At 68.6% G+C, this 185,679-nt stretch carries 150 protein-coding genes and 1 pseudogene; 79 read left to right on the top strand and 72 right to left on the bottom strand.

Translation table 11 applies throughout. The features are described from left to right. Positions 1-653: 653 nt before the first annotated feature. Positions 654-1,178, bottom strand: coding sequence for a DUF4440 domain-containing protein (locus O9271_RS01255; protein WP_298265411.1), 525 nt, complete (start codon positions 1,176-1,178; stop codon positions 654-656). Between the two features lie 306 nt (positions 1,179-1,484). Between O9271_RS01255 and O9271_RS01250 the strand changes: the two genes are divergently transcribed. The 5 genes from O9271_RS01250 to O9271_RS01230 all read left to right on the top strand — a co-directional run bounded on the left by O9271_RS01250 (position 1,485) and on the right by O9271_RS01230 (position 6,368). Further along, complete coding sequence (locus O9271_RS01250) at positions 1,485-2,195, top strand: hypothetical protein (RefSeq protein ID WP_298265408.1); 711 nt, start codon at positions 1,485-1,487, stop codon at positions 2,193-2,195. Between the two features lie 133 nt (positions 2,196-2,328). Beyond that, positions 2,329-2,709 (top strand): group II truncated hemoglobin, encoded by a 381-nt coding sequence (locus O9271_RS01245; protein WP_298265405.1) that lies wholly within the window; start codon positions 2,329-2,331, stop codon positions 2,707-2,709. 2 nt (positions 2,710-2,711) lie between these two features. Then, the gene (locus tag O9271_RS01240; RefSeq protein ID WP_298265403.1) at positions 2,712-3,290 is read left to right on the top strand and encodes an RsmD family RNA methyltransferase; all 579 of its coding nucleotides are present in this window, start codon (positions 2,712-2,714) and stop codon (positions 3,288-3,290) included. Continuing rightward, a complete protein-coding gene (locus O9271_RS01235; RefSeq protein ID WP_298265401.1) occupies positions 3,287-5,509 on the top strand; it encodes a penicillin acylase family protein in 2,223 nt (740 codons plus the stop codon). The genes O9271_RS01240 and O9271_RS01235 overlap by 4 nt, the downstream gene beginning before the upstream one ends. A gap of 7 nt (positions 5,510-5,516) precedes the next feature. Then, positions 5,517-6,368 carry a hypothetical protein gene (locus tag O9271_RS01230; RefSeq protein WP_298265398.1) on the top strand — a complete coding sequence of 284 codons (852 nt, stop codon included), beginning with the start codon at positions 5,517-5,519 and terminating at the stop codon, positions 6,366-6,368. A gap of 49 nt (positions 6,369-6,417) precedes the next feature. Here O9271_RS01230 and O9271_RS01225 read toward each other — a convergent pair whose 3' ends face one another. Continuing rightward, entirely contained in the window at positions 6,418-6,816 is a 399-nt protein-coding gene (locus O9271_RS01225; RefSeq protein WP_298265395.1) for a hypothetical protein, read from the bottom strand. 139 nt (positions 6,817-6,955) lie between these two features. Between O9271_RS01225 and O9271_RS01220 the strand changes: the two genes are divergently transcribed. Further along, positions 6,956-7,486, top strand: coding sequence for a nuclear transport factor 2 family protein (locus tag O9271_RS01220; protein WP_298265393.1), 531 nt, complete (start codon positions 6,956-6,958; stop codon positions 7,484-7,486). Between the two features lie 3 nt (positions 7,487-7,489). Here O9271_RS01220 and O9271_RS01215 read toward each other — a convergent pair whose 3' ends face one another. Further along, entirely contained in the window at positions 7,490-8,662 is a 1,173-nt protein-coding gene (locus O9271_RS01215; RefSeq protein ID WP_298265391.1) for a CotH kinase family protein, read from the bottom strand. 227 nt (positions 8,663-8,889) lie between these two features. Then, positions 8,890-10,770, bottom strand: a complete 1,881-nt coding sequence (locus O9271_RS01210; protein WP_298265389.1) for a M28 family peptidase — start codon at positions 10,768-10,770, stop codon at positions 8,890-8,892. A 117-nt stretch (positions 10,771-10,887) separates the two neighbouring features. Here O9271_RS01210 and O9271_RS01205 point away from each other — a divergent pair, with 117 nt between their 5' ends. From O9271_RS01205 to O9271_RS01195, 3 genes are all read left to right on the top strand, one after another. Further along, a complete protein-coding gene (locus tag O9271_RS01205; protein ID WP_298265387.1) occupies positions 10,888-13,893 on the top strand; it encodes a sialidase family protein in 3,006 nt (1,001 codons plus the stop codon). A gap of 79 nt (positions 13,894-13,972) precedes the next feature. Continuing rightward, positions 13,973-14,440 (top strand): hypothetical protein, encoded by a 468-nt coding sequence (locus O9271_RS01200; protein WP_298265385.1) that lies wholly within the window; start codon positions 13,973-13,975, stop codon positions 14,438-14,440. A 273-nt stretch (positions 14,441-14,713) separates the two neighbouring features. Further along, entirely contained in the window at positions 14,714-16,126 is a 1,413-nt protein-coding gene (locus tag O9271_RS01195) for a PilT/PilU family type 4a pilus ATPase (RefSeq protein ID WP_298265383.1), read from the top strand. Positions 16,127-16,144: 18 nt separating this feature from the next. On the opposite strand, the gene O9271_RS01190 is transcribed toward O9271_RS01195, so the two are convergent. Continuing rightward, a complete protein-coding gene (locus O9271_RS01190; protein WP_298265381.1) occupies positions 16,145-17,710 on the bottom strand; it encodes an oxygenase MpaB family protein in 1,566 nt (521 codons plus the stop codon). A gap of 57 nt (positions 17,711-17,767) precedes the next feature. On the opposite strand from O9271_RS01190, the gene O9271_RS01185 reads away from it, so the two are divergent. Together O9271_RS01185 and O9271_RS01180 are read left to right on the top strand one after the other, a co-directional pair. Beyond that, a complete protein-coding gene (locus O9271_RS01185) occupies positions 17,768-18,832 on the top strand; it encodes an NAD(P)-binding protein (protein ID WP_298265379.1) in 1,065 nt (354 codons plus the stop codon). Positions 18,833-18,857: 25 nt separating this feature from the next. Beyond that, positions 18,858-22,310, top strand: coding sequence for a protein kinase (locus O9271_RS01180; RefSeq protein ID WP_298265377.1), 3,453 nt, complete (start codon positions 18,858-18,860; stop codon positions 22,308-22,310). A 71-nt stretch (positions 22,311-22,381) separates the two neighbouring features. Here O9271_RS01180 and O9271_RS01175 read toward each other — a convergent pair whose 3' ends face one another. Continuing rightward, positions 22,382-22,900, bottom strand: coding sequence for a RidA family protein (locus tag O9271_RS01175; protein WP_298265375.1), 519 nt, complete (start codon positions 22,898-22,900; stop codon positions 22,382-22,384). 178 nt (positions 22,901-23,078) lie between these two features. Between O9271_RS01175 and O9271_RS01170 the strand changes: the two genes are divergently transcribed. Together O9271_RS01170 and O9271_RS01165 are read left to right on the top strand one after the other, a co-directional pair. Continuing rightward, positions 23,079-24,767, top strand: a complete 1,689-nt coding sequence (locus O9271_RS01170) for a GMC family oxidoreductase (RefSeq protein ID WP_298265372.1) — start codon at positions 23,079-23,081, stop codon at positions 24,765-24,767. 13 nt (positions 24,768-24,780) lie between these two features. Next, the gene (locus O9271_RS01165; protein ID WP_298265370.1) at positions 24,781-25,425 is read left to right on the top strand and encodes a gluconate 2-dehydrogenase subunit 3 family protein; all 645 of its coding nucleotides are present in this window, start codon (positions 24,781-24,783) and stop codon (positions 25,423-25,425) included. 46 nt (positions 25,426-25,471) lie between these two features. Here O9271_RS01165 and O9271_RS01160 read toward each other — a convergent pair whose 3' ends face one another. Beyond that, positions 25,472-26,389 (bottom strand): hypothetical protein, encoded by a 918-nt coding sequence (locus O9271_RS01160; protein WP_298265368.1) that lies wholly within the window; start codon positions 26,387-26,389, stop codon positions 25,472-25,474. A 204-nt stretch (positions 26,390-26,593) separates the two neighbouring features. Here O9271_RS01160 and O9271_RS01155 point away from each other — a divergent pair, with 204 nt between their 5' ends. Further along, positions 26,594-27,097 carry a DinB family protein gene (locus tag O9271_RS01155; RefSeq protein ID WP_298265365.1) on the top strand — a complete coding sequence of 168 codons (504 nt, stop codon included), beginning with the start codon at positions 26,594-26,596 and terminating at the stop codon, positions 27,095-27,097. Positions 27,098-27,200: 103 nt separating this feature from the next. Here O9271_RS01155 and O9271_RS01150 read toward each other — a convergent pair whose 3' ends face one another. The 4 genes from O9271_RS01150 to O9271_RS01135 form a co-directional block, all read right to left on the bottom strand. Next, on the bottom strand, positions 27,201-28,196 hold the full coding sequence (locus tag O9271_RS01150) for a glycoside hydrolase family 16 protein (protein WP_298265363.1): 996 nt from the start codon (positions 28,194-28,196) through the stop codon (positions 27,201-27,203). Then, positions 28,196-29,362 carry a PQQ-dependent sugar dehydrogenase gene (locus O9271_RS01145; protein WP_298265361.1) on the bottom strand — a complete coding sequence of 389 codons (1,167 nt, stop codon included), beginning with the start codon at positions 29,360-29,362 and terminating at the stop codon, positions 28,196-28,198. Before O9271_RS01145 ends, O9271_RS01150 begins: the two co-directional genes overlap by 1 nt. 68 nt (positions 29,363-29,430) lie before the next feature. Continuing rightward, positions 29,431-30,336: a histone deacetylase gene (locus O9271_RS01140; protein ID WP_298265359.1), complete on the bottom strand. Its 906-nt coding sequence runs from the start codon at positions 30,334-30,336 to the stop codon at positions 29,431-29,433. A gap of 94 nt (positions 30,337-30,430) precedes the next feature. Next, entirely contained in the window at positions 30,431-30,868 is a 438-nt protein-coding gene (locus tag O9271_RS01135; RefSeq protein ID WP_298265357.1) for a DUF3429 domain-containing protein, read from the bottom strand. A gap of 46 nt (positions 30,869-30,914) precedes the next feature. On the opposite strand from O9271_RS01135, the gene O9271_RS01130 reads away from it, so the two are divergent. Then, entirely contained in the window at positions 30,915-32,084 is a 1,170-nt protein-coding gene (locus O9271_RS01130) for an aminotransferase class I/II-fold pyridoxal phosphate-dependent enzyme (protein WP_298265355.1), read from the top strand. A gap of 215 nt (positions 32,085-32,299) precedes the next feature. Here the strand turns inward: O9271_RS01130 and O9271_RS01125 are convergent, their stop codons facing one another. Next, positions 32,300-32,428 carry a hypothetical protein gene (locus O9271_RS01125; RefSeq protein WP_298265353.1) on the bottom strand — a complete coding sequence of 43 codons (129 nt, stop codon included), beginning with the start codon at positions 32,426-32,428 and terminating at the stop codon, positions 32,300-32,302. Positions 32,429-32,541: 113 nt separating this feature from the next. Beyond that, a complete protein-coding gene (locus O9271_RS01120; RefSeq protein ID WP_298265351.1) occupies positions 32,542-34,170 on the bottom strand; it encodes an alkaline phosphatase family protein in 1,629 nt (542 codons plus the stop codon). Between the two features lie 172 nt (positions 34,171-34,342). On the opposite strand from O9271_RS01120, the gene O9271_RS01115 reads away from it, so the two are divergent. Beyond that, positions 34,343-35,377, top strand: a complete 1,035-nt coding sequence (locus O9271_RS01115; RefSeq protein WP_298265349.1) for a DUF4956 domain-containing protein — start codon at positions 34,343-34,345, stop codon at positions 35,375-35,377. A gap of 7 nt (positions 35,378-35,384) precedes the next feature. Continuing rightward, positions 35,385-36,503, top strand: coding sequence for a hypothetical protein (locus O9271_RS01110; protein WP_298265347.1), 1,119 nt, complete (start codon positions 35,385-35,387; stop codon positions 36,501-36,503). A gap of 6 nt (positions 36,504-36,509) precedes the next feature. Here O9271_RS01110 and O9271_RS01105 read toward each other — a convergent pair whose 3' ends face one another. The 3 genes from O9271_RS01105 to O9271_RS01095 all read right to left on the bottom strand — a co-directional run bounded on the left by O9271_RS01105 (position 36,510) and on the right by O9271_RS01095 (position 39,810). Further along, positions 36,510-37,628 carry an ATP-binding protein gene (locus tag O9271_RS01105; protein WP_298265345.1) on the bottom strand — a complete coding sequence of 373 codons (1,119 nt, stop codon included), beginning with the start codon at positions 37,626-37,628 and terminating at the stop codon, positions 36,510-36,512. Continuing rightward, entirely contained in the window at positions 37,625-38,344 is a 720-nt protein-coding gene (locus tag O9271_RS01100; protein WP_298265343.1) for a response regulator transcription factor, read from the bottom strand. The genes O9271_RS01105 and O9271_RS01100 overlap by 4 nt, the downstream gene beginning before the upstream one ends. A 407-nt stretch (positions 38,345-38,751) precedes the next feature. Next, positions 38,752-39,810 carry an NAD(P)-dependent alcohol dehydrogenase gene (locus O9271_RS01095; protein ID WP_298265341.1) on the bottom strand — a complete coding sequence of 353 codons (1,059 nt, stop codon included), beginning with the start codon at positions 39,808-39,810 and terminating at the stop codon, positions 38,752-38,754. A 97-nt stretch (positions 39,811-39,907) separates the two neighbouring features. Here O9271_RS01095 and O9271_RS01090 point away from each other — a divergent pair, with 97 nt between their 5' ends. Together O9271_RS01090 and O9271_RS01085 are read left to right on the top strand one after the other, a co-directional pair. After that, positions 39,908-43,150 carry a sialidase family protein gene (locus O9271_RS01090; RefSeq protein WP_298265338.1) on the top strand — a complete coding sequence of 1,081 codons (3,243 nt, stop codon included), beginning with the start codon at positions 39,908-39,910 and terminating at the stop codon, positions 43,148-43,150. Between the two features lie 139 nt (positions 43,151-43,289). Next, positions 43,290-43,820 carry a hypothetical protein gene (locus tag O9271_RS01085; RefSeq protein WP_298265336.1) on the top strand — a complete coding sequence of 177 codons (531 nt, stop codon included), beginning with the start codon at positions 43,290-43,292 and terminating at the stop codon, positions 43,818-43,820. A gap of 143 nt (positions 43,821-43,963) precedes the next feature. Here the strand turns inward: O9271_RS01085 and O9271_RS01080 are convergent, their stop codons facing one another. After that, positions 43,964-44,347, bottom strand: a complete 384-nt coding sequence (locus tag O9271_RS01080; protein ID WP_298265334.1) for a four helix bundle protein — start codon at positions 44,345-44,347, stop codon at positions 43,964-43,966. A gap of 243 nt (positions 44,348-44,590) precedes the next feature. Beyond that, positions 44,591-45,541 (bottom strand): ChaN family lipoprotein, encoded by a 951-nt coding sequence (locus O9271_RS01075; protein ID WP_298265332.1) that lies wholly within the window; start codon positions 45,539-45,541, stop codon positions 44,591-44,593. A 160-nt stretch (positions 45,542-45,701) separates the two neighbouring features. Here O9271_RS01075 and O9271_RS01070 point away from each other — a divergent pair, with 160 nt between their 5' ends. From O9271_RS01070 to O9271_RS01060, 3 genes are all read left to right on the top strand, one after another. Next, entirely contained in the window at positions 45,702-46,394 is a 693-nt protein-coding gene (locus O9271_RS01070) for a DUF969 domain-containing protein (RefSeq protein WP_298265330.1), read from the top strand. Next, positions 46,391-47,341, top strand: a complete 951-nt coding sequence (locus O9271_RS01065) for a DUF979 domain-containing protein (protein WP_298265328.1) — start codon at positions 46,391-46,393, stop codon at positions 47,339-47,341. The genes O9271_RS01070 and O9271_RS01065 overlap by 4 nt, the downstream gene beginning before the upstream one ends. A 65-nt stretch (positions 47,342-47,406) precedes the next feature. Next, a complete protein-coding gene (locus O9271_RS01060) occupies positions 47,407-49,203 on the top strand; it encodes a cation:proton antiporter (protein ID WP_298265326.1) in 1,797 nt (598 codons plus the stop codon). Between the two features lie 17 nt (positions 49,204-49,220). Here the strand turns inward: O9271_RS01060 and O9271_RS01055 are convergent, their stop codons facing one another. Next, positions 49,221-50,759 carry an alkaline phosphatase D family protein gene (locus O9271_RS01055; protein ID WP_298265324.1) on the bottom strand — a complete coding sequence of 513 codons (1,539 nt, stop codon included), beginning with the start codon at positions 50,757-50,759 and terminating at the stop codon, positions 49,221-49,223. Positions 50,760-50,842: 83 nt separating this feature from the next. Here O9271_RS01055 and O9271_RS01050 point away from each other — a divergent pair, with 83 nt between their 5' ends. The 4 genes from O9271_RS01050 (at position 50,843) to O9271_RS01035 (ending at position 56,885) form a co-directional block, all read left to right on the top strand. Next, a complete protein-coding gene (locus tag O9271_RS01050) occupies positions 50,843-52,024 on the top strand; it encodes a hypothetical protein (RefSeq protein WP_298265322.1) in 1,182 nt (393 codons plus the stop codon). Positions 52,025-52,067: 43 nt separating this feature from the next. Beyond that, a complete protein-coding gene (locus O9271_RS01045) occupies positions 52,068-52,538 on the top strand; it encodes an isoprenylcysteine carboxylmethyltransferase family protein (protein ID WP_298265320.1) in 471 nt (156 codons plus the stop codon). After that, positions 52,529-54,763, top strand: coding sequence for a NosD domain-containing protein (locus tag O9271_RS01040; protein ID WP_298265318.1), 2,235 nt, complete (start codon positions 52,529-52,531; stop codon positions 54,761-54,763). The genes O9271_RS01045 and O9271_RS01040 overlap by 10 nt, the downstream gene beginning before the upstream one ends. 241 nt (positions 54,764-55,004) lie before the next feature. Continuing rightward, a complete protein-coding gene (locus O9271_RS01035; RefSeq protein WP_298265316.1) occupies positions 55,005-56,885 on the top strand; it encodes a sodium:solute symporter family protein in 1,881 nt (626 codons plus the stop codon). A gap of 71 nt (positions 56,886-56,956) precedes the next feature. On the opposite strand, the gene O9271_RS01030 is transcribed toward O9271_RS01035, so the two are convergent. The 10 genes from O9271_RS01030 to O9271_RS00985 are packed head-to-tail and all read right to left on the bottom strand — an operon-like array spanning position 56,957 to position 71,667. Next, positions 56,957-57,355, bottom strand: a complete 399-nt coding sequence (locus O9271_RS01030) for a four helix bundle protein (RefSeq protein WP_298265314.1) — start codon at positions 57,353-57,355, stop codon at positions 56,957-56,959. A 56-nt stretch (positions 57,356-57,411) separates the two neighbouring features. Further along, a complete protein-coding gene (locus O9271_RS01025; protein WP_298265312.1) occupies positions 57,412-57,552 on the bottom strand; it encodes a hypothetical protein in 141 nt (46 codons plus the stop codon). A 35-nt stretch (positions 57,553-57,587) separates the two neighbouring features. Continuing rightward, positions 57,588-61,172: a DUF4175 family protein gene (locus O9271_RS01020; protein ID WP_298265310.1), complete on the bottom strand. Its 3,585-nt coding sequence runs from the start codon at positions 61,170-61,172 to the stop codon at positions 57,588-57,590. A 46-nt stretch (positions 61,173-61,218) separates the two neighbouring features. Further along, positions 61,219-63,279, bottom strand: a complete 2,061-nt coding sequence (locus O9271_RS01015) for a BatA domain-containing protein (protein ID WP_298265308.1) — start codon at positions 63,277-63,279, stop codon at positions 61,219-61,221. A gap of 10 nt (positions 63,280-63,289) precedes the next feature. After that, positions 63,290-64,189, bottom strand: coding sequence for a DUF58 domain-containing protein (locus tag O9271_RS01010; protein WP_298265307.1), 900 nt, complete (start codon positions 64,187-64,189; stop codon positions 63,290-63,292). 11 nt (positions 64,190-64,200) lie between these two features. Then, entirely contained in the window at positions 64,201-65,229 is a 1,029-nt protein-coding gene (locus tag O9271_RS01005) for a MoxR family ATPase (RefSeq protein WP_298265305.1), read from the bottom strand. Between the two features lie 24 nt (positions 65,230-65,253). Continuing rightward, positions 65,254-66,000, bottom strand: coding sequence for a DUF4159 domain-containing protein (locus tag O9271_RS01000; protein WP_298265303.1), 747 nt, complete (start codon positions 65,998-66,000; stop codon positions 65,254-65,256). A gap of 38 nt (positions 66,001-66,038) precedes the next feature. Further along, positions 66,039-68,360, bottom strand: a complete 2,322-nt coding sequence (locus O9271_RS00995) for a tetratricopeptide repeat protein (protein WP_298265301.1) — start codon at positions 68,358-68,360, stop codon at positions 66,039-66,041. Further along, positions 68,357-69,292, bottom strand: a complete 936-nt coding sequence (locus O9271_RS00990; RefSeq protein ID WP_298265299.1) for a hypothetical protein — start codon at positions 69,290-69,292, stop codon at positions 68,357-68,359. Before O9271_RS00990 ends, O9271_RS00995 begins: the two co-directional genes overlap by 4 nt. Continuing rightward, positions 69,289-71,667 (bottom strand): glutamine amidotransferase, encoded by a 2,379-nt coding sequence (locus tag O9271_RS00985; protein ID WP_298265296.1) that lies wholly within the window; start codon positions 71,665-71,667, stop codon positions 69,289-69,291. Before O9271_RS00985 ends, O9271_RS00990 begins: the two co-directional genes overlap by 4 nt. Positions 71,668-71,903: 236 nt before the next feature. On the opposite strand from O9271_RS00985, the gene O9271_RS00980 reads away from it, so the two are divergent. Continuing rightward, positions 71,904-72,611 carry a Spy/CpxP family protein refolding chaperone gene (locus tag O9271_RS00980; protein ID WP_298265294.1) on the top strand — a complete coding sequence of 236 codons (708 nt, stop codon included), beginning with the start codon at positions 71,904-71,906 and terminating at the stop codon, positions 72,609-72,611. 97 nt (positions 72,612-72,708) lie between these two features. Here O9271_RS00980 and O9271_RS00975 read toward each other — a convergent pair whose 3' ends face one another. After that, positions 72,709-73,377 carry an NTP transferase domain-containing protein gene (locus O9271_RS00975; RefSeq protein ID WP_298265292.1) on the bottom strand — a complete coding sequence of 223 codons (669 nt, stop codon included), beginning with the start codon at positions 73,375-73,377 and terminating at the stop codon, positions 72,709-72,711. 11 nt (positions 73,378-73,388) lie between these two features. After that, on the bottom strand, positions 73,389-74,621 hold the full coding sequence (locus O9271_RS00970; protein ID WP_298265290.1) for an XdhC/CoxI family protein: 1,233 nt from the start codon (positions 74,619-74,621) through the stop codon (positions 73,389-73,391). Positions 74,622-74,857: 236 nt separating this feature from the next. Here O9271_RS00970 and O9271_RS00965 point away from each other — a divergent pair, with 236 nt between their 5' ends. Genes O9271_RS00965 through O9271_RS00945 form a run of 5 tightly spaced genes read left to right on the top strand, consistent with a single transcriptional unit; the run spans position 74,858 to position 82,161 of the window. Next, positions 74,858-75,511 carry a TetR/AcrR family transcriptional regulator gene (locus O9271_RS00965; RefSeq protein WP_298265288.1) on the top strand — a complete coding sequence of 218 codons (654 nt, stop codon included), beginning with the start codon at positions 74,858-74,860 and terminating at the stop codon, positions 75,509-75,511. Further along, on the top strand, positions 75,508-77,064 hold the full coding sequence (locus tag O9271_RS00960) for a TolC family protein (protein WP_298265287.1): 1,557 nt from the start codon (positions 75,508-75,510) through the stop codon (positions 77,062-77,064). The genes O9271_RS00965 and O9271_RS00960 overlap by 4 nt, the downstream gene beginning before the upstream one ends. Then, on the top strand, positions 77,061-78,248 hold the full coding sequence (locus O9271_RS00955; protein ID WP_298265285.1) for an efflux RND transporter periplasmic adaptor subunit: 1,188 nt from the start codon (positions 77,061-77,063) through the stop codon (positions 78,246-78,248). The genes O9271_RS00960 and O9271_RS00955 overlap by 4 nt, the downstream gene beginning before the upstream one ends. Positions 78,249-78,288: 40 nt before the next feature. Continuing rightward, on the top strand, positions 78,289-81,453 hold the full coding sequence (locus O9271_RS00950) for an efflux RND transporter permease subunit (protein ID WP_298265283.1): 3,165 nt from the start codon (positions 78,289-78,291) through the stop codon (positions 81,451-81,453). A 54-nt stretch (positions 81,454-81,507) separates the two neighbouring features. Next, positions 81,508-82,161 (top strand): DedA family protein, encoded by a 654-nt coding sequence (locus tag O9271_RS00945; RefSeq protein ID WP_298265281.1) that lies wholly within the window; start codon positions 81,508-81,510, stop codon positions 82,159-82,161. 12 nt (positions 82,162-82,173) lie between these two features. On the opposite strand, the gene O9271_RS00940 is transcribed toward O9271_RS00945, so the two are convergent. From O9271_RS00940 to O9271_RS00930, 3 genes are all read right to left on the bottom strand, one after another. Further along, positions 82,174-83,631: a pyridoxal-dependent decarboxylase gene (locus O9271_RS00940; protein WP_298265279.1), complete on the bottom strand. Its 1,458-nt coding sequence runs from the start codon at positions 83,629-83,631 to the stop codon at positions 82,174-82,176. Positions 83,632-83,889: 258 nt separating this feature from the next. Further along, the gene (locus tag O9271_RS00935) at positions 83,890-85,230 is read right to left on the bottom strand and encodes an amidohydrolase (RefSeq protein WP_298265277.1); all 1,341 of its coding nucleotides are present in this window, start codon (positions 85,228-85,230) and stop codon (positions 83,890-83,892) included. Beyond that, the gene (locus O9271_RS00930; protein WP_298265275.1) at positions 85,230-86,930 is read right to left on the bottom strand and encodes an amidohydrolase; all 1,701 of its coding nucleotides are present in this window, start codon (positions 86,928-86,930) and stop codon (positions 85,230-85,232) included. Before O9271_RS00930 ends, O9271_RS00935 begins: the two co-directional genes overlap by 1 nt. Before the next feature lie 159 nt (positions 86,931-87,089). On the opposite strand from O9271_RS00930, the gene O9271_RS00925 reads away from it, so the two are divergent. Beyond that, positions 87,090-89,756, top strand: coding sequence for a hypothetical protein (locus O9271_RS00925; protein ID WP_298265273.1), 2,667 nt, complete (start codon positions 87,090-87,092; stop codon positions 89,754-89,756). Between the two features lie 30 nt (positions 89,757-89,786). Beyond that, a complete protein-coding gene (locus O9271_RS00920; RefSeq protein WP_298265271.1) occupies positions 89,787-91,247 on the top strand; it encodes a HEAT repeat domain-containing protein in 1,461 nt (486 codons plus the stop codon). A gap of 14 nt (positions 91,248-91,261) precedes the next feature. Here the strand turns inward: O9271_RS00920 and gltB are convergent, their stop codons facing one another. Next, positions 91,262-95,839 carry a glutamate synthase large subunit gene (gltB, locus tag O9271_RS00915; RefSeq protein WP_298265269.1) on the bottom strand — a complete coding sequence of 1,526 codons (4,578 nt, stop codon included), beginning with the start codon at positions 95,837-95,839 and terminating at the stop codon, positions 91,262-91,264. Positions 95,840-95,959: 120 nt separating this feature from the next. Here gltB and O9271_RS00910 point away from each other — a divergent pair, with 120 nt between their 5' ends. Next, positions 95,960-97,216: a GGDEF domain-containing protein gene (locus O9271_RS00910; protein ID WP_298265268.1), complete on the top strand. Its 1,257-nt coding sequence runs from the start codon at positions 95,960-95,962 to the stop codon at positions 97,214-97,216. Between the two features lie 5 nt (positions 97,217-97,221). On the opposite strand, the gene O9271_RS00905 is transcribed toward O9271_RS00910, so the two are convergent. After that, positions 97,222-98,178, bottom strand: coding sequence for a PhzF family phenazine biosynthesis protein (locus tag O9271_RS00905; RefSeq protein WP_298265267.1), 957 nt, complete (start codon positions 98,176-98,178; stop codon positions 97,222-97,224). 181 nt (positions 98,179-98,359) lie between these two features. Continuing rightward, positions 98,360-99,991, bottom strand: a complete 1,632-nt coding sequence (pruA, locus tag O9271_RS00900) for an L-glutamate gamma-semialdehyde dehydrogenase (RefSeq protein WP_298265265.1) — start codon at positions 99,989-99,991, stop codon at positions 98,360-98,362. A gap of 127 nt (positions 99,992-100,118) precedes the next feature. On the opposite strand from pruA, the gene O9271_RS00895 reads away from it, so the two are divergent. From O9271_RS00895 to O9271_RS00805, 19 genes are all read left to right on the top strand, one after another. Next, positions 100,119-101,147, top strand: a complete 1,029-nt coding sequence (locus O9271_RS00895; protein ID WP_298265263.1) for a hypothetical protein — start codon at positions 100,119-100,121, stop codon at positions 101,145-101,147. 44 nt (positions 101,148-101,191) lie between these two features. Next, positions 101,192-102,091: a deoxyribonuclease IV gene (locus O9271_RS00890; protein WP_298265261.1), complete on the top strand. Its 900-nt coding sequence runs from the start codon at positions 101,192-101,194 to the stop codon at positions 102,089-102,091. Beyond that, positions 102,049-103,068, top strand: coding sequence for an alpha/beta fold hydrolase (locus tag O9271_RS00885; protein WP_298265259.1), 1,020 nt, complete (start codon positions 102,049-102,051; stop codon positions 103,066-103,068). The genes O9271_RS00890 and O9271_RS00885 overlap by 43 nt, the downstream gene beginning before the upstream one ends. Before the next feature lie 264 nt (positions 103,069-103,332). Further along, positions 103,333-103,770 carry an SWIB/MDM2 domain-containing protein gene (locus O9271_RS00880; protein WP_298265257.1) on the top strand — a complete coding sequence of 146 codons (438 nt, stop codon included), beginning with the start codon at positions 103,333-103,335 and terminating at the stop codon, positions 103,768-103,770. A 123-nt stretch (positions 103,771-103,893) separates the two neighbouring features. Next, on the top strand, positions 103,894-104,691 hold the full coding sequence (gene lepB / locus O9271_RS00875) for a signal peptidase I (protein ID WP_298265255.1): 798 nt from the start codon (positions 103,894-103,896) through the stop codon (positions 104,689-104,691). Between the two features lie 7 nt (positions 104,692-104,698). Further along, positions 104,699-105,703: an alpha/beta hydrolase family protein gene (locus O9271_RS00870; RefSeq protein ID WP_298265253.1), complete on the top strand. Its 1,005-nt coding sequence runs from the start codon at positions 104,699-104,701 to the stop codon at positions 105,701-105,703. Between the two features lie 314 nt (positions 105,704-106,017). After that, positions 106,018-106,506 carry a hypothetical protein gene (locus O9271_RS00865; RefSeq protein ID WP_298265251.1) on the top strand — a complete coding sequence of 163 codons (489 nt, stop codon included), beginning with the start codon at positions 106,018-106,020 and terminating at the stop codon, positions 106,504-106,506. Between the two features lie 50 nt (positions 106,507-106,556). Then, positions 106,557-107,990 (top strand): M24 family metallopeptidase, encoded by a 1,434-nt coding sequence (locus tag O9271_RS00860; protein ID WP_298265249.1) that lies wholly within the window; start codon positions 106,557-106,559, stop codon positions 107,988-107,990. Positions 107,991-108,073: 83 nt separating this feature from the next. Next, on the top strand, positions 108,074-109,090 hold the full coding sequence (locus O9271_RS00855) for an SPFH domain-containing protein (protein ID WP_298265248.1): 1,017 nt from the start codon (positions 108,074-108,076) through the stop codon (positions 109,088-109,090). 33 nt (positions 109,091-109,123) lie between these two features. Next, positions 109,124-109,546: an S-adenosylmethionine decarboxylase gene (locus O9271_RS00850; RefSeq protein ID WP_298265246.1), complete on the top strand. Its 423-nt coding sequence runs from the start codon at positions 109,124-109,126 to the stop codon at positions 109,544-109,546. Then, complete coding sequence (locus O9271_RS00845; protein WP_298265244.1) at positions 109,543-110,187, top strand: DUF4178 domain-containing protein; 645 nt, start codon at positions 109,543-109,545, stop codon at positions 110,185-110,187. Before O9271_RS00850 ends, O9271_RS00845 begins: the two co-directional genes overlap by 4 nt. A 7-nt stretch (positions 110,188-110,194) precedes the next feature. Then, entirely contained in the window at positions 110,195-111,517 is a 1,323-nt protein-coding gene (locus O9271_RS00840) for a DUF4178 domain-containing protein (protein ID WP_298265242.1), read from the top strand. 2 nt (positions 111,518-111,519) lie between these two features. Then, positions 111,520-111,705, top strand: coding sequence for a hypothetical protein (locus O9271_RS00835; RefSeq protein WP_298265240.1), 186 nt, complete (start codon positions 111,520-111,522; stop codon positions 111,703-111,705). A 24-nt stretch (positions 111,706-111,729) separates the two neighbouring features. Next, a complete protein-coding gene (locus tag O9271_RS00830; protein WP_291261156.1) occupies positions 111,730-111,942 on the top strand; it encodes a DUF350 domain-containing protein in 213 nt (70 codons plus the stop codon). Continuing rightward, positions 111,939-113,495, top strand: coding sequence for a polyamine aminopropyltransferase (locus O9271_RS00825; protein WP_298265415.1), 1,557 nt, complete (start codon positions 111,939-111,941; stop codon positions 113,493-113,495). The genes O9271_RS00830 and O9271_RS00825 overlap by 4 nt, the downstream gene beginning before the upstream one ends. 21 nt (positions 113,496-113,516) lie before the next feature. Next, entirely contained in the window at positions 113,517-115,157 is a 1,641-nt protein-coding gene (locus O9271_RS00820) for an NAD(P)/FAD-dependent oxidoreductase (RefSeq protein ID WP_298265238.1), read from the top strand. A 40-nt stretch (positions 115,158-115,197) separates the two neighbouring features. Further along, on the top strand, positions 115,198-116,937 hold the full coding sequence (locus O9271_RS00815; RefSeq protein WP_298265236.1) for a serine/threonine-protein kinase: 1,740 nt from the start codon (positions 115,198-115,200) through the stop codon (positions 116,935-116,937). Positions 116,938-116,946: 9 nt separating this feature from the next. Next, positions 116,947-117,330, top strand: a complete 384-nt coding sequence (locus O9271_RS00810; protein WP_298265234.1) for a co-chaperone GroES family protein — start codon at positions 116,947-116,949, stop codon at positions 117,328-117,330. Positions 117,331-117,466: 136 nt separating this feature from the next. Next, positions 117,467-117,889 carry a BrxA/BrxB family bacilliredoxin gene (locus O9271_RS00805; RefSeq protein ID WP_343213857.1) on the top strand — a complete coding sequence of 141 codons (423 nt, stop codon included), beginning with the start codon at positions 117,467-117,469 and terminating at the stop codon, positions 117,887-117,889. A 58-nt stretch (positions 117,890-117,947) separates the two neighbouring features. Here the strand turns inward: O9271_RS00805 and O9271_RS00800 are convergent, their stop codons facing one another. Both O9271_RS00800 and O9271_RS00795 read right to left on the bottom strand, forming a co-directional pair. After that, the gene (locus tag O9271_RS00800; RefSeq protein WP_298265230.1) at positions 117,948-119,234 is read right to left on the bottom strand and encodes an ABC transporter permease; all 1,287 of its coding nucleotides are present in this window, start codon (positions 119,232-119,234) and stop codon (positions 117,948-117,950) included. Beyond that, on the bottom strand, positions 119,227-120,201 hold the full coding sequence (locus O9271_RS00795; RefSeq protein ID WP_298265229.1) for an ATP-binding cassette domain-containing protein: 975 nt from the start codon (positions 120,199-120,201) through the stop codon (positions 119,227-119,229). Before O9271_RS00795 ends, O9271_RS00800 begins: the two co-directional genes overlap by 8 nt. On the opposite strand from O9271_RS00795, the gene O9271_RS00790 reads away from it, so the two are divergent. Beyond that, a complete protein-coding gene (locus tag O9271_RS00790) occupies positions 120,189-121,376 on the top strand; it encodes a hypothetical protein (RefSeq protein WP_298265227.1) in 1,188 nt (395 codons plus the stop codon). The two genes, O9271_RS00795 and O9271_RS00790, sit on opposite strands and share 13 nt — an antisense overlap. 48 nt (positions 121,377-121,424) lie before the next feature. Continuing rightward, complete coding sequence (locus tag O9271_RS00785) at positions 121,425-122,609, top strand: putative sulfate/molybdate transporter (RefSeq protein WP_298265225.1); 1,185 nt, start codon at positions 121,425-121,427, stop codon at positions 122,607-122,609. A gap of 60 nt (positions 122,610-122,669) precedes the next feature. Here the strand turns inward: O9271_RS00785 and O9271_RS00780 are convergent, their stop codons facing one another. Beyond that, positions 122,670-122,873 (bottom strand): hypothetical protein, encoded by a 204-nt coding sequence (locus O9271_RS00780; RefSeq protein WP_298265223.1) that lies wholly within the window; start codon positions 122,871-122,873, stop codon positions 122,670-122,672. Positions 122,874-122,995: 122 nt separating this feature from the next. Here O9271_RS00780 and O9271_RS00775 point away from each other — a divergent pair, with 122 nt between their 5' ends. Beyond that, the gene (locus O9271_RS00775) at positions 122,996-123,382 is read left to right on the top strand and encodes a hypothetical protein (protein ID WP_298265221.1); all 387 of its coding nucleotides are present in this window, start codon (positions 122,996-122,998) and stop codon (positions 123,380-123,382) included. Here the strand turns inward: O9271_RS00775 and O9271_RS18425 are convergent. Then, positions 123,360-124,988, bottom strand: a complete 1,629-nt coding sequence (locus O9271_RS18425) for a VWA domain-containing protein (protein WP_343213856.1) — start codon at positions 124,986-124,988, stop codon at positions 123,360-123,362. The genes O9271_RS00775 and O9271_RS18425 overlap by 23 nt on opposite strands. Positions 124,989-125,952: 964 nt before the next feature. Beyond that, the gene (locus tag O9271_RS00765) at positions 125,953-126,498 is read right to left on the bottom strand and encodes a sigma-70 family RNA polymerase sigma factor (RefSeq protein ID WP_298265217.1); all 546 of its coding nucleotides are present in this window, start codon (positions 126,496-126,498) and stop codon (positions 125,953-125,955) included. 142 nt (positions 126,499-126,640) lie between these two features. On the opposite strand from O9271_RS00765, the gene O9271_RS00760 reads away from it, so the two are divergent. The 5 genes from O9271_RS00760 (at position 126,641) to O9271_RS00740 (ending at position 136,897) form a co-directional block, all read left to right on the top strand. Next, a complete protein-coding gene (locus O9271_RS00760) occupies positions 126,641-129,166 on the top strand; it encodes a penicillin acylase family protein (RefSeq protein ID WP_298265215.1) in 2,526 nt (841 codons plus the stop codon). An 8-nt stretch (positions 129,167-129,174) separates the two neighbouring features. Further along, positions 129,175-129,531, top strand: a complete 357-nt coding sequence (locus tag O9271_RS00755; RefSeq protein ID WP_298265213.1) for a hypothetical protein — start codon at positions 129,175-129,177, stop codon at positions 129,529-129,531. Between the two features lie 490 nt (positions 129,532-130,021). Then, complete coding sequence (locus O9271_RS00750) at positions 130,022-132,826, top strand: site-specific DNA-methyltransferase (protein ID WP_298265211.1); 2,805 nt, start codon at positions 130,022-130,024, stop codon at positions 132,824-132,826. After that, the gene (locus O9271_RS00745) at positions 132,823-133,575 is read left to right on the top strand and encodes a DUF3800 domain-containing protein (protein ID WP_298265209.1); all 753 of its coding nucleotides are present in this window, start codon (positions 132,823-132,825) and stop codon (positions 133,573-133,575) included. The genes O9271_RS00750 and O9271_RS00745 overlap by 4 nt, the downstream gene beginning before the upstream one ends. A 166-nt stretch (positions 133,576-133,741) precedes the next feature. Further along, on the top strand, positions 133,742-136,897 hold the full coding sequence (locus O9271_RS00740; RefSeq protein ID WP_298265207.1) for a DEAD/DEAH box helicase family protein: 3,156 nt from the start codon (positions 133,742-133,744) through the stop codon (positions 136,895-136,897). A 360-nt stretch (positions 136,898-137,257) separates the two neighbouring features. On the opposite strand, the gene O9271_RS00735 is transcribed toward O9271_RS00740, so the two are convergent. Further along, the gene (locus tag O9271_RS00735; RefSeq protein WP_298265205.1) at positions 137,258-138,208 is read right to left on the bottom strand and encodes an MBL fold metallo-hydrolase; all 951 of its coding nucleotides are present in this window, start codon (positions 138,206-138,208) and stop codon (positions 137,258-137,260) included. A gap of 119 nt (positions 138,209-138,327) precedes the next feature. On the opposite strand from O9271_RS00735, the gene O9271_RS00730 reads away from it, so the two are divergent. Further along, the gene (locus tag O9271_RS00730; protein ID WP_298265203.1) at positions 138,328-139,056 is read left to right on the top strand and encodes an MIP/aquaporin family protein; all 729 of its coding nucleotides are present in this window, start codon (positions 138,328-138,330) and stop codon (positions 139,054-139,056) included. Positions 139,057-139,074: 18 nt separating this feature from the next. Here the strand turns inward: O9271_RS00730 and O9271_RS00725 are convergent, their stop codons facing one another. The 4 genes from O9271_RS00725 to O9271_RS00710 all read right to left on the bottom strand — a co-directional run bounded on the left by O9271_RS00725 (position 139,075) and on the right by O9271_RS00710 (position 144,410). Continuing rightward, complete coding sequence (locus O9271_RS00725; protein ID WP_298265201.1) at positions 139,075-141,909, bottom strand: serine/threonine-protein kinase; 2,835 nt, start codon at positions 141,907-141,909, stop codon at positions 139,075-139,077. 66 nt (positions 141,910-141,975) lie between these two features. After that, complete coding sequence (locus O9271_RS00720; RefSeq protein WP_298265199.1) at positions 141,976-143,193, bottom strand: tRNA guanosine(34) transglycosylase Tgt; 1,218 nt, start codon at positions 143,191-143,193, stop codon at positions 141,976-141,978. Further along, on the bottom strand, positions 143,190-143,837 hold the full coding sequence (locus O9271_RS00715) for an HD domain-containing protein (RefSeq protein WP_298265197.1): 648 nt from the start codon (positions 143,835-143,837) through the stop codon (positions 143,190-143,192). The genes O9271_RS00720 and O9271_RS00715 overlap by 4 nt, the downstream gene beginning before the upstream one ends. Positions 143,838-143,846: 9 nt before the next feature. Further along, entirely contained in the window at positions 143,847-144,410 is a 564-nt protein-coding gene (locus O9271_RS00710) for a VTT domain-containing protein (protein WP_298265196.1), read from the bottom strand. 93 nt (positions 144,411-144,503) lie between these two features. Between O9271_RS00710 and O9271_RS00705 the strand changes: the two genes are divergently transcribed. Together O9271_RS00705 and O9271_RS00700 are read left to right on the top strand one after the other, a co-directional pair. Next, positions 144,504-145,715 (top strand): phosphodiester glycosidase family protein, encoded by a 1,212-nt coding sequence (locus O9271_RS00705; protein ID WP_298265194.1) that lies wholly within the window; start codon positions 144,504-144,506, stop codon positions 145,713-145,715. 26 nt (positions 145,716-145,741) lie between these two features. Continuing rightward, positions 145,742-146,719, top strand: coding sequence for a carbon-nitrogen hydrolase family protein (locus tag O9271_RS00700; protein ID WP_298265192.1), 978 nt, complete (start codon positions 145,742-145,744; stop codon positions 146,717-146,719). Here the strand turns inward: O9271_RS00700 and sufU (O9271_RS00695) are convergent. The 8 genes from sufU (O9271_RS00695) to O9271_RS00660 form a co-directional block, all read right to left on the bottom strand. Then, the gene (sufU, locus tag O9271_RS00695) at positions 146,712-147,134 is read right to left on the bottom strand and encodes a Fe-S cluster assembly sulfur transfer protein SufU (RefSeq protein ID WP_298265190.1); all 423 of its coding nucleotides are present in this window, start codon (positions 147,132-147,134) and stop codon (positions 146,712-146,714) included. The genes O9271_RS00700 and sufU (O9271_RS00695) overlap by 8 nt on opposite strands. Continuing rightward, positions 147,131-148,354, bottom strand: coding sequence for a cysteine desulfurase (locus O9271_RS00690; RefSeq protein WP_298265188.1), 1,224 nt, complete (start codon positions 148,352-148,354; stop codon positions 147,131-147,133). The genes sufU (O9271_RS00695) and O9271_RS00690 overlap by 4 nt, the downstream gene beginning before the upstream one ends. 20 nt (positions 148,355-148,374) lie before the next feature. Then, positions 148,375-148,770: a Rieske 2Fe-2S domain-containing protein gene (locus O9271_RS00685; RefSeq protein WP_298265186.1), complete on the bottom strand. Its 396-nt coding sequence runs from the start codon at positions 148,768-148,770 to the stop codon at positions 148,375-148,377. A 6-nt stretch (positions 148,771-148,776) separates the two neighbouring features. Beyond that, positions 148,777-149,232 carry a Fe-S cluster assembly sulfur transfer protein SufU gene (sufU, locus tag O9271_RS00680; protein ID WP_298265184.1) on the bottom strand — a complete coding sequence of 152 codons (456 nt, stop codon included), beginning with the start codon at positions 149,230-149,232 and terminating at the stop codon, positions 148,777-148,779. Positions 149,233-149,354: 122 nt separating this feature from the next. Then, positions 149,355-150,671 (bottom strand): Fe-S cluster assembly protein SufD, encoded by a 1,317-nt coding sequence (gene sufD, locus O9271_RS00675; protein ID WP_298265182.1) that lies wholly within the window; start codon positions 150,669-150,671, stop codon positions 149,355-149,357. Next, a complete protein-coding gene (gene sufC, locus O9271_RS00670; RefSeq protein WP_298265180.1) occupies positions 150,668-151,417 on the bottom strand; it encodes a Fe-S cluster assembly ATPase SufC in 750 nt (249 codons plus the stop codon). Before sufC ends, sufD begins: the two co-directional genes overlap by 4 nt. 135 nt (positions 151,418-151,552) lie before the next feature. After that, complete coding sequence (gene sufB / locus O9271_RS00665) at positions 151,553-152,986, bottom strand: Fe-S cluster assembly protein SufB (RefSeq protein WP_298265178.1); 1,434 nt, start codon at positions 152,984-152,986, stop codon at positions 151,553-151,555. Further along, positions 152,983-153,687 carry a helix-turn-helix domain-containing protein gene (locus tag O9271_RS00660; RefSeq protein WP_298265176.1) on the bottom strand — a complete coding sequence of 235 codons (705 nt, stop codon included), beginning with the start codon at positions 153,685-153,687 and terminating at the stop codon, positions 152,983-152,985. The genes sufB and O9271_RS00660 overlap by 4 nt, the downstream gene beginning before the upstream one ends. Positions 153,688-153,920: 233 nt before the next feature. On the opposite strand from O9271_RS00660, the gene O9271_RS00655 reads away from it, so the two are divergent. The 4 genes from O9271_RS00655 to O9271_RS00640 all read left to right on the top strand — a co-directional run bounded on the left by O9271_RS00655 (position 153,921) and on the right by O9271_RS00640 (position 155,667). Beyond that, positions 153,921-154,334 carry a hypothetical protein gene (locus tag O9271_RS00655; protein ID WP_298265174.1) on the top strand — a complete coding sequence of 138 codons (414 nt, stop codon included), beginning with the start codon at positions 153,921-153,923 and terminating at the stop codon, positions 154,332-154,334. Between the two features lie 193 nt (positions 154,335-154,527). After that, entirely contained in the window at positions 154,528-155,001 is a 474-nt protein-coding gene (locus O9271_RS00650; RefSeq protein WP_298265173.1) for a M23 family metallopeptidase, read from the top strand. Further along, entirely contained in the window at positions 154,998-155,303 is a 306-nt protein-coding gene (locus tag O9271_RS00645) for a YhbY family RNA-binding protein (RefSeq protein ID WP_298265171.1), read from the top strand. The genes O9271_RS00650 and O9271_RS00645 overlap by 4 nt, the downstream gene beginning before the upstream one ends. A 100-nt stretch (positions 155,304-155,403) precedes the next feature. Continuing rightward, positions 155,404-155,667 (top strand): ferredoxin family protein, encoded by a 264-nt coding sequence (locus O9271_RS00640; RefSeq protein WP_291261121.1) that lies wholly within the window; start codon positions 155,404-155,406, stop codon positions 155,665-155,667. A gap of 195 nt (positions 155,668-155,862) precedes the next feature. On the opposite strand, the gene O9271_RS00635 is transcribed toward O9271_RS00640, so the two are convergent. Genes O9271_RS00635 through O9271_RS00625 form a run of 3 tightly spaced genes read right to left on the bottom strand, consistent with a single transcriptional unit; the run spans position 155,863 to position 158,668 of the window. Further along, positions 155,863-156,474: an isoprenylcysteine carboxylmethyltransferase family protein gene (locus O9271_RS00635; RefSeq protein ID WP_298265169.1), complete on the bottom strand. Its 612-nt coding sequence runs from the start codon at positions 156,472-156,474 to the stop codon at positions 155,863-155,865. Next, positions 156,471-157,268 (bottom strand): alpha/beta fold hydrolase, encoded by a 798-nt coding sequence (locus O9271_RS00630; protein ID WP_298265167.1) that lies wholly within the window; start codon positions 157,266-157,268, stop codon positions 156,471-156,473. The genes O9271_RS00635 and O9271_RS00630 overlap by 4 nt, the downstream gene beginning before the upstream one ends. Further along, positions 157,265-158,668: an AI-2E family transporter gene (locus O9271_RS00625; RefSeq protein ID WP_298265165.1), complete on the bottom strand. Its 1,404-nt coding sequence runs from the start codon at positions 158,666-158,668 to the stop codon at positions 157,265-157,267. Before O9271_RS00625 ends, O9271_RS00630 begins: the two co-directional genes overlap by 4 nt. A gap of 39 nt (positions 158,669-158,707) precedes the next feature. Between O9271_RS00625 and O9271_RS00620 the strand changes: the two genes are divergently transcribed. Continuing rightward, positions 158,708-159,880, top strand: a complete 1,173-nt coding sequence (locus O9271_RS00620; protein ID WP_298265163.1) for an HRDC domain-containing protein — start codon at positions 158,708-158,710, stop codon at positions 159,878-159,880. Positions 159,881-160,124: 244 nt separating this feature from the next. After that, positions 160,125-160,688, top strand: a complete 564-nt coding sequence (locus O9271_RS00615) for a signal peptidase II (protein ID WP_298265161.1) — start codon at positions 160,125-160,127, stop codon at positions 160,686-160,688. Between the two features lie 245 nt (positions 160,689-160,933). Here O9271_RS00615 and O9271_RS00610 read toward each other — a convergent pair whose 3' ends face one another. After that, positions 160,934-161,284, bottom strand: a complete 351-nt coding sequence (locus O9271_RS00610) for a metal-sulfur cluster assembly factor (protein ID WP_298265159.1) — start codon at positions 161,282-161,284, stop codon at positions 160,934-160,936. 49 nt (positions 161,285-161,333) lie between these two features. Next, positions 161,334-162,854, bottom strand: a complete 1,521-nt coding sequence (locus O9271_RS00605; RefSeq protein WP_298265157.1) for a serine hydrolase — start codon at positions 162,852-162,854, stop codon at positions 161,334-161,336. Between the two features lie 314 nt (positions 162,855-163,168). Between O9271_RS00605 and O9271_RS00600 the strand changes: the two genes are divergently transcribed. From O9271_RS00600 to O9271_RS00590, 3 genes are read left to right on the top strand one after another with little or no spacing between them, the layout of a single operon-like run. Then, positions 163,169-163,801 (top strand): sigma-70 family RNA polymerase sigma factor, encoded by a 633-nt coding sequence (locus O9271_RS00600; protein WP_298265155.1) that lies wholly within the window; start codon positions 163,169-163,171, stop codon positions 163,799-163,801. Continuing rightward, positions 163,788-164,612, top strand: coding sequence for a hypothetical protein (locus tag O9271_RS00595; protein ID WP_298265153.1), 825 nt, complete (start codon positions 163,788-163,790; stop codon positions 164,610-164,612). The genes O9271_RS00600 and O9271_RS00595 overlap by 14 nt, the downstream gene beginning before the upstream one ends. A 12-nt stretch (positions 164,613-164,624) precedes the next feature. Further along, entirely contained in the window at positions 164,625-165,953 is a 1,329-nt protein-coding gene (locus O9271_RS00590; RefSeq protein WP_298265151.1) for a PDZ domain-containing protein, read from the top strand. A gap of 54 nt (positions 165,954-166,007) precedes the next feature. Here the strand turns inward: O9271_RS00590 and O9271_RS00585 are convergent, their stop codons facing one another. The 7 genes from O9271_RS00585 to O9271_RS00555 all read right to left on the bottom strand — a co-directional run bounded on the left by O9271_RS00585 (position 166,008) and on the right by O9271_RS00555 (position 174,107). Next, positions 166,008-166,880 carry a matrixin family metalloprotease gene (locus O9271_RS00585; protein WP_298265149.1) on the bottom strand — a complete coding sequence of 291 codons (873 nt, stop codon included), beginning with the start codon at positions 166,878-166,880 and terminating at the stop codon, positions 166,008-166,010. A 9-nt stretch (positions 166,881-166,889) separates the two neighbouring features. Continuing rightward, the gene (locus tag O9271_RS00580) at positions 166,890-167,816 is read right to left on the bottom strand and encodes an alpha/beta hydrolase (RefSeq protein ID WP_298265147.1); all 927 of its coding nucleotides are present in this window, start codon (positions 167,814-167,816) and stop codon (positions 166,890-166,892) included. 68 nt (positions 167,817-167,884) lie between these two features. Further along, entirely contained in the window at positions 167,885-168,808 is a 924-nt protein-coding gene (locus O9271_RS00575) for a hypothetical protein (RefSeq protein ID WP_298265145.1), read from the bottom strand. A 98-nt stretch (positions 168,809-168,906) separates the two neighbouring features. Further along, positions 168,907-171,111: a prolyl oligopeptidase family serine peptidase gene (locus tag O9271_RS00570; protein WP_298265143.1), complete on the bottom strand. Its 2,205-nt coding sequence runs from the start codon at positions 171,109-171,111 to the stop codon at positions 168,907-168,909. Beyond that, entirely contained in the window at positions 171,108-172,520 is a 1,413-nt protein-coding gene (locus O9271_RS00565; RefSeq protein ID WP_298265141.1) for a Glu/Leu/Phe/Val dehydrogenase, read from the bottom strand. Before O9271_RS00565 ends, O9271_RS00570 begins: the two co-directional genes overlap by 4 nt. Positions 172,521-172,667: 147 nt before the next feature. Further along, positions 172,668-173,729, bottom strand: a complete 1,062-nt coding sequence (locus O9271_RS00560; protein ID WP_298265139.1) for a patatin-like phospholipase family protein — start codon at positions 173,727-173,729, stop codon at positions 172,668-172,670. 177 nt (positions 173,730-173,906) lie between these two features. Then, positions 173,907-174,107 carry a hypothetical protein gene (locus tag O9271_RS00555; RefSeq protein ID WP_298265137.1) on the bottom strand — a complete coding sequence of 67 codons (201 nt, stop codon included), beginning with the start codon at positions 174,105-174,107 and terminating at the stop codon, positions 173,907-173,909. 180 nt (positions 174,108-174,287) lie between these two features. On the opposite strand from O9271_RS00555, the gene O9271_RS00550 reads away from it, so the two are divergent. The 3 genes and pseudogenes from O9271_RS00550 to O9271_RS00540 all read left to right on the top strand — a co-directional run bounded on the left by O9271_RS00550 (position 174,288) and on the right by O9271_RS00540 (position 176,297). Next, complete coding sequence (locus O9271_RS00550) at positions 174,288-175,499, top strand: PepSY-associated TM helix domain-containing protein (RefSeq protein WP_298265135.1); 1,212 nt, start codon at positions 174,288-174,290, stop codon at positions 175,497-175,499. Between the two features lie 137 nt (positions 175,500-175,636). Beyond that, positions 175,637-175,876, top strand: a pseudogene (locus tag O9271_RS00545) (aldehyde dehydrogenase family protein); the annotation flags it as partial. A 16-nt stretch (positions 175,877-175,892) separates the two neighbouring features. Continuing rightward, the gene (locus O9271_RS00540; RefSeq protein WP_298265413.1) at positions 175,893-176,297 is read left to right on the top strand and encodes a DUF779 domain-containing protein; all 405 of its coding nucleotides are present in this window, start codon (positions 175,893-175,895) and stop codon (positions 176,295-176,297) included. 110 nt (positions 176,298-176,407) lie between these two features. Here O9271_RS00540 and O9271_RS00535 read toward each other — a convergent pair whose 3' ends face one another. Next, positions 176,408-177,370: a protochlorophyllide reductase gene (locus O9271_RS00535; RefSeq protein WP_298265131.1), complete on the bottom strand. Its 963-nt coding sequence runs from the start codon at positions 177,368-177,370 to the stop codon at positions 176,408-176,410. A 201-nt stretch (positions 177,371-177,571) separates the two neighbouring features. On the opposite strand from O9271_RS00535, the gene O9271_RS00530 reads away from it, so the two are divergent. After that, on the top strand, positions 177,572-178,441 hold the full coding sequence (locus O9271_RS00530) for a protein phosphatase 2C domain-containing protein (protein ID WP_298265129.1): 870 nt from the start codon (positions 177,572-177,574) through the stop codon (positions 178,439-178,441). A gap of 255 nt (positions 178,442-178,696) precedes the next feature. On the opposite strand, the gene O9271_RS00525 is transcribed toward O9271_RS00530, so the two are convergent. The 3 genes from O9271_RS00525 to O9271_RS00515 are packed head-to-tail and all read right to left on the bottom strand — an operon-like array spanning position 178,697 to position 183,101. Next, a complete protein-coding gene (locus tag O9271_RS00525) occupies positions 178,697-180,325 on the bottom strand; it encodes an alpha-D-glucose phosphate-specific phosphoglucomutase (protein ID WP_343213853.1) in 1,629 nt (542 codons plus the stop codon). Continuing rightward, a complete protein-coding gene (locus tag O9271_RS00520; RefSeq protein WP_298265125.1) occupies positions 180,316-182,586 on the bottom strand; it encodes a molybdopterin cofactor-binding domain-containing protein in 2,271 nt (756 codons plus the stop codon). Before O9271_RS00520 ends, O9271_RS00525 begins: the two co-directional genes overlap by 10 nt. 2 nt (positions 182,587-182,588) lie before the next feature. Next, the gene (locus tag O9271_RS00515) at positions 182,589-183,101 is read right to left on the bottom strand and encodes a (2Fe-2S)-binding protein (RefSeq protein ID WP_298265123.1); all 513 of its coding nucleotides are present in this window, start codon (positions 183,099-183,101) and stop codon (positions 182,589-182,591) included. 257 nt (positions 183,102-183,358) lie between these two features. On the opposite strand from O9271_RS00515, the gene O9271_RS00510 reads away from it, so the two are divergent. Beyond that, positions 183,359-184,537: a PQQ-dependent sugar dehydrogenase gene (locus O9271_RS00510; protein ID WP_298265121.1), complete on the top strand. Its 1,179-nt coding sequence runs from the start codon at positions 183,359-183,361 to the stop codon at positions 184,535-184,537. A gap of 5 nt (positions 184,538-184,542) precedes the next feature. Here the strand turns inward: O9271_RS00510 and O9271_RS00505 are convergent, their stop codons facing one another. Then, positions 184,543-185,577, bottom strand: coding sequence for a serine/threonine-protein kinase (locus tag O9271_RS00505; protein ID WP_298265119.1), 1,035 nt, complete (start codon positions 185,575-185,577; stop codon positions 184,543-184,545). Between the last annotated feature and the right edge of the window lie 102 nt (positions 185,578-185,679).

Genomic DNA, 185,679 nt, shown 5'->3' with positions numbered 1-185,679 from the left:
CCCCCCAACCCCTGCCCCCCGACCGCCCCCCGCCGCGCGCGCCCCCGACCGCCCCCCCAACGCCCAGCGCAGCGTCGGCCAGACCCCAGCCCCGACCCAGACAGGAGGCGGCGGGGTCAGGGTCGGGGCTTGGGGCTACCTGTCGGGGCACACCACGCCGACCTACGCCCCCCCCCCGCCCCCCCAGACCGCCGCCCCCAGACGCCCAGCGCAGCGTCGGCCAGGCCGGAGCCCCGACCCAGACAGCGGGCGGCGGGGTCAGGGTCGAGGCCAGGGGCTACCTGTCGGGGCACACCACGCCGACCTACGCCCCCCCCCGACTGCCCCCCCCAACGCCCAGCGCAGCGTCGGCCAGACCCGGGCCCCGACCCAGACAGCGGGCGGCGGGGTCAGGGTCGAGGCCGGGGGCTACCTGTCGGGGCACACCACGCCAACCCACGCCCCCCGACCCCGCAACCGCCGCCCCCAGACGCCCAGCGCAGCGTCGGCCAGACCGGAGCCCCGACCCCGACTGCCCTAAAGACCCCGACCCGGGCCCAAACCCCGACTGGAGGAAGACCCCGACCGCAGTGGCGGTACCCCGACCGCTGTGGCAGTACCCCGACCGTGGTGGCAGTGCCGCGACCCGCGCCACGACCAGAACCCCGACCCGGTCAGTGCGAAGAATGCGAGATGGTAGCCTGCGGTCCCGGCTCCGTACTTTCCGGCGTATCGGAGAGATGCTCCTGCACAATGCGCCAGCGACCATTCTGTCGTCGCCACAGCATCGTCCAGGCTCCGCCCACCACATGGGGGGTGTGGCGCGGCGTCAGGTGCGGAATGCGGTAAGTCAGCGTGACCACCGCCGCATCGCGCGTGATGAGGTCGACATAGGTCGAGCCCAGCTCGAAGCGTGGCTCGCGCATGTTCTGCCCCACCCGCTCCCAGAAGCCCCGAATCTCCCCGGCGAGGGTGTCACGCGTGGTCGTCACCCGCCCCGCCACCGCCGAGATCACCCGCCCGCTGTCCGGGTAGAGCGCCAGCAGTCGCTCCGGGGCATCGGCCTGTCGCAGGTCGTACGCCTGCGTCACGAGGGTGGTGAGGGTGTCGGCGATGGCGGTGCGTTCAGCCGTCGTCAGCCGGTCGGAACGCTGGCACGCGCCGGTGAGGGAGAGCATGCCGACCCAGGCAGCGGCCACGGCCAGACGTACCGGCCGCGGGCTCCGGGGCAGGCGCGAACGGCACCGGTGCGCGGTGCTGCGGAAGGCGGGCAGCGGAGGCTGGGACGAGCCGTGGGAAGTCATTCTCGGGGAAAGGACAGGGTGCGCGGCGAACTGTCCACAGGCGCGGACGTGCCATCACGCTGCGGCGCTCCGCGTCCCTCTGAAACACGGTGAACGCCGGGATGGTCCGGCAATTGCCTTGCCCAACCATGGACGGCGGGTATCCGGGGGGTCCGGGTGCCGGAACTGGGGCAGGTTGGCGACGCGGGAGGATCGGTGCAGATGGCAACGCATGGCGCACGCAGGGCCCTGGCGGCGGGGCTGACGGTCGCGGGGCTGCTGGGGTGCGGCGGTACGGAGTCGGCCACCATGACGGCCGATCTCGAACGCGACCTGGATCTGGCGGAGCAGGCGCGCCGACCGCAGACGGTCGTGGTGTCGGCGCTGGAGGGTGGCCTGCGCGGGGCGCCCAGCGGTACCGAGGCTGGCCGTCGTGATGCCGTGGTGGCGCCGCGCCGTGCGCCGCGGCCGGCGCCGCAGCGGCCGCCGGAGGAGGTGGCCGCCGTGGCGCCGCCCGAGCAAGCCGAAGCACCGGTGGTGGCCGATGCGGCCGCCGCAGAGGAGGCGCCGGCGCCGGTACCCGTGGAAGCGCCGGAGGCGTCGGCCCCTGATCCCGCCCCCATGCCCGTGTCGCGTGGACCGTCGGCGGGGAGCGACGGGGAGGCCGCGGCCGACCATGGTGAGGGGCGTGGCCGCCGCGGCGGCGGCTGGGGCACACTGATCGGTGTGATCATCCGCGGTGGCGCCGCCGGGATCGATAACTGCGAAGAGCACGATCGGCGCCGGGCCGGCCGGCGGCGTGGTGGCGCCAATGGCGGCATGGGCGGCATGGGCGGCGACGTCATCCTGGCGGGCGGCGGGGTGATGGGGGGTGCCATTGGCGGGGTGATCGCCAACGGCGGTGGAATTCGCCGCCCCACGTTTCCGCGCTGACCATACGCTGCCACAGCGTGCGATCCGATCGCGCGGTGGCCGTGATCTGACCGGGTGGCCGCGGCGGTGAGATGCCGCAACGGCCACCCGTGGTGCTTGCCCGTCACTCAGCCGCTCCGCTAGCGTTCCGCGGGTGACCACCCACTTCGATCAGCTGGGAGGCGACGCCGGCATTCGCGTGCTCGTGGACCGCTTCTACGACCTCATGGACACCGCGCCCGAGGCGGCCACCATTCGCACGCTGCACGCGCGCAACCTCAAGGTGTCGCGCGAAAAGCTCTACAAGTTCATGAGCGGCTGGACCGGCGGGCCGCAGTTGTATGTGGAGGAGTACGGCCACCCGCGGCTGCGCATGCGCCATTTCCCCTTCGCCATTGGCGCGCGCGAACGCGACGAGTGGCTCTGGTGCATGGATCGCGCGCTGGCCGAGCACGATGCGCCCGAGGAGCTGAAAGCGTTCCTGCGCGAGCGCCTGCAGCAGCTCGCCGATCACATGCGCAACGAACCGGGCTGATCATGCGCATTGTCGGCGGAAAATTCGGCGGACGTACCCTCACGTCACCCAACGACTTCCGGGTGCGCCCCACCGCCGAGGAGGTGCGCGTGCACATGATGAAGCTGCTGCGCAACGACCTCGAGGGGGCGCGAGTGCTCGACCTGTTCGCCGGCACGGGAGCGCTGGGACTCGAGGCCCTCTCGCGCGGCGCCAAGTACGTGGACTTCGTGGAGTTCCGGCCGGCCAGTCTGCACGCCCTGCAGGCCAACATCAAGGCGCTGCGCGTGATGGAGAAGACGCGCGTGTACAAGAAGGACGCACTCCCCTTCGCCGATATTCTGCCCCCCGATCGGTACGACGTGGCTTTTGCCGACCCGCCGTACGAATCGCGCATGCTCGACCGGCTCATTGAGCGGTGGCAGCGTGCGCCGTGGTCCCGTATCCTCGTGGCGGAGCACGCCACCACGCACCAGCTGCCTCGTGCCGCCTCGCACGCGCGCTTCGAGGAAACCGCCATCTCCGTGTATCGGGCCGTGGCCGACCAGGCCCCGGCCGCCCGCCCGCCGCTCCCTCCCCCGGCTTCCCCCACCAGGCCATGACTCCTTCGCTTCGTTGCTCTGCTGCCACCGCGCTCCTGTTGGTGGCCTCGCTGTCGCCGGCCGGCTCCCTCGCCGCGCAGCCGGCCACCACGCCGTCCGCGCGCTGGGCCGAGCAGGCGAAGCGCGTGACCATCATGCGCGATCAGTACGGCGTGGCGCATGTGTACGGCAAGACCGACGCCGATGCCGTATTCGGCATGGTCTACGCGCAGGCCGAGGACGACTTTCCGCGTGTCGAGACCAACTACATCAACGCCCTCGGGCGGCTCGCCGAAGTGGAGGGAGAACGCGAAATCTGGCGCGACCTGCGCATGAAGCTCTTCATCGACACGCTCGAGCTCAAGAAGCAGTTCGCGGTGAGTCCGGCCCCCATGAAGGCGCTCATGACGGCGTGGGCCGATGCGCTCAACTACTTCCTCGCCACGCACCCGCAGGTGAAGCCGCGGCTGCTCACGCGCTATGAGCCGTGGATGGCGCTGTCGTTCAGCGAGGGCTCGATTGGCGGCGACATCGAAAGCGTGAACTTGCGCGCCCTCGAGCAGTTCTACGGCCCCCGCGCCGGGGGCACCGCGTCGCCGTCGCGCGATGAGGTCGACGCCGAGCCGTCGCCCTTCGGCACGGAGCCCGGCGGCTCCAACGGCTTTGCCGTCGCGCCGCAGAACACCGTGAACGGCCACGCGCTGCTCATGATCAACCCGCACACGAGCTTCTACTTCCGCCCCGAGATTCACATGGTGAGCGAGGACGGGCTCAATGCCTACGGCGCCGTGACGTGGGGGCAGTTCTTCATCTACCAGGGCTTCAACGAACGCCTCGGCTGGATGCACACCTCCGGTGGCGGCGACGTGATCGACGAGTATCTCGAAACGGTCACCCCCAAGGGCAAGGGATTCACGTATCGCTACGGCACCGGCAGCCGCCCCGTGGTGGCCCGGACCATCCGCCTGCCGTACAAGACGGCGAACGGCATGGCCGAGAAGGTGGTCACGGCCTACTTCACGCATCACGGGCCGGTCATTCGCGAGCAGGGCGGCAAATGGGTGGCGGTGAAGATGATGAACAACCCGCTCGAGGCCATCCAGCAGAGCTACGGCCGCACCAAGGCCAGGACGTTCGACGAGTTCAAGCAGGTCATGACGCGGCGCACCAACTCGTCGAACAACACCGTGTACGCCGATGCCGACGGCGTGATCGCGTACTTCCACGGCAACTTCATCCCCAAGCGCGACACCAGCATCGACTTCCGTCGTCCGGTGGACGGCAGCGATCCGCGCACCGAGTGGCAGGGGCTGCACACGCTCGACGAGATGATCCTGCTCAAGAATCCGTCGAACGGCTGGCTCATGAACACCAACAACTGGCCGTTCACCGCCGCGGGCGCGAACAGCCCGAAGATCGGCGACTGGCCGGTATACATGTCGGAGCAGCGCGAGGACAACCCGCGCGGCGTGCACGCCGTGCGCGTGCTGCAGAACCGCAAGGACTTCACCCTCGACCATCTCATTGGGGCCGCGTACGACAGCTACCTGCCCGCCATGGAGCAGATCGTGCCGCCGGTGGTGAAGGCGTGGGACGCGCTCCCCGACACTGACCCGCTCAAGGCGAAGCTCGTGGTGCCGGTGCGCACGCTGCGCGGCTGGGATTATCGTTTCGGCGTGGCGAGCGTGGCCATGACGCTGGCCAACGCCTACGGCGAGGACATCACGGCGGCGTCCGGCGCGGCCGCGCGGCAGGCGGGGCTGCCGGTGCTCGACTTCATCGCCACGCGTGCACAGTCGGCTGCACTGCTGGCGGCGCTCGCCAAGGCCAGCGACCGGCTCACCGCCGACTTCGGCTCGTGGCAGATGCCCTGGGGCGACGTGAACCGCTTCCAGCGTCTCAGCGGCGAGATCGGTGCCGGCTTCGACGACAGCAAGCCGAGCCTCCCCGTGCCCTTCGCCTCGGCCAACTGGGGATCACTGGCCGCGTACGGCCAGACCGGCGTGCGCACCACCAAGAAGTACTACGGGAATCGCGGCAACAGCTTTGTCGCAGCGGTGGAGTTCGGGCCCAAGGTGCGCGCAAAGAGTGTGCTCGCCGGCGGCGTGAATGCCGACCCGAGTTCGCCGTACTTCTTCAACCAGGGTGAGCGCTACGCCACCGGGCAGTTCAAGGACGTGAGCTTCTACCGCGCCGACGTGGAGAAGCACGCCGTGCGCACGTACCAGCCGGGGCAGTGACGCCCCCGTGAGCGAGGATTCCGCGCCCCTGCCTGCCGCCGCCGTCGACTTCGGCGCCAGCAACACCGACGTGGTGATCCACGACGGTGCCACGATCCAGCACTGGCGTCTCCCCAGCGAAGGGCACCCCAGTGATGACCGTGTGCGCACCGTGCTCGCGCACGGCGGCGTGACGCCATCGGACGTGCGGTGGATTGCCGTGACTGGCGGCAACCGCACGACGCTGTCGGCCACGCTCGACGGGCGCGCCGTGCATCAGGTGGCGGAAGTGCATGCCATTGGCCGCGGCGGTCTGGCGCTCGCCGGCCTCGAGCGGGCGGCGGTGGCCAGCGCCGGCTCCGGTACGGCGGTGGTGGCCGCCGGCCCCGAGGGGTATCGGCATGTGAGCGGCACGGGCGTGGGTGGCGGTACGCTCGTGGGGTTGGCGCGCCTGCTCGTGGGGACGGTGGACCCGCGGGACATCGACGCGCTGGCGCAGGCGGGCACCGACACCGCGCTCAACCTCACCATCGGGGAAATTCTCGGGCAGGCCATCGGCTCGCTCCCGCCCGAAACCACCGCGGTGAACTTCGGCCGGGTGGCGCGCCACGCCGTCGACGCGTCGCGTGAGGACACGGCGGCCGCGCTCGTCAACATGGTGGGGCAGGTCATTGCCGTCATCGCCATCAATGCGGCGCGCGCCGAGCAGCTCACCGACACGGTCATCGTGGGGCACCTCACCGACCTGCCCAGCGTCCGTCGCACCTTCAATCTGGTGGGGCAGTATTACCACGCCGCCATTCACATCCCCGAACACGGCGGCCGGGCCACGGCGCTGGGGGCGCTGCTCACGGTGATGGAGCCTCACACGCAGCGCTGAGCCCTCCTCGCTCGCTGCAGCTGTTCCCCCGCTCGCGTCTCTCGGTCGACTACTTGGCCGGACACAGCGCTTTCAGCGCCAGCGCCGGTACGGAGCCGGGCACGGGTGCGGCGTAACCCGGGATCTTCACGATCTTTTCGCTGGCGACCTTGGTGAACGTCGCATCGCCATAGTAGCGGTTCTCCTTCACCGCCACGGTCCCCTCGGCACAGCGCACCGCGACCACGGTACGCGAGCCGAACCACTCGCCGCCGGGCGCCTTGGCGGGCTTGGCGAAGGTGGTGCGCAGGGTGGCCGTGATCTCGCTGGTGCCGCGCTTGACCGTCTTGGTTTCGAGGGCCACGGCATTGTTGCCGGCGAGTGCCCCCACGGGCTGCAGGCGTTGGGCCTGCAGGCAGGGCGCCGCGAGGCATGCGGCCGCGGCGAGAGAGAAACGAAGGAGGGACATGTCCGTATGGGTGGTTGGCCAACGCGACACCAACGCCGTAGGATGTGCGTCGGAACGCGGAAGGGCAATCAGCGGGCAACCCGCAGGCCGCACCGGGCTGTCCAAGGATCAGTGTGCCAATCTTTTCGAGGTGAACCGCATGTTGCGTCGTTTTCGTCCGTCCGTTGCCCTGCCGCTCGTCATGTTCCTTGCCGCGAGTGCCGTGTCACCCGTTCGCGCCCTGCAGGCGCAGGCGCCGGCCAGCAGCACCCTCGCTGCCGACACCAAGGCCGTCATGGCGGTCATCACTCGCTTGTTCGATGGCATGCGGAAGGGGGATTCGAGCATGGTACGGTCGGTCTTCGACAGCCGTGTGCGCATGATCACGGTGACCAGCCGTGGCGGGGTGCGACGCACGACGGTGGAGAACGGCGCCGACAACTTCGCGAAGGCGGTGGGAACGCCGCACGCCGATGTGTGGGATGAGCGCATCGCCAACGAAAAGGTGTTCATCGACGGCGATCTGGCGTCGGTGTGGGTGGACTACGCCTTCTTTGCCGGCGCAAAGTTCTCACACTGCGGCGTGGACCACTTTCTGCTCGTGCGCGGCGAAGGCGGGGCCTGGTCCATCCTCGAACTCGCCGACACGCGCCGCACGACGGGATGCGAGCAGTGGACGAAGCCGTCGTGACGGTCAGGGACGCAGCTGGTCGTCCAGCCAGTTGGTGCGGGCGGTGAGCCATTCCTGCATGGCGGCCATTTCGCCGTTGTAGCTGCCGGTGACCACGCGGTTGGGCCACACCCAGCTGTCGAGGATGGGCCAGCGCTCGAAGTTGCGGCGCTGCTCCACGCTCATGTAGTCCCACCGCGCCACAATGGCCTGTCGCCAGCTGCCGAGGGTGCCATCGTTGCGGATCTGCTGCCAGCGTAGCTTCACCCGCTGGACGAAAGCCGGATCCTGCCAGAGTCGCGCAAACCAGGGCGCCGTGCGAATCTGCCAGCCGGTTACCGCATCGGCGCCGCCGTAGTTCACGTTCCCCAGCGTGATGTCGAAGTCCCAGAGCGGTCCGAAGTACAGCTTGCCGCCGCGTGGCTTGGTGAGGAACGTGCTGCGGCGCAGGTTGCCGTCCACGTTCTTCACCAGTTCGTTCACCAGGAAGTAATCCACCGCCGACGGCACGTCGATGTACGCTGCGTAGCCCGTGACGGGGTCGGCGAAGGACGGCCCGAACAGCGCGTTCTCGAGGTCGGTGAAGTAGCCGGTGATGTACCGCTGCTGCCGCTCCCACCCCGGCTGCCGCAGCGTCTCCGGACTTTTGGCGCACACCGGCATGCGCACGCGCGACGTGTTCCAGCAGAAGTCTTCGCCGTACAGCTCGTCGACCTCGAGCAGGTAGCCGCCGGTGATGGCGGTCGCCGAGGTATCGGCAACGCGCAACTCGGGGATGTTCACGCGACTGGCATCGACGCGGATGTGCTCCGTCAACTGGTAGACGCCCTCGTAGCGCCCATTGAGCTGCAGGTGCACGAATCGCGACCGCGGCACGTAGCTCCATCCCATGCGCCGCGCGAGGTCGAACACCAGATCGTTGCGCAGCAGCGTCTTGTCGGCGTAGTTGGCCAGCAGCGCCCAATGACGGTTGCTGGGCATGCCGAGCAGTTCGGCCCCGGTGGTGAGCCGCAGGCGATACGGCTTCTTGGGCATCGACCAGGTGGAGTTGCCACGTCCGCGCACCTCGAGGCTGCCGTCTCGCAACAGCGCCGAGTCGGGCCCGATGAGCCGCCAGGTACCGCCCACGTAGGTCTCGCGCGAGGTGATGGGCGCGCTGCCGGTGGTGACGATCTGCATGGTGGGAAAGCGTCCCACCTCCACCACCGGCGGCGGGGGCGGGGGGGGGACTGATGGCGCGGTGGGCGTGTCGGCGTTTTGGCAGCCGGCCAGCAGCAGCACCAGCGCTGTCGCCCGCCTTGTCGCCAGCCTTGTCGCCCGCCTTGTCGCCAGGGCGGGCGCGGCTGCACGGCCGGCCCGGTCAGGCGCTGACACACCGTGCATCACGGCCCGCAACGGCAGCGGAGGTCGCGATGTGTGCTGCACTACCGATTGCACGTCGGCATGGTGGGATCCGGGCCGGCGATGGCCGGTTTGTTGGGACGGTTGGCCACCGCGCCCATCACGCTGTGCACGAAGCGCCCCAGTCGCGCGGCATGATCGTAGTCGATGTAGCGCGGCTCATCCGTGTGCTGGTGGTAGTCCACGGCATAGCCCAGCGACATGTACACCACCGGGATGTCCTTGCGCACGTAGTTCACCTGGTCACTGCGGCAGAACCGGTTGAGCGGATTCGCAGGCACATCCCAGCTCTTGTCGATGGCCATGGGCTCCGGACTGTTGGCATTCACGGAGTCGATGATGTCGCCGAACTCCCGTGACAGGCGACGCGCGCCCAGCATTTGCACCGAATTGGGGCCGCCGTACTTCACCTGCCAGTTTCGTCCCTTCCCCACCATGTCCATGTTGTGCGCCGCGACGATCTGCGACAACGGGATGGTGGGGTTGTCGGTGAACCAGCGCGAGCCGAGCAGCCCGCCTTCCTCACCCTGATGCGAAATGAAGACGAGCGACCGCCCGGTCTTCTCGCGCGCGAACTTCTCGGCGAGCTCGAGCAGCACCACCGTGCCCGATCCGTCATCGTCGGCCCCGTTCATGATGCTGTCGCGGCGCACGGGGCGAATGCTGCGGGCGCGGGCGATGAGCGAGTCGATCGTGCGCTGCTGCTCGGCGGTCGGGGTGCACACCGGGTCATTCGAGCCCTGCCGGCGCACCACCATGTTGTACGCCCGTACGGAGTCGTGGTCCACCACCACCGGATTCACGCCCACATGGTCGTTGTGTGCACCAACCAGCACGTACTCGCTGGCCAGCTTGGGGTCGCTGCCGGGGAGCACGGCAATGACATTGCGCGCCGGGTACGGTGAGAGACGCCAGGCGTGACGGAAGTCGGCGGAAATGGGAGCACCGGTATCGCCGACCCGCAGGGCGCTCACCGGCTTGCCGAAGATCTGTTCAGCCACCGCCCGCGAGATGGTGGCCGCGCCCGGAGCGTTCGCATTGAGTGGCTGCGCCGGACGCATGGACATGGGCTGTGCGAAGGCGGCGTCGATCTGCTGTGGTGCCATGTCGTCGAGTCCGATCACGAGCACCCCCAGGGCACCCGCGCCCGTGGCTCGCGGATCACGCAACATGGTGGGCACCCCGCGGCGTGGCGGCGGGGCACTGGGATTCGCCCGCTGGCGCGCCTCCTCGGCGATGGCGGCGTTGGCCCCGAACTTGTCCGGCACGTCGGTGCAGCTCACGAAGCTGGTTGGGGCGCCCACACTGGCGGCGACACGCCCCGCGGCCGGTGCCGCGCTGAAGACGATGACCTTGCCGCGCACGGCGCTCGGGTCGATCAGCGCGGTGGAGTCGCCCCACTGTCCGGCATAGATCGCCGGCACGCCGTCGAGCTTCATGGCTGGGCCGAAACCGTTGAGTACCGACGGGACCGTGGGCACCCACTCCTTCTTCGTGGTCAGGGCGCGGCCACCCACCGCGAGGCGCGCCGTGGCGGCGTCGAACCCGCTAGGGCCGAAGGGCAGCGTCTGGAAGTAGCCGCCACTGTCGCCAGCGGGCTTGAGGCCGAGGCGCTTGAACTCGCGGGCGATGTACTCGGTGCCCTTGTAGTTGCCCACCTCACCGACGCGCCGCCCCAGCATGGAGTCGTCGGCGAACTGGTAGAGACGCGTGCGCAGGTCGTTGGCGGTGATCGCCTGTTCCGTGGGGCGCGGGGCCCAGGTGGCGGGCCCTTCGTCGGACCAGACGCGCCCGGTCGTGCGCACGTTGGTCGCCTTCGTGGCGGCACGATCCTGAGCGGAGAGCGGCAGGCCAGCCGTCAGCGCAAGCAGCACGGCCGCGGTGAGAGAACGTGTGGAGTTCACGAAAAGGCTCGGGGAGCAGGGGGCAGGAAGCCGGAAGCCGGAAGCGGGGAGCCGGAGGCAGGGAGCGGAATCCGCGCCTCCACAGCGCACCGGCAACATACGCAGCATATTCGGCACATGCTGACCCGACTGCTTCCCCGTGCGGTTCCCACGGTGCTCCTGTGGGCAACCTGCGCCGCGCCCCTGATGGCGCAGGCCCCGTTCCGCGCCGCCGACCTCGGCGGCCTCAAGCTCCGTTCCATCGGCCCCGCGTCCATGAGTGGCCGTGTCGTGGACATGGACGTCGTGGAATCGAATCCGTACACCATGTATGTCGCCGGTGCCACCGGTGGACTCTGGCGCACCACCGACAATGGCCTCACGTGGACGTCGGTGTTCGATGCGCCGGTGCATAGCATTGGCGATGTCGCCGTCTTTCAGCCCAACCCGCAGATTCTCTGGGTGGGCTCCGGTGAGCGCGCCAATCGCCAGAGCGTGGGGTGGGGTGATGGGGTGTACAAGAGCACCGACGGTGGCAAGACGTGGGTGAACATGGGGCTGCGCACCAGCATGCACATCGGGCGCATCCAGCTGCACCCCACCAATCCCGACATCGCGTGGGTCGCGGCGCAGGGCAGCGTCTGGGGTGCCGGTGGCGAGCGCGGCCTGTACAAGACTACCGATGGCGGGCGCACGTGGACGCGCACGCTGCACGTGGACGACGAAACCGGTGTCACCGATGTGGCGCTCGACTGGAACGACCCAAGCGTGCTGTATGCGGCCAGCTATCAGCGGCGGCGCAGCGCCTACGGCTTCGACGGCGGTGGTCCCGGGAGCGCGCTGTGGAAGAGTACCGATGGCGGCAGCACGTGGACGAAGCTCACGGGGAACGGACTGCCCGAGGGCGAATACGGGCGCATCGGCATTGCGGTGTACCGCAAGAACCCGCGCATCGTGGTGATCAGCGTGGAGCAGGGCGCGCGCTACAACGCCAGCACCGCGTACATCCAGCGCAAGGCCGGCGTGTACCGCAGTGAAGATGCGGGGGGCACGTGGACGTTCATGAGCGACTGGAACCCGCGTCCCATGTACGCGAGCCAGCCCACGATCGACCCGAGCGACGATCAGCGCATCTACATGCTGAACGCGTACTCGTTCAGCGACGACGGCGGCAAGACCTTCACGGCACCGCGCACCACCACGCACGGTGACGACCGGTTCGTGTGGGTGAACCCGAAGGACAGCCGCCACGTCATCAAGCTCGATGACGGCGGCATCGGCATCAGCTACGACCGCGGGCGCACGTTCCTCTTCGTCTCGTCGCTGCCGCTGTCGCAGTTCTATCGCGTGGCGGTGGACAACGCCGTGCCGTTCAATGTGTACGGCGGCCTGCAGGACAACGGTTGCTGGGTGGGGCCGAGCGCCAGCTGGACGACCAACGGCATTCTCAACGAGCACTGGTCGCGGCTGTGCGGCGGCGATGGCTTCTTCGTGGTGCCCAACCCGAAGAACCCGCGCACGGTCTACTCGGCGTCGCAGTTCCTGGGGCTGCAGAAGAACGACACGCGTACCTGGCAGGTGCAGGATCTGCGTCCGGGCGACAGCACGGGTCGCATCGGCGGACGTCGCAACTGGGAAACGTGGGGCAAGCCGGGCGTCACGCAGCTGCTGGGGAACGCCATGCACCCGGCCAACTGGGATGCCCCCATCGTGATCTCGCCGCACGACACCAACACACTGTACGTGGGCATGCAGCATCTCTTCACGTCGAAGGACGGTGGGCGCACGTGGAAGAGCCTGGGGGACATGACGACCGGCGTGGATCGCAGCACGCTACCGCTCATGGGGCGCAAGCCGAGCGAGGCCACCCTGTCACTCGACGACGGCGTGCCGTATTTCCCGGGGGTGACGGCGCTGGCCGAATCGCCGCTGGTGAAGGGACTGCTGTACGTGGGCACCGACGACGGCCGGCTGCGGGTGTCGCGCAACGGGGGGCTGTCGTGGACCGACGCGCAGTCGAAGCTCCCGGGGCTGCCCAAGGACGCGTGGTTCGCCGGTGTAGAACCCAGCCGACACGCGGCCGGCACGGTATACGTGGTGGTGGACAACCACCGCAGCAACGACATGACCAACTACGTGTACCGCAGCACGGACTACGGGGTCACGTGGTCGCGTCTCGAAGGCGACCTGCCGCCCAATCGGGTGGCGCGCACCATTCGCGAGGATGTGCGCAACCCGCGGCTCCTGTACCTCGCCACCGAGTTCGGTCTGTTCATCTCGCCGAACGGTGGGGGCAACTGGGTACCGCTGCGCGCCAACATGCCGCTCATGCCGTTCAACGACATCGCGCTGCACGCGCGCGATAACGCGCTGGTGCTGGGCTCCCACGCGCGCGGGGTGTGGGTGCTGGATCAGCTCAACGCGTTGCAGGAGCTCACCCCCGACGTGACGGCGATGCCGGCGCAGCTGTTCACCATGCAGCCGGCCCATCAGATTCGCACCACCAACCTGCGGCCGCACACCGGCGACATGATCTTCCGCGGGGAGAACCCCGCCAACGGCGCCCTCGTAGATTACTGGCTGCGTGACGCGGGCGCCAAGGTGACGCTCACGGTGCACGACAGCACGGGGCGGCTGGTGCAGTCGCTCACGCCGGCGGCTGCGCGCGGGGTGAATCGTGTGGTGTGGAACCTGCGCCATGCCGACCTGCCGGTGCGCAGCGGTGGCGGCGAGGACGACGACGAAGGGCCGCGGGCCACGACGCCGGGCCCGCTGGTGCTCCCGGGTTCCTACACGGTGCGGCTCGTGCACGATGGGCGTACAGTCGAGCGCAAGGTGCTGGTGAAGGAGGACCCGCGGCTCACTGTTTCGCGCGCGGAGCGTGCGGCGTGGACCGCCTTCCATCGCGAGGTGGCAGCGGCGCTGGGCGGCTTTGCCGAGGTGGCGACTCGCGTGCGCGGCCTGAGCGGGACCGACGGCGCGACCCGCGACCTCAAGCGTCAGGCGGGCGAGCTGCAGGCGCGCCTGTCCACGCTGTACTCCGCGGTGGGACGGTGGACGGGAATGCCCACGGCCGACCAACGCTCACAGTTGCGCTACTACACGCGCATGGCGGCGGAGATCGGGGGACAGGCGGCGAAGTAAGTCCGCTCGGCCATACCCCATCGCCATCTCCGATTTCCTCAACTGGCGCCATCCCCACCGCTGCTGCATGTTCGCGCACATGACCATCCTGTCCGTGAACATCATGTGGGCCATCGTCCTCTTCGGTGTGCTGCTGTGGACCACGGCGTGCGTGGTGCTGAATGCGGCGCTGCGCAAAGGGATGGGCATCATGGGGCTCACACTCAGCTACGGCGTGTTGGCGTGGATGCTGGTGGAGCTGCCGCTTCGCGAGGCACTCGTCACGTGGGGGGTGTTTGCGGCATTCGGTGGCGTGCTCACGGTGTTTTACGAGCTGTGGGCGCGGCGCAGGTACGCGGGCACCGGGCGTACAGCGCGCCCCCTGGTGCGCCTCGGTGGTGTGTTTCTGTGGCCGGCGATGGTGCCGGACGCGGTGGGGCTGATGTTGAACGATCTCGGGATCATCCCGGCCGATGAGCGCAGTGAGACGCACGAGGAGGATTGGCGCAGCATCACTGGCGAGATGCCGGCGCCGGGTGGTGAGGGGGCGGTCTCGCGGTCGACGTAACGGCAGCCGGCGGCTGCCGTCTGCGGGTCCCTCCCTCCCGCACCTTTCCCCGACGGGGCCCGCTGCCGTTCCCCCCGCAGGTTTCCCCGACGGGGGGCCGCTCGTCCTCCTCGTGCCCCGCCGACCGTTCCGGCGGCGTAATGGTCCGAGACGGTGGACCCGGTGGACCTTTGCCAGCTGCCATACGTGCCCCAACTTGACAAGCTCCTGCCGCGCCTGGAATCAGGCGCGGCCTCGCAGATTCTCCTCGAGAGCGACGCACCCATTCGGTGTGTGACCCCGAGTGGGCTGCAGCAAGTGAGTACCCAGGTGCTCAGCCAGTCGCAGGTGCTGGCCCTGGTAAGCGAACTCGCGACCCCCGAGAGCCGCCCCGCCATCAATGCAGGCACGGGGATCCGTTTCTTCTACCGCTTCAACGACAAGCAGTGGCTCATCCAGCAGGACGAGGATCCTTCACTCACGCGCATCCTCATTCGCCGCTGGGTCGACCGCGACGCCACCGGCACGCCCACCGCGGGCGCGGACGGTACCACGATCCGCAGTCGCGCGACCGACACCCCCTCTGGTCCGTTCACCTCGGAGGACGAGGCGAGGGCGGCGCTCGAGAAGCTGCTCCGCATCCAGGTGTCACGCGGCGCCGCCGATCTGCACCTGCGCGTCGGCGAGCCTCCCATCTTCCGCCTCGGCGGCGATCTGCTGCGCCTCGAGAACCATGTGCCACTGACCAACGAAATGGTCGGCAGCATGATGCGCGCCGTCATGCCCGAGAAGAACCGGGCTGAATTCGACGAACAGTGGGACACCGACTTCGCGCACGAGATCGAGGGGGTCTCGCGTTTCCGCGTGAACGTACTGCGGGACCGGCATGGCACCGCAGCGGTCATCCGGACCATTGCCACCACTACGGTCACCGTGGAGGACATGGGGATCTCCCCCGAGGTGCAGGCGCTCTGTCATCTCACCAAGGGCCTCGTCCTCGTTACCGGCCCCACCGGCTCCGGCAAGTCCACCACGCTCTGCGCGCTGGTCGACTACATCAACCGCACGCGCTCCGATCACATCATCACGATCGAAGACCCCATCGAGTTCGTGCACCAGAGCAAGAAGTGCCTCATCACGCAGCGGCAGGTGGGGGCGCATACCCAGTCGTTCAAGAGTGCGCTGCGCGCCGCACTGCGTGAGGATCCCGACATCATCCTCGTGGGTGAGCTGCGCGACCTCGAAACCATCGCCATCGCACTCGAGACGGCCGAGACAGGACACTTGGTCTTCGGCACGCTGCACACCAGCACCGCCGCCAGCACCATCAACCGCATCGTGGACCAGTTCCCTGCCGACCGGCAGGATCAGATCCGCATCATGCTGGCCGAGTCACTCAAGGGCGTGATTTCGCAGACGCTCTGCAAGAAGGTGGGCGGCGGACGCGTGGCCGCGCGCGAGATCCTGCTGGTGAACAAGGCGGTGAGCACGCTCATTCGCGAGGGGAAGACGGTGCAGATCCCCAACATCATCCAGACCCAGAAGAAGCTGGGCATGGAGACGCTCAACGACGCCCTGCTGGGTCTGGTGAAGAGCAAGACCATTGAGCCCGAGGAAGCGTACGTGAAGGCGGTCGAGAAGAAGGACATGAGCAGCAGGCTGCGTTTGTTGGGCCACAACATCGACGCCGTCGCCGGCGAGGAGTGACGCCGGCGGACGCTGCCGTCAGGCGCCGTCCACGCGTTGTGCGAACCGCTGCCCCTTGAGTTGCGTGGTCTCCACGAAGCGCTTGAGGTCGTCGACCGTGTGGGGAATGGGGAAGATGACCCGGCTGCCGTAGACGCGCCCGATGAGCCGAGTCAGCGCCCACCGGCCGAACGCCACCTGGATGCCCACGTCGAAGCGCTCCATCCAGCTGGTGATGGTGCGCGGCAGATGTTCGATGGCGGCACGCTCCCAAGGCCAGAGCCGCACCTTGGGAACACCAATGCGTGCGGCGCCCTCCTCGCCGCACAATCGGTACACGAACCAGCGTGCCACCTTGAGGCACCAGCCTGCCGTGACCGGCAACGGCAGCACCGCGTGCAGGAAGCGCGCAAGCATGACGAGATGCGACGAGGTGAGCGCATGCCCCGCGGGATTGTCGCGCCGCGCCCGCTCTTGCCAGTTGGGCGTGCTCCAGCTGATCGGCGGGGCATAGTATTCGGCGCGGTAGGCCTCCCAGAATGCGCGCGCCTCCACCAGCGTGCGGGGGAGCCACGCGTCGCTCGTAGGCTCCCCAGGCGGATGAATGCCCTTGAAGAGCGCGAAGACGCGCCAGAGGTGCCAGAACGCTTCGTCGTCGCCCTCGTCGAAGGGCACGCCAAGATCACGAAGGCCGTCCACCACCAGCAGCGAGAAGGCGATGATGGTGGCGAGCATGTCCGCTTGGCTCACGACCTGCTGTGGACCGGCTTCGGTACCCGGGTGATCGTCGGAGTGCGGCCACCCGGCGCGAAAGGCCTCGTAGCCCCCCCACAGCACATAGTCGTCGGACCCGGTCCACGCCTCGAAGGTGCGATCCACCGGCCCGGTGACCGCCGCGCCCATGCGCGGCGCCACGTTCGACCGGACCCCCGCGTGCAACAGCTGCATCTCCTCGGCGGCCACGAGCGCCGGGAACCAGGGCCCCTCGAAGCTGTTGGGGGTGGACACCGTCACCAGCAGCTGCAGTGTCCCGAGCAGCCGGTGATACGGAAGACTCGCCAGTTGCCGCGACAGATTGAGCACCGCTGACGGGCGCGGCGCGGCATAGGCCTCCGGGAGCGACTTGCAGAGCAGCACGATGGTACTGGGCAGCAGGCGCGTCATGAAGGCACGCTGTCCGCGCAGGATCATGGACCGGTTGGCCCACGCCGGGAACTGCGGCTGGTCACACGCGCCACAGAAGTGCAGCGATTCCTGCACGTACGTCGCGAGCGCGGCCAGCGCGCGCGACACGTGCCGCTCGTCGAGCGTGCGAATCTCCGCGAGCGCATCGGCCAACGTGTTGGGGATCGGCTCGGCCGGGAGACCGAGTTCGCGCCGCTGCTGCGCCGCGAGATCCCGGCCCCCCAGCGTCGGGTCGGGATTGATGGCCCCGAAAAACCGATGCACATCGTGGTACGGCAACTTGCCGTCCTCCCGCACGAAGGCGTCAGCGGCCGGTACCCCCTGCGTGGACAGGAAGCGCAGGAACGCCGAGCCGTGTTCCCGCCAGTCGGCCGCCGTGAGCGGTGGGCGGGGAGGGGGCGCGTCGTGGGGTGAGGTCATCGCTGCGGGGCTGAGGGAATGCTACATTATGCGTACCCCCCCCATCCCCGCTTGTCCATGTCTCTCATCCGTATCGCCGGTGCCGGCCCGTCGGGGCTCGCCGCCGCGATCACCTTGGCACGAGGCGGGCGGCGGGTGGAGCTCTACGAGCGTCGGGAGGATTGCGGGGCGCGCTTCGGGGGCGACCTGCAGGGGCTGGAGTCGTTCTCGGGCGACCGCAGCGTGCTCGACGAGTTGCGCGACGCGGGGCTGGAGACGGACTTTGCGCATCGCGGCTTCTCCCGCGGTTTTCAGTTCAACGGAGACCGTGCCGATCTGCACGAGTTTTCGCAACCGGCCTTTTTCGTCGTGCGCCGGGGGACGATGGCCGACAGCATCGACCAGTCGCTCAAGCGTCAGGCGCTGGCGGCGGGGGTGACCTTCCGCTTCGGCGAGGCGCTCGATCCCGGGGCGGCCGACATCATTGCCACCGGGCCGCATCAGCGGCGGCCATACGCCGTCTGCCGTGGCTTCGTGTTCAAGACCGACGCACCGGACCTGGCCGTGGCGCTCCTCAACGATGCCGCCGGCCTCAAGGGGTACAGCTACTTGCTGGTGAGCAACGGCGAGGGGTGCCTGTGCACCTCACTCTGGTCGGATTTCCGCCGCGTGCACCAATGTCTGGCCGAGGCGCGGCGCCTGCTGCTGGACCGCTGGCCGGTGCGAGTGGAGGAGGAACGCCCCGTGGGGGGCTGGGTGCACTTCTCCGGTCGGCCGCGCTGGAGCGATGGCGGGGCACTCATGGTGGGGGAAGCCGCCGGGCTGCAGGACTTCCTCTGGGCGTTCGGGCTGCGGGCGGCGCTGCGGTCGGGTGTGCTGGCCGCCAACAGCATGCTGGCCGGCCACGACTTCGCGGAGGCGGCCGCCGCCCATTTCGGTGGCTTCATCAAGGGCGGCGTCGTCAACCGCTTCCTGTGGGAGGTGGGACGACACGGACGCTATCGCGCCCCCATGGCCGCCCTCCGGTGGCGCGGCGCCGAGCGACTCATGCGGGATTTCTACCGGTACAATCGCCTCCAGCAATTCCTCTATCCGCTCGCCCGTGGTTATGTACGGGTGATGTATCCGTATCTCACCGTCTGACGTTCCCTCGTCCCGCTCCGCTCCGATGCTTCCCGGCACCACCATCGACCATTTCGAGATCACCGAGCGCCTGGGCGCCGGTGGCATGGGCGAAGTGTACCGTGCGCGGGACACGCGGCTAGGCCGCGAGCTGGCCCTCAAGGTGCTGCCGCCGGCGCGCGTGAGCGACGTCGAGGCCACCGAGCGTTTCCTGCGTGAGGCGCGCGCGGCCAGCGCGCTCAATCATCCCAACGTCGTCACGGTGTACGACATCGGCCGCGGGGAGCGCGGGCTGTACATCGCCATGGAGCTGGTGCGCGGGCACACCCTCGCCACGTACCAGGAGCCGCTCGACGTGAGCACGGTGGCGCGCCTGGGCGCCCAGGCGGCGCGGGCGCTGGCGGTCGCGCACGACGCGCGCATCGTGCACCGCGACATCAAGCCCGAGAACCTGATGTTGCGCGACGACGGGTACCTCAAGGTGCTCGACTTCGGGCTGGCACGACTCTTCGAGCGCAGCGGGGCTGTTGATGCCGACGCGTCGCACACGAAGACTGGCGTGATCATGGGCACGCTGCGCTACCTGTCACCGGAGCAGGCATGCGGTGATCCCGTGGCGGCGCCTTCCGACATCTTCGGCCTGGGCGTCGTGCTGTACGAGCTGCTGGTGGCGTCGCACCCGTTCAACCCCCGGGGCAGCTCATCGGCAGGGACGCTGGGCGCGATCATCACCAAGGATCCGGCGCCACTGCAGCAGCTGCGCCCGCAGCTGCCGTCGGCCGTGACCGAGCTGGTGCACCGCATGCTCGCCAAGGAGCCGGCGGCGCGCCCCACGGCGGTCGATGTGGCGCTCGCGCTCGACGCGCTCACCGGCACCGGCGTGGGAAGTGGCGGGCTGACGCTTGCCGTTCGGGAAACCACGGGTGCACCCGCCGTGGCGGCCCCGGGAGGGCCGTCGGCAATCTTCGCCCCATCGTCGTCCGGGGGCGTGTCGGCCGCAGCGGCGACGGCGGCACCGGTCCCACGGCGCAGCACCGGGGTCGGAGCGCGCACCACCGTGGTCGTGGGACGCCGCGGCGATCGGGCCCAATTCATGGACGTCTGGCAGCGGGCCAGTGATGGGCGCGGGGCGCTGCTTGTGGTGAGCGGTGAGCCGGGCGTGGGCAAGACCACGTTCGTGGAGGCCTGCCTGGCCGAAATCGCCGACAGCACCGGGGTAGTCGTGGCGCGGGGGCGCTGCTCGGAACGCCTGGCCGGCACCGAAGCCTTCCTCCCCATCCTCGAGGCCATCGAGTCGGCCATACGCGCCGACCCGTCGGGGGACATCGCCGCGCTGCTGCGCCGCCATGCGCCGACGTGGCACCGCGAGGTGGGGGAAACCGACCCCGCGCTCGTCACCGGGGCCGACGGGGGCGCGCAGGGGCTGCAGGCGGCGTCGCCGGACCGCATGAAGCGCGAGTTGCTCGGGTTCATCGACGCGACGGCGCGCGCACATCCGCTCGCGATCGTGCTCGAGGATCTGCACTGGGCCGACAGCGCCACGGTCGACATGCTCGCCTACCTCGGGTCGCGCGTCGATGACCTGCCACTGCTCGTCGTCACGACGCTCCGCGAATCGGAGATGCGGCTCTCGCGGCACCCGTTCATGGCGTCGCTGCTCGACCTGCAGGCGCGTGGACTCAGTGAGTCCATCGCCCTCGGTCTGCTCGACGCGGACGACGTGCAGGAACTGCTCGACCGACGCTATCCGGGACATCGCTTCCCCCCCACCTTCGCGCGGCTGCTGCACCACAAGACCGATGGCAGCCCGCTGTTTCTCGTGGACCTGCTGCGCTGGCTGGGCTCCCGCGGCGCGATAGCCGACTTCGAGGGCGCGTGGCAGCTCACGCGCGGACTCCCTGAAGTGGAGCGCGATCTGCCGCCCTCGGTGCGCGGCATGATCCAGCGCAAGATCGAACAGCTGGAAGAGAGCGACCGCCGACTGCTGACCGTGGCGAGCGTGCAGGGCTTCCTCTTCGATTCCACCGTGCTGGCCGACGTGCTGGGCATGCAGCAGGCCGATGTGGAGGAACGTCTCACCACCCTCGACAAGGTGTACGCCTTCGTGCGTCCGGTGGAGGAGCACGACCTGCCCGACGGCACATTGTCGGTGCGGCATCGCTTCGTGCACGTGCTCTATCAGAACGCGCTGTACCAGGAGCTTCAGGGGGCACGCCGGGTCCAGTTGGCCACGCAGGTGGCGAGCGCGCTGGAAGCGCGCTACGGCGCGCGTGCCACCGAGGTGGCCGCCGACCTGGCCGTGCTCTGGGAAGCGGCGCGCACGCCCGCCAAGTCGTCGGGGTATTTCGCGGTGGGCGCCATGCGCGCCGGCGAGAAGTTCGCCTACACCGAGTCTGCCGAGCTGGCGTCGCGCGGCCTCGCCCAGATTGCTCTGCTCCCCGACGGCGAGGCGAAGACCACGCTGGAGATCGGCCTGCGGGTGTCGCTGGGCTTCACCAACGTGGTGACGCGCGGCTTCCACGCCCCCGAGACGTTCGAGCAGATGCACCGGGCGCATGAGCTGTCGAAGGCGTCGGGCAACACGCCGCAGCTCATTCCGGTGCTCTGGGGCATGGTGGTGTACCACATCGCCAGCGGGCAGTTCATTCGCGCGTACGAGTACGCCGAACAGATGATCGACATCGCCGATGCCGCCGGAGATGTGATGCTGCAGTCCACGGCGTCGAGCGCCCTGTCGGGGGCCGCGTTTTTCCGCGGACGCCTGCAGCTGTCGCGCGAGTCGCAGGCGCGCGCGGAGGCGCTCACCACCCCGGCCATGCGCGCGGGCATCCAGGCCATCGTGGGCTCCGACCCGCTGCTGCTGAGCCGCTGTCAGGCGGGGCGTGCACACTGGATGGCGGGCGACATCGCGGGGGCGCGGGCGATCTTCGATCGCATGCTGGCCGATGTGCGGGTTTCCAAGGATCCGCGCGAGCGCGCACATGGGGCGCTGCACGTTGCCGAGTTCGAACTCGCCGCCGATCGTCCGGACGAAGCGCTGCGCGTGGCGGCGGAAGCGCTGCACGTGTGCGAGGAGTACGGCGTGGCCTCGGAGCGCCTGTGGACGGCCGCGTATCTCGGACGTGCGCAGATTGCCGTGGGCGAGCTCGACGCCGGCATTGCGACGCTGGAGGCCACGGTGGGCGCGCTCACCATGTTCCGGTGTCTGGCCAGTGTGTCCGAATACCAGGGCTTCCTCGCCGAAGGGTATCTGGAGGCCGGCCGCGTGAGTGATGCCCGGCAGGCGGTGGACGAGGGGCTGGGGAATGCGAGCAGCACCGGCGAGATCGTCTGGATCCCCGAGCTGCATCGCATTCGGGCCCACGTGCTGCGCGCCGAAGGGGCGGAACGCTCGGCCGTGGCGGCCGAGCGGCAGCGCGCGCTGACCGCCGCCGATCAGTTGGGGGCGCACCTCATCGTGCAGCGCGTCACGCGCGACGTGGCCGCCCTGGGCGACTGACGGGAGCACGGCGGTCGTGGTGACCGCCGGCAGCGTGCCGCGCTCAGCGTGCCGCGCTCAGCGTGCCGCGCTCAGCGTGCCGCGGCGATGCACTCCAGTTCCACACGCGCGCCGTTCAGCAACGTGGCCTGCACCGCCGCACGCGCCGGGAACCGGCCGTTGGTGAAGTACGACCGGTAGACCTCGTTCATCGCCGGCCATTCCGTGAGGTCGGCCAGATACGCCGTGCACTTCACGAGCCGGTCCATGCCAAGCCCCGCCGCCGCCAGCGTGCGCTTGATGTTCTCCATCACCTGACGTGTTTCGGGCTGAATGCCGCCGGGCACGAGGGTGAGTCCCGTGCCGGTGGTACCGAGGGTGCCGGAGACGAACACCAGATCCCCGACCCGTACGGCCGGGGAAAAGGGATTGACCGGCGGACCGTCCGGGTGAATGAACACCGGTTCCGGAGCCGGTGTGGGACGGGGCGCGGTGCAGGCGGTCATCACCAGGGCGGTCGCCAGGAGCGCGGTCAGCGTGACGGCGGAGAGCCGACACCGGCTGGGGCGCACGGCGGCGCGAACCGGGCGAGGGGAGAGGCGCGAGATCATCTTCCAAAGTGCGTCCGGCGCGCTGTTTCCGAAACACCCCTCGCGTGACTCTGTGCCGCCCTACACTATTTGGGGAGAACGCCGGGTACGAACACCGGCGACCCCGGCGCACCTTCCCACCCCGCCGGACAGGCACCGATTGGCCCACCCTCGTCCCGGGCCACGAACAGGAGGCGCAGTGCAGGCTGCACAGACGACGGAGTTCGACGCGATTGTCGTGGGCTCCGGCATTTCGGGCGGTTGGGCCGCCAAGGAACTCACCGAAAAGGGGCTCAAGGTCCTGCTGCTCGAGCGTGGGCACAACATCGACCACATCACCGGCTACAAGAACGCCACCAAGGGGCCGTGGGAGTATCCGCATCGCGGCGGGCGCACCAAGCAGATGGAAGCCGACTACCCCGTGCTGCGCCGTGACTATCCCCTGAACGAGAAGAACCTCGACTACTGGGCGAACGACAAGGACAGCCCGTACACCGAGGTGAAGCGTTTCGACTGGTACCGCGGCTACCACCTCGGCGGTCGCTCACTCATGTGGGGACGCCAGAGCTACCGCTGGAGCGACTTCGACTTCGAGGCGAACGCCAAGGAGGGGCTCGCGGTGGACTGGCCCCTCCGCTACCGCGACATCGCGCCGTGGTACTCCTACGTGGAGAAGCACGCGGGCATTCAGGGAACGCGCGAGAACCTGCCGCAGCTCCCCGACAGTGAATTCCTTCCCGGGTTCGCGCTCAACTGCGGCGAGCAGCATGTGGCCGAGCAGATCAAGAAGAGCTACGGCGGCAAGCGTCACCTCATCATTGGTCGCAGCGCCAACCTCACGCAGCCGCTCCCCGGCCGCGGACAGTGCCAGACGCGCGATGCCTGCTGGTTGGGGTGCATTTTCGGCGCGTATTTCAGCACGCAGTCGAGCACGCTGCCGGCCGCGCAGAAGACGGGCAATCTCACGCTCAAGGTGAACAGCATCGTGCACGAGCTCGTGTACGACAAGAACACCAAGAAGGTGAGCGGGGTGCGGGTGGTGGATGCGGTCACGAAGGAAGCCACCGAGTACAAGGCCAAGATCTTCTTCCTCTGCGCGTCGACGCTCAACAGCACCTGGCTGCTCATGCGCTCGGCGCGCGACATCTGGCCCGAGGGGCTTGGCAGCAGCAGCGGCGAGTTGGGGCATAACCTCATGGACCACCACTTCCGCCTCGGCGCGGGCGGTCGGATCGAAGGGTTCGACGACAAGTACTACTACGGCCGTCGTCCCACGGGCTTTTACATCCCGCGCTGGCAGAACCTGTTCGGCGACAAGCGGCCGTACCTGCGCGGCTTCGGCTATCAGGGCAGTGCCAGCCGCGAAGGGTGGGGGCGCGCCGTGGCCGAGCTGGGCATCGGTGGCGACTTCAAGGACGAGATGGCGCAGCCGGGCGAGTGGACCATTGGCGCCACCGCCTTCGGCGAAATGCTCCCCGACCACAGCAACAAGATCAGCATCGACGAGACCAAGACCGACAAGTGGGGGCTGCCCGTGCTCAAGATCGATTGCGAGATCAAGGAGAACGAGCGGCTCATGCGCAAGGACATGACCGTCGAGATGGCGGAGATGCTCGAGAACAGCGGCGTGAAGGACGTGAAGACGTACGACGGTGGCTATGCGCCCGGCATGGGGATTCACGAGATGGGGACGGCCCGCATGGGGCGCGACCCGAAGACGTCGGTGCTGAACGGCAACAACCAGGTGTGGGATGCGCTCAACGTGTTCGTCACCGACGGGTCGTGCATGACGTCGGCCGCGGCGGTGAATCCCTCGCTCACCTACATGGCGTTGACGGCGCGTGCGGCGGAGTTTGCCGTGAACGCGCTCAAGCGCCGCGAACTGTAAGGAGATCGCGCGTATGACCGACTTCGAACGCATGTCCGGGATCGATCGCCGCGAAGCGATCCGACGCGTGAGCGTGCTGCTGGGTGGCGTGGCCTTCGTGGGCGGCAGCCAGCTGCTCACGGCCTGCGCCGGCGACCGCCCGGCTGCCACCGACAGCGCGCAGGCCGGGGCCACAGGACCGGCGCCCATTGGCGAGTTCAGCGTAGCCGACCAGCAGTTTCTCGACGAGGTGGCCGACACCATTCTGCCGTCCACGGCCAAGTCACCGGGAGCCAAGGCCGCGGCGACAGGACCCTTCATGGCGCTCATGGTCACCGACACGTACACGCCGGCCGAGCAGCGGATCTTCCGCGAGGGCATGGCCAAGGTGGAGGAGGCGTGCAAGGCGGCGCACCAGACCGGCTTCATGCAGGCCACGCCGGAGCAGCGTACGGCGGTGCTCACCACGCTCGACCAGGAGCAGCACGCGTTTCAGAAGACGCGCAAGCCCGATGAGCCGCAGCACTACTTCCGCATGATGAAGGAGCTCGCCCTGCTGGGCTTCTTCACCAGCGAGATCGGCTACACGAAGGCGATGCGTTACAAGGAAACGCCAGGGAAGTACGAGCCGTGTCTGCCGTATACCAAGGGGGAGACGAGCTGGGCGTCGCACGCCTGACGGCCTGCGTCGTGGTCTTGCATGATGGGCTCGGGCGGCCGGCGAACTATTCGCCGGCCGCTTTGCTTTCCGCGGGTGCGGGCTCCATGCGCTGCAGCACCGTGGTCACGAGCGCGCGCACGACCTCCGGGCGATTGGGTTGGACATGCTGCCCCGGCATCCAGAGCAGCGACTTGGGCTGCTGCGCCGCGTCGTACAGCGCCTCCACGGCTGCCCGGGGGAGGCGCTCGTCGTTGGTGGCGTTGATCATCGTGAACGGACGCGGGGCAATGCGGGCGGCCCACCGCTCGGGGGTGAGGTAGGGCCCGGAGACGATCACGTCGGCCAGCACACCGGCGAGTGGCGCCAGCAGGTGGGGCATGGACTCGCGCGCGTTGTGCGCCAGCAGGGCACGCGACTGCCCCGCGCCGTGCACGCTCCACACATGGGTGATGCGCGGGTCGAGTGCCGCCGCCACGGTCATGAACGGGGTGCCCAGACTGGCGCCCACCCCGTGCACTTCACGGGCGTCCACCCACGGCTGCTGCAGCAGCCAGTCGAGCGCCAGCTGAATGGCCGGCGGCGTATCGTGCAGCGCCTGACGAATGTCCGGTGCCCACTTGAAGATTTCGAGCCCCTTCATGCGGTGCGGCCCGGTGTACGGGTACGACAGCGCGACCACCACCCGCCCGCGCGTGTCGGGGATGAGGCGCGCCGCATCGCGTCCCGTGGCATGGCCGCCGAGAACAACGACCAGTGGCGCGGCGGAATCGGCCAGCGGCCGCTTCACGAGCATTGGCACGGTAACGCCGCTGGTGGACCGCACGGTCACCGCTTCGATACGATGCCCCTCCTCGACGGTGGCCTCGTCGCGCGTGACCGACGCGACCTCGCCCCGACGGTCGGCGAAGCCGGGCACCGGATCATCAAGCCGCAACGCCCCCAACGTCGTTCCGCCAAGCAGCATCGTTCCAAGAGCTACCATCCCCATCACTCGCACGGATCGCCGCATCCACCTCTCTCCTGATCCCCGTGGTCCAATCTCGCTCATCGACGGTCGCCTCCCATGTAGTGACGAGGCCGGCGCGAAGTTCCACGGGGGCGCCGGATACACCCTTGTCGGGTGGCGACTGCGGCTGGAACTTGCCTGCACTCCGGTTCTTCCCACCCCCTACCGAGCTGCCCGGCCATGTATCACTCCCTCGAAGAATTCCTCTCGCACTGGGCGTTCGAAAGTGGCGACACCCAGAAGCTCATGGACGCGCTCACCGACGCGTCACTCTCGCAACCGATGTATCCGGGTGGGCGTAACCTCGGTCGTTTGGCCTGGCACATCGCGCAGACCATTCCCGAAATGATGAACAAGACGGGGCTCGCTGTGGACGGTGTAGGGGAGCACGAGGAGGTCCCGCCTACGGCCGTGGAGATCGCGCACGGCTACGCGTCGGCGGCGTTGTCACTCGTGGAAGAGATCAAGGCCAAGTGGACGGATCTCACGCTGACCACGACCGACGAGATGTACGGCTTCACCTGGACCAAGGCGATGACGCTCGCGGCGCTGATGAGCCATCAGATCCATCATCGCGGACAGATGACGGTGCTGATGCGTCAGGCCGGGCTGCGCGTGCCGGGAGTCTACGGTCCGGCGAAGGAAGAGTGGGAAGACCTGGGGATGGAGCCGCCACTGATCTAGGGGGGGCGGCGCGCTGCGCCGCGGGAACGGCGTAACGGGTCATGCGTTGCCAGCCGACTGCACGGCGATCACGGCTGGCGCGGTGCAGTCAGGAGGGAACGCTTTACTCCTTAGGCTGTTGCTGTTGCTCGTACGCCCGTACCCAATCCACCTGCAGCTCGCCGGGGAACTTCGTCGTACTGTCGGGGGCACCGAGAAACCGTCCACCCACCGCGAGATTCATGACGAGGTAGAAGGGCTGGTCGAAGGGCGCCGTTCCCCGGCTCTTCTGCGTGCTGTCGGTGCCGCTGTACCAGTCGGTCTGCGTCTGGTACAGTGAGTCGTCCACGAACCACGCAATGCGTTTGGGGCTCCACTCGATGGCATACACGTGCCAGTCGCTGATGCGGCCGTTGTTCGGTAGCGTGTAGTCCATGCCGGTGTGCACGTTGTTCGGCCACTGGCCGCCGTAGTGCAGCGTGCCAAGCACCACCTGCGGGTTCTGGCCGCGTGCTTCCATGACGTCGATTTCGCCGCTCGCGGCCCAGGTGCCGTACGCGTCGCGCAGCGGAAGCAGCCACAGCGCCGGCCACAGCCCCTGTCCTTCGGGGAGGCGCGCCCGGAACTCGATGCGCCCGTACCGCTGGGCGAACAGTTCGCGCCCGTCGTGCGCGCGCGTCTTGAGGCGCGCCGAAGAGAAGGCGCAGCGATCGGTGCGGTCACGCGACGACACGTTGGGCACGGATTCCCGCCGAGCGATGATGCGCAGCGCGCCGTCCCGCACCCGCACGTTGGCAGGCGACGCGGTGTAGCACTGCAGTTCGTCGTTGCCCCAGCCACTCACATACGCGCTACTGTCGGCGTTCCAGAAGCCGTTGCCCTCTTCGGCCACCCACTTGCCGGCATTGAGGATCGTGTCGGTGAACTCGTCGTACCAGGTAAGCGTCCAGCCGGGACGATCGGCATTGCCCATCGACGCCGCGGCGGTGGCCACGGTACCGAAGCGATTGCCACGCGTGTCGCAGGCCGCGACCGCGGCACTCAGCCCCGCGGCAGCAACGCACACCGCCGCGATGCGCAGCAGCGCACCGCGGCGGTGAACCGATCGCCTCTCACGCATTACTTGCGCGCAACCGGCTCGAGCCGCACCACCGGCGTGGGCTTGCCCTGCGCGTCGTCCACCGCGAGGTAGATGAAGCCATCAGGCCCCTGGCGCACATCACGGATGCGGCCGATCCCCCTCACGAGGTTGTCGGCCAGTTCCGCCTTCTGTCCGTCGAGCGTGAGACGCGCCACGCGCATGCCCGCGAGCCCGCCCACGAAAACGCTCCCCTTCCATTCGGGGAACTTGCTGCCGGTGTACACCAGCAGCCCCGATGTGGCGATGGACGGCACCCACACGTGCTTCGCATTCTCCATCCCCGGCGCCATGGTGCTGGCGTGAATCGCCTTGCCGGGACCGTAGTTCACGCCAAAGCCCACCACGGGCCACCCGTAGTTCTTGCCGGGCTCCACCAGGTTCAACTCGTCGCCGCCCTGCGGACCGTGCTCCACTTCCCACAGATCGCCGGTGACCGGGTGCACCAGCAGCCCCTGCGGATTGCGATGCCCGTAGCTCCAGATCTCCGGCTTCGCGCCGGCCTGCTTGGCGAACGGATTGTCCGTCGGCACACTGCCGTCGAGGTTGAGTCGGATGATCTTGCCGTGGTGATTGGACAGGTCCTGCGCGGGGTGCTTCGCCAGATCGCCCTCGGGCGCGATCTGCCGGTCGCCCACGCTGATGAACAGGTGCCCCGACTTGTCGAAGGTGATGCGTGAACCGAAGTGTCCCGGTCGCCCCTTCGATTCGGCAATGAAGATGTCCTTGCCGCCCACCAGCGCATCGTTCTCGAAGCGCGCCAGATGCAGCGCCGTGGTCGAGCCACCGGGCATCTGCTTGGAGTAGGTGAGGTAGAGGAGCCGGTTGCTGGCGAACTGCGGGTGCAGCGCCACGTCGAGCAGGCCGCCCTGGCCAGCCGCCACCACGGCGGGCACGCCGGCCACCGGCGTGACCACAAGGGCGCCACCGCGCACGATGCGCAGCCGCCCGCCCCGCTCCGTCACCAGCATGTCCCCGTTGGGGAGAAACGCCATGCCCCACGGGTTCACGAGCCCATCGACGACCTTCACCACGCGGTAGTCGTGGGCCGACGACCGGTAGACCTGCCCCTGCGCATCGGCGGCGCTGGCGGCAGCAACCAGGGGAAGCAGAACCGCGGCGCTGCGCCGCAGGATGAAACCACGCATAGGAGCTCCCAGAGTGCGCTGAGGTGAGAAATGCACACTCAAAGCTATCGTGCCGGAGCGCAAACGGCTCATCCGGCAGCAAAGGCCCGCAGCACCCGCACCGTGTTGAGGTGCACCGCCACCGTATCGTGCACGTCACGGCCGTAGCCGCCACTCATGGTCGTGCACACGGGAATTCCCACCTCGCGGCAGCTGCCGATCACGTAGCGGTCGCGACTCATGAGCCCGTCGAAGGTGAGGCGGAGCCGACCCAGCCGGTCTCCTTCGTGCGGGTCGGCACCACTCAGGTACACCACGAGGTCGGGGCGTGCCGCGCGCAGCACCTCGGGCAGATGCCGCTGCAGCAGGTCGAGGTACTCGTCATCACCGGTGCCGTCGGCCAGCTCGACATCGCGGGTACCGGGCACCTTGTGAAAGGGGAAGTTCTTGGCGCCGTGCATGCTGAACGTGTACACGTCGGAGTCGCCGGCAAAGCAGCCGTGCGTGCCGTTTCCCTGGTGCACGTCGAGGTCGACGATGGCCACGCGGCGCACCATGCCCATCGCCTGCAGGCGGCGCACCGCCACCGCCACGTCATTGAAGGTGCAGAAGCCCTCGCCACGATCGGGGAAGGCGTGATGCGTGCCCCCGGCCAGGTTCATGGCCACGCCATGCCGCAGCGCCGATTCCGTGGCTTCGATGGTGCCCTGCACCACACGAAAGGCCCGCTCCACGAACGCCTCGCTCCACGGCAGCCCGATGCGCCGCTGCTCGGCGTAGGGCAACGTGCCGTGCCGAATGTGGTCCACGTACTGCGGCGTGTGCACGCGCAGGAGGTCGTCGAGCGCGGCCGGCGCCGGGTCGTGCAGGCGCTCCGGCGGCACCAGCCCCTCGCGCAGCACCCCCTCGCGCAGCAGCGCGTACTTGGCCATGGGGAAGCGGTGGCCTTCGGGAAGCTCGATGGCGTAGCGGGACGACGACCAGAGGTGCAGCATGACGCAAGGTAATTCGTGGGCACCGGGCGCCGGGAACTACAGCCGGGGGGGCTCCCGTCTGCCATCGGCGGTTCAGCCCACGCCAGCGCTCACATCACCCGCGGAACAGCGGCCACATCGCCGCTGTGCACACCGTGCCCAGCGCCGTCATGACGGTGCGCACCCGCCCATTCCACGACGGCAGCAGCCCGGCTCGTGATGCCTGGACATCCCACACCAGCTGGCCGGCCGACGACAGCAGCAGCAGCCCCACCGCCACCTGCGGTGCGGTGCGCGGCACCAGCGCGAACATCCCCAACACCGACGGCACCGCCGACAGCACCAGGCGCAGCAGATCGGGGCGTTCCGGCGCCCGCACCAGTTCCGCGCCCCACCGTGCCCCGCCGAGAAACGTGAGGGTGAGCGCCGAATAGACCAGGAACACCGTCTTGGCGGATTCGGCGTAGGCCGGCACCCCGTAGGCGAGCACAAGACAGGTGAGAAACGGCAGCAGCCCGGATAGGCTGATCAACCAGATCGCGCGTGAAGGCATGGCAAAACCATGGCGTACTCGGGGACCGCGCGGTAGTCTCTCGGCCATGCCTTCCACCGCCACCCGCCTGTCCGTCTTCACGGAATCCGTCATTCGCGGCACCACCCGCCTCGCGAACCAGTACGGCGCCATCAACCTCTCGCAGGGGTTCCCCGATTTCGATCCCCCCGAGGTGCTGCTGGAGGGGCTCGAGCGCGCCACGCGCGGCCCCTTTCACCAGTATGCCGTCACCTGGGGCGCCCCGCGGTTCCGGCAGGCGCTGGCGAAGAAGATCCAGCACTTCTCCGGCCTCGAGGTGGACCCCGACCAGCATCTGGTCGTGACGTGCGGCAGCACCGAAGCGATGATGGTGGCCATGATGACGGCCTGCAATCCGGGGGACAAGGTCATCGTCTTCTCGCCGTTCTACGAGAACTACGCCGCCGACGCCATTCTCTCGGGGGCGGAGCCGATTTACGTGCCGCTGCATCCGCCCGGCTTCGGCTTCGACGAGGACGATCTCAAGCGGGCGTTTGCGCAGCACCCGAAGGCGATCGTCATCTGCAATCCCTCGAATCCGAGCGGCAAGGTGTTCACGCGCGAGGAGCTGCTCACCATTCTGCGCTACGCCGAGCAGTACGATACCTGGATCATCTCCGACGAGCCGTACGAGCACATCATCTACGCGCCGCACGAGCACGTGTACGTCAACACGCTGCCGGGCGCCTTCGAGCGCACGATCACGGTGAACTCGCTGTCGAAGACGTACTCCATCACCGGGTGGCGTCTGGGGTACGTGCACGCGCCGGCGCACGTGATCAATCAGGCGAAGAAGGTGCACGACTTCCTCACGGTGGGCGCGGCCGCGCCGCTCATGGAAGCCGCCGTGGGCGCGCTCGAACTGCCGCCGTCGTACTACGAGGGGCTCACCACGCTGTACACGGCCAAGCGCGAACTCTTCCTCGACATTCTGCGCACCACCGGGCTACCCTTCACGGAACCGCAGGGCGCGTACTACGTGATGGTGGACATCAGTGCGCTCGGCTTTGCCGACGATACGGCCGCCAGCGAGTGGCTGATCAAGGACGTCGGGGTGGCCGGCGTGCCCGGGTCAAGCTTCTTCCGCGAACCGGTGAAGCATCTCATTCGCTTCCACTTCGCCAAGCGCGAGGAAACGCTGCGCGCCGCCGGCGAGCGACTCGGCTCCCTCGCCGTGCGCGCGAACGCGGGACGCTGACATGGCGTTGGCGGCGCGCCTGCCGGACGATGAGACAGTGCGGCGCTTCGTGCACGCCGCCGGTGCGCGATGCGCTCAGCTGGTGATGGGTGCGACGGTCAGGTGGCGCTGTCTTCGGGGTGGAGCCTCCACGCGGGGTGCGGCACGCAGGCATATGCGTTGCCCGGCAGGCCGGTGAAACGGCACCGACGGCCAACGCGGACCACCACGCCGGCTTACGGAACCGGCGCCGGACGCGTCGGACCGGCCACCGGCCCCGGCTCCACCGGGGCCGTGGCCGAGTAGTAGAGCGCCACGAAGACGAACGCCATGAAGGCGATCATGAGATAGCGGGCGAATCGCATGCCGGAAGTATGGCGTCTCGCGCACGCAACCAGAACCGTGGGACCGGGGCGGGGATCTCGAAGGCCAGGATCCGATCGTCGGCGGCTGCGGCCAGCGCGGTGCCGTGCGCGGATCAGGGTGGCGAACCGAGCGACAGCGGCGTGCCATCCAGTCGTTCCAGCGGCTTCACCCCCAGCAGCCGCGCCAGCGTCGGGGCGATATCGACCGTGCGCACGAACTGGCGCTGCGTGCCAGGCGTGACCCCCGCGCCGGCAAGGATGAGCGGTACGCGCGAGTCGTAGTCGTGGGGCGACCCGTGCGAGGCAATGTTGCCTCCCCAGGTGCTGAGCGGATCGAGTGTGATCACCGCCTCCACGTTGGAGGTGGCGGGAAACTGATGGGCCCAGCGCCGCGCAATGACGTCGGTTGCCGTGTCGGCGAGCAGCGCCGGAAAGCGGTCTACGCGGGCCACACCCGGCACGGTGCGCAGCTGCTCCACGAAGAACTGCATTGCCACCTCGAAGTCGGCCTGCCGACGGAACGCGCGACGATCGCCCAGCAGGATGTTCATGTCGATGTCGATGGCGAAGGTGTCCACCTTCATCTCACGCAGCTTGGCGCGCAGGGCGGGCACCACCGGCGCCAGCGATACGCGACGCGGTGGCGGTTGCACGCTGTTGGGCGCCAGTTCGGGAATCGTGCCCACGCCGTGGTCGCTCGTAAGCACCACGGTGACCGTGGACGAATCCCGCAGCTGGTACAAGGAATCGAGGAAGGTGCCGATGGCGCGGTCGACGCGCAGCACCTGATCGTGCATCTCCCGCGAATCGGGGCCGAAGTTGTGGCCGATCACGTCGGTGGCAGAGAGGGAGAGCGCCAGCAGATCGGTGTGGGCGCCGGCACCGAGTTGCAGTGACGCCACCCCGTGCAACGCGAACGCCAGCACCATGTCATCCATGAACGGGGTGATGCGGATGTTCGCCCCGGCATCGATCACATCGTCGGTCAGCTGGTGCGGAAACAGGAAGCCGCGCCCGCCCATCTCGATGGGCACGCTGTCTCGCTCCACATAGGCGCTGTCGGGGAGCAGCAGCGACCACGACTTACCCGCAAAACCGGCCACCATCTGGCGCTCGTTGAAGGCGGTGACCCACGTCGGCAGATCCTTGCGGTAGTAGCTGCTGGTGAGGAAGCGCCCGTCGATCGAGTACCAGTACACATCGGACTTCGCGCGGCCCATCGGCAGAATGGCCCCCCGGTCCTTCATCGACACCGACAGGGTGCGGGTCCGCCGCTCGGCCGCCGTCATCCAGTCGACGAGGGTCGTGCCCTGAAAGCGCGTGGGTGACGCGCCGGGGCCGTACCCGCCCGCCACCAGCGGGGCGGACTCGTCGTCTACCCCGATCGAGTTCATCATGATGCCGGTGGACCGCGGGAACCGTCCGGAGAGCAGCGTGGCGTGCCCCGGCGCCGTTTCCGTGATCGCGTGATCGTGGTGGGCATCGGTGAAGTGCATGCCACCACGCGCCAGACGGGCAATGCCGCCCTGCAGCTGGCTGCCGTACCGGGTGAGGTAATCCGCCCGGAACTGGTCAATGGTGATGAGGACGACCAGCCGGGGTTTCGGCTGCGTGCCCGACGCCGCGCGCGCCCGCTCGGCCCCGGACGGCATCGTCGTGGCCACCGACCCCGGGGAAGCGGCGGCGCCTGCGACGCAGGCCAGCGTCACGATCAGCGGCAATCCCAGTATGGAACGCTTCATGCGGCGAATGTATGGCGCGATGGCCCGTGGCGCACGATTATGGGCGTCGGGGCACCGCTCCGTGAGTTGGCGCGGCGGCCCACGCCTCCGGGTCCTACCCTTGGGCCGACCAATCGGCTCGTGTCGCCTTTGTCCCCATGATCGACTTGCATTCCTCACGGAGTTCGTGGCAATGACCGGGTGGCGCAACACACCGGCCACGCGCGTCATCGTCCGCTGCCTCGTGTACTACCTCGCGCTCATCGGCGGGACGGCACTCGCGGTTCACCGATGGGCGAACCGGCTGCCGCCGTCGCTGGAAGCACTCATGGGCCTCGGCACCGAGACGGGACCCGGTGGCGCCACCTCGCTGCAGGATCTGGTGGCCGCCGGCCCCGCGAGTGGGCTCGACGAGGCCACGCTGGCGCTCACCGTGGGGGTGGCCATGATCGCGGCGGCGCTGCTGTCACTGCCGGTGGCGTGGGTGTATCTGCTCACGCGCGCCAAGCGTGGCTACCAGCAGTCGGTCGTGCAACTCCTGGTCATCCTGCCCACGGTGGTCGCCGGAATCGTGCTGCTGGTCAAGTACTCGCTGGCGCTCGCCTTTTCGCTGGCGGGCATTGTGGCCGCCGTGCGCTTCCGCAACTCGCTCGACGACTCGAAGGACGCCGTCTACGTCTTTCTGGCTACGGCCATTGGTCTGTCGTCGGCGGTCAATCTCCCCGTGGCAGCAGTACTCAGTCTCACCTTCAACCTGCTGGCCTTCGCCCTCTGGTACACCGACTTCGGCAGCGCGCCGGCCGAACTCGACGGGCGTTTGGCCGAGCGCAAGCTGCAGCGCGCCAAGCAGATGGCGCGCACCGGCACGTTCGTGGCGCGCATGGACGACGAGGTGCTCAAGAACATGACGACGGAGCAGCTCGAAGGGCTGGCCGAACGCGCCTGGCGGCGCGCGAAGGCCAACAACATGACCACCGAGATGCCGGTGCTGGTCGAAGAGCGCACATTGCGCCTGTCCACGAGCAACGCCAACGGACTGCGGGGCGTCCTCGAGCCGCGGCTCTCGGAGTTCACCAAGACCTGGCGATTCGGGGGCATGCAGATCGGTGAGGAGACCACGGTGATCGAGTATCGCGTGCAATTGCGCAAGAAGACGGGTCCCGATGAACTGCTGTCGCTGGTGCGTGCCGCCGGCGCTTCCGAGCTGACCGCTGCCGAAATCGAGTGAGGGTGCCATGCTGATATCGCGCCTGTACCGCTGGCCATGGCCCCGATGCCGGGCTGCTGGGGCGCTCCTGCTGCTGCCGCTGGTGGCCACGGCGCAGGGCAAGAAGGACACGGAGAAGGCACCGAAGGCCCCGCAGGCACCAGGGGCCGATACGGCCGCACGCAAAGTGCCCAATCCGCGCCTCTTCCGCAGTGAGCTCCCTTTCGACATCACGCTCACCCTCAACATGAAGCAGATCCGGCGCGACAAGCAGCCGAACGCGCCGTGGCGCTGGGCGCGCCTCAGCTACACCGATGCTGCCGGCAAGCAGGTGGCCGTGCCGGTGCGTGCCAAGACGCGGGGTGTCTGGCGACTCAAGCACTGCGATTTCCCGCCGCTGCGGCTCAAGTTCGGCGACAAGACGGCGGATGGCACCGAGTTCGCCAATCTGGAGGAACCGAAGATGGTGGGCTTCTGCCGCAACACCACGCAGTACGAGCAGTACAACCTGCACGAGGCCCAGCTGTATCGCATTTACCGGCATGTCACCGACCTGTCGCACAAGATCCGCGTGCTGCGCATCGCCTACGCCGACAGTGCCACCGGACAGGTCGAGACGACACGGTACGGTTTCATCATCGAGGATCCCGCCCAGCTGGCCGCGCGCAGCGGCGGCAAGATTCTCGATCGGAAGGGCGCCACCGCCGAAGACCTCGATCCGGCGCACACGGCCATGGTGTACACCTACCTGTACCTCATCGCGAACACCGACGTGTCGTTCAACGGCCTGCACAATGGGGAGATCGTGTCGTTGCCCGATGGCCGGTACGCGCCCGTGGCGTACGACTTCGACTTCTCCGGCATTATCAACGCCCACTACGCGGGAACCGATCCCTCACTGCCCATCAGGAGCGTGCGTACGCGCCTCTTTCGTGGCTGGTGTGCGCACGACGTGGCGTATCCGGCCGTCTACGAGACCTTCCGGGCGAAGCGCCCGGCCATCGAGGCGCTGTACGCCGACACCATCGGCAAGCTCATGACACCCGGGACGGTGAAGAGTGCGCTCGGGTACATCGCCGAATTCTACCAGGACATTCGGACGCCGGAATCGGCACGAAAGGCGCTGCTGGGCGACTGCGTGAAGTAGCCGGGCTCAGCCCACGGGGGCGCGTGGCAGCTGCACGATGAACTCGGCCCCGCCCCCGGCGCGAGGGCGATACATCACGTCGCCGCGTTGAGCCCTGGCGAAGGTGCGCGCAATGGCGAGTCCCATGCCCATGCGCCCGCCGGACGCGACGGTGTCGCCGGTTGCACCGGCCGCCGCGGAAGGACGCGATTGCAGCGGCACAAAGAGCCGGTCCAGCTCCTGCTCGCCAACGCCGGGGCCGCGGTCGGCCACGGCAAGTTCCACGGTGGACGGCGTCGCGGACACCGTCACGTCGATCGGTGCACCGGCGGGTGCATAGCGCACCGCATTCTGCAGCAGGTTGCCAAGCACCTGCATGGTGAGCGTCAGGTCGCACCGGGCCACGATCCCCTCCTGCCGGGTGACCACGTCCACGCGCCGCCCGGCAAGCACCCCCGCCGATGAACGCAGCGCGGTGTGCACCAGCGCGGTCGCGTCATGCACGTCGAGCGCCAGCATGCTGCCGCCACCCTCCGCCGCGAAGCGCTGCAAGGTGGCAATGTACTCGCCCAACCGTTGCGCTTCCTCATGGACGCGTGACAGCGCCACGTCGGCGGTGAATCCGGCCGCCGGGTCGGAGAGCAGCGACAAGGTCGACACGGGGGAGCGGAGATCGTGGGCGAGGGAGCTCAGCAGGGCATTCTTGAGGCGGTCGGCCTCACGCATTACGCGGGCGGTGGACGCTTCACGTTCGAGCTGAAGCCGTTCGGCGCTCAGGCGCTCCACCTCGCGCGTGCGCTCCTCGGCGATTCGCGTGGCCGCGCGCTGCTTGGCGAACAGCTCGGAGAGCATCCACCCCGTGATCACGAACCCCGCCAGCAGTACGCCATCGAGCTGCGTGGCCGCACGCAGCGTGAACCGCGGCGGCACGTAGAACCACTTCACAGCGAGATAACTCAGCCCCACCATGGTCATGGAGAGCGCACGCCCCTCCTGACGACTGGCCATGATCACCAGAACGAGGTAAGCCAGCACCGCATGCGCCACGCGGATGTCCGGCAACCCGGAGGCCGCGTACAGCAGCACCGTCGTGACGGCGTAGACCCCAAGCCATACGGCCCACAGCCCAACGCGCGACCGGGTCACCGCGGGCCATTGAAACGGTATCCAACCCCTGGCTCGGTGATGATGAGGCTGGGGACCTGCGGATTGGGCTCGATCTTGCGCCGCAGATGGGTAATGTGCACGCGCACATGGGTCGAGTAGTCACCGAACTCCCGATCCCACACGATGTCCCACAGCTGCTTCGGCGACACCGGGCGCCCTCCCTGCAGTACGAGCGCACGCAGCAGGGCCCACTCGGTCGGGGTCAGCCGTTGGGGCACGCCGTTGCGCACGACACGCTGCGAGACGAGGTCGATCTCGACCCCGTCGACGAGCACGCGCGCCCACGACCGGGCGGCCTGTGAGGTGGCGGAGCGCCGCAGCTGTCCGCGAACCCGCGCGAGCAGCTCGGCTGCACCGCACGGCTTGATGAGGAAATCGTCCGCACCGGCGTCGAGCAGCGCCACCTTCGCGTCCTCGCTGTCGCGCCCCGAGAGCACGATCACCGGCACGTCGGTCACGGCACGCAGCTTGGTCACCAACTCCGTCCCGTCCCCGTCGGGGAGGCCGAGATCGAGCACGATCAGGTCTGGCTGCGCCTGGGCGGTTTCGCGGAAGGCGTCGGCCAGGGTGGCGGCGGTGCGTACGTCGGGGCAGAGCGCCCCCAGGGTGTGCGCCACGGCTGCTCGCAGCGCGTCATCATCTTCGACGACGAGAATGCGTTCGGGATCGACCGACTCACCGTGAGGGAGCGTCATGTCGCGGCAGATCGAGGCGTGTGCGGGAGCAGGGCCCTGGGGCCCGCATCGGGCCGGTGCAGTGCGCACGGCCACGGTCACCTGACAATCCTAACCCGGCGCGGGCAGCAACGACAAACCGCTGAAGGCCGCACTCCTTCAGCGCGTCAAGCGTCCTGTGTGACGAGGGGGGCGCCGCACGGCGGCATGGGTGCGGGCATCCTCCACCACGAACGCCTGCTTGCCGGCCACGGTCAACTGGCAGAAGGATCACGCCATCGGCGGTCTTCCCGCTCCGTCCGGGCCTGTGCTGAGGACAGGAATCAGCAGGAGGGCACCGGTTCCATGGCGTCCGGGAGGTACGACGAAAGGCCCACGCGGCCGGCACTTGTGCGCCGGCCGCGTGGGCAGGTCATGAGTCCTTCAGCCTATGCCGGGGCCGAGATCGTGCTCGCGTCGATGACGAAGCGATAGCGCACGTCGGAGCGCAGCATGCGCTCGTACGCCGCGTTCACGGCGTCGGCAGCAATGAGTTCGATGTCGGCGGTGATGCCGTGGGCGCCGCAGAAATCCAGCATTTCCTGCGTTTCGGCGATGCCGCCGATCAGCGAACCGGCGAGGCGGCGGCGTTTCATGATGAAGGTGAACGCTCCCGGCGACGGATGCGGCTCGGGCGAACCGCCAAGGAGCACGAGGGTCCCGTCCAGTCGCAGCAACTGCATCTCGCCCTCGAGGTCGTGCGGCGTCCCCACGGTGTCGATGATGACGTCAAGGGAGTTGCGCAGCCCCTTCATGGCCTGCTTGTCGCGCGACAGCACCACCTCGTGGGCCCCCAACCGCAGGGCATCCTCCGCCTTGCCGGGGGAGGTCGTGAGCACCACCACGTGCGCGCCGAGCGCCCGCGCCAGCTTCACGGCCATGTGTCCCAGCCCCCCAATACCCACCACCGCCACGCGCGACCCGGGCCCGACCTTCCACTGCCGCAGCGGCGACCAGGTGGTGATACCGGCGCAGAGCAGCGGGGCAACCGCTGCCGGATCGAGATTCTCGGGGACGCGCAGCACGAACTGCTCGTGGACCACCACGTCGGTGGCATACCCGCCCTGGGTGGGGCGTCCGGTTTCCTGCTCGATGCTGCCGTAGGTGCCCGTCATGCCGTTGTCACAGTACTGCTCGAGGCCATCCGCGCAGGGCTGGCACTGCTGGCAGCTGTTCACCATGCAGCCCACCCCCACCAGATCGCCCGCCTTCCACCGCGTGACGGCAGGGCCGACCTGTTCCACGCGCCCCACGATTTCGTGGCCGGGAACCTGTGGATAAGCGCACGGTCCCCATTCGCCACGCACCGTGTGCAGGTCGGAGTGGCAGATTCCGCAGAAGTGAATCCGGATGTGCACGTCGTGGGCGCCAAGGTCGCGGCGCTCGAAGCGCCACGGGGCCAGGGGTCCGGCCGCATCGTAGGCGGCAATGCCGATGGTGGGTATCATATCTCTAAACGTGCAGCCGTCGTCGTGCGTTTTCCATCCGTATCTCGTCGCACGGCCGTGACGGCCAATGCGTACCGATTCCCATCCCCCCCTCTCCATGTCCTTTTCACGATTCGTCCCACGGCTTGCCGCGGTGACAGGCGGCCTCGTGCTGCAGGGCGCCCTGCTGACCACCCCGCTCGGTGCCCAGGCGCTCGATTCCGCCACGACCGCCGGGCTGCGATGGCGCACCGTGGGACCGGCCAACTTCATGGGCCGTCTCTCCGATGTCGTGGGCATTCCGAGCCCGTCCAAGACCGTGTTCGTCGCGGCCGCCGGCGGCGGCATCTGGAAGAGCACCAACAACGGCATCACCTGGCGCCCCGTCTTCGACGACAAGCGCATCATCTCCATGGGGATGCTGGCGATTGCGCCGAGTGACACTCAGCAGGTCTGGGCCGGGACGGGCGAGCCGAACTCGCGCAACTCCATTGAGCCGGGCGGCGGCATCTTCAAGAGCACCGATGGCGGCATCAGCTGGAAGCCGTCGGGACTCGAGAAGACGGAGCACATCGGTCGCATTGCGGTGCACCCCACCAACCCCAATGTCGTGTTCGTGGCCGCCCTCGGGGCCGCGTGGCGTTCGAACCCGGACCGTGGTCTTTACAAGACGACCGACGGCGGCCAGACGTGGAAGCTGGTGAAGTTCATCAGCGACAAGGCGGGCTTCGTGGATGTCGCCATTCACCCGAAGAACCCCAATATCGTGTTCGCCACGGCATGGGAGCGCCGTCGCACACCCTACTCGCTCTTCTCCGGCGGCCCGGGGTCGGGGCTGTGGAAGAGCGCCGATGGTGGTGACACGTGGACCGAGGTGAAGGGCGGCGGGTTCCCGGCCGGCTACAAGGGGCGCATGAGCCTCGACATCAACCTCGCCAACCCCGACATCATGTACATGATGATCGAGGCGGCCGAGAACGCCACCGGCCCCATCGTGGGGCAACGGAATCCCAAGCTGAACGGTCTCTGGAAGAGCACCGACGGTGGCGCGACGTGGGCGCAGATGAACAACATCAACGTGCGCCCGTTCTACTACTCGCAGGTGCGCAGCGATCCGCGGAATGCCGATCGCGTGTATTTCTCGAGCACCGAACTGCAGCTGTCGGAAGACGGCGGCAAGACGTCACGCAATGCCGCGCAGAACGTGCACGTCGACGATCACGGCATCTGGATCGACCCCAATGATCCGCAGCGCTGGTTCCTCGCGAACGACGGCGGCGTGGCCATCACGTACGATGCCGGCGGCAACTTCCTGCAGCCGCAGAACCTGCCCATCGCGCAGTTCTACGAGGTCGCCTTCGACAATGCGGTGCCGTACAACATTTGCGGTGGCGCGCAGGATAACGGCACGTGGTGCGGCCCCAGTCGGCGCCGGGTGAGCCAGACGACGCTGGGCTATTGGTACACGATCTCGGGTGGTGACGGCTTCTACGCCGCGATGGATCCGACCGACCCCAACATCGTGTACGGCGAGTCGCAAGGCGGCAACGTGTCGCGTCTCAACCTCAAGACGGGGGAGCGCTACGGCTTCCAGAAGCCCTCCTGGCAGCCGAAGTACAAGGAGTGGGAGGACAGCATTGCCGCGGTGCGCGGGGATCCGCTCAAGCCGGCCAGCAAGGCGCAACTCACGGCCATTGCCGGCTTGCGCAAGCTGCAGGCGCGGGATTCGGCCGACCTGAGCCTGCGCTACAACTGGAACTCCCCGTTCTTCATTTCGCCGCACAACGCCGCGGTGATCTACTTCGCCGGCAACCGCGTGCTGAAGTCGTCGCAGCGCGGCGCCGACCTGCAGATCATCTCGCCCGATCTCTCGCGCCAGCTCACCGCCAAGCTCGACACCGCGCTGCGGCTCACCGGCGGCATCACGCTCGACGCCACGGGCGCCGAGACCTACGGCACGGTGGTGGCGCTCGAGGAGAGCCCGGCCAAGCCGGGGCTGCTGTACGCCGGTACCGATGACGGCAACGTGTGGCGCACCACCAACGATGGCGGCACCTGGGAGAACATCGGCAAGAACATTGCCGGTTTGCCGAATGGTGGTGAGGTGTACGTCACGCGCATCGAGGCGTCGGCGTTCGATCCGAACGTGGTGTACGTGGCCTTCGACAACCATCGCAACGGCGACTTCAAGCCGTATCTGTTCGTGTCGAAGGATGGCGGCAAGTCGTTCAGCAGCATCGTGAACAACCTGCCGGCCGATGGCAACGCCGACTTCCTGCACGTCGTGCGGGAGGATCCGAACAACGCCGAGGTGCTCTACGTGGGCTCGTCGCTCAGCGTCTACGCCTCCATCGATCGCGGGGCCAACTGGTTCAAGCTGGCGGCCGGGTTGCCGAGCGTGCCGGTGTACGACCTGCAGGTGCATCCGCGCGACAAGGAACTCATCGCCGCCACGCACGGACGCGGATTCTGGATCGTGGACGTGGCGCCGCTCTCGCAGATGACCAAGGCGGTGGCCGCGAAGCCGGTGCACCTGTTCACGCCGCGGACCGCGTTCCAGTGGGGTGAGGAGCCACTGCGCGGGGCCAGCGGCAACGGCAACGCCCAAGGCTTCTTCGCCACCCCCAACCCGGCCTACGGGGCGAACATCAGCTACCGCATCACGCAGGCCGGCTCCCCGGCGCGCATCAGCGTGCTCAACGCCGTGGGCGACACCATCTCCACCATCACCGGCCCCGGGAGCGTGGGGCTGCATACGGTGACCTGGAACTTCGGTGTTACTGGCCGTGCGCCGGCGCGTACGCCGCTTTCCGCCAGCGAGAAGCGTGACAGCATTCTGCGCGCGGTGCGCATGCCGCAGGTGCTGGACTCGCTCACCAAGGCGAAGTACGACAGCACGGCCCTCGCCCTGGCCAAGCAGCTGCTCAACCCGCCGGCGGGCGGCGCGAACTTCCGTGTCGGTGGTGGTGCGGGTCGGGCGGCCGCGGGGCCGTGCGAGCGCCCGCTCACGCAGTGGGAGCCGTTCTGTGCCCGGCCGGCGGAAGCCACGCCGCGCCCGGGCGGTGCCGCCGCTGCCGGGCCGAACCTGGCCGAGCTGCAGCAGCGCGCGCAGCAGCTGCAGAATGCCGCCAGCAACCCGGCGGTACGCAAGGTCTTTGAGCTGATCGGCTTGCCGCTTCCCGCCCAGGGACGCGGGTTCGGCGGCTTCGGTGGGGGGGGCAGCACGGCCACGACGGGTGACTACGGCGTGGTCCTGCAAATCGGCAACACCATTCAGAAGACCACCCTGCGGGTCGAGAACATGGGCGGGGTCGGCGGTGCCAATCCGTTCGGCTTCGAGGACGAAGGCGACCGCCGGTAAACGCTGGGGGTGCCGCAGGGCGGAACGCCGGGTCGACGCCGTTTGGCGTCGGCCCGGCGTTCGTGCATGGGCCCCATCGGCCTCTGGGAACCGGCGTGCCCAGGGGCGAGATTTCCCTCGCCTTCCCTCATGAGGTGTTGTGCGCGAGTATCGATTTCAGGCCACGAACGAAACCATGGAGGCCCTGCGCAAGTTGCGTGGGGCGTGGCGCGGCATCTCCATCGCCGAGCACGAAGTCACCGTCGTGCTCCGCGATGGGCAGGCGGTGCGGGTGGGGCTCGACGCGGCCGATGTGGAAGCGCTCTTTGATGCGTATCGCATCCGGGCCGAGCTGGAGCCGACCAGCGGTGTGCTCGGCGTGCCCGTCGAGGACTTCATCGATGGCAACAACGACATCGTGCTGTTCACCGGCGTCACGTGGAGTGAACCGCACGGCAGCGTGCAGGTGGAGGGGATGAGCGAGAATTCCGCCATGCACTTCTCCGGACACCCCGGGCAGCTGTCGGAGACTGCCGAAGTGGTGTGCATCACGACCGATGCGTTCGTCGTGGCCAGCTCCGCTGGCCGCGGCATGCTCGTTCGCACCGGCCTGCGCCCCGGGTCCATCGAGGTGGAGCGGAACCCGGAGAAGGTGCGGGCGTTTTTGCTGGAGCGCGGCTACGAAGAGTAGGCGGGGGGGGCGCCGGGCGCGGGGCGCCCGGCGGGAACGGCGTTGTGAGGGGACAGCGTAAAGGGTTGCCTCCCAACCGGACAGCGTTACCGGCACCTGCTTACGCGGTGCCGTTGGGTGGCAACCCTTTACGCTGTTCGCCCTTAACGCCGTTCGCTGTTCTTGTCCCGCGCGTGGTATTCCTGCACGGTGCGGATCAATCCGTGCAGCATCTTGCAGACGGCAACACGCTTGCTTTCGCACCGACGGAACTGATCCAGCGGCAGCGCATGAACGCGCCGTGCGACCATCAGGTGCGCACCGACTTCGTCTGCCGATCTGAGTGCAATGCGCAAGCATTGCACGAACTCCGGCCGTGAGCCTCTGGCGCCTTCGGCAATGTTGGCCGGTATGGCATCCGTTGCCCGAAGCAATTGATTGCGCAGCCTTGGCACTCGTCGCACGTCGAGGTGGGCAGCCGCGGCGTGGACGGTGTCGACCAATAGCAGAGACGCGTCGAGCACTTTCAGATTCCGGAGATCGGTCATACGGCACGTTAGTGCCGGACCGATCGAGACGTCGCACCGAAACGCTGCCGGTGGTGGCATATAAACGCGCAAGACGGGCGCCCGGCGCTGGGCGCCGGGCGGGAACGGCGTTATGTGGGGACAGCGTAAAGAGTTGCCACCCAACAGGACAGCGTTACCGGCACCTGCTTACGCCGTGCCGTTGGGTGGCAACCCTTAACGCCGTTCGCCCTTTACGCCGTTCACGCGCCAACGGCGCGCCCCCTATTTCCGTGCCCGCGTGAACACCACGTAGTCCGCCTTCGCCGCGTGCTCGCTACCGTTCGCGTTCGACAGGTCGGACACCGGGACGGCCGAGAGCACGATACTGCTGGCCTTGGGAACACGGCGGCGCGCCCGCTCGGCGGTGCCGAGTCCGAAGTCACTGTGGAAGGCCCCGTCGACATGGAAGATCACCGATCCTTTGGGGGCGCGGGCGAAGGCTTCGGCAATCGCCTCGCCCATGGCTTCGTCCTTCACGCACTGGGCTTCGTAGAAGCGATCGGTCATCTGCGCCATCGCGGCCGCATCAGCGGCGGTCGGTGGCCCGCCGCCGGCGCCGTGCCCCTTCATGGTTTCGGCGAACTTGTCGTAGTACGTGTCCTTGGGGCACGCGTGCTGTTTCGCCATGAATCCGCGGTCGCGGGCATTCATGGTGTCGAGCACGGCCAGCCCGCGTCGACTCACCGCACTCGCCAGCCGGCGCGGCACGTTGGCGGCCACAACGGGCCACCCGCGCACCCGCGCGAGTTCCACCAGCGGGCGGTAGTCGGTGACGTACCGATCCCAGGGGCGGGCGCCAGCGAGGAAGTTTTCCTCCGAGATGGTGCCCTTGAGATACTGATCGAGCAACGGCTGGACGTCGCGCTCGAACATCTCCAGCGTCACCACCACATGCGGACGCCGTTCGCCCAACGCCGCCAGCACGGCATGCTCGGCGGCATGCGTCGTGGGGTCGTCGTGCTGCTCGCCGAAGAACACCAGGTCGCGTGTGGCGATGACCTCGGCGAACTGCTTGAAGGAAACGAAACGCCCCGACTTGCTCTCGTAGATGCGCACCGCCGGGTCGGGGGTGAGTTCAGCCACGTAGGTGCGGCGACCGCCACCGGGCAGGCAGGCGGTGGTGAACAGCGACAACACGCCGAGCACGAGGGCAGCAGGAGGACGCCGGAGCATGCGAGGAGGGGCCGTGGGGCAGAGGGGCGGCAGAATGGCCGCTCCGGATAATGTAGCGTGGCGTGGGCCACCTCAGCCCGCAGGCGCTGATCCGGGACGTGTCACGGCGTTCTCACGCTCCTCTGGCGTGTGCGCCAACGTCTGCGCTAACGTCTGCGCCATGCTTCCGCTGATCGGGATTCTCATTGTCATCGTCGGCTTCGCGCTGCGCCTCAACGCGCTCCTCGTCGTCACACTCGCTGGACTCGCCACGGGGGTGGCCAGCGGGCAGCCGCTCCTCGACGTGGTGGCGGCCTTTGGTCGAGCCTTCGCCGACAGTCGCTACATCGCCATTGTGTGGCTCGCGCTCCCGGTCATCGGCCTTGCCGAACGCTCAGGGCTCAAGGAGCGCTCCCGTGACGTGATCAGTCGGATCAGCGCCGCCACGGCGGGACGCGTGCTGCTGGTCTACCTCGCCTTGCGGCAGATCACCTCAGCACTCGGGCTCGTCTCGCTCGGCGGCCACGCCCAGATGGTGCGGCCGCTCGTGGCGCCCATGGCGGAAGGGGCCGCCGACAACACGCACGCCTCGCTGCCGGCGCCGACGCGGGAACGCATCCGCGCCATGGCGGCGGGCGCCGACAATGTGGGACTGTTCTTCGGGGAAGATGTGTTCGTGGCCATCGGCTCCATCCTGCTCATCCGCGGCTTCCTCGAACAGAACGGTATCGCGGTCGAGCCGCTGCAGCTCGCGCGGTGGGCCATCCCCACGGCGGTTATCGCCTTTGCGGTGCATGGCGCACGGCTGCTGCTCCTCGACCGCCGCATTGCGCGCGAGGTGGCGGCCGCCCAGCAGCCGGAAGGCACACCGTGATTACCCTCGAGGCCGTATACCTGCTCATGGGGCTCCTCACCGGTGGCATCACGCTCGTCAACGCGCGCGATGACAGCAATCCCCGGCGGTGGCGTACCACCGTCTTCTGGGGAACGTACACCGTGCTCTTCCTCGCGGGCTCGTACGTGGGCGACCTGGTGAACGGCGTGCTGGTGCTCATCATGGTGGCCACGGCGGCCGCCGGCCTCGGACAAGGGACCCGCGAAACGACGACGGTCATCGAGCGCGTGGCGTCGGCGGCGCGCCACGGGAATCGCCTGTTCGTACCGGTGCTCGTGGTGCCGCTCGCCACCTTTGCCGGCAGCGTACTGCTCAAGGACTGGCAGATCGGCGGCCTGCCGGTGGTCGACCCGAAACAGGTTACGCAGATCGCGCTCGGCAGCGCCACAGTGCTGGGGCTGCTCGTTGCGCTGGTCATGCTGCGTCCGCCGGCGAGTGCGCCCATCGTGGAGGCGCGGCGCCTCATGGACAGCGTGGGATGGGCTGCCGTGCTGCCGCAGTCGCTGGCCGCCCTCGGGGCGCTTTTCGCCAGTGCCGGTGTGGGCAAGGCGGTCAGCACGCTCGCCACCACGTACCTGCCGCTCGGATCGCCACTGGCCGCCGTGGTCGCCTACGCGGTGGGGATGGCGCTCTTCACCATGATCATGGGCAACGCCTTCGCGGCGTTTCCGGTCATGACCGCAGGGATCGGGCTGCCGCTGGTGGTACAGCAGTTCGGCGGCGACGTGGTCATCGTGACCGCCGTGGGGATGCTCTCCGGATTCTGCGGCACACTCATGACCCCGATGGCCGCGAACTACAACATCGTGCCAGCCGCATTGCTCGAACTGCGGGATCGGTACGGCGTCATACGGGCGCAATGGCCCACGGCGCTCATCCTGCTTGCGGCCAACATCGTCCTCATGGGGGCCTTCGCCTTCCGCTGACCGCGGCGAGGTGTGGCGAGGTGTGGCGAGGTGTGGCGGGATGCCAGACCGCAGTAGTTTGCGGCATGCATCCCGAGACGGCTCTCCTGGTAACGCTCGCCGGCGCATTCGGCGTGGCGTTTCTCTTCGGCTTCGTGGCCGCGAAGCTCAAGCTGCCGCCGCTCGTCGGGTATCTCCTGGCGGGCATTGCCCTTGGCCCGCACTCGCCGGGGTTCGTTGCCGACGTCGCGCTCGCCGGCCAGCTGGCAGAGATCGGGGTGATCCTCCTGATGTTCGGGGTGGGGCTACACTTCTCCCCCGGCGATCTCAAGCGGGTGCAGGCCATCGTGGTGCCGGGCGCCACCTTGCAGATGGCGGTCGCTTTCGCGTTGGGTACCGGCCTTGCCCTGTGGTGGGGGTGGACGCCGGGAGCGGCGGTGGTCTTCGGGCTCTCGCTCTTCGTGGCCAGCACGGTGGTGGTGTTGCGGGTCCTCGAGGATCGCGGGATGCTCGACTCCGTCGACGGCCGCGTGGCCGTGGGCTGGCTGATCGTGGAGGATCTCGGCGTCGTATTCGCGCTGGTGCTGCTCCCCGCCATCCTGGGGGCCATCAGTGGCGACGGCAGCGCCGGAACCGCAGGCAACATTGCCAAGGTCGTGGCACTCACCGTCGTGAAGGTGGTGGCCTTCATCGCGCTCATGGGCGTCGTGGGGCGCCGCGCCGTACCGTGGCTGCTGACGCATGTCGCCCGCACCGGCTCCCGTGAGCTCTTCACGCTCGCCGTGCTCGCCGTGTCCCTGGGCGTGGCCATGGGCGCGGCGGCGCTCTTCGGCGTCTCGTTCGCGCTGGGGGCCTTCGTGGCCGGCGTCGTGATCAGCGAATCAGATCTCAGCTATCGCGCCGGTGCCGACGCGTTGCCCATGCAGGATGCCTTCGCCGTCATCTTCTTCGTATCCACGGGCATGCTGCTCGATCCGGGCATTCTGCTCAACGCTCCGGGCAAGCTGCTGGGGGTGCTGGGGGTGATTCTCGTCGGCAACGCCATCTGGTCGACGGTGCTCATGATCCTGCTCCGCCACCCGTTTGCCTCGGCGGTGCGCATTGGTGCTGCGTTCGGACAGATCGGTGAGTTCTCGTTCATCATGGCCGCCCTGGGCGTGTCACTCGGCGTCCTCGCCGAAGAAGGACGCAGCCTCATTCTTGCGGCCGCGCTCGTCTCGATCGTGCTCAACCCGCTGCTCGTCTGGGCGGCGGAGCAGCTCATCGGCTTCGTCTCGCGCTACCCCGCGCTACTCGACACGCTGGAGCGCCACAAGGCGCCGCGCATGGTGGCCACGGATCTGTTCATGGCCACCCCTGCCAACCACGTCATCGTGATCGGCTACGGCCGTGTGGGTCGCACCATCGGCGAGGCCTTTCAGCGCGTGGGGGTGCCGTTCGTGGCCATCGATCAGGACCGACGCGTGGTGGAAGCCATGCGCACGCTCGGCGTGGCGGCGGTGTACGGTGACGCCGCACGCCCGGGCATCCTCGAACATGCGCGCCCGGAGTTCGCGACGCTCCTGGTGGTGGCGACCCCCGATCCGTACCATGCCCGGCGCGTCATCGAACTGGCCCGGGCGCGCAATCCCGACATCGACATCATCGTGCGCACGCACGCCGATACCGAGCAGGAGTTCTTCGAACAGCTTGGAGTGGGGAAGGCGCTCATGGGCGAGCGGGAGCTCGCCTTTGGCATGGCGTATCACGCGTTGCGCTCGGCAGGGTGCGACGACGATCGTGCCGACGAGGTGATCGCGCAGCTGCGCGGGGGCGGGCGCATGCCCACGCGCGAGTTCTCGCAGATGCTGATGACCGGCGAGGCGCCTGCTCCCCGGACGTAGCGCGGTCGCGATCCGCGCTACAGTGCCGTGATGCCGGCGCGGCCGTGCTCGAGGCGCCAGCTCGATGCCGTAGCGATGGGTGCCCCGGGTTTGTCCACGAACGGCACGCTGCGATAGTCGGCGCGCCACGTGTCGGTGTTCACCGTGCACGTCACGTAGCCGCGGCGATTCTCGAACCACTTGAGGTGCGGATTCTCCCGCTTCATGTCGTCGAGTCGTGCCGGGGGGACCGGGCCGCCGTTCCCTCCCGAGGCAATGCTGGTGCCCACGAATTCAGCGGCCACCACCGGCCGGTCGGGTCGCGAGAAATCACTGCGCAGCTCGTTCACCCAGTTGCTGTGAATGTCGCCGGTGATCGCGACCGTGCGATTGGGAGCCCGCTTGGCGATCTCGCCGAGCAAGCGGTCGCGCGCGGCCGGATAGCCGCTCCACTGATCCATACTGGTGCGCACCTCGTCGCCTTCGGCCGCATCGTACGGCCCCATCATCACTTGCTGCGCGAGCACCTGCCAGCGTGACCGCGAGCTGTCGAGTCCCTTCAGCAGCCATGATTCCTGCGCCGCGCCAAGGAGTCCGCGTCGCGGGTCACGTGCCTCGTCACAGAAGGGCTGCGTACCATCGCCGCACGCCTGATCATCCCGGTACTGGCGGGTATCCAGCACCCAGAAGCGCGCCAGCGCGCCCCAGTTGATCGTGCGGGTGATGGAGAGATCGGCCCACGATTGCACCCGAGGCACGCGCACGGGCTGGTGTTCCCACCACGCCTGGTAGGCAGCAGCACGCCGAGCCCGCATCTGCTCGGTGCTTTCCATGGTGTTCTCGCCCACGAGCCCCGCGTAGTTGTTGTCCACCTCGTGATCATCCCACGTCACCACCCAGGGGCAACGCCGGTGGGCCGCCTGCAGCAGGGGATCGGACTTGTACTGCGCATACCGCCGCCGATAGTCGTCGAGCGTGCGAATCTCGAGCCCGTGGTGCATGCGCACACCGCGCGGGTTGCCGGCATACTCGTAGATGTAATCGCCCAGGTGCGCCACCAGATCGAGCTCTTCGCGGGCCATATGTTCGTAGGCGGTGAAGAGTCCCTGCTCCCAGTTCTGACAGCTCGCAAAGGCAAATGCGAGCGGCGTCACGGCGCCATCGGCGGGCGTGGTGCGCAAACGTCCCACCTGGCTCACCGCGCCGCCGGAGCGAAAGCGGTAGAAGTACCAGCGGTCGGGGAGCAGCCCCGTGACGTCGATATGCACGCTGAAGGAGAGTTCGGGCGCCGCCGTGGCGCGCCCCTTCTGCACGACCTTCGTGAACCCCTCATCGTCAGCCACCTCCCAGTCCACGGTGACCCGTGTCCCCTCCATGCCGCCATCCGGTTCGAAGGGACGGGGGGCAAGACGAGTCCACAGGACGCCACCGGTGGGGGTCGGGTCGCCGGAGGCCACCCCCAGGGCGAACGGATCGTCGACAAACCGGGGACGGGAGGTGACGCGCCAGACGTTCGGGACGACGGCGCAGAGCGCGGCGTAGCGCGCGAGATCGGAGACGAAGAGGCGGCGGTCCATGCCTGAAGGCTACGCCAGGGCGCGCGGAACGCGAGAGGGCCCGTGGCCGAAACCATTGCTTGGCACCATCGCGTTACCACTCCATGACATCACCGTCGCTTTCCCGGGGAGAGGGGTTCGGCCCACTCAGCTACGCCCGCTCCCGTCTCTACCTCGGCATCTCGGGGGTTGGCACCGCGGTGCTGGCCGCCACGTGCCTGCTGGTCTTCGATATCCCGCAGGCCGGCTTCGCCACGACCGACGGGCAATCCGTGGGGCGCGCGCTCTTCGGCATTGGCATCTTCTTTGTGATGGTGCAGGCCCTGTTCTTTCTCTTCGACCTGCTGGGCGGGGCGTTGGTGGTACGCCGCAAGGACCATGCGCCGCTCTGGCTGACACTCTGGATGCGCGGCGCGGCCGTGCAATGGGCCGTGTGGATGCTGTCTGCGGCCACCCTCATGGTGACTGCGCGGTCGGCCGGACCGCTTGCGACGGTCGGCGCGTTCGTGGGCATGCAACTGCTGCTCGCCCAGCTGCGTGGTCCGTTCGCCCGCCTCATCGCCCCGCTGCGCGTGCAGAGCACACCGCCGGTGTTTGCCCAGGCGGCCGAGATGGCGGGAATCGACGTGAAACGACTGCAGGTGGTGGACACCTCGGACGAGGGGTTCGTGGGCGGATGGAGCGGAATCCTGCCGCGCCTGCTGGTGGTGCCGCGTCGTTGGGAACTGCTGCCGGTGGACGCGTTGGCGGCCCAGCTGGCGCGTCGGCAGGCGGTCGCCGCGAGCGGCGCGCACGTGCGCGGGGTGCTTGGCGCGATCGCATGGAATACGCTGGGGTTCGTGATCGTGCAGCAGCTCGCCAGCAGCACCCCCGCCACCGCGGAGGGGCTCGTGACGCTCATGGCCGGCATGACCCTGTGGGCCTTTGCGGGAGTCCTGCTGCTCCCCACGCCCTCCCGGGCCGCGGTCTACGCCGCCGATCAGGCCGCGTCGGCCACGGTGGGACGCGCGTCGGTGCAATCGAGCATCGAGCGGCTCGACCGGTGGCAGGATGACGAACCCACCCGCTCCCCACTCATCGAGCGCATTTTCCACCCTGTACCGGCCCGGGCCAATCGGCTGCAGCGCCTCTCGCGCGCCGAAGCGGGCGGACGGCGTCCCGTGCACGCGCATCATTTGGCGCGCCACGCGCTGTGGCTGGGCTGGGGAGCGCTCACCCCCATCTCGCGCGCCGTACACTGCAATGTGGGGCGCACCGCGCTCTGGGCCATGCTCCCCGGCGACTGAGCGGTCGGCTGCCGTCGTCGCGCCGGCGCGGTAGCTTGCGGGCATGGATCAGGACCGCGGCCCCGACGTGAAATTCCCACCCCCGCTGCTCTTCGTGGCGGGGCTGGGTGTGGGGGCGGTGCTCGATCGCTATGGGCGTGTCCCGTCGGTGGTGCCCGCCAACGTGGCCACGCAAATCGCCGCGATCCTGCTGATCATCGTGGGTCTGGCCATCGTGTATGTCGGCATCTTTACGTTTCGGCGCGCCCGCACCGCCGTCTATCCCAATCGCCCGGCAACGGTGATCGTGCAGCACGGCGTGTATGGGTGGACACGCAATCCCATGTACGTGGGAATGACCACGTTCTATGTGGGTGGTGCGCTGCTCATGCACTCGCTCGGGGCCCTGGTGCTGCTGCCCGTGGTGTTGCGCCTGCTGCACGTGCAGGTGATCGTGCGCGAGGAGCGGCATCTGCATGCGGCCTTTCCCGAGGCCTATGCCGCCTACTGTCGTCGGGTGCGTCGATGGCTCTGACCCGCGCCGGGGCCCTGTGGCGCACCGTGGCGCGAGTGCGGCACGCGCGTATGCATGCGCGTATGCACACCCTGATCGGGGGGCTGCTGCTGTCGTGGCTGCCGGCGCTACCCGTGCGGGCGCAGCCGCTGCCCATCGTACGCCCTGTGCCGGGGATGCTCATTACGCGGTCGGTGAAAGTGGCTCCCGGGACCTACTACTGGAGCGGTCGGGCGTCACTGGACTCCGCGCTGCTCACCGTGCGCGGCAACGACATCACCGTGGACCTGCGCGGCGTGACCTTCGTTGGCCTGCCACCCGACAGTGCGCCCGATGCCGCGCGTGGTACCGCGGTGCGCATCGATGGGGGGCGCAACGTACGGGTGCATGGGCTCACGGCCCGTGGGTACCGCATCGGCATTCTCGCCCGCAACGTGCGCGGGCTCGTGCTCGAACACAACGACCTGTCGTACGGCTGGAAACCGCGACTGTTCAGCATCGTGGAGCACGAAAGCCTCAACGACTGGCTGTCGTTTCACCGGAATGAGCAGGACGAATGGCTGCGCTTCGGGGCCGGCGTGTACCTGCGTGGCGTCATCGGGGGGCGGATCATTGGAAACACCGTACGCCAGTCGATGAATGGCCTGCTGCTCTCGCACAGCGATTCCCTCGACATCCGGCGCAACGATGTCTCCTTCAACTCGGGGCTCGGCATTGGCCTGTACCGTGCCAGTTGGCACCGCATCGTCGAGAACCGGGCCGACTACAACGTCCGCGGTTCCTCGCATGGCTTCTTCCAGCGCGGGCAGGACTCGGCGGCGCTGCTCATGTTCGAGCAGTGCACGCACAACGTCGTGGCCTACAACAGCATGACACATAGTGGTGATGGCCTCTTTCTGTGGGCAGGCCAGCACACCATGGATACGGGGCAGGGAGGCTCGAACGACAACCTGTTTCTGATGAACGACTTCAGCTTCGCGCCCACCAACGGGATGGAAGCCACGTTCAGCCGGAACCAGTTCATCGGCAACCGGGTGGTGGGCAGTACGCACGGATTGTGGGGCGGCTACAGCTACGAGTCGCGCATTGTGGGCAACTGTTTCGGTGACAACCGTATCGGCGTGGCGGTCGAACACGGTCAGGGCAATCTCGTGGGTGGCAACCACTTCGTTGGCGACACCCTGGCCCTCCGCGTGTGGGCCGACTCGGTTGAACCCGGCGAGTGGGGCTATCCGCGCCACCGCGACACGCGCAGTCGCGACTGGCGCGTGGTGGAGAATCGCTTTGTCCGTGTGGGCACGCGCTGGCAGATCGTCAATACGCACGTGATCGACTCGAGTCGCAACGTGCAGAGCGACTCCCTGTCAGGTCCCTGCGAACCGGCCCGCATCATCCCCACCACGGCGTGGTGGCGGCTGCCGGATATTCCGGGTGCGCCGCGCCGTTGGCCGGCGCGTGCGGAGGCGTCACGCGGGCGCGACGCGATCGTGGTGGACGAGTGGGGGCCGTACGACTGGCGCTCGCCGAAGCTGTGGCCGCTCGACAGCACGCGCGCTGTGCCACTCCGGCTGCGGGTTCTCGGACCGTCAGGACGCTGGCGCGTGGCCTCGTTGCGCGGCGTCCAGTCAATCACCCCGGCCCGCGGCCGTACCGGGGATACGGTGCAGGTCGTACCGCATCGCGACGCCACGGGCGACTGGCGCGTGGAACTGGAGTTCGTGGGCGCGGCAACCCGGTCGCCGCGGGGCGTGGCAGCGCGCGCCGGGGTGCCCGTGCGGTTTGCGTACGAGCGCGTCGAGCCGACGCAGCACTGGGTGCAACGCGTCTTCCGTTACGACGACCGTACCGATCCGTTCCGCCACCCGGCCGCCTTCGACTCGCTGTTGCGTTCGACCCCGTTGCTCGAGCGCGTGGCACCGCGGCTCGACTGGCTCTGGTCGCGGCCGCGCGACCCGGCCATACCGAGCACCCACTTCGTCATGGAGGCCACCTCGACGCTGTCGTTGCCGCCCGGCACCTGGACGTTGCGCACGCTGAGTGACGACGCGGTCCGGGTGTGGGTGGATGACCGTCTGGTCATCGATCACTTCGTGCCCCACGAAACGGTACCGGCCTATGCCCGCATCGCAAGCGGGCACCATCAGGTGCGTGTGCAGTATGTTCAGGTCCGTGGCTGGGTGGAGCTGCGCCTCGATGTACTGCGTGGGGCGGTGCGCCCCTCGGCCGGCAGCAGCGGCCCGCACTGAGGCAGGCGTACGCAGGAGCACTCCGCCTCGGCTTCGGCGCACGGGACTGAGGTCGTACCCTGAAAGGGGAAGCGAAAGATCGTCACCCCTGGGAATGACGCATCGCATCCGCCCGTTCCGGCCACGGCGGTGACGGATTTCGTCCCGCCCGCCGTGGCGCGTTGCTCCCCGGCTGCCGGCCCCCCACATTCCGGTCCCATGAGCCAGCCCGTGCCTGTTCCTCCCTTCCGCTGACCCGGTCATGACCGTCTCCTGGATCGATTGGGTCATTGTGCTGCTGTCCATCCTCGTCTGCTTCGTCCCGGCGCTCTTCCTGGCCAAGCGCTCGGGGAGCAGTACCACCGAGTTCTTCGCGTCCGGGCGGTCGGTGCCGTGGTGGCTCGCGGGCCTGTCCATGGTCGCCACGACCTTTTCGTCGGACACCCCCAACTGGGTCACGGAGCAGGTCCGCCGCTACGGGGTGGCGGGGAACTGGCAGTGGTGGGCCTTCGTACTCACCGGCATTGCCACGGTGTTCTTCTTCGCGCGGCTGTGGCGGCGCTCGGGGGTGCTCACCGACCTCGAGTTCTACGAGTTGCGTTACTCCGGTCGGGAGGCGTCCTTGGTGCGCGGCTTCCGGGCCGTGTACCTGGGACTCTTCTTCAACTGCTTCATCATGGGGATGGTGACCCTGGCGGCGTGCAAGATCGCGAACATCCTGTTCGGGCTCGCGCCGTGGCAGACGATCCTGCTCACCGGCCTGCTCAACGTGGTCTTTGCGGCGCACTCCGGTCTCTGGGGGGTGCTCGTCATCGACATGATCCAGTTCTTCATCAAGATGACAGCCGTCTTCGCGGCCGCGTGGTTCTCGCTCGTGGAGGTGGCTCGTCGCCTGGGCAACAGCGAGAGCGGCTGGCTTGGTCTGCGCCTGCTGGTCGAGCGGCTGGCGCCGCAGCAGGTGGTGCAGGGGGGCGGTGACGCCCAGCCGGTGATGTCGGTGAAGGATGGGCTCGGACAGCCCATTCTCGACATGATGCCGAACTTCAGCATGTCCGAGCTCGCGCTCATGATCTTCATTCTGCCCATCGCGGTGAGCTGGTGGGCCAACTGGTATCCGGGGGCCGAGCCGGGGGGCGGGTCCTATATCGCGCAGCGCATGCTCGCGTCGAAGTCGGAGAAGGATTCGTTGGGCGGCACCCTGTTCTTCAACATCGCCCACTACGTGCTGCGGCCGTGGCCGTGGATCATCACCGCGCTCTGCTCGATCATCGTCTACCCCGATCTGGCGTCCATCAAGGCGGCGTTTCCGGCGGCCGATCCGGCGCTCATCGGCCACGATTCGGCCTTCCCGGCGATGCTGAAGTTTCTCCCCGTCGGTTTCGTGGGGCTCATGATCGGCGGGCTCATTGCCGCCAACTCGTCGACGATCCTCACGCATCTCAACTGGGGGTCGTCCTACCTCGTGCACGACTTCTACCGGCGCTTCGTGCGTCGCGACGCGCCCGATGCGCACTACGTGCAGGCCGGGCGTGCGAGCACCGTGCTGCTGTACGTGGTGGCGGCGCTGCTGAGCCTCACCATGAGCAGCGCGCAGCAGGCGTTCCAGGTGCTGCTCTCCATTGGTGCCGGCACCGGCCTGCTGTACATCGCGCGCTGGTTCTGGTGGCGCGTCTCTGCATGGTGCGAGATCGTGGCCATGGTGATGTCGCTGGTGACGTCGTTGGCGGTGCCGCGGTTGCTGCCCGACGCGGATTTCGCCACCATCACGCTGGTGCAGGTGGGCGTGACCACGCTGGCGTGGCTGGTAACGGCCTACGTGGGACCGCAAACCGACCAATCCACCCTGCTGGCGTTCGTGCGCAAGGTGAAGCCGGCTGGCCCGGGGTGGACGGCGCAACGCGCCGCCGCCGGGGTCTCCGACGCCGAGGTGGTACGCGAGAACGCCATCGGGGTCTCGCTGCTGGGGTGGATCGCCGGCTGCCTCGTGATCTGGTCGTCGCTGTTCGCGATCGGCAACTTCCTGTACGCCCCGGGCGATCCGTCGCGCCTCACCGATGCGTGGATCCTGACGGCCGTGTTCCTGGTGAGCGGCAGTGTGCTGCTTGGCGTGACGCGGAAGCTGTGGGCGGAAAGCGAAGGGTAACGGGGGGGAGGGCGGGAGACGGCGTCATGGGAGACGGCGTCATGGATGACGGCCGGACCGGTAACGGCGGGTTACTGCGGGGACCGTCGTCTGTGCTCACGATGGTGAGCGTACGCCTCTTCCTCGTCCAGTGTGCGGAGAAAGCGGGTGAGCATCTTGCACACGAGCACGCGCTTGTTCTCGCAGCGCCAGTACTCCGACTCGGCGATGGCACCAGCGTGGCGCGCGACGCGCAGATGCACGCCCACCTCGTCGGCTGAACCGCGCGCGATACGCAGGTGATTGGCGAACTGGGCGCGACTGCCGCGCGCCCCTTCGGCGATGTTGGCCGGCACCGAGTCGACGGCGCGGAGCAGCTGCGCCCGGATGCGTGGTGCACGCGTGAAGTCGAGACGGTCGATGTGCTCGTGTACGGCGTCGGCGAAGTGCAGCGCCGCTTCCAGCACCCTGAGGTTTCGTGGATCGTTCATGCGCCACGATAGTCCCGACCTTCCCCACCGGTGTCATCCATTCGGCGCGCGCATCATCACCACAACGCAGACCGTCCCCCGCCGTCACCGGTCCGGCCGTCACCCATGACGCCGTCTCCCATGACGCCGTCTCCCATGACGCCGTCTCCCATGACGCCGTCTCCCATGACGCCGTCTCCCATGACGCCGTCTCCCATGACGCCGTCTCCCGCAGTTCCCGCCGTTCCCGCCCCTACCGCTTCCGCTTCGCTCCCGCCAGCGCCCGGTAGTATTCCTCGACCATCTGCCGGTACTCCGCTGGCGCGGTCGCCCGTGCTCCCACGGCGGGACGTCCGTCGGCGCTGCCGGCTGCGGCGCGGTACAGCGTGAACTCGAAGTCCTTGAGCCGGTCGAGCAGCGCCGTCTGCAGCTGTTCGAGCCCTTGCGGGTCTCCGAACGCCCCGGTGTTCTCCAGCTCGCGCATCGCCTGGATGGCGCGATCGAGGTCCTGCGTGCTCACCCCCTGCGCCGCCGCTTCGCGCCGTACCTCCTCGGCGGCCTGGCGGCGCAGGCGGAACTCGCGCGCGAACTGCGTGGCCTCACCGCGCGGTATTCCGCCGCCACTGCGCGGCGCTCCGGCAGCCATTCCACCCTGTCCCGGCTCGTCGCCCGGCATACCGCCGCCGCGCGCAACGCCTTGCGCTGCGCCACCACGGTTCCCGCCCTGCTGCCCCTGCTGCCCCTGCTGCCCCGGCTGCCCCGGCTGTCCCTGCTGTCCCTGCTGTCCCTGCTGTCCCGGCTGCCCCGGTCGGCCCTGCGCGCGGTCCGCCACCCGGTCACGCAGCGACTCCATGCCCGCCACGAGCTCGCGCGTACGCTCGAGCGTGCGTTCCTGACCACGCGCCGCGCTCTCGCCCTGCAGCGCGCCACGTGCGGCGCGAAGTCGCTCCGCCACATCGCGAATGTTCTCGCCAATCTGATTTTCGAACGCGCCCGCGTACTCGCCGCTGCCGTTGCGCGCGACCTGCTTGGAAAACTCGATCTTGTCGGCCAGGCGCGTATCACGAATCGCATCGGCCGCGCCGCTCAACTGACCGGCGGCCTTGGGCTGATCCCGACGCGCCGATCGTGACAGGCGATCGGCCTCGCTTTCCAGGCGACGGACCTCTTCAGCCAGGCGGTCCTTCTGCTGCGACAACTGCTGCAGGCGCTGCCCGCGCTCACTGGGAGAGGCCTCGGGTAGCCCCTGAACCGCTTCCTGGATCTGCTGCTGCTGCTCTTCCAGCTGGCGCGCCTTGTCGGCCAGCTGCTGCACGCCGCGTGAGGTACTCGAGGCCCGAGCCCCCTCCAGATTGCGCGCCGCGCGATTGAGCTCCTCGAGAGCGGCATTGCCCTGCGCCGCCGATCCGGTGGCGGCACGACGCATGTTGTCGGCCGCCTGCTGCAACTGCTCGGCCGCACGCTGCAGCTCCGGATTGCTCTGCTCGCGCGCCAGCCGCTCAAGACGGCGTGCTTCCTCCTCCGCCTGTCGCGCCAGCTCCCGCTGTGCACCGCTTTGGCTGCTGTTGCCGTTCGCGCCGCCCGGTCGCGCGCCTCCGCTGGCGGAGCCGCCACTGGCTCCGCCGGCGGCACCACCCGATTCCGCCAACCGCTGCCGCATCGCCTCGGCCATGCGCTGCAACCGCTCGTTCTCCTGCTGCTGGCGGCTGGCGAGCTGCCGCAGCTTCTCGAGGGTCTCGTCGACCTGAGGCTGCGACGGATCCGCCGCGCGCTGCTGCTGCATGGTTTCGTACTGATTGCGCTGCTTGTCGTTCTCCAGTTCGAAGAGGTCGGCCAGATCTTCGGCACGCTGCTGTCCACCTCCGCCGCCGCCCCCGCCACCACCGCCGCCCCCCATCTGGACCTGCACGTCGCGATAGAGTGCCTCGGCGCGTTGCAGGCGCTGCAGCGCCCGCTGCTCCGCGGGCAGCGCGCCGCTGCCACGCACACGTCCGAGCTGCTCCTCGGCGGCCTTGAGTTCCACCGCAGCCTGCTGCAGTTCCCCGCGAATCTTCGCGAAGGTCGTGTCCTGCGCTGCCACGCCGCGCTCAGCCAGGCGCTTCACCAGCTGTTCCACGTCCTCACGCAAGCGCCCTTCGGCAATGGCCAGCGTCGTCATGTTCTCGCGACGCACCTTGTCATTGGTGCTCGCGCTGTCGCGCAGCCAGTTGAAGGTGCCGGCCACCACGTCGCGCTGGCGCGCCACGAATCCATCGGGGGAATCCCCCTGAGGCTGTCCACCACCGCCCTGCTGCGCTTGCTGCGCGCGCTGGTCGGACTGTCGGTAATCCTTGCCGAAGGGACGCACCTCCAGGAAATACACATCACTGCTCCCCACCAGCCCGGCACCGTCCCTGGCCACGGCGTGGTACGCCACCAGATCGCCTGGCTGCAGTGAGAGCTCCTCGAGGAACAGCGTATGGGCGCCGCGGGCATCCCGCGGGCGCCGCGCCCCCCCGGTCACCTGCACACGCTTCTCCTCGCCGCCGTTCACGCGGTAGCGAAGCTCCAAAGCGGTCACCCCCAGATCATCGGTTGCCTGCAGGGCAATCGTGACCTCATCCGTGTTCAGAACCTTGGTGTCGCGTCCCGGCTCCTCGATGCGCACAACGGGGGCGCGATCAGGGATCGCGTCCACGACATACTCCACGGCGCCGGCAACGGTCGTGCCATCGGTTGTGGTGAGGTCAACCTGATAGAAGCCACTGCGGCGTACCGTGAACGCGCCCACAAGGGCGCTGTCGCCTTCACGCGTCATCGCCACCGTCCGTCCATCATCGAAGCGCAGCGTGCCGCCACCCACCGCGCGGGTGACGCGCGCGCGAACGGTGACGGTCGTCCCCACCACCGCCGCGACGTCGCCGGTGTCCTCGATCTTCTCCGGCGGCAGCCCACTGTATGCCGGAAAACGGAGGTCGAGCGACACCCGCGACACGGCAGGCAGGTCGTTCACGGTCAGCGTGAAGACTGCCGATCGCACGTCGGCAGACTCCACGTAGTACTCGGTGCGCTGGACGATATCGAACAGTCGCGACCGGAACCGCGCCGAGTCGGCGTCGGGCGCCATGGGCAGGCGTTGCCACGCACCGGTGTCGTTGCCTGCGCTGTCGCTTCGGAACACGAGTTCGGCGCTCGACGCCGCGAACCCCACCAGCCCCGCTTCCACCTCGATGGCGCCGCCGCGCGGCACACTCACGCTGCCGGGGGAGATGGCCAGCATACGCACCGGCACGGCCGCCTGGGCCGTCCCGAAGGGTACGAAAAGCACGCGGGCTCCATCCCGCACCGACTGCGGCCCCAGCCAGAGCAGCGCCCCCGCGACGGCGACGACACCGCCGAAGGACTGCATGGCGCGCACGATCCGCGGACGCTCGAGTGCCATGCGGGACTCGAGTGGCCGAATCGCTGCCACGGCCCGCTGCATCACGCGCGCCGACAGCGTGGGCGACGGACGCTGCGCCTCGGGGAGCTGCGCTTCCTGCACGGCGGCCAGCAGTGTCTGGCGCAACGAGGGCTCGCGCTCTTCGACGTACAGCGCGAACCGTTCATCCGACGCGCGCCGCAGCAACGGCACGATCAGGCCGCGCACAAGCGCGACCGCGATCAGCAGGTAGCCCACTACTCGGGCAATGGTCGGTCCCGTCTCATTGCCCGCAAAGAGCCGCAGCAGCCCCCACGCCGCCACCACGGCAAGGACCGTGGCGACCGCAAGCCACACCAGCGATTCGCACAGTACACGCAGGCGCCACTGCCTCCGCAGCGCGTGCAGCGTCACGAGCAACTGCCGGTCGGGACTCATAGGAGATGCTCCGGAATGGGAATCGCGGCGTGCGTTGACCGGGCGATCATGTGGTGCGCTCCGCGCCCGGGCGTGTCGACGGCTGTGCGACCACCCGTCGCGCGGTGCCGCGCCGGCCGCGTGTGGCCAGCACCGTTTCAAGCGTCAAGGCAACCAGGGCCAGCAGCAGCAGCACCCGCCAGGGCGACTGCCGCCGCTCCAGCTCTTCGTCGGTCTGCGGACCGGCGCTGCCCTGCGCCGCGCTGTCCGAGGCCACGGTGGCACCACCCGCCTGCACACCAAGCAGGAGTTCGGCCGTGTCCATGGGCGTGAGCACCGATTCCGAGGTCGGCACATTCACCGCCAGCAGCGCCGCCGGTTCTCCGCCCACCTGACTGGCAAAGGCGCGATAGACACCGGCATCGGCCAATGGCACGGCCGCGCCCAGCGAGTCGGCCGTTGGTCGGAGCAGCGTTCCGTCTGGCGACTCGACCACCGGTGCCGCGAGTGTGCCGGGGAGCGCCCACCGGTCGCCCGTGCCGCGCCAAAGCGGCGCCGCATCGCGGCCGGACGTGTGCAGCACGAGCTGTCGCACGAACGGCAGGTAGGCGGGCTGGAGCGGGAAATCGCCGGCCGTATTGTCGAGCGGCAGCGCGAGCAGCAGGAGACGGCCGTTGCCGACCTGCCGTTCGAGGATTGCCGGCAGGCCGTCGTCGAACCGCGCGAGCACATCGGCGTCCGGCTGTGCATCGAGTCGGGCGTAGCGAAACATCCGTACCGCGCCAAGCGCATCGGCGTTTTCGCGGAAAGGAGCGAAGAGCGGATGCTCCGTCCTCACCTCGCGCAGCGTTCCCCCACGGTCGGACAGGCGGTCGGCGGTGCCGGCCAACGATGCCGGGAGCAGCGGAGACACCGACCCGCGACGCTCGGCCAGCCGACGTCCGACCACTACGATCGCGCCCCCGCCCTCCTCCAGCCATGGTGTGAGCGTGGCATCGGGGAGCACATCCCAGAAGACACGCACCGCGGCCGGCCGGGCATTGCCGCCGGGCATCCCGCCGGGGCGCGAAACCATCACCGACGGTGCGCGACCAATGCCCAGCGCGCGCTCGAAGTACAGCGTTTCGCCACCCCCCGACAGCTGCACGCCCAGTTCGTCATCACGCGGTACGACGGCCACGAGCGTGTCGTCGGCCGCGAGCGCATCGGGGCTCATGGCCACCAGGACGGCGACCGCGCCCTCCGGGGCGGGCACGGGATCGAACGTCACCACCGTCTCGCCGCCCGCACTCACCGGGACCGTACGTGACGCGGCATCACGCCCGTTGATCACGAGGTGCACGGTACGCTCCATGGGCGCGTCGCCGCCATGGCGGCGCACCCGTGCCTTCACCGCCAGCACCGTGCGGGCCTCCTGCACGACACGGCGCGCGTCGAGGGCATGCACCGTGGCGTTCTCCCATGACGCCGGTCCCACCGGGATGCCGCGCACCATCACGCCCGCGGGCAGCTCCACTCCGGCCACACCGAGCGCACCGGCCCGCTGCAGGTCGGAAATGACCAGGATCTCCGCGGCCGCGAACGGGGCGTCGAGCAACAGCTGGCGCGCTGCACGCAGCGCCGGCGCCAGCCGAGTGCCACGACGGCGCGGCGACAGCCCGTTGAGCGATGCCAGCACGGCTGCCCGGTCCGTGGTGAGTCGCTGCCGGGTTTCCGCCTGATCGTCGTATGTCACCACCGCGATGCGATCCCCCGTGCCCAGCCGCCCCACCACGGCGCGGGCCGAGTCGAGCGCACGGGCCCAGGTGCCCTCGTACCCCATGCTCTGCGAACGGTCGAGGAGCAGCACCACGGCCCGCGAACGCGAGTCGGTACCCGCCACACCGCGCGCGCGGAAGAGTGGCCGCGAGAACGCGAACACCAGCAGCGCGAGCAGCAGCAGCCGGAGCAGCAGCAACGGCCAATCGCTGACCCGCTGCCGTTGCTCCGTGCGGATGGTGATCTGCTCGAGGAACATGAGCGACGGAAATCGCTGCGGCCGGTCGCGATCACGGTGCCGCAAGTGCAGCACGAGCGGCACGACCAGCGCGGCGAGCCCGGCGAGGAAGGCGGGAACGAGGAAATTCATCGCCGTCTGCTCATCGCACGCGGCTGCGCGAGAGCCGCGCGTCGAGGTACGCATGCAGGGCCCGGTCGAGTGGCTCGCTGGTGTCGAGTCTCACGTAGTCGGCGCCCGCCGCGGCCAGGCGGGCCTGCAGTGCCGCATGATGCGCCGTGACCAGGGCCTGGTACTGCTCACGCAGCACGCGGGGTTTGAGCGGCAGCAGGGCGCCACTCTCCGCATCTTCGAACGTGGTATCGTCGTCGCCCGGCAGGTCACGTTCCGCGGGGTCGACCACGTGGAAGACGATGCAGTCGTGGCCGTGCATGCGCAGCGCATCCACGGCGCGACCAAGGGCCGCCGGCTGCTCATAGCAGTCGGTCACCAGCACGATGATCCCGGCCCGCTGCGAAAGCAGGCCGATCTTGCCCAGCGACGCCACCAGCTGGCTGGGGCCGCCCGCCTTCGTGGTGGCCAGCGTATGCAGGAGGCGCTGGAGATGCCGCACAGACGGCGGGATGACCTCTTCCAGCTCCTGCGTGAACGTGGCCAGCCCCACCCGGTCCCCCTGGGACTGCGACAGCCACGCCAGACTCGCCACCAGCATGCGGGCGTACGCGAACTTGGTCACGGCACCGCTGCCGTACTGCATGCTCCCCGACGTGTCCACGGCAAAGAGCACACTGGCGTTGGTGTCGGCGTCGTACTCCTTGATGTAGAACCGGTCGGTGCGCCCGTACACGCGCCAGTCGATGCGCCGGAGATCATCGCCGGGCTGGTACGAGCGATGCTCGGCGAAGTCCAGTGACGAACCCTTGCGCAGGCTGCGATGCTGCCCGTGCATGAAGCCGTCCACGACGGTGCGCGCGAGCAGCGCGAGATCGGCGATCGTCGCGAGCAGTGCGGGGTCGAGAAAGGCGGCAGGGGCGGCAGGCACGGGCGCAGAAATCAGAGAGCGGAGCGGGGCACGGACACCGAGTCGAGCAGGCGCGCCACCATGGCATCGGTGGTGAACTTCTCCGACTGCGCCTGGAAATTCACGAGCACGCGGTGTCGCAGCACGGGACGGGCCAGCGCCTTCACATCGTCGAATCCGGCACTGGCCCGCCCCTGCAGCAGCGCGCGGGCCTTGGCCCCGAGCACCAGGGCCTGGGCCGCGCGCACCGACGCGCCGTAGCTCACGTACTGCTTCACGTAGTCGGGGGCGCCGCTCTCGCTGGGACGCGTGCAGCGCACGAGCTTCACGGCGTAGCGCGTGACTGCATCGGCAATGGGCAGCCGGCGTACCACCCGCTGGTACGCGAGGATTTCCTCCTTCGACACCACCGGGTGCACCGCCTCCGGCGGCAGTGCCGTGGTCGCCTTCACCACGGCCACCTCGTCTTCCTCCGGCAGGTAGTCCAGCATGACCTCCAGCATGAACCGGTCGAGCTGCGCCTCCGGGAGGGGATACGTGCCCTCGAGTTCGATGGGGTTCTGCGTGGCGAAGACGAAGAACGGCTTGTCGAGCTCGTAGGTGCGTCCCTGCACGGTGACGCGCCGTTCCTGCATGGCTTCCAGCAGTGCCGCCTGGGTCTTGGGTGGGGTGCGATTGATCTCGTCGGCGAGCAGCACGTTGGCGAACACCGGCCCGGGCATGAAGGCCAATCGGCGCTGTCCGGTGGCCGGGTCATCCTGGATGACGTCGGTGCCAGTCACATCGCTCGGCATGAGATCGGGCGTGAACTGGATGCGCGAGAACTTGAGGTCGAGCGCCCGCGCCAGCGTGGAGATGAGCAACGTCTTGGCCAGCCCCGGGACACCCACCAGCAGGCAGTTGCCGCCGGCAAACAGCGCCACGAGCGCCTGTTCCACCACGGCATCCTGCCCAACGATCACCTTGCGGAGTTCGCTGGCGATGCGCTGACCGGCACCCTGCAGACGGTCAGCGAGGGCGGCATCGTCGAGGCGATCGAGTTCGGAAAGAGAGGCAGTCACGCAGGTCCTCGGTGGGGGGAAGAGTCAGCGGGTCAGTGCGTAGATCACGTAATTCACGCCCAGCTTGTACGCTTCATTCGACATGTCGACGGGGAACATCCCCACGTCGGAGAACTCCCACATCTCCGACAGGTCGTTGTTGTAGTTGGCGATCGCCAGCAGGCGCTTGCGCGGATCGTTGTCCTCGAAGAACCCGTAGAACACCGCCTTGAGCCCGTAGAACGGGTGCGTGTAGTCGAGCGAGGTGATCTTGTAGAACGAATCGAAGATGGGGTGCGACGTATCCAGCGGGACGGCCCGCACGTTGGGGAGTACGCGCTGCATCTGGCTTTCGAAGTTGAACCAGTGCTGACCGGCAAAATCGTCGAAAATGATGAAGCCGCCCTTGGCGAGATAATTGCGCAGCCCGAGTACTTCCTTGTCGTTGGGGCGCCAGAATCCCGGCTCGGCCATGTATGCCACGGGGTACTTCCCCAGCAGCGGATCATCGAGCGTGAGGATGTTGCTCGCTCCCAGACGCACGCGCGCCGTGGAGAGCTCACTCATGATCTTGGTGAAGTTGCGTTCGCCGCGCGGATAGTCGTGCGACCACGGCAAGTCGCGCCCGCCGCGAAAGCCGCTGCTGCTGCTGAAGTCGGGAAGGATGTACTTGACGCGCACCCAGGTGAGCCGTCCGTCGTACGGCACGTTCGGTTCGAATTCCGGTGCTCCGCGGCGCCGCTGGCCTTCCACCGCCGCGAGCGCCACCAGCGACAGCAGGGCGCTCGCCATTGCAGTCCATCGGCGCCACCAGCGCGTGTTCCGTTCCGTCATGGGGTCCCCCCGCGCTTGCGGAGCTCGAGCAACAGCTGCTGGGCGCCCTCGTAGCTCGGGGCCTCTTCCAGCAGGCTCAGAAGTTCGCGTCGTGCCGCTGCCGTATCGCCACCCGCCGCGAGCGCGCGGGCAAGTTCGAGCCGCGCTTCCATGAGATCCGGCGGCCGCAGCGCGATCACCGCGCGCCGCTCGCGAATTGCCCGCGCGTGGTCGCCGGCCCGCGCGGCGAGCACGGCCAAGGCTTCGTGGTCTCCCGCCGTATACGGCCAGATCCACAACAGCCGATCGAGGGCCGCCATGGCGCCCGCGAGATCGCCGCGACGTTCACGGAGTTCCGCCTCCAGCTTGTTGGCCGCATAGGCGGTTTCGTCGCGCCCCGTGACCTGTTCCACCATGGCCAGTGCCAGCGTCGTGTCGCGCACGTCGAGCGCCACGCGCGTGAGATACCACGCCGGTCCATCGTCGCCGGCATAGGAGGGGAACAGCTGCCGCGCCTTGTCCAGCAGCACCCTGGCCGAGTCGCGGCGCGTCTCCATCAGACCCATTGCCTGCCGCATCGTGCGCACGAACTCGCCGCCGCTGCTGTCACGGCCGTCGGCATCACCCAGTGAGCTCAGCTCGGTCGCGAAGCGTCGTCGCATCCAGGAATCGAACTGGGCATCCACCTGCGCCATGCTCAGCCCCAGCACCTGCTGCATGGCGCGCGGCGTGTCGGCGCCATCGCGATACGCGGTAAGCAGCGCCGGTAGCGCAGGCGCGCCACGTAGCTCTTCCACCCATTCGCAAAACAGCGAAGCGTGGTAGTAACTGAAGCCCGTTTCTTCCGGGTATCGCGGACGCATGAACCCGTCGTTCATCTGGCTGACCGGTCGCAGGCGTCCACTCCGGTACGCCAGCATGTACGGCAGCGACGTGCGGGCGCCCCATCCCACATGCGCGCGCCGTTCCTCGAGCACCGAGAGCCCTTCGGAGAGCCACCGGGGAACGCGATGCCCCGAAGCGCCCAGGGTAAACGCGTGCGTGAGCTCGTGCCACGCCGTGCTCCCCCAGTTGAACGCACCGCGCTCCCGCGCATTGGGGGTATCCATGGCCAGCAGGCTGCCAAAGCTCACGCCCAGCGCACCCAGTCCCGTGAGCCCCACGGTGCGCACGGAGAAGTCGGCATGCTGTCGGAAGAACTCGAGGCGCACCGGCGTGGGCGCCTGGTACCCATAGCGGCGTGAGAGGGAATCGTAGGCCTGCTCGAGCAGTGGTACGATGTACAACGCCAGCAACGCGGCATCATCGGACGGTGCCACGACTTCGAAGCGTCCCTGCCTGATGGTGCGGAAGCCGCGCATCTTGTCCAGCAGATCCAGGGTGTTCTTGTGCCACAGATTGTAGGGATCGAGCGCAAAGGCCCGCTCCACCGACAGGCGCCCGGCATCCAGCTGCCCGATGCGCAGCTGATTGGTGCCCAGCACTCCGAGCGCCTGTGCCGACAGGCTGTCGAAGCGCACGGCCTGCTCTGCCAGGCGCACGGCTTCGGCGTACCGCCGCTGTCGCACCGCTGCCTCGGCGAGGGCCGTATAGAACTCGGCGGGCCGCGGCTGCAGGAGGGTGGCGGCCCGCAGTGCGCGCTGGTGCGTGGCGGAGTCGCCGCGCAGCCACGCCTGTGCCCCCAGTACCGACCACGCCGAGAGCAGCATGCTGTCGGCGCGCACGGCGCGTTCGGCCACGGCGCGCGCCGAGTCGAACGCCTCGGCATCGAGGTGCAGGCGGGCCACATACGACAGCACGCGCGCACTGGTGGGGGCCGCCGCGAGCGCCTTGCGTGCCGTGGCCATGGCCGTGCCCTTCCCCTCGAACTCCTCCACCATGGCCAGCCCCAGCAGCGCCTCCGCGTCACCATCCGCGCGGGCGAGCACCGCCTCGAACGAGGCGCGCGCCTCGGGGCCGTTGTACGCGTCGAGGAAGAGCTGCCCGAGGCGCCGCCGCGCGTCGAGGTTGCCCGAATCGGCGGCCACGGCCAAATCGAACGCCGCCAGCGCCGCGCGAGTCGCCGCGGCGTTCCCCGTCGCCAGCAGCACGTACGCCCGACCGGCCGCGCTGTGTTCGGCGCTGCTGCGCGTGCCTGTCTGTTCGTACGTGGCCGTGATGCGACGTGCCTTGGCCATGGCGTCGGCGCGGTCACCGCGCTGCGCGGCGGCCTCGGCTGCGGCGACCTCGGCGCTGTACCGATCGGTGCGCGTCGGTACCTGTGCGCAGGCGGTGGAGAGAGGAATCTCCAGCAGCACACTCAACAGGCCACTCGCCATCACCAGCCAGCGACGGTTCACTTGCTGCCTCCCGCCGCCTTGATGGCGGCCGACTTCTCCGCCAACGCCAGCAGCAACCGCTCGAGTTCGGCCTCGTAGGCAGCCGGTTCCATGGTGGCCTTGCGCGCCCGCAGCGCGGCGACCTGTGACTCGAGTGCCTGCCGTTCCTCCAGCAGGCGGGCCACGCGCGGATCCGAGGTGGCAGCGCGCGCGCCGAATGACACCCGGGCCGCTGCCGCGGAGTCGCTGAGCACCGCATGTTCGGTGAGCATGCGGTTGTTCGCCTCGTACGACTTCGCCACCTCCGCGCGCGCAAAGCGGAACGCCTCGAGCGCAGACAACCGTCCATCCTTGTTCGCGTCGGCGTCGTCGGTAGTGAGGGCGCGGGCAAAATGCTGCAGAAATTCCGCCTCGTTCTTTTCGACCGCCGAGCGCGTGGCGGTCATCACCACCCGGCCGCTCCCGGCGATCACCGGCACGAAATCCCCGCTGCCAGTGGCGGCGTTCACAAACACCACCTGTTGCGCACCGAAGGGCGCGAGCCACGCGGCGTACTCGCTGGCGGTGGCATCAGGGCCTGGCAGGTTCACCTTCGAGCCGGCGCCCTCACCACTCCCGTGACCCACCAGCAGCACGAGCAGCACGTCGCCGGGGCGCGTCCGCCGCGACAGCGCCGTAAACGCGCGCGCGATATTCTCGCGGGTGGACCGCCCGTTGAAGGCCGTTGAATCCTCGGTGAGGACAATGAGACTGGAGTCGCTCACCCCCCATCGCGTCGCGGCGGCCGACCGCACGGCGCTCACGGCGCTGCCGAAGCGCGTCTTGAACGCCGGGTCCCCAGAGAGCCCCGAGACGATGAGAACGTGCGTGCTTTGTGCGGCCACGGCCCACGGCGTTCCCGCCGCGGCCAGGCAGGCGAGTACACCGGCCAGTCGTCGTCCCAGCGCCTTCATGCCAGTCCCCTCCAGCGTCGGTAGCTCCACTCGGCCCCGAGCACGAAGGCCAAGAGAAGAAATACCGCCGGCATGTCCCACAGATCCTTCGCCTCGCGCACGGTCACGCCGGCGTTCGTATACACGGCGTCATCGGCGAGGGCGCCGGCCTCGGCAATCGGGTAGTAGCGCCCGCCGGTCTCGTCGGCAATGCGCCGCAGCAGCGGGGCCCGCAACTCGGCGTGCGCCACGTCGGCCCCCCGTTCGTCCACCAGCACCGTGGTGGTCACCGCCTGCACTGAATCGCGCCCGGTTACGGCCACGGCATCCACGATGTAGCGCCCGGTGTCGCGGGGGGTGAACCGGGCCGCGTAGCTGCCGTCGTCGCGCAGCGACCACTCGAGGGCCAGGGTTTCACTGCCGCCGGCCGGTGCGGTGACGGTGGCCGTCACCTCCGCGTCGTTGATGTCTTCGAACTGTGGCGTGGCCACCTGTGCCCGCAGCACCACAGTCTCGCCAGGCGCCACGCGGGCTGGCGTGGTCGTGACCTCGAAAGGCGACGGGGCGCCGTCCACGAGCCAGCGCGTCATCTGGCGCCAGAAGGTCTGGTGTGAACGGTCTTCCACCGCGATGCTGGCGTCCATGCGCCACAGCCATGAGTCCTGCACCGTGAAGACCGCGCTCATGCCCCGCCCATAGCGTTGCCACGCCAGCACGGGAACATCACTGCGTCCGTCTTCCGTACGACCCGCGAGCAGCAGCGTGGCGCCCGCGCGCAGCGCGCCCACACGGTTCACGAGGGTGAGCGGGGGCAAGGAGTCCCACCGCTGTCGCGAGGCGGCCAGGGTCTCCCGCAGCTGAAGAGCCGGGTGAACGTCACCGGCGCGCGTGGGGCGTACCTGCACCGAGGTGGCCGGCCCGTCCACGTTGATCTCGCCGCGCGTGAGGGTGAGCGGCAGGACGTCCGCGAGCGGCGTGCCGGCAAATCCGCCTTCACTGAGCGAGGCGCGGCCACCCAGCACGAGCAGGCCGCCACCGCGAACGCTCACGAAGTCGGCCAGCATGCGCAACTGCTCGCCGCTGAAGAAGGCCGCCTCGACGCTGCCGAGGATGATGGCGCGATAGCCGAAGAGCTCCTCGCGTGTGGTGGGAAAGCCAGTGAGCAGTTCGAGACTGTCACGCACACCAAGTCGCAGAAACTTCCGCTCGGCACTGCGCATGAGTCCCACCACCTGCATGGCGCTGTCTTCAGCCACGGCGCGCCGCAGGAACGCGAATTCCGGACGCGGTTCCCCTTCCACGTAGAGTACGCGCTCGGGGCCACTGCGCACCTCGAGACTGGTTTGCCACTCGTTGTTCTGTGTAACGACTTCGTTGGCGAGCGGGCGCGCCCGTACGGCGAGGCGGTGCACGCCGGGCGGAAGCGGGGGAATGCGCATGCGCAGGGTGCCAAGATCACCCTTGGGAGGGCGCTGCATGTTCTCCGTGGCAATCACGCGCCCGTCAGCCTCGAGTGTCACCGACACGCCGCGTTCGTCGAGGCCGCGCATCCGGATGTCCGCCTCTACGACACCGGCGGCTCCGGCGAGCAGGCGCTGCGGCGCCTGCACCCGTTCCACCGCCACGTCGCGCGCGAAGCGCTCCGTGCCCACGCCCACCGTGTAGACCGGCACGCGGCGGGCGCGCAGGCCGAGCAGCGCGTCGTCGAGTGAGGAGCTGCCGTTGTCGGCCCCGTCGGTCACCAGCACGACGCCTGCGAGCGGCATGCCGTCGAGATCCTGTCGCACGTCGTCGAGCGTTTGCGCGAGGTCGGAGCGGGTACCCGCGGCGCGTCCCTCATCGGCGGTGCGCACCGGCGTGGCACCGGCGGAAAACCGGAAGCGGCGGATCGCGAATCGGGCCCCCAGCGCGCGCATGAGCGCCGTGCTGTCATGGAAGGCGCGCTGCATGACGGCGAGGCGCGACATAGCAGCCGTGGTCGCGCTGTCGCCGCGCGCGACGGACGCGCCGACATCGGTGATGCGCATGCTGCGCGAATCATCGAACACCACCGCGAGCACGTTGCGTTGCGGAACAGCCGCGGCGATCACCAGGCCGGGGCGGAAGAGGCAGGCCAGCACCAGCAGCACGGCGGCCGTGCGCAACGTCGCGAGCAGGAACCGATCACGCCAGGGCAGCGTGCGCAGGCGCACATGGCTGGCAACGATCAGCAGCACCAGCACGATTGCGGCCCCGATCAGCAGCATGGCCGGTACGACCGGCGCCGTCACGAACTCCCCGCGGGCAAACGCGCGCGGAGAGTACTTGAAGAGCCAGGTGCCGATCGTGTCGAACCAAGATCCCACGTGAGAACGGCCGGTGAGGGACAGGAAGGGCAGGCGAACACGAAACGACACGGCACCCACACGGTGAGTTGGGCCCACCATGCATCCTACGATGCACCCACGGACTCGTCCTGCACCAGCGCAACGCGCTCCCGTCGCGCGACGCATGAGCTAGACGCAACAGTGGCCCGCGACGTTGGCGCCAGCGTGACGACGCGACCAGCGCCTTAACGGTCAGGACCGGCGTACGTCCAATGGGGTGAAGCGGGCGCCGGCTGGGCGCCGCCACACTCAACCGGAAGGCTTATATGACACATATCCGTTCCCGTCTGTTGCTGGCGACCGCGCTTGCCAGCCTTGCACTCGGCACCGTGGGTCAGGCACAGGCCGGCGCCGGGGCACCCCGTTCGCGCGAGCAACAGGGGCCCGCCGGCACAATGCGTCGCGGTGGGCCAGCGGCTGGTCCCAACGCCGGGGCGGGTGATCGGCGCATGGGTCGTGGAGGCCGTGGCAATCCGGCCGGCATGCTGTTGCGGATGCGCTCCGAACTGCAGCTGACCGATGAGCAGGTGAAGCGACTCGAAGCGCTGCAGGATGCGCCGGCCGCGCGGGCCAATGAAGCCGATCTGCTGCGGGCGCGTGCCGATCTGCTCGAAGCCACCCAGGGTGATGGCAACCTGTCCAAGGCTCGCACCGCGCTCGATCGCATGAGCGCACTGCGCAACGAACAGATCATCGCCGGTCTCAAACAGCGACAGGAGGCGCGTGGGGTGTTGACCGCGCAACAGAAGACCCGCGTGGACAACATGCGCCGCGAGCTGCGGCAGCGTGGGGCGATGCGCGGGCAGCGTGGCGCTGCGCGAGGGGTTCGCAGCGGAGGTGGTAGGGGGCCCGGTGTTGGCGGGATGCCGTTCCGTGGTCAGCGCGGTCCCGACGGGCCGCTTGCGCCAGGGATGAACGGCGGCCGGGGACGACGCGGTGCGCCAGAGGCACCGGTAGCGCCGGACAGCCAATAACCGCAGCGCGCACCACTGTTGTGGGTTACGAACGCCGCGTGCCCCCGATGCCATAGGGTATCGGGGGCACGCGGCGGTTCGGTGTTCCGTTGGCGCATTACGTGTTCGCCGATCGACCGCCGCGCTCCTGCGTCTGTCGCCACCGTGCCACGTCGGCAGGGGTATCCAGATCGAAGGCCCCGTCGCCGAGGGGCACGGCAATGGTGTCCTGCTGCAGCAGCGGCTTGGCACCCTGTTCACCAGACAGCATCTCCAGCCACGGCCAGTCGGCACGAGGGAGGATCGCGGGAATGCCACGGGCAGGCGCCGTGGTTGCCGCTACACTTGCGGTGGGCATATACGCCCCCGCCACGTACGCCGCCGCCACGCGCTCGGTCCCAGTGAAGTGTGCGCGCAAGGCCCCAAGGAACGGCGCGGTAACCGCCGGCATGTCACACGGCGCAATGAGCACGCCCTGCACCTCGTCGGTTGACGCGGTGATGTCGAGCAGCGTCCGCATCCCCGCGCTAATGGAGCTCCCCATGCCATGAGCCCATGCCGCGTGTGTGACCACGTGCACCGACTCGTGCGCCAGGCTGCTCGTCACCGCTTCGGCGGCGGCGCCAACGACGACGAGGACCGGGGCGCACCCCGCATCACGAAGCGCTCGCGCCATGCGCACCACGGCCGGAACGCCGGTCTCGTCCACCAGCAGCTGCTTGGGCTCGCCGAGGCGATGCGACCCGCCGGCTGCCAGCAGCAGCCCGGCGACGCTGCCTGGAGACATGAGTGGGCTGCTCAGCCGTCAGGGAACTCGGGGAGATCACAGCGCAGCGGCTGGTCAGCCAGCGTGCGTGCCGCGTCGCGAGCGAGGAGCTCGGGGGTGGGCGTGCGCGCATGAATGGGACTCTGACGCTCACGCAGGAATCCCGCCGGGCGCGCGTGAATCACCGCCTCGATCTCGGCAATTGCCGCCAGCGCAATGGACGCCGGGGTCTCCCCACCCAGATCGAGACCGATGGGCGCGTGGAGCTTGTGTCGCTGACGTGCCGTGAGCGGCGTGCCGCGCAGAGCGAGCTGCTGGGTGGCCTGCTCGGTGAGCTGCGCGGCGCGTTGCCGAGAACCCAGCACCCCCACGTAACCGAACGGGAGGGGTAGGGTGGCGGTGAGCCACGCCACGTCGACGTCGAAGATGTGCGTCAGCAACGCGACGGCCGTGCGCTCATCATGCGGCAGCTCCGTCACCGCCTGCTGCACGGCGTCGATCTGTCCCACCCGGCGTACCGCGACCCCCGCGGGTAGTTGCAGCGCGTCCAGCAGCGCCGGGCGGTGATCGAGAACCGTGACCTGCCAACCCAACGTCGCGGCGATCTGCGCGAACGCCTCGGCGCCGCGCCCGGCCCCCACGCAGTGCAGCGCAACGGGTGCCACCAACGGCTCCACGAACACGGTGACATCGTCGGCGATCGCGTGCAGCACGGCGTGCCCGGTGCGCCGCGCCGCATGCACGAGCGGCGCGAGCTCGTCGGTCGAAACGAGCCGCGACTCATGGTGGAGGCGATGCCACCGACCATTGCTCACGCCGCCGTCGAGCAGCACGCAGGTGGCCCCACTTCCCCGGGCATCGAGCACGGTAACCACCGCGCCCCCCTGCCGTCGGCCGCGCACCGATTCGGCTTGTGCCATCCAGCGCCAATCGGGGAGGGGCTCCAGCAACAGATGCGCGATGCCGTCGCACCGGGCGCCGAAACCCCAGATCGTCTCGAGGTCGGCGCGCAAGTCGTACATGAGGCGCAAGGCCCGCCCGCTGGCACACACCTCGCTGGCGCGCGCGGCCACATCGCCTTCCAGGCAGCCGCCGCTCACGGCCCCCGCCAGCACCCGAGCCTCGGCGTCCACCAGCAATCGCGCCCCGGGCTGTCGGTACGACGAGCCGTCTACCTGCACGAGGGTGGCGAGCGCCAGCGGGACGTCAGGCCGTGCCAGACGCGCGGCCTGGGCGGCACGCGCAAGATCGACGAAGCCGGACACGATCGCTCCTGGGGGAAGGCAGGGATGACGAGCTGCCGCACACAGCGGCACTCAACGGCGTACACCGATCGGCAAAGAATAGATCGTGCAGGACGGCTTCGCCAACGCGGAAGGCGTCGGGAAACCATCCCGTTCCGGTTTCCGTTAGGAGGGTCGGGGGAGACCTAACGCTGTTCCATAATGCGGCAAGCAAGTGCCTACTTGCACGCAAGCATGTACTTGCATATCATGTCGCCATGACTGAAGACCATCGGCAGCGCATTCTCCAGGCGGCGGCCCGCGTCTACACCCAGCATGGATGGCGCGGGGCGACCACGCGCCGCATCGCCGAAGAAGCGGGCGTGAACGAGGTTACGCTGTTCCGGCACTTCGGCTCCAAGGACGCGCTGCTCGAGCAGATGATGCGCGACCTCGTGGCGGCCAAGGAGCAGGAGCGGCTCCCGGACGACCCGCGGGAGCCGGAGGCCGAGCTGTACGCCTGGGCGCGCGCGCATCATTCCGAGACCTGCGGCATGCGTCCGCTCATCCGGCAGATGATGTCCGATCTCGAGGAGCGGCCCGACCTCGCGCCGTGCGCGGTCAGCGGGCCGCACAGCGCCATGATGCAGCTGCGCCGCTACGTGCATCAGCTGTACGTGTCCGGCTACATCGACCATGACAAGGTGGCCACCCCCACGGAAATCGAGGCGGCCGTCACGATGTTCATGGGTGCGGTCTTCGCCGACGGCATGAACCGCGACGTGATGCCCATGATGTTCACCCAACCGGTGGAGGACACGGTGCGGGCGTATGTGCGCCTCTTCCTCCGCGGGTTGCATGTGCTGTCCCAACCGGCCGTACGCGCGCCATTGGTTGCGCCCGAGTCGACCCTTACCACGATCTCCGAATGATGGTGACTCTTCGTGTCCGCGCGCGTCGCGCGGCACTTGCTCCCCTGGCGGTGGGCGTGCTGCTCTCCGCTACGTCGCCGTTGTCGGCGCAGCGGCCGACAGCCGCGCCGCGGCCACTCTCGCTGACCGACGCCCTGCGCCTGGCCGGGGCCACGAGCGAAGCCGTGGAACTGGCCCGAGCAGGCGCGCAGCGCGCACGCGGGCAGCAGGCGCAGGCGCGCTCTGCCGGGTTGCCGCAAGTGAACACCACCCTGAACTGGCAGCGGCAGCTGCAGAACCAGTTCGCCGCCGTCGCCAGTCGTGCTGGTGGCACCGGGGCCGGTTCGGGTGGTGGTGCGGACTCGTCGCAGGCAGACAATCCCATCACCCGCATCTTCGCGTCGCAATACAACTTCAACTTCGGGCTCGCGGCCTCGCAGCCGCTCTACACGGGGGGACGCGTTGCCGCCGGTGTGCGCGGCGCGCGCTACGCCCGGGAGTCGGCCGATCTCGCCATTACCAGCGCCGAAGCGCAGGTGCAGCTCGATGTCACCTCGGCCTACTACGACGCGCTGCTCGCCGAGCGGCTTGCCATCATCGCCGACTCGGCTTTCGTCCAGGCTGAGCGCACCCTGCGGCAAGTGCAACTCACCCGCACCGTGGGGTCCACGTCGGAGTTCGAGCTCATTCGTGCGCGTGTGACACGCGACAACCAGCGCCCGGCGCTGCTGCAGGCGCGCACCACGCGCGAAACGGCACTCATTCGACTGCGCCAGCTGCTCGATTTGCCCACCGATCAGCCGCTCCAGCTCACCGACAGTATCGCCGAGCTGCCGCTGCCCGCGGCCACACCCGCTGGCGCCATCGGGAATATCACCGTGAACGCCGACTCGGTGCTGGCCGCAGACCCGCGTGTGCAGGGGGAGGTATCGCGGCTGGTGGCTGCCAGCGATACCGCCGCCCGCGCCCGCGCCGCGGTGCGTCAGGCGGCCTTCGGCGTGAACGTGGCTGAGCAGCAGCTGCGCGCCACCAAGGCGCAGCGACTGCCCCAGCTCTCGGCCACGACCAACTATCAGCGGCTGGCGCCCACGCCCACGGTGCTGCCGCGCAGTCTCGCCGACTTCCTTCCCAATTGGACCGTCGGCATCGGCCTCTCCTACCCGATCTTCACCGGTGGCAACATCCGCGGGCAGATCACCGCGGCCGAGGCCGGCGTGGTGGAAGCGCGGCAACGCCTCAAGCAGGCCGAAGAGGGTGCCACGCTCGACGCTCGGCTCGCTGCCCTGCAGCTCACCGAAGCGGAGACCAACTGGCAAGCCAGCATCGGCACCGCCGAGCAGGCCCAGCGCGCCTACGCCATTGCCGAGGTGCGCTTCCGCGAAGGCATCTCCACGCAGCTCGAACTGTCGGAAACCCGCGTGCAGCTGCAGCAGGCGCTCGCGAACCGGGCGCGGGCTGCGCGCGACCTGCAGGTGGCACGCAAGCGCCTCGAACTCCTTCCGTATCTCCCGTTGTCGGTCGGCGGCGCGTCCGTTCCGATGTCGGCTTCCACGAACATGGGTATTTCCCGATGACCACCGCTTCGCGCCGATCGGCGCATTACACGCTGCTCGCTGTCACGACGCTGTCGCTCGCTCCGCTTGCCGCCTGCGGCAAGCAGTCGGAGGCGCCCGCTGATCAGACGGCCGTCGTCCAGACCATTGGCCCCGACAACATGGCCGTGGCGACCTCCGACACGCTGAGCAGCGGCCCCAGCATCTCGGGTACGCTCGCGGCAGACCGTGAAGCCCGGTTGCGCGCCGAGGTGGCCGGCGCCGTGCTGCAGACGTACGCCGACGCCGGGCAGCGCGTGAACGCGGGCGCGGTGCTCGCCCGCATCGACGATGCCGCGGTGCGTGATGCCGCCCTGTCCGCGCGCTCGGGCGTGACGCAGGCCTCGGTCGCAGCGCAGCAGGCCGAACGTGAACTGCAGCGCGCCCGCACGCTCGCGGCGGCGGGGGCCATCGCCGACCGTGACGTGGAAAGCGCCGAGCGCGCCAACCTCTCGGCGCAGGCCGGGCTCGCCGAGGCGCAGGCGCGGCTCTCATCGGCGGAAAAGAATCTGCGCAACACGGTTGTGCGTGCCCCCTTCGCCGGCATCGTCGCGGAGAAGGCGGTGAGCCCAGGCGACATCGTGACACCGGGGAGCGCGATGTTCACGGTGATCGATCCGCGCAGCCTGCGCGTGGAGGCCTCTGTGCCCGCCGTGTCTCTCGGCGAGGTCCGTGTGGGCGCCCCCGTCACCTTCACGGTGAACGGCGCTGATCGCGCGCTCACGGGGCGCGTCACGCGCATCGCCCCCATGGTGAACGCGCAAACCAAGCAGGTGGCCATTCAGGCTTCCGTGCCCAACAACGCCGGTGTGCTGGTGGCCGGTCTCTTCGTGGAAGGCCGCGTCTCGTCGCAGAAGCGCGTCGGTGTGCTCGTTCCGGAGCAGGCCGTCGACCAGACCGGCATTACGCCCAGCGTGATGCGCCTCAAGGGCGGCAAGGTGGAAAAGGTGGACGTGCTGCTCGGGTTGCGTGACGAGGTGGCGGAGCGGGTGGAAGTGACCACCGGGCTGGCCAGCGGCGACACGGTGCTCCTGGGCGCTGCGCGCGGTATCTCCGTGGGCGTGCCCGTCACGGTCTCGGCGCCGAGTGACGCGCCAGGCCAGCGCGCGGCCACCAAGGGCGTTGCACCGGCGACGGACACGACCACGCCGATCTCGAAGAACTGAGCACCCCCCGCGACATTCCGCAGCTCATCCCAAGGCATCCATGTTCATTTCCGATTTCGCGATCAAGCGGCCACTGATCACCGTGGTGGCCATGCTGGCTCTCGTGGGGTTCGGGCTCGTTGCGCTGTTTCAGCTGCAGACCGACGAGTTCCCCGAGGTGCAGCCGCCGGTCGTGCTCACGACAATCATCTACCCTGGCGCCTCGCCAGAGCAGGTGGAACGAGAGGTCCTCGAGCCCATCGAGGAGGCCATCCAGTCCATCTCCGGCGTGAAGAAGATGGAGGGCGAGGCACGCGACGGCTTTGCGCAGATCATCACCACCTTCGTGTACTCGAAGGATCTGCAGGAAGCCTCGCAGGAGATTCGCGACGCCATCGGCACCAAGCGTCAGGACCTGCCGCAGGAAATCGAAGAACCGATTCTGCGCAAGTTCAATCCCACCGACGCCCCCATCGTGACGCTGGGGCTGTCGTCCACGGCGCTGTCGCCCGCGCAGCTCACCCTGCTGGCCGACCCTGGCATCACGCGGGAACTGCGCGCCATTCCCGGCGTGGCCGACGTATCGGTCACCGGTTCCGTGAAGCGTGAACTCACCGTCAATCTCGACCCGCAGCGGCTGCTCTCGGCGGGCGTGTCAGTCCCGCAGGTGGTGTTGGCGTTGCAGCAGGGTAACCTCGCCGTGCCGGTGGGACGGGTGAACGGCGCGCTGGACGAGCGCACGATCCGCCTGCGCGGTCGCCTCGATGGCCCGCAGGACTTCATGTCGCTCGTCGTTGCCGAAAAGGGCGGGCGGGTCGTGCGCCTGGGCGATGTCGCCACGGCCGAGGACGGGATCGAGGAGCAGCGGACGCTCGCGCTCTACAATGGCAAGGATGCCGTGGGCATCGAGATCAAGAAGACCAAGGGGTACAGCACCACCGCCGTGGCCGAAGCAATTCTCGCGAAGGTGGGCACCCTGGAGAAGGTCATGGCGCAGCAGGGCGCCACGCTGGCCGTAATCAAGAACAAGGGGCAGCGCGTCACCAATTCCGTAAACAACGTGCAGAGCGCCCTCATCGAAGGGGCCGTGCTCACGGTACTCGTGGTGTTCCTGTTCCTCAACTCGTGGCGCTCCACGGTCATCACCGGGCTTGCCCTGCCGGTCTCGGTGCTGGCCAGCTTCGTGGCGGTGTGGGCCTTCGGCTTCACCCTCAACACGATGTCGCTGCTCGGGCTGTCGCTTGCCATCGGCATTCTCATCGACGACGCCATCGTCGTGCGAGAGAACATCGTACGGCACGTGGAGATGGGGAAGGATCATTACACCGCCGCCCGTGAAGGCACCGATGAAATCGGCCTCGCGGTTGCGGCGACCACGTTCTCCATCGTGGCCGTGTTTGTTCCCATCGCCTTCCTCCAGGGGGAGTCGGGGCAGTGGTTCAAGCCGTTCGCGCTTACCATTGCCTGTTCGGTGCTCGTGTCTCTCTTCGTGTCCTTCTCCCTCGACCCCATGCTGTCGGCCTACTGGCCCGATCCGCATCTCGAGGAGCACCAGAAGAGCTGGATCACCAGGCAGCTCGACAAGTTCAACCACTGGTTCAACGGCCTTGCCGCCGGCTATCGACGCCTCATCGGCTGGGCACTTGATCACCCCAAGAGCATGGTGTCGCTGGCGGTGGGGACCTTCGTGTTCGCCCTTGCCATGCCGGCGCTCGGCTTCGTGGGGGGCGGCTTCTTCCCCCTCGAGGACAACGCTGAACTCAACATGACGGTGGAAACGCCCCCGGGCGCCAATGTGGACTACCTGCGGCAGAAGGTCTCGGAGGCCATTCGCCTGGCCGACCCGTCGCGGCATCCGGAAGTGCTGTACAGCTTCGTGACGGCCGGCGGGGCGAGCGGCGCCGTGGACAAGGCCAGCGTGTATCTCAAGCTTCGTCCCAAGGGCGAGCGCCTCAAGGACGGACAGCTCTCGGCGGAGGAGCTGGGGGACGTGATGCGCAAGGAAGTGGCGGGGATTGGCGGTGCGTCCGTCTCGCTGTACACGAACGATTTCGCTGGCCAGCAGAAGCAGATCTCGCTCGAACTGCGCGGCAACAACAAGGACGCGTTGCAGAAGACCGCCGATCAGTACCTCGCGGTCATCAAGGGCGTGCCGGGCGCGGTCGACGTGGCGCTGAGCACCAAGGGGCAGAAGCCGGAACTCACCGTGCAGGTGGACCGTGGCCTCGCCGGCGCCCTGGGCGTGAGTGTGGGGCAGGTGGCCACCGCCATTCGTCCGGCATTCGCCGGCCTCGATGCCGGTGACTGGGTGGATCCCACCAACGAAACGCGCAAGGTCATGGTACGGCTGGCCCCGGAAGCGCGCGCGCGTGGCGCCGATCTCGCGCAGCTGCCGATCGCCGTGGGGCAGGGTGCCAATGGGGCGCTCATTCCGCTGCAGCAGGTGGCGCGCATCAAGAGCGAGCTCGGGCCGGCCATCGTGAACCACCTCAATCGCGACAACGTCATCAAGGTGGAAGCGAACATCGCCGGGCGTTCGCTCAGCGAAGTGCAGGCCGACATCGAGAAGGGGCTGGCGAACATCACCCTGCCGCCGGGCATCTCGTTGTCGAGCGGAGGCCAGGTGGAGCAGCAGCAGGAGGTCTTCAGCAGCATCTTCATCGCGCTTGGCGTGGCGGTGACGCTCATGTACCTCATTCTGGTAGTACAGTTCGGCTCCTTCCTGGATCCGATCTCCATCCTCATCTCCCTGCCGCTCTCGCTCATCGGCGTGATGGGGGCGTTGGCGATCACGGGCAACACGATCAACCTCATGAGCCTCATCGGGGTGATCCTGTTGTGCGGCATTGTGGCCAAGAACGCCATCCTGCTCATCGACTTCGCCAAGTGGGCGCGCGAGAAGAACGGCATGCCCCTGCGCGAGGCGCTCATCGAGGCGGGCGCCATTCGGCTGCGCCCCATCCTCATGACGACCTTCGCGCTCATCGCCGGTATGGTACCGGTCGCACTGGGACGGGGCGAAGGCGCGCAATTTCGTGCCCCACTGGGTGTCGCCGTGATCGGCGGCGTGATCACCAGCACCGTGCTCACACTGCTCGTGATCCCCACCTTCTATGAAATCTTCGATGGCTGGCGGACGCGCCTGTCGCGCATGGTCGGGCTCAAGCCGCCCCACACCGGCGAGTTCCGCACGTTCGACATGCCGGTACCTGAAGCCGGTGATTGACCCGAAGACCATGGCGTGACGAGCGCAGACCGGTGCGCGTTAGATTAGCATCGTATGCGCCTGCCGGTCTCCCTCCTCATTGCTGAAGCCTCCTGGCTCTCCATGCTGACCGATGCGCCGTGGACGTACATCGTCCTCGGCGCGTCGGCGATTATCACGGAGGAGTTGGCGCCGATCTTCGGTGGCATCGCGGTGCACGAAAAGGAGTTGCGCCTCGTGCCGCTGCTCGTGGCGATCACCCTGGGTGGATGGATTGCCACGGCCCTGCTGTACACGGTGGGGCGCCTCAAGTGGGAGGCCATTCGACGACGCTTTCCGCGCACCCGCGCCACCGGTACCGTGGCGCTCCGGGTGGTACGCCGCAATCCCGTCACCGCGTCGTTTCTGGTGCGCTTCGCCTTTGGGCTGCGCATCGTGCTGCCCATGGCGTGCGGGGCCGCGCGCATGCCCCTGTATCTGTATCTCCCGGTGTCACTGCTGGGCTCCATCGCCTGGACTGCGGTGTTCACCGCCGTGGGCTACGTGGCCGGGGAAGCGGCGGTGCAGGCCATCGGGCATCTCAGCAAGGTGGGCGAGATCGTCGGCGCCGTGATCGTGACGGTGGCTGTGTTTGCCTTCCTGCGCTGGCAGCGTCGGCGGCGAGAGAAGAAGGCCGAGCGGCGCGCCATGGTACAGCGCGCGCTCGACGCGTCCCGCCACGACGCGTAGCGCCACGGGGCGCTACGCGCCCGCTTCGAGAGCTGCCGCCGCGGCGCGCAGTTCGTGCCACGCCAGCTCGATGTGCTGGCGGTCGGTGCGGATGTTGCCGATGGCCAGTCGTAACGTGTACTGCTCACCAAGCTTCGTGTGCGAGAGGTACACGGCACCGCGCGCGTTGACCCGCTCCATGATCTGTGCATTGAGAGCGGCAATTGCCACTTCATCGGCCCCCGGCGGCACACGCCGGAAGCACACCAGCGACAGCGTCACCGGTGCGGTCAGCTCCCACCCGCCCTCGAAGTGCACCATGCCGGCGAACTCGCGGGCCAGCTCACAGTGGAAGCGAATGCGCTCCGCCAAACCGTCGCGACCGAATGCACGCAACACCATCCAGAGCTTGAGCGCCCGGAAGCGCCGACCAAGCTGTATGCCGTAATCCATGAGATTCGTGGCCCCAGTGGACGTGCTGGTCACGAGATACTCGGGAAGCAACGCGAACGCCTGCTTGAGCGCGCGTGCGTCACGCGTGTAGAACACCGAGCAGTCCATGGGTGTGAAAAGCCACTTGTGCGGATTGACGACGAGTGAGTCTGCGCCGTCGACGCCGTCCATCAGGTACTGCAACTCAGGGACAATGGCCGCCACCCCGCCATACGCCGCGTCCACGTGCACCCAGCACTGGTGCTCGCGGGCAATTCGCACGACTTCGACGACCGGATCGATGCTCGTGGTGCTGGTGGTCCCCACGCACGGGACGACCGCCAGCGGCACACAGCCAGCCGCCACATCAGCGGCCATCGCGGCCCCGAGTGCGTCCGGCCGAAGCCGGAACTGCTCGTCGGCCGGAATCTTCACCAGGTTCTCGTGGCCAAGTCCAAGGGCAATCACCGCTTTGTCGATGGACGAGTGCGCATGTTCGCTGCAATACACACGCAGGCGGGGCAGATCGGTGCGCGCCGCCATGCCCTTGGTGCGGATGTCGAGCCCCGCACGCTCACGCGCCGCAGCGAGCGCGTAAAACGTACTGATGCTCGCCGTATCGGTGATCTGGCCGAACCATCCGTCGCCAAGTCCCATCAGCTGCCGCAGCCAGTCGAGCGTGACGGCTTCGAGCTCGGTGACCGCCGGACTGGTGACCCACAACATTCCGTTGGCATTGAGCCCTGCCGTGAGCAACTCGCCAAGAATGCCGGAATACGACGCCGAATTGGCGAAGTAGGCGAAGAATGCCGGGTGATTCCAGTGGGTGATGCCCGGCACGATGGTGCTGACGAAATCCTGCAGCATGGCATCGAGTGGCTCCCCGAGTGTCGGGGGCGACGCAGGAAGCGCGTCGCGAATGTCGCCAGGACGCACCCGGCTGCGCACGGGATACTGGCCGCTGTGCTCCAGATACTCGGCGATCCAGTCGACGGCGGCATGCGCCGCCGCGCGAAATTCATCGGGGGACAGATCCCCGGTCAGTGGCGGCGTGGACATGCGTCAACTTAGCGGGAACAACCCGGATTCATCGGATGTCGGAGGTCGGATGGATGCCGGAAATCGGCGTCGGGACTGCGGTCGGAGGTGCGAGGTGGGATGGGCTACCGCCAAGGCCCCAACGATGACTCGCGGGCGTAGGTAGCCCAAACACCTCCGACTGCCGATTTCGGACAACCGTCCCACTTCCGACTTCGGGCATCGGTCCGACCTCCGACCCCTCCGACATCCGAACGCATCCGACAGCCGAGCCCTTGGTCAGGGGATGCGGGGTACTCCCCCCGTCACCAGAAACTCCACCGCCAGCGTGCTCATGGCGCGCACGCCAACGGGCAGCGCCTTGTCGTCGCCCTGGAAGAGCGGGGAATGGTTGCTCGCCACCCCGAACAGGTCCACCGATGGCGGGGTAACCGACAGGTTGAAGAAGAACCCGGGCGCCTTCTCGGCGAACCGTGAGAAGTCCTCGCCGGCCATGCTTCCCGACTTGTTCTCGAAGACACCGGCCGCGGTGCCCACGCGCTTGAGGGTCTGCGAAAACCGCGACACCATGGCGGTGTTGTTGATCGTGCTACCGTACCCCAGCACCACATCGACCTGCGCGGTGGCGCCGTGCGCGGCGGCGATGTTCTGCGCCAGCTGCTTCATGCGCTGCCCCACCAGCTCCCGGGCCTTGGGGTCGAAGGTGCGGATGGTGCCGATCATCCACACGGAATCGGGGATGATGTTCTCGCGCAGGCCACCATGAATGGCCCCCACGGTCACGACCGCGGGACCGGCGGTGAGGTCGAGCGAACGCGACACAATGGTTTGCAGCGCCGACACGATCTCGGCGCTCACCACGATCGGATCAACGGTGGTGGAGGGGAACGCGCCATGTCCCTGCTTGCCGCGCACGATGATCTTCCAGCTATCGGAGGCGGCGCTGATCGACCCGCTGCGGAAGCTCATGGCTCCCAACGGTCCCGGCCCCACGTGCAGCCCGAAGACGCCATCGACGCCGTTCATGACACCGGCCTCGATCATGGGCTGGGCGCCACCACGCGGCGGGACCTCCTCGGCGGGCTGGAAGAGGAACTTCACGGTCCCCGGCAGTTGCGCCCGGAGGCCCGCGAGGACTTCCGCTGTCCCCATGAGCATGGCCGTGTGCATGTCGTGGCCGCAGGCATGCATGACGCCCGTCTCGACGCCGTTGTACACCGTGCGCACCATGCTCTTGTACGGCACGTCAACCTGTTCGGTGACCGGCAGCGCATCCATGTCGGCGCGCAGCGCCACCGTGGGGCCAGGCTTGCCACCCTTGAGGATGCCCACGACGCCGGGAATCCCGCCCACGTTCTCCTGCACCTCCATGCCCAGCGACTTGAGGTGCGCGGCCACCAGCGCCGCCGTGCGCTTCTCCTGATACCCGAGCTCGGGGTGCTGGTGAATGTCGTGCCGCCACGCCGTGACCTTCTCGGCAATGGCGGTGGTGCGGCGATCGATCTCCGCCTGCAGGGCCGCGCTGAACGGGGGCTGCTGCGCCGCCGCGGACCGCGGCGGGAGCGACAGCAGCAGGGCGACCGTGGCGGCGGCGGTGGCGGGCAGCGTGACCCGGCGCATCAGTTGTTGCCCTTGGGCTTCGCTTCGATAGGGCGCACCGTGGGATACTCGATCCCCAACTGCTCGAGATACGTCTTGTACTTGGAGGGATCGTAGTAGAACTTCTGCAGCTGCGGCTTGTACTTCGCCATGATGTCGGCGTTGAGCCAGATGGGCGGCTGGTCCGACGGGCGAATGAACGGTTGGTACTTCACCGTCTTGGTCTGCACGTTCTTGAAGTAGTCCCACGCGTCCGTCACCACCGTGGGCGTGAGCAGGATGTCGAGCAGCGTGAGCGCCTGCACCTTGGCACCAGCCAGCGCCCCCTTGTGCGCAATGGGCGTGGCCATGGAGATGGCATTCGCCCAGTTGTGCCCCGGCAGCGACGGAATGTTGGACGGGAAGCGCAGCGTGACCGTGGGCACGTTCCAGGCAATGTCGCCGATGTCGTCGGAGCCACCACCCATCCAGTTCTGCGGCGTCTCCGAGCCTCGCAGCTGCTTGTTCACTTCGCTCGACAGGCCGAAGTCCGGCTGGCCCAATTCACGCTGGATCCCCTTGGCCAGCGTCTGGTCCTTGTCGTCCCACACCGGCATCCCCACCGTCTGGATGTTCTGATGCATGGCCTCGGCAACCGGCTTGCTGAAGTGCGCCGACCAGCCGGACCCAAGGATCATGACCGTATCGAGCTTGGTGTCGGTCATCATCGCGGCGCCCTGCGCGATGCGCTTGCCGGTGTCGAACAGCTCCATCGTGCGCGGGTAATCCTGCTCGCGGAAGTAGAACCAGATGCTGGCGGTGCTGGGCACCACGTTGGGCTGGTCACCGCCATCCTTGATCACGTAGTGTGAGCGCTGCTGCAGGCGCAGATGTTCGCGCCGGTACTCCCACCCCTGCGCCATGAGCATCACGGCGTCGAGCGCCGACTGGCCGCGCCAGGGCGCGCCGGCCGCATGCGCACTGGACCCCTTGAAGCGGAACTCGGCCGAGATGAGGGCGCTCGATCCGCTCGCGCCCCACTGCACGCCGAGGTCGTTGCTGACATGCGTGAACAGCGTGACGTCGGTGTTCTTGAAGATGCCGGCGCGCACGAGGAACGCCTTGCCCGCCATCTGCTCCTCGGCAATGCCCGGCCAGAGCAGCAGGGTGCCGTTGATCTTGTCACGCTGCATGAGCTGCTTCACCACGATCGCGGCCACGACATTGAGCGCCTGCCCCGCGTTGTGCCCTTCACCGTGGCCGGGGCCCTGCACGACCATGGGGTCCTTGTAGCCCACCCCGGGCTTGTTGCTGGCCTGGGGGATGCCGTCCACGTCGGAGCCCAGCGAAATCTCGGGCTTGCCGGTGCCGTAGCTCCATTTGGCGGTCCACGCCGTGGGAATGCCGGCGACCCCCTTCTCGATCTTGAAGCCTTCCTTCTCGAGCAGCGTGGTCAGGTACTTCTGCGACTCCCATTCCTGGAACCCGAGTTCCTGAAAGGAGAAGAGCATGTCCACGATTTCCTGCACCTGCTTGGCGCGCCCCTGCACCATCTGCAGCGCTTCCTCCTTGAGCTTGGCGAGCCGCGGGTCGGCGGCCGTCACCTGTGCGACGGCCGCGGCGGGCGGCGAGGCCGCCGGCTGCTGCGCGCCGGCAACGGTCGTCGCGGCGGCGAGTCCGGTGAGGAGACGCAGCACCGGCAGGGGGCGAGAGGGGCGGAGCAGCGAGGGGAGGAAGCGCACGGATGATCTCCTGAAACGAAAGACGGCTGGCCGGGGTCCAACTGTCCGAAGTTACGTTTCCGCGCCGGAAACCGCTCGCGCCGTCCGTCCGTACGGCCGCACGGTGGGCGCGCCGGGACTCCGGCGGCGTCCTGAACGAATCCGGTCTCCCATTACGCCATGCGACGTCTGTCCTTTTTCGGTCTGTCTGCGGCCCTCGCCTTCGCCCCGGTGGGCGTGTCGGCGCAGGCATCGCGCACCACGCCCGCCGGGCGTCCCGGAGCCGCTAATGACTCGGCCCGGGCGCGCGGCGATACGCTCACGGCCGAGCAGCGACGAGCCGTGCAGGAGGCGGTGCGCGAAGCCCGCGCGATCAACCGGCGTCGTCTCGGGGGGGACAGCGCCGCACGGGCGCAGCTCGCGGCGGAGGCCGCCACGTCGGCCTTCGGCAGCCCCGAGGCCCGCGCCGTGTTCGAACGCGCCCGCGAAGCCCGGGAGCGGCAGGACAGCGCGCTGCGCTCGTATCGCGCCACCACCACCCAGCGTATGTCGGTCCATCTTGGCGCGCGCCGCCTCGGGCTCGAGAAGCTGCTCTTCCGCGGCGACAACGTGGCCGAGATCTCCTGGCGCCGCGAGGTGGGCGTGCGGGTGCGACCCCTGGGATCTCGCATGACCGTCCCCATGGCAGACGACGTGACGGGGGATTTCGTGTCGGCCGTGTCCATTCCCTACTTTCCGGGGCGGGAGCAGCTGTGGTTCCCGTCGTCCGATTTCGGGCGGGTGAAAACCGAGGTGGACGACCGCAACATCATCCATCCGCTCGCCCGCGGCGCCGAGCGATTCTATCGGTACGACGTCGGTGATTCGGCCGACATCACGCTTCCGGACGGCCGGGTGATCCGGCTGCGGGAGCTGCGCATCACGGCCCGCAAACCCGACTGGCGTACGTTTGTGGGCTCGTTCTGGTTCGACCGCGACGGCGGCCAGCTCGTGCGTGCGGCCTATCGACTGGCCACCGACCTCGACATCTGGGGCATCACCAGCGATGAGCTGAAGCGCGATCGCGTCGAGAATGCCACGCTCGCGCCGGTTCGCGATTCGGTGCTCCGGGCCCGCCTGCCGCGCGAGCTCTACGTGAAGGATAGCCTGCAACGCGTCCAAGCGACCCGGGGCACCTCCCTCTTCGGCGGGGCGGTACAGGTGGAGGCGTCGGCGGCCTCGTCGGATGCGGCCGGCGACGAGGACGAGGTGCCAGGCTGGGTGAGCGCCACCTTGCGCCCCATGCGCGCCAAGCTCGATGCCATCACCGTGGAGTACGCCCTCTACAAGGGGAAGTTCTGGCTGCCGCGCGCGCACAGCGCCACGGCCAGTGCGGAGGTGATGTTCATGCGCATCCCCTTCCGGCTCGACGAGAAGTTCACGTACGAGGACGTGGACGGCGACTTCACGCTCGCGCCGCTGCCGCCGGCGCGCAACCGCTTCGATGTCGGCCCGGGCGACGACTCCACCGAGGTCGATCTCGATAACGAGGCGGAGGTCTCCATCGTGGCCGGCGGCGGACGACGTCGCCCGCCCTCCGACTCGGCCGCGCGCGACTCGGTCGAGCGGCGCAAATACGGCCGCAGGAAGGTCACGCAATGTCGCACCGACAGCACATGGGTGCGAGTCGAGGAGCGCTTCGACCGTTCGCTGCGCATGGCCTACGACATGCCGTGCGACATGGACCGGTTGGCCAAGTCCCCAGCGCTCCCGACGGCAACGGCCAGCGACGAAGAGCTCTTCGACCTCCGCAGCGCGGAACAGCTGGCGAACGCGCTGAGCATGGGGTTGCAGGTGCCGTGGGTGCCGCAGCTCCCCACCATTCGTACGGGCAGTGACCTGTTCCGCTACAACCGCATCGAAGGGCTGTCGGGTGGTGTGGAAGTGAAGCAGGTACTGGGGGCGGGCTACACCTTGCGCGGCGTGGGGCGCATCGGGCACGCCGACCTGCATGCCAACGGCGAGTTCGCGCTCAGTCGCACCAATGGCGCGCGCACGATCACCGCCGGGGTCTATCACCGCTTGTCGGCGATCAACCCCGAGTGGGCCGGTGCCCTCACCTTCGGGACGTCGCTGCCGGCTCTGCTCTACGGGCGTGACGAAGGCTTCTACTATCGCAACTACGGCGTCGAACTGGGTGAGCGGCGCGAGCAGCGGCGCGGGGCGCTCGAATACCGCCTGTTCGTGGAGCGGCAGTGGACGGCGGGCGACAGCTCGGTGGTGAACACCTTCTCGTTCGCCCGTGCCTTGAATGGGCGGCGTTTCGCCAGCTTTCTGCAGGCGGAGCCGGGAGATTTCGCCGGCGTGAGCGCCACCTGGTCGCGGGCGTTCCTCGACCGGCCGGGCGGCGTGCGGCTCGTCGGCATCACGCGCGCCGAGGCCGCAACGGGGACCTTCGAATACGCGCGCGGGTCGTTCGAGAGCACCATCTCCCGTCCGCTGTTCGGTCGCGCGGCTGCGGCCCTCACCGGGGCGATCGGCAGTTCCATGGGGCGGGTGCCCTTCCAGCGCGGGTACGCCGTGGGCGGACTGCGCACGGTGCGCGGGCAGCTGCCGGGAACGCAAACCGGGGATGCCTTCTGGTTCAGCCGGGCTGAATTGGGCACCCGGGGTGGCGCATTCCGGCCAGTCGCCTTCTTCGACGTGGGATGGGCCGGCAGTCGGAGGACGTTCGGGCAGGTCCAGCCGCAGCGGGGGGCGGGTATTGGCTTCGGCCTGCTCGATGGTCTCATGCGCTTCGACATCGCGCGGGGGCTCTACCCCAACAAGGGCTGGCGTCTGGACCTCTACTTCGACGCGCCGATCTGACGCTGGCTGCGTCGCCCCGGGTTCTCTACCTTGCGGGGACTCGAATATCCGGAGCGTCACCTGCGTCTCGAAATCGTGTACGTCGCCGCACTTGCGCTGCTGCTCGAGCAGTTGCGCGAGTGCGCGCCCACGACCGACATGCTGAACAGCGTGCAGCGCCTGAGCACCCTGGCCCACGTGGGGAGTGTCACCATCGACGCCGCGACGCTCGCTGAGGCCGCGGCCATCGACGCCACGGCCGACGGCGCGGCCGTTCTGCGGGACCTCTTGGATCGCCATGGTATCGTGGGCATCGACATTGCGTCCACCGTGACCGATACCGAGTTCCTCAAGCTGGGCGGGCTACTCGTTGGCACACCGTCCGCCGTGCCGGGGGCCATTCTCGAGAGTGTCGATGCCATGGGCATCTGGAACATCCGACTCCGCGTTCCCGGGCGGGCACTGCGCCCGACACCGGCCGGCATGCGCGCCCTGGCCGACGTCGTGCCGCACGATGTGTCGCACGATGGTGGCCTCCCGGACAGCTCCGGCGATGACGACGCCAGGATCGACGCTGGGATCGACGCTGGGGGCATGCTTGCCCGCCCCGGCGCGCCGGCACCGGCATCGGCAACGGGGCCGTCGCCGGTCGAGCGCCCAGCCGCCTTTGCGCAGGCCGTTGAGCGCGGCGATGGCATGGTCGTATGCCAGCAGCTCAGCGCCGTTGGCGACGCCGCGCTGTTCGAGCGGATGGCCACCCCTGATGCCCTGCAACTGCTCGTCGATCTCCTGCTCGATGCCCCCGACAGCCACGACGCCGTACATCGTCTGCTCATCCGGGCTGGACTGCCGGGCGCCCGTGCCGTGTTCGAACAGCTCATTGCGGTCACCGAGCTGGCGGACCGACGCGTTCTCTACGACGTGGCGGCCTCCCTGCCGGCCACGATGGTGGTCGCGCGGCAGTACGCGCACGACCCCACGTGGTACGTGGTACGCAACGCTGCCGGCTTGCTTGGGGAGTCGCGCAACCAGGCGGCCATTGTCGACCTGGCCCGCCTGCTGCGGCACCCCGATACGCGCGTGCGCGTGGCCGCGGTCGTGGCGCTGGGGCAGATCGGCGGCCCGGCGGCCATGGCCCGCCTCGAGTCGGTCCTCTTTGACAGCGTGCCCGACGTGCGCAACCGTGCCCTTTCCATCGTATTCGCCGCCCCTGATGCCGACCCGCTCGTCGATCGCATGACGCTGGCCATACAGGAGGAGCGCGCCTTCGAGTACCAGTTGGAGATCATCGCGGCGCTCTCCCATGTGCACACGCCGCGAGCACGGCGGAAGCTGGTGGAGTATGCCACCAACACGTCGCGCTCCCCCGACGATCTGGAGCTGCGCCTTGCCGCCATCGGTGCCCTCGCCGCCGGTCACCGTCCGGCGGCGGACAGCACGCTGCGCGCGCTCGCCGCCGATGAACAGGCCGAGGTACGCGAGCGCGCCACCGTCGCCCTGCAGGGGCGTTGACCGCGAGCGTGCCGTTACACCGGCACGGCCTGATCGCCGCTGAGGGCGGCAAGACGCGCCATCCATGTGTCGCGAACCCGCGCCACATGTTCACCGGCTCCACGCGGCTTCACCTTGCGCCAGCGTCCATGCTGGTGCTCCCAGTCGTTCAGAATCCAGCGGGCGCGGGCACTGCCCGTGCGCGCGATGTGCAACCGCAGCAGCTGCGTGACCAGCAGGGTGTCGTCGCCATCCAATTCAGCCAGCAGCACCATCTCATGGTTCAGCCGGCTCGCGAATGTTTCCGACTCGTCGAACACGTAAGCCACCCCGTTCGACATGCCCGCACCGAAATTGCGCCCGGCGCGCCCCAAGACCGTGACCACGCCCCCTGTCATGTACTCGCACGCGTGGTTGCCCACCCCTTCCACCACGGCGCAGGCACCGGAATTGCGCACCGCGAACCGATCACCCGCCTGACCGGCAGCGCAGAGTAATCCGTCGGTCGCGCCGTACAGCACCGTATTGCCAAGGATCATGTTGAGGTGGCTGGCGCCGCGATAGCGGGCATTGGGAAAAGGGCGCACGGTGATTTCCGCGCCGTTGAGCCCCTTGCCCACGTAGTCGTTGGCTTCTCCCTCGAGCTCGAAGCGCATGCCCCGCATGCCGAAGGCTCCGAAGCTTTGGCCGGCGCTCCCCTGAAACGCGAGGTGGACCCTGCCCGACGGTAACCCCGCGTCGCCGAACCGCTCGGCTATTGCCCCCGACACTCGTGCCCCCACCGTGAGATGGTGGTTGCGAATGCCATAACGGCCGCGGAAGGGGGCGCCCGTCGTGAGGCCGTTGCCCAGATCGGCGAGGATACGCTCGTCCAGCTCCACCGTGCCCGGGCGCTCGTTGCGCTCCGTCGTGCGCACGCGCGGCTCGTCGACCCGTCGAGGTGAGCTCAGGACCAGCGACAGGTCGAGCATGGTCGAGCGCGGCAGTTCAGGACGCTCCGCGCGCTGCAGTCGTTCCACCTGGCCGATGATCTCCGACAGCGCGCGCACCCCCAGCAGCGCCAGCTCGGTGCGCACATCCTCCGCGATGCGGGAGAAAAACGCGACAACCTGCTCGGGCGTGCCCCGGAACTTGGCGCGCAGGTCTTCACGCTGCGTGGCAATGCCGGTGGGGCAGGTATTGAGGTGGCACTGGCGCGCCATGTCGCAACCCATGGCCACCAGCGGGGCGGTGCCGAATCCGTACGACTCCGCGCCCAGGAGTGCGGCAATGATCACATCACGGGCCGTCGTGAGCCCGCCGTCGACCCGCACCTCCACCCGGTGCCGCAGGCCATTGGCCACCAGCACCTGCTGCGCTTCGGCCAGCCCCAGTTCCCACGGCGAGCCCGCGTGCTTGATACTCGAGAGCGGACTCGCGCCGGTGCCGCCGTTGTGCCCTGCAATGAGCACGTAGTCGGCAAAGGCCTTGGCCACACCGGCCGCCACGGTGCCTACGCCACTCTCCGCGACGAGCTTCACCCCCACCCGCGCGCGAGGATTGACGGTCTTGAGGTCGTGCACCAGCTGCGCGAGATCCTCGATGCTGTAGATGTCGTGATGCGGCGGCGGCGAGATGAGGCCGACCCCCGGGGTGCTGTGGCGCAATCGCGCGATGAGGGCCGTGACCTTGTGTCCCGGCAGCTGGCCACCTTCGCCGGGCTTGGCCCCCTGCACGATCTTGATCTCGATCTCCTCGGCTCGCACGAGGTACTCGGTGGTCACGCCAAACCGGGCCGAGGCCACCTGCTTGATGCGACTGTCGCGGCGATCGGGTCCGGTATCGCGGTAGAAGGCCGGGTCCTCACCACCTTCGCCGCTGTTCGACCGCGCCTGCATGCGGTTCATGGCAATCGTGAGCGTCTCGTGCGCCTCGGGCGACAGCGCCCCCAACGACATGGCGCTCGAGATGAAGCGCGCGCGGATCGCTTCCATCGGCTCCACCTCCTCGATGGGGATGGGCGTACCGGAGCGAATGGCGAGCAGGTCGCGCACGGTGGCTGGCGTACCGCCGTCCGCGCGCGTGGCGAAGCGACGCCACGCGTTGTCGGGGTCGGTGCCGGCCCGCGAGGCGCGAGCGCTGCCCACGGCCTGCTGCAACGCCAGCACGTGCGGCGGCGCCCACGCGTGCGCCTCGCCTTCCTTGCGGAACCGGACGCGCCCATGGTCAGGCAACGTGGCCTGCGACGCGCCATCGGCCGTGAAGGCGCGCCGGTGCCGCTGCAGCACATCCTCGCTGAGCTCCCGCAGCGACAGGCCGCCAATGGGGGAAGCCGTACCGGCGAAGCAGCGGTCGATCACGTCAGCCCCAAGACCGAGGGCGTCGAACGTCTGCGCGCCGCAGTAGGACGACAGGGTGGAGATGCCCATCTTGGCGAGCACCTTGAGCAGCCCCTTCTCGACGGCGGCACGATACCGGGACTGCGCCAGCGCCGGCCCGGGGCGCTCGGTGTCGGCGTCGGCCTTGCCGTGGGCTTCGGAGAACAGCGTGGCCACGGTTTCCATGGCCAGCCACGGGTGAACCGCTTCGGCGCCGTAGCCGAAGAGCGCCGCCATGTGGTGCTGCTCGATGGCGTCACCCACCTCCACCACCAGCCCCACCCGGGCGCGCAGCCCGGTGCGTACGAGATGCTGACGCACGGCGCCGAGCGCCAGCAGCGCCGGAATGGGCGCGCGGTCGGCGCTCACCTTGCGATCGCTGATGATGAGCAGGCGGGCCCCCTTGCGCGCTGCCACCTCGGCGCGTCGGCACAGGGAATCGAGTGCCGCCTCCAGCGCTTCCGACCGCGAGCGGGCGTTGTACGTGGCGTCGAGCGTGGCACTCGGAAACTGCGGGAAGGCCCGCAGGGCGGCCATTTCGTCGGGGAGCAGCACCGGATGCTCGATACGCAGCATGCGCGCGTACGCGGGCTTCTCCACCAGCGGCGACCCACGCCGCCCCAGGTGCATGCGCAGCGACATCACCATGCTTTCACGGAGCGAGTCCATGGGCGGGTTGGTCACCTGCGCGAACCGCTGCCGGAAGAAGGCGTACAACGGCGGCGTGTTGGTGCTCAACACCGCCAACGGCGCGTCGTCGCCCATGCTCCACACCACTTCCGCGGCCGTACTGGCCATGGGCTCGAGCACCAGGCGCAGGTCCTCGTGGCCATAGCCGAAGGCCATCTGCGTGGCGCGCAGCTGGTCGCTCGAGCGCACGAGCGGCTCGGCGCCGTCGCTGGGCGGAAGCGTGGCCATGTGGGCGGCAATCCACTTCGCGTACGGACGGCGCGTGGCCACCTCACGCTTGGCCGCCATGTTGCGCACGATGCGCTTGCCCGCCGTGTCCACGAGGAATACGCCCCCGGGGCCGAGCTTGCCGGTCTCCACCACGTCGCGCGGATCGAAGTCCACGATGCCCACCTCCGATCCCGCGACCACCATGCCATCCGCACGGATCTTGTACCGGCACGGGCGCAGGCCGTTGCGATCGAGCGACACCGCCACGGTCACGCCGTCGCTGAAGGCCAGCGCCGCCGGCCCATCCCACGGCTCGATCACGCACTGGTGGAACTCGTAGAACGCCTTCACCGCCGGCTCCACGTCGGGGAACTTCTCCCAGGCCTGCGGCACCAGCATCATCGTGGCGTGCACCGGCGAGCGGCCGGCACGCGTCAGCAGTTCGAGCGCGTTGTCGAGACTGGCCGAGTCGCTGCCACGCGGTCGGATCGGGTCGCGCACGCGATCGGCGCGCTCCCCAAAGGCGGGCGCGTCCAGCAGGGCACCGCGCATGGCCATGCCGTTGCGGTTGCCCCAGAGCGTGTTGATCTCGCCGTTGTGCGCCAGCATGCGGAACGGCTGCGCCAGCTCCCAGCGCGGCATGGTGTTGGTGGCGTACCGCTCGTGAAAGACGGCAATGGCCGACTCGAACGCCGGGTCCCGCAGGTCGGGGAAAAAGGCGCCCAACTGCCCGCCGTTGAGCAGCCCCTTGTAGACCACCGTGCGGCAGGATAGCGAGCAGATGTAGAACGGCTCGAGCCCCCGGGCCAGCGCCCGATGCTCCATTTCCCGGCGGGCCAGATACAGCTGACGCTCCCAGGTGTCGTCGTCGGCGCCCGCGGGGCGTCCCACGAGCACCTGCTGGATCATCGGCATCGCGGCCCGTGCCGATGCACCCAGCACCTCGGGCCGAACGGGCACTTCGCGCCAGCCCAGGACCGGAATGCCGTCGCCAAGCAGCACGTCGGTCACGAGCCCCATTGCCTCCTCGCGCGCCTGAGACTCGGTGGGCAGGAAGCACATCCCCACGCCAATGGAGGCGTCGGCGGGCAGGTGAATACCCAGACGCGAGGTCGCCAGGATGAACAGGCGGCGGGGGATCTGGGCCAGCAGGCCGGCGCCGTCGGCGGAGTGATCGGTGGCCGAGGCGCCGCGGTGCGCCAAACGCGCCGCCGCCTCGAGCGCCAGGCTCACCACTTCGTGGGTGCGCTCGCCGCTCTGGCGGGCGATGAAGCCCACGCCGCAGGCGTCGCGCGGGGCGTACGGGGAACCAACGTGGTCATCGAAGAACGAACCAACGGCGTCATGCAGGGGCATCGGCAGCGGGCTGAGGGTCCATGGACCAAGCGTAGAGCAGCTCGTCCCGTTCCACCGGGCGTTCGTCCCGCTCCCCCCGGATCCATTTCGCCCACGGCCGATTGGCACTACGATTGCCCCATGGAGACGGAGCGATCCCGCACGGAGGCGGCCACCGCCGATATCCTGATCTGGCAGACCGGCTATCGGCTGGCGCTGGCTGTGGTCACGGGGATCGTCACGATTGCGCTGCGCGTGAGTGGCTCGCTGCCGCTCTCGCCGGTCGCCGACGTGACGCTCGGACAGGAATACGTGAATTGGGTGCTGGTCGCCATCACGGCGCTCTACGCCGGGCTGGTGCTCGGTATTCGCGCCTTCACGCGCCGGACGCGCAGCGCCAACCGCACCCTCTCCACGCTCATGGTGGCCGCCGACCTGACCGTCGTGTTCTGGCTTGTATTCCTGCTGGCGCAGCCCGACAACTACTACTTCGGCCTGTTCGTCGCCTTCGTGTCGCTGCAACTCACGCATGTGTATTTCGGGCGCTCGCCGGCGCTGCTCATGCTCGCGGCCACGGCCGTCTCATATCTGCTGCTCAATGACATCGCCGAGCGGCACGGCAGCCCGGTCAGTTGGGGCCGGGTGCTCGTCACGCTCTCGATCTTCAGTACGGGTGCGCTTCTGCTCGAACGGGTGCAAAGCAACCTGCAGGAACGACTCGCCACGCTGGTGTCGATCTTCGAGAAGGCCGAAGAGGGAGACTTCTCCGAGAGCTACGATGTGGCCGCCGACGAGCGACCCGATGCGATCACCTCAGTGGGCCGGGCCTACAATCGCATGCGCACGCAGCTGGCCAGCATCGTGCTCACGGATCCCCTGTCGGGGTGCTACAATCGCCGCGGCTTCGAACAGCAGTTCCGCCGGGAGCTCGCGCGGGCGGTGCGCGCCAATACCGACGTCGCGCTGCTCGCCATCGACCTCGATCACTTCAAGGCGGTCAACGACACCCATGGCCACCTCGTGGGCGACCGGGTGATTGCCGAAGTGGGGGAACTGCTGCGTGCCAATGCGCGTACCGAGGATGTGGTCGCGCGGACGGGCGGTGAGGAGTTCATGATCCTGGCCCCCAGCACCTCGATAGACGGGGCGCAGCATCTTGCACTGCGCATCGTGGAGGCCTTTCGGCGACGGGTCTTCGTGGAACCGTCGCCCCGGGTCATGCTGACCGTGAGCATCGGGGTCGTGGCCGACGCCGTGCCCAACGACGACATGGCCGAAGACCTGCGCGCACGCGCCGACGAAGCGCTCTATGCCGCCAAGCGCAGCGGACGCAACCGTGTGGTGCTCTGGTCACGCGGGCTCGACGCGCTCAAGCTCGGACAATCCGGTTCCCAGTAACGCCGTCAGTCGGGCACCACCATGGTGCCCTGGGCCATGACCACGCTGGCGCCCCCCACGCGCACCGCGGTGATGCCCCCCTGCCACTTGTCCGCTTCTATGGACAGGCGGCTTGGTCGGCCCATCTCCACGCCCTGGGCGACCTCCCAGCGCAACGTGCCCTCACGCGGCGTGCGTGCGGCCAGATACCCGGCCAGCGCGGCGTTGGCCGAGCCCGTGGCCGGATCTTCCGGTACGCCGCAGCTGGGTACGAACACGCGGGCGCGGAGGTCACAGCCCCGTACGTGGTCGGCGAGGTCCCCGCTGTGCGTGCCGCCGGTCATCGCGAAGACCATCGGCCACTCCGCCCACGTCCCGCCAAGCACCCGCTCCCACGCCTCCACGCGCAGTCGCGCGCGAGACACCGCGTCCACGCTGGCAAGCGGAATCATCTGAAAGGGTAAGCCGCAGCTCACGCCGGCCGGGGCGTAGTCGCCGTCCAGCAGGTCGGTCACTTCCAGCGAGAGCATGTGCGCGATCGCTTCGCGGTCGGTGACCTCCACCCGCTCCTCCGGCAACAGCGCCGTGGTGAGCTGCGCCCACGACGGCCCCCCCTGATCGAGTCGGAGACGGACCGGCACCGGTCCCACGTTTTCCCCGAGCACCACCGTCATTTCCCCCGCCGCGATCTCCTCCGCCGACGGCTTTACCTCTCCCGTGGCCACCAGGACGTGCGCGGTACCGATGGTGGGGTGCCCGGCGAACGGTACTTCCATGCCCGGTGTGAAGATGCGGACGCGCCGCGTGGTGCCCGCCGACTCCGGCGCGAACACGAACGTGGTCTCGGAGTAATTGAACTCCCGCGTGATGGATTGCAGCGTGTCGGTCGACAGGCCCTCCGCGCCGAACACGACGGCGAGCGGATTGCCGGTGAAGGGCTGCGACGTGAAGACGTCGGCGGTGACGTAGCGGATCGTGCGCATGGCGATGCGGTTGATGGCGCGCGCGGCGCGCGCGCCCGTTCATGACACGGGAGGGGCAGGGGGAAGGTATCAGGGGGAAGAAGGAAGACGGCTTCCCCCTTCCCCCTTCCCCCTTCCCCCCTTCCTCCTGCCTCCTCCCTTGGAAACAAAGCGGGCCGGCCACCGGCCGGCCCGCCGTCCTTCACCCAAGGAAGGGGTACGTCCAGTCGAGCGGCGACGAGAACGTCTCCTTGATCGTCCGCGTGCTCACCCAGCGCATGAGATTCGACTTGCTGCCGGCCTTGTCGTTCGTGCCTGAGCCGCGCGCCCCGCCGAAGGGCTGCTGCCCCACGACGGCCCCGGTGGGCTTGTCGTTGATGTAGAAGTTGCCCGCGGCGTTGCGCAGGTGCGTCATGGCTTCGCGCACCGCCTGCCGGTCGCGCGAGAACACGGCACCCGTGAGCGCATACGGCGACGTCCCATCGACCAAGGCCAGCGTTTCCATCCACTTCGCATCGTCGTACACGTACACCGTGAGCAGCGGGCCGAACAGCTCGTCGCACAGCGAGCGGTAGTTCGGATCCTGCGTTTCCACGATCGTGGGCTGGATGAACCACCCCGTCGACTTGTCGTAGCCCCCACCGGCCACAATGGTCGCGTTGGTCTTTGCGTCGTCGATCGCCCCGGCGAGCCGGTCGAACGCGCGCTCATCGATCACCGCCGCCACGAAGTTGGAGAAGTCGCGCGTGTCCCCCTGCTTCATCTCCGCCATCATCGCGATGCACCGCGCCTTCACCGTGGGCCACAGCGACGCTGGCACGTACGCCCGGCTCGCCGCCGAGCACTTCTGCCCCTGGTACTCGAAGGCGCCGCGCACCATCCCTACGGCCACGGCCTGCGGGTCGGCACTGGGGTGCACCACGATGAAATCCTTGCCCCCCGTTTCGCCCACGATGCGCGGATACGACCGGTACTTGCCCATGTTCTTGCCCACCGTCTCCCACATGCTGTTGAACACACCCGTGGAGCCGGTGAAGTGCACACCGGCCAGGTCACGATGTGTGAGCGCGATATCGGAGATCATGGCCGCGTCGCCGGGAATGAAGTTGATCACCCCCTTGGGCAGGCCGGCCTCCTCGAGAAGCAGGTAGGTGTACCAGCTCGACAGCAGCGCCGTGGCCGACGGCTTCCACAGCACCACGTTGCCCATCAGCGCCGGGGCCCCGGGGAGGTTGCCGCCAATGGCCGTGAAGTTGAACGGCGTGACGGCGTACACGAATCCTTCGAGCGGCCGGTAGTCCAGCTGATTCCACATCGTGTGGTCGCTGAGCGGCTGCTCCGCGTACAGCTCCTGGGCGAACTGCACGTTGAAGCGCCAGAAGTCGATCAGTTCACAGGTGGCATCGATTTCGGCCTGATGCACCGTCTTGGCCTGCCCCAGCATGGTGGCGGCGAGCAGCGTGTTGCGCCATGTGGTCGTGAGCAGCTCGGCCGCTCGCAGGAAGACGGCGGCCCGCTCCTCCCAGCGCCAGCTGGCCCATTCGGCGCGCGCCGCGGCGGCAGCGGCAATGGCCTCGTGCACGAGCTCGGGCGTGGCCTTGTGATACGTGGCCAGCACGTGCTGGTGATCGCAGGGCATGCGGACCGTGCCGGTGTGGCCGGTGTGAATGCGGCGGCCGCCGATCACCACCGGAATCTCAGCCACCTCGGCGGCCATCTGCTCGAGGCGCGTCTGCAGGGAGGCACGTTCGGCCGATCCCGGCGCGTACGCGCGCACCGGCTCGTTGACCGCAGGCGGTACGCGGCGCGTACCGTCGAAGGCAGCAAAGGACATCGTGGGTCTCCAATGGACTGGAAGCAGCGAGCCCGGCGGCAGTACGGTGCCCGGCCGCAGGCGAACGGATGTGGCCAAAGCTAGCAGACGCGCTGGCGTCGCGCCGTTCTTGCACTACCGTTCGCGCATGTCCCGTCCGCTGCCACCTTTCCGCCCCGCCGCGCTCCTTACGGGTGCCATGCTCGGGCTCACCCTCACCGCCTGCGAGGAACCACCGGCGCGGTGGCTGGACGCGGCGCCCGTGGCGACCACGAAACCGTCGCCACTGCGCTACCCGCCGTTCGCGCCGTACGACAGTACGCTCGCCGACAGCTCCACGACGGCGGCGTTCCTGCTCACGGAGGATCAGCTGCGCGAGGCGGGGGCCGTCACCCTGCTCGTGGGGCCTCTCGATTCCCTCGCGCAAGCGGGGCAGCGACTCGCCGCGTCGGCGACGCTGCCGCCCATGGAAATGGCCCCGGCGCCCACGACCTCGCTGGGAGACGGGGAGGTGCCCCTCGACGCCGCCCGCTGTGCCCGTTCGCTGCGGCTGGCGATGGCCCCGGCGCGTGGCCGGGTGGCAGTGTGGTGGACGCGCGCGACGGGCGGCCGTGTCCACCTGGCCGCCGCCTGGCGCGATTCGGTCCGCAGCGAAGGGCGCCTCGGCGCCTGGCGCGGTCCCATCATGGTGGACACGCTCGATCAGGGGCCGCGCGATGCGCAGGCCGCCGATCGCGGCGCGTACGGGTGCGCGCGCCCCGCGCCGAGTCTTGCGGTGGATAGCCTCAACGGATATGTGCATGTCGCCTACGCCCTCACCGGCCCCGAGGGCCCGGGGGTGTTCTATGCGCACCAGATGGATCCTCGCTCCGCCTTCGAGCCGCCGGTGGCCGTGCTCTACGGCGAGCGGCTGGGGCAGGCGCGCGTGGCGTCGCACGGCGAACTGGTGGCGGTGGCCTACGAGGACCCCAACAGCCGCGCCCGGGTGACGACGGCGGTGGCGATTTCCCGCACGGCCGGCCATCTCTTCGAGGAGCGGCTGACGGCAAGTGGCGGGACCACGGCGCGCGATCCGTACGTGGCGGTGCGCGGCAAGGCCGTGGTGGTCGGGTGGAGCGACTTCGCCTCGCCCGATGCGGAACCCGTGTTCAAGATCCGTCGTGCCGTCGTGAAGTGATCTGCGTCCTGCTCCCTGAACGCCCCCTCCCTGCTTCCTGAGCCATGCTCCTGTTGGGCGCCCACTGCATCGATACCGGCGGCATCCCCATGGCAGCCCGTCGCGCCGGCAATGCGGGCATGCACGCGCTGCAGATCTTCAGTGCCATCCCCAAGTACTACAACGACAAGGTAGGGGTGAAGCCGGACCGGGTCGCCCGCTTCCACGACGCGCTCGCCGCCGCCGGCATTCAGCCGACGCATGTCATCGTGCACGCCGCGTACGTGCTCAACTGCGCCACGCCGGACGCCGAGAAGTGGGCGCGTGCCGCCGCGGGGCTGGCCAAGGAGTTCGAGCGCTCGACCGCGCTGGGCGTGGGTGGCGTGTGCTTTCATCCGGGGGCGGCGACCACCGGTGACCGCCAGGAGGCGTGCGAACGGGTGGCAGAGGCCATGCGCCGCGCACTGGCCGCAGTCCCCGAGGGCACGACGCGCCTGTTGATCGAGAACACGGCAGGCGCCGGCACGACCGTGGGGCGCACCCCCGACGAGGTGGCGCTCATGCTGGCGGGCATTCCCCGTGATCAGCGGCATCGAGCTGGCTACGGTCTCGACACCTGTCACCTCTTTGCGTCGGGCTTTCCCCTTGCCGAGTCGCGGGAGGCGCTGACGGGCGTGCTGGACGCCTTCGAAGCGGCCACCGGTGAACCGCCGGCCTTCCTGCACCTCAACGACAGTGAAGGGGCGATGGGGTCGAACAAGGATCGGCACGCGCTCATTGGCGAGGGGCTCATTGGCGCTGAGCCGTTCGGCTGGCTGCTGCAGGACCGGCGCGCCCAAGGGATCCCGCTCATTCTCGAGACGCCGCAGCAGCTTCCCGACGTCGCTGAAGACGATGCGTCGCCCGATCCCTGGGACGTTCAGTGCCTCACGCGCCTGCGCGCGCTCGCCGACGCGGCGCGCTGACGCGGCGCGTGGTCGCGTGCGCGTTGCTGGGGATCGCCGCGTGCACGCCCCCCGCCCCGACCGGCACGTGGCGTGAGGAGCGCGCCGTGGTGGCGATCGACGACAGCATCACCCTCGTGGGGTCGCTCACGTTGCCGGCGTTGCCCACCCCGGTGGCGGCCGTGCCGTCGCGCGTCCCTGGGGTGCTGCTGATCGGCGGCTCCGGGCCGCAGGATCGTGACGGCGCACGGGCGGAGCTGTCGGGCTACGCCCCGTGGCGCGAGCTCAGCGAATCGCTGGCCGCGGCAGGGATGGCCGTGCTGCGTCTCGACGATCGGGGCACCGGCGAGTCGGGCGGACGGTTCGCGGGAGCGACGACGGATGACTTTGCCCGCGATGCGGCCGCTGCCGTTCGCTGGCTGCGCGCACAGCCGGCCATCGACCGTGCGCGGATCGCGCTGGTGGGGCACAGCGAGGGCGCGGTCGTGGCGCTGCTCGCGGCGCGTGCCGACCCGGCGATCGCGGCCCTCGTACTGCTGGGCGCCCCGTCACGTCCCGGGCGTGAAATCGCCCGCTGGCAGCGGCAACAGCTCGTGAGCAGCGACCTCGCCCGGTGGCCTGGCGAGGCCCATACGACGGTGCTCGCGGCCGCCGATGCCGAGGCGGAACTGCTGGCGGCGGCGGACCCGTGGCTGCGCCGCTGGTTTGCGCTCGACCCGCGCGAGGTGGCGGCCACGGTGCGCCAGCCGGTCCTGTTGCTGCACGGTGACACCGATCGCCAGGTGCCGCCGGCACATGCCGACGAGCTCGCACGCGCGCTGCGCCGCGGGGGCACACGACCGGTAGAGGTGCGGCGGTTTCGCGACACCGATCACTTGCTGCTCCCCGATCACGACGGCGAGCCCGAGGGGTACGTGCGCCTCGGCGACCGGCGGGTGCGCCGCGAAATTCTCGCCGCCACCACACATTTTCTCTCTGTTCACATGGCGCCGCGCTGAGCGGGCGGTGCGCCGCGAGCGCGCGTTTGAGAGGAGAAACGGGGCGCGCCGCGACGAAAAAATCCGCGCGTCAGAGGGGAAAACGGAGAAAAACGGCAAGAAATCGGCGTTTTTCAGAGGGAACACGTCAAATCCACTATTGCGCGACCAAGGTGTGATTGTAGCTTGTGCGCGTCCGCGAAGCGCTTCCCGCCTTCGCGCGATCTGTCGAGATCATCCGGTTGCTCGACGCGACCTACACGGTCACCACTCTCAGGAGACGACATGGCCGCTGCGAAGAAGTCCGCGAAGAAGGCTGCTCCCAAGAAGGCCGCCAAGAAGGCTGCCCCGAAGAAGGCCGCGCCCAAGAAGGCGGCTGCGAAGAAGGCCCCGGCCAAGAAGGCCGCGACCAAGGCTGCGGCGCCCAAGAAGGCGGCCGCGAAGAAGGCCCCGGCCAAGAAGGCCGCCAAGCGCGCGCCGAACCCGGCGTTCATGAAGCCCCTCACGCCGAGCGCCGAACTCGCGGCGATCGTCGGTGAGAAGGGCCTGCCGCGCACGGAAGTCGTGAAGAAGCTCTGGGCCTACATCAAGAAGAACGGCCTCCAGGATCAGAAGAACAAGCGCCAGATCAACGCCGACGACAAGCTGAAGAAGGTGTTCGGCGGCAAGAGCTCGGTCAGCATGTTCGACATGACCAAGCTCGTGTCGAAGCACCTGTCGTAACCCACGATCGGCTGCTTTCGTACGACAAGGGGGCGCGTCCATCCGGATGCGCCCCTTTTACATTTCCGGTGGTTTGCCCTCCGCCCCGCCGGGCGCCTCCGTGGAACACCTACCCGCACACCCGTGGCCTCGAAGAAGTCCGCCTCCTCCAGCAGTGGCAGCGCCGTCTCGGCGCTTCGCGCCGGCAAGTCCACCGGCGGGTCCGGCCACGGCCCCACCCTGTGGGAGAACGCCAAGGCCGTCCTGTTCACGGTGGGAGTCTTTCTCCTGGTGCGCACGTTCCTGCTCGAGGCCTATCGCATCCCCTCGGGCTCCATGATTCCGACGCTGCTCGTTGGGGATTGGCTGTTCGTGAACAAGCTGGCGTACGGCCCGCACGTGCCGCTTACCTCCATCAACCTCCCGGGATACGACGACCCCGCGCGTGGCGATGTCGTGGTGTTCGTGTCGCCCAATCAGTTGGACCAGCCGGACGACCCCACCCCGACGCTCGTGAAGCGTCTGGTCGCCGTGGGAGGCGACACCGTGTGGATGCGGGGCGGACTGTTCTATCTCAACGGCGTCCCCCAGCGACAGGGGTTTGCCGCGGCGCAGAACCCCACGGGCGATGGTGGATTCTCCCACCCGCTGTTCCAGTGGCAGAAGCCGTTCGAGGTGCAGGGCACCGCCGCCGGCGATCCGCCCGCCCAGCCGACACTCGACGACTGGGGGCCGCTCGTCGTGCCACCGGGGATGCTGTTCATGCTCGGCGACAATCGCTACGACTCCAAGGACGGCCGCTACTGGGGATTCGTGCCGCGCGAGAACGTGCGCGGGCGCCCGGTCTTCGTGTACTACTCGTATCGCGCCGACGAAAGCGATCGGCCGCTCCCCTTCCTCACCGATATCCGGTGGGGACGCATTGGCGACATCATCCGGTGATGTGCGCGTGACCAGCCCGTGGCGCCGCTTGCGGGGAGTGTGCCACGCCGTTGCCGGGCTCCTGGCGGCGGGGGCGGCGGCACTGCCGGCGCAGTCGGCAACGGGTACCGTCATCACGGATACGCTCTGGGCGCAGTCCCTCGGCACCCGCAAGGCACTCACGGTGTACCTGCCGCCGTCGTACGGGCGCAGCGATGCCACCCGCTACCCGCTGCTGGTGTACCTGCACGGACTGGGCGGCAGCGAACGGGACTGGGTCACGGCGGGGCGGTTGCCGTCGGTCATGGATTCACTGGTGGCCGCCGGCTTCCCCGAGGCGATCGTCGCCATGCCCGACGGGGACGATGGCTGGTACACCACGTGGGCGTCGCTCCCCGACGCAGCGTGTGCCGCCGATACGGTGCGCCAGGAGCCGGCTGCCACCTACTGCGTGCCGTGGCCGCACTACGACGACTACATCGCGCGCGATGTCGTGGCGCATGTGGATCGTCGTTACCGCACCCGGGGCACCCCCGAGAGCCGCGGCATCGCCGGCCTCAGCATGGGTGGCTACGGTGCCATGACGCTCGCCCTCGCGTATCCCGACGTCTTCCGCGCCGCGGCCAGCCACTCGGGTGTCCTCTCGCCGCGGCTGCGTGTCGGGGCCGTGCCCGCCGACCCCGCGCGCTACGCCAGCACCGTCGCCGAGCTGGCCGCCGCGGCGCGTCAGCTGTGGCGCTCCCAGCGCCCGGCCTTTGGCTCCGACACGCTGGGGTGGCGCGCCCGCGACCCGCAGCAGCTGGCGGCCCGCCTGGGGGCCCGCGTGCAGCGCGGCGACGCGCGCTATCCGGCGCTCCAGTTCGACAGCGGCGTAGACGACGTCTGGGCGCCACACAACCGCGACTTTGCCGCCTCCCTCACCCGTCTGGGGGTGCCGCACCGGTACACGGAGTACCCGGGGGCGCACACCTGGAGCTACTGGCGCGCGCACCTGCCGGAGAGTCTGGCATTTCTGCTGCGCGTCGTGCGGTAACGGCGCGGGGGACCACGCGCGATCGACGACGCGTTGGCGACGACGCTGTGGCGGGAACGCGTTGGCGGGAACGCGTTGGCACCAACGCGGCGCAGCGCGGGCGCCAACGCCGGCACGGACGCACGGCAACTACGCGGGTCGGGGTTGGGGTCGGGGGGCGGCTGCGCCGGCGTCGGTGTCTGCGTCGGTGTCTGCGTCGGTGCCAACGCGTCCCCGCCAACGCGTCGTCGATCGCGCGTAGTCCCCCGCGCCGTTCCCCCCCACACACAGGGAAAGGCCTAGCGCCCCCTTTCCCCGCAGGTAGCTTCACCGGAATGTCCCGTTTCTTCCCGCGCGAGGTGATCCACTGGGGTGAGGAGAAGCTCCACCCCCTGCGCGCCTTCGCCATCCGCACCGTGGAGCCAGCCGGCATTACCGGGCTGGTGCTGCGCGGGTGGCGTGCCGTCATCCTCGGCAGCGGGAGCTGGCTGTTCTTCATCGTCGGCCTCACGCTGGGCGTGCTGTTCCTGTGCGGCATGCTCACCTGGCACCTCGGCAACTATCCGGTGCGCCGCTGGCCGCTGCGCGCCGTGGCCTTCTTCGTCATCGAGTTCGCCGTGGAAATGGGGATGAGCTCCGTGCTCATCGCCCTCGGACGCGAGCGCTATGGCTCACAACTCGCCGGCTGGGGGGACTGGTGGGCCATGGCCGGCCAGACGCTCTGGCAACGCGGCCTCACCATCGCGCTCTTCGCCCTCATCCTCGCGGTCGTCGTGCAGATGGTCCGGAAAGCCGTCGACCAGCGGTCGCCGGCCACTGGTTGAACGGACGGCCTGCTGCCCAACCACCTCCATCCCCCACGGACCTCGTGACAATGCGTCCCACCATCGCCGCCCTCGCGCTGCTCGCCCCCCTCGCCGCGCACGCCCAGCCCATCGCCTTTCCCGCCACGCCGGGGGCACGCACCTCCGGCTCCGTGGCGGCCGACTCGCTGCGCCCGTTCGGGCTGCTGCGCGATCAGGCGATGCAGCAGCAGAAGTGGTTCGAACTGCGCATGGAGCGGACGCTCCCCATGCTGATGCGTCGCGAAGGCGTGGACATGTGGGTCGTCCCCATGCGCGAGTACAACGAGGACCCGCTGTTCAAGGCCATCACGTCGCCCACCACCTTCGCGGCGCGTCGGCGCACCATCTACGTGTTCTTCGATCGCGGCCCCCAGCAGGGCATCGAACGCATCGCGCTGGGCGGCACATCGCAGGGGAACGTCTTCAAGGCGGTGCGCAGCATGAAGCCGGTGGCGCAGCCCGCGGCCGGCAGCCGTGAGAACTCGCGGCAGGCCGAGCTGTGGGGCGATGAGCAATGGACCGTGCTCAAGCAGGTCATCGAGGAACGGAAGCCGCAGAAGATTGCCATCAACACGTCACGCACCTTCGCCTTCGCCGATGGCCTCTCGAGCGGGGAAAAGGAGGGGATGCTGCAGGCGCTCGGCGCGCCGTGGACCACACGGATCGTCAACGCCGAGGCGCTCGCGGTGGACCTCATCGCCGCGCGTCAGCCGGAAGAGGAGGCCGCGTTCCGTGAGCTCAATCGCGTCGCGTGGGAGATCATCAGCGAAGCGTTCTCGAACAAGGTCATCACCCCCGGTGTCACCAGAACCGACGACGTCGTGTGGTGGATGCGCCAGCGGCTGGCCGACCTGGGGCTGTCCACCTGGTTCCAGCCCAGCGTGGAAGTGCAGCGCGCCTTCGGCAGCCCGGAGCTGGTGGGAGTGAACCCCGTCATCCTGCCCGGTGATCTGCTGCACTGCGACTTCGGCGTGACCGCGATGGGGCTCAACACCGACACGCAACACAATGGCTATGTGCTCAAGCCCGGCGAGACCGACGTGCCGGCGGGGCTCAAGAAGGCGCTCGCCACCTCCAATCGGCTGCAGGACATCACCGTGGAGGAGCTCAAGCCCGGACGGACAGGCAACGACGTCCTCAAGGCGGTGCTCACCCGCATGAAGGCGGAGCGGATCGACGGCACCGAGTACTCGCATCCGATCGGGCTGCACGGCCACGGAGCGGGCGCGCTGATCGGTCTGTGGGACTACCAGGACGGCGTGCCCGGGCGCGGCGATCACAAGATCATCCCCGGCATGTGGTACTCCATCGAACTGCAGGCTACCACCCCGGTGCCGGAGTGGAATAACCAGCAGGTGCGGTCGGCGCAGGAGGAGGACGTGATCATCGATGCCAGCGGCAAGGTGCGCTGGGCGTTCGGACGGCAAACCACGTACCATCTGGTGAGCGCTCCCCTCAAGTGAACTGAAGTGGGGCGCCGGGTGTCATCCTGACACTTTCCGTCGGCGTTGTCGTAGTGGCTGCTACACCTGAACCAGGAGCTTCCGTGGCGCTGGGCGATTTCCTCCGCAAGCAATTCATCGATGTCATCCAGTGGACCGAGTCCGGTCCCGGGGTGCTCATGCACCGCTTCCCCATGCGGGACATGGAAATCCAGAGTGGCGCCCAGCTCACGGTGCGGGAGTCGCAGCTGGCGCTCTTCGTGAACGAAGGGCGCGCCGCCGACGCCTTCGGCCCCGGGCTGCACACGCTGGTGACGCAGAACCTGCCGCTGCTCACGAACCTCATGAACTGGGACAAGATGTTCCAGTCACCGTTCAAGAGCGATGTCTACTTCTTCTCCACCCGGCAGCAGACCGGACAACGGTGGGGGACGCAGCAGCCCATCACCATTCGCGATCGCGAGTTCGGGGCGGTGCGCCTGCGCGCGTTCGGTATGTATGCGTTCCGCGTGGCCAACCCCGCCGTGTTCCAGCAGACCGTGGGCGCCACCGATACGGCGTACACGGTGGCGCAGATCGAGCCCCAGCTGCGGAACGCCATCATTGCCGGCTTCACCACGGCGTTCGCCAACGCGAACGTGCCGTTTCTCGACCTGGCCGCCAATCAGGCGCAGCTTGCCACGCAGATTGCGAGCGGCGTGGCGCCGGCGTTCGAGCAGCTGGGGCTCAAGCTGGAGTCGTTCACCGTCGAGAACCTGTCGCTGCCGGACGAACTGCAGAAGCGCCTCGACGAGCGTATCTCGATGAACATGATCGGCGACATGCGCACCTACGCGGCGTACCAGGCGGCGCAGAGCATTCCCATTGCGGCGGCCAACGAAGGCGGCATTGCCGGCCTCGCGGCGGGGCTGGGCGCCGGCGTAGGAATTGGCGGGGCCATCAGTGGGGCCATTGCCAGTGGCATGCAGGCACCGGCGGCGCCTGGCGCAGCCGTGCCCCCCACGCGCATGGCGCCCCCCGTCGAGCCCTCGGCCGACAGCAAGTTCTGTATCAACTGCGGCACGCGGCTGCCGTCCATCGCCAAGTTCTGCTCCGCCTGCGGCACCGCGCAGGGAAGCTGAGCGCACGGCCCGCCTTAATCGCCGCCGTTCGGCATGACGACATCCACTGCCGGTGAAGAGTGGATCGTGGAGGCGCTCGGCTGTGTGCCCGAGCGCCTCGCCGATCCTGCCACCTTGCGCGCGCTCTTTGCGCAAATCGTGACCGAACTGTCCCTGCATCCCGTGGGCGAGGCGCTGTGGCACCAGTTCCCGGCACCAACGGCCACAGCAGACGGTGATGCTGGGGAGGCCGGGGGGATCACCGGGCTGCTCATGCTCGCCGAGTCGCACCTTACGGTGCACACGTTCCCGGAGCACGGGTCCGCGTGTCTCAACCTGTTCTGCTGCACGCCCCGCGCGGCGTGGGACTGGGAGGCGCGGCTGCAGGCGCGTCTTGGCGCCACGGTCGTTCACGTGCGGCACGTGGCGCGCGCGTATGCGCCAGTGGCTGACGGCGCGGGGCTGACGCGCTCGTGACCGTACCGCAGGCGCACCGCGCCACCTGCCCCAATTGCGGCGCGCCCGTGCGCTTTCTGTGGGCGCAGGCCGTGCAGACCACCTGCGCCTACTGCCGCAGCCTGCTCGTGCGCCGCGACCTCGCGCTCGAGCGCGTGGGACTGCAGGCCGACTTTCCCGTCACGGGCTCGCCCATTCAGATCGGCACCACGGGGCGCTGGCGCGGCCAGTCGTTCCTGGTCGTGGGGCGGCTCACCTATGGGTGGGAGCGGGGACGCTGGAACGAATGGCACTGTCTGCGCGACGACGGATCGAGCGCGTGGCTCGCCGATGCGCAGCTGGAGTACGCCATGACGGTGCAGGTGTACCCCGATGGTCGCCTGCCGGAGCTGCGCACTGTGCTCGTTGGCGATGCGTTCGCGTGGGGGGATGGGCGATACGAGGTGGCCAACATCCTCGAGGCGCACTATCTGGGCACCGAGGGCGAATTGCCCTTCACCACATTCGCGAAGGGCACCAGCACGTTCGTCGACCTGGTCAGCGACGACGGCCGCTTTGCCACCGTCGATGGTACGGAAACGCCGTCGCTGCTGTATCTGGGGGAGTACGTGTCCTTCGATGATCTCGCCATGACGCAGTTGCGCGACTTCGAAGGCTGGTGAGCACCCCATGACCTTGCCTACCACATCGCCAGTGGCCCGCAGCGTGGTTCCGCGCGTGGCATCCCTTTCGTGCCCCTCGTGTGGTGCCGCCATCGAGATGCGGGCGCAGGGATGGGCCGAGAGCGTCGTGTGTGCCGCCTGTGGCGCGCAGCTCGATGCCGCCAACGACAACCTGCGGGTCCTGCAGTACGGTGAGGCCGTACGACTCAAGCCGCGCATTCCCCTGGGCACGCGCGGGGTGTTGCGGCGTGTCACCTGGGAAGTGATCGGCTGCCAGGTGGTCACCATAACCGTCGAAGGGACCGACTACTCGTGGACGGAGTACGTCTGCTTCAATCCGTATCGCGGGTTTCTGTACCTGTCAGAATACGACGGCCACTGGAACGTCATCGAGAAGCTCAAGTGGCGCCCCCGCGGTGGCGTGAGCGACGGGCTGCTCACCCTCACCCACGAGGGTCGCCGCTACAAGCACTTCCAGACGGCGCTGGCGCGCACCACGGCCGCGCTCGGCGAATTCCCGTGGGAACTGCGCGTGGGCGACTCCGTGGTGAGTCGGGACTTCGTCGACCCGCCCTTCATCCTCAGCGCCGAGGAGTCGGCGGGTGAGGTGACCTTCTCCCGTGGCAGCTACACGCCGCCGGAGGAGATCGCCCGAGCCTTCGGCGTGCCCTCGCTCCTCACGCCCATCGGCGTCTTCGCCAACCAACCCAATCCGTACGGCGACCTCCCCAAGCGCATGGGGCAGCGGTTCCTCATCGGTCTGCTGGTGCTCTTCGCGATGCTCTTCGCGAACCTCATCTTCTCCAGCAAGCGCACCGCCTTCTCGCAGGCATATACCTTCGACCGCAGCACGAGCACGAACGCCGCCTTCGTGACGGCCCCCTTCACGCTCGACGGACGCCCCTCCGGTGTGGCGATCGATGTCGCCGCGGCGCTCGAAAACGACTGGGTGTTCTTCACGCTGTCGCTCATCAACGAGCAGACGGGTGAGACACGCGAAGTCACACGCCAGCTCGAGTACTACTCGGGGCAGGACAGCGACGGGTCGTGGTCGGAAGGCGATCGCTCGGAGACGGTGCGGCTGTCGGCCGTACCCGCTGGCCGCTACTTCCTGCGCGTTGAACCGGAAGGTGGTGAGGTTGGCCGACAGCGTGTCGCATACACCATCGAGGTCCGTCGCGACGTGCCGCACTATGGCTTCTACGCGTTGGCGTTCCTTGCGGTCCTCACGCCCATGATTTTCGCCCTCTTTCCGTCGGCCGCCTTCGAAAACCGGCGCTGGGCGGAAAGCGATCATCCCATCGGCGGCACCTCCGCCAGCGAAGACTGAGCATGGGCCCTCGCATTTACACCGTCTGGCTCGCCCTGGTGCTGGCCCTGCTCGGCATGGCGCAGTATCGCGGCTGGACGCTCACGCGCGCCAACGAAACGCGCAACGATCCGCGTTCGGTGCGCGACAATCCGGGCGCGTACCGCTCATCGTACTACATCCCCGGGCGCACGCTCCGTGGCAAGTGACACCCCACGCATGAGGATTCAGGCATGAACGGACAGTTCGTGGAGAACGTCGTCAACTCCGCCGCTTTTGCGCTCATCGGTATCGTGATGTTCGTGGCGGCCTTCTTCATCCTCGATGCTCTCACCCCCGGCAAGCTCTGGGATGAGATCAGCGAGAAGAAGAACACCGCAGCGGCCATTCTCATGGGTTCGGTCGCCATCGCCCTCGGCATCATCGTCGCTGCCGCCATTCACTGACGCGCGCGGCATCGCGCGCGGGGCATCGCGCCAACGAACGCGTCACCAGGGTTCCCGTGCAACTCGCGCTGTTTCTTTCCGTATGCCTCATCGCGGCGTGCGGGCTCATCTACGAGCTCGTCGCGGGAGCGCTCGCGTCGTATCTGCTGGGCGACAGCGTCACGCAGTTCTCCACGATCATCGGCACCTATCTCTTTGCCATGGGGATAGGAAGCTGGCTGTCCCGCTTCGTGGTACGCGGAGTCGTGACCCGCTTCGTCATCATCGAACTGCTCGTCGGGGTGGTGGGGGGGCTGTCCTCGCTCGCCCTCTTCCTCGCGTTTGCGTACACCGAGGCCTTTCGCCCCACGCTGTATGCGCTGGTGCTGCTCATCGGCATCCTGGTGGGACTCGAGGTGCCGCTGCTCATGCGCATCCTCAAGGACCGCTACTCGTTCAAGGATGTTGTGGCCAATGTCCTCACGTTCGATTACATCGGCGCCCTCGTGGCCTCGCTGCTGTTCCCGCTGCTGCTCGTGCCGCGACTCGGCCTCGTGCGTTCTGCGCTGCTCTTCGGTGTGATCAACGTGGCGGTGGGGCTGTGGAGTACATGGCTCTTCCGTGACGTGCTGCCGCGACGGCGCTGGTTGCAGGGAGCCGGGTTGCTGGCGCTCCTCGTGCTGGGGGGCGGCCTCTGGAAGGGGCAGGCCATCACCACGCTGGCCGAGGAGGGGATGTACGCCGATCCCATCATCCTGGCGAAGGACACCCGCTATCAGCGCCTCGTGCTCACCAGCTGGAAGGACGACCTGCGCCTCTACCTCAACGGGCATCTGCAGTTCGCGTCGCGCGACGAGTATCGCTATCACGAGGCGCTCGTGCACCCCGGACTCGCCGCCGCGCGCGCCCGCGGGCGGGTGCTCGTGCTTGGGGGCGGCGATGGCCTCGCGGTGCGCGAAATCCTGCGTTACCCCGACGTGCAGCGGGTCACGCTGGTGGATCTGGACGAGGGCATGACCGACTTGTTTCGGTCGCATCCGCGGCTCACGGCACTCAACGCAGGCTCGCTGAACGATCCGCGAGTAACGGTGATCAATGCGGACGCCTTCACGTGGCTCGCCGCCAATGCGGCGCAGTTCGATTTCGTGATCGTCGATTTCCCGGATCCGTCCAACTATCACGTGGGCAAGCTGTACACGAGCGCCTTCTATCGCCTCGTGAAGCAGCACCTCGCGCCCGGTGCCTTCATTGCCGTGCAGAGCACGTCGCCCATGTTCGCGCGGCAGTCATACTGGAGCATCGTGACGACGCTGGAGGGCGCTGGCCTTCGCACCTGGCCGTATCATGTGTACGTGCCGAGCTTCGGCGAGTGGGGCTTCGTGATTGCGGGGGTCAATAGCTATGCCCCCCCGGCACGGTTGCCCGCAGGCTTGCGCTACCTCACGGCCCGGGCCGTGCCCACGCTCTTCGACTTTCCGGCGGACATGCAGCGCGTGCCCGCCGAGGCCAATCGACTCAACGATCAGGTGCTCGTGCGCTACTACGAGCACGAGTTCGATGCCATCAATCGTTAGGCGCACCACGCGGGGCCTCGCGTGACCACGCGTCGGGCGTTCGTGCAGTGCGCCGCGCAGGCGGCGGCGCTGACGATCGGTGCGCCGCTCGTCGCGCACGCGGCCCCCGCGCTCGTGGGGCTTGCGCCAAAGGGGCGTGTCATCGGGGGCGGCTTCGTGGACGACGATGCGGCCGCGGGCCACGCGCTGCGTGACGGCGTTACCGTGCCCACGGGGCCCCGAACGGAGCGCGCGGTATCGGTGGCCATCGTGGGTGGTGGCATTGGCGGGTTGAGCGCCGCGTGGCGGCTCGATGCGCGCGGTCTCACCGACTGGACGCTGCTGGAGCTCGGTACCCAGCTGGGCGGCAATGCCCGCTCGGCGGAGTACCCCGGACTCGACGGCCTGCGTGCACCGTGGGGAGCGCACTACCTCCCCGTTCCCGATGCGAGCGCCGTGCACGTGCGCGAGCTCTGTCGCGAGCTGGGGCTGCTCTCACCGACCGGTGAGTGGGACGAGACCATGCTGTGTCATGCGCCGCAGGAGCGCCTCTGGCAGCACGGCCGCTGGCGCGAGGGGCTCGATCCCCTGGATGCGGCTACCGCTGCCGAGCGGCGGCAGTTCGCCCAGTTCGAATCGCTGGTCGCGGAGTGGCGCGCGAGTGGCATGTTCAGCGTGCCGTCGGCGCAGGGCCATGCGGTACGCGAGGAGGCCAGACGGCAGGGTGGGGCGGCAGGCCGGCGTGCCGCCGAGGTGGACGCCCTCGACCGGTTCACCGCCGACCAGTGGCTGCGCTCGCTCCGGCTCGATGCTCCGGCGCTGCGCTGGTGGGTGGAGTACGGCACACGCGACGACTACGGGGCGTCGCTGCAGCAGGCCAGCGCGTGGGCGGCCATGCACTATTTCGCGGCGCGCGGCGACGAGGAGCAGGGGCCGCTCACCTGGCCGGAGGGAAACGACTATCTCGTGCGCGCCCTGACGCGCCGGTTGGCGCGTCGCGGCGACGCGCGCGGGCGCGCGCGCCTGCAATCGTCATCCCCCGTACTGCACCTGACACGTCGAGGGACCGGCTGGCTGCTCGACACACCGCGGGAGCGCATCATTGCCGAGGCCGTGGTATGGGCGGCGCCGTTGTTCGTGCTCTCCCGCGTGTTGCGCAGCGCGGTGCTGCCAGTGCGCATCGAGTACGCGCCGTGGATGGTCGCCAACCTCGTGCTCGACCGGCCTCCAGCGGAGCGCGGTGCACCCATGGCGTGGGACAACGTGATCTACGGAAGCAGCGCGCTGGGCTACGTGAACGCGCAGCATCAACAGCTTGGCACCCCGCAAACGACGCAGCTGTGGACCTGGTATCACGCGCTCACTGACCGACCGGCACTCGCGGCACGCCAGCAGCTGCGCGACACGCCATGGAGCGCGTGGCGCGATCACATCATTGCCGACCTCCAGCGTGCCCACCCTGACATCGCGCAACGGCTGGTGCGCATCGACATCAGGCGCTGGGGGCACGCGATGGCGCGCCCCGTCCCCGGTGCACTGGCGCGCGTCAAGGCGCTGCGGGAGTGGGAGCCCGGGCCGCGGTTGTTCATGGCACACGCGGACCTCAGTAACTTGAGTCTCTTCGAGGAAGCGCAGTGGCATGGCGTGGCGGCGGCCGATCGGGTCGTGCGCGCACTGCAGTGACGCCGCGCCTCGTTGCTGGTGCCGGCCCCGACTATCGCCCATGAACTCCGACGCCTTCGCCTGGCCTGAACCGGCACCATCCCTGGCCCGAGCCGTGGGGGAGGAGTTTCTCCTTCAGCGTGAAATCGGGCGCGGGGGAATGGGCGTGGTGTATCTGGCCGAGGATACCCAGCTGCAGCGGCACGTAGCCATCAAGACACTCCCGCCACACCTCGCGGCCGACCCGGCAGTGCGCGAGCGATTCCTGCGGGAAGCGCGTACGGCCGCCGCGCTGTCGCATCCCAACATCGTCCCCATCTACTCGGCCGCCGAGCGCAACGCGGTGGTCTACTTCACCATGGGGTACGTGAAGGGCGAATCGCTCGCCGAACGGCTCGCGCGCACGGGCCCCCTCGACGTGCCGAGCGCGCTCGCCGTCATGCGACAGCTGGCGCTGGCCCTCGAGGCCGCGCATGCGCTGGGGGTCGTGCATCGCGACATCAAGGCGGAGAACGTGCTGCTCGACGAGGCGGGTCGTGCCGTGGTGACCGACTTCGGCATTGCGCGCGTGAGCGAGGCGCAGCCGCTGACTGCCACCGGCACGGTGCTGGGTAGCGTCCACTACATGAGCCCCGAGCAGGTGGTTGGCGACACGCTCGATGGCCGAAGTGATTTGTATGCGCTTGGCGTGTTGCTCTTTCACTTGCTCACGCGGCGGTTTCCCTTCGAGCGTACGACGCCGTCGGCGGTACTGGTGGCACATGTGAACAGTGCGCCGCCGCGTGTGCAGTCTCTGCGTGCCGATGTCGCCGATGACGTGGATGCACTGGTGCAGGCGCTGCTCGAGAAGCAGGTCGGGGACCGCATTGCGTCGGCGCGTCTGCTGCTCGAGCGTCTTGATGCCTTGCGCGTGGCACCCGCGAGTACGCCGCCCGCGCAGGTTCTTGCGCACGGCGAGGCGCCGCTGTCGTCGACGGAGGCCAATGCCGTGTGGGCGCGCGCTGCGGCGTTGCAGGCCAACACCGGGTACCATGTGCCGCCGCCGTCATTCCCAGCGCCTGCCTCCGGCGAGCCGCTCACGCGCGGCTACGATGTGGAGGCCGTGAAAGAGGCGGCGGTGGAAGCGGGAATCCCGACGAAGTATGTCGAGCGCGCGTTGGCGGAGCGCCACGCCGCGAGTCGCGTGGTCACGGTCGCGAAGGGCACCCGGATGCAGAAGGCGCCCAATCCGATCCTCGGCGCGTATACCAAACTCGAGTTCGAGAGCGTGGTGCACGGCGAGCTTTCACTCGAGGCCTTCGAGGATCTTGCCGACATTGCCCGCCGCGCCCTGGGTGACCTCATCACCATCAGCGCGGTGGGGCGCACGCTCACGATGTCCACCAGTGCGGCCCGTCCGGGGCAGAACGGCATGATGCGCCTGCTGCAGATCACCGTGGCCGTGCGAAACGGCAGAACCACCATTCGTGCCTATGAGGACATCAGCGGCGTTGCCGGGGGCCTGTATGGAGGGCTCGGCGCCGGACTCGGCGTGGCCTTGGGGAGCGTGACCATGGCAGTCCTGTCCAAGTCCGCCGGCGCGCTCGTGGGACTGGGGGCGCTGTTGGGTATCCTTGGCAGTGCCCTCGGCGGGGCACGGTATGCATTCACCCTGTCTTCCGCGAGCAAGCAGCGAGAGCTGCACGACCTCGTGCTGGAGTTGGGCCGCTTCGCGGAGGCGCACGTGGCGCAACAGGCGCGGACGGGGCGCCCCTCGGCTGTGGGGCCGGCGGATGGCGGAGGCACTTCCGCCGGCCGCTAAATTGCTGGAATGACCAGGAAGCGATTGATCGTCGTCGGGGATCGTGTCCTCGTAAAGCTCGAGGATGGGGAGCAGCGCTCCAAGGTGGGGCTGTACCTGCCCCCTACGGCCGTGGACAACCAGGCGGTGCAGGGTGGGGAGATCGTGGCCACCGGGCCAGGACTCGCCCTGCCAGATCTCGCCGACCAGGGCGATGAGCCCTGGCGCATTGGCGGACAGGCGGGGCGCGAGGCGCGCTACGTGCCCATGCAGGCCCAGGTGGGCGACTACGCGCTCTTTTTCCGCAAGGCCGCCGTGGAGATCACCTTCGAAGACGCACAGTATCTCGTGGTCCCGCAGGCCGCCATTCTGGCGCTGGTGCGGGAACCGCGAGAGGATATCCCGGAGTATTGAGTCAGAGCAGGAAGCAGGAGGCAGGAAGTCCACACGGCGGAGTGCTTATGCATCGTCCTTCTGATCCCTTCCTCCTGCTCCCCCGCGTTTTGGTTTCTCGCCGCCCATTTGCACCCACACGGAGTTTGCACCGATGATGTACCCCGAACAGCTGCTCATTCCCATGCGCCAGGAGCTCACGCGGCTCGGCGTCGAAGAGCTCAAGACCGTGGCCGAGGTCGACGCGAAATTCGCCGAGCATACGGGCACAGCGCTCGTAGTCGTGAACTCCGTGTGCGGGTGCGCGGCCCGCAATGCCCGTCCGGCGGTGGCCATGGCGCTCCAGCACCGCGTGAAGCCGGAGGTGGCCACCACGGTGTTCGCCGGGCAGGATACGGAGGCCACCGAGCGTGCGCGCAGCTACTTCGTGGGGTACCGGCCGTCGTCTCCCAGCATCGCCCTGCTCAAGGACGGTGACGTGGTCTTCATGCTCGAGCGCCATCAGATCGAGGGGCGCAGCGCGCAGGAGATCGCGGCCGACCTCACGCAGGCCTTCGACCAGCACTGCGCGTCCTTGTGACCCCAGGCCGCGGGCGCTGAATCGCGTTCCCTGCGCGGCCCGGGGAATGCCGGGTGGCTTACCCGTTCACCCGGATCCAGCGAACGATCTCGGCAAGGGACGGCCGCTTGCCATACATGAGCAGCGCCGTGCGATAGAGCCGCGCCGCCGCCACCATGGCGGCGAGGGCCGAGATCACGAGGAGCACGATGGAGAGCAGCAATTCGCTCGCCGGCACCGACGCCAGCCCAAGCCGCAGGGGCATGAGGATGGGCGACGAGAATGGCACGATGCTCATCGTGCGGGCAATGGGGCCATCGGGGTCGCTCAGCGCGGGCTGCAGCAACGCCATACTCCCCACCAACAGCAAAACCACCGGGGTCTGCGCCTGCTGCGCCTCCTGCTCGGAGCTCACGATGGAACCCACCGCGGCGAAGAGCGCCGCGTACAGGATGTACCCAAACACGAAATAGGCGAGCAGTGGGGCCAGTTCGAACAGGGTGACCGCGGGGAGCGTTATGCTCGTGCTCGTGACCCCGAGCGCGCCCAGCAGGCGCCCGCGATTGGCCAGCAGCGTCACCGCGCTGGCGGTCCAGAAGCCCAGCTGCACGAGCGCCACGCCGCCAATACCGAGCACCTTGCCCGTGAGCAACACGCGCGGCGACACGCTCGCCAGCACCAGCTCCGAGACGCGCGACTGCTTCTCCTCGGTCACGCCCCGCAGCACGATCTGGCCATACAGCACGATGATCAGGTACAGCAGCAGCGCCACGCCAGCGCCAAACAGCAGATTCACCTGCGCCGACCCGCTGCGGCCATCCCTCATGACGCGTTCCACGGTGGCCGTTATGCGCAGCTTCGCAATGCGCTGCGCCTGCTCGAGGTCGATGCCCGCATCGGCCACGCGCCGCCGCAGGAGCTCACGCTCGGCAGCCGCCTGCACGCGCTCGGAGGTGACGATCGGCGCCCCGCCGGCCAGGAGCAGCCGCATGCTGCCTACGGCCAGGGTGTTGGCGTCGATCACCGCCACCGCCGGCAGCGCGTTGCTCCCCAGGCGCGTGCGCAACGAGTCCAGCACCTTCCCGGAGTCGGTGGCCGTTGCGGCAATGACGGTGGCCCGCTGCCCGGTCGCCATGAGGCCGCCCGCGAGTTCCGTGGCAATGCCGTCCCCCATCGTCGTGCCGGAGACGTCGACAATCACCATGGACGAGAAGTCCACCGAGCGCGACGACTTGTATGCCAGGTACGGCGGGCCGATGAACAGCGCCGCAAAGAGCAGCGGGGCAAAGAGGGTGCTGACCAGAAACCACTTGGAGCGGACGCGCTCGCCGAATTCCCGTTCAATGACCGCCAGCAGCTTACCCATGTCCGCTCACTCCCGGTTCCACGCCCGTGGCGCCCACCCGCTCGAGGAAGATGCGGTGCAGTGAGGCTTCCGTGCGGTCGAAGCGCACCAACTCCACCTCGTGGGCCAGCAGCGCCTTGAGCAGTTGCTGGGAGTGCACGCCGGGCACGAGATCCACTTCCACCTGCTGGCCATGATCATCGAGATGGGCTACCAGCGACGGGTCGGCCAGCACGGCGCGCGCGCGATCGCGCCCGTCGTCGGCGAATTGAATGAACACCCGCCCTGGCCCGCCGAACTCCGCCTTCAGCGCCTTGAGCGACCCGTTGGCCACCACTTCCCCTCGGGCGATGATGGCCACGGCATCGCACATGCGCTCAGCGGCATCCATGACATGGGTGCTGAAAATGACCGTGCGCCCTTCGCGCCGCAGATCGAGTACGGTATCCTTGAGCGCCTGCGCGTTCACCGGATCGAGTCCGCTGAACGGCTCGTCGAGGATGACCAGCTCCGGATCGTGCAGCATGGTGCCGGCAAACTGCACCTTCTGCTGCATGCCGCGAGACAGATCTTCCACCTTGGCCGTGCTCCAGTCCTGCTGCGCGGTGCGCAGCCCGAGGCGCTCCAGCCACCGGTCAATACGCCGGTCGGCCTCTCGCGTTTCGAGCCCCTTGAGCCGGCCGAGAAAGCGAAGGACGCGCCGCACCTGCATCTTGCGATACAGGCCGCGCTCTTCGGGGAGATAGCCCAGACGGTCGGTGATCCCCGGGTCGGTATTGGGGCGCCCCAGCACCTCGATGCGTCCCGCGTCGGGGATCATGAGGTTGAGGATCATGCGAATGGTCGTCGTCTTGCCGGCGCCGTTGGGGCCGAGCAATCCGAAGATCGTGCCGGTGGGGACGAGCAGCGACACATCGCGCACGGCAACGTGGTTTGCATACGCCTTGCGCACCTGTTCGACGCGAATGGCAACCGATGATGCAGACACCAGGGCAGGTCGTGGAGGAAGAGCGGTCAGCAGGCGGTGAGGATCCCGCCGCGAATAGGCTGGAAGCTAACAGCGCGTCCTCCGGGATGTGGCTGGTGATTGCGGCGGGCGTGGGCGCGGCATTTCTCTCGCTGCTCACCGACGCCGCGCTGCCGCTGCATCAGCGCGTGGGCGGCTCGTGGTTTGCCCCCTCATGGCTACCGGAAATCCTCCGCGCCGTGGTCTGGCGACAAGCAGGGAGCATCGGACTCGCCCTGCTGCACGCGGGACTCATGGGCGCATCCCTGCTGGCCGTGTGGGATCTGGCGCGCCGGGACCGCTGGACGCTGTGGGGTACGCGTCTCGTCCTCGCGTTGCACGTGCTGCTTTGGGGGATCGTACAGCCAGCCACGATCCCGGAACTGGCGCTGGCCATAGCCCTGCCCATGGCCTGGAGTGCCGCCCTGCGCCTGCGCGACGGCACATGGGGGGCGGGTACGCTGATGGCCGCCTTGGCCGCCACCCTGGCCGTGAACAGCCATCGCCTGTTCCCGCTGGGCATGCTGCCGGTCGCCTTCCTGCTGGCCGATCGCCGGCAGGCGTCGCCCCACGCCCTGTGGCGCTTCGTCGTCGCTACGCTGCTTGGCTGGTGTGCCACGCCACACCTGCGCGATCTGCCGAACATCGGCTCGCTCAACGTCGCGCGCACGGCGCTCGCTGGTGGAGGGGCAGCCATACGGGAGCATGAGCCCGGTTTCGTGTGGCTGGCGCACGCCCCAGCGGGCATGCTGCTCGTGACCCTCCTGCTGCTGGTGCTGCCGCTGCTCCCGGCCAGTATGGGGCAACACGCGGGCAGGCTGCGCTGGCTTACCATGGCGTGGCTGGCGGGGCTGCTGCTCTTCACCCTGGCGGCGCCCGGGCTGTTGCTCTGGTGGCTCCTGGCCTTGCCCCTCGTTGCAGCCACCATGGGTGCGATTCCGCGACCCACCCGGGAGTGCCTGCGCCGGGTGCTGAGCGCCGCCTGGTGGTGCGTGCTGTTGACCATACCACTGCAGACGTGGCCGGCGCAGCGGTCGCGCAACACCACGTACCTGCTTGCCGCGCTGCAGCCGCTGCTTCAGGTTCCGCGCATGCCGAGCACGTGTCGCTGGTCCCCCTGCTCGTTCGTCTGTCGTACGCCCGCTTGCACTCTCTGAAATGCCCTGGTCGCTGCCGGTCGTGGGTGTATCCGCTCGATGTGCGCCGTGAGCGCCGCGCCTGCCGTTCGAGCGGTCGAGCAACCTGCGCTTTCATTTTCCCGCCACGAACTCGCCGGCGCCTTTGGTGACCTCGGCACCGACCTCCCGCTGCTTGTGGGGGTGGTGTTGGCCACCGGAATGGACGCCCCCGCCGTGTTCGTCACCTTCGGTGTGCTGCAAGTTCTCTCCGGGCTCGCCTACCGGCTCCCCATGCCGGTGCAGCCCCTCAAGGCGATGGCCGCCATCGCCATTGCCGGGAAGATCGCGCCGCCGCTGCTCGCCGCCGGTGGGCTCATCGTCGGCGTCACCATGCTGGTACTCGCCAACTCCGGCGCCCTCGAATGGATGGCCCGTACCGTCCCCAAGGCCGTCGTGCGCGGCATTCAGGTGGGACTCGGCCTGCAGCTGCTCATGCTCGCCGTCACCCGGTTCCTGCCGTCCGGCGGATGGCTGGGGTGGGCGCTGGCCGCCGCGGCGGTCGCCATCGTCGTGGGGTTCCGGCACAACCGCCTGGTACCGCCGGGGCTGCTCGTCCTCGCGCTCGGTCTGGCGGTTGCCGCCGTTACCTGGCCGGCCGACCTCCCGGGTCCGTGGGGCTTTCGCCTCCCCAGCCTCCCGACACGCTGGCCCACGACGGAGGAGTTCGGGCGCGCCGCCCTCCTGCTGGCGCTCCCGCAGATTGCCCTCTCGCTGGGCAACTCGGTGCTCGCCACCCGGCAGGTGGTGACCGACTTCTTCCCCGACCGCGAACCACTCTCGGTGCGCCGCATCGGCACCACCTACGGGCTCATGAACCTGCTGGCGGCACCGGTGGGTGGCTTGCCCGTCTGTCACGGCTCCGGCGGGATCGTGGGCCACTATGTGTTTGGAGCCCGCACCGGCGGCAGTGCCGTGATCTATGGCATCACCCTGGTGCTGGCCGGCCTGTTTCTCGTGGGTGACCCGGCGGCCTTCCAGCGGCTGGTCCCCGGGCCCATTCTTGGAGCGCTGCTGCTCGTGGAGGCCGTGGCGGTCCTCCTGCTGGTGCGCGACCTGTGGCGGTGGCCGTCGGCCTTCGCGCTGGCGTTGATCTGCGGCGCCACGGCCGCCTTCGCGCCCTACGGATATGCGCTCGCCCTCGTGCTCGGCACGCTGACCAGCCTCCCCCTCCGGCACCGGTGGCCGCCACAGGCCGCCGCAGGCCGCCCCTGACGGGCGGCGCATGGTGCCCGCAGCCGCCAAGGGCGATCCGTCACCCGGCGGATGATTGGCTCAGAAGAACCAGCGCCGAAGCCCCGTGCGATCGGCCCGACCGGCACCGGCCAGTCGGCGATTGGCTTCGCGCACCGCTTCGTCTTCGCCGAAGAATTCCACGCCGGCCACGATGACGCCCGTGAGCGAGGCGAACGCAAGGAAGAGGGCGGCCGGGGCACCGATCCACCGGTGCCACTGGCGCCAGAAGGCAGGAGTTGGCATGCTGGCGAAACGCACCGTGACGCGCTTCCGTTGGGTGTGTATCCTTTACAGCGACACCGGGTACGATGCTCCGCCGCACCCGGCGCTTCCCTCATGACCGACCCATTTCCCAGAGTCCCGCCATGTCCTTGCCCCGTCGCCTTCTCGCCTCGCTTTCGCTCGTTGCCGCCGTGGCCAGCGTTGCTGCGGCCGCCCCGCGCATCATCGCTGACCTTACCGGCAAGTGGAATGTGTCTGTCGCCACGCCCGGTGGTGAGCAGCCCTCGGTCATGACGATCACCCAGAAGGGCGACTCCGTTACGGGGACGCTCGAGTCGGAACTCGGCACGGCGCCCATGGCGGGCGTGGTGAAGGGCGACACGCTGCGCTTCGCCTTCCAGTTGGACATGGGTGGCCAGCAGCTGGTCATCAACGGGGTCGGCGCCATCAAGGACAAGGACAACATGAACGGCGCCCTCGATGTCTCGGGCATGGGTGTCATGCCCTTCACCGCCGTTCGCCAGCCGTAACACCGAGCGCGCGCCAGCGCTCGACCAGCCCCACGAACTCGGCGCGATAGCCGCCCCGATCTTCTCCCAGCGCCGCGCGGGCCTGCTCCAGGACCTGCGCGGCGCTGCTGTTTCCCTTGTACTCGCTGTCGCGCAGCAGCATGCCGAAGCTCGCCACCGCGGCAATGAACCGGGCATCGGTGCTCGGGCGCGCCGAGATTCGCGACGGTACAGCGTGCGACAGCAGCTGGCTGGCCGAATTGCCGGGACGCTTGTAGCGCAGCTTCACGAAGAGCAGTTCGTCGCTCGGGCCGCGGGTGGTGCTCCGCACGGTGGCGTCGGGCGCCACGTAGCGCAGCGAGTCCATGCCCCGCACTGGCACGGTGCCGTCGACACCCACGGGCACGACCTCGTACAGCGCGGTGACCTGATGGCCGGTGCCAATGTCGCCGGCGTCCTTGGCATCGTCGTTGAAGTCTTCGGTGGACAGCAGGCGGTTCTCGTACCCGATGAGCCGGTACGCCTGTACCCGTGAGGGATTGAACTCCACTTGCAGCTTCACGTCGTTGGCCACCGTGAGCAGCGTGGCGCCCATCTCTTCCACGAGCAGCTTGCGGGCTTCGGCCGGCGAGTCCACGTAGCCGGCATTGCCGTTCCCCACCTTGGCCAGCTTTTCCATCTTCGCTGCCTGGTAGTTGCCGGTGCCGAAGCCGAGTACCGTGAGGTAGGTGCCGTCGCGGCGCCGCTGCTCCACGAGTCGTTCGAGTTCGGCGTCGCTGCTCACCCCCACGTTGAAGTCGCCGTCGGTGGCCAGAATCACCCGGTTGTTGCCGCGCTCCAGGAAATGCTCGCGCGCTGTGCGGTACGCCAGTTCGATGCCCGCCCCGCCGGCGGTGGATCCACCCGCCTCGAGCCGATCGATGGCGTCGGCAATGCGCGCCTTCTCGTCGCCACTCGTGCTGGGCAGCACCAGGCCGGCGGCACCGGCATAGGCCACGATGGCCACGCGATCCTGTGGTCGCAGCGCGTTCACGAGCAGGCGCAGCGACTGCTTCACGAGGGGCAGCTTGTTCCACTCGTTCATCGAGCCGGAGACGTCGACGAGGAAGACGAGATTATTGGGGGGCAGACTGGCCGTTTCGATGCGCCGTGCCTGAAGGCCAATGCGAACCAGCCGGTGCTGCGGCTGCCAGGGGGCCGTCATGACCTCACTGGTGATGGCGACCGGATCGGAGCCGCGCGGCTCGGGCAGTTCGTACGGGAAGTAGTTGATGAGCTCCTCGATACGCACCGCGTCCTTGGGTGGGCGCTGGCCGCTGGTGAGGAAGCGGCGCACGTTGCCGTAGCTCGCCCGGTCCACATCGATGGAAAAGGTGGACAGCGGGTTGGTGCGCACGCCGAGGAACGGATTGTCCTCGATGCGGTCGTACTGCTCGCGGTTGAACGCGTCCCGTTCCGTGCGGCCGGTGCCGATGGGGCCGGCACTCAGGTCGCCCACGCGCCGTGCGGCACGTTCGTGCACGGCCATGGATGGGGACGGCGCCGGCGCCGCGGCCGGCAGCCGTTTGCTTGCCGGCCCGTCGAGCACCGCGGCAGATGCTGTCGCCATCGCGCGGGGCTGCGGCATCGGCGCGGGGACACCGGTGACGATCCTGTTCAACGCCACCGCGGCGTACGTGAGCTTCACGTGCAAGGTGTTCTGCGCGGAATCCGCCGCGAACTGCCCCGAGACCGCCCTGAAACCGAAGGCTCGCACGCCATACTCGATGCGCGCCCCCCGTGCGACCTCGAACGTCGGCAGTGCGTAGCCACCCACCGCATTCGTCTGCGTCTGGCGGGTGTCGCCATTCGGTAGGCGCACCCACACCTGGGCGTTGGCAATCGGCTGCGCCGATGCGGCATCGCTGACCATGCCGGCCACGGTCACCGTGATGTTGGCAACTGGCGAGGCATCGGCGGAGGCGAGACGGGCGGGCAGCGCCGGCGGTGCACCCTCGGTGGCAGGGGGAGCGGACGCACGAACGGCGGCAACGCGTGCTTCGGCAGCGGGAGCCGCGGGCACGTTGACGACGGAGGCCCGGGGTGCGGAAGTACTGGGCGCGGAAGTGCCGCGCGCGGCACCGGGTTTACTCGCCGCGGCATCCGATGCCGCCGGCACAGCCTCCGCCGTCCGCGCTTCCGCCGTCCGCGCCACCGCCGTCCGCGCTTCCGGAGGACGGCGGTTCCCTTCCGACCGACGCAGCAGCACCGTCCCGCCGAGCACCACGAACAGGCCTGCTGCTGCCTTCCACCACCACTGCGGGCGCAGCGAGGGTGCGGTACGTCGCGCGGCGGCTGCATGCGCCGTCACCATCGCGGGCGTTGCGGCTGGCGCATCGAGTGCCGCCAGCACGCGTGAACTCGCGGCGCTGAATCCACGCGCTTCCGCGACCTGGTCGGCGCAGTGAGCACACTGCGCCACGTGCGCGGCCACCAGCGCGGCCGCCGCGTCGTCGAACGCCTCGTCTAGCCAGGCGTGCACCGTCCCTTCGTCCACGTGCCCTGCGTCGTCGAACACGGGCAGCAGGCGTTCGTCGGACACCATGAATTCGTCACGCGACATCGGACCCCTCCATCGCCGCGCGCGTACCAGAACGGTCGCGCTGCAGCGTCTCGTAGACTTCGACCAGGCGGCGGCGGGCCCGGGAGAGCGTCGTGCCCACGCTCCCCACGCTCAGTCCCAGCACCGCGGCGATTTCGTGATAGTCCAACCCTTCTTCCCGCATCAGCAGCGCCATGCGGTCCCGTTCGGCCAGCGCGTCTACCGCGCGCCGCGCCAGCGCCTGTTCGCGCACGGCATCGGCCGCCCGTTCGGCCGTGTAGACGTCGGGCTCCTGCGGGCCGGCCACGTCGGCCTCGCCTTTGAGCAGTGACAGGCGCCGGCGCTCCCGGGCATCGCGACGCACTTCGTCGCGCACGAGGTTCGTGGCCACGGCAAAGAGCCAGGCGCGCTCCCGCGCCACGGGGCCATGGCGCATGGCCCGCACAAAGGTCTCCTGCGCCAGTTCCTCGGCCAGATCACGATCGCCCACACGGCGCGCCAGGTAGCGCACCAGCGGATCGTGATACTCGCGGAACAGTCGTTCGAGGTTGTCCATGGTTGGGAATGGTGGGTGACATGCTCGACCCGGGTGCCACGACTCAGTCACCCTGTAGGACGCCACCGCCTTGGGAACTTGCACACCGGGTGGCCCGGGGGGATCCTTCGGAGTCCTTCCTCCCTCCTTCCCGCTTCACCACATGGCACGGAACCTTCCTGTTGCACTCCTCTGTCTGGCCGTCGGCGCCGGCGCTACCTGGGCGGGTGCCCGCGGTATTGGCGAGGTACCGCCCCTGGGGGCGCTGCTTTCCCCCGCGGTTGGTTTGTGGGCCAACACCACCAACGACCTCCCTGCCTCCGCGTCGGCGAAGATCCCCGGGCTGACCGACGCGGTGGATATCCGCTACGACGCGCGCAGCGTGCCGCACATCTTCGCCAAGACGGAGCTCGATGCCGTGCGGGCGCTGGGGTACGTCGTGGCGCGAGACCGGCTGTTCCAGCTGGAGCTCCAGTCGCGGGCCGGCGAGGGGACGCTCACGGAACTCGTGGGCGATGTCGCGCTCCCCGCCGATCAGGAAACGCGCCAGTTGGGCATGCCGCGCGCAGCCGAGCAACGCATGCAGCGCATGGACACCACCGGCACGCTGTACCGCATCCTGTCCGCGTATGCGGAGGGGATCAACGCGTATCGCACGTCGCTCTCCACGGCGCAGCTGCCCGTGGAGTACAAGCTCCTGCAGCGAGCGCCGCGCCCATGGCTGCCGGTGCATTCCATGCACCTGCTCAATCGCATGGGGTACACGTTGGCCCATTCGCCTATTGAGCTCGACCTGCTCGAGGCCCGCGCGCTGGTGGGCGACAGCGCGGCGCGGGCGTTCTGGGACACCTCCTCGCCCGTGCAGGAGCCCATTCAGCCCGCGCCTCGTACGGCGCCGCGCGAGGCATTCGCCGCGCTGCCGTCACCGGGTTCGCCGGATACGGCCGCGCTGCGCAGGCTGGCCGCCCTGGGCACGGGTGCCGGGGCGTTGCGCTGGCAGCGTGATCTGGCCTTGCCCGCCGAGGCGCGGTTTGCGGTGCAGCAGGAGCGCGCCTTTGCTTCGAACAACTGGGCCGTGAGCCCGCAGCGCAGCACCAGTGGCAAGGCGCTGCTCGCGGGTGACCCGCATCTCGAACTCACTCTGCCCAGCATCTGGTTCGAGGTGCACCTCGTGGTGCCCGGCCAGATGGATGTGGGCGGGGTCACCATTCCCGGGCTGCCGGGGGTGACGATTGGCTACACGCGGGCTTTTGCGTGGAGCTTCACCAATACCGGCGCCGACGTGATGGACTTCTGGCGGGAGACGGTGAACAACGCGGCCGCGCCAACGTCGTACGAACTCGATGGACAGCCCGTTCCGCTCGAGAGCCGGGTGGAGGTCTATCGCAACAAGCAGGGCGCGGTGATCGATACGGACACGGTGTACTACACGCATCGTGGTCCCATGCGCCGGCAGGGAACGGAGTGGCTATCCATGCGCTGGACGGTGCTCGAAGCCGGCAATGAGTTGCTCGGTTTCTACAGCGGGCTGCGGGCCACGAGTGCCACGGCGTTTCTCGATTCGCTCGCGGCGTACTACCAGGCGCCCGCACAGAACATGATCGTGGCCGATACCGCGGGCACGATTGCCATTCGCTCCACAGGACGGCATCCCATTCGCGCCAACCGGGGGCGCGGAACCGAAATTCTCGATGGCCGCACGCGCGCCAATGACTGGATGGGCTTCCGTACCGTGGCGCAGTATCCGCAAAGCATCAATCCCGCGCAGGGTTATCTGGCGTCGGCCAATCAGGAACCGGTCGATCCCGCGCTCGACTCGCTGTATCTGGGCACCGACGCGCACTACGAAATCTGGCGCGCCCTGCAGATCAATCGGCTGCTGCGCGCGGACAGCGCCATGACCCCCGACAAGATGCGGGCGTTCCACACCGATCCGGGGAGTGTGCGTGCCGATCGTCTCGCGCCGGTGCTGGTGGCCGCGGCACAGGCGCGGGTGAAGCAGGGAGACACGTCGACCAGCCTGGCCGCCGCCGAGGCGGTGCTGCGCACGTGGGACCGGCGCTATACGCGCGACAACACCGGAGCGCGCCTGTTCGAGACGACGCTGGCCCGGGTATCGGCGCTGCTCTGGGATGAGTTCGCTCCGCCGGGGAAGTCGGCACCTGCGGTACGGCCGTCGGAGTCGCGACTGCTGCAGCTCGTGCGTGACTCCACGAGTCCGTGGTGGGATGATCGCCGTACGGCCAACGTGCGGGAGGATCGCGATGCACTGCTCGCGCGCGCCTTGACCGCTGCGTATGACACGCTGCGGGCCGACTTCGGCGATCCGGCGAAGTCGCCGTGGACGTGGGGAAGGGTGGCCCCCGCACGGCCGCGGCATCTGCTGCGACTCGATGGGTTCTCCGCCCCGCCCACGCCCATCGATGGGGGGCGTGGTACGCTCAATCCCTCGGTGGGGTCGGCGTACGCCAACTTCGGTGCCAGCTGGCGCATGGTAGTGGAGCTCGACGGGACGCCACGCATCCACGGCGTGTACCCCGGCGGCCAGAGCGGCAACCCGGCGAGTCCGCGCTACCTCGACCGGTTCGCCATGTGGAGCAACGGCGCGCTCGACAGTGTGCGCACGCCGCGCACGGCCGCCGACCTCGCCGCGTCGGATGTGCGCGCGACGCTCACCCTCACCCGCTGAGTGACCGCATGACGATGAACATGACGACGGGCATGCTGGTCGCGCTGGCGCTGCAACTCGTGGCGCAGGCGTTCGGTGGGGTGTGGGGGGCGGCCGTGGCGGGGATCGTCACCGGCGTGCTCCTTCGCGATCGCGGGGCGTTTCGCGTGGGGTTTGCGGCAGCGGCCGTAGCGGCGGCGCTCCTGCTGCTGTGGACGGCGCTGCAGGGCGGCAACGTGCTGCGCTTCGCCGGCATGATCGGCGGTAACTTCACGCTGCCGGCGTGGGCCATCCTGGCGGTCACGCTGCTGCTGCCGGCGGTGCAGGCAGGTGGCCTCGCCGGCGGCGTCTCGCGACTGCTGCGCAACGATCGCGTGAACGCCTGACCCGCGGTCGGGGGTGGTTGGGGTCGGGGCACAGCCACCACGGTCGGGGTACTGCCACGGCAGTCGGGGCACAGCCACCACGGTCGGGGTCTTTCGGGCAGTCGGGGTCGTGGCCGGGCCCGGGGTAGGGCGGGGGCAGCCGGTCGAGGTCGGGGCGCGGGGGTACGGCGGCGCGGGTTTGGGTTGGGGTCGGGGAGGCGCGCGACGCTGCGCTGGCGCTGGGTCGGGGTCGACTGCGATACGGCGGTCGGGGGACCGGTTGTGGTCGGGGGGCGCGACGCTGCGCTGGCTTGGTCGGGGTCGGGGGGGCGCCGGCTCCGCGGTGGTGATCGGCATCCCGTTGCCGAGGCGCCCATCGTTGTGTGCGCGTGTGTGTGCGCCGGCCGCCAGTGTGGCCAAGGGCGACCTGCTGGCGTCACGTGGTGCCTTGTGTGCTACAGGCGCACCGGCGAGCATACACGAAATCGCTCTTTCTCCTCCATTCTGCACAATGCCGGCGAAGAAGACTCCGCCCACCAGGGCTTCCGCAAAGAAGGCTGCGGCAGCTGCCCCGCCGACCACCGGGAAGGCCCCAGCGGCCACCGCGTCGCCCACCCCCGCGCGGTCGTACGAGCATGTGGCCGCCGACGCGGCCATGCGCCCTGAGGCGGGCACGCAGGCGCAGTTCCGCAAGAAGAAGGCGCCGGCCACCTACCGCTACGACTCGTCGCTGGCGCCCGAGCTGGTGTGGGACGGCGGCCACGCGGCGCTGCGCGATCGCGTGAGCGAACTGCTCGCGGTGGTGCAGACGGGGTTGGCCGCCGAGGGTGACGGCGATGCGGCGAAGGCCGCGCGTGCCGCCGGGCGTGCCGCGGCGGCGGAGCTGGCAACACTGCAGCAGCCCTTCCTCAACTGGACCGGCAAGGCGGAGCGGCTGTCGTTCGACGTGCCCACGCTGCCGCTGTTCGTGCACGAGCGGCTCAGCACGCAGGCAATTCTTGAAACGCTCGGCGCGCACAGAAAAGACCAGCAGCACGACCTGTTCGACCTGTTCGCCGACCCGCGCCGCCCGGTGGTGGACCAGGTGCTCAAGGCCTACGAGCATCGCGACCGCTGGGTGAACCGCATGATGCTGGGCGATTCACTGGTGTGCATGAACAGCCTGCTGCAGTACGAAGGCATGGGTGGGCAGGTGCAGATGATCTACATCGACCCGCCGTACGGCGTGAAGTTCGGTAGCAACTTCCAGCCGTTCGTGCGCAAGCGCGACGTGAAGCACAACGACGACGCCGACCTCACCCGCGAGCCGGAGATGGTGCAGGCGTACCGCGATACGTGGGAGCTGGGGCTGCACTCGTATCTCACGTACCTGCGCGATCGGCTGCTGCTGGCGAAGGAGCTGCTCACGCCGAGCGGGAGTGTGTTCGTGCAGATCTCGGACGAGAATCTGCACCACGTGCGTGAGGTGATGGATGAGGTGTTTGGGGCGGAGAACTGCTGTGCGGTGATCGCATTCGCAAAGTCTGCTGGATCGACAGGCGATCTTTTGCCCGGATCCACAGACTACGTGCTGTGGTATGCCCGTGAGCGGAGATCCGTGAAGTACAGGCCACTGTTTGTGCCGCGAGATGTGCGCGACGCAATCGAGGTGTCCGGCTACAACCACGTCGAGCTTTCGAGCGGTGAGCGCCACCGCCTCACTGAGACGGAGCGAAGGAACCCCGAGTCTCTCGATGCAGGTGCTCGGCTCTTCAAGCCTGCTGACCCAACGAGCCAAAGGCTCGGACGACAGTCGGGTCCGGGATCTGCGATGCACTTTGCGGTAACCGTTTCAGGACAGGACTTCTTCCCGTCCGGTCAGCGCGGCTGGACGACTACCGAAACTGGGATGGCAAGGCTAGTAGAGTTGAACCGCCTCTTCCCGGTAGGAAACACGCTCTCATACGTTCGCTATTTATCCGACTTTCCGCTCACGAGCCTGACTCAACTTTGGACTGACACGTCAATCGCAGGATTCGCGTCGGATAAACTCTATGTTGTCCAGACCAGCATAAAAGTCATCCAACGCTGCCTCCTGATGACCACCGATCCCGGCGACCTGGTCCTCGACCCGACCTGCGGCTCCGGCACGACCGCGTACGTGGCCGAGCAGTGGGGGCGCCGGTGGATCACCATGGACACGTCGCGCGTGCCGCTCGCGCTGGCGCGGCAGCGCCTGCTCACGGCCACCTTTCCGTGGTACACGCTCAAGGACGCGTCGCGCGGTCCGGCGGGCGGGTTCACGTATGTGCGAAAGCAGAACAAGCGCGGGGAGGATGTCGGCGGGCTGGTGCCGCACATCACGCTCAAGAGCATCGCCAACAACGAACCGCCCACCATGGAAGTGCTGGTGGACCGCCCGGAGGAGGAGAGCAAGGTCACGCGCGTGGCGGGCCCCTTCGTGGTGGAGGCCACCATTCCCACGCCGGTGGACTGGGAAGGCGACGGCGAAAGCGACAGCGGCGCGATGCCCATGGAGGCCCACGGCAACTTCGTGGATCGCATGCTGGAGGTGCTGCGCCGGAGCCCCAGCATAGCCACCGCCAACAACGAGCGCGTGGCCTTCGAGCAGGTGCGCCCGCCCGCGCGGGCGCTGGTACTCAACGCCGAGGCCGTGCTGACGGGCGAGACGCCGGAGCCGGTGGCGTTCGTGTTCGGCCCCGAACATGGCGCCGTTTCCGAACAGCTCGTGCATCAGGCGCTCAAGGAAGCCGACCGCAAGAACTACACGCGGCTGTTCGTGGTGGGCTTCGCCATTGAGGGGAACGCGCGGCTGCTGGTGGAGCAGAGTGCGCAGTTCGGCGTGCCCGCCACCTACGTGCAGGCCACCCCCGACCTGGTCATGGGCAGCCTGCTCAAGACCACCCGCGCCAGTCAGGTGTTCAGCGTGGCCGGGCTGCCGGATGTCACCGTTACGAAGGTGCCCCCGGCGGCGGCCGGTGACCCGCCACGCTGGCAGGTACGGCTGGGGGGGCTCGATGTGTTCGACCCGGCCACCATGACCACGTCACACACGCAGGGCAGTGATGTGCCCGCCTGGCTGCTCGACAGCGACTACAACGGCCGTGTGTTCCGGGCTACGCAGGTGTTCTTTCCCCGCACGGGGGCGTGGGAGGCCATGCAGAAGGCGCTCAAGGCCCAGTTCGAGCCTGGCGTGTTCGAGCATCTGGCCGGCGACACCAGCGCGCCATTCTTCGCCGGGGAGCACAACCAGATTGCGGTGAAGGTGATCGACGACCGCGGGAACGAGCTGGTGGTGGTGAAGGCGCTCGCGTGATCCTCTTCCACATCGACGATTCGGGCAATACGGGAGCGAAGCTCGATCACGATGTCGAGCCGATTCATTGGCTCGTCGCTGTCGGCATCGACGAATCACTCGTGCGCGATGTCGATCGTGGTATCTATCTCACGTGCTGTCGCCATTTCGGTACCAGTGCGACCAGCCACATGGACTTCGAGGTCAAGGGATCCGAACTGTTCAGCGGTCGTGGATGCGCGCAGGGAATGGCACCGGCCGGGCGCATTGCCTGCTACGAGGAGTTGCTGTCACTGCTTGCACCGTACCACGCACGGATCTTCTCTCGGGGAATCAACAAGCGCGGGCTCGCGATCCGGCAGGCCAGAACTGGACTCGCGCCGGGCCACCCGTACGATCGCGGGTTCCAGTACCTGGTGGAGCGTATCAATGACTGGCTCGCGTCCCCAACCGTGTCGGCACTCGGTCTGATCGTTGCCGATGAACAGCAGGAGGTCGAGCGGCGAATGATCCATCAGTTCAATCAGTGGACCCACATCGGGACCACGACCGGATACCGAGCCCGCGAGATTACGCACCTGCTACCGTCACTTCACTACGTACGTTCGGTCGATAGTCGGCTGGTGCAAATGGCCGACTGCGTGGCGTTCTTGAGAAACCGAGTTGCCAAGATCAATGGGAACCCGAAAACGGCGTCCGACCGCGAGGTGCTGAGACTGTGGACCACGCACTGCGCGCCGTTGGTCGTCGACGACCGAGTATGGCCATGACAAAGGCGCGATCGGGGGTCCTCCCCGAGGGGAGGACGCTGGGGCTCACCGTGGCAAACCCGCTCCCGACCGCGCCGATGTGTGTGTGTAGTGACTACACACGGTATACGATCATTGTCAGCCGAAAGTTGCACATTGTCAACCATCGTTGACCATCGCTGATCCCATGTCCTTCGAAGTTCCCTCCCCCATCCTCTGCTCGCCGTACGCCGAGCCCGACCGTCACTGGTTCATGCCCGAAGGGGCCACGCCGGTGGAGCGGCCGTCGCGCCGCCCGGCGTTTGTGTTCCAGCCCCGGGATGGGGAACTGACCTGGGATCTGTCGGACGGCACGCTGGCCCGGTTGCCGGAGTACGACCGCGCGTGGGCGCTCACGCTGGTCAACCGCATTCGCGCCCGCGTGGCCGAGTGGCGGGCGGCCGGGTATCCCAACGCCACGGGTACCACCCTCGATCTGCTGGCGCACTGGCGCCGCGATGGGCGCAAGCAGCCGCTCTTCTTCGCGCAGCTCGAGGCGGTGGAGACGGTGCTGTTCCTGGTGGAAGGGCGGGCCGACCTGCGGCAGGGAATCACGGTCCCGCTGGACGAACCCACCGAGGAGCAACTGGCCGCCGGTGCCCGGGCCTTCGTGCGTTACGCGTGCAAGATGGCCACGGGGAGCGGCAAGACGACCGTCATGGGCATGCTCGCGGCGTGGAGCATCCTCAACAAGGTGGTGAACCGCGCCGACGCGCGCTTCTCCGATGTCGTGCTCATCGTGTGCCCCAACGTGACCATCCGGGATCGTCTGCGCGAGCTCGACGTGGACGGCGGCGATGCGAGCCTGTACCGCACGCGCGACCTGGTCCCCGCGCACCTCATGCCGCGTCTCGCGCAGGGGCGGGTGGTGGTCACCAACTGGCACGTCTTCGAGCCGCGAACGCAGGGCGTCGGCGGCGAATCCGCGCGCGTGTCGAAGGTGGGGAAGGCGGTGACCCGCACCGAGCGCGTGTACATCGGCGACAAGAGCACGGTGGCCCGTGGCGAGCGCTATCTCACCCTGGCCGACTACACGCGATTGGCGGCGAGCGGCGAGATCGAGGAGATCGAGCCCCCCAGCACCAGCGGGACCGGTGAACGCGTGAGCGCGCTGGTGCGGTGGACCCGCTATGTGGAGAGCGACGCCAGCATCGTGGCCCGCGTGCTGGGCCGCGCGAAGGGGAAGCAGAACATTCTGGTGCTCAACGACGAAGCCCATCACGCCTACCGCATTCGTCGGCACGAGGAAGACGACGAGGAGCGCCTGGAGCTGTTCGGCGATGACGAGCAGGAGCAGGAGTACGTGCGCGAGGCGACGGTGTGGATCGAAGGGCTCGATCGCGTGCACGCCCTGCGCGGCATCAACCTGTGTGTGGACCTGTCGGCGACGCCGTACTACCTGGGGCGCATGGGGCGCGACTCGGGGCGCCCGTTCCCGTGGCTGGTGAGCGATTTCGGGCTCACGGATGCCATCGAATCGGGGCTGGTGAAGGTGCCGCAGCTGGCGGTGCGGGACAACACGGGGAGCGAGCGCCCCAAGTACCACAACCTGTGGCGCTGGATCATGTCCTGTCTCACACCGGCCGAACGGGGCGGTCGGCGCGGCAGCCCCAAGGTGGAAGCGGTGCTGAAGTGGGCGCACCAGCCGCTCGCCATGCTGGCGCAGGATTGGGAGCGCATTCGCGGCGAATGGGCGGCAACGGACGAGGCCCGCCCGCCGGTCCTCATCATCGTGTGCCGCGACACGAAGCTGGCCAAGGCCACCTACGAGTGGATTGCCGACGGGTGGTCGAGCACCGAGGTGCCATCGTTCGACATGGCGTCGCTGCGCAACCAGCACGGGATGGTGAACACCATCCGGGTCGACTCGAAGGTGGTGAGCGAGACGGATGGCGGAAGTGTGGCCTCAGGGGCGCAGGGTGATCTGGCCCGCTGGATGCGATTCACGCTCGACACGGTGGGACGGCGCGAGTGGCCCACCGATTCGCAGGGGCGCCCTGTGTATCCCCCGGAGTTCGAGGTGCTGGCAGAAAAGCTGGAGAAGCCGTTGCACCCGCCGGGACGCGACGTGCGCTGCATCGTGAGCGTGGGCATGCTCACGGAAGGATGGGACGCGAATACCGTGACGCACGTGGTGGGGCTGCGCCCGTTTCAGAGCCAGCTGCTCTGTGAGCAGGTGGTGGGCCGCGCGTTGCGTCGCGCGAGTTACGACGTGGACGACACGGACCGCGGCCCCCGCCTCCGGGATGAGGAGGCCCAGGTGCTCGGCGTGCCCTTCGAGATCATTCCGTTCAAGGCCACCGGCGCGGTGGCCCCAGCGCCGAGCCGTCGCCGGCATGTGCGCGCGTTGCCGGAGCGCAGCGCGTTCGAGATGCGCTTTCCGCTGGTGGAGGGATACACGCAGGCCGTACGCAACCGCATCACGGTGGACTGGGACGCGGTGCCCGAACTGATCATCGATCCGGCAAACATCCCGCCGGAGGTGTACATGGCCGGCGTACTGACGGATACGGCGGGCAAGGTGAAGCCGTTGTCGCCGGGGCGCACGCAGGAGCTGGCGCTCGCGCCCTACCTCGCCACGCAGACGTTGCAGCAGCGGGTGTTCGTGGCGGCCGGCACGCTCACCCGGCGGTACATCGAGGAGTGGCACGCCACGGTGCCGGCGCACGTGCTCTTCCCGCAGATCGCGCGGATCGCGCAGCGCTATGCCGAGACGAAGGTGCGCGTGATCGGCGAGCCCAAGGACGTGCGCGCCGCATTCGTGGCGCCGTACTACAGCCAGCTGGTGGAGCGCATTCTCCAGAGCCTGCATCCCGATGACACGGCCGGCGAGACGCCCGAGGTGCCTCGCTTCGCGCGACAGGAGCCCGGTACCACGGCCATCGTGGATTTCTGGACCGGCAAGGAGGTGCGGGACACGGTGAAGTGCCACGTGAACTATCTGGTGGCCGATACCAAGCGCTGGGAACAGCAGGCGGCGCAGTACCTCGACGGGAGCCCGTACGTGGCGGCGTGGGTGAAGAACGCGGGGCTTGGCTTCGGCATTCCGTACGAGCACGACAGCATGCGTCATGAGTACGTGCCGGATTTTCTCGTTCGCCTCGAGGGGGAGGGCGCGCGGTACGTGATCGTGGAGACGAAGGGGTACGACCCGCTGGCTGATGTGAAGCGGGCGGCCGCGGAGCGCTGGGTCCGCGCCGTGAACGCGGACGGCGCCTGGGGCGAGTGGCACTATCGGCTGGTGTACCAGCCGGCGGACTTGCCGTTCTTCCTTGCCGATCTCGCCCCCGCAGCAAGGGTCTGACCCCGACCCCGACCCCGACCCCGACCCCGACCCCGACCCCGACCCCGACCCCGACGCGCCAGCGCAGCGTCGCGCCCCCCCCCCCGACCGGGCCCCCGACCGCTACACCGCAGTCGACCCCGACCCAGCGCCAGCGCAGCGTCGCGCGCCTCCCCGACCCCAACCCAAACCCGCGCCGCCGTACCCCCGCGCCCGGACCTCGACCCGAGGCCCCCGCCCGACCCCGGGCCCGGCCACGACCCCGACTGCCCGACCGACCCCGACCGTGGTGGCAGTGCCCCGACTGCCGTGGCTGTACCCCGACCGTGGTGGCTGTGCCCCGACCCCAACCACCCCCGACCGCAGGTCAGGCGTCGGTCGTCAGCGCAGTTCGCCTGCGAGTTCCTGCCACACCCGCCGAATCGCGATCGGCGCCTGCTGGTCGACAAGGAACCAGGTGGCGTACGGCCCCCATTGCGCCTGCTTCACCGCCGCATCGAACGTGAGCCCCGTGGTGCGCAGGCGGGTGGCCTCGGCAATCACCGCCGTGATCGCGTCGCGGAACGCGACGAGCTCCTCGCGCGAGCGCTTGGCCTTTTCGATGAACCCGTGCCCCGGCACGAAGCGCTTCACCCGCTCGAGCGCGAGCGCCGCGTCAATCGCGCGCGCCCATTCCGACGGATACGCACTGCGCATCGCCGGAAACACACGATTCAGGAACGCCTCACTCATGAACAGGATCTGTTCCCTGGGCAGATGCACCATGAGATCGCCGCCCGTGTGCGCGCGCCCCAGGAACCGCACGACGACCTCCGTCGTGCCGAGGTCGATGGTCTGCGTGGTGCCGCTCATCGCCGTGGGCGGCACCACCACCGGGCGCGCGGCCGTCGCCGCCGCCGAGTCGCGCTTGAGCTGCGCCAGCGACGTGGGGTGCACCACCCACGTGATGCCGGCCGGCAGTACGTGATTGCCCGCCGTATGGTCACCGTGATCGGAGCCCACCACGTACCACTTGACCGGCAGCGGCGTGATCGTGCGGATGCGATCGAGCATCGTCTGCGTCGCCGCCGCCGATCCCTGCGCGTCGGCAATGAGCACGCCGTCCTTCCCGATCACGATGAGGCTCACCGTGGTGAAGCCCGGCTGGCGGATCTCCTCGTAGCCGTACACATGCTTCGAGAGCTTGACCAGTCGCGGGAACGCGCTGAGCGGAACGCCGCGCACTGCCGGGTCGGCGGTACGGATCTGCGCCCGCGCCGCGGCGGGCGCGGCGAGCGCGAGGGACAGCCAGGTCACGCCAAGCAACGCGCGACGGAGCGGGGAAGTGGGCATGTCACGATTATGCCTCACCGTGCGCCCACCGGCAAACCGCGGCTCGCGGGGCGGTGGTCCGCCACGTACAATCCCGTCGGCACGAGCCCGCCTCCCTTCCTCCGTTCACCCGCGCCACCATGCCTGCCACCGTATTGGGCGAGTTCTTCGGCACCGTCATTCTCCTGCTGCTCGGCAACGGCGTCGTGGCCAACGTGTTGCTCACCGACGCCAAGGGACACGGGAGCGGGTGGATCGTGATCACCGCCGGCTGGGCCTTCGCCGTGATGAGTGGCGGCATGGTGGCCGTGGCGCTGGGGGCACCCGGAGAACTCAATCCCGCGGTGAGTCTCGCCAACGTGGTGACCGGCGTGTATCCGCTGGCCACCGGCCTGGCGCACGTGGGGGCGCAGATGCTGGGGGGCATCGTGGGCGCCACGCTCGTCTGGCTGCACTACCTGCCGCACTGGGCGCGCACCGGCGACGCCGAGCTCATTCGCGCCTGTTACTGCAATACGCCCGCGGTGCGCAGTACGGGGCCCAATCTGGTGGCCGAGATCATCGGCACTGCGGTACTGGTCATTGTCGCCGGCGCCATTGGCGCGGAGGGTGTGCTGGGCGCGTCACCCGCCACCAACCTTGGCAGCTTCCTGGTGGGATGCCTGGTGTGGGGGATCGGCCTGTCGTTGGGCGGCCCCACCGGCTACGCCATCAATCCCGCGCGCGACCTCGGCCCGCGCATCGCGCACGCGCTGCTGCCCGTTGCCAACAAGGGCACCAGCGACTGGGGCTACGCGTGGATTCCGGTGGTGGGGCCCATCGTGGGCGCAACGCTGGCGGCGCTGCTCTGGAAGTCCCTCACCACCTGAGCGTCAGCCGCAGAAGCGTCAGCCGCGGGCGCGCTCGAGTCGGGCAATGCGCTCCCGCACCTCCTGCACGATCGGCTGCAGTTCGGGATCGGCGTCCTGCCACAGCTCCACGAAGGCGCGGTAGCGGGCGAGCGCGCCCTTCAGGTCGCGGCGGTCCTCAAGCAGCTCGCCGGCGCGCCGGAGCGCCTGCGGCCGTTCCAGAATGTCCTCCACGAGCCGCCCGCTGCGGGCGAACCGGCTGTCGAGCAGTCGCGTATACACCGCCAGGGCCGAATCCCGCTGCCCGAGCGCATCGTAGGCGCGCGCGAGTGCCCCGAGGTTGCACGTCGGGCAGAGATACTCGGCCCCCGCGGTGCCACGGAGAATCCGGACCGCGTCGGCCGGTTTGCCCTCGGCCAGCGCCAGCTCCCCCCGCACGAGGCTGACGAAGGCCGTGTCACGCGGCAGGGGGGCGGTAACCTGCTGCAGGAGCCGTCGCGCCCCGGCGATGTCCCCAGCGGTCAGGCGCGCCATGGCCCGCTCGAGCGTGGTGCGATCCACAGGCTCGCGGTCGCTCGTGTAGAACGCATCGCTCCGCGCGATCAGGCGCAACGCGCCGGCATTGTCGTCGAGAAAGCGTGCCCGCGCGGCGGCCAACAGGCGCTGCCAGCCGGGCACCGACTCCGGGTCGTTCCTGAGGAGCTGCGGCTTCAGCGTCTGCTCGAGATCCGACTCGACGGTGCGCAGGCGCCCGAGAACGACGCCCACGTATGCGCGCATCGCGTGGTGCTCGGCAAGCAGACTCGGTTCGGTCGTGCGCGCGATGGCACTGTCGAGCTGCCCGAGATATCCCGCGTAGTCGGCCCGGCTCATCCGCTCACTCTCCACGCGCGTCCACCGGAGCCGTGCCCCATCCGCTCCGGTGGGGAATGTGCGTTCGAGCGAGTCGAGCAGGCGGCGGTCCCCCCGCTCGGTGGCGATGTTGGTCAGCAGGTCGATGGGGCCCAGGGCCTGTGGCTGCAACCGGCTGGCCACCGTCATGAGCGACTCCGCCTCCCGAAACTCCCCCTTGTTGTAGACGCGGTAGGCCAGATTGTTCAGCGCGGCAAAGGTCGTGGGCTCGAGGCTCAGGATGCGACGCAGAACCCCAAGCTCCAAATCACGTTCGCCGCGCGACGCGAAATAGCGCGATTCGATGCGCAGGCGCTCGATTTCCGGCAGCTGGCGGCGCAGGGCGTAGGCCTGGCTGACGGCCCGGAGCTGGTCGCCCGGTCGGATCCGGAGGTTGTAGAGCGCCGTCCCGAGCCCCGACCACGCCGTCGCGAAGCTGCTGTCGAGCGCGATGGCGCGTTCGAACTCGGCAATGGCGAGGTCGGACTTTCCCGTGCGCAACAGCGCACTGCCCGATGCATAGCGTTCCAGCGCTTCGAGCGACGCCGTGGTGGCGGCCGGGAGGGCCGGACTGGCACGCAGCGAGGCTACGGATTCGCCCGCCCGCTCGCGCAGCCCCTTCGACAGGCGGTCTGCGGCCGTGAGCAGGTCATCGGCAGCGCCCGCGGTTTCGCGCAGCGCCGCCACCTCCGATCCGTCGGCTACACTGACCAGTCGCGCTGTGAGCACGTAGGCCGTCCCCACCGACGACAGCGCGCCGGTGACGTACGCCTTGGCGCCGAGTCGCACGCCCAGCACCCTGGCGATGCTATCGGTCACGGCGACGGACGGATCCTGGCGCATGGCCACCAGCGCGGCACGCACCACCTGCGGGTCGGCCACCTTGAGCCGCGGCGACTGCTGCAGATCGATGCGCAACGCCTCGGCGAGCGCGCTGGCCGTGGAGGAGTCCTTGGGTTCGTGCGCCAGCGACGCCAGCAGCACCAGATCCCGCTCGATGGGGGTGGCGGGCGAGGAGGCGCGGGTACGCCACACGAGGCCGGCACCGAGCACGAGTGTGGCGGCCATGAGCGCGCCGGCGACGCGTGGTCCGGCCGGTCGGGACGGAGTGGCCGGGCCGGCCAGCGCGCCCGGCTCGCGGGCAATGGCGTCGAGCGCCTGCAGGACCGCGTCGGCCGATGCCGGCCGGTGCTGCGGGTCCTTGGCCAGGCACTGCATGAGCAGGGCATCGATGGCCGCGGGGATGGCGGCATTCAGGGTGCGCGGAGCGGCCGGCATGGTCTGCACCTGCGCCGCGAGCGTCTGCGGCGGCGTGAGCCCGCCAAATGCGGCCTTCCCCGTGAGCATCTCGTAGGCCACGAGCGCGGCGGCGTAGAGATCGGTGCGGGCATCCACGCTGTCACCGCCCACCGCCTGTTCCGGTGCCATGTACGCCGGGGTCCCCACCACGAAGCCAATGCCCGTCAGTCCCGAAGCGGCGGGGCTGGCGGCCGCGGAGGCGACGGCCTTGGCAATGCCGAAGTCGGTGACGAGCGCGTGGCGTCCGCTCACCAGCACGTTTTCCGGCTTGATGTCCCGGTGCACGAGGCCGGCGCGATGTGCGTGCGAGAGGGCATCGAGCATGTGCTGCCAGTACGTGAGCGCCTCGCGCACCGGGAGCCCTTGCCGCGTGAGGCGGCCACGCAGCGTGTCCCCCTCCACGAATGGCATGCTGTACCACAGCGTCCCGGCGTCCTCACCGGCCGCGAGGACCGGCACGATGTGCGGATGCTGCAGCTTCGCGGCGAACAGGACCTCCCGGCGGAATCGATCGGCATTCACCGTCGCGGCGGCATCGGGAGGGAGCACCTTGAGGACCACCTGCCGCCCCAGCGCCAGCTCCTCGGCCACGAACACCCGGCTCATGCCCCCGCCGGTCAGCTCGCGGTCGAGGCGGAACCGATCGCCGAGCGCCTGCCGCAGCGTCGTCAGAAGATCATGCATGCCCACAAGCTACCACGTCACGCGCCTCGGTGACGGTGGCAAAGGGCACGGTGGACCGTCCGACGGTTACGGCGACGTGCGGGCCCGGTAGCGCCGCAACCAGTCGCTGCTCCAGGTGGTGAACTGCCCCAGCTGCAGGCGTGCCCGGGCCTCGCCCATGAGCGTGATGAGAAAGGTGATGTTGTGCAGCGCCAGCAACCGCGGCCCCAGCGGCTCCTCGGTGACCATGAGGTGCCGCAGGTACGCGCGATCGTAGTGCGTGCAGGCGGGGCAGGGGCACTCGGCGGTGAGCGGCCGGCGGTCGGTGCGATGACTGCTCTTCTGCAGCTGCACCTTGCCGTCGGGGGTGAACACCGTGCCGTGTCGCCCCATGCGCGTGGGCGCCACGCAATCGAACAGATCCATGCCTCGCCCCACCGCCTCGAGCAGATCGTCCGGGAAGCCGACCCCCATGAGATACCGGGGCCGGTCCCAGGGCAGCAGCGGCGCACAGGTGTCGAAGGTGTCGTACATCGCGCTCTTGGCCTCGCCCACCGAGAGCCCGCCAACCGCCACACCCGCCCAGTCGCCCGTCTGCAGGATGCCGGCAATGCTGGCCGCACGCAGGTCGGCATAGGTCCCGCCCTGCACGATGGGAAAGAGCGCCTGCGGTGGCGCGGCGCATTCGTCGTCACGGTGCTGCGTGTCGAGCGGCGGTGAGCCATCGGTGGCCGAGACGTGCGGTACCGGTGCACGTCCGTCGCGCGATAGGCGGTCGAACTCCACACGGCAGCGCTCCAGCCAGCGCAGGCTGCGTTCCATGGCCTTGCGCGACGCGCGGTGATCGCAGCCCCCTTCGATCAGTTCGTCGAGCTGCATGATGACGTCGGCGCCGATGTTGCGCTCGATCTGCATCACGCGCTCGGGGGTGTACTCGTGCAGCGACCCGTCGAGCTTGTTGCGGAACTCAACGCCCGACTCGCTCACCTTGCGGTAGCGCGCCAGTGAGAACACCTGATAGCCGCCGCTGTCGGTGAGCATGGGGCCATGCCAGCGGGAAAACGCATGAAGCCCCCCGAGCGCGCGCACCATTTCGTCACCCGGACGCAGGTACAGGTGATACGCGTTGGCGAGGATCATGTGCGCGCCGGCGTCACGCACCTCGTGCATGGCGAGCCCGCGCACACTGGCGTGCGTGCCCACCGGCATGAAGGCGGGCGTGGCGACGTCACCATGCGGCGTACGGAAAGTCCCCGCACGCGCGGCGCCCTCCGTTGCGTCCACCCCAAAGGCAAAGCCGCTCACGACGCGCCGGTGCGTACCGCGGGATCTCGCGACTCGCGCGCGCGCGACTCGCGCGCTCGCGACTCGCCCTCCCGCTGCCGCGCCCGCCGCTCGGTCTCCTCGTCGAGGACCGCGCGAATGGTGCGCAGAATGGGATCGTCGGTCGTGTACTTCGCCCCGTACTGCAGGTTGAAGCGGAAGTCGAACCCCTCGGGCATCGCGCCCTGATTGTGCTGCAGGATGGTTTCCAGCTTGTCGAGCCCCTTCGCAAGGCGCGCCTCGAGCGAGGCTGCCTGCTCGTACTCGTCCCACAGCGCCACGATCTCGGCGCGCGTGTGCGCCGGCAGCGGTTCGGTAAGCTGCAGCAGATCCTTGCGCTCCTGCTCCGCCTTGTTCGGCATGCTCGCCTGCAGGGTGGCCGAGATGTCGCCGCCAATGGCTTCGCCCAGGTCGTGCACGATGCAGATGCGCAGCAGCTTGCCCACATCCACACCGGGGAAGCGCGGCGCGAACACCAGCGCCATGAGGCAGAGTCGCCACGTGTGCTCGGCGACGCTCTCCTGCTGGCCGGTGGACGTCCACGCCACGCGCGTGGTGTGCTTCAGCGCCTCGGCGGCCCGCAGGAAGTCGAGGATACCGTGGAGATCGTGGGGGGCAATGGACATGCGGTCAAACTATTGGGGCTCCCCGTGTCCCGCAGGGCTCCCGGATGTGCGCACCCAGCGCTCGACCGCTTTCGCCCCGCCGTTGCGGACGAGCCAGGCAAACGCCATGGTGCGGGTCAGGCGACCGGCGAGCAGCGCCACGGTGAACGTCGTGAACGGCACCCCGGCCGCTCCCGACGCAATGCTCGTGAGCTTGGTGCTGAGTGGGCTCATCGTGCTGGCGAAGATCGCCCAGCCGCCCCATTCCGCGAGCCGTGTGCGGTAGGCCGCGAGGTCGGCTGGCGACAGCTCCACCACCCGCGTGACCGGGCCCTGCAGCCACACCAGCGCTTCGGCGCCGACCCAGTACAGCACCATGCTGCCGATGAGCGTGCCGCTGGTGGCGACCAGCGCCAATCGATAGGCACGCTCGGGACGCGCGATGGCGAGTGGCAGGAAGAACAGGTCGGCCACCCCGGGGAATACCAGCCCCTGGAGCAGCCCCCACGTGAACACGACGCTGTTCGACCAGCCGGCGTCGGCCCACTGCTGCATCCGCGCAAACAGGCGCGCGGCGGGACCGGGATGAGCCATGCCTGAAAGCTATCGGCCCCCGCAAACGGCGGCAGCACGCGCCGGAACCCGCCTTGGCGGCCCGTTCGGCGCGTCCCGCGGTAGATTCGCGCCATGCGTTCCTTCGTTCGCCGTGCCGCGGTCCTGCTGGCGTGCGCCATGGCCAGCTGTCGTGCGCCAGCCCCTCTGGATGCCCGGCCGCTCACACTGTCCGCGACGGTTGCCGATTCGGTGGTCACGACACGGGTGGCTCCCGGCGCGCGCCTGCATCGCGTGGTGAACACCACGTTGCCGTGGCGCGCGTTCGTTCTCGAAGTGGATCTCAGCTGCAGTCGCCTGCATGCCCTCAAGGGCGGCGCGACGGCGGTGGGGCGCACCACGACCAGCCAACTGCTGGCGGCGTTGCCTGCCGCCATGGGGGCCGTCGGTGCCATCAACGCCGACTTCTTTCTCTTTGCCCCACCGGGGGTGCCCACCAACCTGCATGTGGAGCGCGGGACGATGCTGGCAGGCCCCGGTCCCAAGCCGGTGGTCTTTACCGATGCACGCCGAGTCCGGATCGATACGGTCGTCGTTGATGGACGGCTCACGATGGCCGGTCTCGACTTGCGCCTCGCGTCGTGGAACCGCCCAACCCCATCCAGCGCCGGCATCGTGGATGCGCACTGGGGCGTACCCCTCGATAGCCTCACGCGTCGGCATACCTGGCGTCTCGACCCGGTGGCCGGTCGTGGTGCCCGCAAGGTGGGGAGCATGGCCACGCTCAACGGCCGCTACATCGTGCGCACCGCCGCACCCGCCGATACGCTCGTCTTTGGGGACACGCTGCTCGTGCATCTGCCGCCACCGCCTCGCACCGGCGCTGCGGCGACCGCCCTGCGCGCCGGTGATACGGTACGGGTACGGCTTGGCCTCGCCACTGCTCGCGGCCCGGTACGCGTTGCCGACGCGGTCGGTGGGCGTCCCATGGTGCTTGTCGACAGCGCGATTACCGGCGACGTGGACACGGAAGGCAATGCGGGGTTCCGCAACCTCAACCCGCGCAGCGCCATCGGCTTCAATCGGGCCCGCACGCGCGCCTGGCTCGCGGTCATCGACGGGCGACAGCCCGGCTACAGCATGGGTATGACCCTGCGACAGGTGGCGGAACTCATGCAGTCCCTTGGGGCCACCCACGCCCTCAACCTCGATGGCGGCGGCTCGAGTGCGCTCGTCCTGCGCTCCGGGGCCGACACGGTCGTTCGTGTGGTCAACCGCCCGTCGGACCAAACCGAGCGACCGGTCGGCAATGCCCTCGCCGTGCTCTCCCGGTGCACCGGCGCCTAGCACTCACCCGCACCCATTTCGTTCGCATGTCCGACACCCTCCGCATTGCCGGTGCGCAGCTTGCTCCCGTGTGGCTGCATCGTGACGGCACCATCGCCAGGGTCGTGCAGTCCATCACCGAAGCGGCGGCGGACGGCATCGCGCTGCTGGCGTTCCCCGAAGCGTTCGTGCCCGGATATCCGTTCTGGATCGAGCACACCGACGGGGCACGGTTCGACAGCCACATGCAGAAGGTGCTGCATGCGCACTATCTCGATCAGGCGGTGCAGATCGAGGCCGGGCACCTCGACCCCGTCGTGGAGGCGGCGGCGCGCCATGGCATGACCGTGGTGCTCGGCATCATCGAGCGCCCACGGGACCGCGGTGGCCACAGCATCTACGCCTGCTGCGTCACGATCACCCCCGCGCACGGCATCGTCACGGTGCACCGCAAGCTCATGCCCACCTACGAAGAGCGACTCAGCTGGGCCTCCGGTGACGGGCATGGCCTGCGCACCACGCGCGTGGGGGCCTTCACGCTGGGGGCGCTCAACTGCTGGGAGAACTGGCTCCCCCTCGCGCGCGCCGCACTGTACGCGCAAGGAGAAGACCTGCACGTGGCCATCTGGCCTGGCAGTGTGCGCAACACCGAAGCCATTACGCGCTTCGTGGCGCGCGAGGGGCGGTCGTACGTGCTCTCCGTGTGCAGCGTGCTGCGTCGTGACCAGCTGGGTGAGCACATCCCGTTCGTAGACGAGCTGCGGGAACGCCTACCGGAGATCCTCAGCGAAGGCGGCACGGCCATTGCCGCGCCGGACGGGACGTGGATCGTGGAGCCCACCCCGCACGTGGAGCAGCGGTTCGTGGCCGACATTGCCCACCACCGCGTGCGCGAGGAGCGGCAGAACTTCGATGTGGCCGGTCACTACGGTCGCCCCGACGTGCTGCAGCTGCACGTGAACCGCGAACGGCAGGCCATGGCGCGGTTTGACGGAGGCGAAGTTCCCCGCGTCGACCTTACGTGAGGGCGTCGCGCAGCGCCTGCCACGGCATGCGCGCGCAGCTGTGCCGTCCCGCGAACGGTGCGACCCCGCGCAATGGCGCGAGGACCTCCGGCAACTCCACCCCGCCGCCGCTGAGCATGCGATCAACGGTCTCACCGAGCGTGAGCGCCTCCTGCACCGGCAGCCCGCACACCGCGTCGGTCATCATGCTGGCGCTGGCGGTGGCAATGGAGCAGCCGCGCCCGGAGAAGGCGATCTCCGTGACCACACCGTCCGCAATGCGCACGCCCACCGTGATGTCGTCACCGCACACCGGGTTGCGCTGCGACGCCGTGGCGGTGGCGTGTGGGAGCTCGCGGCGGTTGTGCGGTGCCCGGTGATGCGCGAGCAGCGCGTCCTGGTAAATGGCGGCAATGCGCGCCACGCTCGGCGTCATTCGACGGTGGCGAACAGCTGCTGCGCGGCGGTGAGCGCACCCACCAGGGCATTCACGTCGGCTTCGTCGCTGTACACGTAGAAGCTGGCGCGGGCGGTGGCACTCACGCCAAGCCGCCTCATGAGCGGCTGCGCGCAGTGGTGCCCGGCGCGAATGCACACGCCGTGCTGATCGAGAATGGTGGCCAGGTCATGCGGATGCACGTCGGCGAGTGAGAAGCTCAGGACGCCGCTGCGCTGCGCGGGCGGTGGCCCGTAGACGGTGACCCCGGGGAGCGCGCGCACCGCGGCCTCCGCCCGCTCCAGCAACGCCACCTCATGTGCCCGCACGTTCGCCATGCCCAGCTGTTCGAGGTAGCGGATGGCGGCCGCCAGTGCCACCGCATCGGCGGCGCTGGGGGTTCCCGCCTCGAACTTGTGCGGAATGACGTTCCAGGTGCTGTCGGTGTCGCGCACCCACTCGATCATGTCGCCGCCATACTGGTACGGCGGCATCTTCTCCAGCAGCGCGCGCCGCCCGATGAGGCAGCCGATGCCCATGGGCCCCAGCAGCTTGTGGCCGCTGAAGGCGTAGAAGTCGATGTCGAGGGCATCGAACGCCACCGGCAGATGCGGCACGGCCTGGGCCCCGTCCACCACGATGACGGCGGCCGACCGGGCGCGCACGAGATGGACCACATCCTCGAGCGGCGTGATCGCCCCCACGGCATTCGAGACGTGCGTGATCGCCACCAGCTTGGTGCGCGTATTCACGAGCGCGCGCAGCTGGTCGAGGTCGATGGTCTGATCGTCGCGCAACTCCACGATGCGCAGCGTGGCCCCGGTCGCCAGCGCGAGCTGCTGCCACGGAACGAAGTTCGCATGGTGCTCGAGCGCCGTGATCACGATCTCGTCACCGGCCTGCACGTTCGCGCGTCCCCAGCTGGAGGCCACGAGGTTCATCGCCTCGGTGGTGCCGCGCGTGAAGATCACCGTGTCGGCATCCGCCACGCCGGCGAAGCGCGCGACCGTGGCCCGTGCCTCATGGTACAGGTCGGTGGCGCGCGCGCTCAGCGCGTACGCCCCACGGTGCGGGTTGGCGTTTGCCGTCTCGTAGAAGTCGCGAATGGCGTCCAGGACCACCGCCGGCTTCTGCGACGTGGCCGCGGAGTCGAGGTAGTGCAGGCCGGGGTTGGCGGCCAGCAGCGGAAACTCGGAACGAGGAGCGAGCGAGGAGAGCATCTGTACCCTGAACTGATCAGTTATGGGTCGTGACTTCGCGTTTCGGGTCGTCGGTTCGCCCCCCCGACCAGGACCACCCCGTTCACCTGCATCACCGGGTACACCACCACGGCATCCCCCTCCGACGGCCCCTGCACGCAGGCGCCGGTACGCACATCGAAGCGGGCCCCGTGAAACGGACACTCGAGGCACCCCTCGGCCACATCACCCCCGGACAGCGGGAAATCGCGGTGCGGACACCGGTCTTCCACGGCGAACACCTCGTGGTGCACACGCACGAGGCACACCCGGCGCCCATCCGTCAGCGTCACGGCGAGCGGGAAGTCCGTGGGTACCTCCTCCGCACGTGCCACCCGTTCCCACGTACCGCCTACGCCCGCCTCGGGTTCCGTGCGCACGCCATCGTCAGACGCCACGCGCGGCTACTCGGTGCTGACGGCGGCCGGGTCCGAGGCTTCGCTTTCGAGCGCCGCCTTGAGCGTGTGCCACGCCAGCGACGCGCACTTCACGCGTACCGGGAACCGCGAGACGCCGCTGAATACCACCAGCTGCCCGAGATCCTTGCCGGCGTCGGCGTCCTTGCCCAGCACGAGCGTGTGAAAGCGCTCGAAGAGCGCCTCGGCTTCGGCTCGGGTCTTGCCCTTCACGGCCGCCGTCATGAGTGACGCCGAGGCCTTCGAAATGGCGCACCCGTGGCCGGTGAACCTCACGTCGGTGATCGTGTCGCCTTGGAGCACCAGCGCCACGTGCACCTCGTCCCCGCACAGCGGGTTCTTGCCGTCGGCTTCCCGATTCGCCTCCGGAAGCGCGCCAAAATTGCGCGGCTTCCGGTTGTGGTCGAGAATGACGGACTGGTACAGCTCCTGGAGGTCGGTCATGGGGGAGAAAGACTTATGACTGAAGACTTTCACTTACCACTAAAGACTCGTGTCCCAAAGAAGTCCTTAGTGGTCAGTGATAGTGCTTGGTTCTCAGTGCGACCTGTTCAACGCTGAACCACTCAGTGACTCGAACTCCCCGTGAACCGCTCCACAGTCAGCTTCTCGAGCGCTTCCACGATGAGCGGATGCTCGATGGTCTCGAGCACGTCCGCCGCAAAGGCGTACATGAGCAACTGCTTGGCCAGCACCTTGCCCACACCGCGGCTCTTGAGATAGAAGAGCGACGTTTCGTCCATGCGCCCCACTGTGGCGCCGTGCGTGCACTTCACGTCGTCGGCGAAGATCTCGAGCTGCGGCTTGGTGTCGATTTGAGCCTTCTCGGAGAGCAGCAGCGTGTGGTTGGTCTGCTTGCCGTCGGTCTTCTGCGCCTCGGGGTGCACGTACACCTTGCCGTTGAAGACGCCGTGCGCGGCGTCGTCGATGAGCCCCTTGTACGCCTCGCGGCTGAAGCAATTCTCCTGCACGTGCTCCACGCGCGTCTGGTGGTCACCGTGCTGCTCCCCGTCGAGCATGTACAGCCCGTTGATGGTGCAGCCGCACCCCTCGCCGCCCAGCACCGTGTACACGTTGCTGCGCGACAGCGCGGCGCCGGTCTGGAAGGTGAACGTGATGAAGTGGCTGTCCCGCCCCTGGCGCGCTTCCACGGTGCCCACATGGTGGGCCTGGCGGGCCTCGCGCTGGATGCGCACCACGTTGAGCGTGGCCCCGTCTTCCACAAAGGCCTCCACGACCGCATTGGTGAAGTACGGCACGTCGGCGAGGCTCACGTAGCTTTCCACCACGCTCGCCTTGGCGTGGCGTTCCACCACCATGACGTGCCGCGGGTGGCTCATGACACCGGCGCCCGCCTCGTCCATCACGTGCAGCAGGTGGATGGGATGCTCGATCACCATCTCCTTGGCCACGTGGATGAACGTGCCCTCGCCGGCGAAGGCCGCGTTGAGCGCGGTGAAGCCGTCACGGTCGGCCGGCGCCGCGGTGCCGAGCACGCGCCCGAGCAGCTCGGGCTGCTCGGCCGACGCCGTGGCCATGTCCAGCACGCGAATGCCGGCCGGCAGCGCCCCCAGCGTGGAGAGCGATGGCGCGAACCGCCCGTTCACGAACACCACCAGCGGCCAGTCGGCGCCGAAGGTGAACGGCGCCAGTGATGCCGCCGTGACCGCACCGGTGTGCGCCGGACGGCCCATGGCCGGCACATACTGCGCCGACGCGATGGCCGAGACGCTGGTGTAGTGCCAGTCCTCATTGCGCGTGGTGGGAAAGCCGAGCGTCTGGAAGGCTGTCGCTCCCGCGGCACGCAGCGCCTTGATGGAGCCGGGCGCGTCAGCCACCGAGGCTTCCACCGCCTGTTCGGCAAATCGCAGCCCCGTGGTCACGCCACCGTCTCCAGCACCCAGTCGTACCCGCGGGCTTCGAGTTCCAGGGCCAGCGACTTGTCGCCGCTCTTGATGATGCGGCCCCCGGCCAGCACGTGCACGTAGTCGGGCACGATGTAGTTGAGCAGGCGCTGGTAGTGTGTCACCACGATGCTCGCGTTGTCGGGGCGCTTGAGCGCGTTCACGCCCTCCGCCACGATACGCAGCGCATCGATGTCGAGCCCGGAGTCGGTCTCGTCGAGGATGCTGAGCGTGGGCTGCAGGACTGCCATCTGCAGGATCTCGTTTCGCTTCTTCTCGCCGCCCGAAAAGCCCTGGTTCACCGAGCGGTTGAGCATGGACGCATCCATGTCCACCAGCTTGAGCTTCTCCTCGACCAGGTCGAGGAACTCCATGGGATCCACTTCCTCGAGCCCCTTCGCCTTGCGGATCTCGTTGTAGGCCGCACGCAGGAAGTACGCGTTGCTCACGCCCGGGATTTCCACCGGGTACTGGAAGGCGAGGAACACCCCATGCTGGGCGCGCACCTCGGCGTCCATCTCGAGGAGGTTCTCTCCCTGGTAGAGCACCTCGCCGCCGGTGATCTCGTAGGCGGGATGCCCCGCGAGCACCTGGGCGAGCGTGCTCTTGCCCGACCCGTTGGGGCCCATGACGGCGTGCACTTCGCCGGCGTTCACGGTGAGGGAGATGCCCTTGAGAATGGGCTTGCCGTCGATGGAGGCGTGGAGGTCGGTGATCTGCAGCATATATGGTGAAGACGGAGAAATGTGTAAGGCGAGTAGTGGTCAGTTGTTGGTTGTAGTCGTTAGTGGTCAGTTGAACTAACGACTAACAACTACAACCAAGAACCAAAAACCTTCTTCGGTGCGCGGGACGTCCGGTCACCCCACCGACCCCTCGAGCGTGATCCCCAGCAGCTGCTGCGCCTCGAGCGCGAACTCCATGGGCAGCTCCTTGAACACTTCCTTGCAGAAGCCGCTCACGATCATGCTCACCGCCTGCTCGGCGTCGAGGCCGCGCGCCTTGAGGTAGAAGATCTGGTCCTCGCCGATCTTCGACGTGGACGCTTCGTGCTCGAGCGTCGCGCTGTTGTTCCCCACTTCGACGTACGGGAAGGTGTGCGCGCCGCAGGCATTGCCCACCAGCATCGAGTCGCACTGCGTGTAGTTGCGCGCGCCCTCGGCCTTGGGGAGAATCTGCACCTTGCCGCGGTAGCTGTTCTGCCCCTGCATGGCGCTGATCCCCTTCGACACGATGGTGCTCTTCGTGTTGCGGCCGATGTGGATCATCTTCGTGCCCGTGTCGGCCTGCTGCTTTTTGCTGGCCACGGCCACCGAGTAGAACTCGCCCACGCTGTTGTCGCCCTGCAGGATCACGCTGGGATACTTCCAGGTGATCGCCGAGCCGGTCTCCACCTGCGTCCACGAGATCTTGGCGTTCGTCATCGCCTTGCCGCGCTTGGTGACGAAGTTGTAGATGCCGCCCACGCCGTGCTCGTCACCGGCGTACCAGTTCTGCACGGTGCTGTACTTCACGGTGGCGTGGTCGAGCGCCACGATTTCCACGACGGCCGCGTGCAACTGGTTGGTGTCGCGCTTCGGCGCGGTGCACCCTTCCAGGTAGCTCACGTACGCCCCCTCGTCGGCCACGATGAGTGTGCGCTCGAACTGCCCGGTTTCCGCCGCGTTGATGCGGAAATACGTGCTGAGCTCCATCGGGCAGCGCACCCCCTTGGGGATGTAGCAGAACGACCCGTCGGAGAAAACGGCGCTGTTGAGCGCGGCAAAGAAGTTGTCGCTGTACGGCACGACGGAGCCCAGATACTTCTGCACCAGCTCCGGATGCTCGCGCACTGCTTCGCCGAAGCTCATGAAGATCACGCCGTGCTTCGCGAGCTCTTCCTTGTACGTGGTGCCCACCGACACCGAGTCGAACACGGCGTCCACGGCCACGCCGGAGAGGCGCTTCTGCTCGGTGAGGGAGATCCCCAGCTTGTTGTACGTCTCGAGCAGCGCCGGGTCGACCTCGTCGAGCGAGGCGAGCGGCTTCACCGACTTGGGCGCGCTCCAGTAGCTCGCCGCCTGATAGTCGATGGCCGGATAGGTGACGTTCGCCCAGTGCGGCTCCGCCATGGTCTGCCAGCGGCGGAACGCCTTGAGGCGCCACGCGAGCAACCACTCCGGTTCCTGCTTCTTGGCCGAGATGAAGCGCACCGTATCCTCGGTCAGCCCCGGCGGCAGCGTTTCCGTTTCGATGTCGGTGCTGAAGCCGTACTGATACTCGCGATTGACCAGCTGCTCGATGGTCGAACTCATGCCTGCTCCTGTTTCACCGTCGAAGGGTGACCTGACACGCCATATTCACAGTGACCGCAGCCGCCCAGCCGGTGCGCCTGGCGCACGAGCGGGACACCCAGCAGTCGCTCCACGAACTTTTCTTCCACTGCACACGCCTGCGGAAACCGTTCGGCGATTTCCCGCATCGCGCAGTTGTGGATGCGGAGCGTGACGCGCGGTGCCTCGCTCGTCCCCGCACCCACGCCGCGCTCCGGCGAGGTCGACACGACCTCCGCCATGTACCCTTTGGCCGTCAACAGCTCGGCCACCAGCGGCACCCGCTCTTCCAAGGGCAGCGCCTCGAGGACCGGCCCGGCTTCATCCGCCAGCCGACGCCACTCGGCCTCCAACACCGCCTCAACGGCCTGCTCGCCCGTATGGGTCCGTAACGCTTCGAGCGCCGTGGCCAACACCTGGACATACGACCGCGGAAAGAGTGCTTCCCCGCCGGTTGTGAGGGAGTAGGCGAACACCGGGGCCCCCACGCCACGCACGTCCCGCTCGTAGCGCACGAGCCCATCCTCCTCGAGTGCCTTGAGGTGCCGGCGCAGCGCGTTGGCGGTCAGGCCAAACTGCTCGCCGAGTTCGTGCGCGGTGAGCGGCTGCGCCTTGCGCAGCGCGACCAGCAAATCGGCACGAACCCCGCGAAATCCCCCAAGCGCCCCAACGACGTCCTCCATGCCGACAATATAGCTCGGCATTCTATTTCGTCAACGAAAGTGTGCACGAATGGCAAGGCGAATGGAGGCGGGAGTTTCCACAAATCGTCCCGCGGTGTAGAGTATGCGGAGCGTTTTCGCGGGCGGCGTCCGGACCGAGCCGTTCGCGAGCGATGAGGCTCGCGACCCCGAATGGCTGCTTCGTCGGTAGTGGCCGCGACACGCATCTCACTTTTGCCACGGGTGCTGCGGTAGTGCGATTGTCCGTTTCGGTAGCCATTGTGGTGTTGCTGCTGGGGCTCTTTGCGCTGGCCCGGGCAAGTCGCATGAACCGCCAATCCATCGAGCGGGACGGGCTCTCTCGGTTCCGCGACGCGTTCCGCGGCCGCTACCCCGAGAATCTGCTGGCGCAGGTGTATGCCTACCTCGCCGAGCGGCACGGGGCGCAGGAACCGCAGTACATCGTCAATCCGACCGACGACCTCGCCCGCGTTTTCGGACTTGCCGATCTCGATCTCGAGGACGCCGTGCTGGTCATCGCCGATCGCGCCGGCGCCCGCCTGCCGCGCGCCCAGGAGCTCGACGCGCTCAAGACGTCGGTGCGCACCGTGGAAGACCTGCTGCGCTATCTCGAGCCGTATTTTCGCCCCCAGGTCGTGAAGGGGTAGCTGGCGGTTGACCAATCTGGGTGTGGCTCGCTACTGGCTCGTAAGTGTCTTCATAGTGCTGGCCGGTTGCTCGCGCGCTCGTCCGGAACCGGAGGCGATCCCCGTTCCCCCTCCGGCCGCACGAGTGCCAGCGCCAACGCCCACGCGGGCCATCGGGCCCACCCCCGGCCACAACGGTCCCCGCGACGCCGCCGTGAGCGACGACGATCTCGACGCCCTCTGGCAGCGCCAGCTCATGCTCCCCGTCGAAGGGGCGGCGCGCCACACCATACGGGACAACTTCACCGCGCCTCGCGGCAACGGACGCATCCACGGGGCGCTCGACCTGCTCGCCCCGCGCGGAACCCCCGTCATGGCCGCCGCCGATCACATCATCGGGCGGCTTTCCGAAGGGCCCGTGGGGGGGATCGTGATCTATGCCCACGATGCCGACGAGCGCTTCGTGTACTACTACGCCCATCTCGACCGGTATCGCCGAGGGCTCGCTGTGGGCGATCGAGTCGCCAAGGGGTCCGTGATCGGCTACGTTGGAACGACGGGGAATGCGTCCCCCACGACCCCCCATCTGCACTTCCAGGTCATGAAGCGGGGGCGCGGGCGTGCCTGGTGGGATGGGCCCCCGATCAATCCGTTTTCGTTTTTCGCCTTCGACGGGATTCGTCCATGAGCATGACCGGCAAGGAGCGCGCAGGATTGCGCTCCGAAGCACACCACCTCGACGTGCTGGTGCACATCGGGCACGCGGGCATCACGCCGGCCCTGCTGCAGAGCCTCGACGATGTGCTGCGGACCCGCGAACTGGTGAAGGTGCAGGTGGCCAAGGGCGGCGAACTCTCCGCCAAGGAGGCCGCCAATGACGCCGCGCAACAGATGGGGGCCGAGGTCATCCAGGTCATCGGTCGCACCTTCACGCTCTTCCGGGAGAATCCGGAGCTCAAGCGCGGCGCGCTGCCCCCCTGGCGCAAGTAACGTTCGGACACTCTCCGCGCTTGTTCCGCGTTCGTCGCGGTGTATCTTCCCGAATCGCCAGCCACCACCGTTCCGGCTGGCCAGACCCGAGCTTCGTCCCATGCCCTACGTCATCACTGAAGCCTGCATCTCCGTCAAGGACAAGTCGTGCGTCGACGTGTGTCCCGTCGACTGCATCTACGAGGGTGAGGACCAGCTGTACATCCACCCCGACGAATGCATCGACTGCGGTGCCTGTGAGCCCGAGTGCCCGGTCACGGCCATCTTCCCCGAGGAAGACGTCCCGGTGCAGCTGAAGAGCTTCATCGGCAAGAACAAGGACGTCTTCAACGGCGCGAACCCGCCGGGGCGCCCCACGCGCTGATCAGCGCGATCGTCTGGACACCAAGGGCCGCCACGCATCGCGTGGCGGCCCTTGGCATTTCGTGCCCCCTGCTTCCTGCTTCCTGCTTCCTGCTTCCTGCGACCTGCCCCCTGCTTCCTCCCTGAGCCGCGAAAAGGACGCAGGGAGGAGGGAGCAGGGAGCCGGGAGCCGGGAGCAGAAAGAAGGCAACGGCGGCTACATCCGACCCTTGTACCAGAACGCCGCGATGATCGCCACATACTGGAGCAGCGTCGACCGCTCGCTCCAGATGGCCTCCTTCCAGTCGTGCGGGCCTTCCGTGCTCCCCGCCGGCGGACGTCCGAACCAGCGCGGCGTGCGCGCCTTGTAGTCCAGATACTCCTGCCCGAAGATCGATTCCAGTACCCCCTCTTCGTAGCGCACGATGAGCGTGTACTCGATCGCGAAGATCACGATGGCGACGGGCAGGAACCAGAACACCCCGCTCACGACCGTGAAGCCCATCCACGCGAAGAAGTTGCCCACGTAGAGGGGATTGCGGCACCACGCGAACGCCCCGTACGTGACCAGCCGCTGCACGTCGCGCGAACGACGCCGCGTGACGGTCCCCGCCGCCGCCACGCCGGCGGTGCGAATGAGCTCCCCGAGCGCCACCAGCAGCAGGCCAACCGTCCAGGTGGTGGCCGTCTGATTGCCTGGCGCGAGCAGGGGCACCGCGAGAAAGGGCACCGGCAGCCAGCCGCGGTTCTTGAACAGCACCTGCCCGATGCGGGCAGCGGTGGAACGTTCGGCGGCGGAAACGGTGGGCGAGGCGGCGTCGGTGGTCATGCCAGAGTGGCGAGAAAGTCGGAAAGGGCGTGCGTGGTGGCCGCAGGGCGCTCGAGGCACGGGACATGTCCCGCGCCCGCAATGATTTCGAGCCGCACCCGCGCGGCGGAAGGTAATGCCTCGGCGATGGCGCGCGCCTCCTTGATGGGGGTCAGCGCATCGTCCTCGCCCACCACCACCAACGTCGGCACGCGGATCGTCCGCAGGGTGTCCCGCGAATCGGGGCGGTCGCGCAGCGCCTGGAGCGCCCCAATGACCCCCGCCGCCGACTGACGCCCCATCATGGCCCGCAGTGCCGCCACGACCTCCGGGCGCCGTTCCCGCGTCGCCGGCCCCACCATGCCCGTGATCTGCGCGTCGGCTATGACCCGGGTTCCGCCCTGCTTGACCAGCGCGGCCAGGTCATCACGGCGCGCCCGTCCTTCCTCGGTATCGGGCCCCGCCTTGGTATCGCAGAACACGAAGGCGCACACCCGGTCGGGGTGCCGGCGCCAGAGCGCCATGGCGATGTACCCCCCCATGGACAGGCCGCACACCACCGCCCGCTCGAGCCGCAGCGCGTCCAGCAGCATCACGACATCGTCGGCATACTGGTCCATGGAGTACGGGCCGTGGGTGCTGCTGTGGCCAAAGCCGCGAATGTCCGGCACGATGCACCGCGCCTGCGGAGCCAGCGCTACCCGTTGCGTGGCCCACAGCGTGCGATCGTGCGGAAACCCGTGCAGGAAGACGACCGGGAGTCCCTCCCCCTGATCGTCGTACCCGATCCGGAAGCCCGGAACCTGCGCGATCATGGCGGAGACACCGGTGCGCGGGGCGCGTCGCCGGCTTCCACCATGGGTCCACGGTCGGCCTCTCCCATCACGACCTCCGGTTTGATCTCCGCCCGCATCAGATCCTGCCGAGCCTTGCTGCTGCGCACCAGCAGCTTCTCCCGCGCGTTCTCCCGCTCCGCCATCATCCGGAGCGGCACGAGCACCGCCGCGGTGAGCGGCACGGCCACCATGAGGCCAAGGAAGCCGAATACCAGCGTCATGAGCGTCTGGGCCACGATGGTGATCGCCGGCGGGAGGTCCATCTCCCCACGCATGAGGAAAGGGATGAGCAGGTTGTTCTCGACGAATTGAATCCCCCAGTAGGCGATGGCCACCGCCAGCGCCTTCTCCGGCGAGTCGACGAAGCCCATGAGTACCGCCGGGATGGCGCTGAGCAGCGGCCCCACTGTGGGGATGAACTCGAGCAGCCCCGCGATGAAGCCAAGGGCAAAGGCCGCCTTCACGCCAAGCAGCAGCAGCACCACATACGACACCGTGCCGATCACGGCCATGGCCACCAACTGCGTGACCAGCCACTTGCGCAGCACCTTCGAGATCTCGGCCAGCACGACGCGCGTCTGCGCGCGAGACGTGGCCGGCACCATCGCCAGCATCCACCCGCGGTACACGTCCGGCTCGGCGCCGATGTACATGGCCAGGAAGATCAGCAGCACGAAGGCGGTGATGGCCGCCAGCGTGTTCGACACGAACGAGAAGAGGTACTTGCTGACACTCCCCAATCCGTCGCTGAGGCGGCGCTTGATCGCGTCCGTGGGCGACTCGGTCGCCGCCGGGCCGGACGCGTTGGCCGCAGCCGGGGCGCCGGCGCCTGTCGTGGGCGCGACGCTCCCCCCGGTGGTGGCACCGGCCGGCCCCGCCACCCCGACCATAGGAGCCCCGCCGGGGGGCGCCACCACGGCCAGCGAGTCCACCGTCGTGCCGGTGCCAGTGCCGGTGCCGGCGGCGGTGGAAATGAGCGACCCCAGCAGGCCGCCGCGCTTGCTGTCGATCCACGTCTGCACCTTGGTCACGGCCGCCGGAAACTCCTGCTGCAGCTGCCGCCCCTGTTCCACCAGCGTGGGGGCCGTCAAGGCCAGCACCCCGCCAATCGCCCCCAGCGTCCCCAGCACGATGAGCGCCGACGCGATGCCGCGGCGAAGGCGGAACCGCTCGAGGTAATCGACCCCGCGGGCCACGGCCACACCGAAGAGCGTCGCCAGGAAGACGAGAATGGCCAGCGAGCGTACCGACCAGAGCAGTTGCAGGCCGAACCACACCGCCAGCACCGTCAGCGCCGCGCGCGTGAGGTCGGCGGTGCGCCAGCCACGCCGCTCGGGGGGGAGCGGGTCGGGAAGCAGCGTCTCGTCGTTGTTGGTCATGGTCCCGAAACTACCAAGCAGTGTAGCTTACAGGGAGACATGCCATTGCCGCCCGCCCCTCTCTATCTCGACACGGCTGACGCCGTTGATCGCTTTCTCTCCGGTCTGACCGGCGTGCGCGCGCTCGCGCTCGACACCGAAGGCGCGAGTTTTCACCGCTTCGTCGATCGCATCTATCTGTTGCAGCTGTCCACGCTGCACCACGAAGCGGTGATCGATCCCCTGCCCATCGGCACGCCGTCGCGCCTTGGCACCCTCCTCGAAGATCGCACCGTCGAGGTCGTGCTGCACGACGCCGACTACGATCTGCGCCTGCTGCATCAGGATTACGGGTGGCGTGTCACGCATCTCTTCGACACGCGGGTGGCCGCGCAACTGCTGGGCATTCGCGCGTTCGGGCTCGCCGCCCTGCTCGAGCAGTTCTTCGGCGTGAAGCTGGACAAGAAGCATCAGCGTGCCGATTGGAGCATGCGCCCGCTTACCGCCGACATGCTCGACTACGCGGCGCAGGACACACGGCACCTGCTGGCGTTGCGTGACCGGCTGCATGATGACCTCGAACGCAAGGGACGCCTGCACTGGGCGCGCGAGGAGTTCGCGCGTGCCGAGGGCACGCGGTGGGACACCGACGGGGCTGATCAGGCCTTTCTCCGGCTCAAGGGAGCGCGGGATCTCACGCGCCGCGAACTTGGCCGGCTGCGCGAACTGGTGACGTGGCGCGACGGCATCGCCGCCGATCTCGATCGCGCCACCTTCCGCGTGGCCGGCAACGAGGTCCTGCTCGACCTCGCCCGATCGGCGCCCACCACGCGCGAGGCGCTCTTCGGCGTGAAGGGATTTCCGCGCGGCATGAACGAGGCGCGCGCCACCGAGGCGCTGCAGGCGATCGCTCGTGGCAACGCCGTGCCCGAGTCCGAACTGCCGCGATTCCCCAAGAGTGCGCGCTGGGATCGCGAGCCCGACTTCGACGACCGGGTGGCGCGGCTCAAGACGGTACGCGATACCGTTGCGGCCAGGCTCGACCTCGACCCCGGCGTGCTCTGCTCGCGTGACCGCATGGAGGCGGTCGTTCGCCGCAAACCGCGGCACGTGGACGACCTCGCCGAGATTCCCGAGCTGCGCAAGTGGCAGGTTGAGGTCCTGGGCGTCGATTTCGTGAAGGCGCTTGCCGGCTTTGCGGCCAAGGACGATTCCCCGTACAAGCCCGGCTGATCTGTCGCGCCGGCGCCACGTTCCTGTTGGTCGGCGCAACGGTCTGTTGTGGTGTCCGTCCAACGGGGTAGGGCGGGGTGAGCAGGGACGGGGCGACGCGGATTTCCGTAACTGCATGCAAATATGCACGTTGCGTACGGTGTTCGACTCTCGATGGGCCACGTGACGAACGGCTGCGCTGCGGCACGTGAGGTGCGTACGGGGACTGGCACACGGTAGTCGACTCCTTCCGGATGCCTGACGCATGTCTGTCTCCATGCCTCCACGCTCGCTTTCGCCGATCTCCGGCGAATCCCCCCTCCACCGCTACCTCGGAGTGGCGGCCATCGCGGCGGCCATCGACCTCCTGACCAAGGAGGCCGCAGTTCGGTCGCTCGGGGAGTACGGCCTCTACACGCTTACCGACCGGTTCTCGCTGACGGTGGTGTGGAACCTCGGTGCTGCCGGCGGAACCGTGGTGGGGCCATTTGTATGGCTCCTGAACGTGGTGGTCTCGGTGCTGGCGCTTGGCTTGGTCCTGTCGGTCGTGCGTCCCATGGCGGCGGTCGATCCGCGCTCGACGGTGGCGCTCGGTCTGGTCAGCGGCGGGGCGCTCGGCAACCTCGCCAGTATCGTGGCCGGCCCGAAAGGCGTGGCGGACTTCCTCGCGGTACGACTCACCCAGAACGTAACTATGGTGGCCAACGTGGCCGACCTGTTCCTCTGGAGTGGCGCGCTCATGCTGATCCCCGTGGCGATCACGGTGCTGCGCATGGCGCGCGCGGAACGGGGAGCAAAGGGCGTCCCCGCGCGGGCGCGCATGGCGTAACTGCCGCCGGCCTCGCCCCCTGGGGGCTGGGCGAACGGGCAACGAGCAGGGGTAGGGAGCAGGGAGCAGGGCGAAAATGACAAAGACCCGGAGCGCACCGCGCCCGGGTCTTTCCTTTTCCCCATACGCTTCTCCCTGCCTCCTGCCTCCTGCCTCCTGCCTCCTGCCTCCTGCCTCCTGCCTCCCGCTCCCTGCCTCCCTGAGGACGTAGGCCCGCCGTCCATCACCAGACGGCGAAGCCCCGCTCAGAAGCCCATGTACGCGCGGACGCGCGGCTCGATCCGCTCGGGAGTCCAGGGGGGCGACCACACCAGGTTCATCTGGACATCGGTCACCCCGGGGAGCGTGCGGATCTGCTGTTCCGCTTCGCCCATGATTTCAGGGCCCGACGGGCACCCCGGCGAGGTGAGGCTCATGTCTACGCGCACCGTGCTCCCCTCGACACTGATGTCGTACACCAGCCCCAGGTCGACGATGTTGAGGTTGAGCTCGGGATCCTTGACCCGGCGCAGTGCCAGCTTGGCCTGGTCGGCCGACACGGCACCGGCGGCGGGGGCGGGCGTTTCGGTCATGACTTCGTCCATGGCAGGGTCCATACCGAACTATAGTCGGTAGAGCAATCCCCGGTTCCCTGCTCGGGATTCCTCAGCCTTTGGAACGGGACGACGTCGCCTTGCCACCGCGCTTGGCCGCGGTGGTCTTCCTGCCGCTTGCCACCGACTTGCTCTTGGTTGTCGACTTGCCCTTGGCGGCTGCCTTGCTCTTGCCGGTTGCCTTGCTCTTCCCAGCCGAGGTCGACGCCTTGCCGGTGCTGCGCGTCGCGCTGCTCCCCTTGCTGGACCGGCCCTTGGCGGCCGACCGCTTGGCCGCCGCGCGTCTGGCGGCGGCCGCCTTGCGGCGCGCACTGGCACTGGAGGCGCGGCGCGCGCGCAGGGGACGATTCCAATCCTGGGCCAGATCGGCCCGGAAGCTGGCCGGCATGGCCATGACGCCACCCGGGTCGTCCATGACGGCCAGCACGGCGGCATCGGCGAGGTCGTTGCGCACGTCGGCAATGACCTTGCTGGGGCGGCGCGCGCGGGCGGCATGCACGCGATTGGTCAGGAGCACCACGAACATCTGCCGATCGGGGTCGATCCAGAGCGACGTCCCCGTGAAGCCGGTGTGGCCAAAGGCGCGCTCACTCATGAACTGCCCACACCCGGCGCCGCCAGCGCAGGTGTCCCACCCCAGGGCGCGGTGCCCGGCGGCACGGCGCGTGAACAGCTGCACGGTACTGTCGGCCACGATACGGGTGCCGTTGTACACACCGCCGTCGAGGAGCATCTGTGCGAAGACCGACAGGTCGGCGGCCGTGCTGAAGAGCCCCGCATGTCCCGCCACGCCACCCAGCGCGTAGGCGTTTTCGTCGTGCACCTCGCCGCGCAGCGGGTACCCGCGTGGCGGCGCGATCTCCGTGGGCGCCGTGCGCGCCACCTCGGCGTCGGAGAGCCGGAAGCGGGTGTCGTTCATGCCGAGCTTGCGGAACACCTGCTTCTGCAGCAATCCCTCGAGCGACTCGCCGCTCACCGCTTCGGCAATGAACCCGAGCAGGTCGGCGCCCAGGTCCGAGTACTCGTAACAGGCCCCCGGGGTGCAGGTGATGGGGGAGCTGATCACCGCGGCGCGCGCTTCCAGCGGCGTGCGTGCAATGCGCCACAGCTCGCGTCCCGCCGACAGGCCAGCGCGATGCGTGAGCAGGTGACGTACCGTGACCTGGTCCCTGAGTCCACCGCTGAAGTCGGGGAGGTACGTCGAGACTGGCGCGTCGAGCTCCACTTTCCCCTGATCGAAGAGCACCATGAGGGCCGTGGTCGTGGCCACGACCTTGGTGAGCGATGCCAGGTCGTAGAGGCTTTCGTTGGCAGTCACGCGCGACGCGCGCGTCCAGTCGAGGGTGCCGTAGCCGCGTTGCCAGATGGCGTATCCCTTGCGCCCCACCACGAGCGACGCGCCGGGGTACCCGCCCGCCTCGATGCCGCGCTGCACCACCCGATCAATGGTGGCCAGCCGTTCGGCCGACATGCCTACGGCCGCCGGCTCCCGTTCGGGGAGGCCGCCCGGGAAAGGCCGAGCCACGGCAGTGACGTCGGCGGCAGCGATGGCAAGCGCGGCGAGCAGGAACACGTGGAGAATCCGGCCGTAGGATATGGCGAAGGGACGCACGGGGCAGCGCGTGGTGCCGCCCACGTGACGATCCCTCAGTGCCCTCAAGGCATCTAAGGCGACCGGTCACCCCCGTCAATACCCCGGACGGGTGAATCGGTCCGGGGGCAACGGCGGGTGTGTGACATGACGTCACCGGGTCGCAAGGGAGGGGGCAGGGGGAAGGCAGTCAGGAAGAAGGACGCCGGTCGTGGTGTTCCCCCCGCCCCCTCAACGCCTTCCCCCTGCTCCCTGCCTTGTCATGAACGCCGAAGGCAACCATCCCCCGCCAGTCCGTGACAGATTCCGTATCCCCCATGGAGACCGACGCCGCCATCGTTCGACGGGCGATCGACGGGGATGAACGCGCCATGCGGCTGCTGTGGAATCAGCATGCGCCGCACGTGGACGCGGTCGTCCGCCGCCTCGCCGGAGATCCCGACCTTGCCGAGGATATCGCGCAGGAGGTCTGGATCCAGATCTTTCGTGCGCTCCCGTCATGGCGCGGGGACGCCAAGTTCAGCACGTGGATTCACCGGGTGGCGATCAACCGCACGCTCAATGCGCTGCGCAGCGTGAAGCGGCTGGCGGCCACCGAAACGGGGATCGAGGAGGATTCGGCGGTCGTGGAACAGGATGCGGAGCGCCGCATGTTGGCGCAGAGCATCGACGAGGCGGCGCGGCAGCTCAGCCCCGGCGCCCGCACGGTCTTCCTGTTGCACGACGTCGAGGGGTATACGCACGAGGAGATCGCGGCCGAGTTGGGGATCACCGCCGGTGGGTCCAAGTCGCAGCTCTTCAAGGCGCGGGCGAAGTTGCGGCGGATCCTGGCGCCTCTCGTGGAGCAGCGGCGTGGCCACGACGGCGCCGCCCGGCATTTTGCAGACGGATATGGTGAGTCGTATGGTGGAACCTATGCAACCCAGTAGTCCGCACCTCGCCGCCGAGCGGCTGGCGGCATTCGACGAGACCCCCCTGTTGGCGGGCGAGCTTGCCCACCTGGCGGCGTGCGCCGAGTGCCGCACGGAGTACGAGGCCGTAATGGCCGTCGTCGCGATGGCGGGCGCACTGGGTGCGCAGCTGCCATCGCCCGATACGCCGCGGCTGGTCGAGTTCGACGCCATCTTCGCCGGCGTGGGTCGGAGCGAGGGCGCGCTGGCGGGCGCGTCGTGGGCCACCGGCGGGCAGAACGCGGCGGCCACGCGGTACGTCGAGCGACCGGGTGCAAACACGCCCGCCGCAACGGCGCCGCGTCGCGTTGTGGCGTCCCGGTGGCGGCAGGCCGCCGCCGCCCTGTTGCTGGTGAGCGGTGGGGCCGTGCTGGGGCGGGCCACGAGCCTGGCGGCGCCGACCGGCGCGTCCGTGGCCCTGGCAGGCGCCGGCAGTGACGCGCGCCGCGCGTCGGCCACGCCCGTATCGCTCGCCGCCCGCCCGTTCGCCGACGAGACGTACGGCAGTGTGGAGCAGGCCACCATCGCGCTCAATGAAGCGCAGCGCGAGTACGAGCGGGCGTCGCTCTGGCTGGCGTCGAACGACACGACGATGCGTGATCCGGAGGTGTTCCGGGCGCGACTGGCGGCACTGGACCAGATGATGGAAGCGTCGCGCGTGGCGCTGCGCGACGCGCCACAGGATCCGGTGCTCAACCACTACTATCTCGCCGCGTACAGTGCGCGCGAGGCCACGTTGCAGGCGCTCAGCGGCGCCCTGCCCGTGGACAAGATCATTGAACGGTACTGAGCGATGGGTGGCATGAGGGAGACAGGGAGCACGGCATCCCGGTGGCACACCGCCTCGCGGCTGGCGGCGCTGGCGGGGCTGGTAGCCACGGGGCTCATGGCCGGAGCGCTCGACGCACAGACGCCGGTGAGCAGCCGCTCGCGCACTACCGTCAAGCGGGTCGCGTCGGGAACGGTTACCGGCACGAACGTCTGCACCGAACTCGAATCGTCACCGTCGCCGCTGGTGCACGCGCCCGAGGGGCTGGCGCTGCTGCGTCTCAAGCGTCAGCTGGAGAGTGCGGCGCTCACGCTCGAGCAGCAGCAGCAGCTCGAGCGCGACCAGCTGCAGCGCATTGCGCAGGTGCAGCGCGGCATGGATTCGCTCATGCAGGTGGTGGTGCGTTTCACGCGTGACGAACACACCGAACGGGTGGAGCGCGCGCCCGTCTACGCGCCGCCGGTGACAGGGCGGCGCATGTTCGTGACCGTGGACAGTGGCAATGGCCCGGTGACGATCGACATGGAGGCGATGATGCGCGGCGGTGCGCCCGTGGTGCGTCGGATGCTCGACAGCACCTTCGTGCTGATCGCGCCCCAGGTGAATCGCATCATCCGCGCGCTGCAGCCGCAGGTGGCGGCATTCGCCGGCGAGGCGGAAGCGGCGCTCCCGGGTGCGCTGGTGGCGCCCTCGGGGTACATGGGGCTGTCGTTGAGCGGTGCACAAATCCGCATCGTCACCCCCGACGGCGTGATGACGAGTCATTGCGAATACCCGCTGGTCGAGACGGTCGACGTGGGCTCACCGGCGGCGCGCGCCGGCCTGTCCGCCGGGGACACGCTGGTCGCCTACAACGGACGCGACGTGATGCAGGCGGCGGTGAACTATGCGGAGCTCATCACGGCCGGCAGCACGGTGAAGGTGCGGGTGCGCCGTGCCGGCCGACCGCGCGAGGTGCCGGTACAGGTGGACGCGCGCCGCGACGAAAGCGCCGCCGCGCCGGTGCGTCTCATGCTGCGCGGGACCCCCGATCGGTCGGCGCCGTTTCCGCCGCAACTGTCGCTGCAGATGTTCAGCCCCAACGGGGTGGCCGTGCTCGCCGGGGCGCAGTTCGCGACCATGGACGTCGACTTCGCGCAGAGTCTCGGGCTCGAGCCTGGCGTGCTGGTGCTGCGGGTGCCCGCGGGGACCCCGGCGGCTGACGCCGGACTCAAGGCCGGTGACGTCGTGCGCACGGTGAACGGCCAGGCCGTGCGCGACGTGAACGTGCTGCGACGCGTCATGCAGGGGGCGCGCGACGCGCGTCTGCAGGTGCAGGCACGGGGGGCGGCGCCGCGGGTGGTGACGATAGGAGGGCGGTGACGGCGGTCGGGGTCTCCAGACTGCTGGTGATCCCGACTGCCCCGCACCCCGGGGCTATCGCTTCAACGACCCCGCGGGCACCGAGTACACCAGCCGCACCGTCGCCTTGTCCGCGTCACTCAGCTCGCGCACCCGCACGCGGGCCGACATGATGTTGTCGGCACTCGTGGTGTGATCGAGCCCCAGGAGGTGTCCCACTTCATGCAGGGCAATGGCCCGCATCTGCGGGGCGGTCACCGTGCCGCCGTTGGGATGGGACACCGCCAACTGGATGTCACTGGAGATCAGCCAGTGGCCGCCATCTCGACTCCACACCGTCTTGCCGCTGATGCCGTTCGCGAAGCGATCGACGAAGTGCACGGTGATATCGGCGCTCGCCGAATCGCGCACGAAGGTGAAGTGCACAGGAATACCCGCCTGCCGCCAGGTCGCGAAGGCATCACGCACGGCGGGGGCAAAGTCCGGATTCCACCCCTCGAGCGCCACGGCTTCGCGCACGAAGACGCGCAGCGGGCGTGCGACGCGATCCGGCCAGCGGGCGATCGCCGAGTCGCGGGCAGTGAGCAGTTCATCGAGGTAGGTGCCGCTCGCTCCAACGGTCAGGCGGCGGCGCACATCGTCGAGGTCGCGCCGGCGGTCGCGCCGTTCGGCAGCGGTCACCAGGATCTCCTCGACGTGGCCCATGTCGGCATCGCCGCCCACGCTGCTGCCGTTGCCCGTCCCGTTGCCTGTCCGGTTGCGCAGGCCGCGCGCGGAACTCCCCGGGCGCGGGTCGCCGGAGGGACGCGCGATCGCGCGTGTCGGCTTGCCGACAATCGTGCCCCCCGCCTCGTCGAGGACCGCCTGCCGCGCACCCAGCGTCTGCCCACCAATGAAGCAGGCGAGCCCCACCACACAACAGGCGAGCAGCGTTTCGGCGAGCTTCACAGGCACGACTCAGGAAGCCGGTGCGTCCTCCGCGAGGAAGGTGTGCACCGCGGCAAAGAACGCGTCGGGTGCTTCCCAGAAGGGGTTGTGCCCCGCTTCGGGAATGGGCACGAGGTGCGCGCGCGCCAGGAACTGCGCAGTACGCTCGGCCACCGACAGCGGCAGGACGTCTGCCGCACCATGGAGGACGAGTGTGGGTACCGGGAGGTCACGCAACCGATCGATCCAGTCGTAGCCGTCCCGCCGCAGTCGGGCCGCCACGTGGGCGCCGGTCACACTGTCGCCACGCGGGGGCGCCACACTGCGCGCCAGGGCCGCGTCGGCAAACCACGCCGGAAAGAAGGCCTGGGCGTAGTCGGCGTGCACGCCGAGCTCCGGGCGTTCGAGCTGGCGCACATCGCACGCCGCGAGCCGGGCGCGCGCGTCACCGGTGAGTCGTGCCAAGCCGGCTGTATGCAGCGGTGGCAGCCAGTCGCTCGTGGCGCCCACGGCGTTCACGAGCACCAGCTTGCGCACACCGCCGGTGGCGGCGGCGCTTTCCTGCGCCGCGGCGAGCATGGCGATGCCGCCGCCCCACGAGTGGCCGAGCAGGTCCCACTCGTCGATACCGAGCGCAGCGCGCAGTGCTGGTACGTCACCGGCGTCAAATTCGATGCGGGAGGCGTGCAGCCCCGGCGGCGTGTCGGAGGCGCCGCGGCCGCGCTGGTCGTAGAAGATCAGCTGGCGGTGCGACGCGAGCGGCGCGAGGGCGGGCCAGAGCAGCGTGTGGTCGAACAGCAGGCCGCCGTTGATGCACAGCAGCGGGGACGCGTCGCTGATGACTGGTGTGGTGTACACCGCGAAGTCGAGACCGCGCGCGCGCACCATGCGGTGCTCGAGCGGCGGGCGTGGTGGCAGCGTGCGCCGAAAGGCGAGATAGCGGGCGAGGGCAGACACGCGCGCAACTTAGTCGCCCAACTGGCCCAGGTGGGGCCGGGGCGTTGTGGCGGCCCGCGTCGCCAGGGTCAGGGCCAGCTGTGCCGCAACAGCCCGGTGCTGCCTGCCGGCCGCGCGTAGGTGCGGAACAGGTACTGTGCGTGCCCCCACGCGTTCTCGGCGTAGGCGCTCCAGTTGCCGTGGCGGGTCATCATGGCCCGGTCGTACTGCACGAAACAGTACATCTTCCACGCGGCCGCCTCGGGCATCAGGTTGTCGGCGCGCCGCACGTTGGAGTAGCCCGCGTACAGTGTGGCCGACGCGTGGAGGTCTCGTGCGGCTTCGAGGGCGATACGCCCCGTCACCCGATGATCGGCATGATCGAGCGGATTGGTCAGTACCTCGGGGTCGTGGGAATGCACGTGCACCGCCATCCCGGGCCGCTCGTGGCCGCGCACGAGCGCGGCGACTGTTTCGGCGAGGTCGGTGACACTCGTGTACGCCGCCGTGCCGTCGAGCGCTGCCAGCGGGCCGAGGCTGGTCTGCGCCAGCTTCTGCAGCGAGCGATACCCATGCACGGCGAAGCCCGAACCATCGGGCCGGCCATCGGGGAGACGGAGAAACGCCGTTGAGGTGCCGTCTCCGCGGCACACGCGCACGGTGCGACCCCCCGGCTCGCTGCCGCGCCGTGGCGATCGGAGCGGCACCGCGGGCAGCCGCCACGAGGTGCACAGCGGCGCGATGAGCGGACCGCCCGCCAGTCCCTGGGCCGCCTGCATCGAGGCCAGCGCGCCGGCTTCCCGCGTGTGCCAAAACTCGCTGCCTCGCGCCGCATCCCCGGCGCTGGTGATGATCGCCACCACGGGACGGCCGTGACGCAGCGCATCCACGAGCACATCGCCCATGAAGAGTTGCCAGTCGTCCGCGTGCGCCACCACGAAGACGTCGAGGCGGTGACCGGGACCTTGGGCGTGTGCGGCCCGCGTCGCCGTCAGGCTCCCGAGCAGCGTCACCGACCACAGCAGCCGGCGGGCAAGCAGGACGACGCTCCGGCAAGCGTACCCGCCTGGGCGGTTTCGGCGAACGACAGGCGTCAGCACGATCGGCGGCGTCAGCGCGACCCGCCCAGATACCGATCGAAGTGCTGCACCAGTTTGCCCAGCAGGTAGCGCGCGTGCTGCGGTCGCGCCGTCCATCCATGCGTCGCCGATGGGGCAATCACGAGATCGAAATCCTTCCCCTGCCGCATGAGCTCCTCGGCCAGATCGGCCGTGGTCTTGAACGGCACCACGTCGTCCATGAGCCCGTGAATGAGCATGAGGTGATCCTGCAACCCGCCGGCGTACTGCAGCGCGCCCCGCGTGAACGCCTCGGGGTGCGACTGCGGCCGACGCGTGATCGCCACGTCGTCGCTCCCGTAGAACCGCGGGTCGGTGGCCGAAGCGCCCGCGACCCCGGCCTTGAAGAGCCCGGGGCGTGTGAACAGCGCATACACGGTAATGAGACCGCCGTACGACGATCCGAAGATGCCGGTGCGTGCGGTGTCGGCCCACGGTTGCGCGCCGAGCCACCGCTTGGTGGCCGCGAGATCGTCGAGATCCTTGCCGCCCCACTCGAAGAGGAACGCCTCGCGGAAGGCGCGGCCGTACCCCGTGCTGCCGCGCACATCCACCTGGATCACGGCATAGCCGCGCTGTACGAGCAGCTGCTGCAGCAGGGTGTACGTGCCGCCCCACCGGTTGCGCACGGTATTGGAGTACACCGGCCCGAAGATCACGGGCACGCGTTCGCCACGCGTGGCCGCCTCTGGAAGCCACAGCTTGGCGTGCAGCGAGTCGGCACCCGGCACATCGCCGGCACCGGCAAAGCGCACGTACTGCGGTGCCGCCACCCGGGCCGCCGCCAGCGCCGCGCCGCCAGCCGTCGTGATCACCTGCTCGGTGCCACGCGGGCCGCTCACCAGCACCAGATGCGGCGGCGTCACATCGTCGCTCACGATGCTCGCCACCGCGCGGCCGTCGGGGGCGATGAACACCCGGTGCGTACCGACGCGACGCGTGACCTGCACCGGTGCCTGGCCGCGATCCATGCGCCACAGATGGCGTTCGCTCACCGACGGAGCCGACGACAGCCAGGCGACCGCGCCATTGGGTAGCGCCAGCGCGGCGCCCTGCACGTCACTCGTGGCGGGCGTGAGGGGCACCGGTGTCGTGTCGGTGAGCGAGACGGCATACACGCGATAGCGATCGTCGCGATCGGTGGTGAGCAGCAGCGACCGGCCGTCATGCGCCCATGCCGATCCGTGCTCCGTGTAGATGCGCGATTCGCGGCGGTCGCTGTACACCAGCTGCGGTGCAGCGCCCGGGCGCACCACGTGCACCCAGCGACGCGTGGCGTCGTCGGCTTCGCGGTCCACCATGAGCACGCCCTGCGGTGACCATGCGAAGTTGAGGATCTGCACGGCGGTGGACTCGTCGAACGGGAGCGGCGTGAGGGTGCCGCTGGTCACATCCACGAGCGCCACCTGCCGCGATTCGTTCGGATCACCCGGATACGACCGGCGCAGCATGTTGAGCTGCGTTTCGGCGCCGAGGTAGTACGGAAACGGCACGGTACGTACGGCGCGCCGGTCCACCACGTGCACGGCGAGGGTGCGACCATCGGGCGCCCATGCGAACGACGGCGCCGCGGTGCCCCACGTGCCGGCGCCGATCTCGCGGTCGAGCCGCGCGTAGGTGCCGAGCGGCACGGTGGCCATGGAGGGCACACTCACCCGAGTCAGCTGCGCCGGTATGGACGCGGGGTTGGTGAGCGACACGGTCCACACGTCACCGTTGCGCACGTAGGCGGCCCGATCGCCCGCCGGCGACAGCGCCAGCTCGCGCGCGTCGGCGGCGACGACGGCCATGGTGTCGAGCATGACCCGCGTCGCCGTACCACTGGCCAGCGTCGCGCGCAGCAGCAGCTCGCCGCGCAGCAGGTACAGGGCACGACTGTCGGCACGCCAGGCGATTTCGCGTACGGCGGCACCGCGAGCGGTGGCACCGCGAGCGGCCGGTGCCCCTTCGGCGGCGAGCGACAGCGCCCGGCGTGTGCGGCCGTCGGCGCTCACCAGCCACACGTCGCGCGTGCCGTTGCCGCCGGTGCTGTCCCACACGAAGGCCACGGTGCGGCTGTCCGGAGCCCACACCACCGCCCCCGGCGTACTGCCGGTGATGGCGCCGCTCTGCACGATCTGCGACATGGTGAGCGGCTGCGCGGAGGCGGCGCGCGCCCCGAGCAGCAGCGCGCCCGCCATCACCAGCACCCGCCTCACGGGAAGATGCCCATGTCCACGTACGACTGCGCCACCTTGTTGATGGCACTCACCATGGCCGCGGTCCGCAACGTCACCGTGGGATCGCCGATCCCGCGGTGCACCTCGGCCAGCTGGCGATACGCCACGATCATCGACTCGGCGAGCCCCGAGGCCACGAGATCCTCCTCGTCGGCGCCCTCGGTGAGCGAGAGTGCTTCGGCGTCGGTAAACGTCTGCCCTGTCTTGCTTTCGATGGCGCGCAGCAGCTTGCGCAGCGTCTCTTCTTCATGGCGCTTCTGCATGCGACCGAAGCGCACATGCGAGAGATTCTTGAGCCACTCGAAGTACGATACGATCACGCCGCCGGCGTTGAGCCACACGTCAGGGAGCACGAGGATGCCGCGCGCGGCGAAGATGGCCTCAGCTTCGGGAGTCGTGGGCCCGTTGGCGGCTTCGGCGATGATCTTGGCCTGGATGCGCGGCGCGTTGTCGGCGGTGAGCTGATGTTCGAGCGCGGCGGGAACGAGGATATCGCAGGGCAGTTCGAGCGCCGACATCGCATCGGGGATGTCGGTGGCGCCGGGGAAGCCGAGCAGCGTACCGTGCGCCTTGCGCCAGGCATCGAGCGCCACGATGTCGAGCCCCTTTTCGTTGGTCACGGCGCCGTTGTACTCGGCAATCGCCACCACGAGCGCCCCCGCCTCCTGCAGGAAGCGCGCGGCCCAGTAGCCCACGTTGCCGAGCCCCTGCACGATGACCCGCTTGCCTTCGAGGCCGCGCGTGAGCCCCAGCTGCTTCATGGCCTCGCCATCGTCGCACGCTTCACGCAGGCCGTAGAAGACGCCGCGGCCCGTGGCTTCCGTGCGGCCGCGAATGCCGCCCTGCGCGAGCGGCTTGGCGGTCACGCAGGCGATCGCGTCGAGTTCGCCGTTGGCGAGTGAGGCGTAGGTGTCGGCGATCCACGCCATTTCCTTGGAGGAGGTACCGTAGTCGGGGGCAGGCACATCGATACCGGGGCCGATGAAGCGCTTGCGCACCAGCTCGAAGGTGTAGCGGCGAGTGATGCGCTCGAGCTCGGCTTCGGAGTACTGCCGGCGATCGATCTTCACGCCACCCTTGGCACCGCCGAAGGGCACGTCGACAATGGCGCACTTGTACGTCATGAGGGCAGCCAGCGCCTGCACTTCGTCGTCGCTCACATTGGGCGCATAGCGGATGCCACCCTTGGTGGGTGACTTGTGCTGCGAATGCTCGGCGCGCCATCCGTGAATGACCTCGATGGAGCCGTTGTCGCGGCGGATGGGGAAACTCACCATGTAAACCGCGTTGCAGGCGCGAATCTGCTCGAGGAGTGTGCGGTCGTGTTTCGTGTGAGCGGCGGCGCGATCGAACGCGGCGTTCACCTGGGCGAGGAAGCTCGTGGACACGGGGCTGGGGCGGGAGGTGGGAGGCGGCTCGCCCGTTTGCCTGCGTCGGCAAACACGAGCCTGTGCAAACCGTGCTGCTGTACCAACAAAGCTAGGCGGGGGACCCGTGCAACGGGGAGGACGTCGCTGTCGAAGGCGCGGCCCGGGCTACCACGGCCGCACGTGATCGACGAGGCGACCGGTCGCGATCAGTTCGTGCAGTGCGTCACCGAGCGCGCTGCTCATGGCGTTCACGCGGTCCCAGCGGGCGAACCGCTCGGCGTCGGCAAGCGTGTAGAAGTCGCGGCGATCAGGAATCTTGCCGCCCGGCAGCGCGGCCACGAAGGCGGCACTGGGCGCGATCAGCAGGGTGCGCGCGAAGTTGCGTGCGCCGGCGCGACGCCAGGGCAGGGACTTGTCGAACCAGCCGGGGATGACCCGCTCCACGAAGTGCGGAAAGAGCACGAGCCCGTCGCCGTCGCCGTAGTCGAGATCGAGGTGATAATCGGTCACACCGCCATCCCAATGCACGCCGGGGGTATCGGGAATGCGCACGCCGTCGAGCAGCAGCGGGATGGAGCCGCTGGCCAGCAGCGCCGCGCGCACGTTGTCGGCCGTAAGGGGACGGTGCACTGTGGGCAGGTCGCGCAATCGGAGAAAGGGGGACTCGCTGCCGCAGGCATGAAAAACGGTGCGTCGCAGCTGCAATGCGAGCGAGCGTCGTGAGACGAGGTTGGCCGCCGCGGCGAATGCCATGGCGGTGGCCAGCACCAGTCGTTTCTCGCTCGCCGCCGGGCCACGCGCTTCGGCGGTGATGATGTGCACGCGCACCGTGGGGTGGCGCACGATCTCCTGGGCACCGTGGGGGCCCAGCAGGTGGTCGAGGCAGCGGGTCAGCACCTCGGTTACCTGACGGGGGGTCGGATTGGCCGGGTACACCTGATGGCGCGTGTAGGCCTCGTGTCCCCGCGCGAGTGCGGCGAGCGGGTCCTGCTGGGCCAGACAGGCCATGCGCCAGCTGCCGATGGAGCTGCCAATGGCGTGCAGCGGCCGCGATCGCGGCGCCTGCAGGAAGGTGCCGAACAGGTAGCGGTCGAGTCCCGCGAGGGCGAGCCACTTGGCGCCCCCGGAGGCGCCGGGGAGAATATCGACGTCCTCGGCGCGCAGCCCCCGGTCACGGAGCAGGGCGAGCGCCTGCGGACCGGCGCGGAGAGTCAGGAGTCGCGACATTGGCTAGGGAAACTACGCGGGGGACCACGCGCGATCGACGACGCATTGGCGACCACGCTTTGGCGGAAACGCGTTGGCACGGACGCGGTGGCAACGACGCGGGGCCACGCGGGCGCCAACGCGGGCACCGACGCGGGCACCGACGCGGGCACCGACGCGGGCACCGACGCACGGCAACTACGTGGGTTGGGGTCGGGGTCGGGGGGCGGCTGCGCCGGCGTTGGTGTCGGCGTTGGTGTCGGCGTTGGTGTCGGCGTTGGTGTCGGCGTTGGTGTCGGCGTTGGTGTCGGCGTTGGTGTCCGCGTTGGTGTCGGCGTTGGTGTCGGCGTTGGTGTCCGCGTCATTGCCAATGCGTCCGTGCCAACGCGTTCCCGCCAACGCGTCGTCGCCAACGCGTCCCCGATCGCGCGTTCCTCCGCGCGTTCCTCCGCGCGTTGTCCCCGGGGCCTCCCCGCGCCCCCTCGTTCCCCGCGTCTCCCCGTCAATCCCGATTGACGCGGTCGGCAATTCCCCTTATCCTCCGATAACAGTCTCTGAGAACTATTCTCATCTATGATCATGCGCGCGCTCCGCCCCCTCCTCTTCTGGACCCACCTCGTTTCCGGCGTCGTCGCCGGGGCGGTCGTGCTCATCATGTCGGTCACCGGGGTATTGCTGACCTACCAGAAGCAGATGACCCTCTGGGCGGACCTGCGCGGCGTCGAGGCCGGGCCGCCCACACCGGGCGCGGTGCGCCTTGCCCCCGACTCGCTGCTGGCCCTCGTCGCCGCGCGCGGCGGCAAGGCGCCCACCACGGTTGTCTGGCGCAACGGCGCCGAGATGCCGGTCGAAGTGCAGTTCGGCCGTGAGGGGCGGCAGTACCTGAGCGCCTACACCGGCGAGGTCGTGGGCACCGGCAGCGTGGCCATGCGCAAGGTGTTCAGTGTGGCCACCGAGTGGCATCGCTACCTCGCCATGAAGGACGACGACCGCGCCACCGGCAAGGCCATCACGGGGTGGTCCAACATGGCGTTCCTCGTGCTCGTGCTCACCGGCATGATCCTCTGGTGGCCGCGCAAGCTCACCTGGAGCGCCGTGCGCAGCGTGCTGCTCTTCCGGCGGGGGCTCACGGGCAAGGCGCGTGACTTCAACTGGCACAACGTCATCGGCATCTGGAGTGCCGTCCCGCTCGCCCTCGTGGTGGCCAGTGCCACGGTGATCTCCTTCCCGTGGGCCAGTGACCTCGTGTACCAGGCGGTGGGCGAGGCACCGCCGCCGCGCTCGCCGGAGGGGGCCGCGGGCGCCGCCGCGGGAACCGCCACCTTAACCGCCACCGGAACCGCCACCGGAACCGCCACCGGCACACGACCTGCCCCCGCGCCGACACCGCTGGTAGGCGACGTGTACGCGGTGGCCGCCGAACGCATGCCCGACTGGCGCGCCATGTCGCTGGCCTGGCCCAAGGCCGCCGACGCGCCACTCGTCTACACGATCGATCGCGGCATGGGTGGGGAACCCACCAAGCGGGCCACGCTCACCCTGTCGCGCCGTGGCGAGCCCACCACGTGGCAGCCGTTCGACTCGCTCACCACGGGCCGTCAGGTGCGCAACATCATGCGCTTCACGCATACCGGCGAGGTCCTCGGTTTCTGGGGGCAGACGCTCGCCGGAATCGTGTCGCTGGGGGCCTCGGTGCTGGTGGTCACCGGCCTCCTGCTCTCTCTGCGTCGCCTCCTGGCCTGGCGCCGTCGCGGTGCGCGCGCCGAGGCGTCGGCGGTCGTCGCGGCGTAACGCGCGTCGCGTCGTCGCTGGCGTTGCAGCAACCGCCCTCGCGGCGGCGCTGAGCGTGCAGAGGGCATACAGCGCGACACCCGTCGCGCAACGGCTGTCCCATCACGCGCTCGATGCCCCGCACCGCGCCATCCTCCTACGGACTGGGTGCCGGCGCGTGGTCGCGCGACATGAACACCGCGAACCGTGCCGAGCGCGCCATCAAGGCGGGGCGGGTGTGGACCAACTGCTACCACCTGTACCCGGCCCACGCCGCCTTCGGTGGCTACAAGCAGAGCGGCATCGGCCGGGAGAATCACACGATGATGCTCAGCCACTACCAGCAGACGACGAACTTGCTGGTGAGCTACAGCCCGAACGCGCTTGGGTTCTATTGAGTCGAACGTGACCGATATGCTGGCAACGCCCGTGGCTCGTGCGACTGTCACACCGGCCGCCGCCGCCCTGCTGCACAAGCTGCAGGCACTCCACGGCCCGCTGGTGTTCCATCAGAGCGGCGGGTGCTGCGATGGCAGCGCGCCCATGTGCGACCCGCGCGGTGAATTGCGCATCGGTTTCCGGGATGTCTACCTGGGGACCATTGCGGACACGCCCTTCTACATCGGCGGCGAACAGTACGAATACTGGAAGCACACGCTTCTCATCATTGACGGCGTGCGGGGGCGAGGGTCGGGATTCTCCGTGGACGCGCCGGAGGGGGGGCGCTTTCTCACGTGGTCGCGGTGGTACCGCGATGCGGAGTGGGAGCGGCTGCAGGCGCCGGGGGAGGCGCCGAGGGGGGAGCAGTCGGTGGTTTGAACTAACGACTGACAACTCCTACCAGGAACCAAGAACTCCCCCGGAGATCACGTGATCTTCGGGGGCGTTTGTCGTTGGTAGTTCGAGTTGCGAGTCGTCAGTGCAACCGCCTACAACCCCACACACTGTGCGCTCAGCGCCCACAGCCGCTCGCCCAGCTGCTGATTCTGCGCGCGCGCCGTGAGCGGCTGCGCGAAGGCCTCGCGCCCTTCCTGCTGGCGATTGCCCCAGCTCCAGTGCACGCCGCTGCGCTCGCCGAACTTGGCGTCGGCCACCACCTGCGCCAACCGATCACCGGCCAGCGCCTGCGTCACGTAGCCCTTGGTGATGTTCTTCTGGAACCACGGGAAGATCACCTGGAAGGCGCGCGGGGTGTGACGGAAGAGCGGGGTGTCGGCCACACACCCCGGGTACAGTGTGTTGAACACGATGCCGGTCTTGTCGTGATAGCGACGATGCAGTTCACGCCCCGTGATCATGTTGCACAGCTTCGAGTCCTTGTAGGCCTTGCCGGGCTTGAACGCCTGGCCATTGAGCATGGCGATGGGGGCCGTGAAGCCCGCTTCGAGCCCTTCGAGGTTGCCGATGTCGGCCGGCGCCGGAATGGGGATCTTGCCGCCGAACTCCTCGGAGTTGGCCGTGACAGTCCCCAGAATGATGAGCCGACGCGACGCGTGCGTGCTCCGCTCGAGGTCGGGGAGCAGCAGGTTGGCGAGCAGGAAGTGCCCGAAGTGATTGGTGGCGACGCTGATTTCGTAGCCTTCGGGGCTGCGTGCCGGCTCGGTGAGCCGTGGCAGGTATACCGCGGCGTTGCACACGAGCGCGTCGAGCGGGCGGCCCAGGGTGCGGAAGGCCTCCACGAAGGCCCGCACGCTGGCCTGAGAGCCGAGATCGACGTGCAGCAGCGTGCGACGGTCGGGCGCAATGCCCAGCGCGTCAGCGGCGGTCGCCGCCTTGGCCAGGTCTCGGCAGGCCATCACCACGTGCCACCCGCGGGTGGCAAGGGCGGCAGCGCCGTACAGTCCCACACCGGACGAGGCGCCGGTGATGATGCAGGTTGGACTCGGGGTCACGGGAGCGGAGAGGTCGGATGGACGCAAGCGGGCGGGCCATCGCCGGTCGCGCCGGCGTTGCATAGGGGAGCAACACACTCGGCTATGCGGGCGCAATATCTCCATCTCCGGCCGGAGCCGCCAGATGACCCGGCGCGGGATGTTGCATGAAGGATGGGTCCGCCGCTTGCCGGCGCGCCCCACCCGGTCGCATTCTGGGGAATGGCGACAGCCCCCGAAGTGCGACCGCTCCCTCCGCGTCCGCGTGACGATGAACTCGACCTGTTCGGGATCACCCATCCCGGTCGGGTGCGCACCAGCAATCAGGATCAGTTCCTGCTCTGTACCGTGCACCCGCAGGTCGTCGTGCACGGCACCAGTTTGGCCGACACCTCAGCCATCACACTGCGCGGCGAACGGGTAGCTACCATCATGCTCGTGGCCGACGGCGTGGGCGGTAGCGCCGACGGGAGTGAAGCCAGCCGGCTCGCCACCATTTCGGTGACCGAGTACTTCGCCTCCGCCATGAAGTGCTGGCACACGGCGGGTTCAGCGTCGGAACACGAATTCACCGCCGCACTTCGTGAAGCGGCCATCGAGGCGCACCGGCGCGTGAAGGAGCAGAGCGCCGTGCAGCTCGACGGACGCAAGATGGCGACGACGCTCTCGGTGGGCATCATCGTCTGGCCCTGGCTCTACGTCATTCAGGTGGGTGACAGCCGCTGCTATCACTTCGAGGACGGGCAGCTGCGGCAGGTCACGCGCGATCAGACCCTCGCGCAGGAGATGATCGATCGCGGCGCGCTCACCCCCGAGCGCGCGCACAACTCCCCGCTCAATCACGTCCTGTCGAGCGCCATTGGTGCCGACGATGCGGTGCCGGAGATTTCGCGCGTGGATGTGCGCAAGCGCGGCTGCATCACCCTCGTGTGCAGCGACGGGCTCACCAAGCATGTGAGTGACGACGAAATCGCCGCCGCCTGCGAGCGCATGACCAGCAGCGAGCAGCTGTGCCGCACGTTGCTGGACCTCGCGCTCGCGCGCGGCGGCAGCGACAACATCACGATCGTGTGCGGACGGGCATTGCCGTAGGGGGAGTGTGGCAAGGGCCGTGCGTGCGACAAACAGCAGACGGCAGACGGCAGGCACCACAGCAGGCAGTACGGCAGGAATGTGGTACAACAAAACGGGCGCCACCGCTTCGCGGGGCGTCCGATTTCCTTTGCGGTAGGGATATCGGGAGCCGCGCGCAGCGCCGGCTCCCGCGTTGGTCTTCCGAATCCCTGCCCAACTGCGTGCTGTCGTTCCTGCCGTCTGCCGTCTGCTTGTGGTCGCCCACACCACCGGTCAGGTGATGACCGTCGGCTCGGTCCGCCCCGTCCTCGCCACGATCTCTGCCAAGCCCAGCGCCACATCGACCAGTGCACGAAGCGCGACCGCCGTCTCCATCCCCAGCCGGTCGGCCGCCGTCTCGCGACTCTCGATGTACACGCGGATCGTCGCGCCCTCCGTGCCCGTACCGGAGAGCCGATACACGATGCGCGCGCCGTCCGTGAACAGCACCCGGATGCCCTGCTTCGCGCTCGTGCTCCCGTCCACCGGGTCGGTGTAGGCGAAGTCGTCGGCCGCGTGCACCGTCCGTCCGCCCAGCGACGTGCCCGGCAAGGCGGCGAGCGCCGCACGCAGGTGCGCCATCACGCCGTTCGCCGCATCGGTGGGCACCGCCTCGTAGTCGTAGCGCGTGTAGTAGTTCCGGCCGTACGTGGCCCAGTGCTCGCGCACGATCGCTTCCACGCTCATCCCCCGCACGGCCACGATATTGAGCCAGAAGAGCACGGCCCACAGCCCGTCCTTCTCGCGCACATGATTGCTGCCGGTGCCGAAGCTTTCTTCGCCGCAGAGCGTGATGCGCCCCGCGTCGAGCAGGTTGCCAAAGAACTTCCAGCCGGTGGGGGTTTCGAAGCACGGGATGCCCAGCTTCTCCGCCACCGCATCGACCGCAGCACTGGTGGGCATGCTGCGTGCCACACCGGCAAGTCCGCTGCGGTACCCGGGCACCAGCGTCGCATTCGCCGCCAGCACCGCCAGGCTGTCGCTCGGCGTCACGAAAAAGCGCTGGCCAAGGATCATGTTGCGGTCCCCGTCGCCATCGCTCGCCGCGCCGAAGTCGAGCGCGTGTTCGCCGAACATCTCCTCCACGAGCTCGTGCGCGTACGTGAGATTCGGGTCGGGGTGCCCGCCGCCGAAATCGGGGAGCGGGACCGCATTGATCACCGTGCCGGCCGGTGCCCCGAGACGCCGCTCGAGCATCTCCACCGCGTAGGGGCCCGTGACGGCGTGCATGCTGTCCATGCGCAGGCGGAAGCCGCTCGCGAACAGCGCACGAATGGCGTCGAAGTCGAACAGTGTGGCCATGAGATCGGCGTACGCGCGCACAGGATCGACGATGTCGAGCGTGAGCGTGCCAACCTGCTGCCGGCCGATTGCCTCGAGGTCGAACGCCGGCAGCTCGGCGATGCGGTAGCTCGTGAGCGATGCCGCGCGCGTGGCCACGGCATTGGTGAACGACTCCGGCGCCGGGCCGCCGTTGCCGGCGTTGTACTTGATGCCGAAGTCGCCGTCCGGCCCGCCGGGGTTGTGGCTGGCGGAAAGGATGATGCCGCCGGCAGACCCCTGCCTGATGAGGTGAGACGCCGCGGGCGTGGAGAGCAACCCGCCCCGCCCCACGATCACGTGGGTCACGCCGTTGCCCGCTGCCATGCGGATGATCGTCCCGATCGCCTCGCGATTGAGGAAACGACCGTCACCACCGATCACCAACGACGAGCCCGAGGGAATGGCGGCCTCGTCGAACAACGCCTGCACGAAGTTTTCGAGGTAATGCGGTTGCTGAAAGACCGGCGTGCGCTTCCGTAAACCCGACGTCCCCGGTCGCTGGTCGGCGAACGGGGACGTGGAGACGATCGTCACACCCACTTGAGATCCACCTTGCTGAGTGGCAACTGTCGGACCCGCTTGCCCGTGGCCTGATGAATCGCGCCCATGAGCGCCGGGATGAGCGGTGGCATGGCCGGCTCGCCAATGCCGGTGGGAGAGAAGGTGGTCTTCTTCCAGTGCACTTCCACCACCGGCGGCGCCTGCTTGATGCGCAGGAGCGGGAAGTTGGTGGCCGAGCCGCTGGCCGTGGTGGCCGGCGAGAAGTTCTGCTGATCGGCCTTGCCCGCGGTGAAGGTGATCTCCTGGCCGTACGCCTGCCCCATCGCGTCCAGCACGGCGCCCTGCACCTGCTGCTCGGCGTGGTTGGGGTTGATGATCTCGCTCCCCACGTCACCCACGGCCCACACCTTGTCCACCTTCACGTCGCCCGCCTTGCTCACCGTGGCCTGCACCACTTCGGCGAAGTAGCCACGGTGGCTGTAGTAGAACGCCACGCCCATGCCCGTGCCCTTGGGAAGGCTGCCTCGCTTGCTCCACCCCGACACGTCGCGCACCATTTCGAGGATGCCGATGACGCGCTGCGCGTCCATCTGTCCCGCCTGCTGCTGCGGCGTGAGCGGCTGCGCAGCCGGGATCTCGCTCTTGAGCATGTCGATGCGGAACTGGAGGGGATCCTTCCCCGCCGCCTCCGCACATTCGTCGACGAACCCCTGGAAGGCGAAGCTCAACGCGTTGGAGCGCGGCGCCCGCAAGGCGCCCGTGGGCACGCCGAGCGGCATGACCGACACGTCGAGCTTGAGGTTGGGCACGAAACGCGCCGGATACTCGCCGGGGCCGATGTCGGCGCTCGATGCGAAGCGTTCGCCCTGTCCGAAGGTGGCAAAGTGGTTGCGGAACGCGATCAGCTTGCCGTTGGCGTCCACGCCGGCGGTGAACTTGTGGAAGCCGCCCGGACGGAACTGGTCGTGCTGCATGTCATCTTCGCGCGTCCAGATGAGCTTCACCGGCACCTTGGCTTCACGCGCGATGAACGCCGTTTCGGCGAGCGGCTCGTTGTACAGACGGCGCCCGAAGCCACCACCGGCGCGCATCATGTGCATCACCACCTGGTCTTCCTTAAGCCCCAGCGTCTGGGCCACCAGTGCGCGTCCGCCCTGCGGCGTCTGCGAGGTGGTCCACATTTCGCACGTGCCGTCGGCGTTCATGCGCGCCGTGCAGTTCTGCGGCTCGAGCGTGGCGTGATTGATGAACGGATAGCTGTACTCCGCCTCGATCACCTTCTTCGCGCCCTTGATGGCGGCGTCGAAGTCGCCGTCGCTGCGAATGGTGCGATGCGCGGGCGCAGCGAAGAACTCCTTGGCCTTGGCGGCGAAGGCCGCGCTCGACTGCTGCGATGTGGGATGATCGGCCCACGTCACCACCAGCTTCTTGCGCGCCTGCTGCACCATCCACCAGTTCTTGCCCACGATGGCCACACCGGCCTTGAGGCCGGCGAGGTTGTCGGTGCCTTCCACGACGAACGCGTGCGTGACCCCGGGCTGCTGCTTGATGACGTCGAGGTTGGCGCTCTTCACCTTGGCGGCGTACACCGGCGCCTTCACGAAGGTGGCGTAGTGCATGTTGGGCACCGTCACGTCGATGCCGAAGATCGGCTTGCCCGTGGTGATGTCCTTGATGCCGACCGTCTTCTTGCGGGTGCCGATGATCGTGAAGTCCTTCGGATCCTTGAGCGGCACCGCATCCAGCACGGGCGGCGTCATGGTGGCCGCCGTGGCAGCGAGCGCACCATAGGTGGCCGTCTTGCCGCTCGATGCGTGGCTCACCACGCCCTTGGCGGTGGTGAGTTCGGTCACCGGCACGTTCCACTCCTTCGCCGCCGCCGCCAGAATCATCTGGCGACCGGCCGCCCCCACGCGGCGCTGCGGAATCCAATTCGTGGGCGTGGCCGTGGAGCCGCCCGCCACCTGCGCCGGGTACTTCGTGGGATCGAAGTCGGCCTGCTCGATGCGCACGTTCGCCCAATCCACATCCAGCTCCTCGGCGATCAGCATGGGCAGCATGGTCTTGATGCCCTGGCCGATCTCGGGGTTCTTGGCCGTGATGGTAACGATGTTGTCGGCGGTGATGCGGATGAACGCACTCAGCGCCGGGTCGGCTGTCGGGGCGGCCGTTCCGAGGCGCGAGATAGCCTCGAGCGGCTCGGCGTAGCTGGCGAGCAGGATGCCGCCGCCGGCCAGTGCGGTGACCTTGAGGAAGTCGCGGCGCGTGGCGCCGGTCGCGGGCGTGATGGGAGCAGCCATGGTCAGTTCTCCTCCTCGTGCTTGCCCGACCCGCTGCTCGAGCCTACGGCGGCACCACCAGCCTTGATCTCGGCCGCGCGGTGCACGGCGGCACGAATGCGCAGGTATGTCGCGCAGCGGCAGAGATTCGTGTTCAGCGCCGTGTCGATGTCGGCATCGGTGGGCTTGGCGGTCTTCGCCAGCAGCGACGCGGCGGCCATCATCTGGCCCGCCTGGCAGTAACCGCACTGCGGCACGTCGAGCTCCTCCCACGCCTGCTGCACCGCATGGGCGCCCTTGGCGTCGAGTCCCTCGATAGTGGTGATCTCGGCGCCCGCGGCCCGCGAGACGGGCATCGTGCAGGTGCGCTGCGCCACGCCGTTGATGTGCACCGTGCACGCGCCACAGCGATTGGCGCCGCACCCGAATTTGGTGCCCTTCAGATCGAGTTCGTCGCGCAGCACCCAGAGCAGGGGCATATCCGCGGGGGCGTCCACCGTGCGGGTGGCGCCGTTGACCTTGAGCGTGATCGCCATGGGACCGGAGGTCGGAGGAAGGAGGACTAACCTGGGAAATGTCGCCCCACGGGACGGGGGAGTCCAGAGATCCCGCAACCGCGAGACGTCCGATTTCGGCCCTTTCACGTAGCGCCGAGGTCCCGTAACTATCGGACATCGGACAGCAACTGGCTGTCCGAGAATGTGACGGCGGATCACTATCCGAGGTCAGGGATCCGCCGTTGCTCGGAGTTCCGATAGCGGATCAGGATCCCTCCCGACATGCCGAGGTCATCATGCGCCGCCTGTCAGCACTTGTCGTGCTCCTTGCCGCCTGCACGCAGGCCCCGCCGGCCACGCCCACCGGAGAGAATCCGGCGAGTCCGCCGTCGGCGCAGCAGCTTGCCGACCGGTCCCCTACGCCAGCCAGTACGCGGGGGGTAGTGACCGCCGAAACGGTGGCGGGTGGCCTTGTGAACCCATGGGCCATCGAATTCCTCCCCGACGGTCGCGCGCTGGTTACCGAGCGCCCGGGGCGGCTGCGCGTGCTTTCCACCACCGGGCAGCTGTCGGCGCCGGTAACCGGGGTTCCCGCCGTCTTCGCCCAAGGGCAGGGGGGGCTGCTCGACGTGGCCATCGACCCGCAGTTCACGCAGAACCAGCGCATCTACCTCTCCTATGCCGAACCGGGAAGCGGTGGCGCCGGAACCGCCGTGGCACGCGCCCGCTTCACCGGCACGGCCCTGGTGGATGTGCAGGTCATCTACCGGCAGGAGCCCAAGCTGAACGGTGGCGGCCACTACGGCGCCCGGCTGGTATTCGATCGCGAGGGGCGGCTCTACATTACGCTCGGCGATCGCATGAACTGGCGCGATCGCGCGCAGGATCTCGCCATGGGGCAGGGCAAGGTCGTGCGCGTCAACGCCGACGGTAGTGTGCCAGCCGACAACCCGTTCGTGGGGCAGGCCAACGCGCAGTCCACGGTCTGGTCCTACGGCCATCGCAATGTGCAGTCGGCCGCGCTGCATCCCGAAACGGGAGCCTTGTGGACCGTGGAGCATGGCGCGCGCGGCGGCGACGAACTGAATCGCGCCGAGCGCGGCAGGAACTACGGCTGGCCGGTCATCACCTATGGCGTGGACTACTCGGGTGCCCGGATTGGTGAAGGCACGGCCAAGGCCGGGATGGAGCAGCCGGTCTACTACTGGGATCCCGTCATCGCTCCCTCCGGCATGGCCTTCTACACCGCCACCACCATTCCCGGATGGCGCGGCAGTGTGCTCGTCGGCTCGCTGTCACCGGGGGCGCTGGTGCGCCTCGAACTCACCAATGGTCGCGTCACGCGCGAGATGCGCTACCTTGGTGAATTGGGCGAACGCATTCGTGATGTGACCGTGGGCCCCGACGGCTTCGTGTACCTCGTCACCGACAGCGGCAACGGCCGCGTCCTGCGCGTGAGGCCGGTGGTGGGGTAACGCGGCTACCCCCGCGCCCACCACCCCGCGGCTACCAGCAGCACCACCACCATTGCCACGAGCCACACGGGCAGCGGCGTGCGAGTCGGCGGTGTGTTCTCCACAGTGGCTGCTGGCGGCGGCGGCACCGGCGGTGCTGACAGTCCATCGAGTACCTTCACCACCGCGGTTGCCGAGTGCGGCCGTTGCCGCGGATCCTTCTCCAGGCAACGCATGAGCATGTCGGCGAGCGGTGCCGGCACATCGGTGCGCAGCTGCGTCAGCGGCGTCGGCGCGGTGGTGACCTGCGCCGCCATCGTCGCGCGCAGCGAGGGCCGCACGAAGGGCGGAGCCCCCGTGAGAATTTCGTAGGCCACGCAGGCCAGGGCGTAGAGATCGGCCTTGTGATCCACCACGTGCGCATTGTTGACCTGCTCGGGCGCCATGTAGGCCGGTGTGCCAAGGATCATCCCCACCGTGGTCAGGCGACGTCCGCTCGAGACGGCCTCGGCGCTGGCATCTTCCAGGGCCTTTGCCACGCCGAAGTCGGAGATCATCGCCACCCCGTCGCTCAGCAGAATGTTCTCCGGCTTGATGTCACGGTGTACCACCCCCTTCGCGTACGCGTAGGCCAGCGCGGAGGCCAGCTCGCGCAACAGGCGCAAGGCTTCATGCAGCGGCAGCGTGCCGCGCAGCTGCAGGTGCTCCCGCAACGTTTGCCCTTCCACGAACGGCATGGCATACCAGCGCAGCGCACTGCCCGCATCATGCGGCTCGTCGGCCGCGGGTTCCCCCGCGTTCAACAGCGGCACGAGGTGGGGATGCTGCAGCCGTGCCGCAATGAGGATCTCACGATGGAATCGCGTGCCGTCGACCCCAGCGGTCAACTCGGCCGGCAGCACCTTCAGCACGACCGTGCGCTCGAGGGCGATCTCCGTGGCCAGGAAGACGCGCGCCGACCCTCCACCGCCCAGCTCACGCATGATGACATACGCGTCGCCGAGCGAACGCTGCAGTCGCTCACGGAAGGAACGGTCGGAGGCCGCGGAGTGGGTACTCACTCCGGTAATCTACTTAGAGCCGTCGTCGCTGCAGCATTCCGCGTGAGGGGCGCCGCCACTTTCCGCAAACCCCCACGCGGCGATGTGATACTGATCGTGCCG

The sequence above is a fragment of the Gemmatimonas sp. genome (genome assembly GCF_027531815.1).
Classification (GTDB): Bacteria; Gemmatimonadota; Gemmatimonadetes; order Gemmatimonadales; family Gemmatimonadaceae; genus Gemmatimonas.
The sequence above is the reverse complement of the archived record's forward strand: the minus strand, read 5'-3'. Positions and strand labels throughout refer to the sequence as shown.

What these genes read in the sequence shown, in the direction of transcription:
- O9271_RS01250 (WP_298265408.1), top strand. Translation starts at nt 1,485, where the DNA reads ATGGCAACGCATGGCGCACGCAGGGCCCTGGCGGCGGGGCTGACGGTC.
- O9271_RS01240 (WP_298265403.1), top strand. Translation starts at nt 2,712, where the DNA reads ATGCGCATTGTCGGCGGAAAATTCGGCGGACGTACCCTCACGTCACCC.
- O9271_RS01235 (WP_298265401.1), top strand. Translation starts at nt 3,287, where the DNA reads ATGACTCCTTCGCTTCGTTGCTCTGCTGCCACCGCGCTCCTGTTGGTG.
- O9271_RS01225 (WP_298265395.1), bottom strand. Translation starts at nt 6,816, where the DNA reads ATGTCCCTCCTTCGTTTCTCTCTCGCCGCGGCCGCATGCCTCGCGGCG.
- O9271_RS01220 (WP_298265393.1), top strand. Translation starts at nt 6,956, where the DNA reads ATGTTGCGTCGTTTTCGTCCGTCCGTTGCCCTGCCGCTCGTCATGTTC.
- O9271_RS01205 (WP_298265387.1), top strand. Translation starts at nt 10,888, where the DNA reads ATGCTGACCCGACTGCTTCCCCGTGCGGTTCCCACGGTGCTCCTGTGG.
- O9271_RS01200 (WP_298265385.1), top strand. Translation starts at nt 13,973, where the DNA reads ATGACCATCCTGTCCGTGAACATCATGTGGGCCATCGTCCTCTTCGGT.
- O9271_RS01190 (WP_298265381.1), bottom strand. Translation starts at nt 17,710, where the DNA reads ATGACCTCACCCCACGACGCGCCCCCTCCCCGCCCACCGCTCACGGCG.
- O9271_RS01185 (WP_298265379.1), top strand. Translation starts at nt 17,768, where the DNA reads ATGTCTCTCATCCGTATCGCCGGTGCCGGCCCGTCGGGGCTCGCCGCC.
- O9271_RS01180 (WP_298265377.1), top strand. Translation starts at nt 18,858, where the DNA reads ATGCTTCCCGGCACCACCATCGACCATTTCGAGATCACCGAGCGCCTG.
- O9271_RS01175 (WP_298265375.1), bottom strand. Translation starts at nt 22,900, where the DNA reads ATGATCTCGCGCCTCTCCCCTCGCCCGGTTCGCGCCGCCGTGCGCCCC.
- O9271_RS01165 (WP_298265370.1), top strand. Translation starts at nt 24,781, where the DNA reads ATGACCGACTTCGAACGCATGTCCGGGATCGATCGCCGCGAAGCGATC.
- O9271_RS01160 (WP_298265368.1), bottom strand. Translation starts at nt 26,389, where the DNA reads ATGGTAGCTCTTGGAACGATGCTGCTTGGCGGAACGACGTTGGGGGCG.
- O9271_RS01155 (WP_298265365.1), top strand. Translation starts at nt 26,594, where the DNA reads ATGTATCACTCCCTCGAAGAATTCCTCTCGCACTGGGCGTTCGAAAGT.
- O9271_RS01150 (WP_298265363.1), bottom strand. Translation starts at nt 28,196, where the DNA reads ATGCGTGAGAGGCGATCGGTTCACCGCCGCGGTGCGCTGCTGCGCATC.
- O9271_RS01145 (WP_298265361.1), bottom strand. Translation starts at nt 29,362, where the DNA reads ATGCGTGGTTTCATCCTGCGGCGCAGCGCCGCGGTTCTGCTTCCCCTG.
- O9271_RS01140 (WP_298265359.1), bottom strand. Translation starts at nt 30,336, where the DNA reads ATGCTGCACCTCTGGTCGTCGTCCCGCTACGCCATCGAGCTTCCCGAA.
- O9271_RS01135 (WP_298265357.1), bottom strand. Translation starts at nt 30,868, where the DNA reads ATGCCTTCACGCGCGATCTGGTTGATCAGCCTATCCGGGCTGCTGCCG.
- O9271_RS01130 (WP_298265355.1), top strand. Translation starts at nt 30,915, where the DNA reads ATGCCTTCCACCGCCACCCGCCTGTCCGTCTTCACGGAATCCGTCATT.
- O9271_RS01125 (WP_298265353.1), bottom strand. Translation starts at nt 32,428, where the DNA reads ATGCGATTCGCCCGCTATCTCATGATCGCCTTCATGGCGTTCGTCTTC.
- O9271_RS01120 (WP_298265351.1), bottom strand. Translation starts at nt 34,170, where the DNA reads ATGAAGCGTTCCATACTGGGATTGCCGCTGATCGTGACGCTGGCCTGC.
- O9271_RS01115 (WP_298265349.1), top strand. Translation starts at nt 34,343, where the DNA reads ATGACCGGGTGGCGCAACACACCGGCCACGCGCGTCATCGTCCGCTGC.
- O9271_RS01110 (WP_298265347.1), top strand. Translation starts at nt 35,385, where the DNA reads ATGCTGATATCGCGCCTGTACCGCTGGCCATGGCCCCGATGCCGGGCT.
- O9271_RS01100 (WP_298265343.1), bottom strand. Translation starts at nt 38,344, where the DNA reads ATGACGCTCCCTCACGGTGAGTCGGTCGATCCCGAACGCATTCTCGTC.
- O9271_RS01095 (WP_298265341.1), bottom strand. Translation starts at nt 39,810, where the DNA reads ATGATACCCACCATCGGCATTGCCGCCTACGATGCGGCCGGACCCCTG.
- O9271_RS01090 (WP_298265338.1), top strand. Translation starts at nt 39,908, where the DNA reads ATGTCCTTTTCACGATTCGTCCCACGGCTTGCCGCGGTGACAGGCGGC.
- O9271_RS01080 (WP_298265334.1), bottom strand. Translation starts at nt 44,347, where the DNA reads ATGACCGATCTCCGGAATCTGAAAGTGCTCGACGCGTCTCTGCTATTG.
- O9271_RS01075 (WP_298265332.1), bottom strand. Translation starts at nt 45,541, where the DNA reads ATGCTCCGGCGTCCTCCTGCTGCCCTCGTGCTCGGCGTGTTGTCGCTG.
- O9271_RS01070 (WP_298265330.1), top strand. Translation starts at nt 45,702, where the DNA reads ATGCTTCCGCTGATCGGGATTCTCATTGTCATCGTCGGCTTCGCGCTG.
- O9271_RS01060 (WP_298265326.1), top strand. Translation starts at nt 47,407, where the DNA reads ATGCATCCCGAGACGGCTCTCCTGGTAACGCTCGCCGGCGCATTCGGC.
- O9271_RS01055 (WP_298265324.1), bottom strand. Translation starts at nt 50,759, where the DNA reads ATGGACCGCCGCCTCTTCGTCTCCGATCTCGCGCGCTACGCCGCGCTC.
- O9271_RS01050 (WP_298265322.1), top strand. Translation starts at nt 50,843, where the DNA reads ATGACATCACCGTCGCTTTCCCGGGGAGAGGGGTTCGGCCCACTCAGC.
- O9271_RS01045 (WP_298265320.1), top strand. Translation starts at nt 52,068, where the DNA reads ATGGATCAGGACCGCGGCCCCGACGTGAAATTCCCACCCCCGCTGCTC.
- O9271_RS01040 (WP_298265318.1), top strand. Translation starts at nt 52,529, where the DNA reads ATGGCTCTGACCCGCGCCGGGGCCCTGTGGCGCACCGTGGCGCGAGTG.
- O9271_RS01035 (WP_298265316.1), top strand. Translation starts at nt 55,005, where the DNA reads ATGACCGTCTCCTGGATCGATTGGGTCATTGTGCTGCTGTCCATCCTC.
- O9271_RS01030 (WP_298265314.1), bottom strand. Translation starts at nt 57,355, where the DNA reads ATGAACGATCCACGAAACCTCAGGGTGCTGGAAGCGGCGCTGCACTTC.
- O9271_RS01025 (WP_298265312.1), bottom strand. Translation starts at nt 57,552, where the DNA reads ATGGGAGACGGCGTCATGGGAGACGGCGTCATGGGAGACGGCGTCATG.
- O9271_RS01020 (WP_298265310.1), bottom strand. Translation starts at nt 61,172, where the DNA reads ATGAGTCCCGACCGGCAGTTGCTCGTGACGCTGCACGCGCTGCGGAGG.
- O9271_RS01015 (WP_298265308.1), bottom strand. Translation starts at nt 63,279, where the DNA reads ATGAATTTCCTCGTTCCCGCCTTCCTCGCCGGGCTCGCCGCGCTGGTC.
- O9271_RS01000 (WP_298265303.1), bottom strand. Translation starts at nt 66,000, where the DNA reads ATGGCGAGCGCCCTGCTGTCGCTGGTGGCGCTCGCGGCGGTGGAAGGC.
- O9271_RS00990 (WP_298265299.1), bottom strand. Translation starts at nt 69,292, where the DNA reads ATGAAGGCGCTGGGACGACGACTGGCCGGTGTACTCGCCTGCCTGGCC.
- O9271_RS00980 (WP_298265294.1), top strand. Translation starts at nt 71,904, where the DNA reads ATGACACATATCCGTTCCCGTCTGTTGCTGGCGACCGCGCTTGCCAGC.
- O9271_RS00975 (WP_298265292.1), bottom strand. Translation starts at nt 73,377, where the DNA reads ATGTCTCCAGGCAGCGTCGCCGGGCTGCTGCTGGCAGCCGGCGGGTCG.
- O9271_RS00965 (WP_298265288.1), top strand. Translation starts at nt 74,858, where the DNA reads ATGACTGAAGACCATCGGCAGCGCATTCTCCAGGCGGCGGCCCGCGTC.
- O9271_RS00960 (WP_298265287.1), top strand. Translation starts at nt 75,508, where the DNA reads ATGATGGTGACTCTTCGTGTCCGCGCGCGTCGCGCGGCACTTGCTCCC.
- O9271_RS00955 (WP_298265285.1), top strand. Translation starts at nt 77,061, where the DNA reads ATGACCACCGCTTCGCGCCGATCGGCGCATTACACGCTGCTCGCTGTC.
- O9271_RS00950 (WP_298265283.1), top strand. Translation starts at nt 78,289, where the DNA reads ATGTTCATTTCCGATTTCGCGATCAAGCGGCCACTGATCACCGTGGTG.
- O9271_RS00945 (WP_298265281.1), top strand. Translation starts at nt 81,508, where the DNA reads ATGCGCCTGCCGGTCTCCCTCCTCATTGCTGAAGCCTCCTGGCTCTCC.
- O9271_RS00940 (WP_298265279.1), bottom strand. Translation starts at nt 83,631, where the DNA reads ATGTCCACGCCGCCACTGACCGGGGATCTGTCCCCCGATGAATTTCGC.
- O9271_RS00935 (WP_298265277.1), bottom strand. Translation starts at nt 85,230, where the DNA reads ATGCGCCGGGTCACGCTGCCCGCCACCGCCGCCGCCACGGTCGCCCTG.
- O9271_RS00925 (WP_298265273.1), top strand. Translation starts at nt 87,090, where the DNA reads ATGCGACGTCTGTCCTTTTTCGGTCTGTCTGCGGCCCTCGCCTTCGCC.
- gltB (WP_298265269.1), bottom strand. Translation starts at nt 95,839, where the DNA reads ATGCCCCTGCATGACGCCGTTGGTTCGTTCTTCGATGACCACGTTGGT.
- O9271_RS00910 (WP_298265268.1), top strand. Translation starts at nt 95,960, where the DNA reads ATGGAGACGGAGCGATCCCGCACGGAGGCGGCCACCGCCGATATCCTG.
- O9271_RS00905 (WP_298265267.1), bottom strand. Translation starts at nt 98,178, where the DNA reads ATGCGCACGATCCGCTACGTCACCGCCGACGTCTTCACGTCGCAGCCC.
- pruA (WP_298265265.1), bottom strand. Translation starts at nt 99,991, where the DNA reads ATGTCCTTTGCTGCCTTCGACGGTACGCGCCGCGTACCGCCTGCGGTC.
- O9271_RS00895 (WP_298265263.1), top strand. Translation starts at nt 100,119, where the DNA reads ATGTCCCGTCCGCTGCCACCTTTCCGCCCCGCCGCGCTCCTTACGGGT.
- O9271_RS00890 (WP_298265261.1), top strand. Translation starts at nt 101,192, where the DNA reads ATGCTCCTGTTGGGCGCCCACTGCATCGATACCGGCGGCATCCCCATG.
- O9271_RS00880 (WP_298265257.1), top strand. Translation starts at nt 103,333, where the DNA reads ATGGCCGCTGCGAAGAAGTCCGCGAAGAAGGCTGCTCCCAAGAAGGCC.
- O9271_RS00865 (WP_298265251.1), top strand. Translation starts at nt 106,018, where the DNA reads ATGTCCCGTTTCTTCCCGCGCGAGGTGATCCACTGGGGTGAGGAGAAG.
- O9271_RS00860 (WP_298265249.1), top strand. Translation starts at nt 106,557, where the DNA reads ATGCGTCCCACCATCGCCGCCCTCGCGCTGCTCGCCCCCCTCGCCGCG.
- O9271_RS00850 (WP_298265246.1), top strand. Translation starts at nt 109,124, where the DNA reads ATGACGACATCCACTGCCGGTGAAGAGTGGATCGTGGAGGCGCTCGGC.
- O9271_RS00840 (WP_298265242.1), top strand. Translation starts at nt 110,195, where the DNA reads ATGACCTTGCCTACCACATCGCCAGTGGCCCGCAGCGTGGTTCCGCGC.
- O9271_RS00835 (WP_298265240.1), top strand. Translation starts at nt 111,520, where the DNA reads ATGGGCCCTCGCATTTACACCGTCTGGCTCGCCCTGGTGCTGGCCCTG.
- O9271_RS00830 (WP_291261156.1), top strand. Translation starts at nt 111,730, where the DNA reads ATGAACGGACAGTTCGTGGAGAACGTCGTCAACTCCGCCGCTTTTGCG.
- O9271_RS00815 (WP_298265236.1), top strand. Translation starts at nt 115,198, where the DNA reads ATGAACTCCGACGCCTTCGCCTGGCCTGAACCGGCACCATCCCTGGCC.
- O9271_RS00810 (WP_298265234.1), top strand. Translation starts at nt 116,947, where the DNA reads ATGACCAGGAAGCGATTGATCGTCGTCGGGGATCGTGTCCTCGTAAAG.
- O9271_RS00805 (WP_343213857.1), top strand. Translation starts at nt 117,467, where the DNA reads ATGTACCCCGAACAGCTGCTCATTCCCATGCGCCAGGAGCTCACGCGG.
- O9271_RS00800 (WP_298265230.1), bottom strand. Translation starts at nt 119,234, where the DNA reads ATGGGTAAGCTGCTGGCGGTCATTGAACGGGAATTCGGCGAGCGCGTC.
- O9271_RS00790 (WP_298265227.1), top strand. Translation starts at nt 120,189, where the DNA reads ATGATGCAGACACCAGGGCAGGTCGTGGAGGAAGAGCGGTCAGCAGGC.
- O9271_RS00780 (WP_298265223.1), bottom strand. Translation starts at nt 122,873, where the DNA reads ATGCCAACTCCTGCCTTCTGGCGCCAGTGGCACCGGTGGATCGGTGCC.
- O9271_RS00775 (WP_298265221.1), top strand. Translation starts at nt 122,996, where the DNA reads ATGTCCTTGCCCCGTCGCCTTCTCGCCTCGCTTTCGCTCGTTGCCGCC.
- O9271_RS18425 (WP_343213856.1), bottom strand. Translation starts at nt 124,988, where the DNA reads ATGCCGCAGCCCCGCGCGATGGCGACAGCATCTGCCGCGGTGCTCGAC.
- O9271_RS00765 (WP_298265217.1), bottom strand. Translation starts at nt 126,498, where the DNA reads ATGGACAACCTCGAACGACTGTTCCGCGAGTATCACGATCCGCTGGTG.
- O9271_RS00760 (WP_298265215.1), top strand. Translation starts at nt 126,641, where the DNA reads ATGGCACGGAACCTTCCTGTTGCACTCCTCTGTCTGGCCGTCGGCGCC.
- O9271_RS00755 (WP_298265213.1), top strand. Translation starts at nt 129,175, where the DNA reads ATGACGATGAACATGACGACGGGCATGCTGGTCGCGCTGGCGCTGCAA.
- O9271_RS00750 (WP_298265211.1), top strand. Translation starts at nt 130,022, where the DNA reads ATGCCGGCGAAGAAGACTCCGCCCACCAGGGCTTCCGCAAAGAAGGCT.
- O9271_RS00740 (WP_298265207.1), top strand. Translation starts at nt 133,742, where the DNA reads ATGTCCTTCGAAGTTCCCTCCCCCATCCTCTGCTCGCCGTACGCCGAG.
- O9271_RS00735 (WP_298265205.1), bottom strand. Translation starts at nt 138,208, where the DNA reads ATGCCCACTTCCCCGCTCCGTCGCGCGTTGCTTGGCGTGACCTGGCTG.
- O9271_RS00730 (WP_298265203.1), top strand. Translation starts at nt 138,328, where the DNA reads ATGCCTGCCACCGTATTGGGCGAGTTCTTCGGCACCGTCATTCTCCTG.
- O9271_RS00725 (WP_298265201.1), bottom strand. Translation starts at nt 141,909, where the DNA reads ATGCATGATCTTCTGACGACGCTGCGGCAGGCGCTCGGCGATCGGTTC.
- O9271_RS00715 (WP_298265197.1), bottom strand. Translation starts at nt 143,837, where the DNA reads ATGTCCATTGCCCCCCACGATCTCCACGGTATCCTCGACTTCCTGCGG.
- O9271_RS00710 (WP_298265196.1), bottom strand. Translation starts at nt 144,410, where the DNA reads ATGGCTCATCCCGGTCCCGCCGCGCGCCTGTTTGCGCGGATGCAGCAG.
- O9271_RS00705 (WP_298265194.1), top strand. Translation starts at nt 144,504, where the DNA reads ATGCGTTCCTTCGTTCGCCGTGCCGCGGTCCTGCTGGCGTGCGCCATG.
- O9271_RS00700 (WP_298265192.1), top strand. Translation starts at nt 145,742, where the DNA reads ATGTCCGACACCCTCCGCATTGCCGGTGCGCAGCTTGCTCCCGTGTGG.
- sufU (WP_298265190.1), bottom strand. Translation starts at nt 147,134, where the DNA reads ATGACGCCGAGCGTGGCGCGCATTGCCGCCATTTACCAGGACGCGCTG.
- O9271_RS00690 (WP_298265188.1), bottom strand. Translation starts at nt 148,354, where the DNA reads ATGCTCTCCTCGCTCGCTCCTCGTTCCGAGTTTCCGCTGCTGGCCGCC.
- sufU (WP_298265184.1), bottom strand. Translation starts at nt 149,232, where the DNA reads ATGACCGACCTCCAGGAGCTGTACCAGTCCGTCATTCTCGACCACAAC.
- sufC (WP_298265180.1), bottom strand. Translation starts at nt 151,417, where the DNA reads ATGCTGCAGATCACCGACCTCCACGCCTCCATCGACGGCAAGCCCATT.
- sufB (WP_298265178.1), bottom strand. Translation starts at nt 152,986, where the DNA reads ATGAGTTCGACCATCGAGCAGCTGGTCAATCGCGAGTATCAGTACGGC.
- O9271_RS00660 (WP_298265176.1), bottom strand. Translation starts at nt 153,687, where the DNA reads ATGGAGGACGTCGTTGGGGCGCTTGGGGGATTTCGCGGGGTTCGTGCC.
- O9271_RS00645 (WP_298265171.1), top strand. Translation starts at nt 154,998, where the DNA reads ATGAGCATGACCGGCAAGGAGCGCGCAGGATTGCGCTCCGAAGCACAC.
- O9271_RS00640 (WP_291261121.1), top strand. Translation starts at nt 155,404, where the DNA reads ATGCCCTACGTCATCACTGAAGCCTGCATCTCCGTCAAGGACAAGTCG.
- O9271_RS00635 (WP_298265169.1), bottom strand. Translation starts at nt 156,474, where the DNA reads ATGACCACCGACGCCGCCTCGCCCACCGTTTCCGCCGCCGAACGTTCC.
- O9271_RS00630 (WP_298265167.1), bottom strand. Translation starts at nt 157,268, where the DNA reads ATGATCGCGCAGGTTCCGGGCTTCCGGATCGGGTACGACGATCAGGGG.
- O9271_RS00625 (WP_298265165.1), bottom strand. Translation starts at nt 158,668, where the DNA reads ATGACCAACAACGACGAGACGCTGCTTCCCGACCCGCTCCCCCCCGAG.
- O9271_RS00620 (WP_298265163.1), top strand. Translation starts at nt 158,708, where the DNA reads ATGCCATTGCCGCCCGCCCCTCTCTATCTCGACACGGCTGACGCCGTT.
- O9271_RS00615 (WP_298265161.1), top strand. Translation starts at nt 160,125, where the DNA reads ATGTCTGTCTCCATGCCTCCACGCTCGCTTTCGCCGATCTCCGGCGAA.
- O9271_RS00610 (WP_298265159.1), bottom strand. Translation starts at nt 161,284, where the DNA reads ATGGACCCTGCCATGGACGAAGTCATGACCGAAACGCCCGCCCCCGCC.
- O9271_RS00595 (WP_298265153.1), top strand. Translation starts at nt 163,788, where the DNA reads ATGCAACCCAGTAGTCCGCACCTCGCCGCCGAGCGGCTGGCGGCATTC.
- O9271_RS00590 (WP_298265151.1), top strand. Translation starts at nt 164,625, where the DNA reads ATGAGGGAGACAGGGAGCACGGCATCCCGGTGGCACACCGCCTCGCGG.
- O9271_RS00560 (WP_298265139.1), bottom strand. Translation starts at nt 173,729, where the DNA reads ATGTCGCGACTCCTGACTCTCCGCGCCGGTCCGCAGGCGCTCGCCCTG.
- O9271_RS00550 (WP_298265135.1), top strand. Translation starts at nt 174,288, where the DNA reads ATGCGCGCGCTCCGCCCCCTCCTCTTCTGGACCCACCTCGTTTCCGGC.
- O9271_RS00540 (WP_298265413.1), top strand. Translation starts at nt 175,893, where the DNA reads ATGCTGGCAACGCCCGTGGCTCGTGCGACTGTCACACCGGCCGCCGCC.
- O9271_RS00530 (WP_298265129.1), top strand. Translation starts at nt 177,572, where the DNA reads ATGGCGACAGCCCCCGAAGTGCGACCGCTCCCTCCGCGTCCGCGTGAC.
- O9271_RS00520 (WP_298265125.1), bottom strand. Translation starts at nt 182,586, where the DNA reads ATGGCTGCTCCCATCACGCCCGCGACCGGCGCCACGCGCCGCGACTTC.
- O9271_RS00515 (WP_298265123.1), bottom strand. Translation starts at nt 183,101, where the DNA reads ATGGCGATCACGCTCAAGGTCAACGGCGCCACCCGCACGGTGGACGCC.
- O9271_RS00510 (WP_298265121.1), top strand. Translation starts at nt 183,359, where the DNA reads ATGCGCCGCCTGTCAGCACTTGTCGTGCTCCTTGCCGCCTGCACGCAG.